226 protein-coding genes, 14 tRNA genes, 2 rRNA genes, 2 pseudogenes, 1 riboswitch and 1 other annotated feature (2 of these 246 only partly in view) are annotated in these 230,686 nt (G+C 35.9%); of the genes and pseudogenes, 72 read left to right on the forward strand and 172 right to left on the reverse strand.

Going from position 1 to position 230,686, the window contains the following annotated elements; genetic code table 11:
• The 10 genes from H9L01_RS00280 to H9L01_RS00325 all read right to left on the reverse strand — a co-directional run.
• Window positions 1–776, reverse strand: a 23S ribosomal RNA gene (locus H9L01_RS00280); it reaches 2,132 nt to the left of the window's first position.
• Between the two features lie 292 nt (window positions 777–1,068).
• Window positions 1,069–2,609 (reverse strand): 16S ribosomal RNA (locus tag H9L01_RS00285).
• Together the 16S and 23S rRNA genes form the textbook arrangement of a ribosomal RNA operon.
• Before the next feature lie 215 nt (window positions 2,610–2,824).
• Complete coding sequence (locus H9L01_RS00290) at window positions 2,825–3,610, reverse strand: ABC transporter ATP-binding protein (protein ID WP_246449077.1); 786 nt, start codon at window positions 3,608–3,610, stop codon at window positions 2,825–2,827.
• A 2-nt stretch (window positions 3,611–3,612) separates the two neighbouring features.
• Complete coding sequence (locus H9L01_RS00295) at window positions 3,613–4,506, reverse strand: ABC transporter permease (RefSeq protein ID WP_187533974.1); 894 nt, start codon at window positions 4,504–4,506, stop codon at window positions 3,613–3,615.
• Window positions 4,506–5,459, reverse strand: a complete 954-nt coding sequence (locus tag H9L01_RS00300; protein ID WP_187533975.1) for an ABC transporter substrate-binding protein — start codon at window positions 5,457–5,459, stop codon at window positions 4,506–4,508. The genes H9L01_RS00295 and H9L01_RS00300 overlap by 1 nt, the downstream gene beginning before the upstream one ends.
• Before the next feature lie 291 nt (window positions 5,460–5,750).
• Window positions 5,751–6,689 carry an ABC transporter substrate-binding protein gene (locus tag H9L01_RS00305; protein ID WP_187533976.1) on the reverse strand — a complete coding sequence of 313 codons (939 nt, stop codon included), beginning with the start codon at window positions 6,687–6,689 and terminating at the stop codon, window positions 5,751–5,753.
• Window positions 6,690–6,911: 222 nt separating this feature from the next.
• Window positions 6,912–7,454 carry a ClbS/DfsB family four-helix bundle protein gene (locus H9L01_RS00310; protein ID WP_187533977.1) on the reverse strand — a complete coding sequence of 181 codons (543 nt, stop codon included), beginning with the start codon at window positions 7,452–7,454 and terminating at the stop codon, window positions 6,912–6,914.
• A 4-nt stretch (window positions 7,455–7,458) separates the two neighbouring features.
• On the reverse strand, window positions 7,459–8,268 hold the full coding sequence (locus H9L01_RS00315; RefSeq protein WP_187533978.1) for a MerR family transcriptional regulator: 810 nt from the start codon (window positions 8,266–8,268) through the stop codon (window positions 7,459–7,461).
• 107 nt (window positions 8,269–8,375) lie between these two features.
• The gene (locus H9L01_RS00320; protein WP_187533979.1) at window positions 8,376–9,671 is read right to left on the reverse strand and encodes a uracil-xanthine permease family protein; all 1,296 of its coding nucleotides are present in this window, start codon (window positions 9,669–9,671) and stop codon (window positions 8,376–8,378) included.
• A 169-nt stretch (window positions 9,672–9,840) separates the two neighbouring features.
• Window positions 9,841–10,797: an ABC transporter substrate-binding protein gene (locus tag H9L01_RS00325; protein ID WP_187533980.1), complete on the reverse strand. Its 957-nt coding sequence runs from the start codon at window positions 10,795–10,797 to the stop codon at window positions 9,841–9,843.
• 289 nt (window positions 10,798–11,086) lie between these two features.
• On the opposite strand from H9L01_RS00325, the gene H9L01_RS00330 reads away from it, so the two are divergent.
• Window positions 11,087–12,838, forward strand: a complete 1,752-nt coding sequence (locus H9L01_RS00330) for a M3 family oligoendopeptidase (protein ID WP_187533981.1) — start codon at window positions 11,087–11,089, stop codon at window positions 12,836–12,838.
• 104 nt (window positions 12,839–12,942) lie between these two features.
• Here H9L01_RS00330 and H9L01_RS00335 read toward each other — a convergent pair whose 3' ends face one another.
• From H9L01_RS00335 to H9L01_RS00345, 3 genes are all read right to left on the reverse strand, one after another.
• The gene (locus H9L01_RS00335) at window positions 12,943–13,692 is read right to left on the reverse strand and encodes an alpha/beta hydrolase (protein WP_187533982.1); all 750 of its coding nucleotides are present in this window, start codon (window positions 13,690–13,692) and stop codon (window positions 12,943–12,945) included.
• 100 nt (window positions 13,693–13,792) lie between these two features.
• Window positions 13,793–14,098 (reverse strand): DUF898 family protein, encoded by a 306-nt coding sequence (locus H9L01_RS00340; RefSeq protein WP_187533983.1) that lies wholly within the window; start codon window positions 14,096–14,098, stop codon window positions 13,793–13,795.
• Between the two features lie 291 nt (window positions 14,099–14,389).
• Window positions 14,390–16,669 carry a family 10 glycosylhydrolase gene (locus H9L01_RS00345; RefSeq protein WP_187533984.1) on the reverse strand — a complete coding sequence of 760 codons (2,280 nt, stop codon included), beginning with the start codon at window positions 16,667–16,669 and terminating at the stop codon, window positions 14,390–14,392.
• A gap of 257 nt (window positions 16,670–16,926) precedes the next feature.
• Here H9L01_RS00345 and H9L01_RS00350 point away from each other — a divergent pair, with 257 nt between their 5' ends.
• The 3 genes from H9L01_RS00350 to H9L01_RS00360 are packed head-to-tail and all read left to right on the forward strand — an operon-like array spanning window position 16,927 to window position 19,813.
• Window positions 16,927–17,775 (forward strand): metallophosphoesterase, encoded by an 849-nt coding sequence (locus H9L01_RS00350; RefSeq protein ID WP_187533985.1) that lies wholly within the window; start codon window positions 16,927–16,929, stop codon window positions 17,773–17,775.
• Between the two features lie 9 nt (window positions 17,776–17,784).
• Window positions 17,785–18,435: a response regulator transcription factor gene (locus tag H9L01_RS00355; RefSeq protein ID WP_187533986.1), complete on the forward strand. Its 651-nt coding sequence runs from the start codon at window positions 17,785–17,787 to the stop codon at window positions 18,433–18,435.
• Entirely contained in the window at window positions 18,428–19,813 is a 1,386-nt protein-coding gene (locus tag H9L01_RS00360; protein ID WP_187533987.1) for a sensor histidine kinase, read from the forward strand. The genes H9L01_RS00355 and H9L01_RS00360 overlap by 8 nt, the downstream gene beginning before the upstream one ends.
• Window positions 19,814–19,879: 66 nt before the next feature.
• On the opposite strand, the gene H9L01_RS00365 is transcribed toward H9L01_RS00360, so the two are convergent.
• Window positions 19,880–20,641, reverse strand: a complete 762-nt coding sequence (locus H9L01_RS00365) for a tyrosine-protein phosphatase (protein WP_187533988.1) — start codon at window positions 20,639–20,641, stop codon at window positions 19,880–19,882.
• A 148-nt stretch (window positions 20,642–20,789) separates the two neighbouring features.
• Here H9L01_RS00365 and H9L01_RS00370 point away from each other — a divergent pair, with 148 nt between their 5' ends.
• Together H9L01_RS00370 and H9L01_RS00375 are read left to right on the forward strand one after the other, a co-directional pair.
• A complete protein-coding gene (locus H9L01_RS00370; protein ID WP_187533989.1) occupies window positions 20,790–21,758 on the forward strand; it encodes a polysaccharide biosynthesis protein in 969 nt (322 codons plus the stop codon).
• A gap of 1 nt (window position 21,759) precedes the next feature.
• The gene (locus H9L01_RS00375) at window positions 21,760–23,058 is read left to right on the forward strand and encodes a UDP-N-acetylglucosamine--N-acetylmuramyl-(pentapeptide) pyrophosphoryl-undecaprenol N-acetylglucosamine transferase (protein ID WP_187533990.1); all 1,299 of its coding nucleotides are present in this window, start codon (window positions 21,760–21,762) and stop codon (window positions 23,056–23,058) included.
• Window positions 23,059–23,077: 19 nt separating this feature from the next.
• Here H9L01_RS00375 and H9L01_RS00380 read toward each other — a convergent pair whose 3' ends face one another.
• The 7 genes from H9L01_RS00380 to H9L01_RS00410 all read right to left on the reverse strand — a co-directional run bounded on the left by H9L01_RS00380 (window position 23,078) and on the right by H9L01_RS00410 (window position 30,538).
• Entirely contained in the window at window positions 23,078–24,847 is a 1,770-nt protein-coding gene (locus tag H9L01_RS00380; protein ID WP_187533991.1) for an adenine deaminase, read from the reverse strand.
• A gap of 222 nt (window positions 24,848–25,069) precedes the next feature.
• Complete coding sequence (locus H9L01_RS00385; protein WP_187533992.1) at window positions 25,070–25,384, reverse strand: PTS sugar transporter subunit IIB; 315 nt, start codon at window positions 25,382–25,384, stop codon at window positions 25,070–25,072.
• Complete coding sequence (locus H9L01_RS00390) at window positions 25,384–25,956, reverse strand: DUF1697 domain-containing protein (RefSeq protein WP_187533993.1); 573 nt, start codon at window positions 25,954–25,956, stop codon at window positions 25,384–25,386. The genes H9L01_RS00385 and H9L01_RS00390 overlap by 1 nt, the downstream gene beginning before the upstream one ends.
• Window positions 25,957–26,033: 77 nt before the next feature.
• Window positions 26,034–26,741: a GntR family transcriptional regulator gene (locus H9L01_RS00395; protein ID WP_187533994.1), complete on the reverse strand. Its 708-nt coding sequence runs from the start codon at window positions 26,739–26,741 to the stop codon at window positions 26,034–26,036.
• A 66-nt stretch (window positions 26,742–26,807) separates the two neighbouring features.
• The gene (locus H9L01_RS00400; RefSeq protein ID WP_187533995.1) at window positions 26,808–28,106 is read right to left on the reverse strand and encodes a PTS sugar transporter subunit IIC; all 1,299 of its coding nucleotides are present in this window, start codon (window positions 28,104–28,106) and stop codon (window positions 26,808–26,810) included.
• A 9-nt stretch (window positions 28,107–28,115) separates the two neighbouring features.
• A complete protein-coding gene (locus H9L01_RS00405; protein ID WP_187533996.1) occupies window positions 28,116–29,525 on the reverse strand; it encodes a GH1 family beta-glucosidase in 1,410 nt (469 codons plus the stop codon).
• 173 nt (window positions 29,526–29,698) lie between these two features.
• Window positions 29,699–30,538 carry a MurR/RpiR family transcriptional regulator gene (locus H9L01_RS00410; RefSeq protein WP_187533997.1) on the reverse strand — a complete coding sequence of 280 codons (840 nt, stop codon included), beginning with the start codon at window positions 30,536–30,538 and terminating at the stop codon, window positions 29,699–29,701.
• A gap of 70 nt (window positions 30,539–30,608) precedes the next feature.
• On the opposite strand from H9L01_RS00410, the gene H9L01_RS00415 reads away from it, so the two are divergent.
• Window positions 30,609–30,697, forward strand: a tRNA-Ser gene (locus tag H9L01_RS00415).
• A gap of 108 nt (window positions 30,698–30,805) precedes the next feature.
• Here the strand turns inward: H9L01_RS00415 and H9L01_RS00420 are convergent.
• Window positions 30,806–31,018 carry a hypothetical protein gene (locus H9L01_RS00420; RefSeq protein WP_187533998.1) on the reverse strand — a complete coding sequence of 71 codons (213 nt, stop codon included), beginning with the start codon at window positions 31,016–31,018 and terminating at the stop codon, window positions 30,806–30,808.
• A gap of 203 nt (window positions 31,019–31,221) precedes the next feature.
• Between H9L01_RS00420 and H9L01_RS00425 the strand changes: the two genes are divergently transcribed.
• The 6 genes from H9L01_RS00425 to H9L01_RS00450 all read left to right on the forward strand — a co-directional run bounded on the left by H9L01_RS00425 (window position 31,222) and on the right by H9L01_RS00450 (window position 36,232).
• Window positions 31,222–31,965 carry a hypothetical protein gene (locus H9L01_RS00425; RefSeq protein ID WP_187533999.1) on the forward strand — a complete coding sequence of 248 codons (744 nt, stop codon included), beginning with the start codon at window positions 31,222–31,224 and terminating at the stop codon, window positions 31,963–31,965.
• 91 nt (window positions 31,966–32,056) lie between these two features.
• The gene (locus tag H9L01_RS00430; protein WP_187533385.1) at window positions 32,057–32,761 is read left to right on the forward strand and encodes a helix-turn-helix domain-containing protein; all 705 of its coding nucleotides are present in this window, start codon (window positions 32,057–32,059) and stop codon (window positions 32,759–32,761) included.
• Window positions 32,734–33,720, forward strand: coding sequence for an IS3 family transposase (locus H9L01_RS00435; protein ID WP_246449181.1), 987 nt, complete (start codon window positions 32,734–32,736; stop codon window positions 33,718–33,720). The genes H9L01_RS00430 and H9L01_RS00435 overlap by 28 nt, the downstream gene beginning before the upstream one ends.
• A 222-nt stretch (window positions 33,721–33,942) precedes the next feature.
• On the forward strand, window positions 33,943–34,557 hold the full coding sequence (locus H9L01_RS00440) for a TetR/AcrR family transcriptional regulator (RefSeq protein WP_187534000.1): 615 nt from the start codon (window positions 33,943–33,945) through the stop codon (window positions 34,555–34,557).
• Entirely contained in the window at window positions 34,554–35,438 is an 885-nt protein-coding gene (locus H9L01_RS00445; RefSeq protein ID WP_187534001.1) for an ABC transporter ATP-binding protein, read from the forward strand. The genes H9L01_RS00440 and H9L01_RS00445 overlap by 4 nt, the downstream gene beginning before the upstream one ends.
• Window positions 35,435–36,232: an ABC transporter permease subunit gene (locus tag H9L01_RS00450; RefSeq protein WP_187534002.1), complete on the forward strand. Its 798-nt coding sequence runs from the start codon at window positions 35,435–35,437 to the stop codon at window positions 36,230–36,232. Before H9L01_RS00445 ends, H9L01_RS00450 begins: the two co-directional genes overlap by 4 nt.
• Window positions 36,233–36,300: 68 nt before the next feature.
• Here the strand turns inward: H9L01_RS00450 and H9L01_RS00455 are convergent, their stop codons facing one another.
• The 3 genes from H9L01_RS00455 to H9L01_RS00465 all read right to left on the reverse strand — a co-directional run bounded on the left by H9L01_RS00455 (window position 36,301) and on the right by H9L01_RS00465 (window position 38,816).
• Window positions 36,301–36,462 carry a hypothetical protein gene (locus tag H9L01_RS00455; RefSeq protein WP_187534003.1) on the reverse strand — a complete coding sequence of 54 codons (162 nt, stop codon included), beginning with the start codon at window positions 36,460–36,462 and terminating at the stop codon, window positions 36,301–36,303.
• A 129-nt stretch (window positions 36,463–36,591) separates the two neighbouring features.
• Window positions 36,592–37,377, reverse strand: coding sequence for an HAD family hydrolase (locus H9L01_RS00460; protein ID WP_187534004.1), 786 nt, complete (start codon window positions 37,375–37,377; stop codon window positions 36,592–36,594).
• Between the two features lie 53 nt (window positions 37,378–37,430).
• Window positions 37,431–38,816 (reverse strand): 6-phospho-beta-glucosidase, encoded by a 1,386-nt coding sequence (locus H9L01_RS00465; RefSeq protein ID WP_187534005.1) that lies wholly within the window; start codon window positions 38,814–38,816, stop codon window positions 37,431–37,433.
• Between the two features lie 183 nt (window positions 38,817–38,999).
• Here H9L01_RS00465 and H9L01_RS00470 point away from each other — a divergent pair, with 183 nt between their 5' ends.
• Genes H9L01_RS00470 through H9L01_RS00475 form a run of 3 tightly spaced genes read left to right on the forward strand, consistent with a single transcriptional unit; the run spans window position 39,000 to window position 40,849 of the window.
• Window positions 39,000–39,962, forward strand: coding sequence for a lactonase family protein (locus H9L01_RS00470; protein WP_187534006.1), 963 nt, complete (start codon window positions 39,000–39,002; stop codon window positions 39,960–39,962).
• A 57-nt stretch (window positions 39,963–40,019) separates the two neighbouring features.
• Window positions 40,020–40,184 (forward strand): hypothetical protein, encoded by a 165-nt coding sequence (locus H9L01_RS10730; RefSeq protein WP_246449080.1) that lies wholly within the window; start codon window positions 40,020–40,022, stop codon window positions 40,182–40,184.
• On the forward strand, window positions 40,154–40,849 hold the full coding sequence (locus H9L01_RS00475) for a tRNA 2-thiocytidine biosynthesis TtcA family protein (protein WP_246449083.1): 696 nt from the start codon (window positions 40,154–40,156) through the stop codon (window positions 40,847–40,849). The genes H9L01_RS10730 and H9L01_RS00475 overlap by 31 nt, the downstream gene beginning before the upstream one ends.
• Before the next feature lie 14 nt (window positions 40,850–40,863).
• On the opposite strand, the gene H9L01_RS00480 is transcribed toward H9L01_RS00475, so the two are convergent.
• Complete coding sequence (locus tag H9L01_RS00480) at window positions 40,864–41,004, reverse strand: hypothetical protein (RefSeq protein ID WP_187534007.1); 141 nt, start codon at window positions 41,002–41,004, stop codon at window positions 40,864–40,866.
• A gap of 15 nt (window positions 41,005–41,019) precedes the next feature.
• Complete coding sequence (locus H9L01_RS00485) at window positions 41,020–41,538, reverse strand: type 1 glutamine amidotransferase domain-containing protein (protein WP_187534008.1); 519 nt, start codon at window positions 41,536–41,538, stop codon at window positions 41,020–41,022.
• A 119-nt stretch (window positions 41,539–41,657) separates the two neighbouring features.
• On the opposite strand from H9L01_RS00485, the gene H9L01_RS00490 reads away from it, so the two are divergent.
• From H9L01_RS00490 to H9L01_RS00505, 4 genes are all read left to right on the forward strand, one after another.
• On the forward strand, window positions 41,658–42,491 hold the full coding sequence (locus H9L01_RS00490) for a deoxyribonuclease IV (protein WP_187534009.1): 834 nt from the start codon (window positions 41,658–41,660) through the stop codon (window positions 42,489–42,491).
• Window positions 42,492–42,577: 86 nt separating this feature from the next.
• A complete protein-coding gene (locus H9L01_RS00495; RefSeq protein WP_187534010.1) occupies window positions 42,578–43,018 on the forward strand; it encodes a LytTR family DNA-binding domain-containing protein in 441 nt (146 codons plus the stop codon).
• Window positions 43,015–43,734 carry a LiaF transmembrane domain-containing protein gene (locus H9L01_RS00500; RefSeq protein WP_187534011.1) on the forward strand — a complete coding sequence of 240 codons (720 nt, stop codon included), beginning with the start codon at window positions 43,015–43,017 and terminating at the stop codon, window positions 43,732–43,734. Before H9L01_RS00495 ends, H9L01_RS00500 begins: the two co-directional genes overlap by 4 nt.
• A 110-nt stretch (window positions 43,735–43,844) precedes the next feature.
• Window positions 43,845–45,638: an FtsX-like permease family protein gene (locus tag H9L01_RS00505; RefSeq protein ID WP_187534012.1), complete on the forward strand. Its 1,794-nt coding sequence runs from the start codon at window positions 43,845–43,847 to the stop codon at window positions 45,636–45,638.
• 23 nt (window positions 45,639–45,661) lie between these two features.
• Here the strand turns inward: H9L01_RS00505 and H9L01_RS00510 are convergent, their stop codons facing one another.
• The 5 genes from H9L01_RS00510 to H9L01_RS00530 all read right to left on the reverse strand — a co-directional run bounded on the left by H9L01_RS00510 (window position 45,662) and on the right by H9L01_RS00530 (window position 49,934).
• Complete coding sequence (locus H9L01_RS00510; RefSeq protein WP_187534013.1) at window positions 45,662–45,931, reverse strand: DUF1294 domain-containing protein; 270 nt, start codon at window positions 45,929–45,931, stop codon at window positions 45,662–45,664.
• 47 nt (window positions 45,932–45,978) lie between these two features.
• The gene (locus H9L01_RS00515; RefSeq protein WP_187534014.1) at window positions 45,979–46,536 is read right to left on the reverse strand and encodes an STM3941 family protein; all 558 of its coding nucleotides are present in this window, start codon (window positions 46,534–46,536) and stop codon (window positions 45,979–45,981) included.
• A 104-nt stretch (window positions 46,537–46,640) separates the two neighbouring features.
• Window positions 46,641–47,390 (reverse strand): carbohydrate deacetylase, encoded by a 750-nt coding sequence (locus tag H9L01_RS00520; RefSeq protein WP_187534015.1) that lies wholly within the window; start codon window positions 47,388–47,390, stop codon window positions 46,641–46,643.
• Complete coding sequence (locus tag H9L01_RS00525; protein ID WP_187534016.1) at window positions 47,371–48,609, reverse strand: PTS transporter subunit EIIC; 1,239 nt, start codon at window positions 48,607–48,609, stop codon at window positions 47,371–47,373. The genes H9L01_RS00520 and H9L01_RS00525 overlap by 20 nt, the downstream gene beginning before the upstream one ends.
• Complete coding sequence (locus tag H9L01_RS00530; RefSeq protein WP_187534017.1) at window positions 48,609–49,934, reverse strand: family 4 glycosyl hydrolase; 1,326 nt, start codon at window positions 49,932–49,934, stop codon at window positions 48,609–48,611. The genes H9L01_RS00525 and H9L01_RS00530 overlap by 1 nt, the downstream gene beginning before the upstream one ends.
• A 107-nt stretch (window positions 49,935–50,041) precedes the next feature.
• On the opposite strand from H9L01_RS00530, the gene H9L01_RS00535 reads away from it, so the two are divergent.
• Window positions 50,042–50,950 (forward strand): helix-turn-helix domain-containing protein, encoded by a 909-nt coding sequence (locus H9L01_RS00535; RefSeq protein ID WP_187534018.1) that lies wholly within the window; start codon window positions 50,042–50,044, stop codon window positions 50,948–50,950.
• Here the strand turns inward: H9L01_RS00535 and H9L01_RS00540 are convergent.
• The 11 genes from H9L01_RS00540 to H9L01_RS00590 form a co-directional block, all read right to left on the reverse strand.
• Window positions 50,945–52,252: an amidohydrolase gene (locus tag H9L01_RS00540; protein WP_187534019.1), complete on the reverse strand. Its 1,308-nt coding sequence runs from the start codon at window positions 52,250–52,252 to the stop codon at window positions 50,945–50,947. The genes H9L01_RS00535 and H9L01_RS00540 overlap by 6 nt on opposite strands.
• A 9-nt stretch (window positions 52,253–52,261) precedes the next feature.
• Window positions 52,262–53,122 carry a Gfo/Idh/MocA family oxidoreductase gene (locus H9L01_RS00545; RefSeq protein WP_187534020.1) on the reverse strand — a complete coding sequence of 287 codons (861 nt, stop codon included), beginning with the start codon at window positions 53,120–53,122 and terminating at the stop codon, window positions 52,262–52,264.
• Complete coding sequence (locus H9L01_RS00550; RefSeq protein WP_187534021.1) at window positions 53,100–54,170, reverse strand: dihydrodipicolinate synthase family protein; 1,071 nt, start codon at window positions 54,168–54,170, stop codon at window positions 53,100–53,102. Before H9L01_RS00550 ends, H9L01_RS00545 begins: the two co-directional genes overlap by 23 nt.
• Window positions 54,171–55,190, reverse strand: coding sequence for an NAD-dependent epimerase/dehydratase family protein (locus H9L01_RS00555; RefSeq protein ID WP_187534022.1), 1,020 nt, complete (start codon window positions 55,188–55,190; stop codon window positions 54,171–54,173).
• Window positions 55,187–56,218 (reverse strand): zinc-dependent alcohol dehydrogenase, encoded by a 1,032-nt coding sequence (locus tag H9L01_RS00560; protein WP_246449085.1) that lies wholly within the window; start codon window positions 56,216–56,218, stop codon window positions 55,187–55,189. The genes H9L01_RS00555 and H9L01_RS00560 overlap by 4 nt, the downstream gene beginning before the upstream one ends.
• 8 nt (window positions 56,219–56,226) lie before the next feature.
• Window positions 56,227–57,045 carry a carbohydrate ABC transporter permease gene (locus H9L01_RS00565; protein ID WP_187534023.1) on the reverse strand — a complete coding sequence of 273 codons (819 nt, stop codon included), beginning with the start codon at window positions 57,043–57,045 and terminating at the stop codon, window positions 56,227–56,229.
• A gap of 9 nt (window positions 57,046–57,054) precedes the next feature.
• On the reverse strand, window positions 57,055–58,020 hold the full coding sequence (locus tag H9L01_RS00570) for a carbohydrate ABC transporter permease (protein ID WP_187534024.1): 966 nt from the start codon (window positions 58,018–58,020) through the stop codon (window positions 57,055–57,057).
• A gap of 21 nt (window positions 58,021–58,041) precedes the next feature.
• The gene (locus H9L01_RS00575) at window positions 58,042–59,283 is read right to left on the reverse strand and encodes a sugar ABC transporter substrate-binding protein (RefSeq protein ID WP_187534025.1); all 1,242 of its coding nucleotides are present in this window, start codon (window positions 59,281–59,283) and stop codon (window positions 58,042–58,044) included.
• 405 nt (window positions 59,284–59,688) lie between these two features.
• A complete protein-coding gene (locus tag H9L01_RS10645; RefSeq protein ID WP_223151032.1) occupies window positions 59,689–62,658 on the reverse strand; it encodes an LPXTG cell wall anchor domain-containing protein in 2,970 nt (989 codons plus the stop codon).
• A 65-nt stretch (window positions 62,659–62,723) separates the two neighbouring features.
• Window positions 62,724–62,894 (reverse strand): hypothetical protein, encoded by a 171-nt coding sequence (locus H9L01_RS00585; protein WP_187534026.1) that lies wholly within the window; start codon window positions 62,892–62,894, stop codon window positions 62,724–62,726.
• Between the two features lie 210 nt (window positions 62,895–63,104).
• Window positions 63,105–64,274 (reverse strand): hypothetical protein, encoded by a 1,170-nt coding sequence (locus H9L01_RS00590; protein WP_187534027.1) that lies wholly within the window; start codon window positions 64,272–64,274, stop codon window positions 63,105–63,107.
• 312 nt (window positions 64,275–64,586) lie between these two features.
• On the opposite strand from H9L01_RS00590, the gene H9L01_RS00595 reads away from it, so the two are divergent.
• Complete coding sequence (locus H9L01_RS00595; RefSeq protein ID WP_187534028.1) at window positions 64,587–65,438, forward strand: sialate O-acetylesterase; 852 nt, start codon at window positions 64,587–64,589, stop codon at window positions 65,436–65,438.
• A 2-nt stretch (window positions 65,439–65,440) separates the two neighbouring features.
• Window positions 65,441–65,941, forward strand: coding sequence for a PadR family transcriptional regulator (locus H9L01_RS00600; protein WP_187534029.1), 501 nt, complete (start codon window positions 65,441–65,443; stop codon window positions 65,939–65,941).
• A gap of 194 nt (window positions 65,942–66,135) precedes the next feature.
• On the opposite strand, the gene H9L01_RS00605 is transcribed toward H9L01_RS00600, so the two are convergent.
• From H9L01_RS00605 to H9L01_RS00620, 4 genes are all read right to left on the reverse strand, one after another.
• Window positions 66,136–66,582, reverse strand: coding sequence for a hypothetical protein (locus H9L01_RS00605; RefSeq protein WP_187534030.1), 447 nt, complete (start codon window positions 66,580–66,582; stop codon window positions 66,136–66,138).
• Window positions 66,583–67,346: 764 nt separating this feature from the next.
• Window positions 67,347–67,429, reverse strand: a tRNA-Leu gene (locus H9L01_RS00610).
• A gap of 161 nt (window positions 67,430–67,590) precedes the next feature.
• Window positions 67,591–68,661 carry a hypothetical protein gene (locus H9L01_RS00615; protein WP_187534031.1) on the reverse strand — a complete coding sequence of 357 codons (1,071 nt, stop codon included), beginning with the start codon at window positions 68,659–68,661 and terminating at the stop codon, window positions 67,591–67,593.
• A gap of 66 nt (window positions 68,662–68,727) precedes the next feature.
• Complete coding sequence (locus H9L01_RS00620) at window positions 68,728–69,957, reverse strand: DUF349 domain-containing protein (protein ID WP_246449088.1); 1,230 nt, start codon at window positions 69,955–69,957, stop codon at window positions 68,728–68,730.
• 236 nt (window positions 69,958–70,193) lie between these two features.
• Here H9L01_RS00620 and H9L01_RS00625 point away from each other — a divergent pair, with 236 nt between their 5' ends.
• From H9L01_RS00625 to pcp, 3 genes are read left to right on the forward strand one after another with little or no spacing between them, the layout of a single operon-like run.
• A complete protein-coding gene (locus H9L01_RS00625; RefSeq protein WP_187534033.1) occupies window positions 70,194–70,883 on the forward strand; it encodes a DUF969 domain-containing protein in 690 nt (229 codons plus the stop codon).
• On the forward strand, window positions 70,883–71,839 hold the full coding sequence (locus tag H9L01_RS00630; protein ID WP_187534034.1) for a DUF979 domain-containing protein: 957 nt from the start codon (window positions 70,883–70,885) through the stop codon (window positions 71,837–71,839). Before H9L01_RS00625 ends, H9L01_RS00630 begins: the two co-directional genes overlap by 1 nt.
• A 15-nt stretch (window positions 71,840–71,854) precedes the next feature.
• Window positions 71,855–72,496, forward strand: a complete 642-nt coding sequence (gene pcp / locus H9L01_RS00635; protein ID WP_187534035.1) for a pyroglutamyl-peptidase I — start codon at window positions 71,855–71,857, stop codon at window positions 72,494–72,496.
• Window positions 72,497–72,581: 85 nt separating this feature from the next.
• On the opposite strand, the gene H9L01_RS00640 is transcribed toward pcp, so the two are convergent.
• Window positions 72,582–76,982: an endo-beta-N-acetylglucosaminidase gene (locus tag H9L01_RS00640; protein ID WP_187534036.1), complete on the reverse strand. Its 4,401-nt coding sequence runs from the start codon at window positions 76,980–76,982 to the stop codon at window positions 72,582–72,584.
• A gap of 210 nt (window positions 76,983–77,192) precedes the next feature.
• On the opposite strand from H9L01_RS00640, the gene H9L01_RS00645 reads away from it, so the two are divergent.
• On the forward strand, window positions 77,193–77,672 hold the full coding sequence (locus H9L01_RS00645; protein WP_187534037.1) for a hypothetical protein: 480 nt from the start codon (window positions 77,193–77,195) through the stop codon (window positions 77,670–77,672).
• A 29-nt stretch (window positions 77,673–77,701) separates the two neighbouring features.
• Here H9L01_RS00645 and H9L01_RS00650 read toward each other — a convergent pair whose 3' ends face one another.
• The 18 genes from H9L01_RS00650 to H9L01_RS00735 form a co-directional block, all read right to left on the reverse strand.
• Entirely contained in the window at window positions 77,702–77,962 is a 261-nt protein-coding gene (locus H9L01_RS00650) for a metal-sensitive transcriptional regulator (protein ID WP_187534038.1), read from the reverse strand.
• A gap of 70 nt (window positions 77,963–78,032) precedes the next feature.
• The gene (gene trxA / locus H9L01_RS00655) at window positions 78,033–78,344 is read right to left on the reverse strand and encodes a thioredoxin (protein WP_187534039.1); all 312 of its coding nucleotides are present in this window, start codon (window positions 78,342–78,344) and stop codon (window positions 78,033–78,035) included.
• An 85-nt stretch (window positions 78,345–78,429) separates the two neighbouring features.
• Entirely contained in the window at window positions 78,430–79,098 is a 669-nt protein-coding gene (locus H9L01_RS00660; protein ID WP_187534040.1) for a potassium channel family protein, read from the reverse strand.
• A 10-nt stretch (window positions 79,099–79,108) separates the two neighbouring features.
• The gene (locus H9L01_RS00665; protein ID WP_187534041.1) at window positions 79,109–80,461 is read right to left on the reverse strand and encodes a TrkH family potassium uptake protein; all 1,353 of its coding nucleotides are present in this window, start codon (window positions 80,459–80,461) and stop codon (window positions 79,109–79,111) included.
• Window positions 80,458–80,853, reverse strand: coding sequence for an ATP synthase F1 subunit epsilon (atpC, locus tag H9L01_RS00670; protein WP_187534042.1), 396 nt, complete (start codon window positions 80,851–80,853; stop codon window positions 80,458–80,460). Before atpC ends, H9L01_RS00665 begins: the two co-directional genes overlap by 4 nt.
• A gap of 5 nt (window positions 80,854–80,858) precedes the next feature.
• Window positions 80,859–82,244, reverse strand: a complete 1,386-nt coding sequence (gene atpD, locus H9L01_RS00675; protein ID WP_187534043.1) for a F0F1 ATP synthase subunit beta — start codon at window positions 82,242–82,244, stop codon at window positions 80,859–80,861.
• Complete coding sequence (locus H9L01_RS00680; protein WP_187534044.1) at window positions 82,244–83,026, reverse strand: F0F1 ATP synthase subunit gamma; 783 nt, start codon at window positions 83,024–83,026, stop codon at window positions 82,244–82,246. The genes atpD and H9L01_RS00680 overlap by 1 nt, the downstream gene beginning before the upstream one ends.
• Window positions 83,019–84,539 (reverse strand): F0F1 ATP synthase subunit alpha, encoded by a 1,521-nt coding sequence (atpA, locus tag H9L01_RS00685; protein ID WP_187534045.1) that lies wholly within the window; start codon window positions 84,537–84,539, stop codon window positions 83,019–83,021. The genes H9L01_RS00680 and atpA overlap by 8 nt, the downstream gene beginning before the upstream one ends.
• Window positions 84,532–85,065, reverse strand: coding sequence for an ATP synthase F1 subunit delta (atpH, locus tag H9L01_RS00690; protein WP_187534046.1), 534 nt, complete (start codon window positions 85,063–85,065; stop codon window positions 84,532–84,534). The genes atpA and atpH overlap by 8 nt, the downstream gene beginning before the upstream one ends.
• The gene (locus H9L01_RS00695) at window positions 85,049–85,561 is read right to left on the reverse strand and encodes a F0F1 ATP synthase subunit B (RefSeq protein ID WP_187534047.1); all 513 of its coding nucleotides are present in this window, start codon (window positions 85,559–85,561) and stop codon (window positions 85,049–85,051) included. Before H9L01_RS00695 ends, atpH begins: the two co-directional genes overlap by 17 nt.
• A 29-nt stretch (window positions 85,562–85,590) precedes the next feature.
• The gene (gene atpE / locus H9L01_RS00700; protein WP_187534048.1) at window positions 85,591–85,827 is read right to left on the reverse strand and encodes an ATP synthase F0 subunit C; all 237 of its coding nucleotides are present in this window, start codon (window positions 85,825–85,827) and stop codon (window positions 85,591–85,593) included.
• 19 nt (window positions 85,828–85,846) lie between these two features.
• Window positions 85,847–86,524, reverse strand: coding sequence for a F0F1 ATP synthase subunit A (locus H9L01_RS00705; RefSeq protein WP_187534049.1), 678 nt, complete (start codon window positions 86,522–86,524; stop codon window positions 85,847–85,849).
• The gene (locus H9L01_RS00710) at window positions 86,521–86,814 is read right to left on the reverse strand and encodes a hypothetical protein (protein WP_187534050.1); all 294 of its coding nucleotides are present in this window, start codon (window positions 86,812–86,814) and stop codon (window positions 86,521–86,523) included. Before H9L01_RS00710 ends, H9L01_RS00705 begins: the two co-directional genes overlap by 4 nt.
• Window positions 86,815–87,115: 301 nt before the next feature.
• Window positions 87,116–87,853 carry a polysaccharide deacetylase family protein gene (locus H9L01_RS00715; protein WP_187534051.1) on the reverse strand — a complete coding sequence of 246 codons (738 nt, stop codon included), beginning with the start codon at window positions 87,851–87,853 and terminating at the stop codon, window positions 87,116–87,118.
• A 1-nt stretch (window position 87,854) separates the two neighbouring features.
• On the reverse strand, window positions 87,855–90,032 hold the full coding sequence (locus H9L01_RS00720) for a Tex family protein (protein WP_187534052.1): 2,178 nt from the start codon (window positions 90,030–90,032) through the stop codon (window positions 87,855–87,857).
• Between the two features lie 54 nt (window positions 90,033–90,086).
• Entirely contained in the window at window positions 90,087–90,626 is a 540-nt protein-coding gene (locus H9L01_RS00725; RefSeq protein WP_187534053.1) for a hypothetical protein, read from the reverse strand.
• Between the two features lie 20 nt (window positions 90,627–90,646).
• Window positions 90,647–92,287: a formate--tetrahydrofolate ligase gene (locus H9L01_RS00730; protein WP_187534054.1), complete on the reverse strand. Its 1,641-nt coding sequence runs from the start codon at window positions 92,285–92,287 to the stop codon at window positions 90,647–90,649.
• Window positions 92,288–92,300: 13 nt separating this feature from the next.
• On the reverse strand, window positions 92,301–92,789 hold the full coding sequence (locus tag H9L01_RS00735) for a folate family ECF transporter S component (protein WP_187534055.1): 489 nt from the start codon (window positions 92,787–92,789) through the stop codon (window positions 92,301–92,303).
• A gap of 41 nt (window positions 92,790–92,830) precedes the next feature.
• A riboswitch (THF riboswitch) is annotated at window positions 92,831–92,922 on the reverse strand.
• A gap of 73 nt (window positions 92,923–92,995) precedes the next feature.
• On the opposite strand from H9L01_RS00735, the gene H9L01_RS00740 reads away from it, so the two are divergent.
• Together H9L01_RS00740 and H9L01_RS10920 are read left to right on the forward strand one after the other, a co-directional pair.
• Window positions 92,996–93,319, forward strand: a complete 324-nt coding sequence (locus H9L01_RS00740; RefSeq protein ID WP_343062645.1) for a YbaK/EbsC family protein — start codon at window positions 92,996–92,998, stop codon at window positions 93,317–93,319.
• Window positions 93,316–93,480: a YbaK/EbsC family protein gene (locus H9L01_RS10920; protein ID WP_343062647.1), complete on the forward strand. Its 165-nt coding sequence runs from the start codon at window positions 93,316–93,318 to the stop codon at window positions 93,478–93,480. Before H9L01_RS00740 ends, H9L01_RS10920 begins: the two co-directional genes overlap by 4 nt.
• Here the strand turns inward: H9L01_RS10920 and H9L01_RS00745 are convergent.
• From H9L01_RS00745 to nrdI, 6 genes are read right to left on the reverse strand one after another with little or no spacing between them, the layout of a single operon-like run.
• Window positions 93,477–94,313, reverse strand: coding sequence for a mechanosensitive ion channel family protein (locus H9L01_RS00745; RefSeq protein ID WP_187534056.1), 837 nt, complete (start codon window positions 94,311–94,313; stop codon window positions 93,477–93,479). The two genes, H9L01_RS10920 and H9L01_RS00745, sit on opposite strands and share 4 nt — an antisense overlap.
• Window positions 94,294–95,130 (reverse strand): YihY/virulence factor BrkB family protein, encoded by an 837-nt coding sequence (locus H9L01_RS00750; protein WP_187534057.1) that lies wholly within the window; start codon window positions 95,128–95,130, stop codon window positions 94,294–94,296. The genes H9L01_RS00745 and H9L01_RS00750 overlap by 20 nt, the downstream gene beginning before the upstream one ends.
• A 46-nt stretch (window positions 95,131–95,176) precedes the next feature.
• On the reverse strand, window positions 95,177–95,431 hold the full coding sequence (locus tag H9L01_RS00755; RefSeq protein ID WP_187534058.1) for a glutaredoxin family protein: 255 nt from the start codon (window positions 95,429–95,431) through the stop codon (window positions 95,177–95,179).
• On the reverse strand, window positions 95,428–96,501 hold the full coding sequence (nrdF, locus tag H9L01_RS00760) for a class 1b ribonucleoside-diphosphate reductase subunit beta (RefSeq protein WP_187534059.1): 1,074 nt from the start codon (window positions 96,499–96,501) through the stop codon (window positions 95,428–95,430). Before nrdF ends, H9L01_RS00755 begins: the two co-directional genes overlap by 4 nt.
• 11 nt (window positions 96,502–96,512) lie before the next feature.
• The gene (gene nrdE / locus H9L01_RS00765) at window positions 96,513–98,627 is read right to left on the reverse strand and encodes a class 1b ribonucleoside-diphosphate reductase subunit alpha (RefSeq protein WP_187534060.1); all 2,115 of its coding nucleotides are present in this window, start codon (window positions 98,625–98,627) and stop codon (window positions 96,513–96,515) included.
• Complete coding sequence (gene nrdI / locus H9L01_RS00770; protein WP_187534061.1) at window positions 98,624–98,992, reverse strand: class Ib ribonucleoside-diphosphate reductase assembly flavoprotein NrdI; 369 nt, start codon at window positions 98,990–98,992, stop codon at window positions 98,624–98,626. The genes nrdE and nrdI overlap by 4 nt, the downstream gene beginning before the upstream one ends.
• 231 nt (window positions 98,993–99,223) lie before the next feature.
• Between nrdI and H9L01_RS00775 the strand changes: the two genes are divergently transcribed.
• Window positions 99,224–99,631: a CoA-binding protein gene (locus H9L01_RS00775; protein WP_246449091.1), complete on the forward strand. Its 408-nt coding sequence runs from the start codon at window positions 99,224–99,226 to the stop codon at window positions 99,629–99,631.
• Window positions 99,632–99,659: 28 nt separating this feature from the next.
• On the opposite strand, the gene pepF is transcribed toward H9L01_RS00775, so the two are convergent.
• The 16 genes from pepF to H9L01_RS00855 all read right to left on the reverse strand — a co-directional run bounded on the left by pepF (window position 99,660) and on the right by H9L01_RS00855 (window position 114,727).
• A complete protein-coding gene (pepF, locus tag H9L01_RS00780) occupies window positions 99,660–101,459 on the reverse strand; it encodes an oligoendopeptidase F (protein ID WP_187534062.1) in 1,800 nt (599 codons plus the stop codon).
• Window positions 101,460–101,601: 142 nt separating this feature from the next.
• Window positions 101,602–101,677: transfer RNA gene (locus H9L01_RS00785), tRNA-Glu, on the reverse strand.
• A gap of 5 nt (window positions 101,678–101,682) precedes the next feature.
• A tRNA-Asn gene (locus H9L01_RS00790) sits at window positions 101,683–101,758 on the reverse strand.
• A 116-nt stretch (window positions 101,759–101,874) separates the two neighbouring features.
• Window positions 101,875–102,567, reverse strand: a complete 693-nt coding sequence (locus tag H9L01_RS00795) for a GNAT family N-acetyltransferase (protein WP_187534063.1) — start codon at window positions 102,565–102,567, stop codon at window positions 101,875–101,877.
• Between the two features lie 165 nt (window positions 102,568–102,732).
• Window positions 102,733–103,269, reverse strand: a complete 537-nt coding sequence (locus H9L01_RS00800) for a PBECR4 domain-containing protein (RefSeq protein WP_187534064.1) — start codon at window positions 103,267–103,269, stop codon at window positions 102,733–102,735.
• Between the two features lie 537 nt (window positions 103,270–103,806).
• Window positions 103,807–104,025 carry a helix-turn-helix domain-containing protein gene (locus tag H9L01_RS10955; protein WP_187534065.1) on the reverse strand — a complete coding sequence of 73 codons (219 nt, stop codon included), beginning with the start codon at window positions 104,023–104,025 and terminating at the stop codon, window positions 103,807–103,809.
• Window positions 104,026–104,131: 106 nt separating this feature from the next.
• Window positions 104,132–104,207 (reverse strand) — tRNA-Glu (locus H9L01_RS00810).
• A 5-nt stretch (window positions 104,208–104,212) separates the two neighbouring features.
• Window positions 104,213–104,288 (reverse strand) — tRNA-Asn (locus H9L01_RS00815).
• Window positions 104,289–104,419: 131 nt separating this feature from the next.
• The gene (locus H9L01_RS00820) at window positions 104,420–105,637 is read right to left on the reverse strand and encodes an O-antigen ligase family protein (RefSeq protein WP_246449101.1); all 1,218 of its coding nucleotides are present in this window, start codon (window positions 105,635–105,637) and stop codon (window positions 104,420–104,422) included.
• Window positions 105,638–105,693: 56 nt separating this feature from the next.
• The gene (locus H9L01_RS00825) at window positions 105,694–106,383 is read right to left on the reverse strand and encodes a hypothetical protein (RefSeq protein ID WP_187534066.1); all 690 of its coding nucleotides are present in this window, start codon (window positions 106,381–106,383) and stop codon (window positions 105,694–105,696) included.
• 39 nt (window positions 106,384–106,422) lie between these two features.
• Window positions 106,423–107,838: an Asp-tRNA(Asn)/Glu-tRNA(Gln) amidotransferase subunit GatB gene (gatB, locus tag H9L01_RS00830; RefSeq protein WP_187534067.1), complete on the reverse strand. Its 1,416-nt coding sequence runs from the start codon at window positions 107,836–107,838 to the stop codon at window positions 106,423–106,425.
• Entirely contained in the window at window positions 107,838–109,178 is a 1,341-nt protein-coding gene (locus H9L01_RS00835) for an amidase family protein (RefSeq protein ID WP_187534068.1), read from the reverse strand. Before H9L01_RS00835 ends, gatB begins: the two co-directional genes overlap by 1 nt.
• Complete coding sequence (locus tag H9L01_RS00840; protein ID WP_187534069.1) at window positions 109,175–109,471, reverse strand: Asp-tRNA(Asn)/Glu-tRNA(Gln) amidotransferase subunit GatC; 297 nt, start codon at window positions 109,469–109,471, stop codon at window positions 109,175–109,177. The genes H9L01_RS00835 and H9L01_RS00840 overlap by 4 nt, the downstream gene beginning before the upstream one ends.
• 8 nt (window positions 109,472–109,479) lie before the next feature.
• Complete coding sequence (locus tag H9L01_RS00845; protein ID WP_187534070.1) at window positions 109,480–110,613, reverse strand: CamS family sex pheromone protein; 1,134 nt, start codon at window positions 110,611–110,613, stop codon at window positions 109,480–109,482.
• Window positions 110,610–112,589 (reverse strand): NAD-dependent DNA ligase LigA, encoded by a 1,980-nt coding sequence (ligA, locus tag H9L01_RS00850; protein WP_187534071.1) that lies wholly within the window; start codon window positions 112,587–112,589, stop codon window positions 110,610–110,612. The genes H9L01_RS00845 and ligA overlap by 4 nt, the downstream gene beginning before the upstream one ends.
• On the reverse strand, window positions 112,586–114,727 hold the full coding sequence (locus H9L01_RS00855) for an ATP-dependent helicase (protein WP_187534072.1): 2,142 nt from the start codon (window positions 114,725–114,727) through the stop codon (window positions 112,586–112,588). The genes ligA and H9L01_RS00855 overlap by 4 nt, the downstream gene beginning before the upstream one ends.
• Before the next feature lie 130 nt (window positions 114,728–114,857).
• On the opposite strand from H9L01_RS00855, the gene H9L01_RS00860 reads away from it, so the two are divergent.
• Together H9L01_RS00860 and H9L01_RS00865 are read left to right on the forward strand one after the other, a co-directional pair.
• Window positions 114,858–115,718, forward strand: coding sequence for a class I SAM-dependent methyltransferase (locus H9L01_RS00860; protein WP_187534073.1), 861 nt, complete (start codon window positions 114,858–114,860; stop codon window positions 115,716–115,718).
• Window positions 115,696–116,355 carry an RluA family pseudouridine synthase gene (locus tag H9L01_RS00865; RefSeq protein WP_223151033.1) on the forward strand — a complete coding sequence of 220 codons (660 nt, stop codon included), beginning with the start codon at window positions 115,696–115,698 and terminating at the stop codon, window positions 116,353–116,355. The genes H9L01_RS00860 and H9L01_RS00865 overlap by 23 nt, the downstream gene beginning before the upstream one ends.
• Here H9L01_RS00865 and H9L01_RS00870 read toward each other — a convergent pair.
• Together H9L01_RS00870 and cls are read right to left on the reverse strand one after the other, a co-directional pair.
• Window positions 116,334–117,194, reverse strand: coding sequence for a patatin-like phospholipase family protein (locus H9L01_RS00870; RefSeq protein ID WP_187534074.1), 861 nt, complete (start codon window positions 117,192–117,194; stop codon window positions 116,334–116,336). The genes H9L01_RS00865 and H9L01_RS00870 overlap by 22 nt on opposite strands.
• 7 nt (window positions 117,195–117,201) lie before the next feature.
• Window positions 117,202–118,728, reverse strand: coding sequence for a cardiolipin synthase (gene cls / locus H9L01_RS00875; protein WP_187534075.1), 1,527 nt, complete (start codon window positions 118,726–118,728; stop codon window positions 117,202–117,204).
• Window positions 118,729–118,839: 111 nt separating this feature from the next.
• Between cls and H9L01_RS00880 the strand changes: the two genes are divergently transcribed.
• Entirely contained in the window at window positions 118,840–119,544 is a 705-nt protein-coding gene (locus H9L01_RS00880; protein WP_187534076.1) for a coenzyme F420-0:L-glutamate ligase, read from the forward strand.
• Here H9L01_RS00880 and H9L01_RS00885 read toward each other — a convergent pair.
• Both H9L01_RS00885 and H9L01_RS00890 read right to left on the reverse strand, forming a co-directional pair.
• Complete coding sequence (locus H9L01_RS00885) at window positions 119,522–119,938, reverse strand: GNAT family N-acetyltransferase (protein ID WP_187534077.1); 417 nt, start codon at window positions 119,936–119,938, stop codon at window positions 119,522–119,524. The genes H9L01_RS00880 and H9L01_RS00885 overlap by 23 nt on opposite strands.
• 11 nt (window positions 119,939–119,949) lie before the next feature.
• Window positions 119,950–120,702 carry a hypothetical protein gene (locus tag H9L01_RS00890; RefSeq protein WP_187534078.1) on the reverse strand — a complete coding sequence of 251 codons (753 nt, stop codon included), beginning with the start codon at window positions 120,700–120,702 and terminating at the stop codon, window positions 119,950–119,952.
• 60 nt (window positions 120,703–120,762) lie between these two features.
• On the opposite strand from H9L01_RS00890, the gene H9L01_RS00895 reads away from it, so the two are divergent.
• Window positions 120,763–121,209: a magnetosome magnetite crystal formation protein family gene (locus H9L01_RS00895; protein ID WP_187534079.1), complete on the forward strand. Its 447-nt coding sequence runs from the start codon at window positions 120,763–120,765 to the stop codon at window positions 121,207–121,209.
• A 47-nt stretch (window positions 121,210–121,256) separates the two neighbouring features.
• On the opposite strand, the gene H9L01_RS00900 is transcribed toward H9L01_RS00895, so the two are convergent.
• Window positions 121,257–121,457, reverse strand: a complete 201-nt coding sequence (locus tag H9L01_RS00900) for a cold-shock protein (protein WP_187534080.1) — start codon at window positions 121,455–121,457, stop codon at window positions 121,257–121,259.
• A gap of 366 nt (window positions 121,458–121,823) precedes the next feature.
• Between H9L01_RS00900 and H9L01_RS00905 the strand changes: the two genes are divergently transcribed.
• Entirely contained in the window at window positions 121,824–122,699 is an 876-nt protein-coding gene (locus H9L01_RS00905) for an RluA family pseudouridine synthase (RefSeq protein ID WP_187534081.1), read from the forward strand.
• Here the strand turns inward: H9L01_RS00905 and H9L01_RS00910 are convergent.
• Window positions 122,691–123,239 (reverse strand): GNAT family N-acetyltransferase, encoded by a 549-nt coding sequence (locus tag H9L01_RS00910; protein ID WP_187534082.1) that lies wholly within the window; start codon window positions 123,237–123,239, stop codon window positions 122,691–122,693. The genes H9L01_RS00905 and H9L01_RS00910 overlap by 9 nt on opposite strands.
• Window positions 123,240–123,292: 53 nt before the next feature.
• Between H9L01_RS00910 and H9L01_RS00915 the strand changes: the two genes are divergently transcribed.
• The gene (locus H9L01_RS00915; protein ID WP_187534083.1) at window positions 123,293–124,348 is read left to right on the forward strand and encodes a YdcF family protein; all 1,056 of its coding nucleotides are present in this window, start codon (window positions 123,293–123,295) and stop codon (window positions 124,346–124,348) included.
• On the opposite strand, the gene H9L01_RS00920 is transcribed toward H9L01_RS00915, so the two are convergent.
• Window positions 124,343–125,206 (reverse strand): LysR family transcriptional regulator, encoded by an 864-nt coding sequence (locus H9L01_RS00920; RefSeq protein WP_187534084.1) that lies wholly within the window; start codon window positions 125,204–125,206, stop codon window positions 124,343–124,345. The genes H9L01_RS00915 and H9L01_RS00920 overlap by 6 nt on opposite strands.
• Before the next feature lie 100 nt (window positions 125,207–125,306).
• Here H9L01_RS00920 and H9L01_RS00925 point away from each other — a divergent pair, with 100 nt between their 5' ends.
• Entirely contained in the window at window positions 125,307–126,302 is a 996-nt protein-coding gene (locus tag H9L01_RS00925; protein WP_187534085.1) for a YeiH family protein, read from the forward strand.
• Window positions 126,303–126,359: 57 nt separating this feature from the next.
• Here the strand turns inward: H9L01_RS00925 and H9L01_RS00930 are convergent, their stop codons facing one another.
• From H9L01_RS00930 to H9L01_RS00945, 4 genes are all read right to left on the reverse strand, one after another.
• Window positions 126,360–126,890: a signal peptidase I gene (locus tag H9L01_RS00930; RefSeq protein ID WP_187534086.1), complete on the reverse strand. Its 531-nt coding sequence runs from the start codon at window positions 126,888–126,890 to the stop codon at window positions 126,360–126,362.
• Window positions 126,891–126,894: 4 nt separating this feature from the next.
• Entirely contained in the window at window positions 126,895–127,755 is an 861-nt protein-coding gene (locus tag H9L01_RS00935) for a hypothetical protein (RefSeq protein ID WP_187534087.1), read from the reverse strand.
• 25 nt (window positions 127,756–127,780) lie between these two features.
• Entirely contained in the window at window positions 127,781–128,350 is a 570-nt protein-coding gene (locus tag H9L01_RS00940) for a hypothetical protein (protein WP_187534088.1), read from the reverse strand.
• A 269-nt stretch (window positions 128,351–128,619) separates the two neighbouring features.
• Window positions 128,620–129,999, reverse strand: coding sequence for a phospholipase D-like domain-containing protein (locus H9L01_RS00945; protein ID WP_187534089.1), 1,380 nt, complete (start codon window positions 129,997–129,999; stop codon window positions 128,620–128,622).
• Window positions 130,000–130,086: 87 nt separating this feature from the next.
• Here H9L01_RS00945 and H9L01_RS00950 point away from each other — a divergent pair, with 87 nt between their 5' ends.
• On the forward strand, window positions 130,087–130,905 hold the full coding sequence (locus H9L01_RS00950; RefSeq protein WP_187534090.1) for a purine-nucleoside phosphorylase: 819 nt from the start codon (window positions 130,087–130,089) through the stop codon (window positions 130,903–130,905).
• Between the two features lie 55 nt (window positions 130,906–130,960).
• Here the strand turns inward: H9L01_RS00950 and H9L01_RS00955 are convergent, their stop codons facing one another.
• The 10 genes from H9L01_RS00955 to H9L01_RS01000 all read right to left on the reverse strand — a co-directional run bounded on the left by H9L01_RS00955 (window position 130,961) and on the right by H9L01_RS01000 (window position 140,793).
• Entirely contained in the window at window positions 130,961–132,889 is a 1,929-nt protein-coding gene (locus H9L01_RS00955) for a heavy metal translocating P-type ATPase (RefSeq protein ID WP_187534091.1), read from the reverse strand.
• Window position 132,890: 1 nt separating this feature from the next.
• Window positions 132,891–133,193, reverse strand: coding sequence for an ArsR/SmtB family transcription factor (locus H9L01_RS00960; protein WP_223151034.1), 303 nt, complete (start codon window positions 133,191–133,193; stop codon window positions 132,891–132,893).
• A 135-nt stretch (window positions 133,194–133,328) separates the two neighbouring features.
• Window positions 133,329–133,766 carry a Dps family protein gene (locus tag H9L01_RS00965; RefSeq protein ID WP_187534093.1) on the reverse strand — a complete coding sequence of 146 codons (438 nt, stop codon included), beginning with the start codon at window positions 133,764–133,766 and terminating at the stop codon, window positions 133,329–133,331.
• A 145-nt stretch (window positions 133,767–133,911) separates the two neighbouring features.
• On the reverse strand, window positions 133,912–134,685 hold the full coding sequence (locus tag H9L01_RS00970; RefSeq protein WP_187534094.1) for a DeoR/GlpR family DNA-binding transcription regulator: 774 nt from the start codon (window positions 134,683–134,685) through the stop codon (window positions 133,912–133,914).
• Between the two features lie 72 nt (window positions 134,686–134,757).
• Window positions 134,758–135,795 (reverse strand): s-methyl-5-thioribose-1-phosphate isomerase, encoded by a 1,038-nt coding sequence (locus H9L01_RS00975; RefSeq protein ID WP_187534095.1) that lies wholly within the window; start codon window positions 135,793–135,795, stop codon window positions 134,758–134,760.
• 1 nt (window position 135,796) lies between these two features.
• Entirely contained in the window at window positions 135,797–137,002 is a 1,206-nt protein-coding gene (mtnK, locus tag H9L01_RS00980) for an S-methyl-5-thioribose kinase (protein WP_187534096.1), read from the reverse strand.
• A 9-nt stretch (window positions 137,003–137,011) separates the two neighbouring features.
• A complete protein-coding gene (locus H9L01_RS00985; RefSeq protein ID WP_187534097.1) occupies window positions 137,012–137,521 on the reverse strand; it encodes a GNAT family N-acetyltransferase in 510 nt (169 codons plus the stop codon).
• Window positions 137,521–138,666: an iron-containing alcohol dehydrogenase gene (locus tag H9L01_RS00990; protein ID WP_187534098.1), complete on the reverse strand. Its 1,146-nt coding sequence runs from the start codon at window positions 138,664–138,666 to the stop codon at window positions 137,521–137,523. Before H9L01_RS00990 ends, H9L01_RS00985 begins: the two co-directional genes overlap by 1 nt.
• Before the next feature lie 49 nt (window positions 138,667–138,715).
• On the reverse strand, window positions 138,716–139,357 hold the full coding sequence (locus H9L01_RS00995; RefSeq protein WP_187534099.1) for a class II aldolase/adducin family protein: 642 nt from the start codon (window positions 139,355–139,357) through the stop codon (window positions 138,716–138,718).
• A 26-nt stretch (window positions 139,358–139,383) separates the two neighbouring features.
• On the reverse strand, window positions 139,384–140,793 hold the full coding sequence (locus H9L01_RS01000) for a YfcC family protein (protein WP_187534100.1): 1,410 nt from the start codon (window positions 140,791–140,793) through the stop codon (window positions 139,384–139,386).
• A 221-nt stretch (window positions 140,794–141,014) separates the two neighbouring features.
• Here H9L01_RS01000 and H9L01_RS01005 point away from each other — a divergent pair, with 221 nt between their 5' ends.
• A complete protein-coding gene (locus tag H9L01_RS01005; RefSeq protein WP_187534101.1) occupies window positions 141,015–141,983 on the forward strand; it encodes an aldose epimerase family protein in 969 nt (322 codons plus the stop codon).
• A 61-nt stretch (window positions 141,984–142,044) separates the two neighbouring features.
• Here H9L01_RS01005 and H9L01_RS01010 read toward each other — a convergent pair whose 3' ends face one another.
• The 3 genes from H9L01_RS01010 to H9L01_RS01020 are packed head-to-tail and all read right to left on the reverse strand — an operon-like array spanning window position 142,045 to window position 144,625.
• Window positions 142,045–142,989 (reverse strand): metal ABC transporter solute-binding protein, Zn/Mn family, encoded by a 945-nt coding sequence (locus H9L01_RS01010; RefSeq protein ID WP_187534102.1) that lies wholly within the window; start codon window positions 142,987–142,989, stop codon window positions 142,045–142,047.
• Between the two features lie 24 nt (window positions 142,990–143,013).
• Window positions 143,014–143,883, reverse strand: a complete 870-nt coding sequence (locus tag H9L01_RS01015; RefSeq protein ID WP_187534103.1) for a metal ABC transporter permease — start codon at window positions 143,881–143,883, stop codon at window positions 143,014–143,016.
• Entirely contained in the window at window positions 143,870–144,625 is a 756-nt protein-coding gene (locus H9L01_RS01020; protein WP_187534104.1) for a metal ABC transporter ATP-binding protein, read from the reverse strand. The genes H9L01_RS01015 and H9L01_RS01020 overlap by 14 nt, the downstream gene beginning before the upstream one ends.
• A gap of 251 nt (window positions 144,626–144,876) precedes the next feature.
• On the opposite strand from H9L01_RS01020, the gene msrB reads away from it, so the two are divergent.
• Entirely contained in the window at window positions 144,877–145,284 is a 408-nt protein-coding gene (gene msrB / locus H9L01_RS01025; RefSeq protein ID WP_187534105.1) for a peptide-methionine (R)-S-oxide reductase MsrB, read from the forward strand.
• 12 nt (window positions 145,285–145,296) lie between these two features.
• Window positions 145,297–146,319 (forward strand): annotated as a pseudogene (locus H9L01_RS01030) (M42 family metallopeptidase).
• 104 nt (window positions 146,320–146,423) lie between these two features.
• On the opposite strand, the gene H9L01_RS01035 reads toward H9L01_RS01030, so the two are convergent.
• The 4 genes and pseudogenes from H9L01_RS01035 to H9L01_RS01055 form a co-directional block, all read right to left on the reverse strand.
• A complete protein-coding gene (locus tag H9L01_RS01035; protein ID WP_187533386.1) occupies window positions 146,424–147,371 on the reverse strand; it encodes an IS3 family transposase in 948 nt (315 codons plus the stop codon).
• Window positions 147,372–147,382: 11 nt separating this feature from the next.
• Complete coding sequence (locus H9L01_RS01040; protein ID WP_187533385.1) at window positions 147,383–148,087, reverse strand: helix-turn-helix domain-containing protein; 705 nt, start codon at window positions 148,085–148,087, stop codon at window positions 147,383–147,385.
• Window positions 148,088–148,175: 88 nt separating this feature from the next.
• Window positions 148,176–149,719: pseudogene (gene murJ / locus H9L01_RS10960) on the reverse strand (murein biosynthesis integral membrane protein MurJ).
• A 72-nt stretch (window positions 149,720–149,791) separates the two neighbouring features.
• On the reverse strand, window positions 149,792–150,586 hold the full coding sequence (locus H9L01_RS01055; RefSeq protein ID WP_187534108.1) for a pseudouridine synthase: 795 nt from the start codon (window positions 150,584–150,586) through the stop codon (window positions 149,792–149,794).
• Window positions 150,587–150,629: 43 nt separating this feature from the next.
• Between H9L01_RS01055 and mnmL the strand changes: the two genes are divergently transcribed.
• A complete protein-coding gene (gene mnmL / locus H9L01_RS01060) occupies window positions 150,630–151,568 on the forward strand; it encodes a tRNA modification radical SAM protein MnmL/YtqA (RefSeq protein WP_187534109.1) in 939 nt (312 codons plus the stop codon).
• Window positions 151,569–151,582: 14 nt separating this feature from the next.
• Here mnmL and H9L01_RS01065 read toward each other — a convergent pair whose 3' ends face one another.
• The 4 genes from H9L01_RS01065 to H9L01_RS01080 all read right to left on the reverse strand — a co-directional run bounded on the left by H9L01_RS01065 (window position 151,583) and on the right by H9L01_RS01080 (window position 155,480).
• On the reverse strand, window positions 151,583–152,038 hold the full coding sequence (locus H9L01_RS01065) for a GNAT family N-acetyltransferase (RefSeq protein ID WP_187534110.1): 456 nt from the start codon (window positions 152,036–152,038) through the stop codon (window positions 151,583–151,585).
• A complete protein-coding gene (gene hflX, locus H9L01_RS01070) occupies window positions 152,019–153,314 on the reverse strand; it encodes a GTPase HflX (RefSeq protein ID WP_187534111.1) in 1,296 nt (431 codons plus the stop codon). Before hflX ends, H9L01_RS01065 begins: the two co-directional genes overlap by 20 nt.
• A 5-nt stretch (window positions 153,315–153,319) precedes the next feature.
• Window positions 153,320–154,543 carry a GNAT family N-acetyltransferase gene (locus H9L01_RS01075; protein ID WP_187534112.1) on the reverse strand — a complete coding sequence of 408 codons (1,224 nt, stop codon included), beginning with the start codon at window positions 154,541–154,543 and terminating at the stop codon, window positions 153,320–153,322.
• A gap of 94 nt (window positions 154,544–154,637) precedes the next feature.
• A complete protein-coding gene (locus H9L01_RS01080; protein WP_187534113.1) occupies window positions 154,638–155,480 on the reverse strand; it encodes an undecaprenyl-diphosphate phosphatase in 843 nt (280 codons plus the stop codon).
• A gap of 168 nt (window positions 155,481–155,648) precedes the next feature.
• Here H9L01_RS01080 and H9L01_RS01085 point away from each other — a divergent pair, with 168 nt between their 5' ends.
• The 4 genes from H9L01_RS01085 to H9L01_RS01100 are packed head-to-tail and all read left to right on the forward strand — an operon-like array spanning window position 155,649 to window position 157,886.
• Window positions 155,649–156,563, forward strand: coding sequence for an ABC transporter ATP-binding protein (locus tag H9L01_RS01085; protein ID WP_187534114.1), 915 nt, complete (start codon window positions 155,649–155,651; stop codon window positions 156,561–156,563).
• Complete coding sequence (locus H9L01_RS01090; RefSeq protein WP_187534115.1) at window positions 156,556–157,302, forward strand: ABC transporter permease; 747 nt, start codon at window positions 156,556–156,558, stop codon at window positions 157,300–157,302. Before H9L01_RS01085 ends, H9L01_RS01090 begins: the two co-directional genes overlap by 8 nt.
• Window positions 157,302–157,685, forward strand: coding sequence for a YxeA family protein (locus H9L01_RS01095; protein WP_187534116.1), 384 nt, complete (start codon window positions 157,302–157,304; stop codon window positions 157,683–157,685). Before H9L01_RS01090 ends, H9L01_RS01095 begins: the two co-directional genes overlap by 1 nt.
• Window positions 157,686–157,715: 30 nt before the next feature.
• Complete coding sequence (locus tag H9L01_RS01100) at window positions 157,716–157,886, forward strand: hypothetical protein (RefSeq protein ID WP_187534117.1); 171 nt, start codon at window positions 157,716–157,718, stop codon at window positions 157,884–157,886.
• 39 nt (window positions 157,887–157,925) lie between these two features.
• Here H9L01_RS01100 and H9L01_RS01105 read toward each other — a convergent pair whose 3' ends face one another.
• Complete coding sequence (locus tag H9L01_RS01105; protein WP_187534118.1) at window positions 157,926–158,783, reverse strand: LysR family transcriptional regulator; 858 nt, start codon at window positions 158,781–158,783, stop codon at window positions 157,926–157,928.
• An 85-nt stretch (window positions 158,784–158,868) separates the two neighbouring features.
• Here H9L01_RS01105 and H9L01_RS01110 point away from each other — a divergent pair, with 85 nt between their 5' ends.
• From H9L01_RS01110 to H9L01_RS01130, 5 genes are all read left to right on the forward strand, one after another.
• A complete protein-coding gene (locus H9L01_RS01110) occupies window positions 158,869–159,411 on the forward strand; it encodes a chromate transporter (RefSeq protein WP_187534119.1) in 543 nt (180 codons plus the stop codon).
• Window positions 159,408–159,947: a chromate transporter gene (locus tag H9L01_RS01115; RefSeq protein WP_187534120.1), complete on the forward strand. Its 540-nt coding sequence runs from the start codon at window positions 159,408–159,410 to the stop codon at window positions 159,945–159,947. Before H9L01_RS01110 ends, H9L01_RS01115 begins: the two co-directional genes overlap by 4 nt.
• A 238-nt stretch (window positions 159,948–160,185) precedes the next feature.
• The gene (locus tag H9L01_RS01120; protein WP_187534121.1) at window positions 160,186–161,418 is read left to right on the forward strand and encodes a hypothetical protein; all 1,233 of its coding nucleotides are present in this window, start codon (window positions 160,186–160,188) and stop codon (window positions 161,416–161,418) included.
• Between the two features lie 15 nt (window positions 161,419–161,433).
• Window positions 161,434–162,477 carry an SPFH domain-containing protein gene (locus tag H9L01_RS01125; RefSeq protein WP_187534122.1) on the forward strand — a complete coding sequence of 348 codons (1,044 nt, stop codon included), beginning with the start codon at window positions 161,434–161,436 and terminating at the stop codon, window positions 162,475–162,477.
• Window positions 162,470–163,039 (forward strand): hypothetical protein, encoded by a 570-nt coding sequence (locus H9L01_RS01130; protein ID WP_187534123.1) that lies wholly within the window; start codon window positions 162,470–162,472, stop codon window positions 163,037–163,039. Before H9L01_RS01125 ends, H9L01_RS01130 begins: the two co-directional genes overlap by 8 nt.
• A gap of 39 nt (window positions 163,040–163,078) precedes the next feature.
• Here the strand turns inward: H9L01_RS01130 and H9L01_RS01135 are convergent, their stop codons facing one another.
• From H9L01_RS01135 to H9L01_RS01160, 6 genes are read right to left on the reverse strand one after another with little or no spacing between them, the layout of a single operon-like run.
• The gene (locus H9L01_RS01135; RefSeq protein WP_187534124.1) at window positions 163,079–164,032 is read right to left on the reverse strand and encodes a type I phosphomannose isomerase catalytic subunit; all 954 of its coding nucleotides are present in this window, start codon (window positions 164,030–164,032) and stop codon (window positions 163,079–163,081) included.
• Entirely contained in the window at window positions 164,019–164,933 is a 915-nt protein-coding gene (locus H9L01_RS01140; protein ID WP_187534125.1) for an ROK family protein, read from the reverse strand. Before H9L01_RS01140 ends, H9L01_RS01135 begins: the two co-directional genes overlap by 14 nt.
• Window positions 164,930–165,817, reverse strand: a complete 888-nt coding sequence (locus tag H9L01_RS01145) for an ROK family protein (RefSeq protein ID WP_187534126.1) — start codon at window positions 165,815–165,817, stop codon at window positions 164,930–164,932. The genes H9L01_RS01140 and H9L01_RS01145 overlap by 4 nt, the downstream gene beginning before the upstream one ends.
• 1 nt (window position 165,818) lies before the next feature.
• Window positions 165,819–167,210, reverse strand: a complete 1,392-nt coding sequence (locus H9L01_RS01150; RefSeq protein ID WP_187534127.1) for a glycoside hydrolase family 1 protein — start codon at window positions 167,208–167,210, stop codon at window positions 165,819–165,821.
• Entirely contained in the window at window positions 167,200–169,863 is a 2,664-nt protein-coding gene (locus tag H9L01_RS01155; protein ID WP_187534128.1) for an alpha-mannosidase, read from the reverse strand. Before H9L01_RS01155 ends, H9L01_RS01150 begins: the two co-directional genes overlap by 11 nt.
• 1 nt (window position 169,864) lies before the next feature.
• A complete protein-coding gene (locus H9L01_RS01160) occupies window positions 169,865–171,154 on the reverse strand; it encodes a glycoside hydrolase family 125 protein (protein ID WP_187534129.1) in 1,290 nt (429 codons plus the stop codon).
• 170 nt (window positions 171,155–171,324) lie between these two features.
• On the opposite strand from H9L01_RS01160, the gene H9L01_RS01165 reads away from it, so the two are divergent.
• Entirely contained in the window at window positions 171,325–172,380 is a 1,056-nt protein-coding gene (locus H9L01_RS01165; RefSeq protein WP_187534130.1) for a GntR family transcriptional regulator, read from the forward strand.
• An 8-nt stretch (window positions 172,381–172,388) separates the two neighbouring features.
• Window positions 172,389–174,524 carry a GH92 family glycosyl hydrolase gene (locus H9L01_RS01170; protein WP_187534131.1) on the forward strand — a complete coding sequence of 712 codons (2,136 nt, stop codon included), beginning with the start codon at window positions 172,389–172,391 and terminating at the stop codon, window positions 174,522–174,524.
• Window positions 174,525–174,564: 40 nt separating this feature from the next.
• Here H9L01_RS01170 and H9L01_RS01175 read toward each other — a convergent pair whose 3' ends face one another.
• The 8 genes from H9L01_RS01175 to H9L01_RS01210 all read right to left on the reverse strand — a co-directional run bounded on the left by H9L01_RS01175 (window position 174,565) and on the right by H9L01_RS01210 (window position 186,556).
• A complete protein-coding gene (locus tag H9L01_RS01175; RefSeq protein ID WP_187534132.1) occupies window positions 174,565–176,046 on the reverse strand; it encodes a response regulator transcription factor in 1,482 nt (493 codons plus the stop codon).
• On the reverse strand, window positions 176,039–177,721 hold the full coding sequence (locus H9L01_RS01180; protein WP_187534133.1) for a sensor histidine kinase: 1,683 nt from the start codon (window positions 177,719–177,721) through the stop codon (window positions 176,039–176,041). Before H9L01_RS01180 ends, H9L01_RS01175 begins: the two co-directional genes overlap by 8 nt.
• A 21-nt stretch (window positions 177,722–177,742) precedes the next feature.
• On the reverse strand, window positions 177,743–178,345 hold the full coding sequence (locus H9L01_RS01185; RefSeq protein WP_187534134.1) for a YesL family protein: 603 nt from the start codon (window positions 178,343–178,345) through the stop codon (window positions 177,743–177,745).
• Window positions 178,346–178,452: 107 nt separating this feature from the next.
• Window positions 178,453–179,910: an ABC transporter substrate-binding protein gene (locus H9L01_RS01190; RefSeq protein WP_187534135.1), complete on the reverse strand. Its 1,458-nt coding sequence runs from the start codon at window positions 179,908–179,910 to the stop codon at window positions 178,453–178,455.
• A 55-nt stretch (window positions 179,911–179,965) separates the two neighbouring features.
• On the reverse strand, window positions 179,966–180,886 hold the full coding sequence (locus H9L01_RS01195) for a carbohydrate ABC transporter permease (protein ID WP_187534136.1): 921 nt from the start codon (window positions 180,884–180,886) through the stop codon (window positions 179,966–179,968).
• A 9-nt stretch (window positions 180,887–180,895) separates the two neighbouring features.
• Entirely contained in the window at window positions 180,896–181,828 is a 933-nt protein-coding gene (locus tag H9L01_RS01200; protein ID WP_187534137.1) for an ABC transporter permease, read from the reverse strand.
• 201 nt (window positions 181,829–182,029) lie between these two features.
• Complete coding sequence (locus H9L01_RS01205; protein ID WP_187534138.1) at window positions 182,030–183,148, reverse strand: family 20 glycosylhydrolase; 1,119 nt, start codon at window positions 183,146–183,148, stop codon at window positions 182,030–182,032.
• A 138-nt stretch (window positions 183,149–183,286) separates the two neighbouring features.
• Window positions 183,287–186,556 carry an endo-beta-N-acetylglucosaminidase gene (locus H9L01_RS01210; RefSeq protein ID WP_187534139.1) on the reverse strand — a complete coding sequence of 1,090 codons (3,270 nt, stop codon included), beginning with the start codon at window positions 186,554–186,556 and terminating at the stop codon, window positions 183,287–183,289.
• 318 nt (window positions 186,557–186,874) lie between these two features.
• Between H9L01_RS01210 and H9L01_RS01215 the strand changes: the two genes are divergently transcribed.
• Together H9L01_RS01215 and H9L01_RS01220 are read left to right on the forward strand one after the other, a co-directional pair.
• Window positions 186,875–187,705, forward strand: coding sequence for a MurR/RpiR family transcriptional regulator (locus tag H9L01_RS01215; RefSeq protein ID WP_187534140.1), 831 nt, complete (start codon window positions 186,875–186,877; stop codon window positions 187,703–187,705).
• 58 nt (window positions 187,706–187,763) lie between these two features.
• Entirely contained in the window at window positions 187,764–188,549 is a 786-nt protein-coding gene (locus H9L01_RS01220) for a MurR/RpiR family transcriptional regulator (protein ID WP_187534141.1), read from the forward strand.
• Between the two features lie 43 nt (window positions 188,550–188,592).
• Here the strand turns inward: H9L01_RS01220 and H9L01_RS01225 are convergent, their stop codons facing one another.
• The 6 genes from H9L01_RS01225 to H9L01_RS01250 all read right to left on the reverse strand — a co-directional run bounded on the left by H9L01_RS01225 (window position 188,593) and on the right by H9L01_RS01250 (window position 197,753).
• The gene (locus H9L01_RS01225) at window positions 188,593–189,309 is read right to left on the reverse strand and encodes an epoxyqueuosine reductase QueH (protein ID WP_187534142.1); all 717 of its coding nucleotides are present in this window, start codon (window positions 189,307–189,309) and stop codon (window positions 188,593–188,595) included.
• Between the two features lie 13 nt (window positions 189,310–189,322).
• On the reverse strand, window positions 189,323–190,063 hold the full coding sequence (locus tag H9L01_RS01230) for a class I SAM-dependent DNA methyltransferase (RefSeq protein WP_187534143.1): 741 nt from the start codon (window positions 190,061–190,063) through the stop codon (window positions 189,323–189,325).
• Between the two features lie 216 nt (window positions 190,064–190,279).
• Window positions 190,280–192,037, reverse strand: coding sequence for a hypothetical protein (locus H9L01_RS10650; protein ID WP_223151035.1), 1,758 nt, complete (start codon window positions 192,035–192,037; stop codon window positions 190,280–190,282).
• 333 nt (window positions 192,038–192,370) lie between these two features.
• Entirely contained in the window at window positions 192,371–193,705 is a 1,335-nt protein-coding gene (gene nox, locus H9L01_RS01240) for a H2O-forming NADH oxidase (protein ID WP_187534144.1), read from the reverse strand.
• A gap of 217 nt (window positions 193,706–193,922) precedes the next feature.
• A complete protein-coding gene (locus tag H9L01_RS01245) occupies window positions 193,923–196,406 on the reverse strand; it encodes an InlB B-repeat-containing protein (RefSeq protein ID WP_187534145.1) in 2,484 nt (827 codons plus the stop codon).
• Between the two features lie 159 nt (window positions 196,407–196,565).
• Window positions 196,566–197,753 carry an IS256 family transposase gene (locus H9L01_RS01250; protein WP_187534146.1) on the reverse strand — a complete coding sequence of 396 codons (1,188 nt, stop codon included), beginning with the start codon at window positions 197,751–197,753 and terminating at the stop codon, window positions 196,566–196,568.
• Window positions 197,754–197,914: 161 nt separating this feature from the next.
• Between H9L01_RS01250 and H9L01_RS01255 the strand changes: the two genes are divergently transcribed.
• Window positions 197,915–198,808 carry a carbohydrate kinase family protein gene (locus tag H9L01_RS01255; protein ID WP_187534147.1) on the forward strand — a complete coding sequence of 298 codons (894 nt, stop codon included), beginning with the start codon at window positions 197,915–197,917 and terminating at the stop codon, window positions 198,806–198,808.
• 73 nt (window positions 198,809–198,881) lie between these two features.
• Here H9L01_RS01255 and H9L01_RS01260 read toward each other — a convergent pair whose 3' ends face one another.
• From H9L01_RS01260 to pta, 8 genes are all read right to left on the reverse strand, one after another.
• Window positions 198,882–199,214, reverse strand: a complete 333-nt coding sequence (locus H9L01_RS01260; protein ID WP_187534148.1) for a low molecular weight protein tyrosine phosphatase family protein — start codon at window positions 199,212–199,214, stop codon at window positions 198,882–198,884.
• Window positions 199,214–199,393, reverse strand: coding sequence for a hypothetical protein (locus tag H9L01_RS01265; RefSeq protein ID WP_187534149.1), 180 nt, complete (start codon window positions 199,391–199,393; stop codon window positions 199,214–199,216). Before H9L01_RS01265 ends, H9L01_RS01260 begins: the two co-directional genes overlap by 1 nt.
• A 100-nt stretch (window positions 199,394–199,493) precedes the next feature.
• A tRNA-Gly gene (locus H9L01_RS01270) sits at window positions 199,494–199,567 on the reverse strand.
• Window positions 199,568–199,569: 2 nt separating this feature from the next.
• A tRNA-Lys gene (locus H9L01_RS01275) sits at window positions 199,570–199,645 on the reverse strand.
• 5 nt (window positions 199,646–199,650) lie between these two features.
• Window positions 199,651–199,734: transfer RNA gene (locus H9L01_RS01280), tRNA-Tyr, on the reverse strand.
• A gap of 24 nt (window positions 199,735–199,758) precedes the next feature.
• Window positions 199,759–199,834, reverse strand: a tRNA-Thr gene (locus H9L01_RS01285).
• A gap of 2 nt (window positions 199,835–199,836) precedes the next feature.
• A tRNA-Val gene (locus H9L01_RS01290) sits at window positions 199,837–199,912 on the reverse strand.
• 185 nt (window positions 199,913–200,097) lie between these two features.
• Window positions 200,098–201,069 carry a phosphate acetyltransferase gene (pta, locus tag H9L01_RS01295; RefSeq protein WP_187534150.1) on the reverse strand — a complete coding sequence of 324 codons (972 nt, stop codon included), beginning with the start codon at window positions 201,067–201,069 and terminating at the stop codon, window positions 200,098–200,100.
• Between the two features lie 253 nt (window positions 201,070–201,322).
• Between pta and H9L01_RS01300 the strand changes: the two genes are divergently transcribed.
• The 6 genes from H9L01_RS01300 to H9L01_RS01325 all read left to right on the forward strand — a co-directional run bounded on the left by H9L01_RS01300 (window position 201,323) and on the right by H9L01_RS01325 (window position 204,817).
• Window positions 201,323–201,397, forward strand: a tRNA-Gln gene (locus tag H9L01_RS01300).
• Window positions 201,398–201,680: 283 nt separating this feature from the next.
• Window positions 201,681–202,178, forward strand: a complete 498-nt coding sequence (locus tag H9L01_RS01305; RefSeq protein ID WP_187534151.1) for a TetR/AcrR family transcriptional regulator — start codon at window positions 201,681–201,683, stop codon at window positions 202,176–202,178.
• Between the two features lie 5 nt (window positions 202,179–202,183).
• The gene (gene speD, locus H9L01_RS01310) at window positions 202,184–203,497 is read left to right on the forward strand and encodes an adenosylmethionine decarboxylase (RefSeq protein ID WP_187534152.1); all 1,314 of its coding nucleotides are present in this window, start codon (window positions 202,184–202,186) and stop codon (window positions 203,495–203,497) included.
• Window positions 203,498–203,630: 133 nt separating this feature from the next.
• On the forward strand, window positions 203,631–203,945 hold the full coding sequence (locus H9L01_RS01315; RefSeq protein ID WP_187534153.1) for a thioredoxin family protein: 315 nt from the start codon (window positions 203,631–203,633) through the stop codon (window positions 203,943–203,945).
• A 69-nt stretch (window positions 203,946–204,014) separates the two neighbouring features.
• Window positions 204,015–204,395 (forward strand): RrF2 family transcriptional regulator, encoded by a 381-nt coding sequence (locus H9L01_RS01320; RefSeq protein WP_187534154.1) that lies wholly within the window; start codon window positions 204,015–204,017, stop codon window positions 204,393–204,395.
• Between the two features lie 348 nt (window positions 204,396–204,743).
• Window positions 204,744–204,817 (forward strand) — tRNA-Gly (locus H9L01_RS01325).
• Window positions 204,818–204,859: 42 nt separating this feature from the next.
• On the opposite strand, the gene H9L01_RS01330 is transcribed toward H9L01_RS01325, so the two are convergent.
• From H9L01_RS01330 to H9L01_RS01350, 5 genes are all read right to left on the reverse strand, one after another.
• Window positions 204,860–206,284, reverse strand: coding sequence for a YwqG family protein (locus H9L01_RS01330; protein ID WP_187534155.1), 1,425 nt, complete (start codon window positions 206,282–206,284; stop codon window positions 204,860–204,862).
• Between the two features lie 209 nt (window positions 206,285–206,493).
• Window positions 206,494–206,569: transfer RNA gene (locus tag H9L01_RS01335), tRNA-Val, on the reverse strand.
• Window positions 206,570–206,645: 76 nt separating this feature from the next.
• Complete coding sequence (locus tag H9L01_RS01340; RefSeq protein WP_187534156.1) at window positions 206,646–207,242, reverse strand: Maf family protein; 597 nt, start codon at window positions 207,240–207,242, stop codon at window positions 206,646–206,648.
• A gap of 14 nt (window positions 207,243–207,256) precedes the next feature.
• On the reverse strand, window positions 207,257–207,685 hold the full coding sequence (locus tag H9L01_RS01345; protein WP_187534157.1) for a GNAT family N-acetyltransferase: 429 nt from the start codon (window positions 207,683–207,685) through the stop codon (window positions 207,257–207,259).
• 17 nt (window positions 207,686–207,702) lie between these two features.
• A complete protein-coding gene (locus H9L01_RS01350; protein ID WP_187534158.1) occupies window positions 207,703–208,377 on the reverse strand; it encodes a response regulator transcription factor in 675 nt (224 codons plus the stop codon).
• Between the two features lie 195 nt (window positions 208,378–208,572).
• Between H9L01_RS01350 and H9L01_RS01355 the strand changes: the two genes are divergently transcribed.
• The 3 genes from H9L01_RS01355 to H9L01_RS01365 are packed head-to-tail and all read left to right on the forward strand — an operon-like array spanning window position 208,573 to window position 210,107.
• A complete protein-coding gene (locus tag H9L01_RS01355; RefSeq protein WP_187534159.1) occupies window positions 208,573–208,932 on the forward strand; it encodes a CidA/LrgA family protein in 360 nt (119 codons plus the stop codon).
• On the forward strand, window positions 208,925–209,632 hold the full coding sequence (locus tag H9L01_RS01360; protein WP_187534160.1) for an LrgB family protein: 708 nt from the start codon (window positions 208,925–208,927) through the stop codon (window positions 209,630–209,632). Before H9L01_RS01355 ends, H9L01_RS01360 begins: the two co-directional genes overlap by 8 nt.
• A 37-nt stretch (window positions 209,633–209,669) precedes the next feature.
• Window positions 209,670–210,107 carry a low molecular weight protein-tyrosine-phosphatase gene (locus tag H9L01_RS01365; RefSeq protein WP_281381204.1) on the forward strand — a complete coding sequence of 146 codons (438 nt, stop codon included), beginning with the start codon at window positions 209,670–209,672 and terminating at the stop codon, window positions 210,105–210,107.
• A gap of 68 nt (window positions 210,108–210,175) precedes the next feature.
• Here the strand turns inward: H9L01_RS01365 and H9L01_RS01370 are convergent, their stop codons facing one another.
• From H9L01_RS01370 to H9L01_RS01415, 10 genes are all read right to left on the reverse strand, one after another.
• Complete coding sequence (locus H9L01_RS01370) at window positions 210,176–210,940, reverse strand: metallophosphoesterase (protein ID WP_246449119.1); 765 nt, start codon at window positions 210,938–210,940, stop codon at window positions 210,176–210,178.
• 17 nt (window positions 210,941–210,957) lie between these two features.
• Complete coding sequence (locus tag H9L01_RS01375) at window positions 210,958–211,542, reverse strand: ECF transporter S component (protein WP_187534162.1); 585 nt, start codon at window positions 211,540–211,542, stop codon at window positions 210,958–210,960.
• The gene (locus H9L01_RS01380; RefSeq protein WP_187534163.1) at window positions 211,539–212,285 is read right to left on the reverse strand and encodes a type III pantothenate kinase; all 747 of its coding nucleotides are present in this window, start codon (window positions 212,283–212,285) and stop codon (window positions 211,539–211,541) included. The genes H9L01_RS01375 and H9L01_RS01380 overlap by 4 nt, the downstream gene beginning before the upstream one ends.
• A 77-nt stretch (window positions 212,286–212,362) precedes the next feature.
• Window positions 212,363–212,692, reverse strand: a complete 330-nt coding sequence (locus tag H9L01_RS01385) for a hypothetical protein (protein WP_187534164.1) — start codon at window positions 212,690–212,692, stop codon at window positions 212,363–212,365.
• On the reverse strand, window positions 212,689–212,835 hold the full coding sequence (locus tag H9L01_RS01390; protein WP_187535043.1) for a hypothetical protein: 147 nt from the start codon (window positions 212,833–212,835) through the stop codon (window positions 212,689–212,691). Before H9L01_RS01390 ends, H9L01_RS01385 begins: the two co-directional genes overlap by 4 nt.
• Window positions 212,819–213,550 carry a hypothetical protein gene (locus H9L01_RS01395; protein ID WP_187534165.1) on the reverse strand — a complete coding sequence of 244 codons (732 nt, stop codon included), beginning with the start codon at window positions 213,548–213,550 and terminating at the stop codon, window positions 212,819–212,821. Before H9L01_RS01395 ends, H9L01_RS01390 begins: the two co-directional genes overlap by 17 nt.
• Window positions 213,537–214,361 carry a hypothetical protein gene (locus H9L01_RS01400; protein ID WP_187534166.1) on the reverse strand — a complete coding sequence of 275 codons (825 nt, stop codon included), beginning with the start codon at window positions 214,359–214,361 and terminating at the stop codon, window positions 213,537–213,539. Before H9L01_RS01400 ends, H9L01_RS01395 begins: the two co-directional genes overlap by 14 nt.
• Window positions 214,355–215,335 carry a CpaF/VirB11 family protein gene (locus H9L01_RS01405; RefSeq protein ID WP_187534167.1) on the reverse strand — a complete coding sequence of 327 codons (981 nt, stop codon included), beginning with the start codon at window positions 215,333–215,335 and terminating at the stop codon, window positions 214,355–214,357. The genes H9L01_RS01400 and H9L01_RS01405 overlap by 7 nt, the downstream gene beginning before the upstream one ends.
• Window positions 215,325–215,999 carry an RcpC/CpaB family pilus assembly protein gene (locus tag H9L01_RS01410; protein ID WP_187534168.1) on the reverse strand — a complete coding sequence of 225 codons (675 nt, stop codon included), beginning with the start codon at window positions 215,997–215,999 and terminating at the stop codon, window positions 215,325–215,327. The genes H9L01_RS01405 and H9L01_RS01410 overlap by 11 nt, the downstream gene beginning before the upstream one ends.
• A complete protein-coding gene (locus tag H9L01_RS01415; RefSeq protein WP_187534169.1) occupies window positions 215,996–216,328 on the reverse strand; it encodes a hypothetical protein in 333 nt (110 codons plus the stop codon). Before H9L01_RS01415 ends, H9L01_RS01410 begins: the two co-directional genes overlap by 4 nt.
• 112 nt (window positions 216,329–216,440) lie before the next feature.
• Between H9L01_RS01415 and H9L01_RS01420 the strand changes: the two genes are divergently transcribed.
• Window positions 216,441–217,556 (forward strand): FAD:protein FMN transferase, encoded by a 1,116-nt coding sequence (locus tag H9L01_RS01420; protein WP_187534170.1) that lies wholly within the window; start codon window positions 216,441–216,443, stop codon window positions 217,554–217,556.
• Window positions 217,557–217,561: 5 nt separating this feature from the next.
• Here the strand turns inward: H9L01_RS01420 and H9L01_RS01425 are convergent, their stop codons facing one another.
• From H9L01_RS01425 to leuS, 5 genes are all read right to left on the reverse strand, one after another.
• The gene (locus H9L01_RS01425; RefSeq protein ID WP_187535044.1) at window positions 217,562–218,701 is read right to left on the reverse strand and encodes an LPXTG cell wall anchor domain-containing protein; all 1,140 of its coding nucleotides are present in this window, start codon (window positions 218,699–218,701) and stop codon (window positions 217,562–217,564) included.
• 105 nt (window positions 218,702–218,806) lie between these two features.
• Window positions 218,807–219,706, reverse strand: a complete 900-nt coding sequence (locus H9L01_RS01430) for a UbiA family prenyltransferase (RefSeq protein WP_187534171.1) — start codon at window positions 219,704–219,706, stop codon at window positions 218,807–218,809.
• Window positions 219,703–220,641, reverse strand: a complete 939-nt coding sequence (locus H9L01_RS01435; RefSeq protein ID WP_187534172.1) for a polyprenyl synthetase family protein — start codon at window positions 220,639–220,641, stop codon at window positions 219,703–219,705. The genes H9L01_RS01430 and H9L01_RS01435 overlap by 4 nt, the downstream gene beginning before the upstream one ends.
• Window positions 220,642–220,653: 12 nt before the next feature.
• Window positions 220,654–222,678 (reverse strand): NAD(P)/FAD-dependent oxidoreductase, encoded by a 2,025-nt coding sequence (locus H9L01_RS01440; protein WP_187534173.1) that lies wholly within the window; start codon window positions 222,676–222,678, stop codon window positions 220,654–220,656.
• A 181-nt stretch (window positions 222,679–222,859) separates the two neighbouring features.
• On the reverse strand, window positions 222,860–225,265 hold the full coding sequence (gene leuS, locus H9L01_RS01445; protein WP_187534174.1) for a leucine--tRNA ligase: 2,406 nt from the start codon (window positions 225,263–225,265) through the stop codon (window positions 222,860–222,862).
• A 33-nt stretch (window positions 225,266–225,298) separates the two neighbouring features.
• Window positions 225,299–225,505: a binding site (T-box leader), on the reverse strand.
• Window positions 225,506–225,616: 111 nt separating this feature from the next.
• Here leuS and H9L01_RS01450 point away from each other — a divergent pair.
• Window positions 225,617–226,495: a GNAT family N-acetyltransferase gene (locus H9L01_RS01450; RefSeq protein WP_187534175.1), complete on the forward strand. Its 879-nt coding sequence runs from the start codon at window positions 225,617–225,619 to the stop codon at window positions 226,493–226,495.
• On the opposite strand, the gene H9L01_RS01455 is transcribed toward H9L01_RS01450, so the two are convergent.
• Entirely contained in the window at window positions 226,492–227,289 is a 798-nt protein-coding gene (locus tag H9L01_RS01455; protein WP_187534176.1) for a putative RNA methyltransferase, read from the reverse strand. The genes H9L01_RS01450 and H9L01_RS01455 overlap by 4 nt on opposite strands.
• A 102-nt stretch (window positions 227,290–227,391) precedes the next feature.
• Between H9L01_RS01455 and H9L01_RS01460 the strand changes: the two genes are divergently transcribed.
• Window positions 227,392–227,910 carry a TlpA family protein disulfide reductase gene (locus tag H9L01_RS01460; RefSeq protein WP_187534177.1) on the forward strand — a complete coding sequence of 173 codons (519 nt, stop codon included), beginning with the start codon at window positions 227,392–227,394 and terminating at the stop codon, window positions 227,908–227,910.
• Window positions 227,911–227,992: 82 nt separating this feature from the next.
• Here the strand turns inward: H9L01_RS01460 and H9L01_RS01465 are convergent, their stop codons facing one another.
• Both H9L01_RS01465 and H9L01_RS01470 read right to left on the reverse strand, forming a co-directional pair.
• Complete coding sequence (locus H9L01_RS01465; RefSeq protein WP_187534178.1) at window positions 227,993–228,430, reverse strand: GNAT family N-acetyltransferase; 438 nt, start codon at window positions 228,428–228,430, stop codon at window positions 227,993–227,995.
• A 36-nt stretch (window positions 228,431–228,466) separates the two neighbouring features.
• The gene (locus tag H9L01_RS01470; RefSeq protein WP_187534179.1) at window positions 228,467–229,105 is read right to left on the reverse strand and encodes a LytR/AlgR family response regulator transcription factor; all 639 of its coding nucleotides are present in this window, start codon (window positions 229,103–229,105) and stop codon (window positions 228,467–228,469) included.
• 203 nt (window positions 229,106–229,308) lie between these two features.
• Here H9L01_RS01470 and H9L01_RS01475 point away from each other — a divergent pair, with 203 nt between their 5' ends.
• The 4 genes from H9L01_RS01475 to H9L01_RS01490 form a co-directional block, all read left to right on the forward strand.
• Complete coding sequence (locus H9L01_RS01475; protein WP_187534180.1) at window positions 229,309–229,761, forward strand: CopY/TcrY family copper transport repressor; 453 nt, start codon at window positions 229,309–229,311, stop codon at window positions 229,759–229,761.
• 119 nt (window positions 229,762–229,880) lie between these two features.
• Window positions 229,881–230,117 (forward strand): lipoprotein, encoded by a 237-nt coding sequence (locus tag H9L01_RS01480; RefSeq protein ID WP_187534181.1) that lies wholly within the window; start codon window positions 229,881–229,883, stop codon window positions 230,115–230,117.
• Window positions 230,118–230,143: 26 nt separating this feature from the next.
• On the forward strand, window positions 230,144–230,542 hold the full coding sequence (locus H9L01_RS01485) for a hypothetical protein (RefSeq protein WP_187534182.1): 399 nt from the start codon (window positions 230,144–230,146) through the stop codon (window positions 230,540–230,542).
• Between the two features lie 140 nt (window positions 230,543–230,682).
• Window positions 230,683–230,686: the start of a glycerophosphodiester phosphodiesterase gene (locus H9L01_RS01490; protein ID WP_187534183.1), read on the forward strand. The gene runs 1,757 nt beyond the window's last position; the window shows 4 of its 1,761 coding nt (coding positions 1–4); the start codon lies at window positions 230,683–230,685; its stop codon lies beyond the right edge, outside the window.

The following is a 230,686-nucleotide window of genomic DNA, read 5'->3' on the forward strand; positions in this document are numbered from 1 at the left end:
TCGGTTCGGTCCTCCATTTGGTTTCACCCAAACTTCAACCTGGTCATGGCTAGATCACTTTGTTTCGGGTCTACCACAATGTACTATTTCGCCCTATTCAGACTCGCTTTCGCTACGGCTCCGTCTTTTCCAACTTAACCTCGCACATTATGAGTAACTCGCCGGTTCATTCTACAAAAGGCACGCCATCACCCATTAACGGGCTCTGACTTCTTGTAAGCATACGGTTTCAGGTTCTATTTCACTCCGCTCCCGCGGTTCTTTTCACCTTTCCCTCACGGTACTGGTTCACTATCGGTCACTAAGGAGTATTTAGCCTTACCGGGTGGTCCCGGCTGGTTCCGACAAGGTTTCTCGTGCCTCGCCGTACTCAGGATACCACTAGAGTAATCGCCGCTTTCGTCTACAGGGTTTGCACCTTCTTTGACTGGCCTTTCAATGCCATTCGACTAACTTTGATTAATCCCACGTTGTGGTCCTACAACCCCATCACGAAGATGGTTTGGGCTCTTCCCGTTTCGCTCGCCACTACTCAGGGAATCACATTTTGTTTTCTTTTCCTCTTGTTACTAAGATGTTTCAATTCACAAGGTTGCCTCATCATAAGCTATGTATTCACTTATGTGTAGTACAGCATAACCTGTACTGGGTTTCCCCATTCGGATACCCCCGGATCGTTGTGTACGTACCACTCCCCGAGGCGTTTCGCCGTTCGTCGCGTCCTTCTTCAGCTCTTAGTGCCTAGGCATCCACCGTACGCCCTTACATATTTAATCACATGTAATTTCACGCCTGATCTATTTAAAATCAGTTTTTTATGTTTATCGCTTGATAAACGTGTGTTCGCTTATTTTTTTATTGCTTAAGTTACTGTTTGTTTAACTTGATGTAAATCTAGTTATTACAACTATTCGAAAAGATATTCTGTTGATAACTTTTAATGTCTATCTATCTCTTCTGTTATTCAGTTTTCAAAGATCATTCATTTCTGAGATGCTTACAGCCTCTCAAAACTAAACAGGAAACTCTTTTGTCAATTTCACGTCTTTCTAAAATATTACTCCTTAGAAAGGAGGTGATCCATCCCCACCTTCCGGTAGGGATACCTTGTTACGACTTAACCCCAATCATCGGTCCTACCTTCGACGGCTCCCTCCCTTTACAGGGTTAGGCCACCGGCTTCGGGTATTACCAACTCTCATGGTTTGACGGGCGGTGTGTACAAGGCCCGAGAACGTATTCACCGCGGCATGCTGATCCGCGATTACTAGCGATTCCGACTTCATGGAGTCGAGTTGCAGACTCCAATCCGAACTGAGACGTACTTTCTGAGATTCGCTCCACATCACTGCTTCGCTTCCCTCTGTATACGCCATTGTAGTACGTGTGTAGCCCAGATCATAAGGGGCATGATGATTTGACGTCATCCCCACCTTCCTCCGGTTTATCACCGGCAGTCTCTCCAGAGTCCCCAACTTAATGATGGTAACTGAAGACAAGGGTTGCGCTCGTTGCGGGACTTAACCCAACATCTCACGACACGAGCTGACGACAACCATGCACCACCTGTATCCGCCATAACTATTACATATCTCTATGCTTTTGCGCGGTATGTCAAGACCTGGTAAGGTTCTTCGCGTTGCTTCGAATTAAACCACATACTCCACCGCTTGTGCGGGCCCCCGTCAATTCCTTTGAGTTTTACGCTTGCGCGCATACTCCCCAGGCGGGATACTTATTGCGTTAACTACAGCACTGAATTCTATCCAACACTTAGTATCCATCGTTTACGGCGTGGACTACTAGGGTATCTAATCCTATTTGCTCCCCACGCTTTCGAGCCTCAGCGTCAGTTACAGGCCAGTTAGCCGCCTTCGCCACTGGTGTTCCTCCATATATCTACGCATTTTACCGCTACACATGGAATTCCACTAACCTCTCCTGCACTCTAGTCTACCAGTTTCTATGGCATCACGGGGTTAAGCCCCGAACTTTCACCATAAACTTAATAAACCGCCTGCGCTCCCTTTACGCCCAATAATTCCGGATAACGCTCGCCACCTACGTATTACCGCGGCTGCTGGCACGTAGTTAGCCGTGGCTTTCTGGTAAGGTACCGTCATAGTACGAGCATTCCCTCTCATACTTGTTCTTCCCTTACAACAGAGCTTTACAACCCGAAGGCCTTCTTCACTCACGCGGCGTTGCTCGGTCAGGGTTTCCCCCATTGCCGAAAATTCCCTACTGCTGCCTCCCGTAGGAGTCTGGGCCGTGTCTCAGTCCCAGTGTGGCCGGTCACCCTCTCAGGTCGGCTACGCATCATCGTCTTGGTGAGCCGTTACCTCACCAACTAACTAATGCGCCATAAGCCCATCTCTTTGTGTTGTATCCCAACTTTAATTAATTGAAGATGTCTTCAATTAACGTATCCGGTATTAGCAGACGTTTCCATCTGTTATCCCAGGCATAGAGGCAGGTTGCTTATGTATTACTCACCCGTTCGCCACTAAGTTTCGAATCTAGCAAGCTAGTTTCGAACTTCGTTCGACTTGCATGTATTAGGCACGCCGCCAGCGTTCATCCTGAGCCAGGATCAAACTCTCCATTTGATTCTTTCTCATTTTTTAACTCTGACGAGTTTGTTTTGTTTTGTTTTTATTTACTTGAAATTGACGTTTCCTGTTCAGTTTTCAAAGACCATTTGCTGCGCCGGTTTCCCTTAGCGCTTGTACATAATATCATTACCTCAACACCCTGTCAACGCTTTTTTCACTTTTATTTCAAATTTATTAAAAAAAGCAGATTTTCATCTAAAATCCGCTTTTTATTCACTAAATGAGTACTCATATTGCATAAACAAATCCATTAAATCTTGTTGATTTAGGTTTAATTTTTCTTCTTCATTGAAATCTTCAACAATATCACCACCATGAAACATGATAAGTCGATTTCCAAAACGGAGCGCATGATTTAAATTATGGGTAACCATAATGACAGTTAGGTCATCTCTTTCCTTAATCATTTTATCTGTTAGATTCATGATTGCTTCAGAACTTTTTGGATCAAGTGCTGCAGTATGCTCATCCAGCAATAATAAATGAGGATTATTCATTGAAGCCATGAGTAGTGAAAGTGCCTGGCGTTGTCCGCCCGATAGTAATCCAACCTTCACATCCAACTTATCTTCTAATCCCATATTTAATTGAGATAGCATTTCAATATATTTCTTCTCATTCGCACGATGTCCTAACGACTTCAGATTAAACAATCTCCCTTTTAGTTCAGATAATGCTAGGTTCTCTCTAACGGTTAATGATGGGGAGGTTCCCATTTGCGGATCTTGGTATACTCTCGATATATTTTGAAATCTCTTAAAGTCAGGTTTTTTAAGAATTGATGTTCCTTCAAAAATCACGTCACCACTATCACTTTCAACTTGACCACAAATTACATTTAGGAGTGTTGACTTACCCGAACCATTCGATCCAATGACAGTTACAAAATCGCCCTGTTTCACATTTAAATTTAAATCTTCATAAAGAACTGTTTCCGATACGGTTCCAACGTTAAATTTCTTCCCTATATTATGTAGTTGAATTATTCCATCCATTTTTACTGTTCCTTCATCTTTCGTCTTGGTAATTTCGTAGATAAATTATTAAGTACGATTGCTCCAACAAATATTATTACAGTCGCAAGTTTCATCATCTTAGGATCCATATTCATACGTATTGCGATCGCAATAATAAATCTATAGAGAATAGAACCCACGATTACCATAAATGTCATACTGCATTTTTTCTTCCTTAATAATAGGGTTCCTAAAATAACTGATGCTAGACCCAGAACAACCATCCCTGTTCCCATGGAAATATCGAATGATTTTCCAACCGAAACTGCTACACCACCCGATAAGGCAACGATGCCATTTGAAAGTGCCAATCCAAATATTTTCACTTTTCCAACATCATGACCCAATGATGCTACTAAATTTTCATTGTCTCCAGTTACTTTCAATAAGTAACCAAGACGTGTTCTCAAGATGAAATCAATAAAAATTTTCACACCCACCACGAGGAGAACCATTACGATTAGTTGATAGTTATTTACAATAAACGATGGAGCATTCATTGCCTCTAACCAATTTGTATCAAAGAGGTTTGCATATTTAAATAAAGCAATGTTTCCTTTACCACCAATAAGTAGATTTATTGAGTATAATCCCGTCATTACCAAAATCCCACTTAACAATGCCGTTATCTTAAATTTAACATGGAAAATACCAGTCATCATTCCCGCTAAGACGCCTGCCAAGAGTGATGCAATTAACGCAACCCAAGGATTGACACCTTGAATTATCAGTACTGCACTTACGACCGCACCTAATGGAAATGTTCCATCAACTGACAAATCGGGAATATCCAATATTTTATACGATAACATAACACCCATAGTCAGAATCCCATAGAGAAGACCCTGTATCAATACATCAATTGCAAATGCCATTATTCTTTCACCATAGCTCTTTCTAGTACAGAACCAGGAATTTCAATTCCCAATTCTGTTGCGATTTTTTGACTTACCATTAATTCAGTTGACGTTGCAGTCACAACTGGTAAATCCTTGATTTCTTTTTTATTTACAAGTATATCAACAATCATCTCACCAGCTTGTTTTCCTAAACTCATGTAGCTTACAGAATCACTCGCGAAGATTCCTTGATCAAATTGCCCTGATTCAGCCATAAATACAGGAATATTTGTTTTTAAACCCGCATCAACCACAAGCCCTGTCGAAGCAGCAACTGTGTTATCATTAACGATAAACATTGCGTCAACATTTTGTGCAAGTTGCGAAACAGCCATTGGTAGCTCATTACTTTGAGAAATACCTTTTTCTACAATTTCTAATCCAAGTTCAGAAGCGAACGCTTTGATATCTTTAACTTGGTTTGTACTATTGATTTCACCTGTATTGAATGGAATTCCAACCGTTTTCACGTTTGGCGTAATTTCATTAATAAGCTCGAATTGTTTTTTAAGTGGTGGCATATCGCTCACACCCGTAACATTTCCTTCAGGCTGATTTACATTTTCTACAAGTCCCGCTTGCTTTGCATCTGATACTGCACTGAATACAATGGGTATTCCAGTTCCCTCCGCTGCATTAACTGCAGCTTGTACCGACGGTGTTGCTACTGCAAATATTAAATCCACTTTGTCATTTACAAATTGCGATGCAATTTGTTGTGCTGTTGATACATCTTCATTTGCCGTTTTGATAACCACTTCAAAGTCGTCACGTTCCTTTAGTACCGAATTCATACCATCAAATGAATCATTTAGCGCTGGATGATCTCCCCACTGAATGACACCCACTTTAAATTTTTCATTTCCTTTAGCTTGGCATCCCGCCAAAATAAACATTGTAAGTAAAACAATTAATATATTCTTTTTCATAGTCTCTATCCTTCTCTTCTATATTCAACAAAAAAGCCGTGTATCTACACGGCCAAAATAAACGTTTAGAAGATTTAGTAATGAGCCTATGTAGATTTTAGTAACACAAAACAGCTAATATCCACTCGGCTATTAACTGATTAACTAAAATAATAATAGTAGCTCCATTGTTGGGCTTGTGTATTAAGTAATATGTTGTCTTTCATATGAAGCACCAACCTTTCCTTGATAGAATAACAGACATTTTCATAGTTATCAATAGTTTTACATAAATTTTTCATTTCTTTTTCACTATTCAAGATATTCTTTCAAATCTTCAGGAATTTCAAGTCCGTATGTTTTAGTCATCTTCTCATTAATCCGAATGCGTGTAGTTTTTGCTTTTTCAACGGGTATTTCAGAAGGTTTCCGTTGTTTGTTTAAAATGTCAAAGATCATATTTCCTGCTTGGTTTCCAAGTTCTGTATAGCTTATCGAGACAGTAGCGAGAACTCCTTCATCAAATTGTCCATCTTCCGATGCAAATACCGGAACTTGATTAGAACTTGCTTGATCCACAATCAATGAGGTATTACTAACGTTCAAGTCATCTGTAATTAAATACATGGCATCTACCTTTTTCAAAAGATTGGGAAGTCCCAGTGCAAGTTCTTGCCCATTGGTTACACCCATACTTTCAACATCAAGTCCCAAGTGTTTTGCTTCGGATTCCAGCAGCACTTTTTGAAACTCACCATTGCTGTCACCCGTTCGATAAACCAATCCAACCCTTTTACTATCTGGCATTATTTTTTTCATCAATTCCAGTTGTTGTGCTACTGGAGCTCTATCAGTTACCCCCGTTATCTTATCAGTTGGATGTTCCATATCATCAACAAGTCCTGCTGCCACTGGGTCGGTTACCGCAATAAATACAACCGGTATTGATCCATCAAATACATTAAGTGCCATTTGTGCGGATTGTGTCGTAATCGCATAGATAACATCTACACCCTCATCTTTTAGTGCTTGAGCATTTATCATAATGTTCGCTGGATCTGATTGGGCATTTTTCAATACTATTTCAACATTTTCCTTTTCAAGAACCTGAGCCATACCGGCGTACGAATCATTCAGCGATGCATAATCCCCAAACTGAAGCACGCCTACTTTATATTCTGCAGAAGACTTCGAGCTGCATCCCGTTAACACCAATAAAACAATTAATAATAAACTTAATCTCTTTCGCATAACCTGCTCCTCCATAAAAAAAGGATCGTGTGTCCACGATCCTCAATGTAATATCAATAACATTTGATGTGCCCTACGACGAAAAGGGCGGCAATAACTTGCTTCCCTTGATTAACTTCGTCTGTTGCTCCATCGTTTATTTATCATCATTGTTATTACCTCTTTTAACTAAGATATCACAGTTGATAATTAAAATCTATAGTTTCTGTAAAATATTGTTAGTTATTTCATTTCTTTCATTGTTTTTTCATGTTTTCGAATCTTCTTAATTGCCCAATCATAATGACTTGCAGTAGATGAAACGCAGTAGCTACCTAAAGTGGTGCCTCCTGTCCATTTGAACACACCCTTGGAAAATAACTCATCATTAGAGAATGTATCAATCATTGCCATTACTTTTTCGTGACTCTCTTTTAGAAGTGCATTGGCTTCTTCGTATGAAGTATCCTGGTGTTTAGCAATGAACGCTTCATTCATCGCACCATAAGTTTTCCAATTATATGGTGCAGGCAAGAAAGGTGTTTCAACTCCTGCAACATTTTGATCCACCCAGTTTAGTAATAACTGATGCCACTCGTAGAGATGAATGAGTACATCTTTAATATTTTTATCTCTTTTCCAATGTGCTTCCTTGTATTTATCCCCTTCAAACTGAAAGTCTGCTTTTAGATCTTCATCATTTAACTTATTGAGTAAGTTATATAGTTTTTCAAAATTATCATTACTTTGCTCTATTAAATCTTTCTTAGTTGTTGGTCTTGCCATAATATTACTCCTTTTCTGTAATTATATATCCTGCTTCAGTTATCCAATCATTCGCATTTTCACTTTGAGCTGGTGAGACAATCGGAATGTTAACCATAACTCCCGACAGTTCCAGTCCATGATGTTCTGCCCATCCAGCCAAAACTTCACACACCTGATTCATTTGATTATAGTCACCCGCAAACACAGTGGATACCATTTTAAATGACGGTTCACATTGATATACGTCTTCACTCAGTCTCGACTTAGATATATCTATGGATATTTGAACTTCGATATCTATTTGTTCTAATTTATATTCTTTATCATGATAAATTGTCATACACTGATACGGATCTGAAAATATAACGGAATTATCAGTTGTTTTTTCATAGAGCTCATCCCATAGAGATGCTTCACCGTAATAATCTGTAACATTTTTACGAACACTTATTACGTTTCTAGCTGGTATCTCTTTAACACTAACATGATACTTTTCAAAGGATTTCTTTTCGTAAGACATTGAATTCAACAATTGCAGTTTGGCTTCCATTTCTATGATATCTTCCTGCAACTTATTTCGCCGCGACTCAAGTTTATTTTCAACAAACCCTTGATCATGACTTGAACTAATTTCCTTTATTTCTGCCAAAGAGAAACCAACTTCTTGAAGAACCTTAATTCTATTTAAATCCTTTATCTGATGACTACTATAATATCGGTATCCTGTAAGTTCGTCATGCTTATAAGGTAAAAACAATCCTAGATCTTCATAATGATGAAGTGTTCGGATCGTCGTATTCGTAATTTTTGAGAAAGCACCAATCCGAAACATAGACCACCTCGCTATATCTCTATTATAATCTCTAACACTACGTGAGAGTCAACACCCATCTCTAAAATAAAAAGGCGTCACATTTTGTGATCGCCCCTTGCTTATGATTATTTTTTTACAATTAGGTTTAAAATTTGGTTGAGTAAAATTCCGATAATAGCTGCAAGGCTCATTCCTGACAATGCAACTCCGCTCATTATTTCCACACTTGCACCACCCAACCCAACTACAAGCATGCTTGATACGATAACAAGATTTTTCATATCTGCAAGATCAGTATTATCTTTGATTAACACTTTGATTCCGTTTGAAGCAATCAATCCGTATAGGATGATTGTCATTCCCCCAATTACAGCCCAAGGGATACTTGCTATAAATGCTTGAATCCACCCTAAGAATCCAAGGCAAATCGCAATTACTGCTGCAAGTCCTATTACCCAAACCGAACCTACTCCAGTCATTGCAATAACGCCAGTGTTTTCTCCATAGGTAGTATTTGCCGGTCCACCCAATGCAGCCGACACGAAGGTCGCAATCCCATCACCTAATAGTGTTCTATTAAGTCCTGGATCTTCAAGAAAATCGTTTCCTGTAATTTCACCCAGAACAATATGGTCACCAATGTGTTCCGCAATCGTAACAAGTGCAAGTGGTGCAAAGGCGATGACAGTTCCAAAATCAAGCTTGTATGTTCCTAACACTTGAAAATTTGGAATTTGAAAGAAACTATAACCGTCAAGAACATGTTTAATATCAACAAGCCCTGTAAGAACTGCAGTAATGTAACCTACTAAAATAGCAATTAGGAATGGAATTACTTGAATAAACCCTTTTCCTTTAAGCGATACAAGAACTACTGTTGAGAATGTTACGAGTGCAACAAGTGGCACTTTCCATTCTGCACCCACAACACCTAAATATTTCCCTTGTTCAACAAGGGGTTGGATTCCTCTTAATCCTGATTCTACCACCGCATTGGGTGCAAGTGATAATCCAATAATCACAATCATCGGTCCAATGACTACCGGAGGAAGAAGTTTCTTAATCCATCCACTTCCTGTAAACGAAATAATAATAGCAATTAATACATAGATAAATCCAACAACCATCAGTCCAGTATAAGCACTTTCTGGTCCACCTGTTGCCATGATTGCTGCGGAAATACTTGAAATATATGCAAAGCTACTTCCTAAATAAACGGGAGCTTTTGCTTTAGTACAAAGAATATAAATTAATGTTCCTATCCCACTACATACTAAGGCAACCCCAATATCTAATCCTGTCAATATCGGAACAAGAACTGTTGCTCCAAACATTGCAAATACATGTTGAAAACTTAAAACTAACCATTCAAGTTTTGATTTTGGTTTCTCATGAATACCAATACGTAACCCATTCTCCATATAACTTCCTCCTGTGCAATCGCAAAATAAAAGAGCGCATGTGCGCCCTCTAAGGATAGTTTAAAGAATAAAAACTTATGTCATATTCTTTATCCTTGCCATAGTCTCGCTATGACTTAAAGGACTGCTTGCTAATAATATAGCATAAAACAATTTAAAACCCAATGCTCTATTCAACTATTTTCGCATTCTTATAGTTATTTGTGTCTATATCGAATTTTTCTGCGACTAATTTATTGAGAATTAGCGTGGTTTCACGACTTTGATAGACACCAAGCGACTCCGGTTGAACATTCTCGATAAGGATTTTTTCAATCATTTCTCCCGCTTTTTTTCCCAATTGTTCATAACTTAACGATTCAGCCGCAAGAATTCCTTCTTTCATTTGGCCATCTTCTGATGCAAAGACAGGAATACTTTGTTTCGTAGCCAGTTCAGTGATTGTCGATGTTGCAGATACGACCATATTATCTGTAATGTTGTAGATTGCATCCACCCGACCTAACATCTGAGTAACTACTGTTGATACATCTTGAATGTTAGAAATTCCCACTACATCAAGTTCTACACCAACACTTGGTGCAATTTTTTGTAAAGCATCAATTTGAACTGTAGAATTAATCTCACCCGTATTATAGATTATTCCAACTTTTTTTGCCTCAGGCAAAATATTTTTGACAACCATTAATTGTTGATCAGCAGGTGCTAAATCACTCACACCCGTAACATTACTTCCAGGATGATTTAAAGAATCAACCAACTGTGCCTCAACAGGATCGGTTACTGCATTAAAAATCACAGGAATGCTTGTACCTTCTGTAGCATAATATGCAGATTGTGCTGCGTTAGTTCCAATAGCATAGATTAAATCATACTTGTCCGATACCATACTTTGCGCAATTAAATCCGCATCTGCAACATTTCCTTGAGCATTCTTAACCACAAACTCTGCATCCTTACCGTATTTTTCTTGCCAATATTCTTGTGCTCCTCTAACTGCCGCATCAAGTGAGGGATGTTCCGCAATCTGAATCACACCTATCCGATACTTACTTTCGTTGCTTGCCTGAGCCGTACATCCTGCAAGTAATACCACACTCATCATCATTACTAGTATTTTTTTCATAGTCTCTCCTTCTCTCAAATAAAAAAGCCACTCAATGTGGCTGATTGATTTAAGAAAGGAAGCCACATTGATTTAACCAAAGACAAAAGGTCAATATCAACGGGCGACATTAACCTAGTTTCTAAAGATAAAAAAGAAGCTTAATTGCATTTGAATAGTCTGTATCATAATCCAAACCTTCCTTGAGACTATAATATCATCCCTTACATTTGTTTGCAATACTTTTCATTATCTATGTAAACATGTTTCATTTAGTGATATAATAGGCGGAGAAAAGGAGATACTAAATATGTATACTTGGTCTTTAGATGAACTCTATAAAGGATACGATGAATCCTTCGATACAGATGTAAAAAAAGTATCAGAAATTATCACATCACTTAATCAACAAGCACTTAACTTAAACAACAAAGAAGATTTAATTGCTTTTATGAAACTGGATATTGAATTCAACAATCTTGCTCAATCACTCGTTAGCTTCGTAAGCTTAAATTTAGCTACCAATGCTACCGATACCATTAGCAATCAAAAATATAGTCAATTGATGCCTATGTTTAACGAGGCTACTAAAGCATATGCTTATTTTAAAAAGTTCTTAGCAGAGAATAAAGATAACTTTGATGAATGGGTTCTCGAAGATGACTTCCTTAAAGAACATGAATTCATTCTTCGTGAAATCATCAGTAACAGTCAATATAACCTAAATGAGGATGTGGAAGACGTTATTGCAAAAATGAAACTTAACGCATCCTCTAACTGGTCAAAATTACAAGGATACCTTGGATCAATGGCTACCATTGAATATGATGGTAAAACTCATACTCTTTCCTCAATTCGTAATCTTGCCTATTCACATGATGCGAAAACACGTAAAGAAGCATACGAAAAAGAACTCGAACTTTATACTAAGATTGAAGATGCCATTGCATTTGCATTGAATAGTATTAAAGGAGAAGTTAATACTCTTTCTGCACTTCGTGGATATGAAAACGCTCTTGAACAAACACTTATCGCATCACGTATGTCAAAAGAAACATTGGATGCATTGATGGGAGCAATCGAGTCATACCTTCCTACATTTAGAAAATACCTTAACCATAAGGCTGAACTTCTTGGACACACCAACGGACTTCCTTGGTATGATCTTTTCGCACCATTTGAAACAAGCAATCCTAAAGAATATACAGTTGAAGATTCTCGCGAGTTCATTTTAGATAGTTTTGGACACTTCTCAGATGACTTGCAAGAAATGGCACGTAAAGCCTACGATGATCGTTGGATTGATTTCTTACCTCGTGAGGGAAAACGTGATGGAGCATTCTGTTCAAATCAACCACAAATCAAACAAAGCCGTGTTCTTGCAAACTTTGATGGTTCAATTTCTGATATCGTTACGATAGCTCATGAATTAGGACACGCATACCACGGAATGATGATTGAGGACTTATCAATCTTAAATACAAACTATACAATGCCTGTTGCAGAAACTGCATCAACATTCTGTGAAAATATCGTCTTCAATGCTGCTCTTAAAACTGCAAGTGATGAAGAAAAACTTGTCTTAATTGAAAACTCAATTTCTGACTTAACTCAAATCACGGTTGATATCATGTCACGCTACAAGTTTGAAAGCGAAGTCTTTGAGAGACGTCAAACTGAGTTCTTATTTGCAGCTGATTTAAAAGAAATCATGTTGCAAGCACAACGTGATACATACGGTGAAGGCTTAGATCCTGAATTCTTACATCCTTATATGTGGGCTTGCAAGGGTCACTACTATAGTGGTGGACTCAGTTACTATAACTTCCCTTATGCATTTGGTGGTTTATTCGCGCTTGGTCTTTATGCACAATTCGAAAATGAAGGGGCATCATTTGTCCCTAAATATCAAGCACTTCTCAAAGCTACAACAACCGCATCTTGTGAAGATGTAGCCATGATGGCTGGAATTGATGTTACTCAAGAAGCATTCTGGAAATCAAGTCTCGATGTTGTTGCAAAACGAATCGACGATTTCATTGCATTAACACCTATTAAATAACAAAAGAAAACATTAATCTAAACAACCCTAATAGGGAGTCAAAGATTAATGTTTTTTTGTCTAAACCCAAAGTAAATTATCGTCTTCGATCTTAAATATATTCATTACTCCGAAAGAGTTTCCATTTCTTTTATAAATGTTAAACCTCTCCCCAACGCAACACTAAAGTAATCCCAATTGTGCTCACCATCATGATAGTAATGTTCTGATACCTTCGCATGATTTTTTAGTTCACTTACAAAACGTTGCACATTTTCAACAGGAACAACTGGATCAATGGTACTTGCTTCAACATAATAATTTACAGATGTATCTTTTAAAAATGATTGTGGGTGAGTTGCCTTCCAAAGACCGTGGTCAAATTCATTGGCATCGTTTCTGAAAAGGCCCCAATCTGATGTGACAGTTTCATCCGTAACGTCATACCAAACTGCCGGTGCAATCGCAAAAACATTCTTAAACTTATCTGGATGTTTTAGGGAAATACGCAGTGCACCATGACCTCCCATTGAAATTCCACCAAGGTTTAATTCATCGTTGCAATGATATTTATCTTGAATCATTGGAATCAAATCTTCAAGAATTGCGGATTCCATATTTAATCCAGAACCATTGAAATAAAACGAATTGAAACCATCAACAAAAACGACAATTTGTTGGATATTTAAACGGTCTAAGTGTTCTTTCGCAAGACCCTTATCGACAACATTCGTATGATTACCATAGGCTCCATGAAATAAACATAGTACCGGTAAATGAGAATCATCACTCCATGATTCAGGTATATAAACACTATAATTCCAATCAAGTTTTAAATTCTTAGAATACATTGATGTTGCAATAATTTCACTCATAAATTTACACTCTCTTTTCTCTATCTATAGTTATATCATGAATTGTAACTTTTGGGGCGAAGTTCCAGAAATTATAAAAGAAAAGATCTCTTTCGAGATCTTAAGAAACAAAATAAGTATGTTCTGTTTTCCATTCAATAACTTTGATATGGACCCAGAAGCTGTAGATTCCAAATGTTATCATCGTTAAGAACCACCATAGAATCCAATGAGTGAAAAGACTTCCTGCACTCCCATTAAACATAAGTCGCTTACCTTCAATAACACTATGTTCTATTTCCCATCGATAGGAACGAACAATAGCCCATGGTGTACCCAAACCTACGGTAAAGATAACGATTAATACATTTGTAATTTGAAGACCGATGTACGACCCTAAACCGCCATCGAAATATGATTGTTTCATAATCTATTCTCCTTCTTTTATATAAAGTTTAAAAGCACTTATTTAAAAGTGCTTAGGCATCATTAATTAAACATGTGGAAGATGTTGCCCATAAAAATAATACCATACTTTCTCCAATTTGTATCTTACATTGTTGTAATAATACACTAACACAACGAAAAAGACGACATTCTGGGAAAATGCCGTCTGTGTAGTGTCTGTTTGGAGACAGGAGTCACTACAATATTATTTTATATTATTTTCGGTATTTATGAAATAATTGTGACAAGAATCTAGTTTAAGGTCATCAATTTATTGCATTGATTTTTTCTTACGACTATAAAGGACAAGAATTGATCCCATCACAACTAGTCCACCCACCATAAACATTGAGGTGGATGATACACCTGTTCCCGGTAGTTTGCCTTCTGGGTTCACTTCTGGATCTGGTTTTACCTCTGGATCAGGTTTCACTTCTGGATCTGGTTTTACCTCTGGGTCTGTAGGAGTATCTGCTTCAACATTAACTACCACATTACCTTCGAATATTTCATCAGTAACTGAAGAGGATACTTTAATATTTACTGTGTACTCTCCTACTTTACTCAAATCAACTTTTTGGGAAAAGTCTGTCGTAATGATTGTTTCATGATTTGAAACTATTTTTACAAGTTCTAGTAATTCTGTTTCAGTCAAACCACTGTTTAGTTTTACCTTGATTGATTTCTCTGTCAAAGTAACACTTAGAGGTTCTATAACTTCAGCTTTCACTCCTGTTGTTTCAACATAAGCCTTATCAAGAACAGTAATTGCATATGCTGCATTCACATCTTCTAAGTCATAAATATTATTTTTACCTGCTTCAAAGTTTACACGATCTACAATGTTACCTGCCGCAATTATTTCTTCTACAGTTTGACTTGGAGTTCCTTTGTAGATGACATAGAAACGTGCATTATTGTTTAAAGCATCCGTCCATACAAGTTTGCCATCTTTAATTGAAGCAGATTGCAATGGACTTGTATCTTTCGGTGATAAACGTTTATGGCTTGGTGTTAGTGAAGGTTTACTGAATGAATCAGATTTTAGAATATCGATACTGTCATTTTTAGCTATATTTCTTGGACGTAAAGCTTCATCTAAAGAATCAATATCTGATTTCACAATATCAGCATAACTATAGATTGAGCTACCGGATATGTTTTTTAATTTTTGATTGAATTTCATTTGATTATTTATTTCATCAGGATTCATCCAATCAGCATCCCAACCACCATTACTTGTATGTTTGTAGTTAGCATGTCCAACATATAATTTAACATCAGTTCCCTCAACAACTGAATCCCACCAACGCGCAATTTCTCCATATGGCGCAGCAGGTGCTGAGAATGACCAATAAATCTGTGGCGAAATATAATCTAGTTTTCCATCTTTAATCCATTGGTATGTATCAGCAAAGATTGTTTTTGAATAACTTTGAGATGATCCTGCTGGAGTATTTGATCCACGAGGATCATTTGCTTTGTGTTCCCAAATTCCGAATGGGCTAATTCCAAATTGAACTGCCGATTTCGTAGTTTGGTTATGTGTTTTTAAAACATCATTCACAGCATCTACAAGCTTGGTGACATTATCACGACGCCATGCTTCAATACCTGCAGGAGTATCATCAAATTCACCTTTATACTTCAAGAATGTTTCTCGATCTTCTTCGAAAGTGCCAAACACATCTGACCCTGGAATATCTTTTCCTTCTGGATCTTTACGAAGTGCACCCTTGTAAGGATAGAAGTAGTCATCATAATGAACAGCATCAATATCATACTTTGTTACGACTTCTTTAACGGTATCAGCCACATGTTTAATAACTTCCGGTTCACCAGGATTTAAAAAGAGTTTCCCTTGGAATTTTAATACTAAATGTGGATTCTTGACTGCAAAGTTATCATTTGATAAATGTCCAAGTTTATTTAAAGCTTCAACTTGTTCTGCAGGGGTGAAGTTCTTAACTTCTTCTGCGGTATATCCAAGTGCTACGACTTGCGATAAGATAGCTGGTGCATCAATATCAGAGTTTGTAACACGGTAAGGATTAAACCATGCGTGGAATTCCATTCCACGATCATGAGTTGCTTTTACCATGTATTCAAGTGGATCATAATTAACGTCTTGACCTTGTTTACCACTTAAAAATTGTGATGTAGGATTTAATTCAGATGGATAGAATGCATCAAGTAGAGGACTTACTTGGAATATCACGGCATTCATATTCCATGATTCCATTTGATCCAAACGTTCTTCATATTTATTGATAAACTCTTCTTCAGTATTCACCTGTGGAAAGTGGAGGTTGAAGATTGTAGCAATCCAAGATGATTTGAATTGCACTCTTTCCTGAACATAGGTGTTAGGAATCTTAACACGTTCATCAGATCCCCCATAGAGATAAACAGGTTTACTTTCATCGTAACCATAGGTTCCATCGGCATTCTTTACATACCGATTCAATTCTGTTTCCCCCTCATCCGCACTGACGGCTGTTGTTGCAAAAAACATCAATACACTTAAAACTGCAATGAACAATTTTTTCATGCTCTCCTCCTGTTAGCGTTTACAAGTCACATTATACTGGAGTGAAATTAAATTTCAAGTATTAATTATTAACTTTGTAATAATATTGTGTAACCGATATCATCAATGCACACTTAAACCTTGGTAAAATCGTAATTAAATCATCAGAATTTTTTTATTACATAAATCATCGGATCATCACCTCTTTGGTTTGTCTTGTAACATCCCTGTAACATGTTTCTTTTAAAATACTCATGAAACTAAAAAGGAAGATTTTTATGAAAAAATATAAAACACTTAAATTCGTAGTTATATCTCTGTTAATTTTAATTGTCGTAAATACAATTTATGCATTTAAAGTTGAACCCTATAGTATAAACATTGAATGGAATCTTATTAAACCAGAAGGAGAAGTAACAGAAACACTTAAAGTAGTTCATTTCTCTGATATCCATCTAAAAGAGGATTTTAATAAAGTGCCACTCGATAATATCGTTCATAAAATAAACAACCAGCAAGCTGATATCGTAGTTTTTACTGGTGACTTATATGATAACTATGCAAAATACAACAGTGATGATATGATTATTTCATACTTAAAACAGATTAAATCAAAGTATGGCAATTTTGCTGTTTGGGGGAATCACGACTATGGTGGAGGTTCTTCACGACACTATGATTATGTTATGAAGGAAGCTGGTTTTAGGCTTTTACGTAATGAAGAAGTGATGATTAAAACAGAAAGCAATAAATCAATCTTAATCTACGGATTGGATGACAGTATGTTGGGAAAACCACATACCAAATCTTTAACAAGAACCGATGAATCGGATTTCATAATAATGTTGAGTCACGAACCAGATACTGTAGATAGGTTTATCAATGAAGATTTCAACTTATTTCTAAGCGGACACAGTCATGGTGGTCAAATTAATATTCCATGGATTCCTGCTCTCAATAAGTTTGCAGTTAATCAAACAAATCTTGCTGAAAAATACACCAAGGGGTCTTATGATCTCACCAACTCAAAATCAATTTTTGTAAATGTTGGGATTGGAACAAGCCATGTACCGATGCGGTTTGGTGTTCATCCCAAAATCACAGTTCATAAAATTTTCTTAAAATAAGGAGGCCTCATGAAAATACTTGTCGTTGAAGATGATATTAAAATCAATGAAATTTTAAAAATGTATCTTGAACATGAAGGTTATACCGTAACCAGTGTTTTTAATGGCGATGATGCTCTTTCTTACTTTGATAAGGATACTGCAGATCTGGTTCTTTTAGACTGGATGCTGCCCAAAAAAAGTGGAATTGAAGTATGCAAAGCACTAAGGTTCATGGATGTTCCTACCAAGATAATTATGCTAACAGCAAAGGATACTCCAGAAAGTGAACTCCTTGGGCTAACTAGCGGTGCAGACGACTATATTCGCAAACCCTTCGACATACAGATTGTCCTCTTAAGAATTAAGAAGCTTCTCAATTTCGAGAAAACTTTAAGATATAAAGATATATCCTTGAACACGCAAACAGGTGAAGTATATAGAAACAAGATGTTACTTACCCTTACACTTCGCGAATACAAACTGCTTGAATACTTAATGATGAATCAAAACGTTATTCTGACACGAGATCAAATTATTAGTAATGTTTGGGGCATCGATTATGACGGTGAAATGCGAACTATTGACACCCACATCCGACGACTCAGGGCTAAAATTGGTGATGACACCATCAAAACTAAAATTGGCCTTGGATATGTGATGGGAGATCTTTATGAGTAAATTATCAAAAAAACTTATGATTGTAGTGATCTCCATACTTATAATTTCCACAACACTTACAACTATACTAAATATATCTTTTTCTAAAAAATATTATTTGCATCAGAAACGCAAAGAAATCACTGAGATTAGTGATTCGTTCATTACGATGCTTGATCATGGCGAATCTGAGGAAAAGGCCATCACTACTATTGAAGAGGCAAATAAAGTAATCATTGCTGAAGTTCAGTTTGATCATGATACTGAAGAAGAAACCATCAACCAAAATATACAACAAGCTTTTACAGAAAAAGGTATTGGTTTTCAAAGGTATTGGCTTTGGGATCAAGATTTCGAACTATTAACGCAAGGAGAACGCCAACTTAGACTCTACAATCAAGAAAAGTTAAATTATAGTCTACTCATAAATTATGTTCCCGTCGGAAACTCAATTTTCGCAATTACCACAATCGTACCAAATATCGAAGATGCTTTTATGATTTCGAGTGGACTCTTGATGGTTATCAATATACTCATGACATTTGTAGCACTCCTATTGATTAGCCTATTTATCCGTGACATTACGAAACCACTAAAACTTTTTGAACTGTTTGCACAATCACTCGAAGATGGAAGTTACGAACCTATTGAAATCCACACTAACGACGAACTCGAACAAGTTGCAAACAGCCTTAATTCAATGGGAGAAAAACTAACAGAATCGAATAATGCTCTATCAAATAAAAACAAACAAATGGCAGATCTTCTCGAAGATGTAACACACGAACTCAAAACTCCTATTTCATTAATAAGACTTTATACACAAGGTATTAAAGACGGTATTGATGACGGATCATTTCTTGATACCATTTCTGATGCAAATGACCAAATGGCTAAAGATATTGACCGCTTACTCTTGATGTCTAAGATTGATAGAGACGAAATTGTGTTGTCTTCTATAAATATTTCTACACAACTTGAGGAAAACATCAATAAGGTAAAAATTATGAATTCCCAAAGTCAGCTTGAATTTAAACAAAATATCGAGGATAACGTCTACATTAAGAGCCATAAAGATTCTCTTGATACAATTCTACTAAATCTCATTACGAATGCTGTCAAGTATGGAACTGGGGAGTTTATTGATATTCTGTTAAATACCCAAAACGATGGGGTCCATTTTGTGATCAGCAATCAATTTCAAAATGATAATCTCGATTTGAATAAAATAACACAGCCTTATTATGTTGGAGAAGCTTCAAGAAATAAAGAACTCTCTGGAACAGGTTTAGGACTTTCCCTTGTCTCAAAGATGTGTGAAACATTTGGATATTCGTTTAAATATTGGACTCATAATAATCAAATTTACTTCGAAATTGTTATACCACATGTCACATAATATAAATCATTTCCTAACAAAAAAAAGATTAACGCCACTTTAGAAATGGGTTAATCTTTTTTTACGTTAAACAATAGGATTTACGTATAACATTCTTAATTTTTCAATATCTGTTTCATTAAGACCCAGACCCTCGGTTATGTAATTATTAAAATCACCGTATCTTTCTTCAATTGCTAAAAAAGCTTCATCAAGATACGTTTTGTCTACGGTCATATAACCGCGAATATTATCGATTTGCGCATCCGTTAAATTTTCTTCGATTTGAATCTCTTTAAGACGTTTTTCAACATAATCATGGGTCAAAGTGTTCGTAAGTAAATAATCTTCATAGATTACTTCATCACTTGCTCCCAGAATTTTCAAGATTTGAACTGCTGCAAATCCTGTTCTATCTTTTCCCGCTGTACAGTGATAATAGAGTGATCCTTCTCTTTTTTCTAATAGGACATCGAAGAATCTTCGATATTCATCGCGACAAGCGTCACTCATGATAAACATCCGGTTCAAGCCGCGCATATGTTCTTGGGATACTTCACGTTTAAATCCTTTCATCATTTCGTTAGGATCAGCATTTTCTCGAGCTTTCGACATGATATCAATATGAATTGATTCAACCCCTGGTATTACATCATCTGGTGCTTTTTTAATTTCTTCATCAGTGCGCAAATCTACAACTGTTTGAAGATGGTAATCACTAATAAGTTGATCTAACGTTCTTTCACTTAAATTATCCAAAACACCACCACGTAATAGTTTATGAGGTTTTATTGTTCCACCAGAAACTTCAATACCTCCCATATCTCTAAAATTTCGTATCGAATTCATATTTGACATCCTCTTTCTATAATTAATACATTAAACAAATTATAGCATAATAAATCTTCTGACATTCTGTAACATCGCTGTAACACTACTAAACTAGAATTGAAATATACAAAAATGAGAACATATGTTTTCTTAGCAAGGAGTATTTATGAAAAATAAAGTTGTATTAATTATTGGTGGAACTGGTTCTTGGGGTGATGGCCTCATCACAGAACTTTTGAAAGAAGATATATTAAAAATCAAAGTATTTGCTCGAAACGAATTTCAAATGGTAATGTTAATGAGAAAATATAACAATCCCAAAATTGAAATCATCATCGGCGATATTAGAGACTACAATGCATTAGAAATTGCATGTGAGAATGTAGATATCGTTTACCATCTTGCAGCACTGAAACATGTACCAATCTGTGAACAACTACCCGATGAAGCTATCGAAACAAATATCTTTGGAACACAAAACGTTATTGATGCGTCAATAGCAAATGATGTTGATAAAGTTATCTTTACTTCTACAGATAAAGCAGTGAACCCAAACTGTACCTATGGAAGTACTAAAATGCTGGGTGAAAAACTTATTCTATCAGCGAATAATCGTAACAGCAGAACGAAATTTATTGTATTTCGAGGCGGAAACCTCATAGGAAGTACCGGAAGCGTCATTCCTCTATTTGAGGATCAGATCCTTGAAAAAGGGTCCATTTCACTAACAGATGAAAATATGAATCGTTTTTTCATATCGGTTCACTCAGCTTCACAACTCCTCATAAAGATTTCTAAAAGAGGCATCGGTGGAGAAATCTATATCCCTAACATGCCTTCGATATTCATCCGAGATATTGCGAAATATATATTAAATAAATGGAATATTAATCCCGATAAGATTGAACTTATTGGAAAACGACCTGGAGAAAAAATAAGTGAAGTTCTTGTGGCAGAAAATGAAAGAAAAAGTTTATATCGTTTCGATGAATCTTTATTCATTATTTGTAATGATCAACATGGTTGGTTAGCAAACGGAGTTATTCAATATGTTGATGAATTTGATGAAAACTCCGCTGTAAACCAATTGTCCTACAGTCAAGTCGTAACATTTCTGAAAAGTGCCGGAGTCTAAAATGAAATATTTATTCACCGGTGGAGGAACTGCTGGACATGCAATGGTAAATACAGTTCTTATAACTAAATTATTGGATTCAGATGTCGAAATTATATATATTGGTTCGAAAAATGGTATTGAAAAGGAAATGTTAAAAAAATATAAATCTGTAAAATACCATGGTGTATCAACTGGAAAACTTCGTAGATATTTCTCAATGAAAAATGTTACTGATATTTTTAGAATAATTTATGGTTTTTTCACTGCTCTCAAACTTCTCTACAAAGAAAAACCAGATCTCATCTATTCAAGTGGAGGATATGTTTCGGTTCCTGTAGTTTGGGCTGGATTTTTACTTCGTATCCCCATTGTTATTCGAGAAACTGATTACACAGTAGGTCTTGCGAATAAGTTGAGTCTCCCTTTTGCGGATAAAATCTATCTAACATTTCCGGATACACAGCAATACATCACAACTCGACACAACCTTACACAATCCACTATCATAAGGCCTGAACTTTTTGAAACTGAAACAATAATCTTTAGTAGGAAGAAGCCACTATGTCTTGTCATGGGTGGAAGTAGTGGTGCAAATGCTATCAATAACTTTATATGGGATAATCTTACTAATTTAAAAGATCAGTACGATATTATTCATATTACTGGAAAAAACAAGTCAAATAAAAATGTTGCTGATACGAATGACTACATTCAATACGAGTATATCGAAGATATGAGCTCGATGTATAATATCGCAGACGTAATCATCACAAGAAGTGGCTCAAACGCAATTATAGAAGGCCTTCTTCTCGGAAAGAGAATGGTGTGTATTCCTTTATCAAACTCAATATCAAGAGGTGAACAGATTGCAAACGCAAATTTTGCTGTATCACATGGAACTGCGATAATACTTCCTGATAATTTTTCACTCACAAACTTTCGGGAAGCGATAAATTCTGTAATCAATATGTCTATAAATACTGAGTATATCAGCACTAAAGGTGAATTAGAACGTGAAATATCAGAACATATTTCTGATATAAACCAAATATCCAAAATAAAAATCAAGAAGGAAACAAATTATATGAACAAAAAAATTGCTTCCATAGCTACGCTATTCATTGTTATGGGATTTGGGGCACACATATATCGATTAAGGCTGCCTGAAATGATAGATGAATCCGGAATGATTATCAGCGATAATCTTGGTTGGATTGTAATTGGTATACTACTCATTCTCATTGGTTCTCTTATGCTGATATCTAATATTTTGTATCATCAAATTGCTATAAAACAAAAAAAGGGTTCTAATTTATAGAAGCCCTTCTTTAATTTAATTAATCTTGGAATACAGGAATTATTTTCTTCAAGTTTACATCAACCATTCCGAGATCTGACATTTTCATTTGGGGAATAACGATTAATGCTAAAGTACAAATACGTAGCACAGGATTAAGTAGTTCTTCCATTCCTAGACCAAGATTAACTTGGTAGAGTGCTTTACTTTCTTTAGCTACGGTTTTCGCATCATGGTGTGACATCAATCCACAAACTGGAAGTGCCATCGTTCCTATGACCTCGCCATCAAGTACCGTCGCGAAACCACCACCGATTTCACGAAGTTTATTTACAGCTACAACAGCATCCTTTGGATCGTTATAGACTAATGTAATGTTATGAGAGTCATGTGAGACAGTTGTAGATAAACATCCTTTATTATTTCCGAAACCCTTCACAATCGCAATTGAAATCGTATCATTATTAGGATGACGGTTTACAATTGAAGTAAACATCATTCCTTCTTTAAGAATTACTTCTCCATCAACAACCTCGAGTGTATCTGAAGATAGTTTGGTGAGTGACCCTTTTGGACTTAAATATTCGATAAAGTTGACAGTAACTTCACCATTTTGGATTGGTGCTTTAAGTGTCAAATCTTCAGGCTTTAAGTCTTTTACAAACACTGTGTTTCGACTTTCGAGTTCATGTGTTCTTGGCTCAATAGGAGCCACCAGTTTTTGATCTTTCGCTACTAATTTCCCTTCAAAGAAAACATGACTTGGTCGAATATTTTTCAAATCATCAACGAGTAAAAAGTCTGCGAGATAACCTGGAGCAATGGCACCAATATTTTCTAAATGTGCTTCGCGAGCACTGTTGAATGTTGCACTTCGAATCGCATCACGCGGATCCATTCCAGCTTGAATTGCGACATTCACGACATCATTCATATGTCCCACGCGTAAAATATGCTCCGCTTCACGATCATCAGTACATAAACAAAATGTATCGTGATAGCGATTATTTTGAATTGCTTCCCAAATATCGACGACGTTTGTTGACATAGAACTTTCACGTGCATCAACATACAATCCTTGACGAAGTTTCTCGACTGCTTCACTACCATGACGTGATTCATGACATGTTTTTGGACCTCCTGCAATATATGCAGAAAGAAGACGTCCTGAAGCCATGGGTGCGTGACCTTGAATATATAAGTTATTCTTCTTTGCTACTTCGAGAATATCGAGAAGATGCTCTTCACCATCAGCGACACCCACAAAATCCATCACTTCTGCAAGTCCAATAACACGTTCAAGTTTTGAAAGCTCATCAATTTCTGGTGCTAAAAATTCTGCTCCAGCATTTTCCAATCCATGAACCGATGGAACACAAGAAGGAATATCAATTAACTGACGCATTGGTAGATTTTCTGCAATATCATGCATGTAAGTGACACCTTCAACACCAACAACATTCGCTACTTCGTGAGGATCTGTAATACTTGTAGTTGTTCCCCATGCAGCTGCAATTTCCGCAAAGTTTTGTGGTGTTAACATTGTACTTTCCACATGCATATGCGCATCAATAAGGCCTGGAATACAATAATTACCATGACCATCAACAATATCACCTGTAACTTTATCCAATTCTTTAAGTTCGTAGTCAACATGAGCAATACTATCTTTATATACGTAAATATTTGCTGGTAAAATTTCACCTGTAAATACATTAAATACATTCACATTTGTCAGTACCCAGTCGCAAGGAATAACACCCCTCGCAGCTTGTATTAATTCTTTAACTTCTACTTGTTTTAATTTCATTTCATGTCTCCTCATCACAAATTAAAAACCGGAATTAACCTACACTTATAGTAAGTTTATTCCGATTCCATATATTCTTCCACGATTAAAAGTCCCCCTGTTATAGTACCCTGTTAGGCAAGGCGTAGAGACTGTCCACCGAATTAGGACAATATATAACGGAATACGCAAATTATAACACATCTGAAATAGTATTTCTGATTTATACTCAGATTTCTAAAATTAATTTGAATTGACGACTTTCTCCATTTCATCAAGGAGTCCTGCAACTCTCAATGGAGTATAATATTTTCCTTCAATCACCATTACTTTTATGTCCGTACCCTCAACAAGTTTAAGGACATTTTTATATACAAAGCGAATTTGGGGTGCAATGATGATAATATCATAAGATTGTTTCTTGATGTATTCTTTGATTCTTGGTTCACCGATAGCCTCAATCGTAAATTCAGGATTTCGAAGTTTCCCTTCTTTTTCAATTGCTTTCGCAATAAAAGAAGAACTCATCCCACCAGCACATGTCATCAGTACTTTCATTATTTGTCTCCTTTAAGACGTGACTCACCTTCACGTTTTTTTAGTATTTGAATCATTTTCGCAAATGTATTTCCATTGCGAATTGTTGTATCCGGATAGTTAGGATGAGCAAGAACTTTTCGATACGCAGATTTGTAGTAAAGCTGACGCGTCGTAAAATTAGTCGACCAGAAAATTGTATTATCAATAATTGAAATATGATCAAGTTCAGTATCATACAAACTTAAATCTGGACAAATTTGTTCCGCTCTGACGTCATTCAATAAAAATAAAATATTGTGACGCCACTCTTTATCCTCATTCCACCCTATAGGTAAATTAGGTTCTAACGCAAATACTTCTTCTGCTGATAAAATGTACACTGCAATTGGAAAACCAAAGGTTTTTTCAAGATCAGTTTCCAACTTTACGCGATCAACCTTATTCTTAGAATCAAAAAAGACGACGCCTGTATTTCCATGAGTTTCAACATTCTCATAAGTAAGTGAGAAAAGAACTTTTAAGTCTGACATGCTGACTTTATGATTGCCGCCAACATTTAAACCTCGTAATAACGCAACATATGTCTTCATTTTATGTCTCCATATTTCTTATCCTATAGGTCTATTTTAAACCATCTCTATCTAATTACATAGTAAAAAGAAGACTCTTAGAGTCTTCTATGGTTATTTGCGGAAACAAAGAGTGTTGTTTCCTGATAGTTGTGGATAACACGTGAACTATTAAAGAGCATTCCATTTGTAAGAAACACCTTTTCATTAATCACTAACATTGGATCTCCCTTTTGGTATCCAAACACTTCAGCATCTTCTTGATTTAAATGTCCAACTGAAATGTACTTATCTGCAAAACCGATTCGCATCTTAAGATCATGTTCAATGTAATCGTAGATCGAACGTTGTGCAATCTCAATACCTAGATAGGGTACAATTTCTTTATTATACAGACTGTACTCAATCGTAAAGGGTTCATCATCTACGTACCGAATACGTTTTAGACGATAGACTGGATTTCCTATCTCTGTATCAAGTTCACTCGCCATTACTTCATCCGCATCTACGAGTTCGAGATAGACAACCTCTGTTCGAACAGTACTTGCTTTAAACTCTTGCGATACGCCGCGAATCATACTTGCATTGATTGCTTTTTCATGTTCAAACTGACGAATGTATACACCACTTCCCTGAACACGATACAACATACCCCACTCAACTAAGAGATCTGTTGCATTACGAATTGTATTTTTACTTGTTTGAAATTCTTCAACGAGTTCATCCTCAATGGGTAATTTAATTTTATATTTTTCTGACTTAATGTTTTCCATTAACTGTTCAGCGATGATTTGATATTTTTTCATGAGGCCTCCACTTACCCAATCATTATATCAAATTTACCGTGTATTACTATCAATCTAAAACGTGAATTAATTGTTAGATTCTTCTTTTACATATTCGTGATCCAATTTCTTCAAGAATGGATAGTAGATTACTATTGAAGCAATAATGATAAGAATTTGTACAAGAGCTCCTCGCCATCCCGATACTAAGAATCCAGAAATAATTGGCGGTGTTGTCCATGGAACACTCACGGCCGTAAACGGTGCCATAAATCCAGATACGATTGCGAAATAAGGAATTAATACCCCTACTAAAGGAACTACAATAAATGGAACTAACATAATTGGGTTAAACACAATTGGTAATCCATAGATAACTGGTTCGTTAATGTTAAAGAGGCCTGGCACAACCGATACTTTCGAAATCTCTTTAATACGTGATGATTTCGCGGAAATTAGTGCAGCAATTACAAGTCCTATTGTAATACCTTGCCCACCAAATTTCGCAAAAATATCGATGAGTTGAATTGTCATAACCTTTGCATTTTCACCTACAACTAAAGCCTGTCCTGATTCTAAGATAGCTGTGTTAGATAGAGCATTTGCTGTAAGGATTGGTCCCATGATTCCCATAACAATATTTGGACCATGAATACCAGCCCAGAATAGGATCCCCATTAGGAATGTAATAAAGAGTCCACCTGCTAAGGTATCAGACACATTTTGAAGCGGTGTTTGTAACACATTGAAGATAACTTCAGTAAGTGAGGCACCTCCTAGTGCATGTGTTAAGATATGAATCAACATGGATCCTGCCATAATTACAAATCCTGGAATTAATGCAGAGAATGCATTCACAACCCCTGTAGGTACACCTTCTGGAAGTTTAAATATAATATTCTTTTTGATAAAGAATGTAAAGATTTTAGCCGAAACAACCCCAACAATAATAGACGTGATAACTCCGTTTCCGCCAGTCCATCCCTTAGGAATAACACCACCAATTTTAACTCCATCAACTACTGTGAATGAGTTGGTAAGAATTAAAAATGATACCAATGCAAGAAGTGCAGAACTTATTCCATCAACTTCTTCATTTCGTGCATACACATAAGCAATTGCGAGTACCGATGCAATGGCCAAGATGTCAAATGTAGATCCAACAACCTGGTTTAATGGGCCAGCCCAACCAGCCCCAAAGATACCAGACATAATTGAATCCCAATTACTAATTGGAAAGTTTGCAATGAGTAAAAAGATCGAACCAATTAATGTAATCGGCATCGTTAATAAGAAACCGTCTTTAACTGCAATCATTGTTTTAGTATTTACAAATTTCATAAAATGCTCAAGTACTTTATTTAACCATGTGCTTAATTTTTCCATTTCTTCCTCCTATAGTATTTCCCCGCGAGACTTAATAACCTCTTTATACCAATAAAACGAGGCTTTCTTCTTTCGCTCTAAATTATGATTATGATCAACATAAACAAAACCATATTGCTTTTTAAAACCATTAAGCCAACTCAATAGATCAATAAATGACCATGCATAGTAACCACGAATATCAACCCCATTTTCGATAGCTTTTGATACCGCACGAAGATGATCAGCAATATAGTGAATTCTTGCAATGTCCATGATTTCACCTTCAATAATTGGATCCTCATCACCCAGTCCATTTTCAGTAATGTAGAATGGCACATCACCATAACGCTCTTTTAATAATACAAGTCCAGCAAAGAATGCTTCGGGTGAAATTTCCCATCCCCACTTTGTATAGCGACTTGTACTTAGAACCTGAGTCTGAGCGCCACCATCAAAAGTTAGTCCTCCAGCACTTCCCGTACTGTTTTCGCGACTTCGTGTTTGATACTCTGAAGAATCCGATTGTTTTACTCTCATTGGAGCATAATAATTTAACCCCATAAAATCATTGAGAGGTGCAGCCTCAAGAAGCACTTCCTTATCAGATTTCGTAATTTCAAAATCTTGGTTTCGTTCTTTAAGAATCTCTAACATTGCTTCAGGGTAACTTCCTTTCAAAATCGGATCATAAAAGAAGTAAGTATCTGTAAGATTACTGTAATCACTTGCCTCAACATTTTCTTTTTTGTCATCAATAGGAAATGCAGGATTAAATACATGGGTAATTCCAATATCACCATGCAACTTCATTTCCTTTTTATAGATAAGAACTGTTTTAGCGTGAGTTGTGAAAACATTATGTAAGGCTTGATAATAATTCTTAAACTCATTGACCATTCCTGGTGGATGCGCTCCGAAGATATAGCCGTGTCGAATAAATACAACAGTTTCATTGAAAGTAATCCAATGTTTTACACGATCACCAAATGCTTCAAAACACACTCGAGCATAATTTTCAAAAGCATCCAAAGTTCTTTGAGATAACCATCCCCCATCTTTTTGTAAAGATTCTGGTAAATCCCAATGATAAAGAGTCACAAAAGGTACAATTCCATACTTTAAACATTCATCAATAAGATTATTGTAGAAATCAATTCCCTTCTGATTAATCTCGCCATCGCCATCTGGGAAAATTCGAGTCCAAGCAATTGAAAATCGATACGACTCAAGTCCCATCTCTGCCATCAAAGCAACATCTTCTTTATAGCGATGATAATGATCAACTGCGACATTACCATTTGTATTTTCAAAGGTCTTACCCGGAATTTTAGAGAAGACATCCCAGTTGGATTCTCCCTTACCATCTTCATTGTAGGCACCTTCCACTTGATAAGCAGCTGTTGCTGCCCCGAATAAAAAATCATTTTTAAATCTCAAACGCCACCTCCTGAATGATTATAATTCATTCCTATGTATTTATATTATTGCTATCTTTGTGATATTGCAAGCCTTTTCATTGAATGAATTATGTGAAAAAGGACCTCTTAACCTAAAAAAAAGAACTTTCCGACTGATTATTGGGAAAGTTCGTGTCTATTTGTGATTTTGCACTATCTAAGTAACGTTGACGTAGAGAGTCTTTTTTGATTGTCTTCATAATCAAATGAAAAGATAAGAGAGTAAATAAAATCTAATACTAACTGAATTGCAGTACGGGAGGAGAAAGACGCCATCTTCGTAATCAATTCTTCTTGAGGAGCAACATGAATAACTTCCGCAGCATACTGACATAGTGGATTCTCGTTGGGTCCTGTAATTAAAATTACTTTTATTCCACGTTCACTCAGATCCTTGATAATGCGAAGATTATTTAATCCATTACCATAATAGGAAATCATCAATGCGATACTATCTAAAGGTTGCGTATGAACTTTCATGAACTGAAATCCTACTGCAGTCTCTAGATTACAATCACGATTGATTCGAAATAGCTTGTATTGAAAGTCCTGAGCAAGGATCAGTGACTGTCCTGTACCATAAAGATAGATATGAGGCGCCTCATACAACATTCTCGAAACCTTTTCTAAGTGTACAATATCGAGTTGTTGATACGTATCATTCATCGACTGAATGTTTAGATTCAAAATACGATTGGTAATTTCTTCTGCGGTTTGATTCTTTTCAAAAGGTAATTCATCCTGAATACGTCCCTCTTGAATTGATGCCGCTGACATTTCCCGAGCTAACTGTAGTTTAAGATCACTAAACCCATCGACTCCCAATTTACGACAAAAACGCGTAATGGTTGAAGCTGATGTAAATGTCTTATCTGCCAAAGCATGAATCGTCATGTCTGTGATTTCTTTCGTGTGATCCACAATATACTGTGCAATTTGTTGTTCACTATTTGAGTAATGTTCAAAGTTTTTGATACGATTTATTAAGAGCATGCCAAACCTCCCTTTTTTATCTATTATACATTGTTTTCTCCAAAAATATTGTGTATAATGAATTAGCATTGGAGGATTGGCCGAGCGGCTTAAGGCACCATCTTGGAAAGGTGGCGAAGTGTTATGCTTCCGAGAGTTCGAATCTCTTGTCCTCCGCCATATGAAATTACACCCACTTTATAGTGGGTTTTTATTTATACAATTTTATTTTTATAAGACACTCGATATCATTTTTCTTCTCAACAAAAAAGATGCACTCGCATATTCTTAAGCTTTAAACTTCTTCGAACTAACAATGTTATAAATAAATAGAACGATACCCATTATAATCAAAATTAGCCCAATAACGATGGGTCCGAGATTATCTGAGACGATAACACCATTTGCATCCATCATCTCCGGGGTATTTAAACGATAGATGTGTGCCATAATACCACTTGCTATCAAAACACCACTAATAATATTCAATCTTTTTTTCATATTCTTTACTCCTACTACTTATTATAATCCTTTTATAAGTTTATAGATGAGTTCTCTTAACATAACATCATTCAACACAGTTTTCGGCATTTATAATTTTCAAAAATATCGAAAATTAATAAAGTGCTATTTTCTCTACATCGGTTCCTCTTAATTATGGTAGGATGAATAGGAAGTACAACTTAAATGTGGAGGGGAAAAATATGAATGCTCTAGAACTTTCAAAGCAATTAAATTCGAAATTGACTGATATTTTTAAAGAAGATGACAGTGATTTTTTTAAAAAGTATTTTAATGAAGCGAAAAAAAAAGAAAAGGAAACTTATACGGAATCATTTTTCTCAGTGGTTAATGAAGTCATCGGAGAAAACTTTATGCGAGCATATTCAAAAGGAGACTACGTATCTTTTACTGAGTACAGTCAGCGAGAAAAATTGACAGTTGATTTAGTTTCTTGGATATCTTTTAATGATGGTAGTACAGATAAAAATATTAAAGAAAATCTGTGGAAGTATGAAACTTTATTTGAACATGAAAACGATGGATTTACATGGCTCGATGAGCTTCAAAAACTATGTTCACTTAAATGTGAGAATAAACTGATTGTGACTTATGGCCGTTGCCCTCAGGGAAATAGTGAATATTTCAATAAGGATCGTAATGTAATACTCGGAAATCCACCTCAGACCCCTGACAAGAAGGGAGTTAATCTTCTAGATCATGCAAATAAAATTGTGAAAGAAACACTTTCACACAGTGAACAAAAGTTCATTGAGATGGCAAAGGATGATGAAAAATTTTTAGAAGTATTTCCAAATATTGTAGTAATGTTTGGTGCGGAAGTTGCGGAATTAGAGAACAATAATAAAGAGTTATCTGCTTATTTATATGATAGATATCAATATAATTACATACAAGAAAAATTCGTACTCATACAGGAAGATTAATGACGAAAGGCACTCAAAATGATAAGCTCCCCTTAAAGTAGACACCCGAAATAAATAAAAACGGGTACTACAAAAAGGAGGAGCTTTTTCTATGGGTAGAAAGAATAAATATCCAGCGGAAATAAAAGAACAAGTAGTTAAAGAATATTTGAACGGCATAAAAGGTGCAATGGAAATATCCCAAGAATTATCGATTAATCCTGGGACATTGCGTAGATGGGTGAAAAAATACCAAATCGTCGGTGTTGAAGCATTCTCATATAAACCTCGAAATAAAAGTTATTCGAAAGAACTTAAGGAATCTGCTATTCAAGATTACCTTGAAGGACTAGGTTCTCTCGCAGATATTATTATCAAATACGATATAAGTTCCGATGAGGTTTTGCGTGGATGGATAAACAAGTATAATAGACTTGAAACCATAAAGGATTACGATCCTAAAGGAGAAGTCTATATGACAAAAGGTAGAAAAACAACGATTGAAGAACGTCAAGAAATTGTCGCACATTGTATTGAACATGACTACGATTATAAGGGAACAGCCGAACTCTACGGGCTTTCCTATGCTCAAGTTTACCAGTGGGTTCAAAAATATAACGAGATAGGATATGAAGGGCTTCTTGATAAACGTGGCAAACGAAAACAAGAAGATCAACTCAGTAATGAAGAACGTTTAGAACGTAAAATCAAACAACTCGAAAGAGAACTTGAACTGAAAGAACGTGAGAATATTCTATTAAAAAAAGTGAAGGAAATAGAAGGGCGGCGATATTCTCCAAAGCAAAACAAGAAGTAAAGTATCTCGCAGTCCAAGAACTTCATCATAAACATGGTTGGAGTATTCAATGGATGTGTAAAGTACTTAAAATCGCAAGAAGTAGTTATTATAAATGGACGCACCGTGTTGAAACAAGCAATGAAATTGAGAATCATGAGCTTTGTAATCTCATTCTTGATTATGATGAAATGTTTGGACATATCTTAGGCTATCGACGAATGACAGATTGGATTAATGAGTTTAATAGAGTTCAGTACAATCCAAAGAGAATTCGAAGACTCATGAAGAAGCTGGGTGTGAAATCAGTGATTCGGCAAAAGTCTAAAAAGTATTCACGAAGCACTCCTGAAATCACAGCTGAAAATATTTTAAATCGTAACTTCTTTGCCTCTAAACCAAATGAAAAATGGTTGACAGATGTCACAGAATTTAAGATTAAAGGTTCAGGTAAGAAGCTGTATCTCAGTGCGATTATTGATCTTTATGATTTGAGTATTGTGGCGTACCACATAAGTGATCGTAACAATAATCAACTTGTGTTTGATACTTATCATAAAGCTATCACGAGATATCCAGAGGCAAAACCTTTATTTCACAGTGACCGAGGATTCCAATATACAAGTAGGGTATTTAGAAAACAGCTAGAAGATCAAGGAATGATACAAAGTATGTCTAGAGTGGGACACTGTATTGATAATGGTCCTATGGAAGGATTCTGGGGAACTATCAAATCAGAAATGTACTATCCTAATGAATTCAATACTAAAAGCGAGTTAAAGAAAGCAATTGATGTGTATATTGATTTTTATAACAACAAGAGACTTCAAAAACGATTTAAAAACAAAACACCAATGATGGTTCGAACTGAAGCATTAGGATCAGAGACACCTATAAGTTATTCAATTCCAACCAACAAGAAAATTGAAGCTTATTGGTCAAACATTAGAGAAAAGCAAATGCAGGCGACTGTAGCATAAGAAAAGATGATTCATCGTAAAGCGATAAATCATCTTGGGTATTTTATTTATTTCACCTGTCTACTTGACAGGGAGCAGTTCAAAAATTGAGTGCCTTTTAGTTTGAGTCTTGCTTAAAAACGTTACTCTAGAAGACAAAATGTTGATTGTAAAATAATTAAATAAGATGGCTTGAAAAAAATAGTCAAAGTAATAAAATGAAATTATCAGAAGGTGATGTGTATGGATAAATTTGAAACACTCTCTAAAGAGAAGCAAAATAGAATTATTAATGCTGGGTTACACCAGTTTTCAAAATATGGGTATCAGAAGGCAAATACAGAAGATATTGCCTACGAAGCACACATAGCGAAAGGACTCCTCTTTTACTATTTTAAAAATAAAGAAGCATTCTATCTCTATCTTTGCGATTTCTGTGAATCTTATTTTATGGAAGAATTCAGTAAAGGCATTGATACTACGATAACTGATTTCTTTGATTTCATCGAAGCTACAATTATATCCAAAGTTGATATTATCAAAACTTATCCTTATATGTTCGATTTCTGTATGATGCTGACATTGGCTCGACAAAAAGATAATCAAAAGGCTAACGATTTTCTTGTATCTCTCATGAGTCAATCTTATGAAGAATCATTTCGGCATATTGATTTTTCAAAATTCAAGGAAGATGTCGAACCGATGGAGATACTACAAATGATTTTATGGCTATCCGAAGGTTACTTACTTGATAAACAACGGCTCGACCAACCTATCACACTAGAAGAACTTTTGATTAACGCTCAAAAGTGGCAAGCAATGTTTAAAAGCGTCAGTTATAAGGAGGAATTTCTATGAACCCCATTAAAGTAAATGCTCTAACAAAAGATTTTGGAAGTAACCGCGGAATTTTTAATTTGAATTTTGAAATAAAAGCTGGAGAAGTCGTGGGTTTTATTGGTGCGAATGGCGCTGGAAAAACGACCACAATACGACATCTTATGGGATTCATGAAACCAGATTATGGTGTTGCTGAAGTACTGGGTTTTCACTGCTTTGAGCAAGCACCACAGATTCAAGAACATATTGGTTATCTACCGGGTGAAATCTCTTTATTTGATGATTTATCTGCACAAGAGTTTATTTATTACATTGCAGAATTAAAGGGAATCAAAAATACCCAAGAAGCTGATAACCTCATGAAGTACTTTGAACTCAGCAGTACCACTAAGATAAAGAAAATGTCTAAAGGTATGAAACAGAAGACAGCACTGGTTGTTGCTTTTATGCAACACGCTCCAATTTTAATTCTTGACGAACCAACGAGTGGGCTTGATCCCTTAATGCAACAAAAATTTATCGAGTTAATTAAAAAAGAAAAAGCATCCGGAACAACAATCTTAATGTCTTCTCATATTTTCGACGAAATTGAGCATACCTGTGATCGTGTTCTTTTGATTAAGGATGGGGAAATCAAAGTAGATGAATCCATGACAGATATTAAGAAGAAACGGAACAAACATTACGAAATTGAGTTTACGAGTGAGTCCGACGCTGAAGAATTTAAGTCTTTTTATCCAAATAGTGTTACTCATAAAGCAAACTTAACACTTATTGATAAGAGTGATATCACAGAGCTTTTGAATATATTACACCAATTTCCTATTGTTGACTTTAATTCTAGAGATCAAAGTTTGGAAGAAGTCTTTCTTAGTTATTATGGAGGAAATGAATCATGAATCTATCACTATTTAAACACGAGATAAAATCAAATAGTAAACTGCTCGCACTCTTTCTAGCAATCATTACCCTATATGGAAGCATCATAACACTAATGTATGACCCCAAGCTTGGAGAAAGTATGAATCGTCTTGCTCAATCCATGCCTGAACTATTTGCTGCCTTTGGGATGAAAGATCCTGGCTCAACCATGATTAGTTTTTTAGCGAACTATCTCTACGGTTTTATTTTAATTCTCATTCCATTTATATTCTCACTTATCTTAGCTTATAAACTTATTGGTAAATATTTATCTAATGGATCATTTGCGTATTTACTTAATAGTAATGTTTCAAGAACAGAAATATTTTTTACACAATTGCTCACTGCATTTCTAAATATATTAGTTTTGCTTTTATATACAGTTGGACTCGTCGTACTTATCAGTGAATTAAAATTTCCAGGTGATTTGGATATTGGTAAATTTATGATATTAAACGGTTGCTTATTGATACTACAATGTTTCTTTTTATCCGTCTGTTTCTTTTGCGCAATTTCATGGGATGATACGAAATATTCAATGGGAATTGCAAGCATTGTCGGATTTGGCTCAATCCTTATTCAGATGTTATCTCAAGTCAACAGTAACACTGAGTTTTTGGAATACTTTACACCTCTAACGCTATTCAAACCCTTTGATATAATTAGTGGGCAATCTCAAAGTTACTTAATGGTAGGCATACTAAGTTTCATCACAATTATGATACTTATTATCTCTGTAGTACGATTCAAACGTCGAAACTTATTCTTATAAGAAAAAGGGATTCAACGTGAAGCATTGCTTCATCTTGAATCCTTTTATATTATTGATGTAATTTGAGCTTAGTCTGCCTTCTCTAAAAATGGTTTGACTTCTTTTATATATTCTTCTAGAATTTTATTTTGCTTTTTTGTTTCTACTAAAAGCAATTCAATTTTCTTAACAATTCTGTCACCAACCATCGCAATAACAAGAATCGTTCCAACAAAAGTTGCAAATTCCATAGTTTTTCTCCTTCCTACTTTATGAAAATACGATAAATCTATCCTTAGTTTTATTATATATTAGCTAAAGTGGAAAGTAGTGAATTATATATGAAATCAAACAGGCTCAATTTATAGTGATAGTATCTATTACATTGACATATATTCAATGAGATAACGGTATACACCATTATCTGTATTAGCATAGGTCACATGTTTCGCTACAGCTTTAACACTTTCAGTAGCATTGTCCATTGCGATACCTACACCAACTCCAGCTACCATTTCAATATCGTTATCGGCATCTCCAAATGCCATTACATCTTTAATATCAATATCATGAGTTTCACAGAACCATTCAATTCCTGTAAGCTTGTTGACGCGAGGATCCATAAACTCAATTAAGTCAGCTTGTGACATGAATGCTTTATAGGTCTCTTTTGGATGTTCTGCATCATATTCTGCTATTTTCTTGAGAACTTCTGGGGACCCTCTGAAAATAATTTTCGCATGATGATCTTTTATAAGTGGTTTGATATCTCCCACCTCCACATCAACATATTTAGCCATCATCTTGCTGTATTCATCTTCAAAATCAATATGAAGAATATCATCAAATCCCAATATTGCATTACCACCTAAGGCACGACCAAAATCTAGGATTTCTGAAACATCAGATCCAGAGAGTGGATACTGTTCATGTACCTCACCACTGATAAAATCATGGATGTCTCCTCCATTGTTACAAATTGCGAAGTCAACTTGATCTTGAATACGATCAAATGCGGATTCAGCCGAGAAAAATGGTCTTCCTGTTGCAATACCAAAGTAATAACCTTTATCACGAATTAATCGAATCAACATTTCCATCTCAGGGGTTAGTTGACGATTTTCGTTTAGAAGTGTTCCATCTAGGTCAGTGACAAAAACTTTCATAAATTTCCTTTCTATGAAAATAGCGGAGGGTTTCCCTTCCGCTATATTTTTCATTAGTCAGCGATGTATTTAACGCCTTGTGCTTCTAATTTTTCAATTGTTTCTTTAAATTGTGGTAAGTGATCTTTGTGAGCCACTAACATTTCATTTAAGAGGTCAATTGTATAGTTTCCGCTTTGGATTAATGGATTAATTGTAAATGCTTGAACTGCTTTACCATAGTCTCCAGTAACAGCCGCTTCAATAACTGTTTCTTCCATAGCTTTCATTAATTGTAATTGTCCACGTGCTGCTGGTGGGAATGTTCCCCAGTTAAATGGTTCAGCACCATGGGATGTAATAACTGATGTAACTTCAACGATGCAATCGTATGGTAAGTCAACTACAGTACCATTGTTTTGTGTACTTACAGTCATAACAGTACGTGAGTCGTTATGAATGGATGCAATGATTTCACATGCAGCATCTGAGTAGTGTGCACCACCACGTTTTGTAAGTTGTTCTGGTTTGTAGTTCAATTCAGGATCTTTATAAAGTTCAAAGAGTTCTGCTTCAGTTGCTTTAACTGTTTCTGCACGTGTCTTGTGATCTTTAAAGTTTTGTAAGTTTTCGTCCAACATTTCACGTTCAATATAGTAGTAACGGTGGTATGGACATGGTAGCATACCTAAATCCTTAACTTGCTCGTATGTATAGTTGATAGCTGCAATATTTGCAACTTCAGCTTTTTTACTCTTAGCATATTCGCTTTCTGGGTTGTAGAATGCTTCAATCAATTGATCAGTAACTTCGCTTCCATCACGATCCCATACTCGGTGCCAGTGGAAGTGGTTTAAACCTGCAAATTTTTCGAATAAGATTTGATCATTTTCATCATATCCCATTGCTTCGTGGTTTGCTTTTGTTGCTCCAACAGGAATATTACATAATCCAATTGTACGTTTCCATCCACCAACTTTAATAGCAGCTTCAGTAACCATACCTGCAGGGTTTGTAAAGTCGATTAACCATGCATTAGGGCAAAGTTCTTCCATATCTTTAATAATATCTAAGATAACTGGAATTGTACGGAATGCTTTGAAGATTCCACCTGCTCCATTTGTTTCTTGTCCCAATAAACCATATTTACCAGGGATTCTTTCATCTTTTACACGTGCGCTTAATTGTCCAACACGAAATTGTGTAGTAACAAAGTCTGCATCTTTAAGTGCTTCGCGACGATCTAGTGTTAAAAATACTTTAGTATCAAGTCCTGATGCTTCGATCATACGTTGTGCCATTGCACCAACGATTTCTAATTTTTCGCGACCTTCTTCAACGTCAACTAACCATAGTTCTTTAATATCGAGACGATCAGCACGATTAATAAAACCTTCCATTAATTCAGGTGTATAGGAACTTCCTCCACCAATTGTTACAATTTTTAATCTTTTGTTCATTAAAAATCCTCCTTGATACTTTTATTGTACCTACAAATTTTTAAATGTATAGTTATCCAATCTATTTAGTTCATTAATTTCATATTTTCTTTGAAATATCGTTACATTATGAAATTAATTACCGTATCTAACCTATCCCCATGTTTATCCATTCATGATATGATTACACAAGGAGGCAATGATATGACTAAAATACTATTAGGTACTTATACAAAAAAAGAGAGTAAGGGAATCTATTCCATCGAATTGGATGAAACAACGCAAACTCTTCGAGATTTAAAATTAGTAACAGCCACACAAAATCCGACATATTTAGATTTTGATCCAAAAACTTCAACACTCTATAGTGTCTACCAAGAAGGAAAAAATGCTGGAATTGCCGCTTGGAATTTTAATGGGGATACAGCAGAATTATTGTATACACAAACTCAAGAAGGTGTTCCACCTTGCTATGTCCGTTATCATGAAGCAGAGGCATCAATTTATGATGCAAATTATCATGGCGGATTCGTACGTGTAACTCAAGACCAAGAACTTCACAAAATTATTCAATACCAAGAGGGTTCACACGCTCACTACGTTGACTATGATCCTAATGATGACTGTGTTTATGTTTGTGATTTGGGACTCAACACCATCCGTAAATACGAGCTAATGAATGAAATTGCTACTTTCAAAACTGAAGAAGGTATGGGTCCACGCCATATTGCGTTCCATCCAACTAAAAAGTTGCTCTATGCATTCGGAGAACACAACAACCAAATTATTACACTTGTTGATGAAGGCTTTGAACTCAAACAAATCCAATCCATCTCAACACTTCCAGATCCAGCTATCGAATCAGCGGGAGCTGCTATACGCATTAGTAAAGATGGACGCTTCGTATATGCTTCAAACAGAGGCCATGATTCAATTGCTATCTTAAAAGTACTCGAAGATGATACACTTGAAAAAATTGATACCATTTCTACATATGGTGAACACCCACGTGACTTTGCAATCAGTCCCGATCAAAAATATCTCGTAGTTGCAAACCGCGATACCGATAACCTCACGCTCTATCTTCGTGATGAAGATACAGGACGCTTAACACTCTTACAAAAAGATGTTTATGCACCTGAAGCAGTTGCAGTTTATTTCATCTAGAATCTCTTCGGAGATTCTTTTTCATATGCTATAATTATTTTAAAAAAGAGGTTTCATATGAATTATCAAAACACACTCCTAAAAACCTATCGTAAAGATATTTGGTCGAAGTACTTAAAAGCCATCACTGATTATGATTTAATTCAACCAAATGATGCAATCGCAGTTTGTATTTCTGGGGAAAAGACAGTATGTTGTTGGCACTATGTTTCAAAACTTTAGTTCAATTCTCAGATGTTCCTTTTACCGTAAAATATCTTGTTATGGATCCGGGTTATTCACCCGAAAACAGACAAAAAATTATTGATAATGCGAAAGAGTTAGAAATAGATGTCGAAATCTTTGATTCTTCAATTTTCGAAATTGTAGACAACATTGAAAAAAGTCCTTGTTATCTCTGTGCTCGAATGCGTCGTGGCTATTTGTATGAATTCGCAAGTTCACTTGGCTGTAATAAGATTGCTTTGGGTCATCATTATGATGATGCCATCGAAACAACTCTCATGAACCTATTTTATGGCGGACAGGTTGGAACCATGCTTCCAAGACTTACTTCTACAAGCCATCCTGATATGGAAATTATTCGCCCCCTCTATTATGTGCGTGAAGATAATATCATACGCTGGGTAAACTATACGGGACTTACTTTCTTAAAATGTGCTTGTAAATTTACAGAACAGTCTGAAATTAACCCTCATGAATCAAGCAGTAAGCGAAAAGAAATTAAACAATTCATTAAAGACTACAAACAAATTAATCCCTTTATTGAAGCAAATATATTCCATTCAATGGAACGTGTCAATTTAAATAAAGTAATCTCTTACTACGATGATGATCAAACAGTTGACTTCTTGGATCGTTTTAAGGACAAAGAAAAGACCGAATAACTTCGGTCTTTGTTTTATGATTCGAGTTTCTCTGTTCCAATATCCTCTCCAAAATCAATCAATTCTGATTGAAAGGATCCACCTTCATAGTCTCTGAAGAGATCATAAATAGAAAGTTCTTCATCTTGTTTATTACTGTTAGTTTTCTTATTCATGATTACCCTCTATTTTTATTTAAGTGCCTCAATTAATAGTGGCAGATAGATGTGTAAATCCGGTGGACGACGGCCTGAAACAATATTATCATCTCTAACTGCTGCTTCATCAACCCAAGTCGCACCTGCATACATTAGATCATGTTTAATTCCAGGTGTGCTGGTTACTTTACGACCTTCTAAAATTCCAGCCGATGATAAAACCCAGCCCGCATGACAGATCTGTCCAATCACACGATTATGTTTATCCATGTATTTAACAAATTCCAACACAGAATCTAAGCGTCTCAGATAATCAGGTGCCCAACCACCTGGAATTACCAAGCCATCATATTCTTCAATATTTACATCTGAAAATGACAAATTTGTTTCGACAGATAATCCATACTTACCTCGATATGAATGGTTTGCAATTTCCCCGGCAATATCAACATGACATCCTGCCTCACGAAGACGGATAATTGGATACCACAACTCTAAATCGTCAAAATCCGGACTGACGATTGTTAAAACTTTTTTTCCTATTAGTTCCATAAGCCCTCCTGACTATAGAGTATCAATCTTCCCATCTCATGTACATTGATATACCCAGTAGTTTCCTTGTCGGATGAGCTTTTTTCGTTTATGATTAGTATATTATATGGAGGTATTGTATGTTAACAATCGGATGTCACTTATCATTTGCAAAAGGCTATGAAGCATTAGGAAAAGATGCTTTAGAAATCGGAGCCAATACATTTCAGTTTTTCACACGAAGTCCACGTGGTGGGAAAGCGAAACCATTAAATTTAGAAGATGTTGAAGCTCTTAATAAAATTATTAAAGAAAATGATTTCAAACATATTTTAGCGCACGCACCGTATACATTGAATGCTTGTAGCAACAAAGAGTATACCCGTGAATATGCTGAAGAAGTTATGCTAGATGATATTTATCGCATGAGTTTTATCAAAGGAAGTCTCTATAACTTTCACCCAGGTAGCCACGTAGGACAAGGGGTTGATGATGCGGTTGTTATGATTAGCGACATGCTAAATCGCGTTTTAACTCCTGAACAAGAAACAATTGTTCTTCTTGAAACAATGGCCGGTAAAGGTTCAGAAGTTGGCCGAACCTTTGAAGAACTCAAGATGATTATTGATCGAGTTGAAGTGAAAGAAAAATTAGGAGTATGTTGGGATACCTGTCATCTTTACGATGCAGGCTATGATTTAGTGAACGACTTGGATGGTGTCATCGATGATTTTGATCGTATCATCGGTCTCGAGAAACTTCATGCAATTCATATCAATGATAGTAAGAATCCGTTTCATTCTCATAAAGATCGCCATGAGAAAATTGGTCAAGGTTCACTGGGTCTAGATACCTTTGTAAACATTATCAATCATCCAAAACTTAAACACCTTCCATTTTATCTTGAAACACCTCAAGATGATCTCGAAGGATATAAACAAGAAATTGCACTACTAAGAAAAAACTATAGATGACATCTTACCTGTCATTTATGACAAGATAGCCATAATCCCTTTAGAATAAGGGATACTTATTTTATAGTGGAATAGGAGGAAGACTTTTGAAAATTAAAATAATTGAAAATCCAGATTTAGAAGATGAAGTTATTATTGAATGTAAAAAGTTAACTCCAGAAATTGAGCAACTCGTTTCCCAATTTCAACCACTTGAAATACGAGTACAACATCGTGGAACCGATTTAACAATTCCAATTCATGATATTCTATTTTTTGAAACTGAAGGAGATAATGTCTATGTGCATCTCACTGACATTTCTTATAAATCAAAATACAGACTTTACGAACTGGAAACACTACTACCCGATACATTCGCTCGAATTTCAAAGTCGACTATTGTAAATATTAAAAAAATATCAGCAATGGATCATCGACTTACCTCAGCTCGATGCATTCAATTTGTGAATTCTCATAAGTTAGTTTATGTATCGCGTATGTATTATTCTGATGTAAAAAACAAATTAGAAAGAAGGAGTTTATTATGAAAAAAAGAGATTTTTTCTGGGGATCGTTCTTTATTGTTATTGCGGTAATTCTCATTGGTAATATCTTTGACTTATTCTATGTAGGTGAAGGGCTATTCCAAATTATTATCACAATCTTCCTGATTGCACTCGCAATTAGTAACTTACCTGAAATGAGGTTCTATGGAATTATCATGCCGCTCGCTGTCGCACTTGTATTGAATCAAAGCTACTTTGGCATGAGAAATAACTTCTGGTGGATTTTATGGGCTGGATTCTTCCTCAGTGCTGGTTTATCCCTCATCTTCAAACCAAAAAGACAAAAATACTTTGAAAAAGAATTTATTAATGCTGATGGAGGCTTTGAATCCTATGACGAATTCAAGTCAGGAGATAGCGAAAATGCTGACTTCGTAAGAATCAGTACTAACTTCGCTGATCGTACACGCTACTTACATTCTTCAAATTTCAAGGGCGGTTATATCGAAAACAACTTTGGTTCGGTCCGTGTTTACTTTGACCAATGTGCACTTAGCGAGACAGGAGCCAATGTTCAAATCGACTGTAACTTCGGTCAAATTCTTCTTTACATTCCTGCAACAATGCCGGTTATCAACAATATTCATTCAACTCTAGGTTCAGTAACTGATGAATTCAGACGTACTGAAGTTTCGGGTCCAACACTCGTCCTTCATGGTGATGTAACCTTTGGTAATGTAAAGATTATCTATATCTAATTAAAACTCGGGAAACCGAGTTTTTTCTTACATTATTGTTCGCTTACTGTTCGTTTCATCAATGGTTCCAACCAAGCTGAAAAGCTATGATTAATCATGGAGGAACCCCTATGAAACTTGCATTTAAAAACGTACAAAAAAGCTTTCGCGACTACAGCATCTATTTTTTAACCTTAACACTGTCAGTCGCATTCTTTTATGCCTTTAACGCATTTGAGGCACAACCTTCCATTCAAGCCCTGTCAGAAAATACAACTTCTGCCGCACGATCTCTTGTAAGACTTGTTGGATTAATATCAGTCGTAATCTCTTGTGTCCTATTCGGACTCATTCTTTACGCCAATCAATTTATCATGAATAAACGAAAGAAAGAAATGGCACTCTATCAACTGATGGGAGCCAGACATACCTTCACGCGAAATCTCTTATTAATGGAAAACATCATCGTTGGAAGCCTATCATTATTGGTCGGTCTTACCTTTGGAATTTTGTTTTCTTTCATTGTTTATCGTGCAACCGTACCACTAATACCTTTGTCAACAAACTATGGTTTTAAAATATCACTATCCAGTCTCTATCAGACATGTTTATCATTTAGCCTCAGTTTTATTCTTGTATCCATGATTGCTGCATTCTCACTCCAAAAACAAAAAGTTATCAATTTAATCCAGGCTCATCGAAAAAACAGTGTTATCAAAGAAAACCTTAATTTCACAATCGTAATCTTTATACTTTCTCTGAGTTGTCTAGGTTATACCTATTATTGGGCACTGCAGCCTTCAGAACTTCTAAAACATATGCCTATGATTATAATTCTAGGTTCTCTATCAACGTATGGTTTATTCAAATCCTTTGGAAATCTGTTGTTCTTTTGGAACCAAAAACACAAACCACGTTTCTTCAAAAACCTTAATCCAGTCGTATTTAGAAGTATCAGCAGCCATCTATCAACAACCACCAAAATAATGACAATGATCTGCCTCATGCTACTTCTAGGAATGGGAGCATTTGCTACTACCTCAAATATGAGTCTTACCATAAAAGCTAAAGTAGATTCACTGCCATATGCAACTTCTGTTATTTCGCATGAAAATTCTCAATCCAATGGAGATTTAAACATCCATGTTATTTCTGAATTCAATACCGAAACACTTTCTAGCCACAATATAATAAGTTATGATGATTTTAAGAATTACGAAAGATACCACCATTTGGAGTCACTCAAGGTTGATCAATTTCCAATCCTCATTGTGACAGGAATCCACGATACTTCGATGAAATTTCCTCAAGTCGATTTAGCCCACGACTATACAGATCGAAACTTCCCAAATCTCACCAATATGGAAATCATCGATGGCCCACTCCTCATCGTAGAAAGTCTTCCTGAACATTCGAGTTCGCCGCTTACAACCATTAACAACTATACTCATGAAACCACTCCGCTAAACAATGATGAGTCAACAGTGACGATTCAAAGAGCAGAGATGATGTTGGAGTTACAAGGTGTCATTCTTCTCTTTACTTATGTTGGGCTCTTTGTAGGCTTTATTTTCATCACTGCTTCTCTTGCATTGATTGCCCTTCAACAACTGTACTCAAGCAAGGAAAAAGCTGAAGATTATCTTATTCTGTCTTATATGGGAGCAACACAATCAATGATTAGGAGATCTCTCTTCAAAGATCTCTTCATATCCTTTGGTCTGCCTCTCACATTGGCTCTTATACATACCTTATTCGGACTGAGAATCATGGAAGTTAACCTAGCTCTAGGTGGCTTAAATTCGATTTCATACATTCCTGCAATAATTTCAATAACAGTATGTTTGATAATTTATTGTATATATTTTAGTGTTACCTATGTTCTTAGTTATCAAACCATCAAAAAAAGAAGCCTCACACACTAAAATAAGCTCACAATTATGTGAGCTTATTTAATGATATTTAGTATATTAACATAGAGTGCAAGACTTGCGAGAAAAGCAATTCCTATTTTAAATTGGAAAGAACGCTTCTTCGTTTTATGACGAAACATTGAGCCACCTACTACAATTCCAACGATGCCACCAAGTAACGTAACAAACATAAATGTTACCTCCGAAATTCGTGGCTGATGCTTCAAGGCACGACTCTTATCACGCTTCATCAAATAAAACCCTAAAATATTCATCAAAGTTATTACACTATATATAATGTACATTTTCTTACCTCTATAATTTCACTGCTTTTATTATAGCCGAGTTTCACTTACTTTGATTTCTTTTTTGATTTTAGGTAGATTTCTCGGTAAAATTCAAATTCATCATAGAGGGTTTCGACATTATATCCTTTTAAAGTATTCGCAGATATTGATATTACAGAGTAACCCATCTTTTGATTTGCCTTCGCACCAACTCTCATTGAAGTACTCATGCTTGCAAGATATTCTTCCTCGTTTGTTAAATCAATGCATAAAAATGATTCAGAAAGGAGATCTCTTACTTCCATTGACGATACCTTATCCCATGCGATAAATGGCATTCTCTTAGAATAACTTTGTTTACGATTAACAAATCCCTCAGTACTGAGTTCAAGTACTGGTTTCCTAACAAAAACCTGTTTAAAACAAAAGAACGTTCCCATTGCAAAGAATGCAAATCCTATAATACCGATCGCCACCATACCAACTTTACGAGCACCTTCGAGTTCCCACGCCATATTAAATATTACGACAGACAGAAGTGCCATCATTAAAGCCAAAAAACCAAGCAAGACATTCTTTATAATTCCTTCATATATTTTTAAATCATCAATCTTTTTTTCCATTTTTATCACCTACCAAATTGTATCATACCCCTTTAAGTATGTGATGATTTCTAAGTGAAACTTAAATTAGAAAGAAGATGACTCTCGAGAATCATCTTCCTTTGTTATAGTTTTGAGTAATTCACAAGCTCAATATTTTCTATTTCTTTGAGTCTCTTAGAAAAATCTGAATGAATCAGGAACTCAGTCACGTTAACACGATTTCTTAACAATGCTGATCCTTCAAAGATATCATAATCCAAATATCCAGGATGACACATAACTTCAACACTATCGTGAGTTTGAATCACATCAATAAGGTTGTTTAAATAGACTTGGATTCGCGATTCTTTTTCAGCACCAACATGGTCAAAGAGTGGCTCGAAATAACTGGTATGTCTGATATCTTCAGGTATTTCAAAATTATTTCGAATTGGTAGATGATACTTTCTTGCTAACCGAATAATTACTGCGTTTTGTTTTGGAAAACTATGAACATGATGGTGGCTGTCTAAATGTGTTGGGGCAATGCCAGCTTCAATGATTTTCTTAATTTGAGCATCCCATTCTTCATATACCTCATCAATATCATATAAATTATCATTTTCAAAGAATGATAGCTTTTTAAACATTCCCTTCTCATCCACAATGGTCTTATGATTTTTCAATAGTGGATAACCACACGTTAACGTTAGATGAACACCAATTCCTAAATTGGGGTTGTCCTTTGACAGAGATACGGCATGATCAAATCCAGGCATCGCAGCCATCAATGTTGTGGATGTAAGAATCCCAAGACGATGCGAATCCACGATTGCATAATTCATACCTCGGCTATAACCAAAGTCATCAGCATTAAAGATTACTTTTCCCATCTAATTCTCCTTGTTGTTTGTAATTTCGAACATATTTTTTCGTTGCTGGTAAATAAATACAGATTACGATTATCGCCAATATAATTTCAAATAGTAGTGTTTTCAAATCACCACCAGTACCGATGAGTCCCTTGATTCCAAACGGAATAAACCATGGAACTGCATAGATATATGGTTTCATTAGTCCAATAGAGGTTAAGAAATACGCCAGGGTGCTGGTTACCATAGGTGCCAAAATAAATGCCATTTTGAAGTCATCATTCATAATAATCGGAATTCCAAAAATTAACGGCTCATTAATATTAAATACTGAAGATACACTTGCATTATCAAGAACATCGATTCGTTTCTCTTTTCTTACAAGATAATAACTGAGTAAGAGCCCACCGGTTAACCCAGCACCACTCACAGCAACAAAATTTGTATAGAATGTCGCATTAATAATAAACCGTGCTTCATAGCCATTTGCATGTGCATGCATGTTAAATAATGTTGCTAAAATAATTGCTGGTTCAAACAGTGCAGAAATGAGTGCGTCACCGTGCATTCCTTGATACCAAAAATGTTGCATCATAAATACAAATATAAGAAATACGACTGGATACTGGTAAAGTTTAAACACCCCTTCGAAAAGTATTCGATGCATTGGGGTAATCACATCAATACCTACCGCTTTAATCACGATAACGATTAAGAAAACAACCAATAATCCAAAGCATAAGTTAAGAATACTTTTTAAACTTGAAATTATTGAGGTAGGTATTTGTTTACGCGTTCCTTTAAATAAGTAAGAATTAATTCTTTCTATGCCCTGATAAATTAGTACTGATACGACAGGTAATACTATCGCTCCAGCAAGTGTTTCTATTTTCAAAAACGCTTGAAAATCGCGATCAGATTGATAGATAATTCCAGTCCATAAGCAGAGACTCATCATAATAATATGAATCGTCTCAAACTTATATGCCTGTGCACAATAGTATCCAACAGATATAACTGTTAGAAACGGTAAGAGTGCCATAAAGCCGTTTAGGATTGTTTTCGGTTCCCACCCTTGCATCCACGACACGCCCATAAAACTTGTTGATACGTTTTGGAATATCATGAGGAGGGACAATCCAAAAAGAATCGTTAGGAGGGTACTTGCGTAGTTGTGAATCGCATTGATGATTCGAACTTCTTTGAGTTTATATAAAACTTTTTCGATATCTGATAACATTATCGAAGTTCAGGCCAGTACCCTCTATTAGCTTCAATGAGTGCATCTAGCACTTGTTTTGCAACTAACATAGAAGGTACCGTTTGGTTCAATGTGAATGCTTGTAATGCTTTAAGATATGATTGTTCAAAGAAGGCATCAACCCATAATTTTTCTGAAGCTACTTGCGCTTCCATTAATCCTTTATGGAAATCACAAATAGGTGTTGCAAGACGAATTGGTTCAACACCTTTTGAACTCACATATGCAGGCACTTCTACTACTGCATCTGCTCTTAAGTTCATAATTGCACCTTGATTTACAACGATTAGATTAAATCGTTTATTGAGGTCTTGATGCAACGATACCGCAATATCAATAATATATTGTCCATGAATTTCATTCTCCATATTATATGATTTCAAATCTTCCTCTGATTGAGACTCAATCGCTTCATAGAATCGTTGCATGTATTGATCTCGGCCATCCATGACATAATTAGCACGAGTATAGTTCTTATTTGCTTTCGCTACTTTTTCATCACCCATTAGGTAATACTCGAGGTAATTATTAGGAATGCTATCTGGGAAGTATGAAATCATTCGACCCAAATTCACGTAAGTTTCTTTCCAGCTGTCATCACCTTCATTGAGCCAAACACCGTCTTTGAGTGCACGCTCAATAATATCTGGAAGGACATCTCTATCTTCATGTTTATCATAAATAGAACGGAACCAACCAAAGTGATTCAAACCATAATATTCAGGTACCCATGCGTCATGATCATATTCATATATATCCGCCAATGTTTTACTGATGCTAATCGCCATATCACAGGCATTAATAATTTTTGCTTCAGGATAGGCGCGTCGTACTGCTTCAGAAATTATTGTTTCGGGGTTTGTGTAGTTTAAGATCCATGCATTTGGAGCATAGCGAATACACTCACCAACTAAATCAAGAAATTGATTCATTGAGCGCATGCCATACGCAAATCCACCAACACCACACGTTTCTTGACCTACGAGACCAAACTCTAATGGAATTTTTTCATCAAGTTCACGCATTTTTAATCCACCTGCACGAATTTGTGAAAAAATATAATCGACTCCTGTAAAGGCAACTTCTGGATCCGTTGTTTCAACAATCACTGTATCTTTTCCTGCCTTTTTCAGTAAGTAATCGACAATAACATAGGTACGATGATTTTTAGATTCTGATATATCATACAAACGAATTTCTTTAACAGGAAATTGTTCTTTCACTGTCAACATAGCTTGGATAATTCCAGGTGTATAAGTACTCCCTGCACCAGCTATACAAATAACTATTGGTTCTGTTTTCATAGTTTTGTTAACCTCTCTCGCTTTCTGTAAGCGTTTCCTTGACCTTTGCGATGTTCATCTTTATACTATATTTGTACATCGTATTTATTTTTACGATAGGAGGAATTATGAACCAGTTACATTACGAATTACACTACTTCAAAAATCCCAACTATCCGATTATTTTTCATTTTAATACGCTTTACAAGCATCATTCAGAGATTGTAGCGCATTGGCATGCAAACATTGAATTGTTGTATATCGTATCTGGTAAAGCTATCGTAGTCATTGATGATGAAACAGTTATCGCTCAACGTGGCGAGATTGTAATCATCAATTCTAATTCAATACATAGTGTTCAAAGTGAAACGGATGAGGTTGTATATTTTTGTTTAATCATGGACTCAACATTCTGTCGAAGCCTAAACTTTGATACAGTTAACTGCCGTTTTCACAATTTAACGAATGACTTAGAAATGCGAAATATTTTTCAAATTATCGCGAATGAAAGTCAACAAGCTAAGCCATATTACCAAAAGGCAGTACGCGCATTATGTAATACCATGTTGATTCTTCTTTATCGTAATCAACTCATTGAATCCAGTGTTCAATCAGAACCAATATCCGATCGCATGATCATAATTAAACAATCCATCGAATACATTCATCATAATTACAATCGCGATATTTCTCTCGATGAAATCAGTTCTGAAGTTGGGATCAGCAAGTTCTACTTCTGCCGCATTTTTAAGGAAGTAACTGGGATTACTCCAAATAATTATATTTTCCAAGTCCGATGCAACCAAGCCCATCAATTACTGTCAGAGACAGATATCAGTATTGCGGAATGTGGTGAAGAATGTGGATTTAACTCGACTGCTTATTTCGCGAAATGCTTTAAATCGGTCTTTGGTTTCCCACCATCTCATATTCATCGTCATAAGGAAAATAGTGACTACCATAGTAAACGTGAAGCACTGCCACGACGAACTGTTTTTTCCACAAACAATGGTCAATCTGAACCCGTTCCACTATAATTCCGATTCAAACGCTTCTTCAATTTCTTGAAGAAGTGTTTTATTTTGGAACACATATATTGCTGTTGTAGCAAGTACTTCTCCTGCTTTGATAATGCCTTTATGAGCTACATTTGATTTCCCATTATCTACCCATTGCCATGAATGCATTGGTGTATCAAAAGGTTCACAAGCAATGAATAATTGTGCCGTTGGCACACACCAACTCACATCACCCACATCTGTTGAAACATAATCTTGATAGTGATATCGTGCATCTCTAATCTGAGTGTCAAAATATAAATTTGTAGGATCATGACAATATTTTTCAAGATGAAGTTTATCGCTATCGTCTAATTCAATTTGTTTAGCACTTCGCATCACAGTTTCTAATGTTTGCGAGAGTGGAATACTTGCATTTAAATCGCGACACGATGCATCGACCTCAAACTTCATCTCAGTTTGCGTCATCAGTGCAGCGCCTTTCGCAATATCTTGAACGCGATTGCACAATGATTCTACCTCATTCTTATTTTTGCCCCGAATAAAGTAATGAAGCTGTGCTTCTTTTTGTACAACATTAGCCGATGTTCCTCCTGCATTTAAGTATGCATAATGGATTCGGGCTTCCATTGACATATGCTCTCGAAGGTAATTAACACCTACATTCATAAGCTCGCAAGCATCGAGTGCTGAGCGTCCTTTTTCAGGTGCTCCTGCAGCGTGGCTCGCAATACCAGCAAAGGAAATCGTTACTGTCTTTACTGCAAGTGTACGCTCAACCCATGCTTGTGTGAATGCGTTAGGATGCCACGTCAATATTATTGTAGCGTCGTTAAAAACTCCGGCCTCAGCCATGATGTTTTTAGCATAACCACTCTCTTCAGCAGGACAACCATAGACTTTAACTTGATAATCGAAACCATGATTCAGACAATAGTCTTTAAAAAGAAGTGCTGCATGAATCACACCAGTTCCTAAAAGATTATGACCACAAGCATGGCCTGGTTCCTCTGATGTTACTTCTTGATAGCACTGAGACGGCTGGCCCATACCTGATAACGCATCATATTCTGCGAGATATCCTACAACAGGACCCATATCACCCCATGAGGCCACAAATGCACAATCAATATTTGCACTGTTTCTTTCAATTTCAAACCCGTGTGACTCAAGATAATCACAGATTAGGTTTGTTGATAGGGGAGTAGCAAACTTAACTTCAGCAAACTCCCAAATTTTATCAGCAATCTTAAATACATCACTTTTATATTTATCTGAGTATGACATTATTTCATTAAGTATTTTTTCTATTTTCTGCATAACTCACCTCTAGCTTAGTTTCTCTAGTGCTTCAGTTCTCATGTCATTAATTTGATCTAAAGCTTTCATGATGCGTCCGGTTGTATCCAACGAAACAGGTGTTGTGTCGCTTTCAATTGCTTCACATAGCACATGAATGAGTCCCTCATACAGAGATTCATTCAATGCAAATTCTCGATTATCCAATCTAATTTTGAAGTTTGGGTCTCCAACTTTGATCCAACGAATTTTAAAAGGTTTATTCGATACGGTTCCATACAAGTATTCTTCATCATCTGTTATTTCCAATCTTTCAATCTTAACTTCAGATGATAAAACAAACACCATTTCAAGACAGTGAATGCCGTACCAGTGGTATTCTGGTATCTCGTCAACAAAAGTAAGCGGTCCTTCAATTTCTATTGAATCCGCAAGATCAAAGTGAGCGTATGCATGAGTCATGAAGCTTGCAAATCTTAAAGTCGACGACGAGTATACGCGTAAGTCTTTATCTTTTGTTAACTGACAAATTCGCTTGAAATCGTTATAGCTATAAGCTATCGGTTTATCAATAAAAATAGGTTTGTGTGTTTCTGGTAAATTATTTAATAAATCATAATGCGTTTCAGCATCCCCAGCAAGAATCCACCAAGCATCCACACCCTCTAAATCCATCTTATTAGTCACACGAATATCTTTGGGTAATGATTCTAATATTTGTGATCTTCGATTATTGTAGAATTGGCGAGTGCCACGTTGATCATCCACGACTCCCGCAATTTCAAACCGCCTACGAAAACGGTTATCATGAATGATATATTCAACGAATGCCGACACATGAGATGTATCGGCACCGACAATCCCTATTCTATAGGGTCTTTTTGTTTGCATAACTGTTCCATAAGTCGCGGTTAGACATTACAAAGGCATCGTCGTTTAATGTCGGATATAAAGCATATACTTCATCAATATATTCTGACTGCCCTTCACTTAGACATTCCTTGTCAAGTAAACACCAATTGCCTTTGAGCAGTCCTTGACGTGCTAACACTTCATTAATACCTGCAATACATCCTTTGAATCCATTTCGAACATCAAAGAATGCTGCATTCGCATCTGTAACATGAGTGCCAAGAGTTAAAAGTGATTCGATATTTTCATGTGTTTCTCGTGCATTTTGGATTTGATTAAAAAGTTCGACTGATGTTTTTGTCCAAACAGACCAATGTCCCAATAATCCACCCACAATACGTTTCGTTACCTGTTTTCCATCAATATCTAAGGAATAATCTGTCAATAAATCAGGAACAATATTATCATCATTTCCAGTATAAACTGCAATTTCATCACATCGTTTCGACATCATTACAGCTTTCATGACATCAAGGGATTGATAGCGATTGAATGGGGCTATCTTAACTGCAACAACGCCATCAATGTTCATAAATTCTTTCCAAAATTCAAAAGAAAGAATACGACCTCCTGCAGAGGGCTGAAGATAAAAACCTATCACAGGAATTATTTTTGCTACTTCACGAGCACGTTCAAGTAGCTGTTTCTCCGTATAATCTGGGAGATGGCCCATACTCAATAACGATGCACAATATCCAAGTTTCTTAGAAATCTTCGCTTCACGGCATGCTTGATCTGTTGGCCCCGCTAACCCTGAAATCAGTAAAAAAGGACGCTCAAGTTTTCGTTTTGACACTTCTTCACTTGCAAGTGTCAATACTTTTTCATACAGGTTAAATTTTGGATCACGGATTTCAAATTGTGTTGTATGCACACCCACCGCAATTCCCCCCACACCAGCATCGATGTAATAATGTGTCAATGCCCGTTGTGATAATTCGTCTAAACTTTTGTCTTCATTTAAGGCTAAAGGATGTGCCGGTATTACGGTTCCTTTAAAGAGTAAATCGTGTTGATCTTGATTCATTTAATACTTACCTTCTCTTTCTTGGAAGTGAGTTGGCTTGTCAATCATCGAACCATCAAGTTCAATCCACGTTGCAATAGTGTCGATCATTTCTCGAATACTTGTTTGAGGATATCCAAACAATTCATGAGATTTTGATGCATTGCTGAGAAGTGCATTTTCAGATTCCTCACCAACAATCGTAACTGCTTTTCCAAAACGTTCTGCAAAGCGCTCCGCAATCCAGCGTACAGATAAAGTTTCTGGTCCTGTAATGTTAATTACATTAGCAGGTACTGTTGTGTGCAATAAACTTCTGATTGCCATTTCACTTGCATCGGGTTGCCAAATAACATTGACTTGACCCATTGTGACATCAACAGGTCGATCATTATAAACATCTTTCGCAATTTCCACGAGCACGCCATAACGAACATCGATGGCATAGTTCAAGCGATAAATAGCCATAGGTGTTTTATTCTCTTTTGAGAAATGTTCGAAAATTCGTTCACGTCCAAGACATGATTGAGCATATTCTCCAATTGCTTCAGGCATTTGTTCTTCTGAAGGTGCTGCATACTTTACGTTTACGAGAGGATAAACACACCCTGTAGAGAACACAACAATATTGGAGTCCTTAAATGTTTCTGCGATACGTCCGGGTAAATAACTATTAAGTGCCCAAGTATATGATTCATTACCCGTGCTACCAAATTTATATCCCACCATAAATATGACATTCTTAACATGAGGGAGTGATTTTAATGATTCATCATTCATAAAATCAGCCACAAGTGTTTGGACTCCGATAGCTTCGAGAGCATCACGTGACTGATTACCATCAGAGAATCGTGCAACACCGTAAACCTTATTCTTAATACCCGCTTTATTTAATGCATCCATCAATAAAGCAGCTAAGTTATAGCCAATTTTTCCACTGACACCAAGGATAATAATATCACCGTCAATGTGCTTCACATCTTCAACAAGAGCTGAAGAAGCTGTATTCATTTTTTTCTCTATTTCATTCAATATCGTCATACTTTTTCCTCTTCTAGATCCTGATTCTTACCGTAAGTAAAACAATGTGTTAAATACGATGCACCTCTTTCAGAGAGCGTTCTATAAACTTCAGGATATGTTTCAATCGGAGTTGGCATATCGTAATATGCGTCTACTTTTATACGTTTTGCTTCTAAAAGTCGTATAAACTCCCCAACATTACGGCCCTCAGTCCAACGAACATATCCGTATGGATAATCTACGGCATCTTTTTCATAAGATGTGTTGTAACGTCCAGGTCCACCAGCTCTTGAAATACGAATATCAATTTCTTTAACAAACATTTTTTCTCTACTATAATTTGGTTGTATATCTCCAACAATAACTGATTTGCCACGATCGCATAGCCAATCAATACTCTTGTCTGTTAAGTAGCTTGCGCCACTTCCCGCACATAGAAATACTGCATCAGCACCTTTACCACCACTCGCAAGCATCAAGTCCTTTTCAAGTTCATCTTCATCTGAGTATGTTTTAAGACCTGATACTTCGTGAAGTAACTCAGCACGTGAAGCTGATCGGTTTAGTGCAAATACTACAAGTCCTGCGTTATGAGCAATCTGCGCAATAAGTTGCCCATATATTCCAAGTCCGACAACAACACAGATTTCGCCAAAACGAAGATTTCCTTGACGCAATCCGTGAATTGCGATAGCACCCAATCCACCTAAAGAGGCGTCCTTAAGTGACACGCTTTCTGGAACTTTCACAGCGAGAGTTTTCGGTACAAGTAACTGCGAACGGTGTCCCACATAGGGTGCACCATAAACTGAAACTCGATCTCCAACTTTAAAATCATCAGCGCCATTACCCACAGAATTTACGATTCCTGAGGCAGAATACCCAAGACGAACCACTTCTTCTTGAGAACCTTGACTCATCGTATTTTCTGTTCCTGGGCTTACAGCCGAATATGAGACATCAACAAGGATATAGTTATCAATAACTGATAAATCCTCAGATTCGTATATTTTAATTTGCCCATTTTGGGCTCCTAAATAGTTCATCATAATTGTTATTTAATACCTGTAAAGGCAATTCCTTTCGTAAAGTATTTTTGGAAAAATAGGAAGATCAAGAATGTCGGTATAAATGAAATAAATGCTCCTGCCATTTCAATTCCAAAGTGTCCTTCTTTCGTAAGGAGTGATGCAAGTCCAACGGTAATAGGATACATATCATTACTTGTTGTGAAAATTAATGGAGTTAGAAAATCGTTCCACGAAGAAATGAATGCGAATGTACCCACTGTTGCGATAACGGGTTTTGATAGTGGAAGCATAATTGTAAAGAATATTTTTAAATCTCCTGCACCATCAATTTTTGCGGATTCTTCAAGAGAAGCCGGAATTTGTTGCATAAACTGTTTGACGAGGAACACACCCATTATTGACCAAACAAGTGGAATAATAAGTGCAGCACGCGTATTAACCCATCCAATCTCCGAGAACATAATATATCGAGGGATAATTAAAACTTGGGTAGGTATCATAACCACTGCCATCATCGTCCAAAAGAGTATATCTTTTCCCCAAAAATCTTTTCGTGCAAAGATATAACCTAAGACTGCAGCAAAGAACATTTGCAAGACTGTAGGGATTACAGAAACCACGATGGAATTCCACATCCATGTTAGAATTGGTGAATATTTAAAAATATGTTGGAAATTCTTAATCGTGAGATCATGGGTAAATATCCATGTTAACGGATTACCTACAGGAACTTTTGCATCTACAAATGCACCAACAACCATTATTAGAAACGGCACCAGGAATGTAATTCCTAACAGAGTTAGAATTAATCCTTTTATAATTTTTACTTTCTTATCGCTCATAATTGCCTCCTAATTATAGTCAACTTGTTTTCCAAGGTAACGTTTCTGAATCATCGATACAGCGAAGATAAAGAAGAATAAGACATACGCTAATACACTTGCGTAACCAAAGTCATATGCTGTGAATCCCTGTTGATACATATAGTAAACAATAGTGTTTGTTGCATAGTTTGGGCCACCTTTTGTTAATAAGAACGCAGAATCGAAAATTTGAAATGATCCGATTGTTGTGGTAATCGCCACATACAAATGAATTGGCATTAAGAGTGGCATCGTAATTTTAAAGAAAGTTTTAAAGCGACCCGACCCATCAATTTTCGCTGCTTCATATACATCGTCAGGAATACCTTGTAATCCAGCATAGTAATAAATCATTGTATTTCCTACAACCTTATAGATTGAAAGTCCCGCAAGCACCATAAGTGCTTGACTGGAACTTGATAGAAAGAGTTGTTCTTGGATTCCGAAGAGTGCTAGGAATTGGTTAACAAAACCTTCAGCATTTCCTCGGAACATCCAAGCCCAAATCCCGGATATAACAACAAATGAAGTTACAACTGGAAGAAAGAAGACTCCTTTAAACAGTGTCGCCCAACGACGTTTTAGAGAATGAATTAATGTTGCGAATAGAAGTCCTAATGCCATCGTTGGTAAAATATAAAGTACTGAGAACATGATCGTATTCCAAACGGATTTCCATGCATTTGGGTCATTGAAGAACCGTTTCCAGTTATCAAGTGCAATAAATTCTGGTTTTCCTACGATTGGATAGTCCATGAATGTAATCACAAAACTAAATACAATCGGACCGACGTAGAAAAATATAAAGTGCCCTAGAATCGGAACTAAAAACAAGTAAACTAATGAGTGCTTCTTGACATGTTTCTTTGCTCTTTCAAAAAACGACGGTTTCTTAGTTTCTTTTGGTAAGCTCGACCCTGTGAGTCCACGTTCAAGCGTGTTATTTTCTTCCATGTTAAACCTCACATTTCTAATCTATTTAAGATAAGTTTTAATTGCTTCAGCAGATTTTGTTGCTGCTTCTTGTGGTGTAATTGAACCTTCTAACATTGCTTGTACAATTGCTTGTACATCTGGCATGAATACACGAGCTTGAGAGTTGATAACACCAGGACGTGCAATCTTAGTAAACTCTGCCATTTGTTTCATTTCTGGATTGTTATCATAAATTGATAATGCTGCTTCACGTGCAGGAATAAATCCAGTAACCGTGTTGAATTCTTTCATGTTTTCTTCGTTAGTCATCACTTTGAGGAACTCAACTGCTTTTTCTTTATTTGCTGATCCATTCGATACAACGAAAGCTCCAGTAGTACCAAATGTTGTTTCTACTTCTTCTTTCAATGGTGAACCAATTACAAACTCAACATTGTTTTCTTTAGCTGATGCAATGAGATTATTTGCAGCCCACGCAGCCATTACTTTACCTTCTAAGAATAAAGGTGCTGAGTCTTCAACTGTGATTGAATCTTTTGAGATGAATCCATCTTTGTACCATTGATTAATTTGAGTAAATGCTTTAACTGATTTTTCATTATCAATGAAAACTTCATTCTTATCATTTGCGATATCACCACCTGCTTGCCAGATTAGTGGGTATAGTGAAGAGTTAAGTGTATTACCACCATCGTATGTACGTGCGTAGTAACCTTTCTCTACAGCTTTTTTACCAAGTTCATTAAACTCTGCCCATGTCTTCGGTAAGTTATTAACATCAGCTCCAATTTCTTCTAGAATTTTCTTATTATAGAATAGTGATTGTGATTCGCGTAAGATTGGTAATCCGTATAATTTATCTTTATATTTTACAGCTTGAATACTCGTATCTGAGAAACCTTCAAGATCTTTAGCAGGAACCATGTCATCAATACTTGCAATTAAATCTTTATCCGCAAATTGAGTTACTTGGTCAGGAATTAAGTAAAAAATATCAGGTCCTTGTTTTGCAGCAAGTGTCGTTGTAAGTTTTTGTTCACGGTTTGCCCAAGGAATTTCTTCAAATGTTACGGTTGCATTTGGATTAGTCTTTTTGAACTCTTCAGTCATTTTTGCATAGACTGCTTCAATTTCTGATTTCTTTTCAGCACCAACGTAAGGGTGAACCCATACTGTTAAATTTACAGCTTCGTTTGATGTTGCTCCTTTTTTACTGCCACATCCGACAAGTGTCAGTAATACTAACGCGACCAACATGGATCGCTTGAAAATCTTAGTCATGCTATATCCTCCTTATATTTCGAAAGCATGCTTGTTTCTATCTGAAACAAAGATATTTGATAAGAACTCATGTTTTATTGGAATAATTCTAAACACTGCGTGATTTTGAATCTGTATCAAGGTAGTATTATGAGTGATTGCGATTCAAAAAATGTTAGAGAATTGATTTCTTGAGGTCATCATTTTGACTAAAACTAGGGCCTTATCACAATTTATATTTAAATTGTCATCAATTTTGCAGAAGTATCTACTTCTTAATCCTGTATATCTGCTTCCTCCTTGAATACGCTTCCATTATATCTTTTTTGGTAGGTTTCTAATATTACCTAAATTGCCAAGAATCATAAAAATATTGCCATCAGAGATTAAATACCTAAAAAAAGGCTGATTTCTCAGCCTTTTCTATCATTCTTTCTTAAATTTCTTGATATTTAGGATTGTGAATCCAAGCACAATTACACCAATTCCAAGATAGAGTAAATTATTGTTTTGATAAATACCTGTTGCAGGTAATCCTTCTGATTCTGTTTTATTGTCAGTTTCTGGATTTACAGGAACAGATGGTTCAATTGGTTCGACAGGATCCACCGGTTCAATTGGGTCTACAGGATCAATCGGGTCTACTGGATCCACTGGATCAATTGGATCTACCGGATCGACTGGATCAATTGGTTTTTCCTTTAGCTTTAGACAACTCACTGAATCATTCAGTAAATCAAGTTGCGATTGGATCATTTCTTGAGTGACTCGCTTTTCAAATGATTCAAGTGATATTCCGGTGATCATTTCTGCTTCTTGTTTTTCCAACAGACTTAACAGTTCAGAAGTAACTTTAATTTGTTTTTCTAAGTTTGCCACTGATTCATCGGTGTACTTCGTCGTATCCACTTCCATCGCATGTTTTAATGCATCGTTTATGTACGCAGTTTTACCTTTAATAACTTGATGTTCTGATGTGAGTTTTACTGCGTCATAATATGCTCCACTCGTTTGGAAGTAGTTTGATGAACCAAAAGTTACATTTGTATAAACAGCTCCTTCGGGTGCAATCCCGGAAACGGTTATCTCATTCCATTTTCCATAATCACTACGAATATGTTTTAATGTTTCACCCTCAATATCTTTGCCAACCTGTTTACCACTTTCATCAAAGAAACGAATGAACACAGTGTTTTGTCCATCAGTTAAATATTGTTGGACACTAGCCGTGTATTTTACACCTGAGTGTACCGGAATATTATCCGACTTTACAAACACAGTTTCTTTATCAGATTGATCAACAATCTTAAGACTGTGCTCGCCTTCATAGGCACGTTCTGTTGTTACTTCAAATGAGACGTTCGCAGTAACTGCTTCAAAGAGTGATGACCACCCTGGAATTGTAGGATGATTTCCTGATAATTCACGTTTATTATCCATGTCTTCAAACCCACCATTTTTTAGTGGTTGAATTACTTGTGCATTGATAATTTCATCATTTTCTTCTAATGGGTCCACGTCAACAATTCGGATTTTTTCGATGTCATTTGGAGCATTTTGTAAGATATAAATTGCTTGTTTTCCTTCAGCATCTTTGCTGAGTGTCATAAAGTCTACTTCTTTATCTGTAAGAATACGTGTGTGTTTCCAATCTTCTGTACTTGGATCAACAACTGTCATTCTTCCAGCTAAGTCAGTATATAACAATCCATCTTCACCAAATTCAATATGAACCGGGCGCCACATCCCACGATTTTTTACGTCTGGGTAAATATCTTTATGCTTAGTAAATGACATTGTTTCTGGATCCATAGTAAACAGCACACCGTCTACCGCTCCCCATAGTTGTCCAGACTCATCAAATGTAAGTCCACTGATCATAGGTGTCTTTTGAATCTCTGGGAATGGAATTTCAATTTCTTTTACTTTTTCTTGTTTTTCAATATCCCAAACAAATATCACAGGTTTGCTTGCCATATCATCTGCTGATGCATCCAAACCACCTCTAATAGTGGTGGAGCCAAAGATTAAATTACCACGTTTTGCAAGCCCAACAATACTTTGGTTTTGAACAACGTTACGGTGAACTTCTTTTTCTTTTGTTTCGGGATTATAGAGTGCGAGTACGCCTCCTAATTCTTTATAATAAGGAATCGTTCCCATCATCAATAATCCATCTTGATAATCCATAATGTAGGGACGATCTTGAACATATTCATCTTTTAGATTAAATAATGTCTTAGATTCCAGTGTTTGTGTATCAAACTCTTGAATGATTGCCCCACTATAGAGTCCAAAATACATCTTATTTCCTTCACCAGCAGTCATTCCTTCAGCTTGCATTTGATTAAAGATATTTTTAGTATTGGTCTTTAGATTAACTTGCATCCCTTTAGGACCGCCTGGATAGGAGGATACATAAAGATTTCCATCATTATCTTTGCCTAAATTATGAAGCAACACCGGTGTTCCTTTTAATATGTTTTCTGTTTCATGATATTTACCGGTATCAAGATTAAAATGTGCTACATCTCCAAGTCGTTTTAGTGATACAAATTCTAAGCCTTCTTTAGATTGATACACAGCACCTCCACGGTGACCTAAGAATGATCCACCTACTGGTTTTGCTTCAAGTGTTTCAAGATCTACTTCATGTAATTTACGCTCATATGTAACGTAGGTCTTGTTGTTATGAACTGCAAGTTGATCCCAACCGAACGCACCAAAATCATCAGGTCCCCCGTCATGTTTTTTCTTTAATGTTTTCTCTTCCCATTTTTCTTCAATGAGATTATAGAAGAGAATCGCCCCTTCGCCATTATCGTCAAAACGTGCCACGAGATAGTTTTCTGCCACTCCCATATTGTAGACATGGTTTAGATTTTCTTTATCATTAGGTTTATCAATGATATCATAAGCATTTTTAGTGATATCTTCTTTTTCACCTGTCACAGCATTCATTTTGATAACACGAGAGCGTACTCCCGTGCCAAGATAAACATAACCATCATGATACGCAATCGAGCGAACGTACCCTGTTTCATTACCTTCAGTGGCTTTACCCATGTTTTTAAATGTCCCAAGCTCAACATCGTATTTAACAACACTACCTTCGTGTTCTTTATGAGTACCGATATAAACATTTCCTACATCATCCGTTGTAATTGACCAGAATTGATGTCCAGGCATCGGTGTTCCTAAAAGTTCAACATTCTTCTCATTAGGTTTATATCGATAGAGTTGACCATCGTTATTAGGGCCTAATGCTGCAATATAGACATTCCCTTGTGCATCCGCTGTATGTCCCCAAGATTGTGATACTCCTGGCATTAACTGTGAATACACAAGTGTGTTTGATTCAACATCCAGAGCATTAAAATATCCACCATTCGTCATTGAATATGCATATAATTTGCCATTATATTCCGCAAATGTAGCGCTTATTACACTTGTTACTGTATCTATTTGATTTCCGGTAGCTTCTGGTTCATAAAACCCCGGCCACTCAATACAGCATCTGGTTTTTCTGTTTCCTCAGAATCAGCATGAATTGTAGCGGTTGGTATTGTAGAAACAAACGCCATAAATAAAGCTAAAATTGATATGCTAAAAGATTTGATAAATCGAGTCATTTCTTTCTCCTTTTATAAGAAAATATGTTCACGCTAACATAGTTTCTGAATTACGGAAATTGTTCACTCATCTCAATTTCACTCAAAGCATATCATGTAGGCGCTTTCAATATTAGATAGAATATTGCGCAACTTTATTAAATTCTTGCACTTCAACCATACAAAAAGTAGACTTCTTAACTTAAGAAGTCTACCTCTACCACCGTGAAACTACTCTAATTTAAAGTTTATTACTTCTGGTTCTGTTCTGTACTTATCATTATTCTGCTCAAGAGGTGCATCTACGATCATCAGAAATTCATCACCAATCTTGACAACAGTAATAATTTCAAGGATATTCTCAGGAAATTCGATTGGAACAAGTGAATTTCTTTTCTGATCCAATAAGTACATCTTTTTTTTGTAATTATCTAAAAAGATAATATTATCTTCATCAAGATAGATTGCTTCTCTATTCATTTTATCCTTGATGATGTTTGTTATTTCTCCACTACGTAAGTCATAACGATTAAACGAACTTACTTCATCATTATCTGAAGTATAGTAGATTGTATCATCTATTTTCCATGATGCTATCACTCTAGATGGAATTGTAACTGTTTTAACACCGTCCTCATAGTAGTATATGATAGAGTCACTTTTATTAGATAGTGTTTGTGTGAATGTATTATTTCCACAGCTGAGAGAAGCTGATCTATCATACCTTTCATCATCACCAGCATCAAAGTAGTTATTAAAAATATCGTTGCTCTCCTGACTTATACCGCTACCATTAATACTCCATAAGGATCCAGAAATAACTTTTTTACCATCTTTTTTTTCATCACCCATTGAATATGTATAATATTCATCATTAACCTTACAGAACTTGAATTCTCCCCACACTGGGTGGCTTTCAAAATCCAAGAGGGTTATTCCATTTTGTTTGTTTCCATCTAAGACTCTAACTCTCAATTTATCTTCGAAATCGTTCATTACTAGTATTAAATTTGATTCGGTTGAGTCATATATAAAACCATCAACATTCTGATATAGCTGAGCACTTTTTCGTGTTTTAAGATCAAATTCATAAACTTGATTTTCTGTTCTAATCAAATTATCGGGTATCTCTTTTGAATAAATACTAAATCTTAATTTATCGTTTTTAATATTTTCGTGTCTAATAAAATCAGTATCTTTAAAGTTTGCGTCAGAATCAAAATAATCTTTAAGCAAAATTCTCTCCTTAATGATTAGCTTTCTTTCCTGTTCCACAGTAAGTATATCATATACTTTTTCGGGATCATCTCTTGAAAATTTACGTCCTACTAATGAGAGACACAACAAAAGTATGAGTGTTATGAGTACTATCATGAATGTTTTATTCTTTTTGTTTACCATTTTGTCCTCCTATTATAAATTCAGGAATTCATTAGATAATACTTAATAGTTAAGGAATGAGTTGATTACTTATTTAACCTCCTATCCTTTTAGGAACTCTATCCCTAGTATTTGTTGAATGCACATATATGTATGAAATGAATATGTTTCTACTTATATATATTTTATCATGATGAAGTATTCTTACAGTGAGATTTTGGTGAGAATACAGAAAATAGAACAGTTTTTTTATCTGCTATAGTTGTATTCCGCTAGACTATTACTTCGATAGTGTTATAATATTTTAGTCTAATTAGACTACGAGGTATATATATGAAAAAATCAATCCTAATTGTAGGACAATCAAACATGGCAGGACGAGGCTTTATTAATCAAGTTCCTGAAATCACAGATGAACGAATATACATGTGGAGAAATACTCGTTGGCAAATGATGAATGAGCCCATCAACTTTGATCGTCATGTTGCCGGTATCGGACCATCAGCGTCTTTTGCAGCAGCTTGGCTTCTTGATCATCCTGAAGACGAGATTGCAATTATTCCTTGTGCAGAAGGAGGTAGTACTATTTCAGAGTGGCAAAGTGACCAACCACTCTTTACAAACGCAATCACCCAAACTAAAGTTGCACTTGAGAATACAGAACTCGTCGCAATTTTATGGCATCAAGGAGAAAGCGATAGCCACAGTGATTTATACACTAATTATGAAAAGAAACTCATTGATGTTTTAGAATCATTTCGATCTCAACTCAATCTACCAAACATACCGATAGTAATTGGAACGCTATCTGATGAACTTGGGAAAGCAGGGTTTGGAATGAGCTGTACTCAATCTGAAAAGATTAATGATATTATCGAAAAAGTTGGGAACAGCATCCCTTATGTTGGACTTGCATCTGCAGAAGGTTTATCTTTAAATCCTGACGGAATTCATTTAGACTCAGTGTCGCAAAGAGTTTTTGGTATTCGATACTATCAAGCATATACAAAGCTAATGAATTATTCAAAGTCATTAGCTAGCGAAGCTGCGATACTTGAAGATATTTACTCGAAAATGCCAACACAAGCAGAAAAAATGAATAAACTGAATACCCAATTTGCCCTTGGTAAAATTTCAATCGATACATATATGGAGTCTTACCAAAGCATCAATCAAGGAGAATAACAATGATTCAATTACTTATCTTAGGTTTACTGTTGAAGTATCCAAATACTCATGGCTATGAACTAATGAAGATAATGGACCAAAGACACTATAAATACATAGTTCAATACACAAAAGGTTCTCTCTATTATAATCTACAAAAAATGAATGAGAAGGGATTCCTTTCTGGAACCCTTGATTCCAATGATCCGGAAATCACTTACTTTTCGGTGACACCTAAAGGTGAACAATTGTTCTCGGAGTTAATGGATAAATACGGAAATATATCAGAGTATGTCAATTTATCCTTTTATACTCCAATGCTTTTCAACGAGTTAATTCCTGAAGAACACTACCATTCGTATATTAACTCTCAGATTAGTCAAATAGAATCAAAAATAGTGAATCTGAATCACGCATTAGAAGATGTGAATACTTTAGATCCTAAGTTTCGTTTGATGCTTGAAAATTCACGGGAACACCATAAGGTAAATCTAAAGTGGTTTAAATCCTTATTATATTAAAATAATTGAAGTAAAATAAAAAGAACCAAAAATCAAATTCTGGTTCTTTTTTTAGTCTTGTTACTGCTTTGTATAAAAAAAACATAACCTTTTGGGTGATGTTAGTTTAATTTTATTTGGTGCGGATACAGTAGGAATTCTACAAATAATGTTATCTGGGTTTCTAAACTTTGATAATCGTAAAAAAGGATTTATCAATTACTTTCCAGAAAATCTGTAAGTGATGTAATCAACAGAGTTAAATATGTTTGATCCATACCTCGTATAAACAAAATTTTATCTTCTCCAGAAAAATTACTATTTATTCCATATCTAATAATTTGCATGTCTAATTCAATATTTCCAAGGTTGCCTACACTAGACACTTTAAGCATCACATCATTATCATAAAAACCGTTATTTAAATGAGCTTCACCATTCAAGGTAGAATATAAACTTTTAAGGGAATCTAAAAATGTAATAAGGTTATATCTGTAAAATTCTAACTCTAAATCTAGTTTATAGAGGTCGGATTTGAGTGAGACATTCATAATATAATTTGAAGTAAAATTATTTGGGGTGTATTCATAATTTTTAATTGTCTTAACTAAAACAAATTGTAGGTATTCATTATCATCTTGTAATATAGTGAATTCGTTCATTGGGTGTCACCTCCTGGCAGCAGTTATGATGAGTTTATTAGGATAAAACCTACCTTAGAATAGTAGTACCTTTTTTACGTAGTTCAGTAAGTAGAATGAATTATACATATCTATGAGCTTGCACATCTTAGTAAGCCTTGTAAAACAGCACATCCACTTGAAACAAATTTACCCGTTACAATATTACTTCTGTAATAAAGATACGAGTAACTAATATTTCTTTGTAGGTTTTTATCCATGAAGTCAAAATTATTAATGACAAAGTAATTAACTTCTTTGCACTGTAGAAGATGCTGATTTTCAAATATGTAGTCCCATATCTCCGAAACATACTCACCGAGTAGCCTAAGTATGTACGGAATAACGAATGGATAATCTGCTATTATCTGTTTGTCTAAAATTTTTCTTAGGTAACTGAATCTAATAAACCCATTTTGATGTCGTGTCATCAGGCACCAACCAATAATTTGTTCGACTTTGCACGTATATTTGAACTCTTCTGAGGATTGATACCCTAACCGATACGGAACTACACATTGAACTCCATTATCATAATAGGGACTAGGATAATCAAAAATCCGTATATTATTCAAATCATTGTAATAGTTTTTATTAAAATTTAGAAAATTTTCCCATTCAGATTTCGATAACGATACGAAAAATCTATTTAATTTACCTTCCATATTCTGATGTTCTCCTTAGTTTCATCATATCAACTAATCAAATAAAAAACCAATCTTTTTAGATTGGTTTAATTTAAATTATGGTGCGGGCGAGAGGACTCGAACCTCCATGCCGAAGCGCTAGATCCTAAGTCTAGTGTGTCTGCCAATTTCACCACGCCCGCAAGTATTTCTTAATGCTTATTGATTATATCAACCTTAATAATAAATATCAATAGGTTTTTCATAATTCTTTATAAAAAGTTAAATATTATGATTATCAGCCCTATTTACTCATCAAATAAGTGGATAGACAGTAAAAAAAGAAGAGTTTTTTCAACTCTTCCTAGGCAAGTTCATCTTTTAATATATTCATGATTTCCCGTTCCATCTCATTCTCAAGAATAAAAGGATACTCTGCTGCAACAATTTCAAAATGTTTGTAGAGTTGATCATTCAGTTCTCCATCTTGAACATAAGACTTAAGATAAAGATACCTAACAATTTGCGGAGAGTACATAACACCGTTTATGTATCGTTTTAGCTGTTCTGTTTCTTCAGGAACTTCTTGGCTCATTCGCATCTGTAGGTAGTTGATTTCAAGTTCTAATTGCATCCGATAAACATATGGAATTCTTACATCAATCCCTTGGAGTTCTTTGAGATGAATTAAGCACTCGTTCCAACCAATTTCCAATCGTTTTTGGTAAAGATAATAATAGTTGACCAAAAATGCATAATAGTTATCCACTAAATCAATAGGATAACTTCTAAATTCGAAGGAATGACTGCGATCAGAAAAATCAAATTGCTCCCGATAAAATCCGGATAGTTGTACATAGGCATCGCGAGCCTGAATGCTTCTTCTTAAGGTTCGTACTGCTTCAGTATCGTTTATAAACAAACCATGCGGTACAGCGTTCACAAACAGCACTACCAGCCCCATAATGATAAATATAACCAATATGAGTTGCTTCATCATATCAAGGTTGGCATTCAAAACAATCACTGTCAGAAATAATGTCAGTATTCCGTTCGCAATGTTCCCACCTTGTAGATACAAGGTATAGGGTAATTCATCCAACTCCACATCAGGAGTTTTCATAATACATTGCCCATTGATTCTTGGTACATGGTATCTCTTGAACTGAATTCCATATTCAGAAGAAACCATAACCCAATTTAATAATTGAATCGATGTAAATTCATACCCAGATATTACTCCAAAAATATAATGTCCGAATTGTCGTACTACTATTTGAACCATGAGTACCAAAGCGCTTAAGATCGTGACAACGATAAACATAGGTACAAAAGAAAGCTTTAAAACAGGAGCGTACCGAACACTTGCCCATGATAGTGCTAAAGCAATACAGCTTACAATCACCACGCGTAAACTTACTTCTTTAAGTTTCATTTTCCCCCCTATGTAGACATAATTAAGAATATAAAACTCCTAAAAACTAATTTAGGAGTTTCATAATTAAGAAATGTGGAATAGTTCTTTTGAGTAGCGATCTAAATCATCTGCATACTCATCAAGTTTTTTCTCATTTTCTTCATAGCTAGCTTTTAATTCTGCAATTTCTGCAGCAAGTTCTTCTGAATCACTTTCTTCGAATTGTCTTTCTAAACTTGTTAGTTTAATTTTGACTTTTTCGTTTAAGTTTTCAAGAGCTGACATACGCACTTCTAAAAGCTCTACTTCATTTTCGAGTTCTTCGCGGCGTTCTTCAGCAGTTTTTAAATCTCTATTCTTAATCTTGAAATAGAATTCATCTTGAAGCGATTTGAACTGACTCCAAAGTTTTTCTTCATGTTCACGACCACTGTGACCAATTGTTTTCCATTCTTCGAATAATTTATCCATTTCTTCTCGAACTGTTTGTGGGTTAAATGATTCCACAACTTTTTCTGCACTTGCGACGATTTCAGCTTTTTTATTCTTAGCTTCATCATGTGTTGCACGAAGTTCTTCAAAGAAGTTTCTTTGATTTTCGTAAAAGTGTTGACGTGATTCATTGAATCGTTCCCAAAGAGCATCTTCGTAATCACGACCCGCAAAACCAGCATCCTTCCAACGTGTCATTAAGTCACGCATTTCTACAGAAGTTTTCTTCCAGTCAGTACTATCTTTTAAAGCTTCTGCTTCTTCAATAAGTTTTTCTTTTACTTCACGAGTTTCTTCTCGAGCTTCTGCTAAGTTTTCAAAATGTTTTGAACGTGAATCAAAGAATACATCATTGATTGCACGGAACTTTTCCCAAAGCTCTTGATCGATATCTTGACCAGCAAAGCCAGCTTCTTTCCAACGACCTTGTAATTCTTGTAGGTATGTAGCTGTCTTGTTCCATTCTTTCGAATCTTTAACTTTTTCAGCTTCTTGAATTAATTCTTTTTTAATTTTTTGTGCTTCATCAATACGTTCTTGACGTGTTTCATAAAGTTTAATTGCGTGATTAAAACGCTCTTCTAATTTAGGATCAATTCCTTCTGCTGATAATGAGTTCCATTCATCCTTGATAAAATCAAGTTTTAAATCATCTCCTGTACTCATTAGACTATAGACTTCTGATATTAATTGATTTTGACGAGATTCTTCAACTGAGGCGAGACTTTCCCAACCGAAATGATGATCGGAGATTTCAGGTTTTGGTGAATCTTCAACTTCTACCTTTTCCTCAATCTCGTTATTTTTTTCTTCGTTAACCATAAGCACCTCTTTCTATAAACTACTACTAGCTCTATTTTAACACATATAGGATAAAAATTAAGATATTTCCCTCATAAAATTTCCAATACCTCTTGATTTTCTTGGTTTCATGTTTAATAATTGAAAGTTTGTTAAAAGAATTTCAATTCCACTTACAACTTATCAGTTCTTCAAGTTGTCACTCTTCTTGTTTTGCTATATAATGTGACTTATATATTTTGAAAGGAAAATTTATTATGGTAGATTCTGTTAATCTGTGGTTACTGACCGGAATTGTAATAATCGTAGTTGGTTTTGCACTTAAACTCGATTCTCTTGCAGTTGTCCTGGTAGCCGCTATCGTAACGGCATTAATTGGGGGAATGTCGTTCATGGAAGTAGTTGGAGTTTTAGGAGAAAAATTTGTTTCTCAACGTGGTCTTACAATCTTCGTATTAACCTTACCGGTGGTTGGGTTGTGTGAGCGATACGGACTTCGTGAACAAGCTGTTAAGTTAATTCAAAAGATGAAGGTACTTACAGCAGGACGTGTTATCTTTGTTTATCAATTGATTCGTCAATTTGCTGCTGCTGGATCCCTTCGTTTAGGAGGACATCCACAATTTGTTAGACCTTTAATCCAACCTATGGCTGAAGGTGCTGCTGTTCAATCACGTGGAGAAGATGATTTAACAGACGATGAAAAAGATGAAATCAAAGCTGCTGCTGCAGCATCTGATAACTACGGTAACTTCTTCGGACAAAACTTGTTCCTATATAGTAGCGGAACTAACTTGATCGTTGAAACTTTAGTAGCTGCAGGCTTTGCTGTTACTAACCGTGGTATCGCAATGTGGTCAATTCCTATCTTTGTTTGCTCCTTAGTATTTGGAGGCGTTCAAACAGTATTACTTGATCGTCGTTTAGCTAAAGGAGGTAAAAAATAATGAATTTTTGGACATTATTTTTAGAAATCTGGTATATCTATATCGGACTTATATTTATTGTGAGTGGTATTGATGCATTTAAAAACGTAGATGATAACCGTAAGTACGGTGCTTCATTATTCTGGTTCATTCTTGCATTCTTATTTATGGTAGGACCTTATGTTCCTAAAGAAGTTAACGGATTCCTAGTATTAGGACTTGGTGTTCTCTCAGCGTTTAAAGTTGTAAATATCAGTAAAATTGAAATGATTCCTGATCGTTTCAGACAAACTTCATCGGATCGTATCGGTCTCGCAATCTTTATTCCATCACTTATCATTGCTCTCGGTGCTGTAATCTTCTCAATGGTTTTACCAGGCCTTGCTGATCCAGCATTAAAAGTATCTGATTCAGTCTTTGGATATATTGCGATTGGTTTATCTGCATTCTGTGGATTAATTGCTGCTCTTATTATTACAAAAGCTGGCCCACAAGACGCTGTTAAAGATGCAAGTCGTTTAATGCGTACCATGGGTTCATTCAGTATCTTGCCTCAACTTCTCGCTGGTTTAGGAGCAATCTTTACATCAGCTGGTGTTGGACAATTGATTTCAACATTAATGAGTAATGTTATTCCTAACGGCTCTGCACTTGCTGGAGTTATTGCATATTGTGTTGGTATGGCAATCTTTACTATTATTATGGGTAATGCATTTGCTGCCTTTGCTGTTATTACAGTCGGTATTGGTATTCCATTTGTATTCTCACAAGGTGCAGATCCAGTTATTGCTGGTGCACTTGCGATGACAGCAGGATTCTGTGGTACATTGTTAACACCAATGGCTGCGAACTTTAACCTGTTACCGGCAACACTTCTTGAAACAAAATCACAATATACTGTGATCAAGTACCAAGCACCATTTGCAATCGCATTATTAATTGCACATATTGTATTAATGTATTTCTTAGCATTTTAAAGGAGGAAATAATTTATGAAAGTATTAATTACAGGTTTTGATCCATTTGGTGGAGAAGCAATGAACCCAGCTTATGAAGCTGTGAAACTCCTTCCAAATACAATTGAAGGAGCTGAAGTTATTAAAGTTGAAGTTCCTACAGTTTTCGGAAAGGCGATTGATGTCTTAGAAGAAAACATGACTAAGTATCAACCCGATGTTGTAATCTGTGTTGGTCAAGCAGGTGGTCGTTTCGGCGTTACTCCAGAACGTGTAGCAATCAACCAAGATGATGCACGTATTAAGGATAACGAAGGAAACCAACCGATTGATGAAACGATTCGTCTTGACGGTGAAGGTGCTTATTTCTCAACACTGCCAATTAAAGCAATGGTAGAAAACATGAAAGAAGCAAAAATTCCTGCATCAGTATCTAATACTGCAGGTACCTTCGTATGTAACCACTTAATGTATGGACTTATGTATTTAATTGATAAAAAGTTCCCAGCAACTAAAGGTGGCTTCATTCACGTTCCATTCGCAACAGAACAAGCTGCACAAAAGGTTAATATGCCTTCATTAAGCCTTGAAGAAATTGCGAAAGGTTTAGAAGTAGCAATCGCAACTTCAGTAACTGTTAAAGAAGATGCTAAAATCCAAGGTGGCGCAATTTCATAATTCATTAAAGACTTGATTTACTTCAAGTCTTTTTTTATTTGAAAAAGCTAGAGTTAATATAGACACTCTAGCTTTTATTTATATATTAATGTTTTTCATGTTTCTTTCGTGTTTTAAACATTACCGCAGAAAGTCCTAACATTGTAATCATAGAACCTAGTGCTAAATTTCGATTGCTATTTTCCATACCTGTTTCCGGAAGTTTTGTTTCACTTCCATCATTTGGTTTAACTGGATTTGTCGGATTTATAGGCTTAGTAGGTTCCGTCGGTTTTGTTGGTTCTGTTGGGTCAGTTGGTTTTGTAGGCTCTTTTGGATCTTCTTTTTTAACTAATCCATCTATAGCATTTGTCAACGATTCAATTGCATTTTGAACATCTTGTTCCGTGCTGATTGTTCGTGCTTTGATGCTGTATAATTCATTATTTTTCTTTAACTTAGATGGAAGATTATTAAGAACGTTTTCACCATTTTTGATTGCTTCTTCAAGAACAAGAATTGTTTCTGGCGTGTATGTTTCACCATCAATCAAACGTGCTTCCTCAAGCTTTTCTTCGAGTTCTCTAACTGAATTCTCGCGTGGAATTGTGATGTCGTCAAGACTATCAATGGCTAACTTCAATGTGCTATATGCCTCATTAACCTCGAGTTGTGTTGCTTCCAAATCATCTCTAGTTTTTAAGGCACTTTGCAATGCTTGAGTATACACTGCAAAACTATCTTTCGAATACTGAGCTTCCAAATATTCATTGTTATCAATGAGTGCCTTCAAGAGTGTCTTGTTTGCATTCAATTTCAATTTAAGAAGCACTTCATCGATTTCAGAAACAATCATATCCACTTCATCTTGTGTGGATTGATCATTTTCTAAAACATCTGAGGCTTTTATAAGTGATTCATCAATTAATTTTTGAGAGACAGGTGTATACAGTTCTTTATCCAATGCTTTAATTTTTTGAATCGATGCGACAAGATCCTTCTTATCAACACTGTCTTCTTTGACTTCAAGAGCGCTTACTGCTTCTTCAATGTTTGTTATTGCGGCAGTGAGTAATGTCTCATCGTTGCTATTATTTTCTAATAGTACTTTTCCCTCATTAATTCTCGTTTCCAATTTGGAGAAGCTCTCAACACTATACTTAGACTCATCTAGTTTTAAAGTATCATTAATAATATTTTGAAGCATCATTGATAACTTATCCGCTGATGGCAATAAGTTTTCGACAGCTGTGTTCAAACTCTGTAGAGCTTCGGTATATGTTTTATCTGTAACAGCTGGATTTTTATGTACAAGTGATACTGCCTCTAAAACCTCTGATAAATGGCGATATGATTCTGAGTTGTACTCACCTTCTTTGAGTTGTTTAACTTCATAGATTCTACGTCCCAACTCATTGTAGTTTTCATAATAATTTAAGTTGATAATCTTTTCATTATCTTGATCTTTAACTACTGAAAAATCAATCGGTTTTTGATCATAGTATATACCAAGTGGTAGTGATGTAAAGGAAAGCTGATAGTCACCAATAGGAAGATTAAGTGTAAGACCCGAGTCCGAGGTTCCTCCTTCACTTCGTACCTTACCGGAACTGTCAATTATGTCATACGTTGCATTAAGTCCCATACCCTCTGCATACACATGAATATACATGGATGCTTCAACTAGAGGTAGAGACATTACACTATTCTTACCACTTTCATCTAATTCTTCTCTTTGATTTGTTACATAAATTCGTTCGCCAAATTTATTGAAATCAATGTCTTCTAGGATCGTATTTCCATCTTTTTCAACTTCTTTTTCATAAATCGGCGTTTCTGAAGCTATGCTATCGTAAAGACGAACTTTATCACCTTTCTTTAGCTCATTGATATTAATCGTATTTCGTTCAAAGTCAGGTTTAATGTGGAATTGTGGAATCATCGGTGTTTTCGCAAATCCACTATTAAACATTTGCCATTCATAAATTCGGATTGCTCCCCAAGGAGATGTTCCTGAATTTGTAATATTAAGTTTCCATTCCTGTGCAGTGATGGGCTCATCCAGCAAGACATCTGTGACTGCTTTAGTATTACCTTTAATATCTTTCGCTATTTTCCAAACACCATTTTCATCTTTATAGTTTAAGGAAAAGTCTACAGTATTCATATTGTTGGCCTCTCCACCATACTCAGCATGTTCAACACGCCAACGAGTAACCGTTTCTGGTTGTTTTAAACGAATTGAAAGATATCCTGATTTTTTATTAGTTGCCGTCCATTTACTGTTACCTGTTGCTGTTCCATCAAGTGCTTTCCATCCTGGCTCTGCTGCATTTTCAGCTGAAACCTCTGTTATTTCAGCATTGAGTGCCAAGTTTTCAGGTTCGAATACTTCATTTATATCGCTTCCGTCCAATGCAACATCCCAGTTGAAACTAACATCAGTTCCCTTAGAACGTTGTTTATGAGCATCAATGGACTTAACACGAAGTGTTGTGGTATTACCATCCATTGCGTTCTCATTCGTTCTTGTAATTTGATCGGCATAAAAGACAGTATTCGTTGTTGATCCTAGCAGTACTTCTTTTCCATCTTTATTTACTTGATAAATTTCATAACTTTGCGCATCTCTAACATCGCTCCAAGATATTCTAGCACTTGCTTCTCGGGAGTTAGAAAGTAATTTTTCGTCAACTGAAACAGACTTTGTATTTGAAATCTCATTCATTTCTTTACCAACTGTTAGCTGACCAAGATTGATTGACAAGGATTCACTTTCCTGTGTCCTAACTCTGAGACTTAGTGCATAGATTTTCTTACCTTCATGTTCAGATAAATCGATAGAACTCGTACCCCAATTTTCATCACTACTTATTTCAAAATAGGTTAAGTCCTTCTCTTTATAGTCTTCATCAAATGCAACGCCTACTTCAAGAACACTGGTTGTATTTCCTTTGGTTGTGAGGTTTATCTTAGTGCCTGATTCCACATCCAAGTTTGTGCTATAAAGCATTACATCATTAATGCTTCCTGCCTCAAGGTTTCCATTAAATTGAAGTGAGTTTCCACCATTGTATGCATCATTAAAATCGTAAATTACATCCAATCGTGTTCCAACTGGATCTTTAACCCACCAACGCCATGTAGGCATGATATCCTGCACCGATCGATAGTTCCAAGTTCGATCACGTACCACATCACCTTCTGCAAACCATTTTCTTCCATGACCTGCGTTAAAACTTGTTCCAAACTTAGTTCCTGAAACTGTAGATTTATCTGTTACAAAACGAGACATCCCTACCCATTCACCATCATCGCCCGTAATACTTGGGTCTCCTTCGGGTCCGGTATAGAGTATCTGTTCATGTTTAAAGAATGACTCTGCACTTTCAGCAAATCCCATGGTAGAGTTTGGTGCATACAGGGCAATGGAAGATAGAATTTTTCCATCCTCACCAATTAAGTTCTTAGTTTGAATGCTCGTTTTATAGCTATTTTGTTGAATTTCAAATCCTGCATATGCATCGTATGGATCTCTGTCTAAAGTCTTAGACATAAAGTCATGTGTTGACTTGATACCACTTTTGCTCCAATTAAAGTTCATAAAAAATTCATCGACAGCATAATTGCCATTTCCATCTTTTTTTAGCCAAATATCATTTTGATTGTTTACTGCATTTTGATGGCTTACACTCCCACTGTTTGCCATAGCATCATACCAACCGATATTTACTGGATATCCCATCTCACGTGATTTTGTGCGTAGGTATATTAACATATCTTTAATTTCATCTGCTACTTTAGCATTTGACCCAAATGATTCTTGGTTGAAGAAGTAGCCATCAAAACCATAGTACTCCGCTATTTCTATCATTTTATTTGCGACAACATATTCCCCATTTTCGTCCTTCATTGACATTCTTTCTAATTCAGCTAAAGAATCATAATGTCCTGATCCCCATGGAAAATGAAGTGTTGCATACACAGGCACGCCATTTTTATGAGCTGCATCGACAATATCTGGAGAAGGAATAGCAAATACACCTTCTTCTGAACTCGCCCAATAGATCATTGAATCAAGATATTGCCAGTTATCAAATGCATAGACGTTAAAGTCTTCTCCACCTGTAGATGGTGTTTTATCATGATTTGCATTAGAGATTGCTGCAGATGTAATTTTCGCTTTAGGATTTGCAAGTTCATTTACTTGAGTTCCTTGGAATCGACTTTTATTTAATGGAACAGTCGATCTGTTCAACTTAGCATCTGGATCTTTTTCTGGAGTCCACTCTAGTAGCGTCTTAACTCTGAATGCAGGTGCAACCGGTTGAAGTGATGTACCATTAACATAATTTTCATTAACTTCATCCGTACCATCACCGTCAATCGCAGCATGAATTGTTAATCCATTTCCAACAAATCCTAACGCCAACGATACAGTTGTGATACCAATACACACATTACGAAAAATCGATTCTTTGAATCGCTGTTTTTTGTTTTGTTTCATATTTTCTCCTAATCATTATTGTGGGATATTGCTTACCCATAGACAGTAAACGCTTACAGTACTATTATATATTTATAATAGAATTATCGTAGTGAGAAACTATAGGAATTTGGATACATACTATAGATTTTATTTTTCATCATTATTTATGAGCACTATTCTCTTAACAATATACCCCTCGTGGTATAATCGTCACAAAGAGGTGATGTTATGTTTGAATATGCGTTAACCATGATTCCAAGTAAACGAAAGCATTGGATCTTATTTACATTATTTTTCTTGTTTGTCTATACACTGATTGATTCATTCAATATGTCTTATAGTGCAATGGCATCTGAATACAGTGTTACCTTAGTAGTTGTCAATATATTACTAAATATATTAATGAGTATTCTCTCAGGTCTTCTGATGACTCTCAGTACTGTTATGGCAACGATTTATGGTCATGAAGGAAAAGGACAAAATATGGGTTTTCTCTCAATTGTCTTTGGCATTCTAACGTATGGTTGTACCCCATGTGTGATAGCCTTCTTTGCTTCCATTGGTATTTCATTCTCAGTGGTTGCTTTACCTTTGGCGGGTCTTCCTTATAAACTAGTGTCACTTGTATTAATTATTTTAGGTTTAGTATATATTCGCTATGAAATGAAGAAGCCATGTCCCATAAGAAAAGAGGAAGTTCCAAACTAGGATCTTCCTCTTTTTAATTATAAGTTATACTAACGTGACTTCACAATCAACTCTACGGCTTCTTCGAGAGCCTCTTGGCCATCAAGTCCTTCGGGAAGGGTATCAATGCAATCTAAAAGATTGTTGATGCCAATTAGCTTTACGATTTTATCGATACTAGAGCGCACAGCGGTAACTTGAGCGAGAACATCCTTACAGTCCTGTCCTTCCTCTATCATCTTCGTAACGCCACGTAATTGGCCCTCAGCACGGTTTAACCGATTAATTATCTTTTTCTCATCACAAATCATGACATTGCCTCCATAAAAGTTATTTCTTCAAGATTATTGCATGCAAGGCATGCGATTGCAAGAAGGTCTTTTAAATCTTACTTTCAAGATATTGTTTAAGAGCTTGTTTTGGTTGGAAACCTTGAATCTTTTCTACAGGTAATCCATCTTTAAATAAGATCATTGTAGGGATACTCATAATACCGTATTGTTGAGCAATGGCTTGATTCTCATCAATATTAACTTTCTTGATTTCAACTTTACCTTCAAGTTCTGTTGAGAGTTCATCAAGTACAGGTCCTAACATACGGCAAGGTCCGCACCATTCTGCCCAGAAATCAACGAACACATAACCATCTTTTGTTTCTTCATTAAAATTTGCATCTGTAATATTTTTTATCATAAGACATCTCCTTTACACTTATATTATACCCCTAACCGTATAAAAGTTAATTAATATGCTCAAATAAAAAAAAGAGGACAAGCCTCTAATTTTCATCTAAATTATTAAAGCGTTCTAAATCAGCTTCTTCAACTAATACAAAGAAGAGATCGCCATCTTTAACGATGTAATCTGGATCAACCATAATCTTTAAACCATGAATGTCTCCACATTTTAAAGCAACGATATTAAATCCGAAATCTTGACGAAGATTTAAATCACTAATCTTTTTACCTACCCAGTTTGTAAGAGGATGAATTTCTGCAATATTGTAGTTATCATCAATTCTAAACGCATCAATAATACTGTGTTTAGCAATTTCATTTCCAAGACGTTTACCCATCTCTACTTCCGGTAGTACAACACGGTCTGCTCCTACTTTTTTAAGAACTTCAAGGTATTCCGTATTCTTTGTTTTCACAATGACATGCTTCACACCTAATTTCTTAAGATTCAGAACACCCATGATTGTATCCTCAAGACGTTCTCCTGATGCAACAATTCCAATATCTGCTTGAGCTACGTCTGCGGCTTCTAAAACTTCATATTTGGTAAAGTCACCCGATACACAATGATCAACATGCCCTGCAACCTCTTCAACACGTGCCATTTTTTGATCGATGGCAATTACTTCAACTTGGTGTCGTGCTAATGTTTTCGCAACGGATGCACCAAAGAGTCCTAATCCTAATACTGCTACTGTTTTATTAATCATATTTTTTCTCCTAACCTACCAAGAGATTTCCTTCTGGGTATCTAATTAATGGTTCTTTCGGTTCGCTCCTACCACCAAATGATAGGAAGAATGTCAACAGTCCAATACGTCCTGCAAACATTACAATTATTAGCACAATTTTACCAATGGCTGTAAGATCAGGTGTTAATCCCATTGTTAATCCTACTGTACCAAAACACGAGAATACTTCAACTAAGACGTATTCAATACCATATCTCTCAGGTATTGTTTCAGTAATCAAGAGTATCAATGAAGCTCCAATTACAACCATAAGTCCAATGAATACAATCATTACGGATTTCACAACACGATCTTTAGGTATTTTCCGATTTTGGAACCGTGGTTCTTCATCATGCAGTTTTCCTTTAACGTAGAGGAAGATGGTCGCAACAGTTGTTACTTTAACCCCACCACCTGTTGAACCAGATGACGCTCCAATGAACATTAAGATAATCGTTACAAAGATTCCCATTGAGGATACCATTGCATAGTTCACATTAGCATAACCTGCTGTACGTGGCGTTATCGCCATAAACAAATAGTTCACTAGCTGTAAATGAAGCGGTAAGTCTGCGAACGTTCCATTACGACTTTCGCTAAGCCAGAATAATAAGAAACTTGCAAATAAGATTGATAAAGTTGTTACCAATGTTAGCTTCGTATGCATTAAAAGTTTTTTATTCTTTTTATAGTGAAGTAAATCATGCCATACAATAAATCCAAGTCCACCAAAGACGATTAAACCACCAATCGTTAAGATAACGAGAGGATTTTGTGTAAAGCCTTCTAAGCTGTTTCCAAACAAGTCAAATCCTGCATTACAGAATGCAGAGATTGCATGAAATAGTGAGAAGTAGATTCCCTTCCAAAGTCCAAATCGTGGAATGAAATCAATTGAGAGCAAGATTGCCCCGATTAACTGAACTGTTAGTGAGAATTTGATAATATATCGAATTAAATACTGTGAATCTGAGAGTTTTTCTGAGTTAATGGCATCCTGCAGGATTAAACGTTGCTTCAAGCTTAGTTTTTTACCTAAGAACACAAAGAACATTACAATCACAGACATGAATCCCAATCCGCCAATTTCAATCAGTGTAATAATTACCGTGCTACCAAAATAGTTCCAGTGTGCGGCTGTGTTAAGTGTTACTTGACCTGTTACACAAACAGCAGAAGTCGCTGTAAAGAGGGCATCCAAAAAGGGTGTCCACTCGCCACTGCGACTTGCGATTGGTAAAGATAGTAAGATTCCACCGATTAGGATTGTCATTGCAAATCCTAATGCAATATACTGGGGAATCGATAGTTTTTTAAATTTTCTTTTTAATGTTTTAATCATTTCTTTAGCCTCAACCTCGATAGCGATCGCTTCATGGCTAATTCAGCACGTTTAAAATCTACATGATCTTCATAATGTTGACCATGGAGTCTTTCTTCAGCACGCTGTTTTGCTTTTTCTGCACGCTCGAAATCAATCTCATCCCCACGTTCGATTGATGTAATAATCAATGTACCGCAATTATTCTCAAAAGTAAACATCCCTTCTGAAATTGCATAATCAACGCGTTCATTATCTTTTTTAAGATACATATTCCCAATTTCCAAAGGCATGACTAGAGGCATGTGATTTGGAAGTACGGTACGTTGACCATCTGTTGTAGGAAGTGTTACTGATGATACTTGAATTTCATCATAAATCCCATGCGGCGTTACTATTTTTATCTCGAACATAGTCATTACATACTTTCTGCTTTTCGATAGACATCATCAATCGTTGCGGCAAATAAGAATGCTTGTTCAGGGATATGATCCGCTTCTCCATTAAGGATTGCTTTAAAGCTACGGATTGTTTCACTAATTGGTACATACGCTCCTTGAATTCCTGAGAATGTCTCAGCAACGAAGAAGGGTTGTGATAAGAAGTTACGAATACGACGTGCGCGATTAACAGTAAGTTTATCTTCTGCACTCAATTCATCCATTCCTAAGATTGCGATAATATCTTGAAGATCTTTATATCTTTGTAATATTTTTTGAACTTCAGTTGCAACATAAACGTGATCTGCTCCCACGACATCTTCTGATAGAAGACTACTGCTTGATTCTAATGGATCAACAGCAGGGTAGATACCCAATGCAGCAATGTTACGATCAAGAACCGTTTTTGCATCCAAGTGCGTAAACGTAATAGCGGCAGCAGGGTCTGTTAAGTCATCCGCAGGCACATAAATCGCTTGAATGGATGTAATCGATCCTGATTTTGTTGACGTAATACGTTCTTGAAGTTGTCCCATTTCAGTAGCAAGTGTTGGTTGGTATCCAACTGCTGATGGCATGCGTCCAAGAAGTGCGGATACTTCAGATCCAGCTTGTGTGAATCGGAAAATATTATCAATAAAGAGTAACACATCCTGTTTGTTATTATCACGGAAGTTTTCAGCCATGGTAAGCGCTGATAACGCAACACGCATACGTGCTCCTGGTGATTCGTTCATTTGGCCATATACCAATACTGTGTTATCAAGAACTTTAGCATCCTTCATTTCATGGTATAAGTCATTTCCTTCACGAGTTCTTTCACCAACACCCGCAACAACGGATAATCCTGAGTGTTCAATAGCGATATTATGGATTAACTCTTGCATAAGAACAGTTTTCCCAACTCCAGCCCCTCCAAAGAGACCAATTTTACCACCTTGTGGGTATGGACAGAGTAAATCAATAACTTTAATTCCTGTTTCTAAAACTTTATTTGTTGTTTCTTGATCTTTAAATGCCGGAGCTTCACGATGAATTTCATGATACTCAACACCTGCAGTGTCAAATGGCATTTCATCAATCGGTTCACCCAATACATTAAACATACGTCCAAGTACTTCTTTACCAACAGGTACTTGAATCGCATTTTCTGTATCTGTGACCTCAATATCACGTGAGAGTCCGTCTGTTGGTCCCATGGCGATACAACGCGCAAGGTCATTACCAATATGCTGTGATACTTCTAATGTAAGACGTTGTCCCTCTTTTTCCACAATCAATGCATTATTAATTTTAGGCATTCGATCTTTTTCAAAGCGGACATCGACAACAGGTCCAACAATTTGTACAATTCTACCTTTCATTATGAAACCTCCATTCCTGATACTATTTCAGATATTTCTTGAGTAATTGCTTCTTGTCTAATACGGTTATATTGACGACCTAAATCATCAATCATATCTTGAGCACTATCTGTTGCTTTTTCCATAGCAATCCGTCGTGTTGTATGTTCACTTACTTTTGAAGTAAGAAACGCAAATCTCAATAATGAAATCAACGATACTTTTTTGAGTAACATTGTAACTTCATCAAAGTTTGGTTCGTAAATAACATCATCACGCATTTGATAGTTTGCAGTAGATAACTCATAGAGATGAAACTCCATCGTCATCATATTTACATACTCAGGAACTACCGCAACAATTTGATGCGTATCCAAATATTCTGAAATAACTTTGATTCCTTGATTAACATTAAAGTGCTCACTTGATTCCATTTCATTGATTACTTTCAAATCTAAAGATTGTAGTGTTTCAAAGTTTTGGGTTCCAAGTACATAAGCAAAATCTCCATCTTGTGAAACTTCACGTACTTTCTTAAGAACACCTTGAGAATAAGCAGAACACAATCCCAAATCAGGCATAACAATAAAGTATAACTTGGGTAAAGACGATATTTCCCCTTCATCCGCAGTCATAAATGAATCTGAGATTTCATGAACGGCATTATAGTAATCCTTGAAAGAACCCAATTCATTTTTGTATCTTTGTAATTTACTTAAAGATACTAATTTCATAGCTTTTGTAATTTTTTGAGTCGAAGAAATTGTTTTAATTCGTTTCTTTAATGCAGATGTATTAGGCATGCTCTGCTATTTTGAAACTCTCTAATTCATTTTCGACTACTTGCTTGATGTCTTCGACCAATGCATCATCAAGAACATAGTTTTCTTTGATACGATCCAAAATATCTTGATGTGACGCTTCAAAGCGTTTATGCAAGAATTTTTCGAATGGTGCAACATCCTTCACATTAAGCTGATCGAGGTATCCATATTTATTTAAGAACATACTGATGATCATTAATTCATGAGAAATCTTTGTAAGAGCACCTTGTTTTAAGAGTTCTGTAATACGGTGTCCATGATCAATTGCTTTTTGTGTTGTTGGGTCAATATCAGAACTGAATTGAGCAAATGACAAGAGTTCATGATAGGTAGCAAGTTCAAGTTTAAGGGATGAAGATACTTGCTTCATTGCCTTAGTTTGAGCCGCTGATCCAACACGTGAAACTGACATCCCACTATCTACAGCAGGTCTCATACCGCTATTGAATGCATCAAGATTTAAGAATAACTGTCCATCGGTAATTGAAATAACATTTGTTGGAATATATGCTGAGATATCTCCAGCCTGTGTCTCAATAATAGGAAGTGCAGTCATCGAACCGCCGCCATATTTTTCATTGAGTTTCGCACTTCTTTCAAGAAGTCTTGAATGTAAGTAGAAGACATCACCTGGGTAGGCTTCACGGCCTGCAGGACGTCTAAGTAATAATGAAATCGTACGATAAGCTACTGCATGTTTTGATAAATCATCATACACAATCAGCACATCATCACCATTATCCATCCAATACTCTCCCATTGCACATCCTGTATAAGGAGCAATGTATTGAAGTGGTGCAAGTTCACTTGCTGTACTTGAGACAACAACTGTATAATCAAGTGCATCATGTTCTTTCAGTTTTTCCACAACCATCGCAACAGTTGAAGCTTTTTGACCAATTGCAACATAGATACATTTTACGTTTTGTCCCTTTTGATTTAAGATTGCATTAAGTGCAATACTTGTTTTACCAGTTTGACGGTCACCAATGATTAACTCACGTTGTCCTTTACCAATTGGAATCATGGCATCAATAACTTTGATTCCAGTGTGTAACGGTTGGTTAACGGATTGGCGTGTCATAACCCCTGGCGCAACGCGTTCAATCGGTCTCACAGATACCGTGTTTAATTCTCCCATACCATCGATTGGTTGACCCAAGGCGTTCACAACACGACCTAACAGTGCATCACCAACACCCACTTCGATAACATGGTTTGTACGATAAACAGTATCCCCTTCTTTAATTGAAGTATCACTTCCTAAAAGAACAACCCCAACTTGATTCTCTTCAAGGTTTAAAGCTAAACCATAAACATCGTGATCAAATCGAAGCATTTCTCCAGATAAAACATCATTTAACCCTCTAACAAAAGCAATACCGTCTCCAACTTTAAAGACTTTACCAATATCCTCACTTAAAGTATCAAATTTAACATCTTTAATTTGTTCCTTAAGTCTTTCAATGATGTTTTCTGTTGAGTTATTCATTCGCAAACCCTCCATAACTTAGAATCTGATCAAGTTTTCCTTTTATACTTGTGTCATAAATATCATTGTTAACAGAAACTACCATTCCCTTGATCAATTGAGAATCGAGTTCATAGCTAACTTTATAACGACCTTGATATTTCTCCTTAAGAGATTTTAACAAGGTTTCTTTTTCTTTATCATTCAGTTCTCGAGAACTTCGAACATCCACAATCATGAGTAATTCATTATCAATAAGTAAATCTTGATAAGAACTTACAATCCGTGAGAAATCACGAACCATGTTTGCTTCATTCAATATCTTCAAGAAATGAATCGTTTCATTTGAATAATATGTTTCCAAGAACTTCCAAACAGGTTCTAAAACTTTATCATTAACAAGCGTCAATGATAAAGTCTTGCGAACATCTTTATCTGCTAGAATTTCTTCAATTGATGAAAGTTCATCAAATATTTCAAGTTCACGTCCTTGTTCATGTGCAACTTCAAAGAGAGCCAGTGCATACGTCTTAGTGCTGATGATCATAATTGCGAAGCTCCTTTTGGAAATCCGGAATTAAGGTATCAGAATCAATGTCTTGATCTTCAAGAACTTTTTGATTAACGGACACTGCTGTTTCTAATAGATATTGCGACATTTCTTTGTAGAACATTTTCTTGTCTTGTTCAAAATCTTGTTTCAATTGGTTTTCTTGGCGTCTGATTTCATCTTGCGCAGACTCCACGATTGCTGCTCGTTCTTTTTCAGCTTGAGCAAGCATCGTTTTTTCAACTTCTTTTAGTTTATCCATGGCTACGACATATGCTTCATCGGATTGTTCTTTTATACGTAAAGATTCCTCTTTAAGTTTTTTAGCTTCATCCATTTCTTCTTCCATAACCGTTGCACGTTTATCTAAATACTTTTGAACGGGTTCATAAAGATATTTACGATACATTAAATAGATAACAAAAGTAGCTCCCAATTGAGCAAGCATTGTTGCTATTTGTGGAAATAACTTTTCCGCAATATTTAAATCCATACAAACCTCCTCTTAATTAATATTTTTTACTAGAATACAAAAATTAATAAGAAGGCAATCAACATACCGTAGATAGCAGCTGTTTCCGCAATCCCAGCACCTAAAATTAACATTGAACGAATCTTGCTTTCAGCTTCTGGATTTTTACCAACTGCTTCAACTGCTTTAGCTGCTGCATAACCTTGTCCAACTGTTGAGAAAATACCTGTCATAACTGCGAGTGCTGCTGCAATCGCTACTAAACCTTTACCTACACTTACATCCATTTTAAAATCCTCCTATATGTTATTCTGCGTATTCTACCGCAATCAAAATTGATGTTAAAGAAATAAATATGAACGCCTGCAAGAATGCAGAGAACATATCAAAATATAAATGCAATACTGGAGCTACTACAACTCCAATAAAGTTAAATCCACCAATAAGTGGAACAAAGCTACTGAGCCACGCTGTGAAGGTGTACAGTAACGTCATAATAACCGTTCCCGACAATACATTCCCAAATAAACGAAGGGACAAACTGATTAAAGGTGCAACCGTACCAAAGAAGTTTGGAATGACAAAAGGGAAGAATGGTTCAAAAAACCCTTTGAAATAACCCTTAATACCATTTTGATCTATCTTGGCATGTTGTATTAAACAAAACGATATAATCGCTAATACCAAAGTTACCGAATAATTACTTGTAGGTGATTGAAGACCCAGAAGTCCCATCATGTTTGCAAGTAAGATATAGATAAACACGGATCCAATATAAGCCGACATTCGTTTCCCATGTTTTTCACCCATGTTTTGAACCGTAAAATTATTGATAGTTTGAACAAACAAGATTGCCTTAAGAGCAAGACCCTTTGGCTTTTCTTTGAGCTCCAATCCTACCAATTTTTTATTCATCGCTTTAAATAGAATGAAGAGAAAGATTGTGAGAATTAAAATTGAGTATACTTCTTTTTGTAATTTCATACACCCTCCTCTTTTTTAAAGATGCCTGTAACAAATAACAAGAAGCGATCTGCCACATAGGCTCCTGCAATCGCATAGGGATTAATAACTTGTGGAAACATAAACGCCAATAACAACGGTAACCACAGAATTATAAATACAAATACAATGTAACTCACATATTTTTTAACTGAGAAATTTTCACCCGACAATAATACGGTATAAAATTTCTCTCGGAAATATCCGAGTACTAGAAGGCAAGACCACCCTAATAGCCACCCTAACGCCAACTTCCAATCGACAATAATCATAGGGATTAATCCTACAATTATGAGTCCATATTTTATTTTTTTCGTAAGCTACACCTCCCTACATAAAAAAAGACTGCCCCCGAATTCCAATCCTATTTGATAGACCGAACTTCGAACACATGTCCGACTTCTCATAAAATTTATGAATACAATAGAATACTATCACACAGAATGCCCTTATTCAAGAATTTTCCCTATGATAACACTTACTTTTCATCATTATTTCAACCACTATAATAAGGATAGAAAAAACTTAAGATTTCTCAATCCTTTTCCACATAAAAAATAGAGGCTTAAGCCTCTATTTTACAAGATCGATAAATTGTTGGTGTGTAATTTTATAAGCAACAACATTTCGATTTAATTCATAGCGATTTTCATCTTTATTGTTTTTTCCGGAATTTGTTGTGAAAGCAAATTTAATATTTGACGTTTCAAATATTTTAATGACATTTTCATCATAAAATCCAAAGGGATATGCGAACACTTCTGGATAATCAACGTACTTGCTGCATTCCTCAAGATCGCGCAATAAAGTTTCTTTATCTGTTAATTGAATGATTCCCTTAGCACCTGCACGCTCATGTAAGACATCGGTATGATTACAGAATTCAAAGACATCATGCATCTTTGTCAATTCACTTTGAGACATCACCTTAGAAATGCTCGCATCAAATTCTGAAGGTTCTTCATGCAACCAGCCACTAACAACAAACATCGCTGCATGTAAATTATAGTTCTTTAGAATTGGATACGCATAGTGATAAACTGACTGAAACGCATCATCAAATGTCAGAAAAACTGACTTCTCAGGGAGTTCTTTCTCCCCTTCATAATACGCAATCATGTCGGAAACGCTCATAAAATAATAGTTTTCATCTACCAGATACTTAATTTGATCTTCAAAATCTTGGACGCGTGTAAAAAGTGGCAAAGGTAGAATGTCTGCATATTTGGAGGCAACATCAATATGAGATGCTTTCGAGTCATCATAGTGATCATCACGAAATTCGTGGTAAACAAGTGTTATAAAACTCATCTTATTGTGCCTGTTGTGCATCATTGATCATTGAGAGTTGAATGCGTTCTTTCTTCAAATCCGCTTCCATTACCCAAACAGTTACGATATCCCCAACTGAGACAACATCTGTTGGATGTTTAACAAACTGTTTGCTTAACTTAGAAATATGTACGAGTCCATCTTGTTTTACACCGATATCTACAAAGGCACCGAAATCCACAACATTACGTACCGTTCCTTGCAATTCCATACCTGGTTTTAAATCTTCCATCGTAAGAACATCCGAACGAAGAAGTGGTTGTTCCATGTCTTCACGCATATCTCTACCTGGTGCTAATAGCGCATCCAGAATATCTTTCAATGTTTCTTTACCGACTTCGTATTGAGTACTTAATTCATTGAGAGAAAGGCCTCGTAGTGTTTCATTGGTACTTTCACTTCCTAATGTGTTCACATCAATACCATGATCTTTTAATAGTTTTTTAGTCATTGCATAACTTTCGGGGTGAATTCCGGTACTATCAAGAATGTTTTCCCCACGAGGAATTCTCATAAATCCAATAGCTTGTTCATACGATTTAGGTCCCAGTCTTGGAACTTTTTTAAGTTGTTCACGTTTGGTAAAGGAACCGAGTGATTCACGTTCCGTTACAATATTTTGTGCTGTAGTTTTAGTAATCCCGGCAACACGTTCCAAGAGTTGCGGGCTTGCAGTATTAACATCTACCCCAACCTTGTTAACGGCAGTTTCAACTACAAAGTTCAATTGTTCTTTTAGTTCTTTTTGAGCAACATCATGTTGGTATTGTCCTACTCCTACTGATTGTGGATCAATCTTTACAAGTTCCGCTAACGGATCTTGCAAACGACGGGCAATACTTACAGCAGATCTTTGTTCAACTTGCAAATCCGGGAATTCATTTCGCGCTGTTTCACTTGCAGAGTATACAGATGCTCCTGCTTCATTAACAATGACAAAGTGAACGGGTAATCCCGCATTTTTAATTTGGTTTGCTACAAAGACCTCAGATTCACGGCTTGCTGTTCCATTACCAATTGCTACCATGTTGACATTAAACTTCTTCACAATATTATTGAAGCGAACACCCGCTTCTTCACGTTTGGCACGTGGTGCTGGCTCGTGTGGGTAAATAACATCAATATGAAGTACACGTCCCGTTTCATCAACAACAGCCAATTTACATCCAGTACGGTATGCCGGATCAAATCCCAAGACTGTTTTTCCTTTTAAAGGGGCTTGAAGTAACAGATTATTCAGGTTCTCCCCAAAGATATGAATCGCTTGTTGATCCGCTTTTTCAGTTAGCTCATTACGAAGTTCCCGTTCAATGGCAGGTTTAATAAATCGTTTATAACTGTCCTCATACGCTGCGACCACGATGGGTGTACATGGAGAATCTTGTTTCTTGCCTACAATTTTATGATTGAAAAAACTTAGAATGTGCGTATCATCACATTGAATTTCAACTTTCAATACATTTTCTTTCTCAGCACGGTTTAATGCAAGGACACGATGCGATGCAATCTTATCAACAGGGTTACTGAAATCATAGTACATTTCATAGACACGACGCTCATCCAATGTCTCATCTTTTAGTTTTGAAACTACGTGTCCATTTGAATACGTATATTTACGAACCCATGTTCTAAAGAGTGCATCATCGCCAACACTTTCAGCAATAATTTCATGAACACCTTCGAGAACTTGTTCACGTGTTTCAAGTTCAAATTCTTCGCTAAGATATTCATCAAGGGTATTTAAATTAAATTCTTGAGGTAATGATAAAATTTCTAAGGCGAGTGGTTCAAGACCTTTTTCTTTCGCAATCGTTGCCTTGGTACGACGTTTTTGTTTGTAAGGACGATAAATATCTTCAAGCTGTTGAAGAACAGTCGCTGCCGCAATTTCTTGTGCAAGTTCTTCCGTAAGTTTTCCTTGTTCATCAATAAGACGTACAATTTCTTCTTTTCGCGTACGTAAGTTTTCGACATATTGGTAACGTTGAGAAATGGTGTTTATTTGCACCTCATCCAAACTTCCGGTCATTTCTTTACGATAACGGGCAATAAATGGAATGGTATTACCATCTTCTAATAACTGTAATACCGTTTCGATTTGATGTCGTTTAAATTCTTTAAGTTCTACTGTTAATAAATCAATACTTTGCTTTTCCATAACATACCTCTTTCCTATCCATTTTAACATAGAAAAAACGTGGATTCTCACGAATCAACACGTTTCATACTCTTTCAACAATCCTTCATAAACAGGTGATAATCCTAGCATCTGGGTAAAATCATAAGGTTTAACTAAAAATGGTGGTGTACTTCCGTCAAGAAGATTGGCATGTTCAAATGTTTCCGCAACAAAGTGAGAACAATAATAACCATTCTTTCGGGATATTCTCCGTTTAAATAATACACCAATTAACCCTATAAAATTATAGTGATACTTTTCTTCATTTTCTACAAAGGATGCAACTCTTTCTTTCAAGAGTTGATGGGATGATGCATCAACTTTTGTCTTCAACACAAGACATTGTGTCTTATGAAATTTCTTAAAAGTTCCGCGATCAATATTCTCAACAACAAAGCCACCACTAAATGGATTGTTTGGTGTTTTCCTTCCAAAACTATAGAGTTGTTTCAATTCCGGATCAAAGGAAATTGAGACATGATTATAAGGTGCTCGAGTAAATACTTTGATTGTTTTTGTCAACAAACTCCCCGTATCACTAAGCACCACATAAACGCTTTTTTCTTGCTTCACATTAACCCCCTCAGGTTAGCTTATTTTAAACCAATAACTTTATCTGTGTAATCCATATTTTCGGCATTAGGATGTTTGGGTAATCCTGGCATCGTCATGATATCTCCCAATAGGACGACCGCAAATCCTGCACCTTGTGACAGTCTCACTGATTTAACATGAATATTAAAATTACGAGGTGTATTTAATTTCTTAGGATCATCACTGAATGAATATTGTGTTTTCGCAATACACACAGGTAATCCTTGTGGATTCATCGCTTCAATTGTTTTAATTTGTTCTTGTGCCTCCTCAGAATAACTGACACTTTGGGCACGGTATATTTCTTTCGCAATCGTTTCAATAGAAGTTGATAAGGGTTGATTTGAATCATATAAAGGTTTGAAATCATCCGCTACTTCGCACATATCGACAACTGCTTGTGCTAAAGCTTCGCCACCTTTTCCACCTTCCATAAAGACATTCGAAAGGACCACTGGACAACCAAGTTCTTCTTCCAACGCCATTAGCATTGCAATTTCAGATTCAGTATCTGTTGCGAATGCATTAATTGAAATGATGATGTTGTTTTGATACTTCGAAAGATTATCAAAGTGTTGCACTAAATTTTTAATCCCTTCTTGAAGGGCATCCAGGTTCTCGTATTGAAGCTCTGAGAGTGGTTGACCGCCATGATATTTAAGCGCGCGAATTGTGGCTACTAAAACCGTTGCATCGGGTTTTAAATTCCCAATACGACATTTAATATCATAGAACTTCTCGGCACCTAAGTCTGCACCAAACCCTGCTTCGGTAATAACATAATCTGAAAGGGCAAGCGCCGTCTTGGTTGCAATAATCGAGTTACATCCATGCGCAATATTTGCGAAGGGTCCGCCATGAATAATAGCAGGTGTATTTTCATTTGTTTGAACGAGGTTTGGTTTCATTGCATCCTTGAGAAGCAATGTCATCGCCCCTACTGCATTTAAATCATGAGCAGTGATAACTTCCCCTTCAACATCATAAGCCACCACAATCGACGCTAAACGGTGTTTAAGGTCGTCCATATCTTCTGCCAGACAGACAATTGCCATAATTTCTGATGCCACGGTAATATCAAACGATGTATCATGTTGAATTCGTTTGGAATTAATGGTGAGTGATCGCAAAGCACGATCATTCATATCCATCACACGGTTCCAAACCACACGATTTTGATCGATATTCAAGAGATTGCCATGAAAAATATGATTATCAATCATTGCAGCTAATAGATTATGAGCTGAAGTAATAGCATGGAAATCACCCGTAAAATGAAGGTTAATTTCATCCATTGGCACTACTTGAGCATAACCGCCTCCCGTTGCGCCACCCTTCATACCAAAACAAGGTCCTAATGATGGTTCACGTAAAGCACTGATAGCAGGATAACCCAAGCGGTTTAATCCCATTGACAAGCCAATATTAGTCGTAGTCTTTCCCTCACCCGCAGGTGTAGGATTAATAGATGTGACAAGTACTAGCTTACCTCGCTGTTCTCTTTGACTCACACTTAAATCAATCTTAGCTTTTGTCTTACCATAAACATCGTACAATGTTTCATCCAAACCCAATTGGTTCGCAATTTCTGCAATCGGTTTTAAAACTGTTTCTTCTGAAATCTCCACATCTGTTTTCATAGACATTCTCCTTCTAATCGAGGTTCATTCGTTTGACACTTTTTAACACTGCATAAATTGTAACTATCTCAATTGGAATCATAATCGCCGTTTTTGCTGCACGAACAGGAACCATTGCTAAAAACCCCTTACCATACATCATATCGAGCCATAGTGTATTAAATCCTAAATTCACAATCAGAGAATTAAACAATACTGCAATTACGATATGCTTTAAAAGATTGTCTTTCCCTTTGAGTTGCCCATAAGATAACCCAATTAACAAACTTGATATCGTAAAACCCGGAAAATAGGGACCTTGTGGAAAGAGTGTCGCACCGATGATGTCTGCAAGTCCTGCAACCACCATACTTGGAAGATACCCATAAAAATACCCACATAGGGCCATTGGAATAAAAGTTACACCTATCTTTAACGTTGGAAGTGGAATTGAAATGAAGCGCGAAGCCACCACCTCAAGGACTACAAACATCGCAAGATGCACTAATTTTCGTGTATTCATAAAACAAACCTCCTTCTGTTCAAGCATGAAGAAAGTAATATTGCAACGGAGGCAATAACACATCGCACACTAAGTTTCGTCTAAAGGCAACTTCCCATCCATCTAGCACTTAACGCGTGTTATCTACTTTGCTTGATAACGACACAATAGCAAGTTTTCAAATTAAAATCAACTTGAAAACATGCTATGATAAGTACGGTGATATTATGAAAGCTAAAAAAACAAACGCAATGCGTATCCTTGACCAAAAGAAAGTTTCTTACGAAATGCATGAGTATAGTTCTGATGCCATTCATGTTGATGGCATCCATGTTGCAGATCAAATTAATAAGCCCCATGAACAAGTCTATAAAACAATTGTATTACAAAATGACAACCAACATTATGTAGCCCTCATCCCTGTTGATGAGCACATTGATTTGAAGAAGGCAGCCAAAGGCTTCAAAGTCAAACGATTAGAATTACTCCACGTTAAAGAACTCTTTGATCTCACAGGTTATGTACGTGGGGATGCTCACCAATTGGAATGAAGAAAGCCTTCCCGACGCTCATTGACGATGCAGCACTCAAATTAGACACAATCATTGTCTCAACAGGCAAGATTGGCCAACAAATTGAAATCAATCCTACCGACCTCAAATCTGTAACACGAGCAACATTCTGTGATATAACACAAAAATCAGCCGACTAAGCTGATTTTTTTTCGTTTTCATTTAATTCTACCCGCATGGTTTGGTAGGCAATATCAATACCTTCTTTTTCCAATGCTTTCTTAATACGACGGCGTAACTCCATCTCAATTTCCCACTTCTTACCAACAGCTGTTTTACAACTTACACGAACGCCATATGAGAATTCATTGTAAGAAGTAATCCCTACTACTTCTAATCGACTGTAAGTAATTCCTGGTTTTGAATAGTTTTTAAATTCATCATTTAAGATTTCTAAGACACGATCCACATCAACTTCATACGGAATGGGAATATCAACTACGGCATTCATAAAGTCTTTCGTCTTGTTCTTAACAATCTTTATCTCACCATTAGGAATAATGTACAGTTCCCCATCAAGACCATTTCTCAGTTTCGTAGTTCTAAAACTAATCTCTTCAACAGTTCCCGTAACATCTTCAACCGAGATAACATCATTCACTTTGAATTGATCCTCTACAAGGATAAAGAAACCCGAAATGAGATCCTTAACAAGTTGTTGAGCACCAAACCCAATCGCGACACTCATTGCACTCGCAATTGCTAAAAATGGTGTTGTTGAGATTCCTAATATTTCTAATAAGAAACAGAAGGCAATAAAGTAAATAAGAAACTTAAAAGCATTCTTCACAATTGGAAACAATGTTTTTTGTTTCTGATCGAGTTCTTTATTTTTAAATATTTTCTTCAACGTCTTGTTTAAGAAACGGACCAGTAGTCGCGTCACTCCAATTACTATCACAACATATAAGATTTTGAACAGTGCTGTTTGAACACCACTATTCGAGAAGAAATTAATCAGCGTTTGTTTCATGATCATCCTCCGATTTTTGTTTACCCAGTAAACGTGGTTCTTCTAAGAAATTAATCAGTCTATTTTTGGCACGACGCGGCTCTTCCCCACGCATTACCAAATTAATACAATATCCCAAGAATATTACCCAAGAAATAAACCAGCCAGAAATCAACATAATCATCATCGATGCCAGCGGTCCATAAATCGTTTCATAGTTCGAATATCCATTAATATATACAAAGAATAAACGTCCAAGGAGCGTTAATACAACGGCTGTAACGAAAGCTCCTGGAAAGACATCTTTGAATCGCGTAAAACGAAACGATAGTAAACGATAAAATACCGTGAAGAACAAGAGCAATAGAATTGGCATCACAAATCGCGAACTTATCGAAATATAATTGACGACAAAGCCGACTAATGTTAATCCTAGCAGCAACAACACAAAATAAGCCACGGATAGAATTCTCAGAATCATCCCACTAATATTAACTTCATCCTGTTCACTACTTAATAATAAAAAAGAATAAATACTTTTAGAAGCAACCCAAACACTCACTCCCAGTAAAGAAATAATGAGCCAGATATTTGAGAATTGAGACGCTTGAATATACGTTACGAAGGGTTCAATAAGATCACGCGGCACATATCGTTGTAGAAACATCACAATTTGGTTAACATCATACGCGTACGTTCCCACAAAAACTACGGCTATGATTATAAACGGAGCGACACCCACAATTATAGAATACGCAAAGGCATACGTAAAAAGAGTCCCCTCATTAGAAGACATCATTTTATGAAGTGTTTTTGCTTTTTGAATAAAATTTTTCATAGATACCTCTTTAATAATGTAACAAAAAGACTGGAGGTTTTCCAGTCTAAACGTTTTTTTCTAAAAACACACTTACTTTAGAAGGTGCTGTATCTACAAGGACTTCATTTTCAGAAATAAGTACCGGGGTAGCCATAATACTGTGCTTCTGAACGAGTTCCATGAAGCGTTCAGGGTCTTCTTGACGGTGAATGACTTCAATATCTTCTTGATATTTATTTCTTAATCCCATTTCAAGATAACTCTTCAATGCAGTACATTTTGGACATTTATCTTGTGTTAACATAATTACTTTACTCATCGTTTAATCCTTGGTGCATCAAAGTAGAAATCATTATCCATTAGACTTTCTGATTTCATTTTTTGATAACCGTTTCCTTTCATCGAGAAGTTATCCATTGTTTTTGTTTCAGTATTTAATCCATTTAAGACAACTGGGTTTACTTCCTCATATTCGAAATATGGATCGAATCCCAAGTTCATCATTGCCTTATTTGCATTATAGCGAACAAATATTTTTACATCATGTGATAAATCAACAGGATCATAAATAAACTCAATTAACTCAACTTCTTCTTGATAGATTTCATCAAGATATGTTGTAAGCCATTCGTACAATTCCTTTTGTGTTTTTTCATCAAACTCACGATACAGTTCCATTGCCAAGTTTCCAATATACAAACCGTGAATACTTTCATCACGAAGAATCAAGTTAATGATCTCTCCAGCTTGCATTAATTTTCCTTGGCCATAGAAGTAAAGTGGGTAATAAAATCCACTATAGAATAAGCATGATTCCAAGAATACTGAAGCAACCATTGCTTTCCATTGTGCAACATTATATTCATAATCACTCACATCACCATCAAGGCCTTGATATTGACGCTTGTAATTAAGACGATCTAAATTCTCATAGTACCCGACAATCAATGCAAGGATATTTTGCATGTTCTTATTGTCTTGTCCCCATGCAAAGAGGTCTTCAATATCATCATTAGACATGTATGTCATAAAGATATTTGAGTAGCTTTTCGCATGTACAGCATTTTCCATTGCTGCCATAAAGTTAAGAACTGCTTTACGTTGGTGATACTCAGGTGCAATCGAACGTGATACAACAGGCATTCCGATATCTCCTTGATAGGTATCCAAGAACGTGAGGACAACCAGGTTTTGAGCATAAGCGAGCTTAATTTCTGGAGAAAGACTTGCCCACAAGTTCAAATCCGGCTGAAGACTAATGTCTTCAGGACGCCAGAATTGACTGAGGTTTTGTTCATAAAAAGTTTGTGTAAATTTATCTTCGTGTTCGTTCCAGTTCGCACCATCATAGCTACGATCTGAACGAGTTTTATTAATTTGATCTAACATTTTCGTCCTCCCTAAACTGCACAGCTCTCGCACTCATCAATATTAAGTTTCTTTGTACGTGTATAGTACAATGTTTTAATCCCTTGATAATGTGCATATAAATAATATTTCTGTAAACTACGAGTAGTTTCATCTGAGGTAATGCACAACTCAAATGAGATACCTTGATCCACATGCTTTTGAGCTGTCGCAATAACATCAATTATTTTGTACTTGTCCATTGAGTAAGCAGATTCATACATAAACCCAGCAACATCAGATGCAGGCATTGGGAAGTATGTTTTTGAGTTACCGTAAGTACGTTCCTCAACAATTTGCTTAATAGGTGTCAATGAAGGTGTTGCACTCATGACATAAGCAATCGATCCGTTAGGAGCAACTGCAAGACGGTTTGAGTTGTATAAACCGTGTTCAATAACATCTTGTTTTAATTGTGCCCAATCTTCATCAGTTGGAATATCAATCGACTCAAACATTGTTTTGATTACATCTGTTTGTGGCAATACTTGCCCACGATCATTGAAGTAACTCCCATCAGCATATTTTGAGCGTTCAAATCCGTAGAATTTAACGCCAGTTTCTTTCGCTTTTTCCATTGAATGAACAAGACTATGGTAATTTACAATGTTAAAGAATACATCAATTAAATCAATATCTTCAGGACTACCGTAGCTAATGAAGTTTTCTGCGATAAAACCATGGTGACCCATAATTCCAAATCCAACACTATGCATAATGCGGTTTGCACGTGCTACTGCAGGAACATGAGAGATATTTGTTTTTTCAGAAACAGAGTTCATGATTTCCATCGCTGCAAAAACAGTTTCTTGAATCGAATTATTTTTAATCATGTTTCCCATATGACCACTTGCTAGGTTACATGAAATATCAAGACCAATTTCATCTTCCGTATGTTTATCATAGTTTGCGTAATGAGATACGATGGAAGGTTGAAGAATCTCTGTACACAAATTCGAGAATTTAATTGGGTCTGCTAGTGGATTTTCTTTATTAACATTATCAGCATACATAATATATGGATATCCTGATTCACCTTGTAGTTGCGCAATCATATCAAAGAGTTTACGCGGATTAATTTTACGCTTACGAACTTTAGGATTGTTGACAAGAGTCTCATACCATTTATCCATATCAATTGCGATATCACTAAATGGAATACCATACTCTTGATAAACTGTATGAGGATAGAATACGTACATATCCTTATCTTCACGAGCAAGTTCAATCATCTTATCAGGCATTACAACACCCATTGATAAAGTCTTAACACGAACATCATCATCAGCATTCAACTTCTTCGTTGATAAGAAGTCCTCAATATCTGAATGGAATACGTTAAGGTAAACAGCTCCCGCCCCTTGACGTTGACCCATTTGATCAGCATATCGGAAGGCATTATCTAAGAGTTTCGCAACTCCGACAACCCCTTTGGCTACGTTAGGAATATCTTTAATAGACTCACCCTTAGCACGAAGGTTTGTAAGGTTAATGGAAACACCACCACCCAATTTCGAGAGTTGCATTGCAAATTCTTGAACACGTGCAATATCATTTAACGAGTCATCAACTTCAAGTAAGAAACATGACACAAATTCACCACGTTTTTTCTTACCTGTATTGAGAAGTGTTGGTGTAGCAGGTGTAAAGTCTTGAGCAATCAACGACTTAATAAGACGCTTCGCAAGCTCTACATCACCATCAGCATGATAAAGTGCAATGATTGATAAACGATCTTCATAACGTTCAAGATAAACACGACGCGAATCATTCGATTTCATCGCATAATCATTATAAAATTTGAAGGCCCCCATATAAGTTGGGAATCTAAATTTCGCATCATAGGCAATATCGTATACTTCACGAATTTCCTCAAAATCATATTTATCTAAAAATTCAGTCTCATAGTAACCATTTTCGGTGAGATACTCAATTTTTTCTTCCAAAGAATGAAAGAATTGGGTATTTTTATTAACGTGATTTAAGAAATATGAACGAACCGCTTCTTTGTCTTTATTTAAATCTTTGATGTTTCCATCACCATCAAGAATTTGGTTGTTCAGGATAACCCATTCAGGGATTTGATTACTCTTATTTTGTACTGTCATGATACTCTCTCCTTATACTTATTGATCCAGTCTTTTACATACTCTACATCTTGGCTGAATCCTGATCCTTCAAATTTAAGAATCAGTTCAATCCCATACTCTTTTTCAATTTTCACGCCAGCGGCACCAAAATTAGTACCCCAGTTTCGATTACCACCGACAGCGACACCTTTTACTTTTTCAGAATGTGATTCCAGAAATTCTCGAGCTTCGTCCGTAACTTTTCCAAAATCCCATGACCTCGTGACAAGCAATACATCCTCGCCATTGTCATCTTCATAATCTAAAATATCCACCACAGTTTCACCCAAGCGTGATGCAAATCGTTCACACTGTCCAGTGAGACTATCGTATACAATAATCATGTGACACCACCCTTCCCAAAACTATTTTTAGCATATCAAACTTCATTTTAAGATTCATTCACAATGACATGAAAAAGTGTCTTTTTGATAAATGAAAGCGTGAAACATAAATTAATTAACGTTTATCGTTGTGTTGAAGTCTGTGAAAGCAATAACGTAACCCAAAATCACGTTTTTTTCTCACTTTTCTTGTTGTTTCGTTTTAAATTGAGGATAATAGTACTAGAAACAATGGAGGAAACAGAAATGACACCTTATGAACTCTTAAATCAATCAGAAACTTATGCACTTTTCGGCATCAACGATGACCCCGAAAAATACGCACTCAAAATATATCGCAAACTTAAAGAACATGGAAAAACTGTTTGGGGAATTAATCCAAAATATACTGAAGTAGATGGAGACACTGTCTATGCAAGTGTTCTCGATTTACCTAAGACACCTGATATTGCAGTCATGGTAGTTAACCCTCGAATTGGTATTACCATGCTTGAAGATATGAAAACAAAAGGAATCACGAAGCTCTGGCTTCAACCAGGAACCTTCGATGATGCGTTCCTTGATGCTGCTCATACGCTTGGCTTTGAAACCATCGACGCGTGTGTATTAGCCGTCTATTCGATTTATGATAAAAAATAACCGTAATCTTTGAGATTACGGTTTTTTCTTACTTAATAATAAGTGTTTCAAGTTCTTCAAGGCGTTTCTTGAAGGTTGAGAGTGTTGTATCAACAGCTGTTGATTCTGTCATATCCACCCCTGCTTTACGAAGAACATTGATTGGATAATCACTGCTACCTGATTTTAAGAAATCAAGATAAGGTTTTGGATCATTTCCATTATAGATGGATTCACTAAACAATGTCGCTGCTGAGAATCCTGTTGCATATTGGTAAACATAATAGTTGTAGTAGAAGTGTGGAATACGTGCCCACTCATAGCCAATTTCATGAGTTGAGATTGCTTCACCATAATAGAATTTATTAAGATTGTAATAAGTCTCTACAAGGTAGTCTGCAGTCAGTGCCACTCCTTCTTGATCTGCTTTATGGATTAGATATTCAAATTCAGCAAATTGTGTTTGTCTAAATACCGTACCTTTAACCGTATCTAAATAGTGGTTTAGAAGGTATGCACGAATTTTTGGATCCTCATATTGATCTAGTAAGTAATTTAATAAGAGATTTTCGTTAGTTGTGGATGCTACTTCAGCCACAAAGATTGAATAATCACCATAAATAAAGGGTTGATACTTACGCGTAAAGTATGAATGTACTGAGTGTCCTAATTCATGAGCAAGCGTAAAGACATTATCAATGTTTTCTTGCCAGTTTAACAGGATGTAAGGCGCAGTACCATAAGTTCCTGACGAGTATGCTCCAGAACGCTTTCCTTTATTTTCTACAACATCAATCCAACGTTCATCAAATGCACGTTTTAATACAGCACAGTATTCTTCACCAAGAACACTCAAGGCTTCAAGAATGATTTGTTGTGCTTCTTCGTATGTGAACTTAAGGTCAACTTCATCTACCATCGGTACATAAATATCATACATTTGAATGTCTGTAAGTCCCATAGCTTTTTCACGTAATGCTACATAATCATGAAGTAACCCGATGTTTCCATGGATTCCTTCAAGCAATGAATCATAAACAGATTCATCAATATCGTTTTCAGCTAATGCAGCGTGCCGTGCTGACTCGTAACCACGCAAACGAGCATTGATATTATGAACCTTCACATTACCTGCTAGTGTGCTTGCAAGAGTGTTCTTAAGGTTACCATAAGTATTTTGCATTCCTAAGAACGCAGCTTTACGAAGTTCACGATTATTACTTTCAAGTAATAATGCATAACGTCCATGTGATAATTGAACTTCTTTACCCTCTGCATCTGTAACTTTAGGGAATTGGATGTCAGCATTATTTAACATTCCAAAGACTGTTGAAGGAACACTATTAATCTCAGAAGTTGCAGCCAAGATACGTTCTTCTTTTTCGCTTAAGATATGAGCTCTAGACTTAAATAAACGATCGAATTCATGATCATAAAGCCCAAGTGCTTCATTTCCTTCCAAGAAGCCACGAATTGTTTTTTCATCAGCTGCGAGAATTTCTGAATCATAGAATGAAAAACTTGAACCAAATTTAGCCATTAAAGATTGAACACGACTGTTCATTGCTTGATATGTTGAATTGGTTGTATCAACATCAAAGTTTAAATGTGCATAAACATAAATAAGTCCAAAGCGATAACTTAAGTCATCACGAAATTTAAGTCCTTTTAAAAGTGCTTCCGCAGATTGCGTTAGCTTTCCTTTGAATTGCACAACTTGATCAAGCTGTTCATCAATTCTCTTGAACTCATCATGCCATGCATTATCATTTTCAAAGATTGGGGTAAGATCCCATGTGTCTTCTAATTTAACGTCACCTCTAAGTGGTAGTTCATAATTATCTGCCATAATACACCTCTTTTTCTATGAAACATCTTTAGTTTCAATACTCATATTTTATCACAATTACACTTTATAAGTTCCTGAAAATATTTATCCTGCTTACATAAAAAAAACTCACTGACCTGAATCAGTGAGATAATTTATATAATGGTGACCCGTACGGGATTCGAACCCGTGAATGCATGCGTGAAAGGCATGTGAGTTAACCGTTTCTCCAACGGGCCACATATGGCGCTTGATGTAGGATTCGAACCTACGACCCACTGGTTAACAGCCAGTTGCTCTACCTGCTGAGCTAATCAAGCAAATCAAGTGCTTATAAAATATACCATAGTGTCTGATGGATGACAAGGACTTTTTTCATTTTTTTAATATTTATTTTTAAAAGCCCTTTTAATCACCCTTTTAGTCTCTATTATAGCTAGAAATCTCTCAATGAACGGCGTTGATTTCCTTCACTATCAAAGTTTGATTCATCAAGCCATCGTACAAAACGTGTTTTTTTGAATGGCCACTCGGAATCAATAATTGAAAACCATGCCGTGTCTCTACTTCTATTCTTATAGATGAGTGCATTTCTAAATGTTCCCTCATAACTAAAGCCATAACGTAAAGCTGCACGATAAGATGGTTCGTTCAAAGTATCGCATTTCCATTCTAATCTACGGTAAGATAAATCCTCAAACACATATCGTGCCAAAAGATAGACAACCTCCGTTGCCATTACCGTCTTTTGAAGTTTGGGTGAATACACTACATATCCAATTTCTATCGAACCATTATCAGGATCAATCCGCATCAATGCAATACTTCCTACAACTTCATTATTCTCATTATTTATAATGGCGAAAAAACATGACTTAAACTGTTCTTCGATATTCTTAAAGTAAGCATCAAAGCTATCTCTATCTTGAAAAGGATCAATACCCATATATGTCCAGTTTTCTAACGGCGCTGTCGGCCCAAAGACCTCATAGAGACCATCAGCGTGTTTATTTAGATTAAGTCGTTCTAAACGACATGTACGCCCCTCTAACAACGTTACATCTGGATACTTAAAGGAAATACCTGCTTCGATACTCGGTCCGATTGGTTGATTGAATTGATTCATCATTTTACACTCCATATCTTTGTTGTATTATAGCATATACTCCCAATAAACTTGGTTTATCGATAATGAACTATACTTTTTTTTATTAAATTCTATTTCAAATTATTAATCTTCAGTTCATTCTTTATATTTAACACAAATAAAAGACCTCTAATGAGGTCCTGTTGCTTAGATTTTATTACGTTTTGGTATGAATCTTTTATAAATTGTATCATTAACATATTTTCCATGTACAAAAGTTCTCGGATCATTGATAGTAGAATTCCCTACATAGTAGCCTGTGATATCGCAAACTAAAAAATAATATGAAGTTTTACCATCACTTCTGGATCTAATTACATAATCAGCATCGATATTCGACCATTCCGGTCGCCTGTACTTATAGATTTCAGTCATTCTATTTAGTGTATTTTGAAAATTAGCAATATTTTCTATTCTTGATTCTATTTCACAATAGTGTGAACTACGAGTAACTATGTTCCTTAGTTTTTCATCCTTGATTAATTTATTGAACACATTTTGTGGCGAACCTCTCAATAAACCTTTAATATCCGTAAGGTAGTGTAATCCAGCAAGATGATAGAATTGTTTTTTCTCAAAATTAATTTCAATTCTTTTAGTCTCATTTTTACCCTTAACTTGGAATTCGACAGCGAATGTATGATCGCATAACTGCTTAAAAACTTCTAGAGCTTCATCAAGCATTATTCCCCTCCACTTAATAAATAAAGGCTCTTACGAGCCTTTATTTGAAATAATATAGTAATGGTATTCTATTCAGCTGACAAGGCCTACATCGACTGCGGTCAACCATAAAACCGCTGCTAAAGCTGGATGAATCACCTGTCGATAAGGATCATCACATTAGCTTCAGGAAGTGTTTTATCACTACCTGTTAAAGGAGGTCAAAATATAGGCAAAACTTAGTCAAAGTTTTGTTTCATTTACCTCGCCCCCATATTAACATGATATTTTTACTCAGTCAAGGGCGATGTTATTTCCTATTTAGTATCCTTCAATAATTTAAATGATAGTATTTTAGTAAGTAAACTTAATTGTTAAAAATAATCAAGCTTATTAATAATCTAATTTTTTCAAGAGTATTAGATTCGCGTATAAAGTTGGTAACCCGTACGGGAATCGAACTGTATCCTAAAATAGTTGTGTGATTGAGGACTTATTTTCATCGATACCTGCTATATCAACTCAAATGGATTAAATATATATAAATATATAAATTTTCTAGATATTAACATCTCTCAGAAGATCCACATAATTTATACCATATACATTGCATAATTCTACCAAAGTATCGATCGAAATAGAGACTTTTCCTTGTTCATATGCATGAATCGCTGATTTAGATTTTCCAACCATTAATCTTACTTCACTAAGGGAGTAACCATTCAGATTTCTAAAATGTTTTAACTTCACTCCCAATTTCCTATTAATGACACTCATATCTTACACTCCATATCTTTGTTGTATTATAGCATATACTTTTATGGCTCAATTATATTAAGACATAAAAAACTCATTGAATGAATCAATGAGATAATTTAATATATGGTGACCCGTACGGGATTCGAACCCGTGAATGCATGCGTGAAAGGCATGTGAGTTAACCGTTTCTCCAACGGGCCATACATGGCGCTTGATGTAGGATTCGAACCTACGACCCACTGGTTAACAGCCAGTTGCTCTACCTGCTGAGCTAATCAAGCACGACTTAGTGCCTATAAAATATAACATATCACTTAAGGGAACGCAAGTCCTATTTTTAAATAATTACCAAATTAATTTATATCACAGTTGTAGAGCCTTAGAAAGCCTTAATTTATAGAAAAAGAGCCTTCTAAGAAGACTCTTTTTGCTCACTATTTTCAAGCACTTTTGTTTCAATATTTCGATCTGGAAGACAAAAGATTGCGACCAGAAGAAAACTTGTTTGTACATATAAGAGTGGTATATCCATAACACCATACGTTATCGTTGCAATAAGCACAGCGAATGCTAATGGATAATCCAAGTAATAACCTGTTTTATAGATTGTTTGCATGCGTTCTGTAAACCACGCAAGTAATATTGCTGTTCCCGCAACACCAAAACTTAGAAGTGATTCAATGAAAATGTTATGGGCGTGAGTATTATCGAACAAGAACGCATAGGTAAACAAACCCTTACCAAACCATGGTTCTTTTTCAATTTGCATCAACGCTGTTTCCCATATATTTAAGCGAATCGAAGTATGCTCCGTAATTTGCATAAAACGAGGGAACAATGTTGGGTTTGTTAATATGAAGATTGCTGCAATGCTTCCCAACAACATCAAAATTTTCAGCTGCAGCCACTTCCTTTGGATAAATATAATAACTACAAGACCCACAAGGAGCGCTACAACAATAGCACGTGTCTCTGTTAAGAACAGAGCATACATATTAATAATGAATGCAGCGATGTAGAACATACCTAGAGAATAGTTTTTAAATGTTAATTGAAATTGAATCTGATTAAAACAAACAAGTAACACAATCATAAGGATAAATGCATAAAAGTTTGGGTTATCAAATGTTGAATAAGCACGGTAATAGCCATTACCATAAGGTGGTAAATGCCATGATGGGAGATGATCAATGTTTAACATTGATTCTACCGTCGCCATTAAGCTTTTAAACCATGCTGGCTTGTATTGGATAAAGTTAAAGAAGAAATTGAATAACGAAGACCAAACTATATAATACTGAAGCTTCATGTACGTTAAGGGTGTGATACGCCTATGGATTGAGAATGCATACCCGTTTATGAATAATAGAACAACACAGGCTCCCAATCCAAACCAGTTACCACTCGCCCACGACACAATGACTAAATAAATCCATAAGACCCAGAAGAAGCTCCATCGGAAGGCTTTGTATTTGATATACTCATACGTAACAAAAACACCACAGATTAACAGTGATGGATATAAAAGATAGTCCGGTAAAAATAACATGGCAATCATTAAGAACAAAACATTGTCCTTAATGAGTGTCATCCCTTCTTTTAAATATTCTTTAATTATTGTCATCATCATTATTTTACCACATTAAAAAGTGACCGCTATAACAATAGTGTCACTTTTTAACATGATTACTCACCTAATTCTGTGTCAGCGCCTGCTTCGTTTGTAGGAACTTCAGCGGGTTGTTTGCCTGCTTCTTTTTCCTTTTTACGAGCTTCTTCAGCTTCTTTAAGTTTTTCTACCATTTCTGGTGAAATTGCTTCTGATAAGAATTGACCTGATGGTTGTTGTACTGTTGAGTTTTTAGCATAGAGATAGTGATAAGCACTATCCGCTTGTTCTTCAGTAGGTTTCAATATGTTATAAATATTAATTTCAATGTCATAACGCTTGTTGTCTTCATCTGAAGTAAAGTATGTTTCTACAGGTAAAGCTTCCACAATTTTTGCATACGCTTCTTGAGCCACATCATCATAGCTGTCTTTCGCAAGATCTTCTGAGACTTTAATATTGACACGTACTGTACTTGTCACGACATTAACATTTGCTGTTTCGACATTTGCGACGCCGCCAATTGTATCTGCGAGAGATTTAATTTGTGCATCTTGAATTTTCGGATTTGGTTCATCATCAAAGCGATTGCCAACAATTGGTTTCCCACGTTGCATAAATGCACTAATACTGGTAATTCCTATATATGAAGTTGGAATTGCAATAATAACAAGGCAGATAATGATCGCATAAAACGACCAATCATGTTTTTTGGTTTTTTTATCTTTATTTGAAGGTTGTTTCTTTGGATCTGTTTTTTGAGTCATGTTGATCCTCCCATTTCTCTACAAATTGTATAGTATTTTCTATTTGTTATCAAGCACTCTAATTACGAGCTCATTGCTGAGTCGTGGGTTAGCTTGACCTTTAGATAGTTTCATAACTTGACCAACAACAAACTTAATTGACTTATCAAGTCCATTCTTATAGTCGTCAATAACTTGAGGATTTTTCTCAAGAGCTTCTTCTATCCAACCAATGATAACTGCTTCATCGTTGACTTGAACCATTCCCGATTCTTTAATAATCTTGTTTGGTTCGCCACCTTCTAACATCTTCGCAAACACTTGTTTTGCTTGTTTCGATGAAATAGTATTGGATTCAATTGCCTTTAAGAAATCTACAAAGTATTGTGGCTTAATCCATTCAGAGAGACTTTGGTCACCTTTTTGGTCCCAAGCTGCCATAATATCTTGAGTTAACCAGTTTACAATAAGCTTGTACGCTTGCATTGATTCGATTACTGTTTCAAAATACTCTGTAAGTTCAGGGTTCTTCACAAGAACTGATGCATCATAGTGACTTAATTCATATTCATCCATATAACGACCAATTTTCGCAACAGGCAATTCACGGACTTCTTGATTTAGAACATCAGGATGGATACGAATTGGTGGAATATTTGGTTCCACAAAGTAACGGTAATCAACAGTTGTTTCTTTAACACGCATACTTACTGTTTCTTGTGTTTTTTCATCGTAACGACGTGTTTCACTGATCACTTTATTCCCTGCATCAAGTACTTCCGCTTGACGAACAGTTTCAAATTCAATTGCTTTTTGAATATTATTAATCGAGTTTAAGTTTTTAATTTCAACTTTCGTTCCAAATGCTTCTTGACCAACTGGTCGTAATGAAATATTCACATCACAACGTAATGATCCCTCATCCATACGGCCATCTGAGATGCCCAAATAAATGACAAGAAGACGCAATGCATCAACATATGCCGCAGCTTCTTCACCCGTTCTAAAATCTGCTTCAGTTACAATCTCTAAGAGCGGTGTTCCTGCACGATTAAAGTCAATGAGTGTCTTATCACCTTCGTGAAATTGTTTTGCTGTATCTTCTTCCATATGGAGACGGTTAATACGAATTGTTTTCAATGTTTCATTTACAAAGATATCAAAGCTACCGTGTTGTCCAAGAGGATAGAATTGTTGTGTGATTTGGTATCCCTTAGGTAAATCTGAATAGAAATAGTTCTTACGATCAAAACGAACTAAATCATCAATTTCGCATTTCAATGCTTTCGATAGCATTACACCATAAGAGATTGCTTGTTTATTAACTTGTGGTAAGGTTCCAGGCATACTCAAATCAATTTCATTGATTGCCGTATTTGGTTTAGAACCATAAGCTAAGGGAGCTCCCGAGAACATTTTGGTTTCTGTGGTTAATTCACAGTGGATTTCAATTCCAATGACGGATTCGTAATTCATTAGAATTCTCCTTTCCAGTTAATTTGTGTTTCAATTGCTTTCGCATAAGCAAACATTGTTGCTTCTTTGAATGGTTTAGCACTGATATTTAAACCAATTGGCATGTCATCAACATAACCAAATGGAATTGTCATACTTGGGTAACCCGTAAAGTTATTAATAACCATATGATTCTCAGCAATTAAGTATTCATCTGAGCGTTCATTATGTGTGTTTTCATTTAATTTAGGAGCAATAACCCCTGATGCGCACGCTAACATGATATCTACATCTTCAATCATTGTTGCATAAGCATCCACAATCATACGACGAACACGTTTTGCTTGATTGAATACATCTTCTTGATTGTCATCATCAAGTGCATAAGCACCGTATACAAAACGACGTTTAATCATTGAACTAAATCCTTGGCTACGTGTTGCTTTCATAATGCTCTCAAGATCATCACCAGGTTGTGATTTCCCGTAACGAACACCATCAAGATTAGCATGGTTTGCAACTGCTTCAGAGTTTGAAATTACACTGTAAACTGGTAACATCGCACGCAATAGTTCAACGTTCATATGCTTATCAACTAAAATAGCACCTTGTGCTTCAAGTTGTTCGCAAAGTGATGCAAATTGTTGACGCATGGATTCATTTCCGATTACATCTTGAACATCTTTAAAGACACCAATTCGTTTTCCTTTAAGATCAAGATCAAGAAGTGCAGCATAGTTTTCAACAGGTTCAAAAGAACTTGTCATGTCTAAGTCATCTCTTCCTGCCAAGACTTCAAGCATTACTGCAGCATCTTCAACATTTTGAGTAAAGTATCCAACATGATCTAAAGATGATGCATATGGAATAACACCATAACGCGAAATACGACCGTAAGTAGGTTTTACACCTACAGCGCCACAATAAGCGGCTGGTTTACGAATACTATCGCCTGTGTCTGTACCTAAAGCAGCACGAACTGCATGAGCACCAACGAGTGCAGCAGATCCACCTGATGATCCACCAGATATACGATCAAGGTCATAAGGGTTTTTAACCGGACCTGTTATTGCGGAAAGATTTGTACCACCCATACCAAGTTCATCCATGGAAGTCTTAGCACAGATATTTGCACCTGTTGCTAATAACTTATCAACTACCGTAGCATTGTAAATGGAAAGATGATTCGATAAAAGTTCACAGCTTGCGGTTGTAAGTGTTCCCTTCATATTAATATTATCTTTTAGGGCAACATCCCAATTTTCGATTAAGCCAGATCCTGACGTTTCAAGTTCAACATAACTAACAATAGCATTTAGTTTTTCATTGACTTCATGAAGTCTTTTTTGATTATCACTCATTTATTTACCACCTTCACAATTTCAAAATAGTCACCCTCACGAGTAGGAGCATTCTCAAATGCTAGCTCTTGATCAATAACATGACTCACAACATCATCACGTAACCATGATGTTGGTGCATCAAATGGATAGTTCATTGCTTCTACACCATCAGTATCGATGGATTGAAGTTGTTGGATGTACCCTGTAAATATAGGAATGTTTGCTTCAATATCTTTAACTTCATCATCAGTGAGTGTTAACATCAAATCTGACGACAATTTTTCAATTAAATTTTTATCTATCTTTTTCATAGTCACCTCTAATTTATAAATTGAATGACTGGAGTTTGTCCCGGTCTTTTGGTAATTGTTGCCTGTGTATTTTGGAATATTTTTACGTCGACAGTAATCGGCATTTGGAAGTTGTCAAAGCGACTGAGTTCATCTGCAGTATACTGTACCAATCCGTAAATTTCTTGATATGTCTTCGCACCAGTTGTGAGTTCAATCTTCATTTTTTCCGGTTTGTTTTTGACCGTAAAGATTTGACCTACCACACCCACGTGCTCATCTTTCATAAATGTCGAAACAGTACGATTGAAGAGGTTGAATTCATTATAAACTTCAGAATAATTATTCGAAGCTTCGGTAGTATTCAACATGACCCATGATTCATTATCACGAACAAAGTCTCCACCCGAACGTTCACTCTCAAAATATCCATGTCCAATATAGTGTCCTGGTGTGTATTTCCCAGGTAAATTATCGAGATCACTTTCTTGAACATAGAATGCAATATAGATTGGCACATCACTCATACCATCAAGTGTTCTCAGATACGCTTCAAATTGTCGTCCAATCGCAATGGATGCAACTTCAAATAAAGTATCATCAGCGAGACGATGAATAGTACCATGCTCTGCATCAATGATTTGATTGCGTTTTAAAACAAGTGCGAATGCTGTACCATCAATAGCTTCAGGATTTTTAGTTTTATGAAAATTCAATTCATATATATCACTGACGAATACAGGATCAGGAATCACCACTTCTTTTTTGCTTTTATCTGGCATTGTGATAACTTCAGTATATGATTGTCCACTCTCAAGATTAAGACCTATCGTATTCTTATCACTTTTACGTTTTTTTAGATTCTCATATCGATCACGCGTAATTTTACTTCCATCTGAGATGTAGTATTTACCCGGATCATAAACTTCTTTTGTTTTTTCTTGAAGACGTCCACCAATTTCCATCATATCAATTTCACGGTAACTCGCAGCATACGCTTGACGTAGCGGCGACGTTTTATAAGGAATTAAGATTGAATAATCCCCACTTGCCCCTGAGACAACGGATTGGTTTTCCTTTTCTTCTTCTTTAGTTTCTTCTGTTTTATTACTACATCCGGCAAGAATAAGAGCCATCATTAGCACTAGTATGATTTTCTTCATGAATTTACCTCTTGGATGAACTGTGCTTCATCCCATGTTTGAATGTTCAGTTCTTGTGCCTTCGCAAGTTTAGAACCTGCACTTTCTCCGTAGACGACAACATCTGTCTTCGAACTCACACTACCACTGACAGAACCTCCCTGTGCTTCGATAAGTTTTTTCGCCTCAGAACGTGTCAATTCTTGTAACGTTCCTGTTAGTACGAATTTTAACCCTTCAAATTTCTGTGATACTTGAGCATCAACATATTCATCGTTAAGCCCAAATTCAATAAGGTCCTGTACACATTTTACATTATCTTCAACATTAAAGAAAGAAACAACCGAATCTGCGATAACAGTTCCTATCTCTTCTATTTCTAGGAGTTCTTCCTGAGTTGCTTCCATAAGTGCTGTAAGAGTTTTAAAGTGCCGGGCAAGGACTGCCGAAGTCTTTGATCCAACATGACGAATTCCCAAACCAAAAATCAATTTATCAATGGTATTTTGTTTGCTGTTTTCAATCGCTGTCAGTAATTTTTCAGCTGACTTATCTCCCATTTTTTCAAGAGTTTGTAATTGATTACTATGAAGATGCAAGGTATAAATATCTTGTATCGTATTTAATAAGCCTGCTTCGTGAAGTTGAAGAACACGTTTCTCCCCCAATGTATCAATATTCATTGCTTCACGCGATGCAAAGTGAATCAAAGACTCAACAATTTTTGCAGGACAATCAGCATTGACACAGTAGTGGTCGGCTTCATCAGCAACTCTGACTAGCGGTCCATCACATGTTGGACATGTTTCTGGAAATTTATAAGGAACTTGCGCTGCCGTTCGATTGGTAACATCCACCGAAACGATTTCGGGAATGATTTCCCCCGCTTTTCGAACCAAGACATCATCACCAATGCGAATGTCTTTACGTTGAATATAGTCTTCATTATGCAGTGTTGCATAACTTACAAGGGATCCAGATATTTGAACAGGTGTAAGTTTCGCATTAGGAGTAATTTTCCCTGTACGCCCCACCGTCACGAAAATATCCTCAACCCGACTTTTGACTTCTTCTGCTTTAAATTTATAAGCAATCGCGAAACGTGGTGTTTTCACCGTAAATCCAAGTGCATTTTGAATGGCAAATTGATTAACTTTGATAACTGCACCATCAATATCGTAAGGGTACTGATCACGCAATGCCTCAATTTCTTGAACACGTTCCCATACTTCAGCGATTGTTTTAAATTTTTTAATTTCTGGATTTGTTTTAAACCCAATATTATGGAGATACGTTAACGCTTCATACTGTCCTTCAATTTCGAGTTCTTCAGCATTCACAAGTGTGTACCAAAATGCATCTAAACCTCGAGATGCTACTACTTTAGAATCAAGTTGACGAATTGTGCCAGCTGCTGCGTTACGACAGTTTGCAAATAAAGGTTCGCCCATTTCCTTACGCAGCTCATTAGCACGTGTAAAGGATGCATTCGGCATAAATACTTCTCCTCGAACCGTGACGTCCACTGGTTCGTTTAATGATAAGGGTACCGATTGAATGACACGCACATTACTGCTGACATTTTCACCAACCGTACCATCACCACGAGTCACAGCTTGCGTAAACTGACCATCTTCATAATCCAATGACATGGCGAGACCGTCAATCTTAAGCTCAACAACATATTCTGCCCCAGGATAACTTTGACGGATTCGTGAATCAAATTCCTTAAGGTCTTCAAAAGAGAATGCATTTCCTAAAGAATACATTGGAAAACGGTGTACCACTTTCTCAAATTTATCTGAGACAACGCCTCCTACTTTTTGAGTTGGTGAGTTTGGATCCGCCATCTCAGGATGTAATGCCTCTAACTCATTTAATTCTTTGAGGAGTTGGTCATATTCTGTATCAGGAATCGTTGGTGCATCATTGACATGATATTCATAATTGTAACGATGGAGTAATTTACGTAATTCTAAGATACGATTTTGACTCATGATAGGTCTCCTTTAAGGGCAATTCCCTGAAATTTTTTAGATATGGTTCGTGTGCCATATGGAAAGTTAAATGCAACACGCATCATTTCATCTTCTACATTAATGATAATGCCTTCTCCAAATTCCGTATGCACCACAATGTTTCCTTTTTTAAACTTATTATTTTTTCGTATAAATCCGGCTTCTCTCTCATAGGCTTCAACAGAAACGTCAACAAATGAATCCATTTCCAATGAACCCATAAACGGATTCTTGCTTCCTTCCTCAAATCCCATTTCTTTTATAAAACGTGATACTCGAGGCGTTCCCGATATTGCGAAATTAAACCCAAAATTATTACTTAAGAACAAACGTTCCCGTGCACGAGTAATCGCAACATACATGAGACGACGTTCCTCTTGAATGCCATCTTTTCCTTCGCGAATACTGTTTCTGTTTGGGAAAATATCATCAGACAATCCGAGAATAAAGACATTCTCAAATTCCAGTCCTTTTGAAGCATGAATGGTCATTAATCGAACATAATCACCCGTCACAACATCTTCTTTGTCTGAATACAAGCTAATCATCTGGATATATTCTTCCAGACCTGAATCTTCATATGATTTTTGAAATTGAACCGCATCCTGTATTAATTCGTTAATACTTGCGAGACGTTCCATTTCCTCAAGTTTCTCAAAATGAGCTTTCAACCCACTCTCTTCAAGCACATTACGCATCAGTCTATCAACGGGAAGTGTTTGTGCCATTTGTTTGAAAGATTCAATCATGTTGACATATTTTCGAACCTTAGGACTCGCACTTCCGTCTTGGACATCAATAAGCATGGATTCATACATCGTAATTCCTCGATCACGAGCTGTCAGACTTATTGTATCCAGCGACTTTTCACCAATGCCTCGACGAGGTACGCCAATACTACGACGCAATGCAAGATCATCGGCATGTGTAATCATTCGTAGGTAACTCATCATGTCTTTGATTTCCGCTTGATCATAGAACCGGAGTCCGCCATACACAACATATGGTATTTGACGAGAGACCAATGCTTTTTCAAGAGCACGAGAAAGATAGTTCGAACGATATAACACAGCAGAATCAAGATAACTGCCACCATCATGTTTAAGTTCATTAATTGTTTTCGCAATCCATGCTGCTTCTTCCTCAGCGCTATCAAAACCTTGGTATGTTACTTCATGCTCATTTGTTTTATTTGCAAATAAATCTTTTTCATGACGATTTGAGTTATTTACGATTAAGCGGTTAGCCTTATCTAAGATATTTTGGCTCGAACGATAGTTTTGATTTAAAACAATCGTCTTTGCATCAGCATAGTGTTGATCGAAGTCAATGATAAAGTTTACGTTTGCACCACGCCATGTATAAATAGTTTGGTCTGGGTCTCCCACAACATATAATTCGTTTTCGTCACCAACTAAGGATTGAACGATTCCATATTGAATCATGTCCACATCTTGGAACTCGTCCACAAGTATAACTTGAAAACGACGTTGCCATTTTTGGCGAATACGCTCATCTTCTTTAAAAAGTTTATTCACAACAATTAAAAGATCGTCAAAATCTAATGCCGACATATCTTTACAACGTTTCATGTAATAAGCATACACTTTTGCTTTACGCGACTCATAAGTATCATTACCCGCAAGCATGATTGCTTGGTTGACACTCACATCCGCAATTTTATTATTACTAATATAGTTTAAAACATCACGCATCGGTAACTCTTTGCGATCATATTGAAATTCTTTATAAGCATCACGTAAAATGGATTGTTGATCGGCACTGTCTAAAATTATAAAATTTCGAATAAGTCCTACCGCATCATATTCTTCTCTTAAAATACGTACACAAAGAGAGTGAATCGTTGATGTATGCACACGCACAGCATCAGGATGCATCTTTTCCATACGTTCTTTCATTTCATTCGCAGCTTTATTGGTAAATGTAATTGCACAAATACGGGAAGGGAAATATCCCAAATCTCGAATCAAATGCACAATTCGTGTTGTAAGTACACGGGTCTTACCACTACCTGCTCCCGCAATCACACGTACATGTTGTGATTGGGTTAATACAGCCTCTTTTTGTTGAGGATTAAGTTCTTCTATCATATCCATTTTATCACCTCAATTATTATAGCATAGACTACTGAAAGCACTCTTGTGAAATAACACATAAAAACTAAAAATTGCACTGAAAGGCTTTTAATCTTATAATATGCATAGTTATTTAGAAAGTTGGATTTTTATGCGTATTTCCAAAGATTGGATAGACTACCAAATTATATCCGCCAGTGACGAATATAAGATTGAAAAAGTGGGTCCGTATGTTCTTAAAAGACCCGATCCCCTTGCTCAGTTTTTGCCCGCACAAACACCATCAATTGATGCCAGTTATACTGAACAGTGGCATCTAAACTCAGGAGTTCCTGAGGCATGGACCCTTAAGTATAAACATTTGAACTTTATTATCAAGCCTACAAAATTTAAACATATTGGAATCTTTCCCGAACAGGCCGTTAACTGGGATTGGATGCATGAAGTTATCGATAGTGCAGACAGACCTCTTCGCATCTTAAACCTATTCGGATATACTGGTGGCGCAACTCTAGCATGTGTTCACGAGAATGTTGAAGAAATTGTTCATGTTGATGCTTTAAAATCCGCAATCGTTTGGACCCAAGATAATATTAAACTGAATCATTTTGAAGACGCACATATTCGCACCATAGTCGATGATGTCATGAAGTTTATTCAACGTGAAAAAAGACGCGGACGAACCTATCACGGAATCATCATGGATCCTCCTAGTTTTGGTCGTGGGCCAAAGGGTGAACGTTGGAAAATTGAAACACAACTACAACCTTTATTACAAGCATGTCTCGACATCCTGGATGATGATGCATTATTCATGGTTATTAATACTTATACGACTAATCTATCATCAAAAGATGTTACTCAAATTCTAAGCAGTGAATTAAAACAATCAAACCATAAAGGATACATTCATTCAGATACAATTGGACTCCCTGTCCAAAACAGTAACGATGTGTTATCCGGTGGAATAACGACAAGGTGGTGTTATCGTGAAGATTTACTACGAAGATAATCATATATTAGTGGTTGAAAAGAAACCCAACCAACCAACACAAGAAGATTCTAGTAAGGACTTAGACATGGTTACCGAGCTTAAAGGTTATCTCAAGGATAAATACCAAAAACCAGGAAACGTATATCTTGGATTGGTACACCGTTTAGATAGACCCGTAGGTGGCGTCATGGTTTTTGCAAAAACATCAAAAGCCGCTTCGCGACTCAGCGATCAAGTTCGTACTCATAAGATTACTAAAGAATACACTGCAATCATTGAAGGCGACATCAAGCCGCAAGTTCTCAAAGATACAATGGTAAAAAATCGCAAAACAAACACATCTTATGTTGTCAAGAAAGATCATCCCGAAGGTAAATACGCCGAACTCGAGATTCTTACAAGCCAGTACAACGCTCAAAAGAATCTTTCAAGAGTTACCGTTGATTTAAAAACGGGTCGTTCACATCAAATTCGCGTTCAATTTTCTTCTCGTAATCATCCACTATGGGGTGATGCCCGTTATAACAAACATGCAGAACCCAATGAACAAATTGCACTTTGGGCAACCAAGCTTAGTTTTGAGCACCCAACAACAAAAGAGCGCATGACTTTTATAAGCCACACGCCCGATTCTTATCCTTTTACACTTTGGTAAAAAGCAATAATTTCATCTTTTCTTAATTCACAATCTTGATGAGCAATATCAAACAATTCTGAAAATTGTTCTTTGCTCCCCTTAAAGCGCCCAATTCCAAGTTCTTTTGTTGGATACATATATAGCGCTTTTTCTTCTGCAACCAATTCATCAATAAGCTTACGTTCTTCATAATAAACATTGACACGGTTACTAAAGTCTTTAACGAGTTTTGGATATTTGCGATAGACACATTTTAATAGTGTACTCGTAAAGAATCCTTGAGGTTTACGAACATATTCTTTTGATTTTGTCGTAACCACCATATGTTTGACACATCCCGCTTCAATACTACGCGAAACTGGAATCATCGTTGTGATTCCGCCATCCATATAATCTCGGCCTTCAATTTTCACAGGACGCCCAACAATTGGAAGCGTACATGCAGCTTTAATATATTCTGGATTTTCAGCAATTTCTTGTTTATTTTTCCATACTGTCTTTTCCGCTTTAATATCGTATACACCAATTTCGATATCGCCTTTAATCTGATCAATTGTTTCCAAAGGGTAATCTAAATTTTCAGTGACTTCACGATATAAAAAGTCATAACCCACAATGGTGTGTTCATCTTTAATAGGTGCCCAACCAACGTTGCGTTTATCAGCTGCGACATTAATAGCTGCGGATTCCAAACTTTCACCTTTATCTAGAACATACATTCCTGCATAAAGTGCTCCAGATGAAATTCCTACAACATAATCAAAATGCAATTCATTTTCCAATAACCAATGTAATACTCCGGCCGTGTATGCTCCGCGCATTCCGCCGCCTTCTAATACCAATCCAATTTTTTCCATTCTAACCTCACATCAATCCGCTGAATATATTTGCAAAGGATCTAAATAAATTTACAAGATACGGTGTTTTGTCACAGTCCTCTTGAGTAATTTCAATACTCTTATTTTCAATAGTATCCATTGAGTCTTTATAACACGCTTCAACCATCTTCGGATCCAAGAATAAAATACTGCATTCAAAGTGTAGATAGTAACTGCGATAATCCATATTCGTTGTTCCAACAAGACATATTTCGTCATCTACAACCATTGTCTTAGAATGAACAAATCCAGGTTCATACTCAAAGATACGAACACCCGATTTAATCAGTTCATTATAATTTGATTTGGTAACTTGATTAACAATTTTCTTATCGGGAATATGGGGAAGTATAATCCGCACATCAACACCTGATCGTGCTGCCATCTTTAAAGCTTCAATTACTTCATATCCGACAATCAGATAGGGCGTTTGAATGTAGATATACTTACGTGCTGAAGAGATCAAAGATAAATGCACACCTAGGCCTAGGTCTGTACTATCTGTAGGTGCATCCGCAAATGGCAAGACAAAATCATGTCCTAAAGTTGCATCATCAAATTCATAACGATAATCATTTGGATTATCAACTTTATCCGTATAGTATCGGTAAAACTGTAGGAACATCAGAGTGAGCGAATGAACCGCTTCCCCTTCAATCATGACTGCTGTATCTTTCCAATGACCATACTTACTACCAATATTGATATATTCATCAGCAAGGTTAATTCCTCCGACAAATCCAACCCGACCATCAATAACAACAATCTTACGGTGATCACGGTTATTCATTTGAATCGCAAGACGCGCAACAAGTGGATTGAATGCTACCGCCTCAATTCCTGCCTCATCGCATTGTGCTTTAAGGTCTGTGAACATTGCACAACCCCAGTCATCATAAATTAAACGAACTTCAACACCTTGTTTTACTTTTTCTCGTAAGATTTCTAATGTTGTTTGCCACATTAATCCATCTTTGATAATGAAATACTCTAAAAAGATAAATTTCTCTGCTTTTTTTAATTCTTCTTGAAGATGTTCGAATTTGACTTCCCCACTTTCAAGATAGGTTGATTTCGTATTTTCATAAATAGGATACTGAGAACTATTCACGATATAGTTCACAAGACGCGACCACTGTCCGGCATCTTCATTAAGATGATCCACAAGACATTGGTGATTCTTATGGATGTACTCATCTTTAGGGTATGCATCCGATATCTTTTCTCGAAGTTTTTTCGGAACTTGTTTTCCACCAAATACCAAATAACTCACGGCGCCAATCGGCGGTACTGCAAGAATAATAATTGTCCACGCCAAGCGATAGTAGGGATTATCATTTCGATTAATAACATACACAATCAAGAGCACTGACAGCGCCACTAAAATACCATAGATTGTTGCATAATTAAGCGATAAATTCCAAACTATTGCAAGGAGTATGGATAGTTCAGCGATTACGATAACGCCGACCACAAATATTTTGTTTGTAATGATTCTAAGTATTGTTTTCATAATCTCTGTCTCCATCTCGTAAATTATACTTGATTTAAGTTTCATTATGCAAGTTACCCTTGATTAACAGGGTCTATACAATGTATTATATCTAAGAAAGAAGGTATTGAAATGACATTTAAACCTAATGATGATAAAAACCTTGAAATTGTCGTAAATGGTGAGAGCTATCAACGTTTACCAATTAAAACTCATGTCGTGATGCCAAACGATAATATTTTAACAATTATAGATCAATATGTTCCTGAACATTTAGAAGATGGTGACATCCTCTTTATTACAGAAAAGATTGTGGCAATTACTCAAGGTCGCGCATATCCAATTAAAGATGTGAAACCTCGCAAACTTGCATACACACTCTCAAAACACGTTACAAAAACGCCACACGGGATTGGCCTTGGAATGCCTGAAACAATGGAAATGGCTTTAAGAGAATGTGGCACACCACGAATTCTTTTCGCAGCTGGAGTTTCCGCACTCGGAAAAATTGTTGGTCGTAAAGGTGACTTCTACAACGTTGCTGGATATAAAGCACGTTCAATCGATGGCCCAACAAACGGAACCATTCCACCTTATAACGAATATGTAGTTCTTGGACCCGAAAACCCTGATGAAGTCGCAAAAGAAGTAAAAAAATACCTCAATAAGAATATTGAAGTAGTTATTGTCGATATTAATGATTTAGGTGGAAACATCTTAGGTGCAAGTTCCAAATTAGTTGATCTTGATCTTATGGTTAAAATCCTCAAGGATAACCCTCTTGGACAAAAATCTCAATCAACTCCAATGGGAATTATACGTAAAGTTTCACAATAAAGACATCCTTCTGAGATTCACCTAAGCGAAAGAGCTCATGGTCAGTGTCTATATCTAAGGTCGAATGATATCGACCTCCCAATTTCTCGATGGTTCGTCTTGAAGCATCATTATCAGGATTGCATGTAATAATTACATCATGCAATTCTTTTTTTGTGTTACGAATAATATTCAACAATACAATACATGCGTGATACGCAAAGTTGTGACCACGATACGGCGGATAGATGACATATCCTATATTTCCATAGTACCAAAGATCACGACCCGATTCGACACGAAATTCGCACCGCCCTACCGTACGTTTAATCTCCGGAACATAGATGTCAAACAACAATGTTTCAACATCATAGCCATCAAACTCTTCAGTTACATCTATCAACTCTACCGCCATATCATGTGCCCCTATATTGTTTTGTATTCTTTATATGCGTAGTAACTAATACCTGCAGTTACTAGTACACGAATTACTAATGCAAGAATTGCGTTTGCTTGAACTGCGAGAAGTAAAATTCCTATTCCTTGGAATACGATCATCATCCCGACAGCAATTCCAATTCCTTTATTTCTTTGATCGGTATCAAAGTATTTTTTAAGAATAACAAGCATTGAAGTTACAATTAAACCAAGTAAAAGAACTGCAAGCCCTTGTTCTAAGAATTGTGCAGCAGTAATTGTTCTGAATTGATCCAAGAACAAATTAACCTGTGCAACATCTTCTGTATTAAGCATATTCTTAACTGCATCAAAACCATTTCCTGACATATCTGAGATTGAAATCATGATGTAGCTAATATGTACTGGAATGCTTTGCACAACATTTAAGAAAACAAAACCAAATCCCATAATGAGATGATCATTTTTAGAAATTTCAGATTTAATTAAATATTTGCGAAGTAAAATATATGTTGCGACAATACCCGCTCCTGTTAACGACCATAATAGAATTAACATCAGGGAGCCAACAATGCCATCCATTTGAGGCATATTCACACCGATTAAGTTGCGAACAAGGTTCGCTGCCATATAAAGTATGAATCCCCAAAGAACATCTTTCATAAATAATTTTTCTTTACGGAATTTCACAAAATAAAATACTGGAATTGCTATCAAGATAAGCAAACTTAATATCTGACACGCAATTTTAAATATAGTCATAAAAACCTCCATGTTTACTAAGAACTGCTATTATTATATTATAAACATAGGAGGAATACCATGAATAACTATCAAGAAAAATCAAGCATCTTCGGACTCGAAGAAAAAACAGTTGCCATTATATTATGGATTATCAGTATATTAACAGCATCATCCAATGGTGGATTTACTATTATTGCGATTGCACTCGCAGTCTTACTCTTCGAAAAGAAAAGTAGCTTTGTACGAAATCACGCAAGTCAGCTTCTTGCATTGAGCCTCGTAATTTTCGTAGTCAACATTATTTTGTCTGCTGTCTTAGGCATCTCATTTTCACTATTTTATTGGAACTCAATTACAGGACTCTTTGCATCCGCAACATCTTCAATTATTATGTTGGCTTATTCGGTTCTGAAATTCGCTTTAAATATTTTAGGTTTAGTTCGTGCTGCGAAATACGAGAAGTGCACCCTACCGATTATCGGATATTGGGGACAAGCTCTTGAGTCAATGATTAAACCAATCTAGCATTAAAAAAAGCAGTGATTGAAATCACTGCTTTTATTTCGCATCTATTAGAGTGGTCTAACGTTTGCTGCTTGTTCACCACGTGGACCTTCAACGATATCGAAGCTCACTTCTTGGCCTTCGTCTAAAGTTTTGTATCCATCTGTATCAATTGCTGAAAAATGAACGAAAATATCTTGTCCACCTTCGATAGTAATGAATCCAAAACCCTTTTCAGCGTTAAAGAATTTCACTTTCCCTGTACTCATAGCTCGTACCTCCTATCAGAAATAAGATGTACTCAAACGTCTTTTTGAAACCAATATACACTAGTTCTTAAAAATACATTGAGTTATTACGATTATTTCACGAATCATAAACATTCTTATTACATCTTCGATATTATCATTATCTCCAATTCTTGTCAAACTATTATCAAATATATCTAAGCGTTTTCAACCCTCTATTTAAGTGGGTATTCCGCACTTTTGTGACAACCATAATTGGCGTATTGTGAAAGAATGTTTCATCTTTAACACAATCTTTACAAATCAAACCCATTTTGATTTGAGGATATCTGTTTCTTTATGCATCACTTTCTGTCATAATAGTATACTGAAACGAGGTATCATATCATGAAACATACCCTTAAAGTAACACACGAAACACAACTTTTAGACTTTATCCTAAGCGCAAATTTACCCTATAGTCGTTCTAAACTTAAATCACTTCTTAAACATGGATGCATTGCTATCGATAATGAAGTTACAACTCAGTTCGATGATCCAATCCATGAAGGACAAACCATTACAATTGTTGAACATAATAATCAAAAGGATACACCTTTAAAGATTTTATATGAAGATAATGAAATTCTTGTTATTGAAAAGCCCTACAAACTTCTAACAATTGCTACGAATAAAAATGAAGATATGACTGCATATCGTCTCGCAAGTGAATACGTTAAGTCACAAAATACTCGTAATCGCATTTTTGTTGTCCACCGTCTAGACCAAGACACATCCGGTGTTCTTATGTTCGCAAAGAGTGAAGCAGTTAAAAACCTCTATCAAAAAGACTGGAATAATCTTGTCCTTGATCGTACCTATGTCGCGATTGTTGAAGGCTCTGTAAAAAAAGATGAGGACACTGTAAAAAGTTTCTTGCGTGAAAATAAAACTACGCACATGTACTCTACAACATCAGGACAAGAAGCAATCACTCACTATAAAGTGATTAAGAAAACAGATAATGTTTCAATTCTTAAAGTCAATATTGATACCGGTCGTAAAAACCAAATTCGTGTTCATATGAATGATATTGGTCACCCAATCATCGGTGATCGTAAATATGATGCGAAGACAAATCCACTTAAACGTCTTGGACTTCATGCTTATCGACTTCAAATTAAGAATCCAAAAACAAAAAAAGTGATGACATTTATCGCACCACTTCCACCGAAGTTTAAAAAACTTTCGAAAATTACTGAAACTCAAGAGAAATCAATCTAAGCCGTTCGCGGCTTTTTTTGTCCACTCGTCTCTCAAAACTCCATATTTAATTGAATCATAATATTCGCCCTTATAGTAACGGCATTTTCTAAGTCTTGCCTCAAGTGTCATATCAAGTTTATCCCCAATAGCCATCATACCCGGATTACCTGACCATGTTGTAAATCCAACTCGTTGGATGAGAGGAAACTTTTCAAACAGCTCTGTAATCCATAAATTGGATACATACGTTCCGATACCCTTTCCCCAATAAGACTCATCGTAGATAACAAGCCCGTACTCCAACCATCGGGTAGGTCTTGATTCCCAATAAAAAGAAACCAGCCCGATCAATACGTCATCAACATAGATACCACGACGATGATCAACATCAATGTAGTAAGGCGCATAATCATTAAGATATGTTCTATAGTCTATCGCTTGATACTCATTAAAATAAGGAGCATTAAAATGACTCCATTGCGGATCTTCATCTTTGAATGCAATTTCCCAAAGTTTTTGCGCGTCAGTTTCAGGTATGTAATCAATTATTATTTTCATATTTAATCACTTCTTTTCTTAGTTTTTTGATATAATTTTTTTAGGAGGTTCTTATGGATTCACAATCACTCTACTTATTACTTTTTATTACTTTACTTCCACTGATTGCTTTACTCATATCTTACAAAAGAAATCGTGGCAGTATCTATAATGGATTCTATTTCTTGGGATTCATTGGAGCCCTAGGGATTGATTTCATTGCCTTTGCGTTCTCTTCTCAGAATAAGATTCTGATGATATTAGCCGGTCTCATCGCTATGGTCTTCGTGGTTCTTTCATTCTTTGGAACCTTTATCCTTATTATAGCACTCTTCAAAAATGCACGAAACCTGATTCAAAAGGAGGGTTTCCGATTCCATAATTTACTTACATTATTTGCTGCTATTGGATTAGTCATATTATTAATAATTCCACCAATAGTTAATGGAGCCATTCCAGAAGACGCTTATTATTTGCGAGCACTCTATAGTTTTTTCATGTTCGCGATCTATTACTTTATTTTTGTGTTTATTCTCTTTCTATTGGCATCCTGGATCTATCGATTTGCACCGAACAAAGCAAACAAAGACTTTATCATTGTTCTGGGAAGTGGCTTGAGAAATGGACGCGAAGTACCACCGCTTCTTGCAAGTCGTATCGACTACGCTATCGAGTTCTACCAAAAACACGAAGTTAAACCAATTCTTATTTTCTCTGGTGGTCGTGGTGACGATGAACATCTTGCTGAAGGTGTAGCTATGAAAGACTACGCAATCCATCACGGCATTCCCGAAGATCACGCTATTGCTGAAGATCAGTCACGAAACACCTATGAGAATATGCTATTCTCTAAAAGAATCATGGATAATCTAAAACCAGATGGAAAATATAAAGTTGCTTTCTCGTCAAATAATTTCCACATATTTAGAGCAGACCGTTATGCACGAATGGTCGGGCTTAAAAACACACACGGTATCGCTGCCAAGACTGCTACTTACTTTATTCCTAATGCGATGATTCGAGAATATATTGCCCTCATCGTAATGACAAAAAGAACTCACATCGTTGTGCTAAGTCTGGTTTTCATCCTTATCTTCACATTTGCCGTTGTAAGTTCAATCCTATTATAATTTAATACATTTACTCTTAAGAACATCAATTAACGGGTGATGTTGATTCTTAGGGGTTACAAAATGAAATGATCTTTGGAGGTTGAATGATTCAATCTCCATTTTTCTTAGTTTGCCGGATTTAATTTCTTGTCGTGCAACACCTTCATACATAAAACTAATACAATTATCATTTAGAAGCATATTTTTGATTGCAACAAAATTTGCTACTTCCACAATGTGTTTAAATGAGTTAACACTTTCATTTTCCAAAAAGAGCCAGTCTTCCAGTATTTTACGCGTTCCCGACCCTTCCTCACGGATTAGTAAAGATCGGTTAAATAGATCTTGTAAATCAATCGGCTCTTTATCAAGTTGCTCTTTAGCAGATGTCACCGCAATAAATGGTTCCTGACGGTAAGCTATCCCATCAAAACACTTTCGATCATAGCTTCCCTCAATTAATGCAGCATCCAATTGACCAATTTTCATAAGCTCAAGTAACTCCTCAGTATTGCCGATTACAATTTCCGATTCATGACTTGACTCCACTAAAAAAGAACCCAGTTCATCTGGAAAGTAATAATCCGCAATTGATAAAGTCATACCAAAACTGACTTTTTGCTTCTTTAGTGCTATATTTTGATGGAGCGTATCAATTTGTTGGGCATTCGCTTTGGCATATTGATATAAAATATCAGCATACTCCGTAAATTCCATCTTACCGCCATTAGTATTTACCAACTTACAATCAAACTGCGTTTCTAATTTCTTAATTTGTTGAGAGACAGCAGGTTGAGTGAGGTGCAACGTTTCAGCTGCTTGCGTATAACTTTTTAATTCATACACTTTGATAAAGGTTTGTAATTTATTATCCATTCAATCACCCCATAAGAATTACTTATTAACTATAACATATCATAATAAATATTTATAGTTATTCATGATATACTTCTTGAGAACAAAGGGGTATTTAAAAATGAATCTCAAATTTTTTATTGGAATTTTTGCAGCAGTTTTAATTGCTGTAGTCTCACAGTTTATTGAATCGTTGCTACCACTACCAATTATTGGCGCATCAGTTATTGCTCTTCTAATCGGATTGGCACTCAATGCTTTCGTCAACTTTGATAAGGACACAAAAAAAGGCATTCAATTCATGTCTAAAAGAGCTTTGAAGTTTGCCATTATTTTATTAGGAGCTTCTCTTAATATAACCATTATTTTAAATGTAGGAAAACTATCATTAATGGTTATGATTTTTACACTTATTACATGTTTTGGTGGTGGATACTTTGTAGGAAAACTGCTGGGCCTTAATTGGAAGTTATCCAATCTCATCTCTGCAGGAACAGGTATTTGTGGGGGTTCCGCCATTGCGGCCATAGCACCAGTTATCGATGCTGAGGATAGTGACATAGCTTATGCAATGTCAGCCACATTCTTATTTGATATCCTCATGATAATTTTATTTCCTATCATTGGTAAAGCATTAGGGCTCAGTGATATGGCATATGGGTTATGGGCAGGTACAGCAGTAAACGACACTTCCTCAGTTGTGGCGGCAGGTTACGCATTCTCAGAGGCTGCCGGTGACTTCGCTACGATGGTAAAACTAACTCGAACACTTGCAATCATCCCCACGGTACTAATATTCTCATATGTTAATATGAAAGTAAGTCATTCCGGATCCAATAAAAAGGGATCAATCTCATCTGTATTTCCATGGTTTATTGTATTCTTTCTGATAGCATCATTACTCAATTCAATTGGTATAATTTCACCAGAATTCGCCCATGGATTAAAACAACTCAGCAAATTTATCATGGTTGCTTCACTTGCTGCCATTGGACTCAATACCGAGTTTTCTGAAATGAAGAAATCCGGAATCAATCCAATGATTCACGGTTTCATCATCTCGTTACTTGTCGTCCTTGTCGCACTTGGCGTTGAATATGCAATGGGAATTGTATAATTAACTTTAATCCAAAAAAAAGAGCTCACCGAAGTGAATACTTATGTACTCATCTCGTTAAAGCTCTTTTTCTTTTGAAGAATCGTCCTCTTTCACAATTTTCAATATTGTAATCCATACAATCATGTTGGTAATCAATAAGATAGGAACCGCATTATTGTAGATTGGAATCAATACTTTTCCAATTTTAGGATTTTGATATGTTACCCGTCCTACAATCATGGAAGAATCAAGAGTCCATCGATCCCATTCATCACTTACTGCAGGTTTGGTACGGATCCCTTGCTCGCTAATCTCAGCAATGTAGTGAGTAATATATTCATCAACACCATCATTGTTTAAATCGTAGCGAAACGTAATGATATCTCCTACGGATAGATCGTCAACGGATGCCTTAGAAACCACGATTCCATCATACGTATTAATAACAGGTTCCATACTACCGCTAACCACCACATACATCTTTGATTTAAAAAACTTTGAGTATTGATTTGGAAAGAAAAGTCCGGTTGCTAATACGGCAGCAATCATAACGACTGCAAGGTAGAAAACACCATTCCAAATTCTATTCAGTGTTTCTTTCTTCATTAAATCATCCGTTTCCAGACAGAATCATTGGTACCAGGATATATTGTTTTACCTGATTTTGAATCATAGTTTGTAGGGCCACAAGGCGATATAACCCTTGTTTTCCATTGGAGTCAGTATATAGAACATTTACAGTTGTGATTCGACCATTTACAAATTCATTGGAATAGATACTCATAGCATCAAACTCAAGATTATTTCTAAGTGACCATCCCATACTTTTTCCAGGTTCTTTATTGAGATTATTTGCATTATTGGAAATATAAATATGTCCATTATGATAAACAATCCATTGATTCATAATACGACGTTCTTCCCAACTCGGGTCTTTAAACTTACCATACTTAGTACTTGGTTTCCAAGATAATTCAGTGGTAGTTCCAACATATACCCAGTTATCACCGTTTCCTGGCATTACACCATTCACGCCCTCATTCATTGCATAGTAAATCTTGTTGTTATAAACGACAAGATCATATTTTCCATACGCAATATTCGGATGGTAAGCATCCTGAATTGGCCGATACGGATTACTATATGGACCGGATTGATGATCCAAATCAAGTTTGAAGTTGTTTGGATCAACGCCACCCTCACGAACAAGATAAAAGCTGCCATCTTTATATATTATATCTTGCGATTTAACCGTATCTTTAATTTCAGATCCTTTATTTTCCTGTAAAGAATCCCATTCCCACATTCCCGGAGGAAGTTCTGGGACAAATTTAAACATGCCTATTTTCAGGCTTGAACTTGTGTTATTTTGATTTACTAATATTTTCGTCTCACCCCAATAAGCATAGGTTGTTGACGAAATAAAAAGAGCGCCAGTCACAACTAGCACAAATGTGATTAGTTTTTTCATGAATGACACGCCTTTCTATTTAAATCTATTTAACGATAGCTGTAACTTCAAATTCAAGTGTTACAGTTTTTCCAGCATATTGATTATAAACTTCTTTATTTGCTGGTTCATCCATGGTTACGTTATAGCGGAATGGTACAGCTGCTTTCGTTTTATCACCCAATACAGTTTGTGTTAAGGTTGCATTATTTGAACCTTCAAAGTTTAAATGAATTAGGTTCGCATTTCCTTTAACACCATCAATTTTTGTTCCAACATGTTTTACAGTAACTTCTGTTTCTGCACCATATGCTGGGCTATTTTTTTCAACATCCCAAACTACATTTACAGCTTGGTTGATTTTTTCAGTCATTTCTTTATTATTTGCATCAGTACGACCTGCTGGTACTAATACTCCAGATTTTCCATCAAGTGTTACTGTCAGCGTAGTCTTGACTTCTTCATCTTTCGCAGCACCTAATACAATCGTATTTTCGCCTGAGTTATTGTCTACAGTAATTTTATTATCACGAGCCCAGTAGGACCAAGTGAAACCAGTCAATAGCATTGATAACAGCACTAAAACACTAATGCTTACTTTTTTTGCATTATTCATTATTTTCTCCTCTTTAGACGGCACAAAATTCATTATACTTATCGCAAAATAAAATGCAAGGAAAATTATCTATTCTAACATAAAAGTTTTTGATAAGATATCCTTTACTTTTTATAAGATATGCGTTATGGGGACGCCATAATACCACTAATAGTCGTAAGCGATTTCACTTAAAATACCCCAACACATAAAAACAAAACAGTAATTCACCCCCTCAATTCACTAAGTAGGCACTGTTTTGTTAATATCCTAATTTATTTTAATTTTATTTAAATCAGTGGTTCAAACACTTTAGAAACAACGCCAACAACAAACATTAAAACTTTTTTAACTAGCGAAACATCGCCTTCTTCAACCAATTCATTTTGAACATAGTTATTATCAGGACCAACTAGCAACGACATATTCTTTTTCTTATTTACTTTTTGGTTCAGTGATGTTGTTGCTTCTTTTCCTTTTACATAAACAACCGTTTCTGTATTTAGATAGAGACTTCGGTTATCCAAATTAAACGATCCTACAATATTTATATCATCATCCACAACCATCAACTTCGTATGAAGCGATGTATCACCATCACTTTGGAACTCATAAATATTCATTCCTGTTCGCAAGAATTGTCTTCGATTAGAGAGATAGTTAGAAAAAGCAGGATAATTAGGAGACGAGCTCTCGGAGTTCGTCAGATAGTTTACTTTTATGTGGTTATCATTCAGCGACTTAAATGAATCAAGAATTACTTTAGTCGGTGTCGCGTAAGGTGTTTGTACCGTCACACTTTCTTGTGCCCCATTCGCAACCAACTGATATAAATACCCTATTTTAGGTTCTTTCATCATCGTATTGATGTCATTATGAAATATTTTAATATCCTCAACTTCAATCATTGTTTCTGGATTTAAGAGTGCATAATTATGATCGTAAAATCTAAATTTTTGTTCAAAGTCATCGTTTTCAATTCGCCAGTTGGTTTGTTTCTTCGCAACCGTATCTTTACTCTCATGCATAAGTAAAATAAACGCGTCAATATCAACCATAAGTTGAGAATTCCCCAACTCATCATAGATCAACACTTCCATATCTTGCGTATAATGTCTTCCTGGTTTGTAATATTGATTCCCTATATTTCTTCCACCAATTAACAAATATTTATTATCAGCTTTGAGGTATTTATCATGTAATGTTGCGTTCCACTTCCATGGTTTCAATAAATGGAAAGGATTGTAATACTTAAGTTCTATATTTGGATGATGGCTCAACTTATATTTATAAGTTCGACTCATACCATTCATCTTGGCATCAACAACCATACGCACTTTCACACCACGATCAGCTGCATCCAATAAACCTCCGATGATAAGATCTGAACTCTCATCATTTTTAATGAGATACGTAGACATATCAAGTGTCGACTCAGCTTTTTTAATGACAGCAAGGCGTGTTTGCAATGCCTCTTCACCTTCATCAATATATTTAACTTTTAAGTTGCCATCCACGGGACTTTCTAGCTTAGTTTGAATGGTAGTTTTGCTTTCTGATGAGATCTCTTTTCCTTTAATGTAAGGGAGATAAGCAAAAATAAGACAGTAAATCAGATAGACAATTAAGAGCTTATATCCAAACTTAAATAATTTAAACGATTTTTTCATTGTATCACCTCATCTATCATAAGCTTTTCCTCGTAAATTTGCACCCTTGCATGATATACTAATATTAATGAAAGAGGTAGAAAAACTATGTTCTATGATAACGTTGTAGCTTCGGCTGAATATATTCAAAGTAACACAAGCATCAAACCCCGTATTGGTATTATTTTAGGAAGTGGATTAGGAAGTCTTGTTGATCGTATTGAGAATAAAGAAATTATCCCTTACGATTCCATTCCTCAATTCCCAAAATCAAGTCTTGAAGGACACGCTGGTAATCTCGTTTTCGGTACAATTGGCGATCAAAATGTTATGGTTATGCAAGGACGTTTCCACTATTATGAAGGATTTGCCATGAAAGAAGTTACTTATCCTATCTATGTCATGAAAATGATGGGTGTAGAAAGTATGATTGTGACAAACGCTTGTGGTGGTATTAACACTGATTTCAAACCTGGTGACCTCATGATTATCGATGACTTCATCAACTCAGTTAGCACCAACCCTCTTGTAGGATCCAATGATGAACGCTTTGGTCCTCGTTTCCCAGATATGTCGGAACCATATTCAACAGAACTTAGAGATCATGCAAAAGAAATTGCGAAAGATCTTAACATTGAATACAAGGAAGGTGTTTACACATTCTTCCAAGGACCTTACTATGAAACACGTGCAGAAATTAGAATGTACGGTAAAAATGGTAGTGATGCCATCGGAATGTCAACGGTCCCTGAAACTATTGTTGCGAACTATTTAGGCCTCAAAGTTCTAGGTATCTCATGTATTACTAACATGGCGACAGGACTTCGTGACGGAAAACATTCCCATGCGGAAGTTGTTGCAATTGCAAACAAAGCGAGTGAAGATCTCTGTAACTGGGTTGAAGCACTTATTAAAGATTGGAAATAATAAATTAATAAAAGCCACCTCATTCGCAATTTATGCGAAATGAAGTGGCTTTTTTTTATACTTCAACTGATTTTAAAAGTCTGAGTCCATTAACAATTACAACTAAGGTACTTCCTTCATGAATAAGTACCGCTTGCGAAAGTGTCATGAGTCCAAAGATATTAATTGTGACTAGGAATAGAACTACCAACATCGCAAAGATAATATTTTGTATAACTACTTTTCGAAGTTTCTTAGAAACTTTATGAGTGTAAGCTAATTTGCTTAAATCATTTTTCATTAAGACTGCATCGGCAACGTCGATGGCAATATCAGTTCCTTCGCCCATTGCAACGCCTATATCTGCTGCGACAAGTGCAGGAGCATCATTAACACCATCTCCAACCATTGCTACTACTGGATAGTCTTGTTTTAATTCTTTCACAATTTCTGATTTATTCTCTGGAAGAACATTTCCACGAACTTCATCAATACCTAACTGACGACCAATGGCTTCACCTGTACGAATTGCATCACCTGTAATCATTACAGTATGAATATTATTTTCTTGGAAGTAACGAATGGCTTCAAGAGATGTTTGTTTTGGTATATCTTGGATTGCGATAAGTCCTAAAACTTTTGAATCTAATCCAAAGTATACAACGGTCTTTCCTTCTGATTCATAGGTATCAGTGTGACTCATAATTTCATCGCTAACTGATCCATATGCCGTTGGTTTTCCAATGAGGTAAGTGTTTCCATCAAATTCAGCTGTAAGACCTGTTCCGATCAAGTTTTCAACTTCTATATCTAAAACATCACGACCGTCAAAATGATTGATAATTGCCATAGCAAGCGGGTGATTTGATTTCTTTTCCATAGAATAAATAACACTTTCAAATTTGTTAATTTCTGCATCAGATACATTTTCTAAGAAATAAACATCAGTAACCACTGGTTTCCCTTCAGTAAGTGTTCCCGTCTTGTCAAATGCGATAGCACCAAGTTCGGATAGATTTGCTAAATATGAACCACCCTTGAAAAGAACTCCTCGTTTTGCAAGGTTACTAATTGCAGATAATGTAGCAGGAATATCTGTCGCAGCAAGTGCACATGGAGACGCTCCAATTAAGAATACCATCGTTCTATAGAAAGTATCATCTGCACCCCAATTAAAGACATAGAGTCCAAATAAATAAAATACAGGTGCTAGTAAGAATACGGCTGTCACGTATATCGGTTCAATCTTTTTAATCAGCGCAGCAGTCTTAGATACATCAGTTTGTGCTTGACTCACAAGTGTAAGAATTTTAGCGAAGACTGTATCACTGCTATCTTTCGTAACTTCCATCGTGAAAGTTCCCGTACCATTCATAGTACTACCAAAGACAGTATCTCCGATACCAACTTCAACCGGAATACTCTCCCCTGTAATAGAGGCTTGATCAATGGATGAAGAACCTGAGAGAACCGTACCATCTGTAGGTACTTGATCACCATTCAAAACAGTAAGTATATCTCCTACTTTTAACTCAGCAACGTCTACAACTTCAAGTTCACCATTCGCTTTTTGACGTCGCGCAGTAGTCGGATTCATTTTTAATAAACTGGTAATTTCTTTTTGACTTTTATTTTCTGCATACTCTTCTAGGAAATGAGCACCAGCAAAGATTAGAATAAGCAATACAGCTTCATCAAGTTCGCCAATTAAAATGGCACCTAATGCAGCAACAGTCATCAGTAAGTGAACATTCGGCATAAATTTCTTCTTCTCTTTTGTATCTCGAATTGTATCCATAATTCCTTCAATAATAATATGAGAGCCGGACAATGCAAGTGCTGCGACATTTAAAATAGTTTTAAGTACTCCATTATTGACAAAGATACCTACGATAAATGCTGCAAGACCAATCATGAAGAGTAGTAAAGAGTTATTACCTCCATGTGAATGTGTATGGTTTGGTTCATTACTGTGATCATGATTATGATTTTTGTGATTTTCCATATTATTTCTCTCCTTCCATAACATGTTCAATTGCCATATCAAATATTGAGAACACATGTTCATCAGCAATAGCATAGATGATTGACTTACCCTGACGCGTTGATCGAACAAGGTCATCATCTTTTAATATTCTAAGCTGATGAGATACAGTGCTTTGCTCCATATCCAATGAGGCAGCTATTTCACTCACAGGCAATGGTTGCTCACGAAGTAAATAAAGAATCTGTATTCGAGTAGGATAAGAGATTGTTTGAAACACTCTCGAAATCTTATCTATGGTCAGCTCGTCAAGTTCATTTTTCATGTGTCCATCCTCCTTATATGAATGAATGTTCATCTGTTCATACTTAAATATTACACCAGAAGGAAACATGTGTCAAGAAGAATAAAAATTATAAATAAAAAAACTGAAGGTCAACCCTTCAGCTTCTTTGCGCACCTATTTAATGTAAGCATTCATCATCCACAAGTCTTTACCCAAATCTTGAGAAACACCTGTGAAATAATCTGCAGTTCCTGGATCACCAAGTTCTTCTGCTAATTTAACAATATGTAGTGCAAGTTGATTCATGTGTTCGAAATCAACAATTAATTTTTTAAAGCCATCAACAGCAGTAATATAATCATTACCTAATTCTTCAATACTACTTCTTTCTGTGACTTCTTTTAGATTGCCAATTGGTTTAGCACCAATTGTGAGGAGTCTTTCCGCAACCGCATCAATGCGTTCTTGTGCTTCATCATAGTAATCATCCATTTTTTCATGGATTGGGAAGAAGCCTTGTCCTTTCATGAACCAGTGTATGTTGTGTATTTTCATGCTCAATACTAACTGATCCGCCAAGAATGTATTCATTTCTTCATATAAACTATTCATTTCAAATCCTCCTTATATGTCTATTATACCACTTTGAAGATTTCATGGATAAAAAATGAATGTTTTATGAGTATGACTAAGAAAAAAGTGAGGAACCTTTCTCCTCACTTCATCGTTCATCTCTCTAATGAACACTTTCGTGACATCAATCAACATCTTCATCATGATCAAGATAGCGTATCCCTTTTTCAACACAGAAACTACGCCATTCCTCTGATAGCTCTTGATCAGTAACGATACAATCAATTCTTTCTAAGTCAAAAAGACTGATAAATGATATTTTATTAAACTTCGAATGATCCGCTACAATTACTTTCATTTTAGATTGCGTCAAAACTAGTGAGTGTATATCAACGATAGCATCACTAACATCAGTACATCCAACTTTCATATCAATTGATCTACATGATATAAATGACTTATCAAAATTGAAATCTTTAAGAGTGCGAATTGCCTGTCTTCCTACAAAGCATCGATTTTGCGGGTAGAAATTCCCACCTATTAAAGTAAGCCGAATGTTATCATACTGACTGAGATAATTTGCGATATCAATTGAGTTTGTCACGACAATAAGATGCATATCACTGATTGCTTCCGCAATTTGTAGTGACGTTGTGGATGAGTCCAGGTAAATACAATCACCCTCATTGATAAGCGTTCTTGCACGACTCGCGATGATTGCTTTATTCTTCTTAAAGATATTTTTGAGAACATTGTTATCAACATAACTTTGTACACGGTTTGCAAGGACTGCGCCGCCGTGCTTTTTCTCAGCAAATCCTTCTTTCTCGAGTTCTGCAAGGTCACGACGTATCGTTTCCTCACTAACGGATAATAACGCTGATAGTTCAGCGACTTGAACAATTTTTTGTTCCAAGAGTATTTCTTTTATTTTTTCTCTACGTGTAATCTGTAACATACCCCACTCCTTTCCATTATTATAGCATTTCTGATAAGAAAAACACTCACGAGTTCACTCGTGAGTGATGAATTAATCTTTGAAATAACTCTCAAGATCGTATGGAGAGAAAATGCCTTTTTCAGTAATAACGCCACTACATAAGCTTGGCGGTGTTACATCAAAAGCAGGGTAGTAAGCCTGAACGCCATCCATTGTTACTTTAGTTCCAAGATGACTGAGGACTTCTTCAGGGTTTCGTTCTTCAATCTTTACGGTATCCATGGTTTTATGAGTATTACTTGGAGTCCCTGTAACATAGTAAGGAATCTTATGATAATGGCATAGTGCCGCAATTTGGAACGTCCCTACTTTATTCACAATATGTCCGTCAAGAGTAATCATATCCGAAGCAGACGTGAAGAGATCTACTTTCTTTTCTTTTAAGATGTATCCTGGCATATTGTCCGTAATAACATGCACATCAAAGCCCATATCACATATTACTGATGCGGTGAGACGTGCGCCTTGAAGATAAGGTCTTGTTTCAGGACAAATGAATTTAACATTTTCATTTCCGAGTGTTTTTAAATGACGACAAATCATACCCACAACCGTTTCAGCAAAACATTGTGTCATGATGGTTCCATCATGAGGAACTTTTTCAGCAAGTTGCATCCCAATTTTTTCAATTCGAGCATAACGTTGCGATACTTCATCAATAGCAAACGCTTTAACGAATTCAACAAGTTCATCGTTAGTATTCCACATTTGCGTCTTTACGACATCCAAGGCATCATAAGCAATTTTCCTCATTCTTGATGACGTTGTAGGACGAGCATGCGTGATATCGTATGCTGCTTGTTCCATAAACACAAGACAATCTTCTCGAGACATATCACGTGTCTGATAGGCAGCAAGAACCATTGCCATCGAAGCTGCAAGATAAGGGCCACCACTTTGGGTTACCATATCTTGAATTGCTTTTACGACATCTTTATACGTTTCGCAAACAACATATTCTGTTCTGATTGGATAAATACGGCGGTCCAAAATTTTCACAACACCATCTTCGAACCAAGCAACATTTTCAAACTGAAGCATGAAAGCTAAATCATGATCTATTCTCATATTAAATCTCCTCAATAAACTTATTTATCACGGTTTCGTAATCCGCAGCTGATTGCATAGCATCACGATTTAAGATTAAAGTCATCCCAATATTAACGATACATCTTTCAATCTTATCGATATTTTCATTATCTTGAACCTTATCCAAATCCCACACTTTAGCCACTCCAACTGTTCGACGAATCATTTCTGTTCCTGCATATCCTGCAGTATCAGCAAGAATTTGTTTGAGATATGCATCCTTAAAGAGCGCATTATCTTTAAACATTGGTGTCGCTACATCATTATCATATGATGCTTCATAGATTGCCTTGAACTCAGTTATAACTTCTTTGATACTCTCAAGCAACCATTTTGTATAAGGTGTTTCAACTAAATTATTTTGGTATAACGTCGCAACATAAGAAATAATAAAGCTTCCGACTACATTACCAATATCGTAACCCATCGGTCCAAAGAATGAGAATTCAGGATCAAATACTTTTAAGTCTTCATCGTTAATAAAGATTGAACCCGCATGCAAATCACCATGAATCATAGATTGAGTTTGATTCATAAAACGATTTTTTAGTGTTGCTACTTCAAATTTTAGGGAATCATTATTATAGAGATTCTCTACAACAAATTTTTCATTTTTAGCGTTATATCGATTCAATCCTTGACGATTTAGATACGGCTCTGTAAATACCAGACGCTCAGATATTTCACACATATCAATATTTACAAGATTTCCCGCCATTGTTTTCTTCTCAGGGATATCCATTACTAAATCCGTTGTCTTAAAGAGGGTATCATACAAGAATTGTGCAATATCCTTCGCAAAATGAGGATATGTTTTACCTTCCATCATCCCTTCACGAAGCACAACATAGTCCTTCATATCTTCCATTACAATACAACTCATTTCTTTAGAATATAGATAGATTTCAGGCACAGCATGGTTGCTGAGTTCCCCTTGTTTTCTTAAGATTTTATTTTCAATTTCATTTCGTTTTGTTGACAGTTCACGTGTGGATGATCCACGAATAAAGCTATCAGCAAATTTCACGATAATTGATTTTCCTTTTTCATCTTCTACACGGAAAATATAGTTAACGTTTCCGTCTCCAACTTCCTTAATTGATAGCTCACTTCCCTTATCAAAACAATTAAGTTGTGAGGTAACCATTTCAAGTATATTCTTTTTCAATGTATCTTTTTGACTCATATTTTCCTCCTATAACATCAAAGACATGAATACAACATTTTCGTAATTTCCATCAACCAGGGTATCTTTCTTAAAGATACCTTCTATTTCAAATCCAAATTTTTTATAAAGTCCAATTGCTTTCTCATTATTTTCTAAGACTGTTAGTTCCAACTTTTCCAATCGCATCCATTTTTTTGCGTAATCTATTATTTTTGCAAGAAGCTTTGTTCCCACGCCGCATTGGTGATAGGTTGGATCAATTGCGATTGATATTTTTCCACGATGATGAAGTCGCACTTCTTGATATTGAAGTAACCGAACATAACCGATAACATCTTTTTCTTTATTATTTTGATTTACTGCAACGAAAGTGTGTATAAAATGGGGATTATCGAAGAAATAATCTTTCGTTTCTTTGAGTGTTTCGGTTGGAAGAGCGAGTATGTTCATGCAAACATCTTCGCGGGTTCTTATCTGATTCAATTGTACCAAATCCCAATCATAAATAGGTCTAATGGTGATTTGGGAATTATCCATTAGAGTAGTCCTTCAAATAGATTGATAATATCTTCTTTGCTTGGTTGGATTGGATTTTTCGCAAGGTTTCCATCTTTTAAAGTTTTTTCAGCCAGTAACTCTAAATCTTCAAGCTTCACACCGAGTTCAGTTAAAGCAATCTTTGTTTTAACTCTTTCTGATAGATTTTCCACTTCATTAATAAATGTATGTCCTTGTTCTTCAGTACTTAGGTTTTTAACTTTATCACCATAGAGGCGACGTGATATTTCTGCATATTTTTCCATAACAACTGTAGCATTATAACGCATGACCGTTGGCAAGATAATGGCATTACAGAGTCCGTGAGGAAGATTATATACTGCACCTAACTGATGAGCCATTGAGTGAACAAGCCCCAGTCCCGCATTACAAAATGCCATTCCAGCAAGTGATTGTGCGTATATCATATTTTCTCGTAATTCAATATTTTGAGGATCGCCAATAACCGCTTCTAAGTTTTCAAAAATAAACTCAATGGCATCCAATGACAGCTTCTGTGTTAGAGGGTATGCACCCGGCGTAACATAACTTTCTACGGCATGCGTAAGTGCATCCATTCCCGTACCAGCAGTGATGGATGCTGGTAGACCCGTCATCATTTCTGGATCGTTAAATGAAGCATAAGGTAACGCATTGATATCTTTAAAGATGAGTTTCTCTACACGTCTATCATCCGATATTAAATAGGCACGAGATATTTCACTTGCTGTACCTGCTGTAGTATTTACCAAAAAGGTTATGGGTGCTTTGCTTTTAGACTGGTTGAATCCTTCATAATCAACAATGTCACCACCATTGCTTACTACAATACCAACAGCTTTCGAACAGTCATTCGGTGAACCACCACCAATACCAATAATATAATCGCAACCACTCTGATGATAGAGAGCCACTGCTTCTTCAACATTTTTACGCGTCGGATTGGGTTGAACATCATCGTAAATTGTATAAGCCACATCGGCACGTTCTAACTCACGAGTCACAAAATCAACCAACCCCAGTTTATTTAAGTTTTTATCAGTCACAATTAGAGCATTTTTCAGATCCAAACTTGTGGATAAATCACCGATTTCTTTGATGCATCCTGCACCGAATTTATTAATACTTGGTACTACAAATTCCATATGAACCTCCATTATAAGAGGGAGAGTGAAAGCACCCTCCCACACCTATTTACTTTAAATTATACTTTTTCCTGAGCAAATCAATATTTTCGTTTGAGAGTACTTTAGGTTCTCCAACCTGTCTTGCAAAGTGATAAATTTTAGCTGCGTCCTCTACATATACAGCACGAATATATGCTTGATCGAGTGTTGTACCTACCGCAACAACTCCATGATTTTCCAACAAACACGCATTACGATTTTGCATAGCAATGACTGCCTCTTTACCTAATTCAACACTTCCAGGGAGTGCAAACTTAGCTCTTGGAATATCACCACCAATAAACGGTAGCATTTCCACAAGAATTAAAGGAATATCTTCGTGTACAACCGCAAAGCTTGTTGCTCGAGGAGAATGGGTGTGAATAACAGAATTAACGTGACTTAATCCACGATAGATTTCTGCATGCATTTGCCATTCTGAAGAAGGTCGTAAATCCCCATAGATGATTTCTCCATCTAAGTGCATTAAGACAACATCTTCCGGGGTCATAATCTTGTAGTCAAGATTCGTAGCAGTAATAGCCATAATCGCATTCTCGCGATCATAATAGCTCACATTACCACTTGTACCTGCAACGAGGTTTTGTTCATAAGACTTTAAGGCTGTTTTTTGTACCTTTTCTTGTATTTCGTAATATTTTTCAATCATAGAGTTCTCCTAATCTAAGTTTAATACTAATAACCAATTACTACTGCTACCGCTAAGAGGATCCATGCCATGACAAACATTAACGCTGTAAGTTTTAATGCAAATTTCATCCATCTATCAATAGGAACGCGTGCAATACCTAACATTGCCATGGTTGCTCCAATTGTTGGGAAGATGTAGTTTGGAATGGTCGCTCCAAATTGGAATGCCAATACGGTTGTTTGTTGTGTGATACCTATGATTGTTCCAAGTGGTGATAAAACAGGCATTAATGATACTGCAAGACCACTACCTGATGGGATAAAGAAGTGAACAATCGCTGTAATAATTGAAATCATAATGGCTCCAAATGTTGGTCCAAAATTAGCAAGCGGTGCAGATAAAGCATTAATAATTGTATCCATGATCATACCTGTTTCAAGTGTGATTTGAATACCACGTGCGATACCAAGAATTAATGCGACACTCGCTGCAGAACTTACACCTTTGATGAAGAGTTCAATGATTTCATCAACTGTAAATCCGTAAACAAATCCTGCTGCAAGACCACCAATTAGGAAAACAGTAGACATTTCATTGAGATACCAACCAAGTTTACTGGATCCGTAAATAATAGCTCCAAACATAATGAGTAAGATAATCAACACAAGAGTATGTTTCTTTTCAACTTTGTATTCATTTAAGGGTTTTGAAAGGCCCATACCTTCTGTACTAATACCAACTACAAAACTCTTTTCAGGATTTTTCTCAATACGTTTTGCGTAGAGTGAAACAAGTGTTGCGACGAGTGCAGTTGCAATAAATACTGTTAAGAATCTAAAGCCCATACCCGAGAAAATTGGAAGTCCCGTTACGGAGTGTGCCGTCCCTACGATAGAAGCATTGATAGGACTAAAGTTCCAACCAGCATAGCCACCACCCATGATCATTCCAAGACCAACAATTAAGTCAAATCCGAGACCAAGAGCAATACTTACTCCAATTAATGTAAAGGGAATTTGAATTTCTGGTCCAACAATGATACCTATAGCTGAGAATAAGAATGTAATAATCCAGATAACTGCAGTTTTCGGAACATTTGAACGTTCTACTTTATTAAGTAAAACACCCATACCGTTTTCTAGAGCACCGGTTGCTGTGATAATACCGAAAGCTGCCGTTGAAATCATGATTAAGAAAATAATTGGTGCGGCTCCAACCATACCGAGTGGAATGGATTTAAAGATTCCCCAAATACCAACACCATTTTGTGCAACTTGTTGATACGATCCCGGAACAACTACAGGTTGCGATAAACCATCAACTGTTTCGCGGACAAACTTACCTGCCGGTAAGACCCATGTTAATACAGCTGCAATAACGATCATTATAAATAGAATTACATAAGTGTGGGGTATCTTCTCCCACCACTTTTTGTTTTTTACATCTTTAGACATATTGATTTCTCCTCCTCTTAATAGTGTCAAACGTCTAATGCAAATAGTTTATGGACTGCTCCATAATCCTCCTTCCCTCTCTTGTCAATTTCAATATATCACGAAATGCAAGTGCTTACAATGATTATTTGTGATTATTTGTTGTTTTATTTGATAATCATGTGATTAATTGTGGTTTTATAGGATGAAATCGGTTACAATTAGATTGAAAAGGAGGATATATGATGAATTATCATGAATATACATTGAAAAACAACAAAATAACAGTTAAATTTCTGGATTTAGGAGGAACATTGACACATTTCTCCACATCTGATGATGAAAAGAACTGTATCATTCGATTTAAAGAATTAGATTCTTATGAAGTAAATCGTGGTTTTCTAGGAGCAAATGTTGGACCCCTTGCTGGAAGGACTGAAAATGCTCTCTTTGAGGTTGCGGGTCAGATTTATCATTTGGACCAAAATGTACCACCCCATCATTTACACGGTGGATCTTTAGGTTTAAATAAACAACGTATGAAAGTAGACATTATTAGCGATACACACGCTATTCTCACAAACACAACAGATTATACTGAAACAGGATATCCCGGAAGTACGACCACAACCATTACTTACAAACTCGTGGATAATTCATTCACCATTACATATAACGTTATCCCTACGAAACCAATGCCTATTAATATCACCAATCACAGTTACTTTAATTTATCTCAGGAAGATACTGCAAAGGGACACGATCTTCAAGTCCCTTCAAATTATGTTGTTGCGGTAAGTGAGAACGGTTCAAATACAGACACATTTATTCCAGTATCAAATACTGTCTTTGACCTCAATCAATTTAATAATGTAGGTAATCTCTTAGTTCAAGAGCATCCACAATTTAAAATGACCCGTCATATCGACCATACTTATCTCTTATCCAATGATCATGAGATTGTATTGAGGCATCTTGGTACAGGTAAAATACTTCGAATTCACTCATCCATGCCCGCTACGCAGATTTACCTTGCAAACTATTTTGATGGGAGTCTTACCAACGAGCACGACAAACCCATACTTCGAAACTGCGGTGTTGCGATTGAACCTCAACACATTCCCAACGAAATTAATCTCTGGAATAAAGAAATATACGATCAATCTCATCCCTTCCACGAAACAATTACTTATACCTTAACTCACATTTAATTCCATCAAGCATAAAAAAGCTCTTCAACACATTTGTGCTGAGGAGCTTTTTTACTATAACTTAGTTACCCATTAATCCATCATGAATTAAACGGATATTGTGTTCTAAGAATTTAATGTATGTATCTACTGGAGTTCCCTTTTTACCAAGTTCATCTGAATAGATTTTTTCTTTGTAAATTGGAATTCCAGATTCTTTGGATACTTGTTCCATTGGACGTGTTTCAACGTTTGATTCAACGAAGACGACCGCAGGTTGTTTTTCTTTAAGTTCTCCAATTAATGTTTTAATTTGTTCTGGAGTTCCTAATTCTTCAGTATCAATTTCCCAGATATATAAATGTTCCAAACCGTAAGTTTCTGTCATGTATTGGAAAGCATGTTCACTTGCAGTGAAGACACGTTTATCTGCTGGAATTTCCGCAATCTTTTCTGCGTATTCTTTATCAATTCTATCAAGTTCTGCTAGATACTTATCAGCATTTGCTTCGTAAGTAGCTTTATTTTCTGGATCTACTTTAATGAATGCATCACGCACATTTTTTGTCATGATGATTCCTACTTTAGGATCTAAGAATGCGTGTGGATTAATTTCTTCATCTGCACTTCCTTCACCTAGGAAACGTGGCTCTACACCAACACTTGCTTCGAAGATTTTATCTTCAGGTTGTTTTACTGTAACCATTAATTTATGGAACCAACCTTTATCGCCACCTTCAAGGTTTAGACCATTGAAGAGAAGAACATCAGCATCTGTAGCTGCCTTGTTGTCTTCTGGTAGTGGTTCGTATTCATGGGGATCTGTTCCAGTTGGAACAAGGTTATGAACAGTAACTTTATCGCCACCAACTTCTGATGCGATATCAGATAAGATTGAGAATGAAGAAACTACCTTCAATTTTCCATCTGTGTTTTCTGCAGGTTCTTTCGGTTTACTTTGTGAACAACCTGTTAGCACGAATACTGCCATGAGTACCGCTAAAATACTTTTAAACTTTTTATTCATGTTATCTCTCCTTTTAACCATTTATTAAGCAAAACGTTGTTTTGCTTTTTGTTTACGAATAAAATTCCAAACAACACCTTGTTTTGGTGCAAATAGAAACGCAATTACAAAGAACGATGTCGCCACAAGAACAATCACTGGGCCAGAGGACAAGTTGTAAGTACTGCTTAAGAACAATCCAACTATGGACGACACTGTTCCAAATAATGCTGATAAACCAATCATAGTCGATAATTTATGAGTGAGAAGATATGCTGTAGCAGCTGGAGTAATTAACATCGCAACAACTAAGATAACTCCTACTGTTTGAAGTGAAGCTACTGTAACTAATGTTAGTAAAACCATAAGTAAGTAGTGGTAACGGTTTGCGTTGATACCATATGAACTCGCAATGGTTGGATCGAAGGATGTGATAAGAAACTCTTTATAGAGTATTAGTATTACTGCTAATACGAATATACCAATTCCAAGTGTTAACCACATATCAGAATCTTTAACCATTAAGACGTTTCCAAATAAGATAGAATCTAAACTTACCGCAGTTTGAGCTTTCATGAACATTATAATTCCTAAAGCCAAGAATGCAGAGAAGATAATACCGATTGACGTATCACTTTTTAGTTTACTGTTTTGATTTACAAATCCAATGGTGAGTGATGTGATAAGTCCCATTACAACCGCGCCATAGAAATAGTTGATGCCAAGCATATAAGAAGCAGCAACTCCAGGTAATACGGCATGAGATATCGCATCTCCCATTAAGGACATTCCTCTTAGAATAATGAAACATCCAATAACTCCAGCAATAATACCAACCATAACTGATGTAAATAATGCTTTTTGTAAAAAGTCATAGACCATTAGGTCATTAATAAATGCACTAATTAACTCCATAAGAGAGACCTCCTGTTTGTGGGTCAATCGTGAAATCTGTTCGATATGCACGTGACATAATGTCTTTCTTAAAGACAGATTCTACAGGACCTGATTGAATTAATTCACGATTAATCAGAATTAAATCATCAAAGTAGTCTTTAACTTTTGATAAATCATGGTGAACTACGAAGACTGTTTTTCCTTCATCACGTAGCTCGCCAAGAATACCGACGATTGTTTTTTCACTTGCAACATCAATTCCAACAAAAGGTTCATCAAGGAAGAACAATTCTGCTTCTTGAGCAAGTGCTCTTGCTAAGAAGACACGTTGTTGTTGCCCACCTGATAATTCACCAATTTGTTTGTCTGCAAATTCCATCATACCAACACGTTCGAGGCATTCATTTACAAGTTCTTTTTCTTTAGCACCTGGTTTTTTAAATAAACCAAGTTTTGGATACGTTCCAAGCATCACCGTGTCATATACATTAATTGGAAAGTCCCAGTCAATGTTACTTCTTTGTGGCACATAAGCAATACGCTTACGTGATGCTTCAATTGATTCCCCAAATATTTTTACTTCTCCACGATCTCGAGGAATTAATTTCATAATTGCCTTGATCATCGTAGATTTCCCCGCTCCGTTTGGACCAATGATTCCGACAAGTTTTCCTGGACCAAATTCAAAGCTTACATCACTTAATACTTCATGACCATAATAAGATACATGTAGGTGATTCACTTCAATTACATTACTCATATTCTCACCTTCCTTAAAACATCTTTGTTTGTGTTTAAACAGCTGTAATTTTTAGTATTAGGTTAGCCGATTTAATTTAATTAGGCATCCCTAACAAAATGAGTATACTAACATTTCTAAGTTTTGTCAATGCTTTAGAATAAACCTTTTATCTTTATATTAAAGAAGGTTGATATTTAATCTGATTTACGAGCATCCATCATCCTACCTTCCTTATTTAAAGCTATAATTAACTAAGGAGGTACTTAATTATGAAAACTTTAACACCCTTACAAGAAGCAGTCATCAAAGAAGGAAAAACGGAAGCACCCTTTAGCGGTATCTATGATAATTTTTATGAAAAAGGAATATATGTAGATTTAGTCAGTGGCGAAGTTCTATTTAGTTCTTTAGATAAGTTTGATGCCGGATGCGGATGGCCTGCATTCAGTAAACCGGTTGAAGAGGTGAAGTACATTGAAGATCATTCTCATAATATGATTAGAACCGAAGTGAAGTCTCTTAATGCAGACTCTCATTTAGGTCATGTCTTTAATGATGGTCCCAAAGAATTGGGTGGATATCGCTATTGTATTAATTCTGCCGCCCTAAAATTTATTCCATATGATAGAATGATTGAAGAAGGTTACGAAAGTTACCTTTACTTGTTTGCTGAATAATAAGGAGGAACTATGGAACAATATCTCAACGAACTTAACGATTTACTTAATATTAAAAGTCCTACCGGACATACTGAAGAAGCAATCCAATATGCCGAAGCAGTCTTCAAAGAAATTGGTATCCCAACAAGACGAACCAATAAAAACGCATTAATCGCAACAATTCTTGGTGAAGATGACGACAATCACGTAACACTCTCGGCACACGTCGACACCCTTGGTGCTCTTGTAAAAGAGATAACACCAACAGGTCGTCTCCGTTTAACACAATTGGGTGGATACGCATGGCCTACTATTGAAGGAGAACATGTAACTGTCGAAACTCTAAATGGAAAGTTTTATACAGGAACTGTTCTTACTAATAAAGCGTCATCTCATGTTCACGGTGTGGAAACGACTTCAAACCCACGTAATGAAAAAACACTTGAAGTACGAATCGATGAAAAAGTATTCACTAAAAACGATGTCTTAGAACTTGGTATTCGTGTTGGTGATTATGTTCACCTCGACCCACGTACAACATTTACAGATTCAGGATTCATTAAGTAACGTCATCTTGATGATAAAGCATGTGTTGTTTCACTCTTTGAAATTGCACGCTTCTTCACCAATACAAAAACAAAACCACGTCACACTACAAATCTTTTTATCTCAAACTACGAAGAGGTTGGTCATGGTGCATCTGCAGCCATTCCTGAAAAAACGCGTGAGTTTATCGCAATTGACATGGCCGCTCCTGGAGAAGGTCAAGAATCTGATGAATACTCCGTAACAATTTGCGCTAAAGATAGCTCAGGTCCATACGACTACGAATTAAGAAAACGTCTCGTGAAATTAGCTGAGGATCATCAAATTCCGTTCAAATTAGATATCTATCCTTTCTATGGTTCCGACGGATCAGCCGCATTACGAGCAGGACACGATATTCGTGTAGCTTTAATTGGTCCCGGTGTTGATTCATCACATAGCTATGAACGAACACATAAAGAAGCCATTGATGCTACTACTAAACTTTGCATTGCTTATCTCAGATAAAAATTAAAGGTATTTCTCAATATGAACTGCTCCCTGTCAAGTAGACAGGTGAAATAAATAAAATACCCAAGATGATTTATCGCTTTACGATGAATCATCTTTTCTTATGCTACAGTCGCCTGCATTTGCTTTTCTCTAATGTTTGACCAATAAGCTTCAATTTTCTTGTTGGTTGGAATTGAATAACTTATAGGTGTCTCTGATCCTAATGCTTCAGTTCGAACCATCATTGGTGTTTTGTTTTTAAATCGTTTTTGAAGTCTCTTGTTGTTATAAAAATCAATATACGCATCAATTGCTTTCTTTAACTCGCTTTTAGTATTGAATTCATTAGGATAGTACATTTCTGATTTGATAGTTCCCCAGAATCCTTCCATAGGACCATTATCAATACAGTGTCCCACTCTAGACATACTTTGTATCATTCCTTGATCTTCTAGCTGTTTTCTAAATACCCTACTTGTATATTGGAATCCTCGGTCACTGTGAAATAAAGGCTTTGCCTCTGGATATCTCGTGATAGCTTTATGATAAGTATCAAACACAAGTTGATTATTGTTACGATCACTTATGTGGTACGCCACAATACTCAAATCATAAAGATCAATAATCGCACTGAGATACAGCTTCTTACCTGAACCTTTAATCTTAAATTCTGTGACATCTGTCAACCATTTTTCATTTGGTCTAGAAGCAAAGAAATTACGATTTAAAATATTTTCAGCTGTGATTTCAGGAGTGCTTCGTGAATACTTTTTAGACTTTTGACGAATCACTGATTTCACACCCAGCATCTTCATGAGTCTATGAATCCTCTTTGGGTTATAATGAACTCTATTAAGTTCATTAATCCAATCTGTCATTCGTCGATAACCTAAGATATGTCCAAACATTTCATCATAATCAAGAATGAGATTACAAAGCTCATGATTCTCAATTTCATTGCTTGTTTCAACACGGTGCGTCCATTTATAATAACTGCTTCTTGCGATTTTAAGTACCTTACACATCCATTGAATGCTCCAACCATGTTTATAATGAAGTTCTTGCACGGCAAGATACTTTACTTCTTGTTTTGCTTTGGAGAATATCGCCGCCCTTCTATTTCCTTCACTTTTTTTAATAGAATATTCTCACGTTCTTTCAGTTCAAGTTCTCTTTCGAGTTGTTTGATTTTACGTTCTAAACGTTCTTCATTACTGAGTTGATCTTCTTGTTTTCGTTTGCCACGTTTATCAAGAAGCCCTTCATATCCTATCTCGTTATATTTTTGAACCCACTGGTAAACTTGAGCATAGGAAAGACCATAGAGCTCGGCGGTTCCCTTATAATCGTAGTCATGTTCAATACAATGTGCGACAATTTCTTGACGTTCTTCAATCGTTGTTTTTCTACCTTTTGTCATATAGACTTCTCCTTTAGGATCGTAATCCTTTATGGTTTCAAGTCTATTATACTTGTTTATCCATCCACGCAAAACCTCATCGGAACTTATATCGTATTTGATAATAATATCTGCGAGAGAACCTAGTCCTTCAAGGTAATCTTGAATAGCAGATTCCTTAAGTTCTTTCGAATAACTTTTATTTCGAGGTTTATATGAGAATGCTTCAACACCGACGATTTGGTATTTTTTCACCCATCTACGCAATGTCCCAGGATTAATCGATAATTCTTGGGATATTTCCATTGCACCTTTTATGCCGTTCAAATATTCTTTAACTACTTGTTCTTTTATTTCCGCTGGATATTTATTCTTTCTACCCATAGAAAAAGCTCCTCCTTTTTGTAGTACCCGTTTTTATTTATTTCGGGTGTCTACTTTAAGGGGAGCTTATCAATATGAGAAATACCTTTTAGTTTGAGTACTTGTGTTTTAATCTACGGATTATATCGTAAATTTTGCGCCAAAGCGAATCCATCATAATTTTGTATTCCGGAACTTTCAAGAAATGCATGCATAACATATATATTACAACTCCCACTGCAACACTCACAAATAAGGCATGTGACATGGAATGTGTTAGAAGTGAATAATGATAAAGTTTAAATACGGTGATTCCCATCACTGTTGAAGCAAGCAAGGTTTTGGAAAATGAAATCATAAATTCTTTGACACGAAGTCCATTCAACTTCTTTCGAAGTGCAAAATATAACAATAGCATCGTAATCATCGCAGAAAAACTCGTTGCATAAGCTAAGCCTGGAAGCCCCCAAATATTCATTAAATAAAGGTCCAGTCCAATATTTAGAGCAACCCCGAATACACCTACTCGAACGGGTGTCTTACTGTCTTGCAACGCGTAGAATGTACGAACAAGAATTTGCTTCATGGCATATGCAATCAGACCAATCACAAATCCTTGAAGTATTTGAGCGGTAAGTGTGACATTTTCAGGTGTGAATCCACGACCAAAGGTAACTCTGACAATAGGATATGCTAGTAGGTACATGCCAATCATTCCAGGTATAACTAATAGATTCACAGTGTTCAACATTTTTGTTAACGTTTCTTTTAATCCCTCGTAGTCTTTACGGAATGCTTGCTTCGCAAGTTTTGGATAAAGAATGGTGGTCATCGTAGCAACAAAGATACTCAAGATTGCATCATTCAAAAGGTTTGCATAGTTCACTTTACTAATTGCCCCAACACCAAATCCAGAAGCTAAAGATTGGTCTACAATCGCATTAATTTGATCTACTGAGGATCCAAGAATAATTGGAAGCGCAACGACCATCATTGCTTGTAAGTTTTCATCTTTAAAATCAATGAAGAAGTGATGTTTGTAGCCATCCATTCGTGCAAACACATAAACGAAGATTGCTTGGAACAAGGCGGCAGCTACAAGCCCCACGCTAAAGCAATGGGATCAGTTTTAACACTAATTAAAATTGAAAATATTAGGATGAAGTTTACAAACAATCCTGCAACAGGAGCCACAAAGAAATGTTGATTCGATTGATGATAACCCTCGAACATGGACCGAATACCACTAAATACAATTGAAATAAGTCCTACTCGTACAAAACGTATGGTTAATTCCATAGCCTCAGGTGGTAAGTCATTTGCAAATACAAAGAGCAATGCCTCTGGAAATAACATTCCAAGTATTGATAATACAACAGTAACCAAAATCATGAAGTTGGTTGCATTACTCATGAAACGATTAGCTTTTTCAGTTCCTTGCTGTTCTCGAGTACGAATATACATAGGGATAAAGGTTGTGACCATACCCGCCGCAAAAATACCAAATACAATATTAGAAATTGAACGTGATAGGAAATATGCATCCGTATAGATTGATGTATGGTAAAAATGAGAAAGAATCAACTCTCTTCCCATCCCCAACAGTCTTGATACTAATAAAAGAATTGTTAAAATAAAAGCACTTTTTTTCATAATATCCTCACCGTTTCATTATAGGAGCTACTGCCTTTAATTGATATGATTCAATTTGAAAACACATAATTTCTATTTTTTGCTATCCACCAACATCCCATTCATAACTTTTAACTCATCATTTGTTAAATAACGCCATTCCCCATATGATAAATCTTGAAGATGTACATTCATAACTCGAATTCTTTTTAGATCCACCACACGGTAATCCAATGCCTTACACATTCTTCGAATTTGAAGATTTAGTCCTTGGTTTAGAATTATTTTAAATTCATGACTATTTAGTTGCTTTACTGTACACGGATTTGTTCGTTGCATTTCATGAGTTCGTGGGTTATAGATATCAACTCCAGATTCCATATTTTTAATAAAGTCTTTCTTAATATGTTTATCTACTTTGACGATATATTCTTTATCATGTCCATTTTCTTCACGCAATATTTTATTTACGATATCACCATCATTCGTTAGAAGAATTAATCCGGAAGTATCTTTGTCCAGTCGACCGATTGGAAATATTGCTTGGTCATAGTTCATGTAAGTTACGATATTATCTTTTTGATTTAAGTCGGTTGTGCATGTGATCCCTCGGGGTTTGTGTAACATAATGTATACACGATCCTGATTGGCATTAATGTGTGTCTCGCCAACTTTCACTTCCTGATAGTCGTAGATTTGCATTCCTACTTCAGCCATAACGCCATCAACAAAAACGTTTCCAGCTTGAATTTGGCGATCTGCCTCACGACGAGAACAGTAGCCTGAATCACTGATGTATTTATTCAGTCGAAGTGATACTGCATTTTCATGATTGATCAGATTGAAATCATGGTGTATAGATTGTTTTGATTGTTTTGCTTTTTTCATAGGTTTTCCTTATCTTTAATTTTAAATCTGTTAGAATAAATGTATGAAAAATAATCCATTTCCATACACAACTGATAACAAACGTTATCATACCTATAACTATTTTACACGAACTCACTACGGAAACAAAGCTTTCAAGGTAAGTATTGATGCTGGTTTCACGTGTCCAAACCGTGATGGCACATGTGCAAGTGGCGGTTGTAATTTCTGTTCTGATCGCGGATCAGGTGATATGATTCTACAAACTCCCGATATCGAAGCACAAATTCATCACAGTACCGATATCATGAAGTCAAAATGGCCGGATGCGAGTTTGATCGCCTATTTCCAAGCCTACTCAAATACTCATGCTGACTTACAAACACTTAAAGATTTGTATACTCCGTTTTTTCATGATGATCGCTTCGTGTCGATAGATATTGCCACACGTAGTGATTGCTTGGACGACGAAAAAATCGCTTACTTTTCTGAGATGGCAAAGCTTAAAGATTTAACGATTGAGATTGGTCTTCAAAGCATTCATCCCGAAACAAGTGAATGGATGAATCGAGGTCACGATCTTGATTCAGTTACACAATGCATCCAGAAACTAAAAGTGGCAAACATTCGTACTTGTGTTCATATCATCAATGGTTTCCCCATCGAGACAATCGAAGACATGATTGAAACTGCTGCCTATCTCGCTGAATTAAAACCTGCAATGGTTAAAATACACATGCTTCATATCATTGCCGGTACAAAACTTGGTTCACAATACAAACGAAATCCCTTTCCTATCATGGATCAGGAAACATATGTGGACTTAGTGGTAAGGCAACTTGAAATACTACCCGCCGACATTGTCATTGCACGTCTTACTGGAGACGGAATCCCTGATGATCTTCTCGCGCCAAACTGGACGCTCAAAAAAGTTCAAGTTTTAAATGATATTGATAAATTGATGGTAGCAAGAGATACATGGCAAGGAAAATATGCAAAATAAAATCACAGGATCATTTACGATTCTGTGATTTTTAATGTAAGAATATGTTTTAAGGGTTCATACCCCAGCTTTTCATAAAATGCCATTGCTTGAATATTTCGATTCCAGACATTTAATTGAATTTCTTCATATTTATTTAACTGGGCTTGCTGATAAACTGAATCCATTAACAACTTCCCAATTTTATGATTGCGATACGATTCCCCAACACATAAGTCATCGATAAAGAACACTTTATCTCTAACGATTCCTATCACATACCCTGCGACAAGTTCATCCACTATTGCAACATTAATAAAATTCCCTTCATCCTCTATAAGCTTTTCCACTTCAGGTAATGAATATTTGACATGACCTTCACTAAAGCGATCTGGATACATTTCATGGTGAAATGCAGCAATTACTTTGAGCAACTCGTGAATTTCTGGAGCATCACCTTTAATTGCTTTTCTAATTAATACTTGATTCATGATTAATATACTCCTTAAATCTTTGACGATCTTCTTGATTTACAAATGTCCTAAAGGTTACGCCAAACTCATCATACACAACATTTTCTAAATCATATCTGTTTGCGAAATAATCAAAATATTTCATTGATTCAAACGGAAACTTAAATTCTGTTTGCTTATAATCCTCAGTGACTAACAATACCATTTTATCGATTAATCGTTTCATATCATCATCATTTAATGCACTAATAAAGATGCGATCTTCAAATTGTTGCGAGTAAAGTACAGAATCCCGATTCTCTTTAAGATCCATTTTATTAAAAACTGTCAGGATTTTTTTATCGAGAACACCCATATCGTCAAGAATTTTTTCCGTTGTCTGGGCTTGAAGAGTTACATTATCACTGGAAGCATCTAAAACATGAACAATTAAATCTGCATCATACAATTCTTCGAGCGTAGATTTAAAAGCATTCACAAGATGTGTTGGTAATTGTGAAACAAACCCAACAGTATCACTGACGATAACTGGCAATGTTTGGTTGAGTTTCATGGTTCGTAATGAAGCATCCAATGTTGCAAATAGCATATCTTGTGCTAATACATATTTAGGCGTTTCATCCCCACTTAATTCGAGCATTCTATTTAATATTGTAGATTTACCTGTGTTGGTATAGCCAACCAAGGCAATGATGGGTATCGTTTGTCCTTGTCTTTTTTTTCGGTTTGTTTGGCGTGTTGTTTCTATTTTAAGAAGTTGTTGTTCTACAGCTCTAATTTCTCTAAGCACATGACGGCGATCTGTTTCAAGTTTTTGTTCACCCGGTCCCCGTGTTCCAATACCGCCACCCGTACGTGATAAATAATCACTGTATCCGATAATTCGAGGTAAACGGTATTTCATTTGCGCGAGCTTTACTTGATATTGACCTTCTTTAGATCGCGCTCTACTTGCAAAGATATCTAATATTAAAGTGGTACGATCTAGGATCTTACATCCTATAATTTCTTCGAGGTTTCGCAGTTGCGAACCCGATAACTCATCATTAAATACAACAGCATCGATTTCAAGATGATTAACAAGATCTGCTATTTCTTCGACTTTTCCTTTACCCAATACCGTTCGCGAATCGTAGGAATCACGACTTTGAGTAATTATTTTGACAGGAATCGCACCTGCCGCACGGTCTAATTCTTCAAGTTCCAACATTAATTCTTGGGTGTCTTGATCGTCTTTCTTAAGATTTACACCTACGAGTAAGTGCCTTTCTTTTTTTTCTTCCAAATTTACCACCTTTTCTAAAAATAATCTGAGAAGTAAACACGGTCAACAACTACAATACGCGCCAAACTTCTCTGAGCTCTACGACTCGCTTCAATACGTCCTAAACGTGCCAAGTCGTTCACTGTCTTGTATCCCATCATCAATGTTGTAAGTGTTCCTATATCCATCTTGACACACTCACCAATAGGTTGATCTGTAATAATTATATCTTCATTTTTATCCCATTCCACACCAAAGATTCGTTCATTCCATGGTGCTACAGGATCAATGATTTCGAAATGGAACGGATCACACGTATCCATGAATGGATACTGTTTTAAGTATCCTTCAACATCTACAATTCGTGCCATGTAGTATGGCTGAATGGTTTCAACGATATCGCTATCTTCAAGGTTAAAGGCAATCGCTTCACCCGCATAATTTTTACCACGAACTTCTTCAATCATTGAGAAATGGGCACTGATAAAATTCCAGATACCCTTTCGAGCATCTTGGTTCATGAATATCATTTCTTTAATATGGAATACCTCATCAAGTATCCAGTAAAAACATAATCCCGTCGGTTCATCATTTTGGTCATAATACACTGCGGCATAACGATCTTCTTCGTTTTCCCAACGCCAGTATTCTTCCCATGCTAATCGATCTCGAACCATCGCACCATGATGAGTACGAGCGAATCGATCATAGATTTTATAGACATCTTCATCATCGATATCCAATCGTTCAACATGTCCTCTAACAGGAACTGTTTTAGGGAGTTGCGAATCTTTGAGTGTAAAACTCATTTGATCCGAGATGATTTCCCATCCCTTATGACGATAAAAAGGAATACTATAAGGAAATAGATAGGAGATATACTGTTGATTGTCCCTCATCTCGCATAAGGCTCTATATATGAGATCACTAATGAGTCCTAGGTTAGCAAACTCAGGATAAGTACCCACACCAGTGATACCACCCATCTTCATCATATTGCCATGCATGTTTACCTCGCAGGGATAAACCGCAATTTGAGAGATTAACTCTCCATCATTATCAAACCATCCGAAGACATCTGCTTCCGTTAAAATCGGTCTTTTAGCTCTAACAATTTCATTTTCATTATCGTATCCAGAACTAATAATTTCGTCTTCACTTACTTGGAAGACGTATCTTAAAAGCTCATTAAATTGATCTAAATGGTCAACGGTAACCCGCTTTAGTTCCAATCGGTCACGAATCTTATTATGATTCATTTTTTTCACCTCATATGTCTATTATATGCGAAATAATCACATACTCAAAGCAAGATAATATAAAACTGCGGAATCACTTCCGCAGTCACTGTAATTATTTTAAAACATAGAAGTAGAATAACACCAAGATACCCAAGGCGATACGATACCAACCAAATGCTTTAAAGTCATTCTTACGGATATATCCAAGTAAGAATTTGATGGTTACAACTGATACGACAAACGCTACAATCATACCCACGCTTAACATCATGAACTCAGCACCTTCAAATCCGCCACCTTTGACGAAGAATTTACCAAGTTTTAAAATACTTGCTCCAAACATAACAGGAACAGCCAAGAAGAATGTGAACTCAGTAGCCACCATTCTTGATACACCAAGCATCAATGCCCCTACAATAGTTGCTCCAGAGCGTGAAGTTCCAGGGAACAATGCTGCAATTAATTGGAAAATCCCAATTAAGAATGCTGTTTGATATGTAATTTCCGCAATGCTATTAACTTTAGGTTCTTTTCCTTTATTACGATTTTCTACCACAATAAAGATAACCCCAAAGAGAATCAACATAATCGCCACTACTGTTGGATTATAAAGATGTTTATCAACCCATTCATCCATCAACATACCGATTACACCAGCAGGAATACATGCAACAACAATCTTATACCACATCGTCATGGTTTCTTGTTTTACGTAAACTTTTCCTTCTTTACTACGGCGTAATGGCCACAACTTACTCCAGTATATAAACACAACTGCAAGTATCGACCCAAACTGGATAACAACAAAGAACATATTCATAAATTCTGGTCGCGCTTGAAGTTTCAAAAACTCATCAACAAGAATCATATGACCTGTACTACTGATTGGCAGCCATTCAGTAATCCCTTGAACAATTCCAAGAATTACGACTTTAAACATTTCTACTAAATTCATAATGCCTCCATTTATATATATTCATACTTAACTATTCTATCATATATTTATAATCGTCGATACACCTGTTAGATACAAGTATTTCTTAGTGAAAAGTGTTTTTCTTACGAAATTGTAAGACAGTTGTTGCACCACTGTGTTAATATAGTGATGCAACGGGAGGTTATTATGAAAAACACAATGATTGAAATAAAAAACTTGTCAAAAGAATATGGCAAATTCAAAGCAGTTTCAGATGCATCAATTACCATTAATCAAGGTGATATCTACGGACTGATTGGAAAAAACGGTGCTGGGAAAACCACAATCTTTAAAATGATGTTGGGACTTTCTCATGCAAGTTCAGGAAGCATCTCTATTATGAATAGCTCAAATGATGCGGAATTAAGAAAAAATCGTCAAAAAATTGGTTTCTTTATCGGATCAAATTTCTTCTCCTATCTTAACGCACACGACAATATCGAATACTATCGCCGTATGAAAGGTGTTGAAGACACTAAAGAAACGGATCGCGTTCTAAAGATTGTTGGATTATATGGTGAGAAGAAACCTTTTAAATCATATTCAATGGGGATGAAACAACGACTTGGTATTGCGAACGCACTTCTAGGAAATCCAGATATCGTTATTCTTGATGAACCGATCAACGGATTGGATCCCCAAGGAATCGTGGAAATTCGTCAACTAATTAAAAAGCTAAATAAAGAAATGAATAAAACACTCGTGATTTCATCACACATCCTGAGTGAATTGGATTTAGTCGCGACACGATTTGCAATTATCGATCGCGGAATCATCTTAAAAGAGTTAGATCGTGCTGATCTCGCAAATGAAGAAGGTTCTGTCGTTATTATCAAAACAAATAATTTGGAAAAAACAGTCACAATCTTAAAAGATGCAACTCAAATTGAAAACATCTCAATTCAAGATGACAAAATTATTATTAACCAAGATAACATCAATACTGCTTCACTTTCAAAATATATCGTCGAAAGTGGTTTAGAACTTATTGAGATTTATGCTCAACACAATTCACTCGAAGACTTCTACTTCAACTTAACAGGAGGACAAAACAATGCTTAATTATTTTAAAGCCGAATTCTATCGTATTTTCCACAAAAAAAGTTTCTACATTTTTCTAGCATCATGTTCTGTCCTTTTCATTGCTGCGACATTCATTGCTTCAGGTCAAATTAAAAGTGGCCTTGATTACGCTCAGTTCATGAGTTTTATCACTCAAATGATTCCAATTTTCATCGGTATCTATACCTTTGGACTTATTTACGGAGATGAATTACGTTCCAAATCAATGCAAACAGCGATTGGATTTGGACACACTCGATTCGAGATTATTATTAACAAACTCTTTGTCAGTTTTGCTCTCCTACTAATCTCATACATCGTTATGATGATTCATGTCATGGTGTTGCCATTATTCCTAGGTTTCAGTTTAAGTAGTGAGGTTACAGGAATGATTGCATTCCAATTCTTCACACCACTACTTCAAACATTTATTTATTTCTCAATCGCAAGTATTATGGCATTCTATACACAAAAGGCTACCTCAGCAATGTTATCCTTTGTACTTCTTGCAACAGGTACAGTAAATCTCATTGTTTCCCTTATCCTCGGACAAAGATTTCTCATAGACATGGTAGGCGACTTAAGACCTTATCTACTCACTAACATTATCAACCAAATCAATGCAGGATTCTTCAACCACAACTTATCAGCAGATCTCTTCATTGGTCCAGTACTCTACCTCGCAGTTTCTATTGCGGTAGCAACATTACTCTTTAACAGAAAGGAGCTTGAATTCTAATGAAAAACGGCGGAAAAATAGTTGCAGCAGTACTTGTTGTACTTGTTATATTTGGTTCTATCAAAGTGAAGCAATACTATGATGATCGTTATGTAGGTTCCGACTACTACACACGTGTTCCTGCAGACCAATCAACTGATCCTGAACCACTCTATGATGATAGTGGTAAAGAAGTTGATACTGGAAAAGAATATGCGCTTGTGAGCTATAATGAAAAAGGCGAAAAACGTGTGCTTGAATTTTCGTACAGAACGGAAGATTCTAGCAAACTCCTCCAACCTGTCCAATACGTAAAAGTTAGCGCTAGTAAACAAATTGTTGTTGGACAAGAAGTTGTTAAAGAAAGTGATGTTCCTGAATCAGTTCTAAAATACTTAAAATAAAGTATAATAGCACTATAAGGAGGATCAATCATGAAAGCTTATCATCTTACGAAATTAACCGAAGCAATTATGAAACAAAAAAATTTAAGTCCCACAGATGCCCATCGCATCGCACTTGAAATTTATACACATGTGAATTGGGATTTAAATAAGAAAAAATATGATACTCTTGCCAAAGAATACTTTGACAACCGTGCTTAAACCGACTGTCTCGTTAATTTGAGACAGTTTTTTTCACCCTTAAAAATAGTGATGGTTTCTAGCTAAAAATTCTTTGAATGATTTGATATTATCATCTTTACAACAAAATTGATTGGTGATCATGCCTACCTCTTGATTGATTGGGTTGGTTTGATTCATATAAACCATCAAATCGTTACTCTTTATCAACTCTTGAACTACTATTTGAGGAAGTAATGCAACACCTTGGTGATTTAATGCAGCATGCAAGAGTGTTTCATTGTTATTAGCAACCCATTTAATTTCAACTGACTCCGATGTTGTCATTATGAATTGATTCATATGATTTCGATAGGAACTTCCTTCTTCTCTTACGAGTAGCGAAACCGTATCACAATTAACACTTGAATAGGTCGGGCTCGCCACAAACACCAAATCAAGATTCATTAATTTCTCATATAATACAGAATCGTTTGCGAATTTTCCTTCAACAATGGCAATATCTATTTCATTATCAGAGATAAGTTTATTAATGTTACTGACATTATCAACAATGACCTCAACATGAATACCACTTTCCCTTTCATATTCATACACTAAAACCGGTAATACAAACGATGCCATCGTAACAGTACACCCAATTTTTAAAGAAGATACTAATTTCTTGCTGTTGAATAGTTCAATAACTGCTTCGCTTTCTTTCAAAATTGATTGGGCATAGGGGTAAAGCGCAATCCCAGATGATGTGAGAACAAGATTTCTTCCCTTACGTTCAAATAGGGAAACTCCCAATTCTCTTTCTAATTCTTTAATACCTTGACTGACAGCAGGCTGAGAAATATAGAGTTTCTCAGATGCTTTTGACACAGTTCCATACATACAAACATACATAAACATTTTGAGTCGATCGATATTCATATAAGCACCTCTTATAGAAAGTATAACATTACCGTATTATTAATTATAGATTATTAAACCTATACTATATCTGAGGTGGTTAACAATGAATATAAATATTGAACTTTTTAAGCTTTTTGCAATCTCTAGTGCTTTCACATTTTCCGGTGGTCTTGCAATGATACCGATGCTTCATGATAAATTAGTTACTGAGAATAACTATCTATCGAATGACGAATTTTATCACTACATTGCTTTATCTCAATCTCTTCCAGGAGTTACAGCTGTTATTTCTGCTTGTTTACTTGGAGAAAAAATTAATGGAAAAAAAGGACGTCTTGCTGCTTCACTTGGAGCCATATTACCAATTCTTTTTTTAATGATTGTTTTAACAATGATTTATGAGGTCATTCCCCAAACAGGTATCATAAAGTATATTTTTATCGCAATACGATCTACAGCCGGAATCTATATTTTTGAGGCCGCTTTCTCAATGACGCCTCATATCATTTCAAAATCTAAAAAATCTTACTTCTTAATCTTAGGTGTTTTTATCGTGGTTACCTTTCTCAATATATCAATACCCACTATTATATTAGGTTGTTTCATAATGAGTATTTTGATGACTGTTAGGGAACGATACTTATGATTCAATTATTTCTTACTTTCTTAAAAATCGGATTTCTTGGTTTTGGTGGAGGATACGCAATGCTATCTCTTATCTACGAGAATGCAACTAAGATTGGTATTACTCCCTTACAGTTTTCCGACCTCAATGCATTAGACCTTCTTGCACCTGGTCCAATAGCAGTCAATTCCGCAACATACGTTGGATATATTACCCAAGGGTTATCAGGAGCAGTTCTCGCAACAATTGCTGTCTGTATCTCTTCCTTTCTCTTTTCACATCTACTCTATAAATATGAAACGTTTCTTTTAACACATCCTGTTTTTAAGAAGTTTTTAAATCTGACTAAGATATCAGCTATCGGCATTATTGCTTCAGTTGCAGTTTCACTCATCTATGATTCCTTTAAACTTGAAGGAGAACCCCTTCTTATTTCAATCTCAATCTTCGTACTTATATACTGTCGATTTAAACAAAAGATGGGAGTACTACCAAGTATGGCTGTGATTGCGACCGTTGGTATTCTTTATGGAGTATTCCTTATCCCCGTATTATAGTCGCACTCAATCTTTACCATCTAATAATGGTGTGATATAATTAACAAAGATGATATACGTATATTTTCAGTGAAAAATCTCCCAGTGCATCCTAATAATCTTGCATGGGGTGATTTTATTTTCCCATCACCGAATATATTAATTTGATCCATACTTCGATCCATTGTAAGTCATCAACAAATAATAAATGTTTTTAACATTTATTCATCGAGGGGTAGAAATTGAAAGGTCTATTAATATGAAGAAATTATTTAATAAACTTCGTCAATTCATCAAACAGTACCCTCTTTTGTTGACGCTTATTTTAGCAGGTGTTGTTTATGTAGGATTGACGTGGTGGATATACCGTCCTAATACATATCGGACACCTTTTTATACGAATTCAAAGGATTACACCGAAGTTAGTGGTGCCTATGATTTCAGAGATAGTTATGATTATCTTACGGCTCATACGGATTCAAAAGTAGTGAAGAAAAACTTTGTACTTGAAGAACCTTATGAGATTACTAATTATCCCGTTACAATTCAGGTGGATGGTTACGAGCTTGTGGAATTTGGAAATGAAATTTCCGTCTCACGCGATAGTTATTCCGGAAAAGGACGACACGTCTTGATGGCTCATGTTACTGTCAAAAACGATGGAGACATCGCTTACTTCCTCAGGGATTTTGCTTCTGCTGTTGACGAAAATTATTCTTCAACCAAAGCGATAAACACCGATGAAACATTTAAAGATTATAACTGGAAAGAGTCAATTTCGTCTTCAGGAATCGTTACATTAGAGCCACATGACTCCCATTCTGGAACGATGATTTATATTCTCGACGACCATCGCTATCGCAATCTTTTCTTTGAAGGCAGCTTCAAAGTAATGCCGCCTGAGATGACACACGATAGTGGACGTGCTCGAGGAAACTTTACTTCTCGATACTCATACATTGAGCTTCCAATTGTTGAAGAATTCCATTCACTTTATATGGAAACCTTAAAAGCAATACCAACTTCATCGATAAAACGTTCGAATTCAACCGCTGTAGTTGATAAGGAATTTATCGTTGACCAAGAGTTTGATCTCAACGATGGAAGGCTGAAAGGAAAAGTTAACCGTGTTCAATTCATTCACGAAAAATATAGACCGTTGTATGTTCAAGAACATCCAAATTATCCTGATCCAAATGAATTTTCATTAGCATTTGATATTACTTATACAAATATTTCTGGTTCACCACTTTCTATCGATTCATTCCAAGCTAATCTTGCGAGAGTTTCATCTGATGTACGCGTAAGTACTTCAAGCAATGATGTTAGTTCTGTCGTCATCGCACCCGGTGAAACATTCACAGTGAGTTATGACAATAACTATTTACCACGAGATTTTAATAAGCTTAGAGCTGGCGAAGAAGTGATAATTTCGATACAAGATGGTAGCCGTAATATTCTTGGCACCACAACATTTACATTAAAAGACTAAAAGGAGACTTATATTATGGCATTAATTGATGTAGTAAAATACAATGGATCACAAGATGTATTCGCTTGGAAATTTCCTAACGAAGAACTTAGTACACAGACACAACTTATTGTTAATGATTCTCAAAGCGCAGTTATCTTTAAAGACGGACGTGCATGTGATGTTTTCGGATCAGGTCGTTATACACTCACAACCAATAATATCCCTCTACTAAACGCACTCGTCAAACTTCCATTTGGAAACGAATCACCATTCAAAGCTGAAGTATGGTTTGTTAATCAAGCTCATACATTAGACATTAAGTGGGGAACAGCATCACCCGTACAAATTCAAGATCCAAAATATGGAATTATGGTTCCTGTTAGCTCATACGGTCAATTTGGTATTACCGTTAACGACCCAAAACAATTTCTGATAAAACTTGTTGGGACGCTTCCTTCATTCGGAAGAACTGATGTGAATAACTATTTCCGCGGTGTTTATACAACGCATGTAAAGGATGAAATTTCTAAGTATTTATTCAACAACAAACTTTCTGTTCTTGAATTAGGAGCTTCATTATCAGAGTTATCCGATTTCATGAAAGAAAGAATGTATGAAACATTTAATGGATACGGACTAGAACTCCTCAACTTCTATGTTGAAGATATTAGTCTACCCAAAGATGATGAAAGTGTTATTCGACTTAAAGATGCGCTTTCTAGAAAAGCAGAAATGGATATTGTCGGTTACGACTATGACAAAGAACGTAGTTATGATGCTCTTGTGGGTCTTTCACAAAATGAAGGTTCTGCAGGCGCTATGGTTGGTACCGGTGTTGGTTTAGGAGTTGGTGCAACCATTGGGCAAAAATTTGGCGAAGCAATTGAAACAAACACAGGCTTCACGGATAGTACAAAAACAAAGACTTGTCCATCATGTAGCGCGACCGTTAAAGAAGGACAAAAATTCTGTCATGAATGTGGTTCTTCATTAAAAGTAACGTGTAAGCAATGTAATACCGAATTAAGTTCTAGTGATCAATTTTGTCCAGAGTGTGGTACAAAAGTAAATGGCTAATCGTAACAAAAAAGCAGAAACATCACTTAATCAAAGTGAAGTAATAGATTATAAACGCCATTATCCACTGCTTGCTGCAGGTTCATTAATATATGCATTTGGATTATTCCTTTGGGGACAAACAAAGAAACCTTATGCCTATCCAGAATGGCCAGACTATCTCATGATAACTTTTGCAGTCATCTTGGGTCTGGGTATCGTATATTCAATCTCTAAACGAAATATTATGATTAAGAAGTATAAAAACTATCATCATATTATTTACCAAGAAGAGATTTATGATTTAACTGGTATTGCAGATTATACTGACCAATCCGAAGATGCTGTCTTTAACGATATTCAAGAACTCATCAAGAAGGGTTACTTCAATTTCATTCGAATTAATCCACTAACAAATACTCTTGATGGCGCTTATATCAAAGCACAAAAGAAAAAAATCAAACATGGTGTCATTCGTTGTATGGGATGTGGCGCTAACAATGAAGTTACTGAAAACAAGATTACAGAATGCGAATATTGCGGACGTAAATTAACGCTCAGCGAATTCAAACCTGAAGAATAAAATAAAGTGTTGGTATGTAAAGTTACCAACACTTTTAATTTATACTCTAATAGATAAGTAACGTCCTTTTCCAGATACAGTGATATCTTGAGTAGCTGCATCAATGAAAGCTGACTCTCCTTTTTTTAATTTAATGTCGATATCATCAGTCATTAATTCAAGAGTTCCCTCTACCACCACAATTCCTTCAAATGATTTTCCATCAAGAGAATATTGTTTTTGCGAGTCTAGTTCTACCTCATCGGTTGTGAAGTATGGACATGTCACAAGCGTTCTTTGACGGTACCCATGTGAGTCACGCCATTCACCCTGAGCCTTAAAATCTGTATCTTGTTTTCCAAGATTGGAAACTTCAATTGCTTGATCAATATGCAATTTGCGAAGGTTCCCATCTTTATCTTTACGATTAAAGTCATAAACACGATACGTTGTATTTGAGTTCTGTTGTATTTCGCACACTACAATTCCTGCACCAATTGCATGAATTGTTCCTGCTTCCACAAAGATTACATCTCCTTGTTTCACGGAAACTTTATTTAAAACGTCTAAGATTGTATTATTTTCAATGGCTTCTCTGTAAGCTTGGCGACTCATATCTTCTTTTACACCGAAATATACACTCGCTTCTGGTGTTGCTTCCAGAACATACCACATCTCCGTCTTACCGTATTCATTTTCATGGATTAGTGCATAGTCATCTTTAGGATGGACTTGAATTGATAAGTCGCGATTTGCATCAATAAACTTAACTAAGATAGGAAAGTGACTGAAGTTTTGACCACGACTTCCCAATACTTCACGTCCTTTTACTTCTATGTATTCAGCAAGCGTTTCGTTAGTGTCATTAATGTAACTCGGACCATCGGGATGTGTTGAAATTTCCCAACTTTCAGCTAGAGGATTCATTTCCGTTTGTTTATCATAATTTGTTTTCAGTTTGGTTCCACCCCAAAGATAATCTTTATATGAGGGGGATAATTTAACAATGCTCATTATTTAGACCTCCAAATTGATTAAAAGCATACAAAGCACCACCAATAAGTCCATTATCATCACCAAGATTTGATTCAACAATATTGAGATTAGATTGTTGAATTGCATATACTTTATTAAGTACCCGACTTTCAATTTCAGGTATGAAATTTGGTGTTTTGTTGGCAACACCACCACCCAAAACGATGACATGTGGATCGAGAATACCAATAATAATTCCAATCATATTCGATAAGTATTCATACATATCATCAATGATCTGCGCAGCAATTTGATTTCCCTTGTAAGCCAGATCAAACACATCACCTGCATGAGTGACAATCAAACCTTCTCTTATGGCACGTGTCGTAAGTGCTGTTCCACTACAAATAGATTCCAGAGAACCGGATTTAAGTGTTCCCATTTGAGGACCATTTTTCCAAAGAATACCATTTGCGATTTCTTCAGCAAATCCGTTTGCACCACGGTAAATATCACCATTAATAACGAGGCCACCACCTACACCAGTACTAATGGTCAGATACTGCACACTCTTAAATTCTTTCCCTGCTCCTACAACACTTTCTGCATAACAAGCAAGATTCGCGTCATTTTCTACAACAACAGGTAACTTTAGTATTTTTTCTGCTTCTTCTTTCAACTTGAAATGATGCCACCCTTCAAGATTTGGTGGTGTTAGCACAATACCATGATTCAAATCTAGTGGACCTGGACACGAAATACCAACCCCGACAAGCTCTTGATCAAAAGTTTCAGCAAAAGCATGTATCTTCGCAAGTGTGAGTTGAGGATGTTTTACATCAGTCGCGAAACTTTGTTTTGTGATTATGGTTCCCGCCTCGGTAACAATTGCGAGACGCGTCGAAGTTCCTCCAATATCAACACTCAAAGCATGTCTCATATTTGAACATCTCCTTGTTGTGATTGGAATGCTGCTATAGCTCCAACTAAGTTGGCATCATTAAGATAATGGCATGCTTTAATTTCCATAGCTACCGAATCTAAACCAGCATTTTTCAACATGTTATTGACACGAATGTTGAGCTCCTCAATGAGTGTTTCATTTTGCGAAACTCCGCCACCAATAATGATCAAACTTGGATCTGTGACAAATTGTAAGTTATAAAGTCCCAGCGACAGATACCCGTAGAACTTTTCAACTTCTTCCATCGCATCTTTATCACCCTGTTTTGCGAGTTCAAAAACATCATGTCCAGTAACTGATTGTGGGTCAATTTGTTTTGTTTTTGCGTATCGCTCAGCCATATGAACTGCTGTTCCTAACATACTAAATGTTTCAACACCATCTAAAATCATACAGCCAAACTCCCCACCAAATAGATTATGACCCTGTTGAATCTCACCATCGATGACCACCGCACCGCCAATACCAGTACCCACTACAACAAACAGAACATTCTGTTCATCCTTCGCAACACCTTGCCATATCTCCGCAAGCGCAGCACAGTTCGCATCGTTTTCAATACTAATCGGTAGATTAAATAAAGTTTCCATTTCTTTCACAATTTCAAAATTATGAATGTATTCAATCGCTGATATCCCACCCACAATTCCTGTTTCCGAATTCACACTTCCTGGAGAAGAGATTGCAACTCCCTTCAATTCATGAGTTTCCTTAAATTGATTTACAATTTTTGTCATTTCAGATTTCATATTATTCCACGATTTTGGAGTTGGAAATGCATCTTGCGATGTCAAACTTTTGTTTTCCCAAATACCATATTTTACAGAACTTCCACCCCAGTCGAACGCTAAAACCGTCATTTTACTTTTCCCCCTTTTGCTGTGCTTGAATTAATGAACGCATCCAATAGCTACTTGCTTTAGGTGTTCTTTCTTGAGTTTTAAGATCCACACTAATAAAACCGTAGCGATTGCGATATCCATTAAGCCATGACCAACAGTCTACAAAAGTCCACATATGATAACCAAAGCAGTTTGCACCTTCTTCAATTGCTTTTGATAAATATTCAAGATGCTCTTCGACAAACTCAATTCGGTAATCATCTTCGATCATGCCTTCATTGTTTTTAAACCTTGCTTCATCAGCAACTCCCATGCCATTTTCTGAAACGTACCATGGAATATTGTGATACTGACTTTGAATCATTCTTGCGATATCTAAAATCGCTTCCGGATATATTTCCCATCCTCGATACGGATTCATTCGTCGTTCTTCCCAAACATAAGGAATGTATAAATCTTCGGGCACGACGGCTGGATATTTCACATCCGTTCCCGGTGCTTGAACGCGCTTAGGCTGGTAATAATTCACACCAAGAAAATCTGCAGTATGACATTTGATTGTTTCTAAATCTTCTGATTTTGTTTCAGGTAAAAGCTTATGATGCTCCAAGGTTTCAATAAGGAAGTCATCAAACGAACCGAGAACCATCGCATCTAGGAAACTTGTGATGTTGAGAGCATTCGCAATTTTAGTAGCTTCTAAATCCTCCGATGATTGTGAGCGAGAATAGACGGGTGTCAGATTAAGAATGATTCCAACTCTGATATCATTTCTAACTTTTTTCATAGCTTGAATTGCTTTCGCATGTGCAAGTATCGTGTGGTACCCCGCAAGAATCGCAAGCTTAAAATCAACAATAGCTGGGTAATGAAATTCATAGATATAGCTACACTCAACATGAACGATGGGTTCATTAAATGTCGTCCAATCATGAATTAAATCACCAAATTGTTCGACACATGTTTTGGCATAGTATGCAAAATAGTCTGCAATTTCTGGGCTAGTCCATCCACCTTTTTCCATCATCCACCAAGGCATGTCAAAGTGAAAGAGATTGATGATTGGATGAATACCTTGTTTAAGCATAGTTTCAAAATAGTTTCGATAATAAGCAACAGCTGTTTCATTAAGTGTTTTTCCATCAGGTAAGAGTCGCGCCCACGAGATTGATGTGCGATATGAATTAAGGTTCATATCATTCATGAGTTGGATATCTTGTGCATAACGATGATATACATCTGAGGTGAGTGACGGTCCCACTTCTCGATCAAATTTATCCGGCTCAATTTCAAACCAGTGATCCCACGTTGTTTTTGATTTCCCGTCGCCTTCGAACGTCCCTTCTGTTTGAGGAGCTGAAGCGGCAGCCCCCCAGAGAAAGTCAGATGGAAATTTGAGTTTATTTTTCATCAGGAATCCTAACCGTACGAATCTCTCCCGCTTTAAGTTTTGATTCGTATTGATGGTCTCTAACTGATTCTAGAAGATCAGAATCATAGATTGGTTTATTATCAAATTCTAGTTTGATGCCTGATGCTGCTTCGTTGTCTAGATTAAACATTCTAACCATTATATCTTTTTGGTATTCTTTTCGTTTCATCGATGTAATGTATGCATTAGGTGCGTCAACAAATAAAAATTGATAATTAGCAGGTAGCTTACCACTTTTCACAGAGGTTTGAGTGGTAATGAACGGAACTTGCATTGCCTTCATATTACGGTAGTGTTCGTATTTATCATTTTCTCCATGAAAACTTAAGGCATAATTGACCGAAATCATTCCAAGACACTGAGCTTCAGGTGTAGGGAAATAGCCCCAGTCACCCATTTCCCCAACACCACGATGAATTGTTAAAGCGATAGCTGAGCCATTGATAACTTCGTATTCATTTAATCCTATGTTTCCAACAACCATTCCTTGATTATCATTGGTAATCGCTGTGAAAGCTTGTTGGTGTTGTGGATTACTTGGATTTTCCCACGATTTCGATACACTATTAGGACGTGTTACAACTTCAAAGATACTCTCCGATTCGTGTGTCTCAGTTTTCATACCACTGTTGAAAATAGCACGAACACGATGATCTTTAGCTTGATTATTAAACTGTGTTTCAAACTTAATAATGCTGCTTTCATGTTCAAGAGTAAGTGTGGTTTCAATCTTCATATCCACCATTTCTTTGCTTCGGCGTGATTTTCGTTCGCGCATTTCTGTCACAGATTTCTGTTCCAATTGCAAGGTTTCTTCTGCAGACTTAGGAATACTCATAATTTGTGTTATTCTTACCTTTTTAACAAGGTCACTCATTTCTAAATATTCAATTTCAGCAGGAATGCCTTTAGAGGTGATCAGCTCATGATCGTCAGTTTGTTTGAATATATATTCATTACCCATGTCACCAGCATCATCAAAGTACAGGACATCTCCATATGTTTTGTTGTGTACTTTGTCATGAATGTTAATGCTTCCCATATCCGTAATTTCAATATGTAGTGCACTGTTTTCTATTGCCGATGTTTTCTCTTGAGACGGCATTGAAACGCCTTCAAGAAGTGCAAATGTTTGCCAAGAAAATGCATCCATTTCAACACTTAATCTGACAGTTACTGTACGAATAAAGTATGGCTTCCTAAATGCATCCTTAGGGAGATCGTATCCAAATTTCACATCGGTAGATACTATTTCAAAAGCAATCGTGTTTCCATTGACATCACGAATTTCTAATTCTGGATATTCTTTCGCTGCAAGGATGTCATAATTTTCATTTGGCTTACGGTGATTAAAGGGTATGCGTTCCCATTCAATTTCTGTCTCAACGATACCTTTTTTCTTAAGTCCTTCTGTGTTAAATACCACGAAAGGTTTAGCACCATCAGGAAATTGTTTGGTATCAATGTTACTTTGTAAGTGACGCAATGCTTCATCACGAACAAATTCCCCCACTTGTTTTGCATCTTCAAAACGAGTCATCATGCCGCGATGAACACTATCAACACTACATCCACAGATAGAATCATGAGGATGATTTTGCATTAATTTTTTCCACGCATATCGTAATTTGTCGTGAGGATAATCATTCGTAACAGTCGTAGCCATCGTTGCAAGAGGTTCCGTAACACGTTCAAGCAAGTTTTGAACATTCGTATTCTCTTGTTTTAAATAAATTCGTGAGGAAGAAGTATTCGCAAGTGTGTACCAACCATCTGTTTCTTGACTTGTTAATTCTCCCTTAACACTACCGATATCTTCTGGAAGTGTTTCTTGGACTGCTTTAATATAGTCTGGAAAGTTACTATGAATAAAAGTATATTCTGGATACATTTCATTGGCGAGTGCAATTGCTTGTGCAACATCTTTTTGAATCGGTTGATGATCAACACCATTCATCATTAAAAGATGTGGTGTGGATGCATAACGTTCAACATCCGCAAGTTTTTGATCCCAGAATATTTTTGCTGCTTCGGGTTCTACAGGAATTTCATTTCCGTTACTATACCAGTTAGCAAAAAGAATACTTAAAATTTCTGTTCCGTCTGCACCCTCCCAATTAATTTCTGAATATTTTGAAGCATAATCTTCATCGACAACGACATTATTAAATCCCGTTGTTTTAACACCACGACCGAATGCTACTGCATCCAATCCACCTTGTTTCATCATTTGCGGTGCCTGACCCATATTTCCAAATGTATCCGGGAAATATCCCAGTTTCACAGGTTCGCCCCAGCGTTTGCTTTCATCAATTCCAACAAGCATATTTCGAGCATTCGCTTCCGCACTGATGAGGAAATCATCTTGCAGAATGTAGAAAGGTCCAATGAAAAGTTTCTTTTCTTCAACTAAACGTTTTACTTTATCTTTATTTTCAGGACAGACTTCTAAGTAATCATCAATTGAGATTGTTTGTCCATCAAGATGGTAGGACTTAAATCCAGGATCGTTCTCAAATACATCAAAGAGATCTTCAAACAAATCAACCAAGCGCATATGGTGTTGTTCGTACGCCATGTACCATTCTCGATCCCAATGACTATGAGATATTATATGTACTGTTTTTTTCATATTATCGTTTCACCTTTATTTCGAAGTAATCCATAACTAATTCACAGAACATCATGTTGGCCCACGAAAACCACTCTCTTGTATAATTATTTGGATTTGAGACATCAAAGCTTTCATGCATCATCTTGGTACCTCCATCTGTTTTGACTAGGGTATCAAGAATCTTAGCTTTTTCTTGTTTATTAGATGTAGTGAGACCTTCTATAGCGAGTGCTATTGGCCAAATGTACCCAACAGGAGTATGAGAACTTCCACATCCTTGTGCAAATTCACCAGCATAGTAATAGTCATTTTCTTCGCTAAGTATATGTTTTCGAGTATTTAAATATAGAGGATCATCCATCTCACAAAATCCTAAGTAAGGAGCCGACAATAAACTTGGAACATTAGGGTCATCAATCAACAATGCATTTCCTAATCCATCGACTTCATAGGCATAGATTTCTTTTCCCAGATGTTCAACCACTGCATGTTCTTGGATTCCTTCTGCAATTGATTTTTTTAGGTTATAAGCCTGGGTCGCAAGTACCTCATCTTTATTGATAGAAGTAAAAACAGTTTCAACGTATCCCAAGACAACTACAGCAAACATATTTGAAGGAACAAGATAGTGATAGATACACGCATCATCACTGGGTCTAAATCCAGACCATGTCATTTTAGTGAATGCAACCTCCGAACCCCGTCCCGCATTTCCTAATGTATCTTCGAGTCGATCCGTATCTCTCATAAATGTGTATGGTGATGTTTCATGATGTTGTTCCACGAGCCACAGATCCATGATTGTTTGAGCTACCGCTTTGTAACGATCATCAAAGATTGTTGCATCTTGAGTATGTTGATAATAAAGATACGAAAGTTGTAAAGGATAGCATAGTGAGTCAATTTCATATTTACGTTCCCAAATGAGAGGCGTCATTTCAGTATGGTCTGTTTGATGTCCTGCCCCATTTGCTGTTTCATTAAATGCATTCGCGTAAGGATCATGTAAAATCATGTCAAACTGACGCGAAATAACACCACGAATCATGTTTTTGATTTCGGCATCCTTTTCAGCTAGTGGTAGATAAGGTCTTACTTGTGCTGTGGAATCTCGCAACCACATTGCAGGAATATCTCCTGTTAGAACGTATGTATCATCTTCAGAGATTCTTTTGATTGTAGTTAGAAGTGTATTTGAGTATACGTTCTCAAATACTTCTGCCCACCCAGGATGGTACTCTCCACAGAGTTGAGATATTTCATTGATTAAGTTTGTGACACTTTTTGGAATTTCATGATATGTTGACATATTTCCTCCTTTGTTGATATACCAAGTATCGTTACCAGTTACACCACCATTTTATGCTTTAATAATTATCTTTTTAATGTACAAACTATAGGTGTTTCGGTACGAATCATGGGGTTGATTTCTAACTTTCATTCATTTAAAATGAAGTTGATATACCAAGAGGTGTCACAATGACAAAACCGTTATATAAAGTTATTAAAGACCAGATTAAAAATGATATTTACCACGGCAAGTATCAATCTCATGACCAGTTACCCAGTGAGAATGATCTTGCGCAAACATACAATGTAAGTCGTATTACATCCAAACGCGTTCTTAATGATCTCGAGCAAGAAGGCTTGATTTATCGTCAACGAGGTATCGGCAGTTTTGTAAGTCCCATAAAAAAAGAGGCACCTGCGCGCAATCCGTTTGATATTCTTTTTATCATGCCATTCCCAGACACATTCAGTTTTGGAAATTACACTCAAGGCATGTTGGAAGCACTCCTTGATACTCCGTATCGACTTCAAGTTCAACAAAACAGTAAAATCAGTCCAGAAGAATTGGAACGCATCGCTCAAAATTATGCTGGTGTTATTTTCTATCCCTTCAATAATACTGATATTTTAGAGTATGCTTATCCTCTTTATCTTTTAAATGTTCCAACTGTTATTCTTGATAAAGAAGTTTCAGGAGTTCCTCTCTCCTCAGTAAGTTCAAACAACTTCCAAGGAGGCTATCTTGCTACACAACACCTTCTTGATCAAAGTCTTGATTCTATCGCATTTGTCACCACAACACGAGTCGAGGATGTTTCCTCAGTTCGTGAGCGATATTTTGGTTATCTCAAAGCATTAAGCGATAATAATATTAAGTTTAATGCAAAACCAATCTACTGTGACTTACTAGAGGATGAAAAATCTTTGAACAATTTTATTCAAACTCTAATACAACAAGAGGTTAAAGGTATTGTTTGCGAAAATGATATCTTAGCCATTTCGATCATGAATGGATTAATTAAAAAAGGGTACTCGATTCCGGAAGATTTAAAAATTGTCGGCTTTGACAACACTCAAGCTTCACAATTCGTAAATCCACCAATGACGACCATTGAACAAAATTTCAAACAAATCGGTAACAAATCGATGCGTCATCTATTAGAACTGATTGAGAAGCCTGACACTCTTGCCTCACGACTTATCATTGATGTTTCACTTATTATTCGCGAATCAACGCACAATTAGGAGAAACTATGAAACACATAGAAATTGATACACGAGTTGGTACACATAACTATTCCAACTTTTCAAATGGTAATACATTACCGCTTACGGGTTCCCCTTTCGCTATGAACTACTTTGCCGTCCAAAATGGTGAAGGTTCATGGTGGTTTGACCCTTTAAAACCAATGATTTCAGGATTTCGATGCACGCATCAACCAAGCCCTTGGATGGGTGATTTCAGTCATTTTTTAATAACGCCATTCACTGGAAATCCTCTCATCCGCAGTCTCTTTCATTTACAGAGTAGTTATCGTACCCATGAGGCTATTTTTAGACCTGATTTTCTTCAAGTTGAGAGCTTACGTTACAATATAAGATCCGAGTTAACAGCTTCAACATATGGCATGAAATTACGAACTACAAGTTCTGATCAAAACTGTATTAAATATGTGCTTTCTGCCCATTCTGGCATTCAAAACATTTCTCAAGACAGCAATTCAATTACTTTCGATATTAAGAACTATTCCGGTTGTGAAGACAAAGATTTCACCATGCATGTCATTCTGACAGCTGATACACCTCTCAAACTGATTGCATCAAAATTTGAAGACGGAAGTGACATAGCGATCATCGAAACAGAAGTTACTGTCGCCACCCTTTCATTAGCAACATCGTTTATCAGTTCAACTCAGGCTGCATTAAATTTATCGCGTGAACCCGAAACCTTTATATCCCTACATCAACAAGTTGCGGCAGCATGGAATGAAAAACTTGATAAAATAGTGGTTACACACAAAGATACGGAAGCTGAAAAAATGTTTTACGCTGCTTTCTATCGTTGTTTCTTATTTCCACAAACATTTTACGAATTGGATGAATCCATGAATCCAATTCATTACAATACTATTTCCAAACAGGTAATGCCGGGTGTTCTATTTACAAACAATGGTTTTTGGGACACCTATAAAACATTATTCCCATTATTTTCATTAATAGAACCCGACTTCTATGAAGTACTCCTCAGAGGATTCCTCAATAGCTATAACGAATCTGGTTACTTACCAAAATGGTTGTCTCCAGATGAGAGAGGGTTAATGCCAGGTACTCTGATTGATGCGGTTATTAGTGATGCTTTGACCAAAGGGATTGCTCAAGACATGATTCACGAGTTCTATGATGCCATGGTGAAATCCGCAACTGTTGAATCCACTAATCCACAATATGGTAGACGTGCTGTCAACGATTATTGGAAATACGGTTATGTGCCAAGCCACTATGGTGAAAGTGTCAATCAATCTCTAGATAACAGTTACAGTGATTTCTGCATCGCTCAAGTTGCGAAACTCCTCAACAAAAATGACGATTATGAAAAATTCATGACCAGTTCACGCAATTACGCAAAACTATTTGATTTTGAATCTGGTTTAATGCGAGCAAAAGATACTGATGGTAAATTTGCTGTTCCCTTTATCGATACCACATGGGGGCACGCTTATACTGAAGGATCTTCCTGGCAAAATTCCTGGGCAGTCTACCACGATTTTAAAGGACTCATGAATTTATATTCAAACCAAGATGATTTCATTCAGTTAATTACCCGCCTCGTAAATCAAAAACCAATTTTCTCCGTCGGAAGTTATGGTTTCGAAATTCATGAAATGAGCGAGGTTGCCGCTATTGATTTTGGTCAAATGGCAATTTCGAATCAACCAAGTTTTCATATTCCTTTTCTCTTTACATACGCAGGACATCCAGAATCAACTCAAGTTTTAATTAGAAGTTTAATGAGAGAGACTTTCAAACCGACGTTTGATGGCTATCCAGGAGATGAAGATAACGGAAGCATGTCTGCATGGTATGTCTTCAACAGTCTTGGATTCTATCCTGTTTGCCCCGGTACGCAGGAGTATGTCATGGGAATTCCGTATTTCGACTCAGTTGTAATAAACCTCCCCCATAATAAAACAATAAAAATTACTACCGAGAATAATACACCTCATCATAACTTTATTAATGATGTTAAAGTTAACGGTTCTTCCTACACACGTCTCTACTTCAAACACGAGGAATTAGTTCAGGGAGCTAACATTAAGTTTGAGTTAGGTATTGTACCGCATTTCAAATCTTACACAGACGAACAGTTACCTTATTCAAGTACAAAATAACAAAAAAGAAACGAACACCGTAACAGTGTTCGTTTTCTAATTATGCTTCTGAATTATGAGATCTCTCGCGATACTCTCGAGGTGAAATACCACACTCTTTCTTAAAATTCTTATAAAAATAACCAGAGCTTGTATATCCTACTAATTCCGCAATTTCATTGACATTATGATTCGATTGGACGAGGAGATTTTGAGCTTTTTTCACTCTAAACTGATTTAAATACTGTGAGAAACTGAGGCCTGTTTCTTTTTTAAATATTTGTCCAAGGTACATAGCATTTAAATGAAGTGATTCGGCTATTACACCTATGGTAAGATCATCGGTATAATTTTGATGAATCATTTGGAGAGCTTTTTGAACATTGACATTATATTGTTTCACATCCGTTTGCTCTTGATTAATCATCACGGAATTCTTCAAGACTTCTCTAACATCAAACATTGATTTCGCATGATGAAGACGTTTCAAATTATCATAATAATGTTTGGATGCAATCCGATTGTAGTGACGATAGATATCTGAAAATATTACAAACGACATGTAACGGACATATTCTGGTTCCGGATTGTTTCGAATAACCTGTTCCAACAAGTCTTCAACATGAGCAAAGATTCCTTTATCATCTCCCAATGATAAGGCTTGATGGAACGTTTCAAACGATATATTTGGACTCATTTCTGCATTGAGACGATCTTTTATGCTAATATCGCGACCATAAGAGTCATCATTATAAAACTGCATTATTTCCAATAATGAACTCGCATGATCATAACTACGGTGAACTTGATCAAACTTTACATACAACTCGCCAATAGCCATTCTTTCTTTATCCTTAAGAGAAAGTAATACAATCCCTTTTCGGATCATATCAAAGCGTTGCGTGTTACCGGCAACAATGATATATAAAATATCATTGTCATAGATATGATATGAAACATTCATCCGATCAAGAAACTCCGACCAGATACTCTTTCTTTTCTCTTCGATACCTGATATGGCCAAAACTGTATAGAGCTCATTAAGTTCAAGTCGGTATCCCAATTGTTTCAAAATTCGTCTTAAATCAACCGGATTAATGTCGTCGTTGAGCCAACGAAGAAGGGTATTATGATATAAAATTTCATCCCCTTGTTCATGGTATTCCTCTTCATCAAGTTTCGTTACAATTTTTTGAATCGAACCATTCAATTCCACTTTATCGATAGGCTTTAATATAAAATTTTCGGCACCCAAGCGAATCCCTTCTTTGACATATTCAAACTCTTGATATCCCGAAAGGATAATAAAGTTAAAGTTAATATCTTCTTCTTGAGCTTGTGAAACAAATTCAATACCCGTCATGACAGGCATACTCACATCAGTAATCACAATATCAACAGGGTTTTCTCGAACAAATTCCAATGCATCAATACCATCACTAAAACTTCCTACCAACTCAATACCTAATGCTTCCCATTGAATCAATTTTTCCAATCCGGCTAAAATCATATATTCATCGTCAACTAAAATTACTTTATACATCTGAATCCTCCTCAATAAAGCTTATAAGTACTGCAAATCCTCCATTTTCGCTGCGACCAACCTCAAATCGATAATCTTGATCTTTAAAGAATACTTTGAGCCGTTCATGAACATTCACCAGCCCTACTGACTTATCATTTTCCAGATCAAACTCCGACTCCTCAAGTCTTAATTGAATTGCTTTTAGTGTGTCATCATCAACACCTTTACCATTATCAGATACTCGAATATGTATTCGTTTATTTTCTTTATAAACATTGACCTTTATTGCATTATCAACACGGCGATAATTTACACCATGAACGAAATAATTTTCAATGAGCGGCTGTAAAGTAAACTTTGGAATGCTAATCATTTCAAAGTTTTCTGCGACATCAAACTTATAGGCAATTTTATTTGGATAACGCATTTGATGCAGGTAAACATATTTTTCTACAAACTCCAGCTCCTTAGCAAGCGTTGTGGTTTTTTCCAAGGAAATATTATTACGTAATAATGTAGAAAATGTAAAGACAATGTCCGCCAATTCATCAACACCCTCAGCGACTGCATACATGCGTATAAATTCCAGTGTGTTGTATAAGAAATGGGCATTGATTTGTGATTGAAGCGCACGCATATTAATATCTTGTTGGCGTATTTCCATTTGATATATTTGCTTAATATAGCGATTCATACTATCTAGAGTTTCATTGATTGCAGAAGATATTGTGAAGAGCTCCCCTTCTTTATTATCGACCGCAATACGATCATCAATGCTTCCCGTTCGTACGGATTCCATAGTCCCTAAAATGTCTCTAACTTGATCATCATAGCGACCGAAAGTTTTAAACAATACAAATAGAAGCACGCCAACCAAGAATAATCCACCCATGATTGTGAACGCATAAGTATTAAACGACTTCATGAATATATCATAGTTTCTTGCCGCAACAATCAGCGTCGTTCCGTCACTTAATTTGATTTGCTGGTAAGAATATCTATCAAACATTTCTGAATCTAAGGGTTCCCGTGTCTTGTAGCGTTCTAGTATTTCTTCTCTCAGTTCAATCCCATTCCCAGTGTTGTACTCATACTGTATATTCCCAGTGGGAGAAAGAAGAAAGACAATTGGTTCAACCATAAAGCGTTCTTGATAAACCAAATCATCCAAGACTTCATAGTCCATTAAGACATAGAGATTCCCTACCGCTTTGTATGACTCAAAATTCATAATCGGTCTTGTAAAGATCATATACTTCGAAATATCAGGTAACTTTTGTGGTTTATATCCCATTTTATTATCGGAACTGGAATAGAATATATCACCCGTTGCGTCCAATGTAACTACAAAGCCACGAATACCATCATAGCGATCGTATAACTTTTCTACATCTCGGGGAAAAAGTTGAAACTGCGGGAGTTCCAACTGTTGTGTATAGTATTTACTAAAATCCATATAGAAGTAATCAAGCATACTATCAATCTTGACTTGGTCAGGAAACAGTTCGAGAACCATTCTTCGCAAATCTGTTTGATAGCCACCCATAGCTGTTGTTACATTCCGTGTTATTTGATTCAATTGATTGTTGACATCACTGCGATCTGATTGCGTTGTTGCATAACTTACCAAGAAGGTAAAGAGCATGATAACTGCAATTAAGACCATCGCATACGTATGAATCAATTGTTTCATTAAACTTCTTTTACGCATCAATTAACCCAAATGCTCATCAAGTGCTGCAATTAATGGTTTTCCTACCCACGAAAGAGCAACCACTAACATACCCCATGTTAGAAAAGGTAGAAGCCCCATATATCGAGATGTAATAAAGCCGATAAAGATTAACATAACCATTAACTTTATTAAGGTGAAGAAGTTTCCCATCACCGAAATAACACTTAGTTTTAAAAGATTAATCAATTCTATGTCAAAGTTATTATCAATAAGTACGGCATAGAAGTAGGATCCAATTGTGAACACAATCACAGTTGCAATTAAAAATTGTAGAAATAAAATCGCAATTCCTTGTATCTGTGTAGACAAGTATAAATTATAGAGAAGGACACAGACGATAGTTGCAAAGATAAACAATAATGCATTCCCTCGCTTGAACTTACTTACGAATAGGTTCCCAATTTCTCTCCAATTCATATCACGATGTGACCAACCATACTCTTGATACAGTTGCGCGATTCCTAAAAATGCTGGACCTATCCCAAGTACAACGCCTCCCATTAAAGTCATCACCCAAAACATCAAGGATAACTTAATCATTACATAAACCCGATCAAAAAAATCACTTACATATGTTCCCATCGAATACCCCTTTACGCCTTCATTATAACTGATAACAACAAACTTCTACGACAACTCTTTGTCTTATATAAGGAAAACAGAGGGACAGCGTCCCCCTATTTTAATATTTAAGCTTTCGCTGCTAAGAATGCATCGTATTGTTTTTGCATTTCTGTTTGAATTTTTTCATATCCTGCAGCTTTTAGTTTTTCAATAAATTGAGGTACTACATCATCAGGATTTACGGTACCTGTATGAAGTACTGCATAGTACTCATCAACAACGTTTTTAACATTACTGATTTCTGTTTTCACATCATCTGTAACAAAGTTAAATCCAACGATTGGTGAAACAACTGCATTTTTAGTATCTACTTCTCGTTTTGCAATCATTTCTGAAGTAATACTTTCTGGTTGTAATAGAATTGCAGAGTTACCTGTATTCCATGCTGCCATGTGGTATCCTTCTTTATATCCATCTAAGAATTTGAGATGACCTTCATCGATTTTTTCCCATGATGTACCTTCAAGACCGTACACCAATGTATTCATCATTTCTGCATTTGTGTTAAGTAAGTTTAACCATTTTACAGATTCTTCTTTATGTTTTGAGTTTTGAGCAACAATGAAGTTAGCCATTTGTGCTTGTGCTGTAGATTTCAATGCATTATTTAATGGACGTGACACAATTGTTTTTCCAGCTACTTGTGTTAACAAGTTATCGCCAAAGTCAGCAGGCCCTTGTGTTTCTTGACGCATAAACCATGTATTGTTGTTTAAGTCATAAGATGTATCATTTGTAGCCGCATCTGTTGGAACTAAACCTTTATTGTATAAGCTGTGCATTTCACGAAGACGTGTCATACCTTGTTCTGTTTCAAATGGGTTAATGATTTTCTTGTGATCCCCATCAAGGTTTACAGCAAATGGAAGTGCATCACCCAATACATAGTCAAAGTTTCCTAAGTTAGCTTTGAATGTTTTACCAATTGCAAATGGCACTGTTTCTGGTTCGTTATCCTTGATAACTTGTAATACTGCTTCTGCATCTGCATATGTATTAATCTTAGAAATATCCAAGTTATGTTTTTCAATAAATTCGCCATTGAATGATAACATTTGTTGAGCAAATGTATTTCCGTTAACTGGGAAACCATAAAGTTTTCCATTAACAACGTTACCGTCATAGTAGATTGGATCTACTGAATCAAAGAATTCTTTAGCATGTGTTTTCGCTAAATCTGTAAGATCAGCATAAGCCCCTTTTTGAGCATTAACAGTATAGTTATTAGCAAATGCGACATCAAATTCGTCACCTGCAGTAACCATTACTGACATTTTTTGTTCGTAATCTCCCCAACCAATATAGTTAAAGTTTACTTTAACGCCAATTTCTTTTTCAGAAATACTGTTGATTTTGTCAGTTAACTCCTGAACATTCTTTGGAGCATCACCAATTTGGTAAACTTGCAATGTCACAACATCGCCACCTTTGGATCCGCCTCCGTCTTTCTTATTTCCACAACCTGTTAGCACCAGTAGAAATGCTAATGCTAAAACTGTAAATTTATATACGCCCTTTTTCATGATAGTCCTCCTCTTCCTCATAACTTCATAAACAGGCAAGTTTTTTTATACCCTCTTATTCCTTAACCCCACCAATAGTAAGTCCTGTCACAAAATACTTTTGGAAAAATGGATATGTTAATGCAATTGGCAATGTGGATATGACGACCATCGCCATCCGTGTTGCTTCACGTGGAATTGACATTCCAGCATTAACTCCCGATAATCCAACATTTTGTGCGATGTAATCCAAGTTTGATTGAATTTTCATCAATAAATATTGTAATGGGAATAAGTTATCAGATGTGATATACAATAGTGCATTGAACCAGTCATTCCAAAATCCGAGAGCTGCGAACAAACTTATTGTTGCGATTCCTGGAACTGCCAACGGTATGACAATTTGGATGAAGATGCGGATTTCACTCGCACCATCAATTCGAGCTGATTCGATGATGGCATCTGGAACTGTCTTTTTAAAGAAAGTTCTCATAACCATAATGTTAAATGGGCTAAGTGCCATCGGTAAGATGAGCGCCCAGATTGAATTACGAAGTCCCAGCATTTTAGTAACAACCAAATAGTTTGGAATCATACCTGCCGAGAATAACATCGTAAGTAATGCGAATTTCGTAAAAAACTGACGATATTTAAAATTTTGTCTTGATATTGCATACGCGTAGGTGGATGTAAATGTTGTATTAATTAAAGTACCAACGATAGTAATAAATACAGTAACACCGAGCGATGAAATTAATTGATCTTTAAATTCGTAAAGATACTTATATCCGTCCCAACTAAATTCTGCTGGAATCATTCGATAACCATGAATCGCTAATGCTGATTCACTGGTGAACGAAACACCGATAACAAAGAAGAACGGAAATAAACACGAGAGTGCAAGAAGTCCAATAAATATTGAGAAGAAGAAATCTGTTTTTTCTCCAAAACTGCGAACTTCAACACTGGCAATTCTTTTCTTATTCTTTTTCTTCATTGTATCCTCCTAGAATAAACTTGATTCAGGATCAAGCTTTCTTACAACCGTATTGGCGAGCATCAGAATTATAAATCCAACAACGGATTGATATAATCCCGCCGCCGATGACATTCCTAAATCACCAGAAGCTGCAAGACCTTTGTATACGAATGTATCTATAACCTGAGTTACTGCGGTGAGTGAACCCGAGTTTCGAGGAACGTTGTAGAATAATCCAAAATCCGCTCTCATGATATTACCCACAGCAAGTATGGTCATAATACTAATGAGTGGAATAATTTGTGGAATGGTAACATGGCGAATTTGTTGCCAGCGGTTAGCACCATCAATTTTTGCCGCTTCATAATATGTGGGATCAATACCCATAATAGAAGCAAAATATATAACTGATTGATAACCGAGATTCTTCCAAATACCAATCAATATAATGATAAACGGCCAATATGTTGGGTCGGTGTACCAGTTAACTGGACTTTTGCCCATATTTACCATCAAGCGGTTCACAACACCTTTATCAGGACTCAGGAAGGAATATACAAAGAATGAGATAATGATCCAAGATAAGAAATATGGAAACATCATGGCCGTTTGATATGTCTTCACACGACGTTTATTACGAAGCATACTCATAATAACCGCCAACGCCACTGCACACGCCGTTCCTATAAATATAAATCCTAAATTATAGAGTACGGTGTTTCTTGTAATAATCCAAGCATTTTCAGAACTAAACAAGAACTCAAAGTTTTTTAAACCTACCCAGTCACTTTCGATCACGCTTCGGATAAATCCACCTTGACTCGAGAATCTAAAATCCTTGAATGCTACTACGTTACCAAACACAGGAATGTAGAAGAAGAAAATCATCCAAAGCGCACCTGGTAAAGCCATTAACAAGAAGATTCCATTCTTGCGCATTGTTTTAATAAATTGTTTCATCATCGTTCACCCCAGTTGTACAGTTTGTCTTGTGACACATCAATTGTAACGCTTACATTCTTTAGATTACAGGTACAAAATATAGTTAAAAATACACAAACTATAGATTTTACCCATAATAAATCAATATATTTCACTCCCATAACTTTCCTCCAAATATTTTCAACAAAGGTTCAATTGCCTCATTTACTTCCAATTCACTCATTGCTTCGGGTCATCACACCATATTGAGAAATACGAACCCAGATACTGTTTGTGATTAATTTCAATCCATTGCTCCCGACTCGAATCTGTATTTTTATGCCTATTTGGGAATCGATAGGGATTAAAATTATTTTGCATTTTATCAACGTTGGGATATGAATATCCTGCACACTCTCCTAATACAAAATAGAGATTTTCATCCATAAAATTAAGAACATCATGATTATGAGTTATAAACGAATGAAGTGGTGCCATCCCTTCATGCCAACTAGTCCAATATGTAATCTGAATGTCTGCATTCAAAGAAACATGCGATTTTTGATCCAATCGATACATACCATCGTTCCAAATTCTAGGTATTTTATTGTACTGCATGACAAACTTTCCAATATCATTTATATAATCAATATATACATCAGAGCCAGTTGCATCTTTATCGATTTCCGACTTAGCATATGTTTCTAAATCCGGGTAGAATTCATATTGATCAAAAGGTATGAATTCATCACCACCAATATGAACGACCTTCGAATCCTTAAAACAATCCATAACACTGCTTAATAACCCTTTGATAAACAACCTTGCTTTCGGATTTGTAATATCCAGCGCGGATTCTGAATTCTTTAATCGATACTGAGGATACGACTTAAGGATATGTTTTAAATGTCCCGGAGTATCAAACGATGGAATTACTTCAATATAATATTTTGATGCATATTGAATGATATCTTGCATATCTTGATAACTCAGTGCTTGATTCGAACAAAGCGATTCATATCCAGGTAATTTAAGACGAAACCCCTCATTTTCAGAAATATGAATTTGCAATCGATTCAGTTTTTTTCGCGCCATCATTTCTATGAGTTTGTAAAACCATTTCTTTGAGAAATATTTTCGGCCCATATCAACATGAACACCCCGTTCAGTTAATATCTCTTTTTGTTCGACTTCCTTAACACCTTGTGCAGCATCGATAAGAGCATAGAATGCAAGTCGTTCTGAATGTGCTTCGATTCGCGATTCAAAGATTTTGTACCCTTCTATTTCTTTACGAATGATAAGTTCATGTTCTTTATCAAACGTCGGAAAGAGATTCTTAATTTTTTCTTCTAACATGTCCTTACTCCTTTGTATCAAGTTTAACGATAATCACACTTAAAAATAATGAATAAATTATAGGAAAATCGGTACATATTAGATTCACCACAAAGAAAAAGCACCTTTAGATCTCTCTAAAAGTGCTAGAAGTTCATATTATTGTTTGATATTTCTTCTTTCAGAAACGATGATAAGTGTTCCTAAAACAACCAATGCCCCAGAAACTGCATAAATTCCTAATCGTGAAGACACGCCAGTTTCTGGAAGTTTTGTTTCTTCCTTCTCAGAACTTGTTTCCTCAGGTTGTACGGGTGTTACAGGTTCGACAGGTTCAGTCGGGTTTATTGGTTCGACCGGATCGATTGGATCGATTGGGTCGACTGGATCTACTGGATCGACTGGGTCTACTGGATCTACCGGGTCTACCGGGTCTACTGGATCTACCGGGTCTACTGGGTCTACTGGGTCTACTGGGTCTACGATGACAATTTTTTCTAGATTATCATATGCATCCTGTAGTTTGTTTAATAATGTTTTTAAGGAGTCGAGGTCCGCACCAGAGCCATTTGCGTCGAGCAGTTCTCTTACTTGGGTACGAAGAGATTCTAATAGTTTATACGATGTTTCAGTATAAAGTGTTCGATCTACATCCGTTCCATACCATAAAGAACGTAAAGCACTTATTTCATATTGATTGGGTAATGTTTCTACATCTGTTTCATCGATACCATTAATAATGAATTCATAGATTCGAGCAACATTTCCGGTACTCTCTGCTTTATGAAGTATTAATTTTAGATAATTTGCTTCAGTGGTAGGAATGGCATCATAAGTCACTGCATCTGTATTCCAAGTACGCATAACAATGCTTTCCCAATTTTCTCCATCCATACTTGTGAGAATTTCGTAATCACGGGTATTCCATTCTTTATTCTCTCCACCTGCTTGTGCATGATGAAGTTCAAAACTTGTCAGTGTCACTGTTTTATCAAATGTTAATTCCATCCACGGTTTATCAGTTTTATTATCACACCATTTGGTATTCATTTTTCCATCAAATGCTTGAGCTGCGCCTTCATTTGCAGCACATGCGTTTGATACTTTGTAATCTTTTGTCAAAGCTCCTAAGTTATGAGGAACTTTCTCGTAATTCTCATCGTAAACATAGATATAGTTATCTTTACGAACATTTACTTTTCCAGCTTCATTTTCAAGTGACATCGTAACACTATAAACACCTGGTTTATCAAAACGGGTCTTTACTTCTGTTCCAGTAAGTCGGTCTTCATCAGCACCTTCAACAAGCCATGATACCGATTCTGTTGATTGTGATGCAAGAGAGTTTAGAGTTACTTCATCACCCACTTTGATGAAACTTGAACTAGTTCTAAAGTCACCACTTGGTAATTCAATTGCATCAAACTTAAAGCTGAATTTTGCTGCTTTATCAAAATGTGGTTGGTACATATTATCAACAGGAACAATCTCATAATTTAAGATACCTTCCGCATTACGACGTTGATTTTCAATGTAGTATGCTGTATTGGAAGTACTTCCTTCATAGTGTTTTTCATCGCCTTCAATACGGTAAATATCGTAGTGGCGAATGTTTTTATGATCGTGTTTCCATTTTAATCTTAGATTTGCACTGACATTATCTGTGACTTTTTTCCCAACAATTTCGCTTTCTAAGATACTTGAAACTGTTTGAGTTTCTTTATTATCGAGTCCTAAATAACCAATATTTAGTTGACCATTATCAGCACTTTCTTTCGCTGTAAGGGAGACACCTATTTTCTTGACAGACTTACCAGAATAAGCTGACAGATCAAAGTGATGATTGGTCCATGTTTCTTCTGTTACTTTATCTGCATCTACCAAGACAACTTGGTCATCAGCGAATGTTAATTTGAGTTTAACGTCTGCTATCCCTTGAACCTTTAAGTTTGCTTGCGTTTGGGATTGGATTGAAACATCGCTAGCAAATAAATCCATTAGTGTAGTTGAACCTGCCACAAGTTTACCGTTGAGCCCGATTGATGATCCCCCATTGTATACGTTTTTGTAGTCAACAAAAGCTTTTAATTCATTATCAGTTTGGTCAATAATCCAACGGTATGTTGGCATTATATCTTGAACAGAACGGTTATTGAAGGTCCCTTCCTTCACAACCTTACCATTCATTGAATAATTATCACCATTTCCAACATTAAAGGAAGTATGGAATGGTAGTGATGTGACAGGTGTCTTCTCAACAAAGTATCGAGAAAGACCTTGCCATGTGTTTCTTCCCTGACTGACATCTCTTGGATCTGCCTGCTTATTAATCCAGAAATCACTTTCATTCTTCCAATAAGCATCGACATTATATTGTCCGCCATCACGTAAAGTCCAATCGGGCGCATACAGTCCAACTGACGTTAAAGCTTTACCATCATTTCCGACAGCATTTGAAAGTTTATCTGAGCTATTAATACCTCTTGCTTGAACATCGAATCCTGCAAGAACATCATAAGGACTGCGACCTAGTTCGATTGCTTTACTACGTGATCTTTCAGTCATAGCTTGGTTAAACCAGAAATTTAAGAACATATAGTCCGAGGTTCTTTGAGAACCATTTTGGAAGAACTTTTCATTATTTGAGTTTAATTGATTTTGCCATGATACCGAACCATTTTCTAGCATTGAATCATACCATACCAATTCTAAATCATCAGATTTATGATTGTTGTAGTAAGCAAGAAACTCTAAAAATAATGATCCATGTTTTGCATTTCCTGTACTTGTTTCTTGATTGATAAACCAACCATCAAATCCATACTGTTGTGCCATTTCGATTAATTTATCAGCCATTGGAAAATTCCCTTGCTCATCCTTAACTAAAAACTCATCAATCCATTTGGCTTGCCCGCCATAAGCGGTTGGTGGAAAGAACACAGTTCCCATAACTGGAACACCATTACGGTGCCCAACATCAACGAGATCACCACTCGGTGGAACAATAATTCCTTCACCTGCTGATCCTGCCCACCCAACAAGTACATCAACATACTGCCAATTTGTAAAGTTATAAACAGCTTTTTCTGTTGATCCTTGAGAGGGTGTGCCGCTGGTGTTTTTGTTTGCAATAGGAAGCGACACTACTTTGGCTTCCTTACTTTGATTTTCATTAACAGGGTCTCCTTGAACACGTTTCGCTAAAGGCACCTTAGATACATTATGTATTGCATCAGCATCTTCACTAAATTCCCATGCTAAAAAATCCTTAGGAAAGAAATGTGATGAATACGGACGTTCCTCAATGTCAGGAATGTCATCGTTTTTCTCCACTGTAATACGCTCCCCATGCGTATCTGCAGCAACCGGTAATACTAAACTTGTAATCAAAAGTCCCATTGTCATGAGACATTGTAACAATCGTTTCATATGTTACCTCCTCAACGAGAATATTGTACCGAATGACAAAGCGCTTACATAATGTACAAATTATAGTTTAATCGTTAAGAATTATAGTTCTTTGCAAATACTTAAAAATCTTTAACAGATAGGTTTAATGCGTACGCATCGTAAATTTCATTATATTTTTAAAAATAAATTTTTGTAATAACATGATAGTTAGAAATAAATTGCAATATTTTTTATTACGTGTATAATTATTTTTAGTAAGGGCTTTCTTTATGTGATTTTTTCATTTAAAAAAGCTATAATAGTACCAGATTGTCTTTAAATGAAAGGGGGATGTAAATGGATATTAAATATGGTTTATTTGAGGTCCTTAAAAATCCTGAGGCAGCACTCACTCCGACAGAGCGTGAACTTGCAGATTATGTTCTCATGAATCCTCAATACGTCTTATCAATGACAATACAAGAGCTTGCAACCCATAATAACACGAGTCCTTCTGCTGTGACCCGTCTTTGTAAGAAACTTGATATTGCGGATTACCGCAGCTTTAAAATTTACCTTTCGCAATCTCTTGAACGCCAACGTATTCGTGATAAAAGAAGTCTGATTGAATCGAGTCCTTATGGACAGTTCTACCAAGACATTCAAAACTCACTTGAAGAAACCTTAGATATTGTTGATCAAGACAACATTTCAGCAGTCAATAAATTAATTCATGAAAGTGAAGTCGTTTACGTTTATGGCAACGGATTTTCTAAAGAAGTTGCGGATGATATTTTTAAGAAATGGAATGTGGTAGGAAAAAGTTTTGTTGTTATTCCAGATCGTGATACCGGAGTCATTGCCGTTTCTAATAGTAAAAAGAAAGGTATCTTTATCGGTCTTTCTAACAGTGGAAACTCTAACGATGTTACCCGAGTTATGGATGGCGCAATAAGAAATGGTCTTCCTACTGTTGCGATTACCAATTACAAAGCTTCTGAGATGAGTCAGAAAGCAGATTATACGCTCTATAATGGTAAAGGAACCAAGCTTCCTAAATTTGTTTCGTACTCTATTTATGCACAAATTTTTCTAATTGATGTGCTCTATTTAGACTATGTAGAAACCTATGGACCCAAAGAATATAAATTTAAGGGCCTCCCGACAGATACAACGTTTAAGAAATGATTATCAAATAGTTACATAAAGTTTGCTATAATGAAAAATATAAAAAGGTGGTATAGAGATGGATATCGAATATGGCTTATTTGAAGTACTTGAGAATCCAATTACTGAACTGACAGCAACAGAAGCAGTACTCGTTAATTTTATTTTGGAACATCCACGCGATGTACTCGATATGACGATACAAGAACTTGCTCTGAGTAACGATACAAGTCCTTCAGCAGTAACAAGACTTTGCAAAAAGTTAAATATTAAAAACTTTAAGAATTTCAAAATCTATCTATCACAATCTTTAGAGCGTGAAAGAATCCAAAATAATAAAATTGTTGCTGAAACTAGCATCTATGGAAAGTTCTTCCAAGACATTGAACAATCACTGGAAAATACACTTGCTGTTTTAGATGAAGAGAAAATGAAAGTTGTTAACAAACTTATCCATGATAGTGAAACAATCTATGTTTATGGTATCGGTTTTTCACGTGAAATCGCAGATAGCATCTTTAAAAAATGGAACATCTTAGGTAAGAGTGTCATTGTTATCCCAGATAGAGATACGGGGATTATCTCAGTTTCTAACAGTTCAACAAAATGTCTATTCATAGGTATCTCAAATGGTGGTAACTCGATTGATGTTACTTACGTCATGGATGCCGCATTGGAAAGAGGATTGCAAACTGTTGCCATTACAAACTATAAGAATTCCAAAATGAGCCAGCGAGCAGACCACATGCTCTATAGTGGAGGCGGTCCTGTACTTCCTAACTTCGCCTCATATGCTGTTTACTCACAACTATTCGCAATCGATATGCTTTACCTTGATTACGTAAATACATACACTGAATCATAAAAAAATCCTGACCTTGTAGAAAATTACAACGTCAGGATTTTTTCTATTTCTTACACAACGCTTCTTTAGCTTGGCGATTTACTTCAACAAGATCTATACCTTGATCACGGGCTGCAAAGACACATCCACAATAGCATTGGCGATAAATATCGTATTCATCGCACATCTCAACGGATCGATAAAATCCACCCCTTTTCTTAAAATCAGAAGGTAGGAAAGATACATTGTATATTTTTTGAACCTCGTACCCAACTGCATTCACAACTTGGGAATTTTTATGCGGAGATAAGGTCAGTGCTGTACCAAAATAATCGAATCCATATTCAATTGCTGCTTTCGCAACCTCTTCAAGTCGCATATCGAAACAAGCCGTACATCGTTTTCCACCTTCTCGTTCTTGTTCTAAATTATTCTCACGAACCATCTTCACAAATTCATTAGGTTTATACTCTGCTTCAAGATACTTCACATCTGTATTATTCTTAAGATTAAACTGATCGATAAATTCTTTTTGGACTTGTGCTCGACGATAATATTCATTTCGCGGATAAATATTTGAGTTTGAAAAGAATATTGTGATATCTACATCATGGCTAAGTCTTTCTAAACTGTAGGTACTACAAGGAGCACAACACGAATGAAGTAAAATACGCGGTTTCTTTTCATCATGATGCCAATTATTGACATGTTTTTCGAGTTCTAAGTCATAATTCACTTTATCTCCTTGAAGATAAGCTTCAATTCGCTCGTGAATCGTCATTCCATCACCATCCCTAGCTTTTATACGCTTTTAGCGTTAGAGCCCCGTAGTTTATATTAGGGTCGTAGCTGTCGCTGTAATCGCCCCATATCTCAACCTTGTCAAATCCTACGCTTTCAAGCATGAGAAGCGTCTCTCTTAGGCTGTACCAATAAAGCTTAAATGTCTGCAACTCACTCTCAACTAAAGAACCATCTCGCCACAGGTCATACTTCAGTAATTCTTCAGTAAACTGATTCACCCAATTAACAGAAAGATGTGAACTCGTTAAAACTATTTTTTCGCTTTCTGAAACATCGAGTGGGTAAACATTATGAGACCCTTCTTTAAAGTGATTCGGAAAAATAATGTCAAACATAATGAAACCATCTTCACTCAAATGTTTTCTAAAATTTTTCAAGACATTTTCGATATTATCAAACAAACAAAATGTCCCTGTAGGAATAATGATTGCCTCATACTTCTTATCGAAATTGTAGGTTTCAACATTACCCTCAATAAGTACTGAATCGAGATTTCTGAGAAGACATGCATCCTTGCACTTCAAAATCATATCTGAAGAACTATCGATTCCTTCAATATTAATTCCTTTCTCAAGATATGGAACTAGCAGTCTCCCTGTCCCAACTCCCGCTTCTAAAACATTATCAACATTCGCAATATGTTTTTCATAAAACTCAAGATCACCATCTAGTGATGTTCCTATTGGTTTTGATACTTCATAGTAAAGCGCACTCAATTTCTGATAACTCATTTGTTATTCTCCTTTTATGTGTAGTTTTTATTTGTGTTAATACTGATCTGACTTTCATACTATCCCTCCATTAATTATAATTAAGTAACTCTATGCGATTATATTCTTCGCTTCGTACTTAATCTATATGGTAATTGTAACTTATTACCTCACATTTTCGCAAACTTGGACATAATAAAAGTACCAGTATGAGATTCTACTAGTACTTCTACTAAATTATTTTTCAGGTTCTTTCTTAAAACTTAGAGCAACAAACACCCCACCTACTAAAGAAATTGCCCATCCAAAATAATAAAAGAATGATGAGTCTCCAGTCTCTGGTAATTCTTCAGATATTTTTGGCTCAACAGGACCTACCGGTTTTATGGGTTCAATAGGTTTCACAGGTTCTATTGGTTTCACAGGTTCTATAGGTTTCACAGGTTCTATAGGTTTCACAGGATCAACTGGTTTCACAGGATCAACTGGTTTCACAGGTTCCTCTTCTACTTCTACAAGAGTTGTAGATTTCGCAATAAAATTGTTAATTTCAAATGAATAAGTGAAGTCTTTTAGATTTGTTTGGTTAGTATCAAATCGATAACTTCCAGAAGAGAATACTTTATTATTGAATTGTTCTATTTCATCATTAACTTTATATTCAACCTCGTAAATTCCCGGAACACTTACATTAACATTATTGCTCACAACTTCTAAGCTCGAAGTTACTTCTGATTCCCTATCACTAAATTCAACATCAACATCTTTGATAGGATCAAATTTTTTGTGAATAGGCCATTTAATTTTCTCTGGTGTCTTAATGGTTGGCGGTGTATTCTGAACTAATCTACTGACAGAATACGTTATATTAATTTCTTTGAGAGTGTCTTCGACAATCTTTCCAGTTATCTTCACTTTGTCATCAACTAGAATATCAAATCTATCTGTAATATCATTCCCAACTTCATCGGTTATTAACACACTTTGAGTATCAATCAAGTAATCCGAGGAAATTTTATCAGTAAATTCAAATGAAGATATATTACTTTCCTCCGCTTTGTCGCTAACATAACTTTCTATCATTTTTTGAAAATCATTGATATTTTCTTGTTCATAGAAATTATCATTTCCTATCACATTAGGAACAGTCTCTTTTAAAAGTTCATAGGCCTTTAAAGATTTGCTTGACTCATTTTTTTCTCCATTTGATAGATTTAATGCAAATTTTAGCGGTAACTCTTTCGTTTTAAAGTAGTCAATCGCCGTGAGAGTCACATCGTTTGCTTCTTTTATCATCGATTCTGGACTTTCAGATTTTTGAAAGAACAATGAATTATTAGAAGATATATCCATATTATTAAAACCATCAGTCACTAAAATTACATCATTAATTTCTCCCCTACTAAAGTTTTTATCTAATTCATCTGCAAGACGAACTAGAGATGCGCCAGTAGGCGTTGCATCGATAGTTTTCATTTGTTTTACAATTTCTAAGGCATTACTCATGGAATTTATTCTATCATCCAATGGTTGTTCATAAGTATTGAGAGCATTACGACCCGGAGTATCTGTGTTCGGTGTTTTCCCAAATTTCGGGCTATAAAAAGCAGCGTTATCACGAGATGAATACCATGTTGAATATCCCCAAACATAAATTTCAAGATTTGGATGATCTTTATATTTATTTAACATGATTATGAATCCTGGCTGAACTACCGTTTTCCAACGTTGGTCAAAAGAATTTGATAGATCAACAAGAAATACAAGCCTCATCTTGTCCTTCTCTGACTTGATAGGTTTTGGAACTTTAATTGATTCATTAACTGTATGTTTTATTTTTTTACTGTGAATTGTACTATTTGATGTTTCTTCAACTTCTGTCGTAACAGATCTATTATTCTCATCTTGAGTGCTTAGGGCATAGACATTTCCATTCATAATTACAAAACTTGAAAGAATTGCAAGTATCAATAATTTCGATAAACATTTCTTCATATTTTTTCTCCTTTATATTAAATATGAATTAAGTATTTTTGAACGTATTCTCTTATATATTGTCTTTTTATATTATATAGTAAACATGCAATATCCCTCCCAAGCACAACAAAGGAATATTCTTTTTCAAATCACCTCTTTATCTCTATATGTTGTTTACAATTTGAGTTTCCCTTTTTACACAAATTTAGTAAATCCTTGTCCAGCTACATTATAAATGACACAATCATTTTAAACAATTACTGTTTAGTATTATACTTTCTTTCAAACTTAAACCATTAAAAAATGCTGATAAGAAAAGTCTTATCAGCACTATATTTTCTCAAATATTTTTTATTCTTTAGCAGATAATGCAGCCATTGTAATATAGTTGTATGGTTGATTAAAATGAGGCAAGAAGAAGATATCAAGAAGTTGAATCTCTTCGATTGTTGCTTGTTTCATGATTGCGAGCGAGAACATATGGATACCCATTGAAATATCTGAATAAGATGCAATTTGCGCACCTACGATTCTACGTGATCCACGTTCATAGATGATTCGAATCTTAACATCATTGTTATCACTCATAAAGCCCGGTTTTTGTAAATCTTCGAACTCTGTATAGGCAACATCAATTCCTGCCTTTGCAGCAGTTGCAAGATTAAGTCCTGTTGACACCATATTGTAACCATAGATTGAAATACCGTTTGATCCTTGAACGCCTAATGATTTTAAAGGAGTTCCCCCTACATTATGACCTGCAACAATACCTGATCTTACAGCATTTGTAGCGAGTGCGATATAAGTAGTTTTTTGAATAGCATTTGAGAAGAGTGTTGCGCAATCTCCAACTGCATATACGTCTTCAAGACTCGTCTTTTGATGTAAATCAACAAGATATGCACCATTATCGAAGAGTGTTAAATCATTTTTTCCAAGTTCATTATTAGGTCTGAATCCGATTGCTAAAATGACAAGTTCAGCATCGTACTCACCTTTATTTGTGACTACTTTAGAAACTGATCCGTTACCTTTAAGTTCTTTTACCATTTCGCCAAAGCTTAATTCGATACCGTTATCTGAAAGAACTTTGTCCATGTCATTTGAGAACCAAGGATCATAATAGTTTGCAAGGCATGTTTCTTCTGCTTCCACGATGCGAACATTTTTACCACGACGTTTCGCTGCCTCAGCCATTTCGACACCAATATATCCAGCACCTACAACAACAACATTTTTTACATGTTCTTGTGCAAGGAGTGCATCAACTTTTTGTGAGTCTTGGAATAACTTCACAAAATGAACGCCATCCAAATCAATTCCTGGAAGTTTTGGTGCAATAGGTGTTGACCCTGTTGCAAGTATGAGTTTGTCATACTCTATTTCTGATTTATTACCTTGAACGTCAGTATAGTGAACTACTTTTCCTTTGAAATCAACATCAGTAACATTGGTTTCCATCTTTACATCTGCACCTTTAGCAATAAAGGCATCTTTATTTGTATAGAAAAGTTGATCAGAAGAATCAATTTGATGTCCTACCCATAAAGCAGTACCACATCCTAAATAACTTAAATTAGTATTACGATCTAGAATTGTTAGTTCATTTTCTGGATATGAATCTAACAGTGTATTTGCTGCAGCAATTCCAGCATGGTTTGCACCAATTAAAACAACTTTACTCATATATAGCCTCCTATGTGACGTTCGCCACTATCCAAATAATATCTTTTAATCTATTAATTTCAGTGATATTTTGCGGAAAACTAAATATAATCGCGTTGAAATGTCGTACAGGTACGGTAGCACACACTGTTATGTTAAAAATCTATCGATTTTCACAACTATTAGTTGTTTATATTAAAAGACACTTATAAAAAGTGTCCTTCGTTTCATTCATGAACTAGTCTTTTTTAAATTTTAGTACAACAAGTGACAAACCACCTGCCACTAACATTGTAGGGAATATGATTGAAGTTTTCATTCCTGTAGCAGGAAGCTCTTCATCTTTAATATTCTCTTTCCATTTTGCGTGAAGTACCATATCTTTCATTATTGTATCCACATCAAAGTTCCACGCTGTTGCATATGTAGCGTCTGTATACCAACCTTCAAAGGTGAATCCATCTTTAGTTGGATTAGCAGGTTTTTGAACTTTAACTCCAGATTCAAGTTGAAGTTGTGGCGCTACGGTTGAGCCACCATGACTATCAAATGTTACATCGTATTTTTCTACTACAACTGGGTTTTCAAGCCATTTTGCGTGAAGTGTCATATTTTTCGACACAGTATCTAGCTCAAAGTTCCAAACTGTCGTTAAGGCATCAGAAGTATACCATCCATTAAATGTATACCCAACTCTAGTTGGTTCAATAGGTTTCATAACATGTGATCCATTCTCAAGTTGAAGTTGCGGTGCAACGGTTGAGCCACCATGACTATCAAATGTCACATCATATTTTTCTACTACAACTGGGTTTTCTTCCCATTTTGCATGAAGCGTTATATCTTGAGTTACTGTATCAACATCAAAGTTCCACGCTGTTGCATATGTAGCGTCTGTATACCAACCTTCAAATGTAAATCCATCTTTAGTTGGATTAGCAGGTTTTTGAACTTTAACTCCAGATTCAAGCTGAAGTTGTGGTGCCACGGTTGAGCCACCATGACTATCAAATGTTACATCATATTTTTCAATTACAGGAATTTCTTCCCATTTAGCATGAAGCGTTATATCTTGAGTCACTGTATCAACATCAAAGTTCCACGCTGTTGCATATGTAGCGTCTGTATACCAACCTTCAAAGGTGAATCCATCTTTAGTTGGATTAGCAGGTTTTTGAACTTTAACTCCAGATTCAAGCTGAAGTTGTGGTGCCACGGTTGAGCCACCATGACTATCAAATGTCACATCATATTTTTCAATTACAGGAATTTCTTCCCAATTAGCATGAAGCGTCATATCTTGAGTCACTGTATCAACATCAAAGTTCCACGCTGTTGCGAATGTAGCGTCTGTATACCAACCTTCAAATGTGAATCCATCTTTCGTTGGATTAGAAGGTTTGGTTGCAAATGAACCTAAGTCTATATCTCGTTGAGGATCTACTGAGGTTCCGCCGTGTGAATCGAATGTGACGTTTACTTTTTGTGAAAGATAGGGAACATAGATTGGCACGATTACATTTTCGTCTTGCTCAATTCCCCAATATCCATTTTTCATATAACGGTAATATGAGTTAATCATAATACCTTCCGATTGTGAGTATGACCCATTTCCTTCATAGTAATCTGAAAGATCATCAATTGGAGAATTCTTATAAGCTCTTACTAAGTCAGAGTGTTCCGTTAGTAGCATCGTAACATCTTCATTCTTTTCGAAATTTAAGACAATTTCTTTAATGCTTCCTCTAATTGATTCATCACCATCAGATCCTTCATCAGTGAAGAACTTGTATGCATCACCTTCCTGGTCTAAATTTGTTTCATAATCTTGGTCTGCAACAAATACACGACCATCGTTCAAAGTAACCTCAATCATAAAGCTAGGGCTTTCGAGGGTATAAAGGAAGTAATCATTAATATATTCAATATTTACAGAAACTGTTTTTTCATCATCCTTAGCAAATCGATAAGAATCTTCGTTCGACACAATAACTTGAGGTATCATGTCTTGAGTAATTTTCATTTGGTAGTAGTCCTTACCACCAACAGTTACATTTGTTACCGAAGCATCATGGAACCGTTCGGGTTGTTCAGCTTCAATCTCATAGTTTAGAGTACGTTTAAGACCGTCCATCCATCGATAATCACGAAGATAGAGGTCACTCTCTGTAAATTCAACATCCATTCGTGGCCCTTGGTACTGAACAGATAATGCTCTTAATTTTGTTTCAAGGTTCACTCTGTATGTCTCAAAATCTGAGGGAGCGAGTCCACCATCAAAGTCTCCATATGTTGGCAGTTGAAATTCATTCTTTGCTTCGACATAGATACCCGGAACAATCTCAATTCCATAATCGAGAGTAGATGAAGAAAAAGCATTAAAATTCGTAATTTCATCATCAGTATTTAAAGATATTAACACTTCAAATAATGTCAGATTTTCAAAACGATCAATTCCTTTATAATCAAAAATATATGTTTTATAAATTTTTTGATCTTCTATTTCCAGTGCTGAAACTGTATCTGCAATTTCATCAAAATCTTGATCTGTTTCTGGATCTCTTTGTGGAACTAAAACATCATCCGCTCTATTCACTGCTGTTAAGTAATTCTTTAAGTCATTTGAATATGCTGAGTCATCTGCAAATACAGTAGAACTTGCTACTGGTATGACCATGACTGTCAGCAATAATGACAAACATAATTTCCAAAATCGTTTCATACTATTCTCCTTTTAGATACTCTAAACCCATTTTCGCATCTTAAATCAATATTAATGCATTATTACTTAATAAAAGTGAAATATAAATGAATATCTATGTTTTCAAATTGGTAGCGTCAAGAAGTTTGTGTAAACATCGTTTCTTGTAGAAGAAAATTATTAATGGTATTTTTCTTCAAATAATGTTTCAATTTCAGACTGTACTATATCAAATCCTTTATGAATCCTACGAATGCTTTTGTGATTGTATTCAATCACTTGAGAGCATACAAAACGGTCGAGTGACTCTTCATTAGGAAATTGTTCTTTACGACGAGTATACCGCTTTAGATGCTTATTGAATCCTTCAATTAAGTTTGTTGTATATAAACTTCTCTGAATTTGTCTTGGAAAATCTAAAAATTCAAACAAACTTTTGTTTTTATCAAACATAGCTACAACCTTCGGATATCGTTTCTTAACCGATGCTTTGAAGTTTTCCAGCAAGTCGATCGCTACTGATTTTTCAGTTGCCTGATAAACAGGTTTCAATTGTTCTAAAATTTCTTTACGATCTTTTGCTCGCACCAAGCGTGAAACGTTTCTCTGTAAATGAACCCAACACGTTTGGTGCATTGCTTTCGGATACACTTCTAAACAGGCATCTCGAATACCTGTTAGTCCATCAGTGATAAACAACAAAACTTCTTCACAACCACACATTTGTATGTCCTTAAGCATCTCACGATAATTATCAGCTGATTCTTGTGGATAGATTCGATAATCTAAAACTTCTTTATATCCTTCTGGAGTGATGCCGATAAGAATATGTAGTGCTTCTTTAGAAACAGAATCCCGTCGTACATTTAGATAAGTTGAGTCACCATAAACCGCAAGGTAGCGCTTGGAAAGTAATCGTTTATGAAATTCATCAACAGAAGTTTCAATGGCTTGAGTTATATAAGAAACTGTTTGTGGCGTGTAAGCATGTCCGTACATTTTTTCAATTAAATCGGCAATTTCAGAAGTGGTGATGCCTTTAGAATAGAGTTGAAGAATGGTAGTTTCTAAATCATCAGTCTGACGTTTGTAAGGCGGAATGGTTTGTTGATTAAAATCACCATTGCGGTCACGTGGTATGGTAAGGCATACTTCACCATACTTTGTTTTAACAGTTCGAGTATAGTTTCCGTTTCTAGAATTACCACTATTGTAGCCAATTGGATCATATCGTTCATAATCTAAAAATACAGTCAACTCTGTTTGGAGTAATTGATTCATCGCAATTTCTAACTCACTTCTGATGAAAGTATCCAATGATATTCCTTGGGCTAGTGCAGTATAAAGTTCTGTGTTAAAATTAGTCATGGGAAGTCTCCTTTTGAATGTTGTCTAGTAACTTTATTCTACAAGATATGACTTCCTTTTTCTATTTCACGTCGCAAGACGTTTACACAAAATATTTTATACTACCTTCAAATTATTCTCTATGATAGTATGTTATTTATAAGAGAGTTGAGGATATCATAATGATCTATAGTATTGGTGAAATGTTAATTGATTTAATGCAAGAGAATGGTAAGTATATTCCTTTTCCAGGTGGAGCCCCTGCGAATGTTGCCGCACACGCGAAACTTAGTGGTGCTAACGCTGCCTTTATAGGTAAAATAAGTAAAGATACGTTTGGGCTTCTTCTGACAGATACACTTAAAAGTTACGGAATTCATTTCCCTTTACCTCTCAGCTCAAAAAATACAACCCTTGCTGTTGTATCTCACGTAAGAGGCGAACGTTCTTTTAGCTTCTACAGAACGAACACAGCAGATTTAGATCTTGATATCGCTGACATCGATTGTATCCCTTTTAAAATCAAGGATATTCTTCACCTTTGTTCTCTCGGACTCGTCTTGCAAGGAACCACAAGACAGGCTCATTATCACGCGATTAATAAATGTAAGGAAAAAGATGGAATCATCAGTTTCGACGTTAATTTACGTGCAGGTTTATGGGATGATTTATCACTGGCAAAAGAACAAGTTTTTAATATATTTGAACTCTCTGATATTATTAAGGTAAATGAAGAAGAATTGTATTGGTTAACGAATTCCACGTCTGTTGAGAAAGGATTACGACAAATTCAAACGCACAATCAACTTATCATCTGTACGATGGGTGCCAAGGGTGCTGTAACGCTCACTACACGCGGTAATATAATTCACACCGCATCGATATCTGTAGAACAAATTGATAGCACTGGAGCAGGTGACAGCTTCATTGCCACCCTGCTTGCTTCGCTATCAAAAAGCGGATTAGAATTACTAGAATGGCAAGATACATTACTTGAAGAAGCACTTAACAACGCACATAAGGTCAGTGGACAAGTCGTATCAAAACACGGAGCAGTACCTATAGTTTTATACTAGTCACACACCAAAAAGGGAATTCGAATACGAATTCCCTTTTATTTTTATTTATAATATATTTTTAAACTAAGTTTTACTTACCATCGATTTCTACAACTTCGTCAAAACTTGAGTTGAGTATATCAATTAAATCCTCGTCCATATACAAATATTCGTCCGGAATATAAAGACAAATAACCGACTTTTCATTCACAGTATCTTGATATTTTTCAAGAATTCTTCTTGTATGCTTCTTTTCCATCGTCACGATAACGTCAGCCCAACCTAATAATCCTTCAGTAACTTTTACCCTAGCATTACTTTCAGTTCCTGCGGATCGTACTTGGTGACCATTAATGCCATTTAAAACTTTCTCTGCAGTTAAGCTTCTCCGTTTGTTTTGACTACATAAATAAAGAATCTTCATTATTTGTCATCTAGATATTGCTTCATTATCAGAAAACCTGTAACAGCAAAAACCAAACCAAATATTGTTAGAATCAGATCTAACTTGCTAAACTCCAAGTTAAAAATCAGCTTCGAAAGCATTGACCCTAAAATTACTATGCCACATATACCTTGAATGCGTCCTGTCTTTCTCTTCATAATATCTCCATACTTACTCTATATTTAAATTACCATGGTTTAACTATATCATGAAATGAATACACAAAAAAACTCACCGGAGTGAGTTGTCGATTTTTTATGGAGCGGGTGAGGAGAATCGAACTCCCGTAGCCAGCTTGGAAGGCTGGAGTTTTACCATTAAACTACACCCGCAATGGTGTCCCGTGTAGGACTCGAACCTACGACCCACTGATTAAAAGTCAGTTGCTCTACCACCTGAGCTAACGGGACAAGAATGGTGGGGAGAGGCAGATTCGAACTGCCGAACCCTAAGGAGATGATTTACAGTCACCCGCGTTTAGCCACTTCGCTATCTCCCCACAATGTTATGGTAAATTTATAAATGGTGCCGACTAGAGGACTTGAACCCCCAACCTACTGATTACAAATCAGTTGCTCTACCAATTGAGCTAAGTCGGCAATGGTGGAGGTTAACGGGCTCGAACCGCTGACCCTCTGCTTGTAAGGCAGATGCTCTCCCAACTGAGCTAAACCTCCAGGTTTTTTTACTGCGTTTCCTTAACGCCTTAATAATATAACATATGCTTGAGAGTATAGTCAACACTAAAAGTGCAAATTATTAATTTATTTTAATAACTTACAAATAAAGGCTTTAAAAGTGCATATTTTCGTATTTTTATTTACAAAAAAGATTCGGTGAGAGACCGAATCTTAGTTTTTAATTAAATTAAAGTTTGAGCTGCAGTAATAATTGCAAGCTTATAAACATCTTCTTCAACACAACCACGTGATAAATCTGAAATTGGTTTGTTCAATCCTTGAAGGATCGGTCCAATAGCTTCAAATCCACCAAGACGTTGAGCAATCTTGTAACCAATATTACCAGATTGAATTTCTGGGAATACAAATACTTTAGCATGTCCAGCAACTTTTGATTCTGGTGCTTTTAAAGCTGCAACAGTTGGAGCAAAAGAAGCATCAAATTGTAATTCACCATCAATTAGATATTCTGGAGCTAATTCACGAGCAATCTTAGTTGCTTCTACAACTTTATCAACTTCTGGGCTCTTTGCAGATCCTTTAGTTGAGAAACTCATCATTGATACAATTGGATCAATTCCGAAGAGTTCTGCAGTACGTGCACTTTCAACAGCAATTTCAGCGAGTTCTTGTGCTGAAGGATTAATATTGATTGCACAGTCAGAGAATAAATATGTTTCAGTACGTTTGTGCATAATGAATGCACCACTTGTTCTACTTACTCCAGGTTTTGTTTTAATAATTTGTAATGCAGGACGAACAGTGTCTCCTGTTGAGTGAACAGCACCACTGACCATTGCATCAGCATAACCCATATATGTTAGCATTGTTCCGAAGTAGTTTACATTTTGAATCCATTTGTAAGCATCTTCTTTTTCTAATTTTCCATTACGACGTTCTACAAGTGCATCAACCATTGCTTCCTTATCTTGGTAGGTTTCAGGATCAATGATTTCCAATTTATCAGTTAAGAATCCTAAGTTATGAGACATTTCTTCAATCTCTTCCTTATTACCTAATAAAATTGGGTGTAGTAAACCATCTGCTGCAAGTCTTACAGCTGCACCAATAATACGTGCATCATTTCCTTCTGGAAAAACAACTTTTATGTTTTTTCCACTAATTTTGTGTTTGAGTCCTTCAAATAATTCCATTTGAGATATCTCCTCCTATTTCCATTTCCACATACTATAATATACTAGTCACCTACTACTTTAAAGGGTAATACCATTTTTTTAGGAATTATTTGATTAAAGATACACTACAAATACAATCTCTTCCTTTTGTAACTTTTCCAGTTGTTTTTCTTATCTATTTAGAAATATTGATATTTTTTACGAATTGGGGCTTGAAAAGGATTTATCTTATGCTATAATAAACAAGCAAACGGAAGTTAGCGCAGTATATTGGGCCATAGCCAAGCGGTAAGGCATCACACTTTGACTGTGACATTCCCTGGTTCGATCCCAGGTGGCCCAGCCAATATATAAATACAACACAATCAATTAGATTGTGTTTTTTTATATTATTGTGTTGCTATAGACTATTTTCACGACTTGAAGATCAATTATGTATCTTATATTCTATATTTCACGAACTTTTAGCCCTTTCACTCTGATCTTTCGTGTATGTATTTACATACTAACGCTACGAATAGGTTTCGATTTAGGTAAATCAATTTCTATTATATTCCTTGCATTAAACAATTTTTTGATTTAATATTAAAAGCGACAATGGTGTCGTTTTTATAGTTGGAGGACATAATATGAAGGCAAATAATGCAATCAAAGCTATCATCGAATCATCAAAACAGGTATTTATTACTCAAGGTCTTAATTCTGTATCCATGACTGACATTGTGAATGCCAGTGGTTATAGTCGCGGTGGTGTCTATCGCTACTTCAGTAATGTTGATGAAGTGTTCGAAGCATTGATGATGAATGAAATAACAAATCTGAACACTGAAAATTTTGCTTCCTTTAATGATTTTCTACAAACAGAAATTTTCGAACTTAATAATATTGATCAGACGCTTCGTTTAGCAGGCTATGAATACATGATGCATCATCGCGAAGACTCCACACTCGCTCAATCAATTTTCAAGAAGCATATCACACTCATTCAAAATCTAAAGCAATGCTCAGAATCACAAGCACATAAAATATTTGTATTACTTGAGGGCTTGACTGTTCTTAGTTTATCTGGGATTCTTGACGATACTACATTACAACAATGCATTAATCTAATTAATCATGAGGTTTAATAATAATGAAAGAATTAAAAACAATACAAAAAGAGACTGGTATTGAATCTCTAGAACAGGTTCACCATGCATTAATTCTCTTTTATATAAATAAAACGATATCTACTAAAACTATGGCTCAAATGATTAAACTGCCCGTTCCACTCGTCACTGCTCTGAAAAAGGAACTTGTTTCCTCCGGATATTTGATAAGGGAAAGCTTCTATGTTTTGAGTTTGAAAGGCATAGAGTATGTGGAATCACAATTGAATCTAAAATCATTAGATACGAACCAATATCAATATATATTAGACACTGATTCTAATCGAAACACTTATACTAATATGATAATGGAAACCATCGAACCCTGGTATCAAAATCGTCCTACGCCAAAAATGGAATTAGATCAAGCACATGCAACGCGTGAGACTGTAATTCAAAGAGTTATTAAATTAATGGAAGATCCACTAATATTTTCTAAAACCATCGTATTTCTTGGAGATGACGATCTTGTCAGTATTCTTCTATTCAAAGCCATCAATAATCTGGGCGTTATTCCTAATATTACGGTTCTTGATATCGATACAGATATACTAAATCACGTTGAATCCTTCTCCAACAAAAAAATCATGACACAGATGATCGATTTTAGAGATGAATCAATTTTTATCAATATCAAAGCTGACATCATTTTAATGGATCCACCCTATACAATTGCTGGTGTTGAAACATTTACTTCTACTGCCAACAAAATTCTCAATGATCATGGGAAAGTTTATTTATCAATGAGTCACAAAACAAAATCCGAGCAATTTCAAATTCAAACACTTATCAATCAAAATGGTTGGATGTACACTGAGATATTAGAAAACTTCAATAGCTATCTCGGCGGATCTATTATTGGAAATAAAAGTAACTTATACGTTATTCAAACATTTCCGCTCGAAGATTCCGAAACGAGCATGTATACCGCAGATTCAAGGAAATCAAAGAACTCTATTCAGCTCGGATATCAAGGCATGTATGAGCTTAGAGATTGTGACTACGACACCTTAACGAGCGTTGATGTTGTAAGAAGATTACTGTACGAGGTTACAACAGAATTTAATCTTCATGCAGTCACTGATGAGTTTCACCAATTTAACCCTTATGGCGTGAGTGGTGCTATCATCTTACAAGAATCTCACCTTGCGATACACACTTGGCCCGAACATCATTATGCAGCGGTAGATCTCTTCGTTTGCCATCCAGGTCTTAATGAATACAAAGTTCTAGAATTTCTAAAAGAGAGCTTTAAGGCAAACAGAGCAACAGTTAGAAAAACTAAACGAACAAGTTAATTTTTTTTGATACAAAAGCGACATCGATGTCGCTTTTGTATTGTTCTAAATGCACATAGTTTGCAATCTACAGGAGCTTGTCATAAACTAATCGTAGACAACAAATGTCTATAATATCTAGGAGGTAGTAAAGATGATCAAAGATATTAAGAATAATGTAATATGTAATGAAGATACCGAGTATACCATTCTCCAATTTTGGGCACCCTGGTGTGGCCCTTGCCGAATGATGAAACCGGTAGTTGAGGAGTTGTCCGAGGATAGTAATTTTGGGAATGTTTCTTTCCAACGTGTTAATGTCGATGAAAACCCCTTACTATCAAATTATCATCATGTTCAAAGTATCCCAACTCTTTTAGTTTTGAAAGGTGATACACTCGTGGAAACACTAGTCGGATTCAAACCAAAGAATAAACTCATGGAAGAACTGAATCGAGTCTTAATCTAATATATATATATTAAATGTGTGTTTCATTTCAATACATATGATAGAATAAGAAAAAAGCAGGTGATTATTATGAAATATTCAAAAGCAACGAATTATGCGCTTCATGTTGTACAACTTATTTACAAGAATGGTGACGAGGAAGCAATGAGTGTATCTAAAATCGCAGGTGAACTTCAAGTGGCTCCTTCTTATCTTTCCAAAATACTTGCAACCCTCGTTAAACAAGGAATTTTAGAAGCAGTATCTGGAGTTAATGGAGGATACCGTATCAATGCATCACATGATAAGATTACCATGTTGGATGTTATCCATGCCATTGAAGGTTCCCAATCTATGTTTGATTGTGATCCAAAGCATGGTCCAAACTGCACAATCTATCAGAAAATGAAAGAATCAGAAACGCAAATGGAAGCATTCCTTTCTTCCATCTATATTTCTGACTTAGTTTAATCTTCAAGAATAAAATGCGAGCCACATGGGTTCGCATTTTCATTTCCAGTTTTTATATTGTTGATACGCAGCATAAATCAGTACACCGACACAGGTAAGGCTTACTATATAATCAAGCGGTAGAAGTGAGGATGGCATCGTTACGTTAAAATACGCAAATCCCTTGGTTGTTATAAGCAGATATAGAATAGCAAATAATGATAGGATATGAATCGTTTTCTTCAAAAAAATCACCTCTCTTACTCTATAGTAACGCAATTCATTTGGAATATGAAGCAACTCATAATTTGTTTAGAAAAATATTTACAAGTATGCCTTAGAGGTCTATAATTAATTTGTAATTGATTTGCGGGTGTAGTTTAATGGTAAAACTCCAGCCTTCCAAGCTGGCTACGGGAGTTCGATTCTCCTCACCCGCTCCATAAAAAAATATAACCCACTCTAAAGTGGGTTTTTTCTTACTTTTAATAACAATCCCAATTATAAAGAACATCTGAAAAATCTCTTTTTTCTAGATTCTCTTTACTGATAAAGAAATTTGCGACTCCTGCATCTCCCCAGTCAATACACCTACCTGAAACGCGATCACTATCAATCTGTAAGAGCAGAATCTTATAATTATCAGTCTCATTTCTTGGATCATATTGTGTAAAAAATGGGTAACCGCTAATTTTATGTCCGTTACTCATTGATAGATCTAACGCATCATCGTAAATATCTCCTAATTCTTCGACACCTATTATGATGGATTCAGGATATAGCTCATTCCATTTCTTGACGAGAGCTGCCTCAGTCCCTTCTAAATATAGAGGAAAATCTTGTATCTCTTTAGTAAATGTCATCCCAAATTCACCCTCAAAAGGAAATTCTTGGAGAACTTGGTTCGCAAGATATTTTTGTTGAATTCTATCTGGTTTAATAGTTTTATCGATACTTTTAATATAACGAACTGAATAACCACTCGTATCACCATCAAAATCCAATCCGTATAGGTCATTACTTTCTATCCAAAACTGAAGGATACCTTCTCGTGGTAAATTAATTGAAATTTCCGGTAGTTCCTCCAAAACAATTTGCGCAAGCAAACGGAGTGGTTTGCCTTCCTTATTTGTCGGAATAGTTTGGGCTGGATCTAGATAAGGAAGCCCACCAAGCTTACTCTCAAATATTGTTGGATGTACATTGTGAAATTGAATTGCAATATAATCACTGAGATCATTTTGGTTCAATAAACTGCAAACTTTTTCAAACATTTCTTCAGTGACTTTCATTTTTTCTGGTTCAACTGCTCTTTGGATTTTTTGGGGAAGGTATTCATTTTTTCTGTTAAAGTATTTCAGCATTTCGAGATTATCAACATATAAAATGTGAGAGTCAGAACCTATATCAAACCGAATAAAACCGAGCTGATCTTTCTTCCATCGGTAATCTAAAACTTTAATCCATGATTCAACATCCCCCAAGATATCAAGATCACTTAAATCAGCATCTGGATTTCTATGATGAACTTTTCGAGTAAATTCATCGAGATCACAGGAGTTATTCACTTCAAATAAATAATCATGTTCGACAAGTAAATCAATCAACCCAATCCAACGCAAATCATTAATGCTAGTCATTTCAACGTCCAAATTTCTTTTTTCAAATTTATCATAATTTGCTTTAGCATACTCAAGCGGATTCGTAACACACGCCAAAGCCTCAAAAGACTCTTGTCTGAAGCTGAGAGCATTCCACAATCCCATATACGCTTTTACCATCATTTCATTAGTTTTTTCTTTTATGGGTTCTGAAATGGTATCCATCTTCGTTGATACTATTTCAATGGTCGAATTCGTTTCTTTATTCTTTTTTTTACTCGAAAAGAGTTTATTCATTAGTCTAGCCATAATAACCTCCTTTTCTTCTTTATACTTAAATACTAGGTTCCAAAGAGTTACAGGTCAATGTTTAACCAGACATTTTCAACAAACTCTCATTTTAGTAGGTTTAAAACAGTTTTGCTTGTCAAATATCACCACTAATTCACAAACAGAGTAAAAGATACGTTCTAATAAATAAAAACAGTACCTATCGATACTGTTTGTTTTGATATAAATGGTGGAGGTTAACGGGCTCGAACCGCTGACCCTCTGCTTGTAAGGCAGATGCTCTCCCAACTGAGCTAAACCTCCAAAGTTTGAATGCTTATTAATAATACACCGAATACGAATCAAAGTAAAGTACTCTTTGTAAAAGTGTGATATATCCTTAATCTTCTTTTTCAGCTTGTCTAAAATCTTGAACTGAAAACCCCATTTTCGTCAATTCAGTGGTGACTTTATTCAGTGGTAATCCCAAAATATTATTATAATCTCCTTCAATTCTTGATACAAACAATGATGCTTTTCCAGCAATAGAATATCCAGCTCTATCAAAAATATGCTCCTCATTTTCAAGATACCAATCTATTTCTTCAGAGCTGAGTGATTTAAAGAAAACTTCTGTTTCTTCATAAAAGGATCTTATCTTTCCCGTAGATTTATCGAAAAGAGTGACACCAGTTATTGCTGTATTTTTTTCTCCCGAGAGCAATTCCATCATCTCTCTTGCTTCACTCAAATTTTTTGGTTTTTCTAAGATTTTTCCATTGATAGTAATCACTGAGTCTGCTGAGAGAATAATCCCTTCTTTGATAAGATTTCCAACAGATTTCGCTTTTTGAAACGACAGATCCATACAATACTCTCGGGGATCTTCTTTAACAGAAACTTCCTCGATTCGAGATGGGACAGTCTCAAAATTAAAGTCAACAGACTTTAGGATTTGTTTTCGAGTTAATGAATTTGATGCTAAAATTAGTTTCATTCTATCCTCCCAAGTCAAACTTCTATTTCCATCGTTAAATAGTATTTCTTCACGCCTTTTACAGGGGTATTTTCAAGTTCACCAAAGATATGAAATCCTTGTTTTATATAAAAATCCTTGGCTTGAAAATCAAGAGTTGTTAAAGTAATTCGAGTTGCGTCTTGTTCAATCGCTAAATCTATTAAATGCCTCAACAGATTTTCTCCATATCGTTTTCCTCTTGCAATTTTATCTACTGCAAGAAGGTGCAGATGGACAACGTCATCGCGTTGCGTAGCGTAGTAACCTCCCATCACATTTCCATTTTCAGTTAATATGTATGAGTATTTTTGATATTCAAAAAACAGTTCTTTCCCATTTGAATATTGGTGCTCTTCCAGGAGCTCCGTAAGATATTCTTGATTCTCTTTATCATTTTTGGGTTCAATTACAATATGATTCATACTAAGACTCCGATCTATTATTTAGTACTTGGCAGACGAATGCCATTTCCCCATATTGTTTCAATATACTCTTCAGTATCATAGACACTTATTTTCTTTCTTAGATTGCTAATATAAACATTAATGACATTCAGATCATTAATTGTAAATTCTGTATCTAAGTGTTCTTTTAGTTCATGTCTGGTAAATATTTTTGTAGGATTCGTTAACAGTAGCTTAAAAAGAAGATATTCTTTATTCGATAGCTTCATATCCATACCATTCATGGTAATTCGATTAACTTCAGGATCATAGGTGACACGTTTAAAACATATTGGGCCATTAAAGCGATGCTTTCTCTCCGGCGAAATTGTATCGTTCAGTCTTTGAAAGATGAGTTCTTGATTAATCGGTCTGGAAATATAGTCATCAACCCCCAAACTCATTAACTCTAAAATTTTATTCACATCATTATTATTTGAAATTACGAGAAGTGGTACATTAGAACGTGCGCGAAGGCGTGAAACAAGCTCACTCTCACGCGCTAGAAGAATATTCGAGTCAAAAATAATAGCATCAATATCATTACTACGATAAATCATTTCGGCCATATCAATACTATTGGCAATTAATACATTATAATTTTTTTCAATAATTGTCATGATTTCTAAATACAGTTTATGTTCGTTAACTATTAACAGTATCGTTTCCATACATCTCTTCCCCTCTATAACTTGTTCTTATTATATCATGCTTTTTATGAATGATTCTTCACAGGATACGTGTATTTATGCTTATTATTCCGTGAATATAACTATTATCGCTTTTTTTTATTTTTTTTTACCAAAAATGCACATCTGTAACTTTCATATATGATAGAATATATGCGCTCGTTAAGGAGAAATTTCATGAATATCTTAGTTCAATTTTTTATTATATTAGTCTATTCCTTTGTTGGAGACATTATTCACACAACATTCAACTTACCTATTCCAGGTAGTATTATCGGCCTTGTCTTATTGTTCATTTCGCTAAAAACAAAAGTTCTCAAATTAGAATCTATCGAACGTGCTGGTAACTGGTTGAAAAGTAATATGGCACTCCTCTTTGTTCCTATTACCGTGGGAATCATGCCCTACTTTAATGTCATTCAAAAGAACTGGGTTGAAGTTACTCTCATAATGGTAATAAGTACAATTATCACCTATCTCGTTACTGCCTTTATTGCAGAATATATCTTAAAGAAGGAGGATAAAAAAAATGCTTAGTCTTATTGTTTCAAACCCTCTATTCGGAGTTGTTCTGACACTTGGTGTTTATTTTGCCGCACAAAAACTTCAAGAAAAAACCAATTTTGCCCTTCTCAACCCGCTACTTATCTCAAGTATTTTTATTATAATCTTACTATCAGTAACAAACATTGATTATGACAGTTTTAATAAAGGTGGATCATTTCTGACAATGTTAATTGGTCCAGCTACTGTTGCTCTTGCAATTCCACTATACAAAAATTTAGCTCTTCTAAAAAAACATTATCGTGTTATCTTAGTAAGTACCTTATCGGGAGTGATTGCCCATGCTATTCTCATTGGTCTCTTCACATTCATTCTTAACCTGTCGCCTGAGATGATTGCGACTATGATTCCAAAATCAGTTACAACGGCCATTGCGATTGATATTTCAAACCAACTCGGAGGAATCACAACACTTACTATCTCCGTCGTTATCGTAACCGGAATCTTAGGAGCAGCACTTGCACCAATTTTAAATAAATTCTTCAAGATTAATAACCCGATCGCTCAAGGACTCGCTCTCGGAACATCGGCACATGCTGTTGGGACTTCCAAAGCCGTCGAGATGGGTGAAATGGAAGGTACGATGTCCTCACTTGCTCTTATTATTACAGGAATTACTACAGTACTTCTTGCGCCCGTTACGCAAGCAATTATTCATTCATTATATTTCTGATATAATACTTATAAAGGAGTGATTTTTTATTAAAAAAATTTTATTTGTTTGCCTGGGAAATATTTGTCGTTCTCCCATGGCTGAAGGAATTTTCAGATCAAAAGCTAGCACAGACTACGAAATAGATTCTGCTGCAACCAGCTCTTGGGAAGAAGGCAATGTGCCACATCCTGGAACTCAAAAGATATTACTCGACCGTAACATCTCAACAAGAGGCATGCGTTCTCGTAAGATCTCAGATCACGATTTTGAGTACTACGACTATATTATTGGCATGGATAAAAACAATGTTCGTGACTTATACCATTTTTCACCTGAACAATACCATCATAAAATCAAACTCTTTTTAAACTCAGTTGATGGCTATGAAGGTATGGATGTTCCTGATCCATGGTATACGGGTGATTTTGATACTACAGAGAGACTTGTCGATCTCGGCACATCATCCTGGTTAAAAATTATAGAAAATGAATAAATAAAAACCACTCAGTTTTTCTGATTGCTATCTCTTAGATAAGAATCAGATTATCACTAAGTGGTTTTTTAAAATTCAATACTTACAATCTCTGGTCTCGCACAGAAACGAATGGGGAAACGATGAACACTTCCTCCAACACCGGAAGAAACGTAAAGTGACACATTTTGTTTTCGTTTCAAGCCATGCATGAGTTCCATACCATATTTAGATGCAAATGATGGTCCTAGCTTACCAAATAAGGTAAGCTGTCCGCCATGTAAATGACCCGACAACATCATATCAACAGCCGAAACTGATAAACTCCCAATATAATCTGGATTATGACTTACTAGAAGCGATATTTGATTCAAGTTATATTCAGGCAATTCTATAGTTCCTTTTTTAAAATCATCAACACCAATAATTTGTAAACCACAGTACTCAATTATATTGTTTTTGAGAACTTGAACATTCGATTTCTTCAAACCATTAATTACAGTTTCATAATCCTTATAGTCATGATTTCCTAAAACTCCTATCTTGGGTCCTGGCAGTTCTTTTAAGTAGTCGAAAATTAATTTATTATCCCAACACTTTTGATGAATGTAATCACCACCTAGGATGAGAAGATCATAGTCTTCATCTCTTATCAGATTTATTACTTTACGACATGCTTTGTGGTAAAAAACTCTTTTTTTGTGATCAAATTGAAAATCACTGGCGAACACGATTTTTTTACCTTGCAATTCTTTTGGAATTTCATTTCTTATTTGGAAATCTTCGACTTTAAGTCTTACCACTTTATAGTTTTGATACTCATAAAAAGAATATGAAAATAAAAGTATCATCATCAATATTATGACAAAAATCATTGTTGACCTGGATGGTGTATCTTTCGTAATACAATTGAGGTTGGTACCGCAATTAAGGCGCTCGCTACCATTTCCAAAATTCCATTTGCCATCAGTACTGTACCGATAAACGCAAGAACATTTGTTGAGAATACAGTTGCAATTTCCGGATTACCACTGCCAATTCCAGCATAGTACATCGCTCCAACAACACAGATTGTATGAATTAGGGTTGATAAGATTGCTGTTACCGTTGCCTTCACTGCAAAGTTTTTTGTAAATTTGTCCATCACACCTGCAATTACACCGATTGATATCCCAAAAATAACACGTGGCAATACAGAAACGAGCGGGTTAACAAATAATACATCTAACACTCCTGTAGGTCTTGTCGCAGCAATAAGTAATGCTGAAATTCCAAACACCGTAGCATTGAGTACACCACTCTTAAAACCGAGTACCAAACCTGCTACAATAACTGGAATATGCATGATAGTAATCGATACAGGCCCTACTGTGATCATTCCTAAGTTTGGAACAACAGCCAGCAAAATGGTCATCGCTATAAATAATGCATTTAAGGTTAATTCTTTTGTTTTCATACTAACATTCCTTTTTTTACTATTTGATACATGCCATCACTGAGAAGATATGGATCATAGACAAATCCAGTGATATCATCTTTAAATAACGCAGCATAGCCACCCGTTAGAACTCGAATACATTTTTGTCCTAACTCAGCTTCCATTTTACTTGCCAATCCTTCTATCTGAGCAATCAACCCGAACATAACTCCCGATTGGATTGCAGGTATGGTTCCATTTCCTATAACACGATCAGGGACAACAAGTTCTACTGACGGTAAGTGAGGAATAAAACTATTGAGAGCTTCTACAGAAGTTCCAAGTCCTGGAACAATTACTCCGCCTGCAAAGGAACCTTCACTATCAATAACAGTAAGCTTTGTTGCACTACCAACATCCGCAATAATAACTGGTTGCGGATACTTAGCTAATGCTCCAACTCCGGTTGCAATGAAATCGGCCCCTATATCTCTGGGTTCATCCAATAGAATTTTAAAATTGGTGATCGTATCACCATTAATATATTTAGGTTCAATTTTATATATTTCTTTTACACACTTATTAAACTCTTCATAAACACTCGGTACGACACACGATACTACCACTTCCGATACATTTATATCAATGGCAGAAAATACTTCTTTATAATATGTATAAACATTTTCTTTATGCGTCTCAATACGTTGCGTAAAAACACGGTCATCATTTTCATAACCGACAAGAACAGTGTTTGAGTTTCCAATGTCAATTGTTAGGATCATAGACTCACCCCTTGTGTACTTAGAATACACTAAATGTACAAATTTTTCTACCAAAAGACTAAAAGAGAAGTGTCCATTCACTTCTCTTTTACATAAGATAACCCTGTTAATATTACATTTTTATTTAGTCCTAAAATTGGAATATCCAAACATGTGTATACATTAAGGATGTATTGTTTTTCTTCGACTGATAAGTCATAATCACATCCTTCACACTGAATCGTCCTAAGATAACTCTCAGCTGAATTACTATCTGATAAATTCGTATTATTAAGATACGCAATTCCCCGTTCTCGCATGAGATGCGCTTGGTTGCACTGATAAAACATCAACAACAGCTGCCATGTAACCAAAATCCCAAATAAAACAGCAAGCATCGTTAAATAGTACTCTATAGCCCCTTTCACTGTCTAACCTCTGTCATTGTATCCCATTGGGTTATCAAGGTGTCCTTTAATATTTCCTTAAATTCATTTGAGAAAAAAATCATTCCCGTCGCAATAACTGTCACAACCAAAACTAATCCATATTCTTCAAAAAAAGCTTTCATTATTGCCACCCCCTTCAATAACTGAAACAATCGTTAAAAACATTTGCACAACAAATAAAACAGTGACATTAAACATCGGCAATATGGCAATCCAACTTTTCACATCACGTTTATTTTTGAAGTATTGAACTCTTTCAATCTCAATCCAATCCACCGATCTTTCATACATTGTTTCAAGTTGTTCATTAATATTTGATAAGTTACCACGGTGAAGTCTTTGTAATGTGCGCATTGATTTTCTGATTTCAATCATTTCATATTCTGTTAGAAAATTATCAAAAGCAGTTGCATCCCAAGGATCATCAGTAATTTTTTTGATTAACACGTTCAAGTCATTTTTTATTAACTTTGGTGCATTTTCCGCACTTATTTTTAGAGCCACGACGACCGTGTTATCCATCAGTAACATTTGTAGTGTACGGAGCCAAATTGGAAATTCATACTTAAGCTCTACTTGGATTTTCAAAAATTGTCGTTGTAATTTTCTTAGAGTATGAATATAAAAAATTGGAACTAGAACTAATACCTTCAAACTCAGTAAACTTATTATTAAGATGCAGAAAATACCATAATATTGCGTATCAATTACTCTTGAGTCTGCTACCAATCTATCTATTAAATATATACTTTCAGTTTTCAATCTCGTTAGTATTACTCGACCAAACTTGACATGGATAACAAGAAGAACAGTAACGGTTACTTTACCAATCAACATTTTCCACCTCACAATCAAATGCATTTCGGTAGATACCGATGGATTTTTGATAGATTAATATATTAACAATGTAGAAACCTAGAATGAATATATTTGAAGTATTCGAATTAATAATGTCACCAATTTGATTAAGCATATTGAGGGAAAAATAACTGACAACGAGACCACATCCTATTAACATCATGATCTGCTTTTGAAATTTGTGAATTTCATACTGGTGCTTATAGATCGTGTCATACCAAACATCAATCTCATTTAGAATTCGATTTAACTTATCTTGATACATTTCATCACCAAATTTTTCGTTGAATTCGATTGTTTTTACTAGAGATTGATAAAGATAATGCGATGAAATTTTAAGATAGCTATTTCTTTCTAATTTTCCGCTTCTTAACTCATTAAAGAGATGGTTAATTTCTTCTTCAAAATAAACTTGTTGTGACAACAAGGATTCCATACATATATAGAGACTTGCATTGGATTCATACTCCGAACAAATCTGCACCAGTAGCGAAGCGTAGTTCTCAAAATACTCGTAATCTTTTGAATACGAGAGCAATACAGATAGAATTTGATATGTGCCTAAAATGATAAATAATAAGTAAACTACAATATCTTTCCAAATAAATTTTTGGCGAAAAATATGGATACCCTGGGAAAGGGCAATGATACTATAACTGATCAAAATTTTTTTCGAACTGAAATTAAGATTTTTATAGGAGTATCTTAAATTCCATCTTCTCAAGATGATTATTTGATACAATTCTGAGTGGTAAATTAATACAAAGCCAACTAATAATAAAACTACCATTTTACACCTCTTAATTGGGCTTTTTCTTTAATACCTTCTGGAATTGGCATCAACAATCGTTTGTTTCCTCTTTGATATATTTTCTTCACTTGTTTTTCATCATATACAACAATTTCACGTACTGAACGTGTAATTCCCTCAGTAGACATAAATAAATCAATATGAACACCGACATCCAACGAGTTTAGTATTTTATCATACAAAATTTCGTTTGCGATATCTGCACTGGGAATCATATTTAGCAGTCTATTGGGAATTTCATGAGCATTTCGAGCATGAATCGTACTCAGCAAATGTGTTCCCGTAGCAACGCAGTTTAAAAGGTCAAGTGCCTCCTCGCCTCTAACCTCACTCAATAAAATCCAATCAGGTCTTTGCCGCAAACTTGTTTTAATTGCATCTTGATAGTTAAATTTCGCATCAACTTTCATTGAGATGCAATCACGGCTCTTAAATATTTTACGATAGTGTAACTCATACGAATCTTCGATGGTAATCACTCTTTCTTGTTCTGAGATATAGCTTGACAAATATTTAATCAGCTCTGTTTTACCAGATCCCGGTAAACCACTTACCATGATGTTACACTGTGAAAGTACACAATATCTTAAAAACTTTATACCATTCTTAGACAGGTATTCACTTTCTATCATTTTGCTCTCAGTAAGTCTCAACCGTAATGACGTCTTACGAATAGATAAGGAAACTTGAGTGGTGATACATGGATGAATTGCGCTGATTCTCAGATTATCAAGGTCTGACTCAAGTACTGGCGTTTGAAGATTAAATTGTTTATTAACTTCGTTCGAAAGTCGATTGCATAGTTTTTCTACCTCCGATGCGTTCCAAAAATTTTCAATAGAATATCTCCCCTTTTCAAGATGGTCTAACCACAGATCTTTACCATTAAAGTTTATGTCTGTAATTTTTTCGTTATCAACATAGCGTTGCAACAATCCAAAATCAAATGCCATCAATCATACGTTTCCCTTCTTCATTTACTTCGGATTGTCCACTTTCGTACGCATTTGCGGATAATGTATAAACTAACTCTCCCATTTCATCACCTCGCAACAGTGTCTCATAGGATTCTTGAGTTACTGCAAGAACCATTACAACCGGTACGCTATCATTAGCCTCTTCACCTTTTCGATCCCTAACTGCTAGCACCCTTGCATGTCTTACTAATTCTTGGACGACAGGGTCCGTATTTTTGGAAGTAAGGCGTATATAAATATCCACGAATTGATCTTTACGAATTGTATTTCCGCCACTACTTTGAATATCCACAGATGCCGTAAACATTTTTTCATCATCAACGAGTTGGGTGATAATTCCATCTCTCATTTCAGTGATTTCTTCAACACTTTCTCTGTGAACAAACTGTTGCGGGTATAACGTATGTCCTAAGGCAACATATTTTCCAACAAGATTGGTCTCTTCTTCAATAAATGAACTGAGATAAAGATATCGAGGAATATTTACGGCAACGACATCCTCTTGCTTTATCTCTGTTCGTTGATCCTTGACTTTATTGAGTACGTAAACTGTTTTCCTACTATTAAGAAAGCGAATTCCCGACCACACTGACAACACCCAAAAACTAAGTGATGCAACGATTACAATTTTACGTTTCATATCTTATCCTCCACCATGGTTTCTCTTAAACTAATTAAGTGGCTACCTTGATAAAACGTAATTCTTAATTGAATTAAATTAGGGAATTGATGATATCCCTCTAAAAATGCATCCTCATAAGATACCTTTTGTTTCCTCAACATTCTTTCTATAAATTCTTGAGCATCAGCTTCATCTTTGAAGTGTTGTCTTACGGTAGCTTCTGTTGTCTGTCGCAAACCAAATCGTTGTTGTTTTTCAAAATAAACATTGACACTAAAATTAAATAAAGTTATTAAGATACTCAGATAGACAAGTAGCAATGCCGCAATAATATTAAAAGTCTTCATCTTTTCACCACCTGTTTAAACTATGAATTAAGTTATCGCTTTCCTACTATTTAATAAACTGTTTGGCAATGACCTTTTATGAATCTTTGTTAATTTATGGTATAATTTCATTATGAAAAAATTGATAACGATAATAGCCGTAGTCCTTTTATTAACAGGATGTACGAAGAAAAATGAACTTGAGAAATTCAGTGCAAAAAGTACTGAAGTTGGTTTTGACACTGTCTTAGAATTCATAGCCTTTGCACCCAATCAAAAAAAATTTGATGAATATTTTGATATGGTTAAGAAGGATTATATCCACTACAACGAACTGTTTGATAAGTACAATGATTACGAAGGCGTAAACAACATAAAAACAATCAACGACAAGGCTGGTATTGAAGCTGTGGAAGTTGATCCACTAATTATTGAAATGCTTGTTCAAGCGCGTGATTATACTGAAATATCAAAAGGATACTTTGATGTAACTTATGGAGCAGTTCTCGAAATATGGCACGACTATCGTGAAGAAGGCGAACTTCTAAATGCTGAAGGAAAGCCAGGCAACGTCCCATCACGAGAAATGCTTGAAGAAGCTAATCAATATACAGGTTGGGAATTTGTTGAAATTGATACAGTTAAGAATACAGTTTACTTAACTCATGAACGAACAAAACTTGACGTTGGAGCTATTGCAAAAGGATATGCAACTGAGCTTGCAGCACAAAACTTAGAAAAAGCTGGTGTAGAACATGCAATTGTAAGTGGTGGCGGGAATATCCGAACCATCAATGGAAAACCTGATGGTTCGGCTTGGGCAATTGGTATTGAAGAACCTTCTTTGGTTACAAAAGGAGAGAGTGTTGATATCCTTAACTTACAAGGAAGTATGTCGGTGGTTACTTCGGGTGATTACCAAAGATACTATCTTGGACCAAATGATCAAACGATCAGTCATTTAATCAATCCATTTACATTGGATTCACGCTCTGACTTTAGATCCGTTACGATTGTAACTCCTGATTCAACGATGGCAGATGCATTATCCACTGCTGCTTATATGATGAGTTACGAAGAAGCTCTCGAATTTGTTGATAATTTTAATACAAAGTATCCAGACAAAAAAATTGATATCTTCTGGATTGCAGATAATCGCGATGATTGGACCGAGTACAAAGAGTTTCAATTTAATATGACAGACAATCTAAAACAATTTAGTAAATCCTATAACGAAAAGAAAGACTGATTTTATCAGTCTTTTTTAGTTTCTTCTTTATTTTGTTTTGAAAGTAAATTTAAAGTTAACGCTACTAATCCTACTGATGCAATACCGATTCCGATTAACACTGTGTGATTGTTAACGCCAGTATTTGGTAATGTTTTGGTTTGAGACATTTCTTTAATCGTTGGTTTTACTGTCTCAACTGGTTTCACAGGATCGACTGGCTCAGCGGGATCAATTGGTTTCACGGGGTCAACGGGTTTCACAGGATCAACGGGTTGTTTATCATCTACAACATAAGTTAATGTTATATTTTGTAAATACTCATCTCTATCAAATGTTGCTGATATATGATTTTCTCCCTTAATCTTATATCCTTCAATTTCCGGTGCATCATACTCAAACTTTTTACCATGTAAATCTCTAACTAGTACTTGTTCTCTAATGATTTTTCCACTTTCATCTTTAAAGAGTACTCTAATTATTGGTTCTCTAAGATAGACATTTGTTATTCTTTCACCAGAATATATGGAATAGGGTCCCATTTGATCCACTGCATCCGGCTCACTTAAGAAACTTGGGCTTAATACATTGTAGTCTTTAACATAGTCCCAATTCAAATAGAATTTATCACCTTTATAGTCAAGCACATTTGGCCATGCTTGTTTATGAATCCCTTGTTTGACTTCTTCATACAATAATTCACGCTCTCCATTTTCCGATTCGTAAAGATATTTAATTGTAGCTTTTGAAGAAAGCGCGTAGTAGGTATGAACTTGCTTAATAGGCTTTTTGTTCTTTAAATCATTATAATTTAATGTTCTCTCAGAACCTAATTCAAAAGTTCCATCTGCATACTCAATCGAATATCCTGCATACCAATAGTCACCCTTTTTCATGATAATATGGTTAGGCTCTTCACCTTTCATTTCTTCGTTGGTGTATGCTTTCCACACTGGATTTGATGCATCAACATCAAAAGTACCTCGTTTTAAATCTTCAACATGGCAATAAGGTTCAATGAGACTAGCAGTTGTGCGAATCTCTACAAATTGTTCAGTAAATTGAATTGTTGTATTATCTCCTTGTTCGTCCGCTGATACCGATGTTGTGAACGGTGTTATTGCTATAAATATCCCCATCAATAGTACTAAAAATTTCTCTTTCATGATTTCACCTCTAGCAACACTATATCATTCCTACAGTTTTTAAACATAATTATGTGAAGTCTTTCACCAATTTTTCATGGTTGCTTAGAAACAAAGAAAAGAAGCTTATAAAAAGCTTCCTAAATATATGAACAGTGCATGCGGTACAAGTACCAACATAAAGTTTTTAATTATAAAGATATCTGACTCATCCTTAATCAGTTTTTCTGCATAAGACTTTACGTTCTTATATGCAGGTATGAATGTAATCAAACTCAATAATGCAGTCCAAGGTAGAACTTTTAAAATAACTGCAAGGACAATAGACCCATAAATTGAGAAAAAGAAACAGTACATCAACTTCACCGAATGATCTATACCTAAATAGAATGGTAATGTATAACGGTTCACCTTAACATCTACCTCAAGATCACATGTATTGTTTGCCAACATAATGCTTGAAGTAAGCAACGTTGGAACTAAAAATACGAGTAGAAATTTGAGAATATTAAGAATATTAAATTCAACATTCACCATACCTTGATGATATGCAAAGTAAACCAAAGTATGAGGATCATTTGCATGAATTAAAATAAACGGAATAACATAACCAAATAAAACTCCGGAAATAATTTCACCATAAGGTTGGCGAGAAATTGGAATAGGACCAAATGTGTAGAAAATTCCTACTGCAAATGAGAACATTCCTAAGAGTAATACAACAATATCAGTTAGATATACCAAGTATACTCCCAATACTGTACTTAATGTTAATAAACCTAAAGTGATCATGAGTGCAGTTTTCCGACTAAACCCCAGTGATTCACCATTTGTTTTCGTATCAATATAGTTATTGATTGAAGTTGTTGTAAGATCAAACACGAACATTCCTAAGAAGAAAATCAACGTTGGAAGGAACTGTATTTGATAGCCCGACACTTTCATATAGGCAATTGCCATAATAAAGGTAATTAAACTTGTTACCTTCGTTTTTATTTCTACATATTCTAATAAAGCTTTAATCATTTCTTAGCCGCCAAATCTAAAATAGATAAGAGTTCTTCTCTTTTTTCATTTTCAATGTCCAAACTCATAATATCTTTGTGTGCAATTTCGTAATAACGTTGTGCTTCTTGTTTAGTATAATGAACACCTTCAGCTTGCTTTACAATTTGATTGACTTCCTTACGACTTAAATCACCTTTTTCAGCAATTTCAATATAGTCTGGGTTTTGATCAAATGCATGAATTAACGGTAACGTTATCACACCTTGTTCGAAATCTGATTGAACAGGTTTTAGAGCAATTTTTATTGTTTCTTCAAAATCGATACAATCATCTAACATTTGGAAAATCATTCCTACATGATATCCAATGCGCTTATAAGTATCAAAGACTTCTTTATCTTCCTGAGACGTTACGGCCCCAGCGTAAAAAGATGCCTCAAATAGTTTTGCTGTCTTGCCTTCGATAATTTTTAAGTAGTCATCCATTTTTAAACGATAGTTTCCATTGTTTAAATGTTGACTCAATTCCCCAAGTGCAATTTCTTCCATGTAATTCGGAAGTTGATAGTTTATATAAGCTTCTCTGCTTTCTACTTGATTTGCTGTATTAATCGCAAGTGCTAATAAGTAGTCTCCACAGATTACAGCAGTCTTTCGACCATATTCTTTGTGCAGTGTTGGAACACCACGACGTACATCTGCATTATCCATAACATCATCATGAACTAACGTTGCAAGATGTAAAATTTCAATTGATGCGGCGAATTTAATCGCATCAGGATGAATACTACCGTCTGCACGTTGTGCTGCAGCCAAAACAGATGCTGCTCGAATATACTTTCCTTCTGACTTAAGAAGATGTTTCGTATAGGTTCTAATCACCAAAGGAGAGGTTGATAATGCTTTACCAACCTCGTCCTTGACATATTTTAAATTTAATTCAAACGTATTCATGGATTCCTACCATTAATCGTGGTACAAGTACCATTTCTTAATCCAAGGAAGGTTCTTCCACCATGTTTTAAGTTTTGGCATTACCCAGTAATCAAGACTTAATGTATTACCACCGAATAAGATTGCGATTCCTGCGAATAACATCCACATTGTATGGAGGTAAAGTCCTGTAGTCATCATGAACATTAATTGTAATCCAACAGAGATTGCTCCGAAGAATGTTGTGAATAGACCTGCAATTAATGCAAGACCAATAACGATTTCTAATACAACAACCATTGCTTGCATGAAGATTTGCATACCGTTACTTGATAAGATTACTGTATTTACAAACCAGTTCATCAATGGAACATTTAGTTTAAATGCAAAGTCAGTTAATTTCGCTGCTTCCAGTGTTGTTCCTGAAACTAAGATTGTTTGGAATAACCAGAAGTTCCAGTTCATTAATACTGTACCTGCTGCTGCTGCTCCACCTGTTGCTGCGCCTGTTGCCCCCGCTACCGCTTCTGCTGCGGCTCCAGTTGCTCCAGCTACTGCTTCTGCTGCTGCACCTGCTGCACCAGCTTGTGCTGCTGCTCCAGTTGTTACGCCAAGAAGTCCGTCATACCAAGCTTGTGCTCCACCAAAGAATTTTTCTAATTGAGGAGTTCCTGATAACCAACCTTCTTGAACTTTCTTAACACCTTCAAATAACCAAACCATACCCAACCAAACTCGGATAGGGAATAACATAAAGCTTGGTGTACGGTTTGAGAAGTTACCACCCACAAAGCTACGTTTGTTACGGATTGTAAAGATTTCATGTTTTAAGTAGCTGAATACTTTATTCCAGCCTAGAACTTGTACAAAGTAAACACAGTTCATCATATGTTTTGCAAACATTGCAAAGAATGACCATAAGTTAAATTCAACTTTACCAAGTTTAATATTTGCAGTTCCCCAACGACCACCGATACATACCATTGTACCGTGGAAGCTTGGTGTATATGCTTTAAGATTTCCTGTTCCGCGAATTGATTCCGCAATGTTGTGAGCAACAAGTCCACCACTTTGTTCAGCGTTTTCAACCATTTGTGGTACAGGACGTTCTTCACCTTCTAATACGAAGTATGTGTTATCACCAACAACATAAACGTCTTCACGACCTTTTGCACGTAAGTATTGATCTGTTTCAATACGTCCTGCTCGTTGTGATGCTTCAAGTTCACTACCTGATTTGGATGTGATATCAGCACTTTCGATACCTGCAGTCCAAATAACTGTATGAACACTGTTTTCTTCAATTTTTCCATCAATATCTAAAGTAATTGATGAATCTGTAACTTTAATAACTTTAGCGTTTAGTTTGATTTCAACACCCATTTTTTCTAAACGGTTTTGAACTTTATTCGCTAATTTCTCAGGTAAAGTCATAACTGTACGTGGCATTGCATCCACTTCTACAAGTGTAACTTCACTTGGTTCGATTGAGTATTTACTACATAATACAGGAACGTATTCTGCAAGTTCACCCATCATTTCAACACCTGTAAATCCAGCTCCTACAACATAGAATGTAAGCAAGAAACGACGTTTTTCTTCATCAGGTTCTTGTGCAGCTTGTACAAATGTATTTGTAATATGTTGATGTAGATTTACGGCATCATCATATGACCACAATGTATGTGTGTGTTCTTTTGCACCTTCAATACCAAAGTAAGTTGGTTTTGATCCTGCAGCAATGACAATATAATCATATTCATAGCTTTCGTGTGAACCCAATACAACCTTCTTATCAAAATCAATACTTTCAACGTTATCAAGTTTAACGTTAACATTACGACCTGCAAAAATTTTCGCTAAATCCATACGGATTGAGTACTCATCAACACGACCAGCAGCAACTTCATGAAGTTCTGTTAACATCGTGCTAAATGGATTACGATCAATAATCGTAATATCTACAGCGTCTTGTTCTTTTTTAAATTTCTTAGCAAGTTTCTTCGCGGCTAAAATCCCGGAATAACCAGCCCCAACAACGACTACTTTCTTTCCCATTTCATTCTCCTTTAATGTTGTAAACAACTATCTTGCATTCTATATTATATTATAACCACCCTAAGTTCTCAAACAATAAGAAAATGAGGATACCATTTCACACTTTTAAAATCCTCTGTGCGACCTGATATCCTCACTCTTACATTTTAATTGTGAAGTGAACCCCTTTCATTCACAAATATCAAACTGTAGGTTTCACTACTAAGTTCACAATTTTGTTTTTAATGACTATTTCTTTCACAACTGTCATTCCTTCAAGATTCTTTTGAACTTGAGGTTGTTCATAAACAAGTGCTTTCAATGCAGCTTCTTCAAGATTATTTGCGGCATTAAATTTAGCACGTACTTTACCATTAATTTGAACGACAATTTCAACCTCATCAAGGACTAGTTTTGATTCATCGTATTGTGGCCAGGCAACGTAGCTAATACCTTCTTTACCTGTTAACATCATGTAAAGTTCTTCGCCTAAGTGAGGTGCAAAACATGCTAACATCTTAACAAATCCAATCGCATATTCTCTGTAAACTGTTTCCACTTTATATGCTTCATTTACAAAAATCATCAATTGAGAAATAGCAGTATTCATGCCAAATCCCTCAATGTCATGAGTTACTTTTTTAACGGTTTGGTTATAGACAAAGTCAAGGCTTCCATCATTTGTATCTACAATCTTATTTTCATCTTCAAGTAAACGCCACACACGATCTAACCATTTTCGAATTCCGTCAAGACCCCGTGTACTCCAGCCAATCGCGCCATCCAATGGTCCCATAAACATTTCATAAACACGTAACGCATCTGCACCATGACTCATAACGATATCATCTGGATTCACAACATTACCACGTGATTTGCTCATTTTTTCATTATTTTCGCCAAGAATCATACCTTGGTGGAACAACTTTTTGAATGGTTCTTTTGTAGTTACAACACCCAAATCGTAAAGCACTTTATGCCAGAATCTTGCATAGAGTAAGTGAAGAACCGCATGTTCGGATCCACCGACGTAAAGGTCCACATTCATCCAATGTTCAAGTAATTCAGGATCTCCAATTGCTTCTTCATTGAATGGGTCGATATAACGTAAGTAGTACCAGCATGAACCAGCCCATTGTGGCATGGTATTCGTTTCGCGTACTCCTGTGCTACCATCTGCAAACGTGACATTCAACCAATCTCCTGCATTCGCAAGTGGAGAGCGTCCATCACCCGCAGGTTTATAGTTATCAATTGCAGGTAATTCTAATGGCAAGTCTTCAAGGTCAACCGTACGCATTGTGCCGTCTTCCATATGAACGATAGGAATTGGTTCTCCCCAATATCTTTGACGTGAGAATAACCAGTCGCGAAGTTTATAGGTCACCTTAGGAGCACCATAACCATTTTCTTGTAACCATGCATTCATTGTTTCGATAGCTTCTTCTTTTCCTTTTCCATCTAGGAAATCAGAGTTAATGTGAACGCCATCGCCTACGAATGCTTCTTCCGTAATGTCGCCACCTTCAAGTACAGGAACAATTTCTAAATCATATTTTTTCGCAAATTCGTAGTCACGTTCATCATGTGCAGGTACTGCCATGATGGCACCACTACCATATGCTGCGAGAACATAATCAGCAATAAAGATTGGAACACGTTTTTTGTTTACAGGATTAATAGCATAAGCCCCTGTGAAAACGCCTGTTTTTTCTTTATTTAGTTCTGTTCTTTCAAGATCTGATTTATGAGCCACCGCATCGACATACTTATCGACTGCTTCTTTATTTTCAGCAGTAGTAATTTTCGATACAAATGGATGTTCTGGTGCTAAGACACAGTATGTGTTTCCAAATAAAGTATCTGCACGCGTTGTAAATACTGTAAACTCAAGATCGTGATTATCCACTTTGAAGATAACATCTGATCCAACTGATTTTCCAATCCAGTTTATTTGCATTTCTTTTGTTGATTCTGGCCAGTCTACAAGCTCAAGATCTTCAAGTAAACGTTCAGCATATGCGGTAATTTTTAGTACCCATTGACGCATAGGAACTCGAATTACATCAAATCCTCCAACCTCAGATTTACCATTAATCACTTCTTCATTCGCGAGTACGGTTCCAAGCTCAGGACAGAAGTTTACGGGTTTTTCATCAATATATGCTAATCCCATGTCATAGAGTTGTGTAAAGATCCATTGTGTCCACTTGTAGAATTGCGGATCAGTTGTCGATATTTCACGCGACCAATCATACGATAATCCTAACGCCTTAATTTGATCAGTAAAGTGCGCAATATTTTGCTTTGTAAATCCATCAGGATGATTTCCTGTCTTTAATGCAAACTGCTCTGCGGGTAATCCAAACGCATCCCATCCCATCGGATGAAGAACATTAAACCCGTTCATTCGTTTGTATCTTGCAATGACATCAGTCGCTGTATAGCCACGTGGATGTCCAACATGAAGTCCGTTTCCTGAAGGATACGGGAACATATCTAAGATATAGTATTTAGGAATCGACATATTATGAACATCTGTCTTAAATGTTTCATTCTCATCCCAGTATTTTTGCCATTTTTTTTCTATTTTTAAATGATTATACATATGAGCCTCCTTGATAATAAAAAAAGTACCTGCATAAAGGACGAATGTCTCGCGGTACCACCTTAATTCCAACCAAATATTGGTTGACTCTCAAACCCGTAACGAGGGAAACGAAATTTCCTAATTAGTTCAGAAACTTAGCTCATGGATGAGTTCAATATGTTTCTTCTATCGACTTGCACCAACCGTCGATTCTCTTAGAGAAGATTAATATCTACTAGTTCCATTCATTGCTTTGATTTAATCATAATTGAAGGTTCGTTAATTGTCAATAAATTACCCTCTATAAAAAGGATATTAAGTGTGCTAATATCAACTTATAAATCGATATTCATGTCGTGTGAGGTTCAGATGAAAGATGTCATGATTAGAAATAAAAAATATCAGTATACTGAGGATATTAAAGATAATGATTCGTTACGATTTTCGTTCAACAAACTTTGTTACGAGACGTTTGGTTTTGACTTTGAATCATGGTATCAAGAAGGATATTGGAGTGATACGTTCATTCCTCATGTATTAATTGTTGATGAAGAAGTTGTCGCAAATATTTCAGTAAACATTCTAAAGTTTAAGATGTCATCCGGTATCAAAACCTATATACAAATCGGAACTGTAATGACAAAACAACGGTACCGTGGTAAAGGCTGCGGTGACTTTTTAATGCATACTATCCTTAATGATTGGAAGTTAAAGGCTGATGCCATTTACCTTTACGCTAATGGTTCCGTTCTCGACTTCTATTCAAATTATGATTTTAGACGTGCTTACGAACATCAATTTACCTATTATCCCAGTACCGTACCAACTCATGATTTTGAACCCTTAATCCTCAATCAAGAAACACATCCACTCCTTCTTGATTTATACCATCATGGAAATCCATTCGCATCCGCGTCCCTAATAGATAACCCCGGTTTCTTCATGTTCTACTGTTTAGGTTTCTTTGAAGATTGTCTTTATTACTCAAAGCAAGAAAATACACTCGTAATCTATGATGATTCTCAAAATCTTATCTACGATGTTTTTGGATCACCTTCCGTAAGTCTTACCACAATCCTCGATTGTTTTGCTTCCGAAGAACTCTTCCTCGGTTTTACACCTGAAGAAATGGATCCAATGGATTATGCACCACTCGTTGAAGAAGATACCTATCTTCTCGTATACTCAAAAAAAGAGAACCCATTTAAGGATTCTGTCATGATGTTACCATTACTCTCTCATGCTTAACGCTTTTTATAAAGACTGACTCCAAATTCGATTCGCGTCGAAAGTGTATCCAGTTTGCCAATCGCATCAAGACCGGATTTTGGCGTACGATGAAAATAGGGAGTCATTGAGAATAAATCCTGAATTTCTTGCTGGTTCTGTAATGTAATTTGCTCGTGAACAAACCGTGTTTCTACCAACTCGAAGCCTTCCATTGGTAATGCTTTATTATCATTTAGATACGGTTCTGAGTAAGCTACTTGTTTTAATTCAAAGAGATGATGTTCGAGAGGATATACCAAAATAAAGGATCCTCCTTTTTTTAATACACGCGTCGTATCTTCTAATGAATAGGGTGCAAATACAGAGATTGCAATATCCATACTTTCGTCCATGATTGGTAAATCATAGGTGCTTGCAACCACAAATGTGCATTCTTTATACTTTCTCGCAGCCAAATCAATCGCATCCTTTGAAATGTCCACACCGATTATCTGATGATTTTTACGAAACTTTTCAGTATAGTAACCTTCACCACATCCCATATCCACAATCATATTATTCATGTCAGTGGATTCAATAAAATCATTGATAACATTCACAAGTGGTAGGTAATAGTTTTGTTCAAGAAATCTTCTTCTTGAAACAACCATTACTTTTTCATCACCATGTTGTTTTGTTTTTGATTGTTGTGAATGCAACAAGTTCACATAATTACTTTTGGCACAATCAAACGCGTGTTTATTAACACAGTAATACGTACGATTGTCCTTTTTTAAAGCCGTATGACATACGGGACATCTTAATGATTCCATACTCTACCTCTGTTCTCTATTCATTGTACCATGATTTTTTTAAGAGTATTCATTGATATTTCATAGCATTCCACTATAATTAATAATCGTAGGAGGTCACTTATGAAAAAAACATTATTAGTGGCATTAACAGCATTACTGATTCTCACAGGTTGTTCAGGAAAATCAAACCTGATGTCTGGTTATAAAGGATTCGATAAAAAAGATAATCACTTCATTCGCGAAAATTACACCGACGCAATGACTAAAATTGAAAATAAAGAAGCAGGCATCTTCTATTTTGGATTTGATACCTGCCCATGGTGTATCGCTCTTGTTCCTGTACTTGAAGATGCTTTAACTGAAGCAGATGTCAAAGCAGAATACATTGACGTACAAGATAAAGAATTTAAAGAAGATAAAGAACTTCAAGATCGCTTCACTAAATTCAATGCTTCTCTACCTCAAGATCAAACAAGTATGCAAAACGGAGCACCCACTGTACCTTTTGTTGTAATCATTGACAAAGATGGTAATTTATCAACTCACGTTGGAACAATTGATAATAAACAACAATTATCTGATACAGAAAAAGAATTCTTAAAACTTCGTTTAGCTGACAAATTTAAAAAAGTTAAATAACAATTCGCTACCAGCATTTGCTGGTAGTTTTTTTATCATTACACTAAAAAAACCACACACTGTGTGGTTTTCTTTAAGATAATTAAACTTGACCCAATTGTTTTACGAAAATGATTTCAAGATTTTCACCAGGGAGTACAAATGATCCTGCATCTTGGTATTCTAGTTTTCGATAAAAGTGCTGTGCTGATTCTTCAGCTAAGCTTGATGTCATCGCAAGATAATGTCCCATTGCTCGAAGTTCTGTTTCCCAGTAGTTCATTAACTCTAAACCAATGCCTTTATTACGGTAAGGTTTTAGAATGTAAAGTTTGTTTAGAAACGGAATGTGGTCCCAGAACATATTGTAGCGAAGCCAACCGATAAGTTTATCTTCATTCTCATAAACGAGCACGCGTTCTAATTTAATTATATTTTCCATTTCACTGTATTCAATATCGTTATCTAAATCTAGAAGAATATTGAGATCTTCCAACGTTGCATGACGGATCATAGGATATACCACTCTTTCTAACTTCATTTTAAAACTATTAGAGTGTGGTTTCAAGACCAACCGTCATTGATTGGTAATTCTAACAAATTGGTCCATCACGAAATTTTGTTTTCTTCGTGAAACTGGAAACCTTTTTCCATTCGTCAAGAACAGTTCCTGATTTACTATTTTAGTAACATATGACATGTTGACAAGGATGCCTCGATAACACTCAACAAAGTAATCCATATCTAAACGTTCTTTCCACTGTTGAAATGAATCTGTACTAGAATATGTCATTGTTAGTGTTCCAAGTTCCACAATTCTGTTTCTCACCTCGATATAAACAATGTCAGATACTCGAACTTTGTAAAGACCATTGTCATCAATAATAACAGTCTTTTTATCAAGACTGATACTATCAACAACTTGTTTAAGTCTTAGTATCAAGCTTTCCTTCAAGAGTGAACGGAGTACTTGTACATGAACTGATGCATATTTAAAGTATTCGTCAGTAATTAGAATCACATACGCAACCTGTGTCATTTCATATTCGTAAGTTTTTTCATCAAGAATAAGAATATCGCATGGAATTGATTCATTCCACTTCTCATAAACAATATATCGAACATGATGATTGGTTAATTCTTTAAATAAATTAATACTATGAATGACTTCTTGCTGATCAATTGGATTGGATAAGTATACGGCGATTTCAATCATAATATCCCCCTACGCCCTAAGATATTCATTCACCAACATTTTGTAAAGTATAAATCCCAAAGGGTTGAATTGACTTCAATAAAGGTTTTCTTGAATGACTGTGAGGTATCAATAACTACGTATATGTATGCCTAGAATCCTATGCAAAAGCATTGCTATTTGTTGTTTACAGTTGTAAACTTATAGTAAGGATGTGATTTAATATGAAACCAATTGATCTACAAGCTTCACAAGCAGAATGGGATGTCATGAGAATTGTTTGGTCCTTAGAAAAACCAACCAGTCGTGATATTTCCACAGTACTTAAACAAACCAAAAACTGGGAACCTTCTACCACCAAAACACTCTTAAGTAGACTTGTAAAAAAAGGATACCTTGATGTAGAGAAGGATGGCAAATCTTTTATATATTTCCCAATGATGACAGAAGAGGATAGTGTTACCCACCGTGTTAATGGTCTCTTTGACTCATTTTGCGAGAAAAAAGTTGGAGCAGCTATTGCCGAAGCTGTTGATAGTTATGATCTAACTGAAGCAGATATCGATACAATCATGACACTTCTCAAAAACAAAAAAGCTTCAGACCACATACGGTGTTCATGTATTCCTGAAGAATGTTCTTGTGAAGGAATGAAATGCACCTGCCATCTTAAATAGTTTACGGATAATTTTAACCTGATTCATCTTTACATATTTGATAAAAGATTCACATAGTTTCTTTGACATGACCTCTCTAATAACATATTATTTTATTATATTAATTAGGGAGAAATCGTATGAAAAAAATTCTTACAGTTCTATTAGCTGTATTCTTATTAACGGGATGTTCTGGTGGAAAATCCTCAAGTTGGGATTCTGATCAAATTACTGTCGATGGTCAAGTCATTTCTATGGATATGACGCTGAAAAAAATCTTGGAAGTATCTAAATCTGCTTATTCAATGTCACGGTACTACAAGCTCCCTAAAGATGTGAAATTCAATGAAGTCGAACTTGAGTATTGGAAATCTTAAACATCAATGTTATGACAAAAAAAGTTATGACAAAAAAAAGTCTTGAAGAAGACGCATACGGGGTTATTGAGATGATGATTGTGAACACAAAAGAATCCACACAATCTCTTCCAGATAGTACACCGCTCGTAATAACCATTAACCTTGCAAATGCAGCTGAAGATTTTAAATCAACGGAAATTGAATTTCCAGGTGGCATTAAAGCGGGATCAACTCGAGATGATGTTATCAAAGCCTATGGTGACAAATTCGAACCCACAGGCAAATCAAAAATAACATACACTAAGGAATTAACGAGCAAAGGTGGGAAGGCAGATCACTACCTGGAACTCGAGTTTAATTCTAAAGATGAGCTCAAGAGCTACACACTTGTGAACTCAAAAGGTGTTCCAGCATCTGATGTAGAAGAATATACTTTCAAATAAACACTCAAACTGAGAAAGTCATCACTTTCTCAGTTTTTATATATATCAAACGCCAATCTTACATTTCTGATACAATCAATGAACATTTGTTTACTCATGTCCCGTATTTTACTATAATTTAAATATACAAGGAGCCTTTTATGA

It is taken from the genome of Erysipelothrix inopinata (assembly GCF_014396165.1).
Taxonomy (GTDB): domain Bacteria; phylum Bacillota_I; class Bacilli_A; order Erysipelotrichales; family Erysipelotrichaceae; genus Erysipelothrix; species Erysipelothrix inopinata.

Bases quoted from the DNA above. Each gene is read 5' to 3' on its own strand.
- H9L01_RS00290 (WP_246449077.1), bottom strand. From the start codon at position 3,610: ATGGATGGAATAATTCAACTACATAATATAGGGAAGAAATTTAACGTT.
- H9L01_RS00295 (WP_187533974.1), bottom strand. From the start codon at position 4,506: ATGGCATTTGCAATTGATGTATTGATACAGGGTCTTCTCTATGGGATT.
- H9L01_RS00300 (WP_187533975.1), bottom strand. From the start codon at position 5,459: ATGAAAAAGAATATATTAATTGTTTTACTTACAATGTTTATTTTGGCG.
- H9L01_RS00305 (WP_187533976.1), bottom strand. From the start codon at position 6,689: ATGCGAAAGAGATTAAGTTTATTATTAATTGTTTTATTGGTGTTAACG.
- H9L01_RS00310 (WP_187533977.1), bottom strand. From the start codon at position 7,454: ATGGCAAGACCAACAACTAAGAAAGATTTAATAGAGCAAAGTAATGAT.
- H9L01_RS00315 (WP_187533978.1), bottom strand. From the start codon at position 8,268: ATGTTTCGGATTGGTGCTTTCTCAAAAATTACGAATACGACGATCCGA.
- H9L01_RS00320 (WP_187533979.1), bottom strand. From the start codon at position 9,671: ATGGAGAATGGGTTACGTATTGGTATTCATGAGAAACCAAAATCAAAA.
- H9L01_RS00325 (WP_187533980.1), bottom strand. From the start codon at position 10,797: ATGAAAAAAATACTAGTAATGATGATGAGTGTGGTATTACTTGCAGGA.
- H9L01_RS00330 (WP_187533981.1), top strand. From the start codon at position 11,087: ATGTATACTTGGTCTTTAGATGAACTCTATAAAGGATACGATGAATCC.
- H9L01_RS00335 (WP_187533982.1), bottom strand. From the start codon at position 13,692: ATGAGTGAAATTATTGCAACATCAATGTATTCTAAGAATTTAAAACTT.
- H9L01_RS00340 (WP_187533983.1), bottom strand. From the start codon at position 14,098: ATGAAACAATCATATTTCGATGGCGGTTTAGGGTCGTACATCGGTCTT.
- H9L01_RS00345 (WP_187533984.1), bottom strand. From the start codon at position 16,669: ATGAAAAAATTGTTCATTGCAGTTTTAAGTGTATTGATGTTTTTTGCA.
- H9L01_RS00350 (WP_187533985.1), top strand. From the start codon at position 16,927: ATGAAAAAATATAAAACACTTAAATTCGTAGTTATATCTCTGTTAATT.
- H9L01_RS00355 (WP_187533986.1), top strand. From the start codon at position 17,785: ATGAAAATACTTGTCGTTGAAGATGATATTAAAATCAATGAAATTTTA.
- H9L01_RS00360 (WP_187533987.1), top strand. From the start codon at position 18,428: ATGAGTAAATTATCAAAAAAACTTATGATTGTAGTGATCTCCATACTT.
- H9L01_RS00365 (WP_187533988.1), bottom strand. From the start codon at position 20,641: ATGAATTCGATACGAAATTTTAGAGATATGGGAGGTATTGAAGTTTCT.
- H9L01_RS00370 (WP_187533989.1), top strand. From the start codon at position 20,790: ATGAAAAATAAAGTTGTATTAATTATTGGTGGAACTGGTTCTTGGGGT.
- H9L01_RS00375 (WP_187533990.1), top strand. From the start codon at position 21,760: ATGAAATATTTATTCACCGGTGGAGGAACTGCTGGACATGCAATGGTA.
- H9L01_RS00380 (WP_187533991.1), bottom strand. From the start codon at position 24,847: ATGAAATTAAAACAAGTAGAAGTTAAAGAATTAATACAAGCTGCGAGG.
- H9L01_RS00385 (WP_187533992.1), bottom strand. From the start codon at position 25,384: ATGAAAGTACTGATGACATGTGCTGGTGGGATGAGTTCTTCTTTTATT.
- H9L01_RS00390 (WP_187533993.1), bottom strand. From the start codon at position 25,956: ATGAAGACATATGTTGCGTTATTACGAGGTTTAAATGTTGGCGGCAAT.
- H9L01_RS00395 (WP_187533994.1), bottom strand. From the start codon at position 26,741: ATGAAAAAATATCAAATCATCGCTGAACAGTTAATGGAAAACATTAAG.
- H9L01_RS00400 (WP_187533995.1), bottom strand. From the start codon at position 28,106: ATGGAAAAATTAAGCACATGGTTAAATAAAGTACTTGAGCATTTTATG.
- H9L01_RS00410 (WP_187533997.1), bottom strand. From the start codon at position 30,538: ATGCTCTTAATAAATCGTATCAAAAACTTTGAACATTACTCAAATAGT.
- H9L01_RS00420 (WP_187533998.1), bottom strand. From the start codon at position 31,018: ATGAAAAAAAGATTGAATATTATTAGTGGTGTTTTGATAGCAAGTGGT.
- H9L01_RS00425 (WP_187533999.1), top strand. From the start codon at position 31,222: ATGAATGCTCTAGAACTTTCAAAGCAATTAAATTCGAAATTGACTGAT.
- H9L01_RS00430 (WP_187533385.1), top strand. From the start codon at position 32,057: ATGGGTAGAAAGAATAAATATCCAGCGGAAATAAAAGAACAAGTAGTT.
- H9L01_RS00440 (WP_187534000.1), top strand. From the start codon at position 33,943: ATGGATAAATTTGAAACACTCTCTAAAGAGAAGCAAAATAGAATTATT.
- H9L01_RS00445 (WP_187534001.1), top strand. From the start codon at position 34,554: ATGAACCCCATTAAAGTAAATGCTCTAACAAAAGATTTTGGAAGTAAC.
- H9L01_RS00450 (WP_187534002.1), top strand. From the start codon at position 35,435: ATGAATCTATCACTATTTAAACACGAGATAAAATCAAATAGTAAACTG.
- H9L01_RS00455 (WP_187534003.1), bottom strand. From the start codon at position 36,462: ATGGAATTTGCAACTTTTGTTGGAACGATTCTTGTTATTGCGATGGTT.
- H9L01_RS00460 (WP_187534004.1), bottom strand. From the start codon at position 37,377: ATGAAAGTTTTTGTCACTGACCTAGATGGAACACTTCTAAACGAAAAT.
- H9L01_RS00465 (WP_187534005.1), bottom strand. From the start codon at position 38,816: ATGAACAAAAGATTAAAAATTGTAACAATTGGTGGAGGAAGTTCCTAT.
- H9L01_RS00470 (WP_187534006.1), top strand. From the start codon at position 39,000: ATGACTAAAATACTATTAGGTACTTATACAAAAAAAGAGAGTAAGGGA.
- H9L01_RS10730 (WP_246449080.1), top strand. From the start codon at position 40,020: ATGAATTATCAAAACACACTCCTAAAAACCTATCGTAAAGATATTTGG.
- H9L01_RS00475 (WP_246449083.1), top strand. From the start codon at position 40,154: ATGTTGTTGGCACTATGTTTCAAAACTTTAGTTCAATTCTCAGATGTT.
- H9L01_RS00480 (WP_187534007.1), bottom strand. From the start codon at position 41,004: ATGAATAAGAAAACTAACAGTAATAAACAAGATGAAGAACTTTCTATT.
- H9L01_RS00485 (WP_187534008.1), bottom strand. From the start codon at position 41,538: ATGGAACTAATAGGAAAAAAAGTTTTAACAATCGTCAGTCCGGATTTT.
- H9L01_RS00490 (WP_187534009.1), top strand. From the start codon at position 41,658: ATGTTAACAATCGGATGTCACTTATCATTTGCAAAAGGCTATGAAGCA.
- H9L01_RS00500 (WP_187534011.1), top strand. From the start codon at position 43,015: ATGAAAAAAAGAGATTTTTTCTGGGGATCGTTCTTTATTGTTATTGCG.
- H9L01_RS00505 (WP_187534012.1), top strand. From the start codon at position 43,845: ATGAAACTTGCATTTAAAAACGTACAAAAAAGCTTTCGCGACTACAGC.
- H9L01_RS00510 (WP_187534013.1), bottom strand. From the start codon at position 45,931: ATGTACATTATATATAGTGTAATAACTTTGATGAATATTTTAGGGTTT.
- H9L01_RS00515 (WP_187534014.1), bottom strand. From the start codon at position 46,536: ATGGAAAAAAAGATTGATGATTTAAAAATATATGAAGGAATTATAAAG.
- H9L01_RS00520 (WP_187534015.1), bottom strand. From the start codon at position 47,390: ATGGGAAAAGTAATCTTTAATGCTGATGACTTTGGTTATAGCCGAGGT.
- H9L01_RS00525 (WP_187534016.1), bottom strand. From the start codon at position 48,609: ATGTTATCAGATATCGAAAAAGTTTTATATAAACTCAAAGAAGTTCGA.
- H9L01_RS00530 (WP_187534017.1), bottom strand. From the start codon at position 49,934: ATGAAAACAGAACCAATAGTTATTTGTATAGCTGGTGCAGGGAGTACT.
- H9L01_RS00535 (WP_187534018.1), top strand. From the start codon at position 50,042: ATGAACCAGTTACATTACGAATTACACTACTTCAAAAATCCCAACTAT.
- H9L01_RS00540 (WP_187534019.1), bottom strand. From the start codon at position 52,252: ATGCAGAAAATAGAAAAAATACTTAATGAAATAATGTCATACTCAGAT.
- H9L01_RS00545 (WP_187534020.1), bottom strand. From the start codon at position 53,122: ATGCAAACAAAAAGACCCTATAGAATAGGGATTGTCGGTGCCGATACA.
- H9L01_RS00550 (WP_187534021.1), bottom strand. From the start codon at position 54,170: ATGAATCAAGATCAACACGATTTACTCTTTAAAGGAACCGTAATACCG.
- H9L01_RS00555 (WP_187534022.1), bottom strand. From the start codon at position 55,190: ATGACGATATTGAATGAAATAGAGAAAAAAATGAATACAGCTTCTTCA.
- H9L01_RS00560 (WP_246449085.1), bottom strand. From the start codon at position 56,218: ATGAACTATTTAGGAGCCCAAAATGGGCAAATTAAAATATACGAATCT.
- H9L01_RS00565 (WP_187534023.1), bottom strand. From the start codon at position 57,045: ATGAGCGATAAGAAAGTAAAAATTATAAAAGGATTAATTCTAACTCTG.
- H9L01_RS00570 (WP_187534024.1), bottom strand. From the start codon at position 58,020: ATGGAAGAAAATAACACGCTTGAACGTGGACTCACAGGGTCGAGCTTA.
- H9L01_RS00575 (WP_187534025.1), bottom strand. From the start codon at position 59,283: ATGACTAAGATTTTCAAGCGATCCATGTTGGTCGCGTTAGTATTACTG.
- H9L01_RS10645 (WP_223151032.1), bottom strand. From the start codon at position 62,658: ATGACGAATGGTGGATATTTTAATGCTCTGGATGTTGAATCAAACACA.
- H9L01_RS00585 (WP_187534026.1), bottom strand. From the start codon at position 62,894: ATGACTCGATTTATCAAATCTTTTAGCATATCAATTTTAGCTTTATTT.
- H9L01_RS00590 (WP_187534027.1), bottom strand. From the start codon at position 64,274: ATGGTAAACAAAAAGAATAAAACATTCATGATAGTACTCATAACACTC.
- H9L01_RS00595 (WP_187534028.1), top strand. From the start codon at position 64,587: ATGAAAAAATCAATCCTAATTGTAGGACAATCAAACATGGCAGGACGA.
- H9L01_RS00600 (WP_187534029.1), top strand. From the start codon at position 65,441: ATGATTCAATTACTTATCTTAGGTTTACTGTTGAAGTATCCAAATACT.
- H9L01_RS00605 (WP_187534030.1), bottom strand. From the start codon at position 66,582: ATGAACGAATTCACTATATTACAAGATGATAATGAATACCTACAATTT.
- H9L01_RS00615 (WP_187534031.1), bottom strand. From the start codon at position 68,661: ATGAAACTTAAAGAAGTAAGTTTACGCGTGGTGATTGTAAGCTGTATT.
- H9L01_RS00620 (WP_246449088.1), bottom strand. From the start codon at position 69,957: ATGGTTAACGAAGAAAAAAATAACGAGATTGAGGAAAAGGTAGAAGTT.
- H9L01_RS00625 (WP_187534033.1), top strand. From the start codon at position 70,194: ATGGTAGATTCTGTTAATCTGTGGTTACTGACCGGAATTGTAATAATC.
- H9L01_RS00630 (WP_187534034.1), top strand. From the start codon at position 70,883: ATGAATTTTTGGACATTATTTTTAGAAATCTGGTATATCTATATCGGA.
- pcp (WP_187534035.1), top strand. From the start codon at position 71,855: ATGAAAGTATTAATTACAGGTTTTGATCCATTTGGTGGAGAAGCAATG.
- H9L01_RS00640 (WP_187534036.1), bottom strand. From the start codon at position 76,982: ATGAAACAAAACAAAAAACAGCGATTCAAAGAATCGATTTTTCGTAAT.
- H9L01_RS00645 (WP_187534037.1), top strand. From the start codon at position 77,193: ATGTTTGAATATGCGTTAACCATGATTCCAAGTAAACGAAAGCATTGG.
- H9L01_RS00650 (WP_187534038.1), bottom strand. From the start codon at position 77,962: ATGATTTGTGATGAGAAAAAGATAATTAATCGGTTAAACCGTGCTGAG.
- trxA (WP_187534039.1), bottom strand. From the start codon at position 78,344: ATGATAAAAAATATTACAGATGCAAATTTTAATGAAGAAACAAAAGAT.
- H9L01_RS00660 (WP_187534040.1), bottom strand. From the start codon at position 79,098: ATGATTAATAAAACAGTAGCAGTATTAGGATTAGGACTCTTTGGTGCA.
- H9L01_RS00665 (WP_187534041.1), bottom strand. From the start codon at position 80,461: ATGATTAAAACATTAAAAAGAAAATTTAAAAAACTATCGATTCCCCAG.
- atpC (WP_187534042.1), bottom strand. From the start codon at position 80,853: ATGTTCGAGATAAAAATAGTAACGCCGCATGGGATTTATGATGAAATT.
- atpD (WP_187534043.1), bottom strand. From the start codon at position 82,244: ATGAAAGGTAGAATTGTACAAATTGTTGGACCTGTTGTCGATGTCCGC.
- H9L01_RS00680 (WP_187534044.1), bottom strand. From the start codon at position 83,026: ATGCCTAATACATCTGCATTAAAGAAACGAATTAAAACAATTTCTTCG.
- atpA (WP_187534045.1), bottom strand. From the start codon at position 84,539: ATGAATAACTCAACAGAAAACATCATTGAAAGACTTAAGGAACAAATT.
- atpH (WP_187534046.1), bottom strand. From the start codon at position 85,065: ATGATCATCAGCACTAAGACGTATGCACTGGCTCTCTTTGAAGTTGCA.
- H9L01_RS00695 (WP_187534047.1), bottom strand. From the start codon at position 85,561: ATGGATTTAAATATTGCGGAAAAGTTATTTCCACAAATAGCAACAATG.
- atpE (WP_187534048.1), bottom strand. From the start codon at position 85,827: ATGGATGTAAGTGTAGGTAAAGGTTTAGTAGCGATTGCAGCAGCACTC.
- H9L01_RS00705 (WP_187534049.1), bottom strand. From the start codon at position 86,524: ATGAAATTACAAAAAGAAGTATACTCAATTTTAATTCTCACAATCTTT.
- H9L01_RS00710 (WP_187534050.1), bottom strand. From the start codon at position 86,814: ATGATTATTGTCGATTGGAAGTTGGCGTTAGGGTGGCTATTAGGGTGG.
- H9L01_RS00715 (WP_187534051.1), bottom strand. From the start codon at position 87,853: ATGAGTTTTATAACACTTGTTTACCACGAATTTCGTGATGATCACTAT.
- H9L01_RS00720 (WP_187534052.1), bottom strand. From the start codon at position 90,032: ATGGAAAAGCAAAGTATTGATTTATTAACAGTAGAACTTAAAGAATTT.
- H9L01_RS00730 (WP_187534054.1), bottom strand. From the start codon at position 92,287: ATGAAAACAGATGTGGAGATTTCAGAAGAAACAGTTTTAAAACCGATT.
- H9L01_RS00735 (WP_187534055.1), bottom strand. From the start codon at position 92,789: ATGAATACACGAAAATTAGTGCATCTTGCGATGTTTGTAGTCCTTGAG.
- H9L01_RS00740 (WP_343062645.1), top strand. From the start codon at position 92,996: ATGAAAGCTAAAAAAACAAACGCAATGCGTATCCTTGACCAAAAGAAA.
- H9L01_RS10920 (WP_343062647.1), top strand. From the start codon at position 93,316: ATGAAGAAAGCCTTCCCGACGCTCATTGACGATGCAGCACTCAAATTA.
- H9L01_RS00745 (WP_187534056.1), bottom strand. From the start codon at position 94,313: ATGAAACAAACGCTGATTAATTTCTTCTCGAATAGTGGTGTTCAAACA.
- H9L01_RS00750 (WP_187534057.1), bottom strand. From the start codon at position 95,130: ATGAAAAATTTTATTCAAAAAGCAAAAACACTTCATAAAATGATGTCT.
- H9L01_RS00755 (WP_187534058.1), bottom strand. From the start codon at position 95,431: ATGAGTAAAGTAATTATGTTAACACAAGATAAATGTCCAAAATGTACT.
- nrdF (WP_187534059.1), bottom strand. From the start codon at position 96,501: ATGTTAGATCAAATTAATAAAACTCGTTCAGATCGTAGCTATGATGGT.
- nrdE (WP_187534060.1), bottom strand. From the start codon at position 98,627: ATGACAGTACAAAATAAGAGTAATCAAATCCCTGAATGGGTTATCCTG.
- nrdI (WP_187534061.1), bottom strand. From the start codon at position 98,992: ATGATTATTGTATACGATAGTCTCACTGGACAGTGTGAACGATTTGCA.
- H9L01_RS00775 (WP_246449091.1), top strand. From the start codon at position 99,224: ATGGAGGAAACAGAAATGACACCTTATGAACTCTTAAATCAATCAGAA.
- pepF (WP_187534062.1), bottom strand. From the start codon at position 101,459: ATGGCAGATAATTATGAACTACCACTTAGAGGTGACGTTAAATTAGAA.
- H9L01_RS00795 (WP_187534063.1), bottom strand. From the start codon at position 102,567: ATGATGAATCAATTCAATCAACCAATCGGACCGAGTATCGAAGCAGGT.
- H9L01_RS00800 (WP_187534064.1), bottom strand. From the start codon at position 103,269: ATGCTTGATGAAGCTCTAGAAGTTTTTAAGCAGTTATGCGATCATACA.
- H9L01_RS10955 (WP_187534065.1), bottom strand. From the start codon at position 104,025: ATGAGTGTCATTAATAGGAAATTGGGAGTGAAGTTAAAACATTTTAGA.
- H9L01_RS00820 (WP_246449101.1), bottom strand. From the start codon at position 105,637: ATGATGATGACAATAATTAAAGAATATTTAAAAGAAGGGATGACACTC.
- H9L01_RS00825 (WP_187534066.1), bottom strand. From the start codon at position 106,383: ATGACTCAAAAAACAGATCCAAAGAAACAACCTTCAAATAAAGATAAA.
- gatB (WP_187534067.1), bottom strand. From the start codon at position 107,838: ATGAATTACGAATCCGTCATTGGAATTGAAATCCACTGTGAATTAACC.
- H9L01_RS00835 (WP_187534068.1), bottom strand. From the start codon at position 109,178: ATGAGTGATAATCAAAAAAGACTTCATGAAGTCAATGAAAAACTAAAT.
- H9L01_RS00840 (WP_187534069.1), bottom strand. From the start codon at position 109,471: ATGAAAAAGATAGATAAAAATTTAATTGAAAAATTGTCGTCAGATTTG.
- H9L01_RS00845 (WP_187534070.1), bottom strand. From the start codon at position 110,613: ATGAAGAAAATCATACTAGTGCTAATGATGGCTCTTATTCTTGCCGGA.
- ligA (WP_187534071.1), bottom strand. From the start codon at position 112,589: ATGAGTCAAAATCGTATCTTAGAATTACGTAAATTACTCCATCGTTAC.
- H9L01_RS00855 (WP_187534072.1), bottom strand. From the start codon at position 114,727: ATGGATATGATAGAAGAACTTAATCCTCAACAAAAAGAGGCTGTATTA.
- H9L01_RS00860 (WP_187534073.1), top strand. From the start codon at position 114,858: ATGCGTATTTCCAAAGATTGGATAGACTACCAAATTATATCCGCCAGT.
- H9L01_RS00870 (WP_187534074.1), bottom strand. From the start codon at position 117,194: ATGGAAAAAATTGGATTGGTATTAGAAGGCGGCGGAATGCGCGGAGCA.
- cls (WP_187534075.1), bottom strand. From the start codon at position 118,728: ATGAAAACAATACTTAGAATCATTACAAACAAAATATTTGTGGTCGGC.
- H9L01_RS00880 (WP_187534076.1), top strand. From the start codon at position 118,840: ATGACATTTAAACCTAATGATGATAAAAACCTTGAAATTGTCGTAAAT.
- H9L01_RS00885 (WP_187534077.1), bottom strand. From the start codon at position 119,938: ATGGCGGTAGAGTTGATAGATGTAACTGAAGAGTTTGATGGCTATGAT.
- H9L01_RS00890 (WP_187534078.1), bottom strand. From the start codon at position 120,702: ATGACTATATTTAAAATTGCGTGTCAGATATTAAGTTTGCTTATCTTG.
- H9L01_RS00895 (WP_187534079.1), top strand. From the start codon at position 120,763: ATGAATAACTATCAAGAAAAATCAAGCATCTTCGGACTCGAAGAAAAA.
- H9L01_RS00900 (WP_187534080.1), bottom strand. From the start codon at position 121,457: ATGAGTACAGGGAAAGTGAAATTCTTTAACGCTGAAAAGGGTTTTGGA.
- H9L01_RS00905 (WP_187534081.1), top strand. From the start codon at position 121,824: ATGAAACATACCCTTAAAGTAACACACGAAACACAACTTTTAGACTTT.
- H9L01_RS00910 (WP_187534082.1), bottom strand. From the start codon at position 123,239: ATGAAAATAATAATTGATTACATACCTGAAACTGACGCGCAAAAACTT.
- H9L01_RS00915 (WP_187534083.1), top strand. From the start codon at position 123,293: ATGGATTCACAATCACTCTACTTATTACTTTTTATTACTTTACTTCCA.
- H9L01_RS00920 (WP_187534084.1), bottom strand. From the start codon at position 125,206: ATGGATAATAAATTACAAACCTTTATCAAAGTGTATGAATTAAAAAGT.
- H9L01_RS00925 (WP_187534085.1), top strand. From the start codon at position 125,307: ATGAATCTCAAATTTTTTATTGGAATTTTTGCAGCAGTTTTAATTGCT.
- H9L01_RS00930 (WP_187534086.1), bottom strand. From the start codon at position 126,890: ATGAAGAAAGAAACACTGAATAGAATTTGGAATGGTGTTTTCTACCTT.
- H9L01_RS00935 (WP_187534087.1), bottom strand. From the start codon at position 127,755: ATGAAAAAACTAATCACATTTGTGCTAGTTGTGACTGGCGCTCTTTTT.
- H9L01_RS00940 (WP_187534088.1), bottom strand. From the start codon at position 128,350: ATGAATAATGCAAAAAAAGTAAGCATTAGTGTTTTAGTGCTGTTATCA.
- H9L01_RS00945 (WP_187534089.1), bottom strand. From the start codon at position 129,999: ATGAAAAAATCGTTTAAATTATTTAAGTTTGGATATAAGCTCTTAATT.
- H9L01_RS00950 (WP_187534090.1), top strand. From the start codon at position 130,087: ATGTTCTATGATAACGTTGTAGCTTCGGCTGAATATATTCAAAGTAAC.
- H9L01_RS00955 (WP_187534091.1), bottom strand. From the start codon at position 132,889: ATGGAAAATCACAAAAATCATAATCATGATCACAGTAATGAACCAAAC.
- H9L01_RS00960 (WP_223151034.1), bottom strand. From the start codon at position 133,193: ATGAAAAATGAACTTGACGAGCTGACCATAGATAAGATTTCGAGAGTG.
- H9L01_RS00965 (WP_187534093.1), bottom strand. From the start codon at position 133,766: ATGAATAGTTTATATGAAGAAATGAATACATTCTTGGCGGATCAGTTA.
- H9L01_RS00970 (WP_187534094.1), bottom strand. From the start codon at position 134,685: ATGTTACAGATTACACGTAGAGAAAAAATAAAAGAAATACTCTTGGAA.
- H9L01_RS00975 (WP_187534095.1), bottom strand. From the start codon at position 135,795: ATGAGAATAGATCATGATTTAGCTTTCATGCTTCAGTTTGAAAATGTT.
- mtnK (WP_187534096.1), bottom strand. From the start codon at position 137,002: ATGAGTCAAAAAGATACATTGAAAAAGAATATACTTGAAATGGTTACC.
- H9L01_RS00985 (WP_187534097.1), bottom strand. From the start codon at position 137,521: ATGGATAATTCCCAAATCACCATTAGACCTATTTATGATTGGGATTTG.
- H9L01_RS00990 (WP_187534098.1), bottom strand. From the start codon at position 138,666: ATGGAATTTGTAGTACCAAGTATTAATAAATTCGGTGCAGGATGCATC.
- H9L01_RS00995 (WP_187534099.1), bottom strand. From the start codon at position 139,357: ATGATTGAAAAATATTACGAAATACAAGAAAAGGTACAAAAAACAGCC.
- H9L01_RS01000 (WP_187534100.1), bottom strand. From the start codon at position 140,793: ATGTCTAAAGATGTAAAAAACAAAAAGTGGTGGGAGAAGATACCCCAC.
- H9L01_RS01005 (WP_187534101.1), top strand. From the start codon at position 141,015: ATGATGAATTATCATGAATATACATTGAAAAACAACAAAATAACAGTT.
- H9L01_RS01010 (WP_187534102.1), bottom strand. From the start codon at position 142,989: ATGAATAAAAAGTTTAAAAGTATTTTAGCGGTACTCATGGCAGTATTC.
- H9L01_RS01015 (WP_187534103.1), bottom strand. From the start codon at position 143,883: ATGGAGTTAATTAGTGCATTTATTAATGACCTAATGGTCTATGACTTT.
- H9L01_RS01020 (WP_187534104.1), bottom strand. From the start codon at position 144,625: ATGAGTAATGTAATTGAAGTGAATCACCTACATGTATCTTATTATGGT.
- msrB (WP_187534105.1), top strand. From the start codon at position 144,877: ATGAAAACTTTAACACCCTTACAAGAAGCAGTCATCAAAGAAGGAAAA.
- H9L01_RS01040 (WP_187533385.1), bottom strand. From the start codon at position 148,087: ATGGGTAGAAAGAATAAATATCCAGCGGAAATAAAAGAACAAGTAGTT.
- H9L01_RS01055 (WP_187534108.1), bottom strand. From the start codon at position 150,586: ATGAAAAAAGCAAAACAATCAAAACAATCTATACACCATGATTTCAAT.
- mnmL (WP_187534109.1), top strand. From the start codon at position 150,630: ATGAAAAATAATCCATTTCCATACACAACTGATAACAAACGTTATCAT.
- H9L01_RS01065 (WP_187534110.1), bottom strand. From the start codon at position 152,038: ATGAATCAAGTATTAATTAGAAAAGCAATTAAAGGTGATGCTCCAGAA.
- H9L01_RS01075 (WP_187534112.1), bottom strand. From the start codon at position 154,543: ATGAATCATAATAAGATTCGTGACCGATTGGAACTAAAGCGGGTTACC.
- H9L01_RS01080 (WP_187534113.1), bottom strand. From the start codon at position 155,480: ATGAATTTAGTAGAAATGTTTAAAGTCGTAATTCTTGGAATTGTTCAA.
- H9L01_RS01085 (WP_187534114.1), top strand. From the start codon at position 155,649: ATGAAAAACACAATGATTGAAATAAAAAACTTGTCAAAAGAATATGGC.
- H9L01_RS01090 (WP_187534115.1), top strand. From the start codon at position 156,556: ATGCTTAATTATTTTAAAGCCGAATTCTATCGTATTTTCCACAAAAAA.
- H9L01_RS01095 (WP_187534116.1), top strand. From the start codon at position 157,302: ATGAAAAACGGCGGAAAAATAGTTGCAGCAGTACTTGTTGTACTTGTT.
- H9L01_RS01100 (WP_187534117.1), top strand. From the start codon at position 157,716: ATGAAAGCTTATCATCTTACGAAATTAACCGAAGCAATTATGAAACAA.
- H9L01_RS01105 (WP_187534118.1), bottom strand. From the start codon at position 158,783: ATGAATATCGATCGACTCAAAATGTTTATGTATGTTTGTATGTATGGA.
- H9L01_RS01110 (WP_187534119.1), top strand. From the start codon at position 158,869: ATGAATATAAATATTGAACTTTTTAAGCTTTTTGCAATCTCTAGTGCT.
- H9L01_RS01115 (WP_187534120.1), top strand. From the start codon at position 159,408: ATGATTCAATTATTTCTTACTTTCTTAAAAATCGGATTTCTTGGTTTT.
- H9L01_RS01120 (WP_187534121.1), top strand. From the start codon at position 160,186: ATGAAGAAATTATTTAATAAACTTCGTCAATTCATCAAACAGTACCCT.
- H9L01_RS01125 (WP_187534122.1), top strand. From the start codon at position 161,434: ATGGCATTAATTGATGTAGTAAAATACAATGGATCACAAGATGTATTC.
- H9L01_RS01130 (WP_187534123.1), top strand. From the start codon at position 162,470: ATGGCTAATCGTAACAAAAAAGCAGAAACATCACTTAATCAAAGTGAA.
- H9L01_RS01135 (WP_187534124.1), bottom strand. From the start codon at position 164,032: ATGAGCATTGTTAAATTATCCCCCTCATATAAAGATTATCTTTGGGGT.
- H9L01_RS01140 (WP_187534125.1), bottom strand. From the start codon at position 164,933: ATGAGACATGCTTTGAGTGTTGATATTGGAGGAACTTCGACGCGTCTC.
- H9L01_RS01145 (WP_187534126.1), bottom strand. From the start codon at position 165,817: ATGACGGTTTTAGCGTTCGACTGGGGTGGAAGTTCTGTAAAATATGGT.
- H9L01_RS01150 (WP_187534127.1), bottom strand. From the start codon at position 167,210: ATGAAAAATAAACTCAAATTTCCATCTGACTTTCTCTGGGGGGCTGCC.
- H9L01_RS01155 (WP_187534128.1), bottom strand. From the start codon at position 169,863: ATGAAAAAAACAGTACATATAATATCTCATAGTCATTGGGATCGAGAA.
- H9L01_RS01160 (WP_187534129.1), bottom strand. From the start codon at position 171,154: ATGTCAACATATCATGAAATTCCAAAAAGTGTCACAAACTTAATCAAT.
- H9L01_RS01165 (WP_187534130.1), top strand. From the start codon at position 171,325: ATGACAAAACCGTTATATAAAGTTATTAAAGACCAGATTAAAAATGAT.
- H9L01_RS01170 (WP_187534131.1), top strand. From the start codon at position 172,389: ATGAAACACATAGAAATTGATACACGAGTTGGTACACATAACTATTCC.
- H9L01_RS01175 (WP_187534132.1), bottom strand. From the start codon at position 176,046: ATGTATAAAGTAATTTTAGTTGACGATGAATATATGATTTTAGCCGGA.
- H9L01_RS01180 (WP_187534133.1), bottom strand. From the start codon at position 177,721: ATGAAACAATTGATTCATACGTATGCGATGGTCTTAATTGCAGTTATC.
- H9L01_RS01185 (WP_187534134.1), bottom strand. From the start codon at position 178,345: ATGGGAACATATGTAAGTGATTTTTTTGATCGGGTTTATGTAATGATT.
- H9L01_RS01190 (WP_187534135.1), bottom strand. From the start codon at position 179,910: ATGAAAAAGGGCGTATATAAATTTACAGTTTTAGCATTAGCATTTCTA.
- H9L01_RS01195 (WP_187534136.1), bottom strand. From the start codon at position 180,886: ATGAAGAAAAAGAATAAGAAAAGAATTGCCAGTGTTGAAGTTCGCAGT.
- H9L01_RS01200 (WP_187534137.1), bottom strand. From the start codon at position 181,828: ATGAAACAATTTATTAAAACAATGCGCAAGAATGGAATCTTCTTGTTA.
- H9L01_RS01205 (WP_187534138.1), bottom strand. From the start codon at position 183,148: ATGTTAGAAGAAAAAATTAAGAATCTCTTTCCGACGTTTGATAAAGAA.
- H9L01_RS01210 (WP_187534139.1), bottom strand. From the start codon at position 186,556: ATGAAACGATTGTTACAATGTCTCATGACAATGGGACTTTTGATTACA.
- H9L01_RS01215 (WP_187534140.1), top strand. From the start codon at position 186,875: ATGGATATTAAATATGGTTTATTTGAGGTCCTTAAAAATCCTGAGGCA.
- H9L01_RS01220 (WP_187534141.1), top strand. From the start codon at position 187,764: ATGGATATCGAATATGGCTTATTTGAAGTACTTGAGAATCCAATTACT.
- H9L01_RS01225 (WP_187534142.1), bottom strand. From the start codon at position 189,309: ATGACGATTCACGAGCGAATTGAAGCTTATCTTCAAGGAGATAAAGTG.
- H9L01_RS01230 (WP_187534143.1), bottom strand. From the start codon at position 190,063: ATGAGTTATCAGAAATTGAGTGCGCTTTACTATGAAGTATCAAAACCA.
- H9L01_RS10650 (WP_223151035.1), bottom strand. From the start codon at position 192,037: ATGAAGAAATGTTTATCGAAATTATTGATACTTGCAATTCTTTCAAGT.
- nox (WP_187534144.1), bottom strand. From the start codon at position 193,705: ATGAGTAAAGTTGTTTTAATTGGTGCAAACCATGCTGGAATTGCTGCA.
- H9L01_RS01245 (WP_187534145.1), bottom strand. From the start codon at position 196,406: ATGAAACGATTTTGGAAATTATGTTTGTCATTATTGCTGACAGTCATG.
- H9L01_RS01250 (WP_187534146.1), bottom strand. From the start codon at position 197,753: ATGACTAATTTTAACACAGAACTTTATACTGCACTAGCCCAAGGAATA.
- H9L01_RS01255 (WP_187534147.1), top strand. From the start codon at position 197,915: ATGATCTATAGTATTGGTGAAATGTTAATTGATTTAATGCAAGAGAAT.
- H9L01_RS01260 (WP_187534148.1), bottom strand. From the start codon at position 199,214: ATGAAGATTCTTTATTTATGTAGTCAAAACAAACGGAGAAGCTTAACT.
- H9L01_RS01265 (WP_187534149.1), bottom strand. From the start codon at position 199,393: ATGAAGAGAAAGACAGGACGCATTCAAGGTATATGTGGCATAGTAATT.
- pta (WP_187534150.1), bottom strand. From the start codon at position 201,069: ATGGAATTATTTGAAGGACTCAAACACAAAATTAGTGGAAAAAACATA.
- H9L01_RS01305 (WP_187534151.1), top strand. From the start codon at position 201,681: ATGAAGGCAAATAATGCAATCAAAGCTATCATCGAATCATCAAAACAG.
- speD (WP_187534152.1), top strand. From the start codon at position 202,184: ATGAAAGAATTAAAAACAATACAAAAAGAGACTGGTATTGAATCTCTA.
- H9L01_RS01315 (WP_187534153.1), top strand. From the start codon at position 203,631: ATGATCAAAGATATTAAGAATAATGTAATATGTAATGAAGATACCGAG.
- H9L01_RS01320 (WP_187534154.1), top strand. From the start codon at position 204,015: ATGAAATATTCAAAAGCAACGAATTATGCGCTTCATGTTGTACAACTT.
- H9L01_RS01330 (WP_187534155.1), bottom strand. From the start codon at position 206,284: ATGGCTAGACTAATGAATAAACTCTTTTCGAGTAAAAAAAAGAATAAA.
- H9L01_RS01340 (WP_187534156.1), bottom strand. From the start codon at position 207,242: ATGAAACTAATTTTAGCATCAAATTCATTAACTCGAAAACAAATCCTA.
- H9L01_RS01345 (WP_187534157.1), bottom strand. From the start codon at position 207,685: ATGAATCATATTGTAATTGAACCCAAAAATGATAAAGAGAATCAAGAA.
- H9L01_RS01350 (WP_187534158.1), bottom strand. From the start codon at position 208,377: ATGGAAACGATACTGTTAATAGTTAACGAACATAAACTGTATTTAGAA.
- H9L01_RS01355 (WP_187534159.1), top strand. From the start codon at position 208,573: ATGAATATCTTAGTTCAATTTTTTATTATATTAGTCTATTCCTTTGTT.
- H9L01_RS01360 (WP_187534160.1), top strand. From the start codon at position 208,925: ATGCTTAGTCTTATTGTTTCAAACCCTCTATTCGGAGTTGTTCTGACA.
- H9L01_RS01370 (WP_246449119.1), bottom strand. From the start codon at position 210,940: ATGATGATACTTTTATTTTCATATTCTTTTTATGAGTATCAAAACTAT.
- H9L01_RS01375 (WP_187534162.1), bottom strand. From the start codon at position 211,542: ATGAAAACAAAAGAATTAACCTTAAATGCATTATTTATAGCGATGACC.
- H9L01_RS01380 (WP_187534163.1), bottom strand. From the start codon at position 212,285: ATGATCCTAACAATTGACATTGGAAACTCAAACACTGTTCTTGTCGGT.
- H9L01_RS01390 (WP_187535043.1), bottom strand. From the start codon at position 212,835: ATGAAAGCTTTTTTTGAAGAATATGGATTAGTTTTGGTTGTGACAGTT.
- H9L01_RS01395 (WP_187534165.1), bottom strand. From the start codon at position 213,550: ATGTTGATTGGTAAAGTAACCGTTACTGTTCTTCTTGTTATCCATGTC.
- H9L01_RS01400 (WP_187534166.1), bottom strand. From the start codon at position 214,361: ATGGTAGTTTTATTATTAGTTGGCTTTGTATTAATTTACCACTCAGAA.
- H9L01_RS01405 (WP_187534167.1), bottom strand. From the start codon at position 215,335: ATGGCATTTGATTTTGGATTGTTGCAACGCTATGTTGATAACGAAAAA.
- H9L01_RS01410 (WP_187534168.1), bottom strand. From the start codon at position 215,999: ATGAAACGTAAAATTGTAATCGTTGCATCACTTAGTTTTTGGGTGTTG.
- H9L01_RS01415 (WP_187534169.1), bottom strand. From the start codon at position 216,328: ATGAAGACTTTTAATATTATTGCGGCATTGCTACTTGTCTATCTGAGT.
- H9L01_RS01420 (WP_187534170.1), top strand. From the start codon at position 216,441: ATGAAAAAATTGATAACGATAATAGCCGTAGTCCTTTTATTAACAGGA.
- H9L01_RS01425 (WP_187535044.1), bottom strand. From the start codon at position 218,701: ATGAAAGAGAAATTTTTAGTACTATTGATGGGGATATTTATAGCAATA.
- H9L01_RS01430 (WP_187534171.1), bottom strand. From the start codon at position 219,706: ATGATTAAAGCTTTATTAGAATATGTAGAAATAAAAACGAAGGTAACA.
- H9L01_RS01435 (WP_187534172.1), bottom strand. From the start codon at position 220,641: ATGAATACGTTTGAATTAAATTTAAAATATGTCAAGGACGAGGTTGGT.
- H9L01_RS01440 (WP_187534173.1), bottom strand. From the start codon at position 222,678: ATGGGAAAGAAAGTAGTCGTTGTTGGGGCTGGTTATTCCGGGATTTTA.
- leuS (WP_187534174.1), bottom strand. From the start codon at position 225,265: ATGTATAATCATTTAAAAATAGAAAAAAAATGGCAAAAATACTGGGAT.
- H9L01_RS01450 (WP_187534175.1), top strand. From the start codon at position 225,617: ATGAAAGATGTCATGATTAGAAATAAAAAATATCAGTATACTGAGGAT.
- H9L01_RS01455 (WP_187534176.1), bottom strand. From the start codon at position 227,289: ATGGAATCATTAAGATGTCCCGTATGTCATACGGCTTTAAAAAAGGAC.
- H9L01_RS01460 (WP_187534177.1), top strand. From the start codon at position 227,392: ATGAAAAAAACATTATTAGTGGCATTAACAGCATTACTGATTCTCACA.
- H9L01_RS01465 (WP_187534178.1), bottom strand. From the start codon at position 228,430: ATGAAGTTAGAAAGAGTGGTATATCCTATGATCCGTCATGCAACGTTG.
- H9L01_RS01470 (WP_187534179.1), bottom strand. From the start codon at position 229,105: ATGATTGAAATCGCCGTATACTTATCCAATCCAATTGATCAGCAAGAA.
- H9L01_RS01475 (WP_187534180.1), top strand. From the start codon at position 229,309: ATGAAACCAATTGATCTACAAGCTTCACAAGCAGAATGGGATGTCATG.
- H9L01_RS01480 (WP_187534181.1), top strand. From the start codon at position 229,881: ATGAAAAAAATTCTTACAGTTCTATTAGCTGTATTCTTATTAACGGGA.
- H9L01_RS01485 (WP_187534182.1), top strand. From the start codon at position 230,144: ATGACAAAAAAAAGTCTTGAAGAAGACGCATACGGGGTTATTGAGATG.